The following is a 224,385-nucleotide window of genomic DNA, read 5'->3' as shown; positions in this document are numbered from 1 at the left end:
CGCCGGGCACGGCCCCGGCATCGGCGGCTTCAAGCCTGAAAGCGAGATCGGCGTGGCGCTGCGCGCCGGCCACCCCTGCTACTTCGCCACCTTCCTGCCGCAGCCCATGCCGACCCAGACCGTCGAGGACGTGATGATGGCCGAGGCGCGCTTCCTGGAAGAGATCATCGCGCTGCACCCCAACGCCGAAGGCAAGCCGGTGGTGGTCGCCAATTGCCAGGCCGGCTGGCAGATCATGATGACCGCCGCGGTCCGTCCCGAACTGTTCGGCCCCATCATCGTGGCGGGCGCGCCGCTGTCCTACTGGGCGGGCTGGCGCGGCATGAATCCCATGCGCTATGCCGGCGGCCTGCTGGGCGGCAGCTGGCTCACCGCCCTGACCAGCGACCTGGGCGACGGCAAGTTCGATGGCGCCTGGCTGGTGCAGAACTTCGAGAACCTGAATCCGGCCAACACCCTGTGGTCCAAGCAGTACAACCTGTACTCCAACGTCGACACCGAGGCCAAGCGCTACCTCAGCTTCGAAAAATGGTGGGGCGGCCACGTCTTCCTGAACGGCCCGGAAATCCAGTACATCGTCGACAACCTGTTCGTCGGCAACCGCCTGGCCACCGCCGGCCTGGTGACCTCGGACGGCATCCGCATCGACCTGCGCAACATCCGCTCGCCCATCGTGGTGTTCTGCTCCAAGGGCGACAACATCACGCCCCCGCCGCAGGCGCTGGGCTGGATCCCCGATCTGTACCAGGACGAATCCGAAGTGCTGGCGCACGGCCAGACCATCGTCTATGCGGTGCACGAAAGCATCGGCCATCTGGGCATCTTCGTGTCCGGCAGCGTGGCGCGCAAGGAGCACCAGGAATTCACGTCCAACATCGACATGATCGACGTGCTGCCGCCGGGCATCTACCAGGCGGAGATCGCCGACAAGACGCCCGACACGCCCAACGCCGACCTGGCCTATGGCAACTACGTGCTGTCGTTCGAGCAGCGCACGCTGGATGACGTGCGCGCCATCGTCGAGCGCAACGAAGAGGACGACCGCCGCTTCGCCGCCGTCGCCCGCATTTCCGACATCAACCTGGGCATGTACCGCAGCTTCGTGCAACCCTGGCTGCGCGCCCTGGTGACGCCGCAATCGGCGGAATGGTCGCAGCGCCTGCATCCGCTGCGCCTGCCCTATGAACTGATCTCCGACCGCAATCCGGCCATCGCGCCGATTGCCCAAGTCGCCGAACAGGTGCGCGAACACCGCCAGCCGGTGTCGGCCGACAACCCCTTCCTGATGGCCCAGGAAATGTTCTCGAACCTGATCGAGACCAGCCTGAACATCTGGCAGGAACTGCGCGATTCCGCCGACGAACGCACCTTCATGGGCGTTTACGGTTCGCCGCTGGTGCAGGACCTGGCCGGCCTGGGCGCGCGCTCCGGCCCGCCGCGCAAGCATCCGGGCGTGTCGCCCGAGCACCGCCGCTTCATGGAAGAGCGCGCCGCCGAGCTGCGTTCGCTGATGCTGGAAGGCGGCCTGCGCGTTGCCGCGATCCGCATGCTGCTGTATGTGTCGGGCGCCGAAGGCGGCCTGGACGAACGCAGCTACGCGCTGATCCGCAAGATGCGCGCCGAATCGGACACCGCGCTGTCGTTGCAGGAATTCAAGGACATCATCCGCGACCAGGCGTTGATGATGACCCTGGACGCCGCCGGCGCCATCCAGGCCATACCGCACCTGCTGGACAATGCGCCCGCCGCCGCAATCCGCGAAACGCTGGACACCATGAAGCATGTGCTGGAAGCCGCCGAGCCCCTGAGCGAGGCCGCCCGCATCAGCCTGGACGAGATGGAACGCATCTTCGAGTACGCCGAGCGCCGTGCGCAGAAGCGTGAGGAGGCTCAACAGCCGGCGCCCAGGAAAACGGCGACCGTTGCGCGCAAATCGGTGCGCGCTGCGGCGGCCAGGCCCGAAGCGGCCTCGGCCTCGGCCGCGGCCGAGCCTGCCGTCCCGGTGCGCGCCAAGAAGCGTAGCGCCTCCGCCAAACCCGCCGCGCGTCCCGCGCGCAAATCCGCCAAGGCGAAATCCGCATGACGCTGCCTCCCACCTCCCACTACGACAGGCTCATCGCGCGCGCGCAGACGCTGGCGCCGGCGCATTGCGCCATCGCCCACCCCTGCGACGAACCCTCGCTGTCGGCCGCGCTCGAAGCCCGCGACCTGGGCCTGCTCAAGCCCATCCTGGTGGGCCCCGAGCAGAAGATCCGCGCCGTCGCTGCCGAGCACAAGTTCGACCTGGGCGATGCGCGCATCGTCGACGCGCCGCACAGCCACGCGGCAGCCGAATGCGCGGTCGCCCTGGTGCGCAGCGGCGAAGCCGAACTGCTGATGAAGGGCAGCCTGCACACGGACGAACTCATGCACGAAGTGGTGGCGCGCAACACCGGGCTGCGCAGCAGCCGGCGCATCAGCCACGTCTTCATCATGGAAGTGCCGACCTACGCCGAACCGCTCTTCATCACCGATGCGGCGATCAACATCTTTCCGGACCTGGAAACCAAGGCCGACATCATCCGCAACGTGATCGACCTGCACCACGGCCTGGGCCTGGGCGAGCCGCGCGTGGCGATCCTGTCGGCGGTCGAACAGGTCAACCCCAGCATCCCCAGCACCATCGAAGCCGCGGCGCTGTGCAAGATGGCCGACCGCGGCCAGATCGAGGGCGGCCTGCTGGACGGCCCGCTGGCGCTGGACAACGCCATCAGCCCCGACGCCGCGCGCATCAAGGGCATACGCTCGCCGGTGGCCGGCGTGGCCCAGGTGCTGGTGGTGCCCGACCTGGAAGCCGGCAACATGCTGGCCAAGAACCTGACCTTCCTGGCCAATGCCGAGGCGGCCGGCATCGTGCTGGGCGCGCGCGTGCCCATCATCCTGACCAGCCGCGCCGACAGCCCGCGCTCGCGCCTCGCGTCCTGCGCGGTGGCCGCCATCTACGCCCACCACCTGGCCCAGCAACAGGCCCGCCCGCTCGCTTGAAGCGCCCCTCGGAATCCGGAATCACAGCGCCATGACCGACACCATCCTCGTCATCAACGCCGGCAGTTCCAGCATCAAGTTCTATCTGTACGACATCGACGGGGCGCAGGAGCTGGCCCCGCGCCTGGGCGGCCAGCTCGAAGGCATAGGCACCTCGCACCCGAAGCTGAAGGTGCGCGACGCCGCCGGCCAGACCCTGGTCGAACGCGAAATCGCGCCCAGCCACGCGCCCGACGTGCCCAACGGCCAGGAAGTCGTCGGCACCTGGCTCAGCGGCCACCTGGGCGGCGCCCCGCTGGCGGTAGGCCACCGCGTGGTGCACGGCGGCCCCGAGCTGTCCGAGCCGGTACTGATCGACGACGCCATCCTGGCCAAGCTCGACACCTTCACGCCGCTGGCGCCGCTGCACCAGCCGAACAACCTGGCGCCCATCCGCGTGATCCGCGAGCGCCGGCCCTGGATTCCGCAGGTCGCCTGCTTCGACACCGCGTTCCACCGCAGCCACTCCGACGTGGCCGACCGCTACGCGCTGCCGGAACGGCTGTACCAGGAAGGCGTGCGCCGCTACGGCTTCCATGGCCTGTCCTATGAGTACATCGCGCAGCGCCTGAAGAAAGCGCTGCCGGACATCGCCAACGGCAAGATCATTGCGGCCCATCTGGGCTCGGGCGTTTCCGCCTGCGCCATGCATCACGGCAAGAGCGTGGACAGCACCATGGGCTTCACCGCGCTGGAAGGCCTGCCCATGGGCACCCGCCCCGGCCGTCTGGATCCGGGCGTGGTGCTGTGGATGATGGAACGCGGCATGACCCATGACGAGATCGAGCACCTGCTCTATCACGACTGCGGCATGAAGGGCCTGTCCGGCATCAGCAACGACATGCGCGAACTGCTGGCCAGCGACGCGCCCTCGGCCAAGCTGGCGCTGCAGTACTTCGCCTGGCGCGTGGCCGAAGGCATGATAGGCCTGGCCTGCGCCATGAACGGCGTGGACGGCATCGTCTTCACCGCCGGCGTGGGCGAGAATTCCGCCGAGATCCGCCAGGCCATCAGCGAGCACTGGGGCTGGCTGGGCATCAAGCTGGACCCCGAACGCAACGCCCGCCATGGCCCCCGCATCTCCGCCGACGACAGCCGCATCGGCGTCTACGTGGTGCGCACCAACGAAGAACTGATCATCGCCCAGCACACGCTGGAACTGGTGAGGCAGCGATGAGCGCGCTGCTGCCGCTGGCGGGCAAGCGCGGCCTGGTGACGGGCATCGCGAATGCGGATTCGATCGCCTGGGGCTGCGCCAAGGCCTTCCACGCCCTGGGCGCGGAGCTGGCCGTGACCTACCTGAACGACAAGGCCCTGCGCCATGTGGAGCCACTGGCCCGCCAGGTGGAGGCGCCGCTGCTCTTGCCGCTGGACCTGATGCGCGAGGGCCAGCTCGAAGCCGTGTTCGACAGCGTCGCCGCCGAATGGGGCCAGCTGGATTTCGTGCTGCATTCCATCGCCTTCGCCCCGCGCGACGACCTGCATGGCCGCGTGACCGACTGCTCGCGCGAGGGCTTTTTGCAGGCCATGGATGTGTCCTGCTGGTCCTTCATCCGCATGGCCAAGCTGGCCGAGCCGCTGATGCGCAACGGCGGCGCGTTGTTCTGCATGAGCTACTACGGGTCGCAGATGGTGGTCGAGCACTACAACATGATGGGGCCGGTAAAGGCCGCGCTGGAGTCCGCCACCCGCTACCTGGCGGCGGAACTGGGCCCGCAGGGCATACGCGTGCACGCGATATCACCAGGGCCGCTGAAGACGCGCGCCGCCTCGGGCATCGCCGAATTCGATACGCTGCTGGACCGCGCCCAGTCGAAGGCTCCCGCGCGCAGCCTGGTGTCCATCGACGACGTGGGCGAAGCCACCGCCTGGCTCGCGACCGACGCCGCCCGCCGCATGACGGGGCAGACGATATACATCGACGGCGGCTACCACATCATCGATTAAGCCAAGGCGCCCAGCCGGGGCGCCTTAGCCCAGCGCCGCGGGCGGTGCCTGGCGCCAGCGTTCGATCGCTTCCACGGCCTGCTCGGGGCTGCCGAAGATCTTGTCGCGGCCGATCTTCTTGACCAGGCCGGAGCGTTCCAGCGCGGTGCGGAACTGGCCGTGTCCGCCCGCCACCAGCAGCGTGATGCCGCGCTCGTCCAGCACATGCTTCAGTTCATACAGCGCCTCGACCGCGTCGGCATCAGCCTGGGTCATGGCTTCGGCGTCCAGCACGAACCAGCGCACGTCGCCTGCCTGCTCGATGACCTCGCGCGCACGCCGGCGGAAGGCGTCGGCGTTGAAGAACCACACCGAAGACTCGAACAGCCAGATCACCGTGCCCGGTACCGGCTGGGCCTCGGGATTCAGGTGCAGCTTGCCCAACACCGTTTCGCCGGGCAAACGGCCCAACAAGGCGTCGCGCGGATTGCCCGACACGTACATCGCATACAGCAGCGTGGCGCCCACCGACACGGCCACGCCCTGCAACACGCCAAAGCCCACCACGCCCACCGCGGCAAGGATGCCGAACGCCAGCTCGATGCGCGAGATGCGCGCCAGGCGCATGAAGGCGTGCCCATCGAACAAGCTGATGGCGGCCAGCAGCAGGATGGCCGACAGCACGGCCTGCGGCAGCCAGAACAGCGGCCCGCTCAAAAGGCTCACCACCACCGCCAGCGCCAGCGCCGCGGTGACGCTGACCAGCGGCGAAGAACCGCCAGCCACCAGTCCCACCGCCGTGCGCGAGTCCGCGCCCGTCACCACGAAGCCCTGGAACAGGCCCGCCGCCATATTGGCCGCGCCAAAGCCCACCAGCTCGCGGTTGGGATCCACGTGTTCGCCCGTGCGTGCGGCGAAGCTGCGCGCCGTCACGATGCCGCTGGAGAAGCTCACCACCAGCACACCCGCCGCGCCCAGCAGGATGCCGTCCACGCCCTCCAGGCGCACCGGCAGGCTCAGGGCCGGCAAGCCGGCAGGCACTTCTCCCACGACGGCGATGCCCAGGCCGGGGAAGTTGAACAGCCAGGACAGCACGCAGGCCAGCACCACCAGCAGGATGGGGCCGGGCCAGTTCGGCCGCCAGCGCTTGACCGCCACCAGCAAGGCGCAGGACGTCAGGCCCAGGATCAGGGTGGGAATCTGGATTTCCGGCAGGCGCCGCGACAGCTCCAGGAACGGATGCACCAGTCCGCTGTTGCGCAGGCCCACGCCAGTCAGGCCGCTCAACTGCGACAACGCCAGCGTGATCGCCACGCCCGCCATGTAACCGATCAGCACCGGCCGCGACAGCAGGTTGGCCAGCACGCCCAGCCGCAGGGCGCGCGCGATCAGGCAGCCCACCCCCACCGTCAGGGCGATGCCGGTGGCGGCCACCAGCCGGTCTTCCGGCGTCGTCAGCGCCATGCCGGTCAGGGTGGCGGCGATCAGGGTGCAGGTGGCAGTATCGGGCCCGACGATCAAGGTGCGCGACGAGCCGAACAAGGCATAGCCCAGCATCCCGGCGATCGCCGCCCACAGGCCCGCCACCGGCGGCACGCCCATCATGGCGGCATAGGCCAGGCCCACCGGGAGCGCCACCGCCGCCACGCTCAGGCCGGCGGTGATGTCACGCCGCGCCGATTCCCGGGTGATGCCGCGGAAATTGTTGAGGCCGGGAATGAAGCGTAGGTTCATGGTGCTGCGGAGAAATCGGGGATGAAGCGAGCCCGGGGCGCGCCGGTTTGCGCCAAGGCTACACCAAGCCAGCCAAACCTGGGCAGCCTGGATCAAGGCGCCGGCATAAAAAAGCCGCCCCATCGGGGCGGCTTCGGCCTTGCATGGCAAGACGTATTACTTGGCGTAGCGGGCTTCCAGCACGGCCACGGCAGGCAGGGTCTTGCCTTCCAGGAATTCCAGGAAAGCGCCGCCGCCGGTCGAGATATAGCCCACCTGCTCGCCGATGCCGTACTTGGCAATGGCGGCCAGGGTGTCGCCGCCGCCGGCGATCGAGAAGCCTTCCGATTCGGCGATCGCCCGCGCCACCACTTCGGTGCCGTTGGCGAACTGGTCGAATTCGAACACGCCCACCGGGCCGTTCCACACGATCGTGCCGGCCTGCTTCAGGATCTCGGCCAGTTGCGCCGCGGTCTTGGGACCGATGTCCAGGATCATGTCGTCGTCGGCCACGTCTTCGGCCGCCTTGACGGTGGCTTCGGCGTCGGCGCCGAAGGACTTGGCGCACACCACGTCCACCGGAATCGGCACGGCCGCGCCGCGCTGCTTCATGATGTCGATCACGGCGCGCGCCTGGTCGACCTGATCGGGTTCAGCCAGCGACTTGCCGATGGACAGGCCGGCAGCCAGCATGAAGGTGTTGGCGATGCCGCCGCCCACGACCAGCTGGTCGACCTTGTCGGCCAGCGATTGCAGGATCGACAGCTTGGTCGACACCTTGGAGCCGCCCACGATGGCGACCAGCGGACGCTTGGGCTCGTGCAACGCGCGGCCCAGGGCTTCCAGTTCGGCGGCCAGCAGCGGGCCGGCGCAGGCCACGGGTGCGAAACGCGCGATGCCGTGGGTGGTGGCTTCGGCGCGGTGGGCGGTGCCGAACGCATCGTTGACGTAGACGTCGCACAGCGCGGCCATCTTCTTGGACAGCGTTTCGTCGTCTTTCTTTTCGCCGACGTTGACGCGGCAGTTTTCCAGCAGCACGACCTGGCCGTGATCGACCTGGACGCCGTCGACCCAGTCGCGCACCAGCTGCACAGGCATGCCCAGCAGTTCGGACAGGCGCTGGCCGACCTTGGCCAGCGAATCGGCCTCGGTCAGCACGCCTTCCTTGGGACGGCCCAGGTGGGAGGTGACCATGACGGCGGCGCCGGCGTCCAGCGCCATGCGGATGCCGGGCACCGAGGCGCGGATGCGGGTGTCTTCGCTGATGCGGCCGGCGTCGTCGAACGGCACGTTGAGATCGGCGCGGATGAACACGCGCTTGCCGGACAGGGCGCCGGACTTGGCCAGCGCGGACAGAGTGTTGACCTTGGACATATTTGGATTCCTACGATGGGCGTACAAAGGGGACGAACCCATTTTCCGCATACGCGGAAAACAAATCCGTCCCCTCTATCTAGCCGTGTTGCTTACTTGGCCGACATCAGCGCGACGGTGGTGTCGAGCATGCGGTTCGAGAAGCCCCACTCGTTGTCGTACCAGGACGAGACCTTGACCAGGCGGCCCGAAACCTTGGTCAGCGACGCGTCAACGGTGCTGGAGGCCGGGTTGTGGTTGTAGTCGACCGAAACCAGGGGCTCGGTGTTGTAGTCCAGGATGCCCTTGAGCTCGCCTTCCGAGGCGGCCTTCAGGATGCCGTTCACTTCTTCGGCGGTCGTGTCGCGGCTGGCCACGAACGACAGGTCGACCAGCGACACGTTGATGGTCGGGACGCGGATGGCGTAGCCGTCCAGCTTGCCGTTCAGTTCCGGCAGCACCAGGCCCACGGCGGCGGCAGCGCCGGTCTTCGTGGGGATCATGCTCATGGTGGCCGAACGCGCGCGGCGCAGGTCTTCGTGGTAGACGTCGGTCAGGACCTGGTCGTTGGTGTAGGCGTGGACGGTGGTCATCAGGCCGTTTTCCAGGCCCAGCTTGTCGTTCAGCGGCTTGACCAGGGGGGCCAGGCAGTTGGTGGTGCACGAAGCGTTGGAGATGACGGTGTCGGTGGCCTTCAGCACGCCGTGGTTCACGCCGTACACGATGGTGGCGTCAACGTCCTTGCCGCCGGGGGCCGAGATGATGACTTTCTTGGCGCCGCCCTTGATGTGCGCGCCGGCCTTTTCCTTGGTCGTGAAGAAGCCCGTGCACTCCAGCACCACGTCGACCTTCAGCTCGCCCCAGGGCAGCTCGGCCGGGTTGCGGTTGGCCAGCACGCGGATCTTGTCGCCGTTGACGACCATGAAGTCGCCGTCGACTTCGACGGTGCCCGGGAACTTGCCGTGGGCGGTGTCGTAGCGCGTCAGGTGCGCGTTGGTCTTGGGATCGCCCAGGTCATTGATGGCGACGATTTCGATATCGTGCTTCTTGCCACCTTCGTAGTGGGCACGCAGGATGTTGCGGCCGATGCGACCGTAACCGTTGATGGCGACGCGAATGGTCATGACTAAGCTCCTTTTTACAAAACTTGCTTGACGGTCTCGGCCACCTTGTCGGCGGTCAGCCCGAAGAACTTGAACAGTGCGCCGGCCGGCGCGGATTCACCGTAGCGGTCGATGCCGACGACGGCGCCTTCCAGGCCCACGTACTTGTGCCAGAAGGCGGTAACCCCGGCTTCGACGGCCACCCGCGGCAGGCCCTTGGGCAGCACGGATTGCTTCCAGGCGGCGTCCTGGCGGTCGAACACGTCGGTGCTGGGCATGGAGACCACGCGCACGGCGATGCCGTCCTTGGCCAGCTGCGCTTGCGCGTCCAGCGCGATGGCGACTTCCGAGCCGGTGGCGATGATGACGGCGCGGGCGCCTTCGGCATCGCGCAGCACATAGCCGCCGCGGGCGATGGCCTCGACGGTGGCGGCGTCGCGCTGCACGAACGGCAGGTTCTGGCGCGACAGCAACAGGGCCGTCGGGCCGCCGTCGTGCACGTCCATGCCGATGCTGGTCGGGCGCGTCACGGCCGCGTTCCAGGCCACGGCGGTTTCAGCCGTATCGCAAGGACGCCACAGCGACAGGTTGGGGATCAGTCGCAGGCTGGCTGCGTGCTCGATCGACTGGTGGGTCGGGCCGTCTTCGCCCAGGCCGATGGAATCGTGGGTGAACACGTGGACCACGCGCTGCTTCATCAGCGCGGCCATGCGGATGGCGTTGCGCGAGTAGTCGGAGAACGTCAGGAACGTGCCGCCGAACGGCAGGTAGCCGCCGTGCAGGGCCACGCCGTTCATGATGGCGGCCATGCCGAATTCGCGCACGCCGTAGTTGATGTGGCGGCCGAACTGGATGCCCTTGTCGCCGGCGCGGACGGCGGCAACGCCCTTCCAGTCGGTGAAGTTGGAACCGGTCAGGTCGGCCGAGCCGCCCAGCATTTCCGGCAGCAGCGGCGCCAGCGCGGTGATGGCGAACTGCGACGCCTTGCGGGTGGCGACGGTTTCGGCCTTTTCCAGCGTGGCGTCCAGGAACGCCTTGAACTGTTCGGCGTAGCCGGCGGGCATTTCGCCCTTCATGCGGCGCTTGAATTCAGCGGCTTCGGCGGGGAATTCGGCGGCGTAGGCGTCGAACGCCGACTGCCATTCAGCCTGGGCGGCGGCGCCCTGCTTGCGGCCATCCCAGCCGTCGTAGATGTCTTGCGGAATCTGGAACGGTTCCGACGACCAGCCCAGCGCGGCGCGGGTGGCGGCGATCTCGTCCTTGCCCAGCGGCGCGCCGTGCACGTTGTGCGTGCCGGCCATGTTGGGCGAACCCTTGCCGATGACGGTGCGGCAGACGATCAGCGTGGGTTTTTCCGATTGCGAACGCGCGGCCTTGATGGCGGCGTCCACGGCGGCGACGTCATGGCCGTCGATGCCGCGGATCACGTTCCAGCCGTAGCCTTCGAAGCGCTTGGCGGTGTCGTCGGCAAACCAGTGTTCCACGTGGCCGTCGATGGAAATGCCGTTGTCGTCATACAGCACGACCAGCTTGCCCAGCTTCAGCGTGCCAGCCAGCGAGCAGACTTCATGCGAGATGCCTTCCATCAGGCAGCCGTCGCCGGTGAAGGCGTAGGTGTGGTGGTCGACGATGGTGTGGCCGGGCTTGTTGAATTCAGCAGCCAGTAGCGCTTCGGCCAGCGCCATGCCCACGGCATTGCCCAGGCCCTGGCCCAGCGGACCGGTGGTCGTTTCCACGCCCGGGGTGATGCCCACTTCGGGGTGGCCCGGCGTCTTGGAATGCAGCTGGCGGAAATTCTTCAGTTCTTCGATCGGCAGGTCGTAGCCGGTCAGGTGCAGCAAGGCGTAGATCAGCATCGAGCCGTGGCCATTGGACAGCACGAAGCGGTCGCGGTTGGCCCAGGCGGGATCCTTGGGATTGTGACGCAGGTTGCCGGCCCACAGGGCTTGGGCGATTTCCGCCATGCCCATGGGAGCACCCGGGTGCCCGGAGTTCGCTTGTTGCACGGCGTCCATCGCGAGGGCGCGGATGGCATCCGCCAAGGCAAGTTTAGGGGCGGTCGGATTGCTCATTCGGAAGGCTCTTTGAAGCTGGCGGGCCTACGGTCAAAATAGGGGCCAGTTGAGTAGGTTGCGAAGCATGGGATTTTAGCATCCAGGGGTTTCCCCGACGCCATCGGCCATAAGGCGGCCCGTGCTAGGCTAGCTTTCTGAGGACAAGTGCCCCCACGCCGCGCCCGCTGCGCGGGCTAGCTGCCCCCCAAGGGGGCGTTTTTGCCTTGGGACGGCCCGGCGGCAAAAGTATCCTTCTCCACATCAAATCAGTTCTCGCACATTTATGTCAGCCCCCCGCTTCTTCTGCGATATCCCCATGAGTACCGGCGCCCGCGTGGCGCTTCCCGAAGCCCTGGCGCACCACGCGCTGCGCGTGCTGCGCCTGCGCGCGGGCGAGGCCGTCGCGCTGTTCAACGGCCAGGGCGGCGAGTATCCCGCCACGCTCGAAGTGGAAGGCAAGGCTGGTTTTGCCCAGTTGGGCGAATTCCTGCCGCGCGAGGCCGAACTGGGCGGACGCGTCACCCTGGTGCAGGGCCTGCCTTCCGGGGACAAGATGGACTGGGTGGTGGAAAAGGCCGTGGAGCTGGGCGCCGCGCGCGTCAGCCCCATCGCCGCCCAACGCAGCGTGCTGCAACTGTCGGGCGCCCGGCTGGACAAGCGCGTGGCGCATTGGCAGCGCATCGCGCAGTCCGCCAGCGAACAATGCGGCCGCAACCGGCTGATGGCGGTGGACGCGCCGCTCACCCTGGCCGAATGGCTGCAGCAGCCCGCGGACGGCCTGCGCCTGCTGTGCCACCCGGAAGCGCAGGACGATCTTGCCGGCGCGCTGCGGGCCGCCCCCGGCCTGCAGGCGCTGACCCTGCTGGTGGGGCCGGAAGGAGGATGGTCGGACAAGGAATTGGCCCAGGCCCGCGAGGCGGGCGTGCAGGCGGTGCGATTCGGCCCCCGGGTGCTGCGCACCGAAACCGCGGGGCTGGCGCTGCTGTCAGCGGCCAGCGCGCTATTGGCCTGGTAGAACGGCCGGGTCAGTGGTCTTCGCCGTAGGGCGCTGCCGCTACCCCGGGCTCGGGGTCCGGATGGCGTCCGGCGTGTTCGATGACATACGAAAAAACGCGGCCGTTTTCGCGGGCGAAATCGGCCGCGTCGGAGCAGACGGTTTCGATGCGGCCCGAGTCTTCTTCCAGTGCCGGATCGCCCGAATGCAGCTTGTACAGCCACAGCACCACGCCGGTCTTGTGGTCCAGCACGGTATCGCACAGGCAGTCGTAGAGGGCGTCCAGGTTGCCGCCGAAGTATTCGGGGAAATCCACTGCCTTGACGATGGCGCGCAACACCGCGGAACGGCTGCGGGCAGGATCGCAATTGGCGACGAACAGGGCCAGGCCAAGCTCATGGGCGGCGTCCACCACGGCCTTCTTGTCCAGCCCGTCATGGGCCAGCGCACCGCCGCGCATCAGTTGCCGCTGCAGAGTAGATTGGCCATTGCGCGTCATGCCTGAGCCCCCTTGAAAAAGGCGATCACTTCGTCGTTACGCTGCATCGTATCGGCATAACCCAGTTCAATCAATCGCTTGGTGTAGCTGGATTCAAATAAGAGGTAGGACATCAGCGAACCGCCGCCGGGACGGTCTGGATCGGACGATACACCGAGTACGCGGAAAAGAGCACGGGCCTGGGCCGGCATATCCTGCAAATGTTCCAGCGCCATGACGTCCAGCGACTGGCTGGGCGTGATCGTCAGGACCTCGATGCGGCGCGCATGCCCGTACTGCGCGCCTTCCGGGCCGGACTGATCCATCAGGAAGTTGATGCGCTCCAGGCGCTCGACGTCGGCCGACAGGCCGTCCAGGAAGATGCTGGCCAGCGCATGCCCGCCGACCTGGGCCAGCGACGGGTAAGGCGGCGAGTCTTCGCGGTTTTCCGGGTGGGTTTCGTCGCGGAAACCCGTGCCGATCACCAGCACGCGATGCGCGCCCAGGTGAATGGCCGGACTGATGGGCGCGAGCTGGCGCATCGAACCGTCGCCGCACCACTCCCCCTTGCCGTGCACCTGCACCTGCCGGGCCGGAAAGACGAAGGGGATGGCGGACGAAGCCATCAGGTGGTCGATGCCGATGGGCGTGGGCAACGCCAGGCGCAGATAGCGGTGCCAGGGCTCGATGGGCGTGTGCGCCTGGTAGAAGGTCAGGTGCTCGCCACTGGTGTAGCCCGAGGCCGTGATCGCCAACGCCGACAGCGCGCCGGTTTCCAGGTTGGTGCGCAGATGCTGGAAGTCCAGCACCCGCTCCAGCAGAGCCTGCATGGGACTGTTGTCCAGCAGCGAATGGGGCCGCTTGCGCGTCAGGCCCGAGTACATCCACCCCAGCGACAGCAGGCCCAGCCAGCGCACGCCGGTACGGATCAGGCCGGGCGCGTCGGCCCGGTAGATCATGTCGGTATTCAGGGAAGACCACAGCCGGCGGATGCGGCGCACGCCCAGATGGGGCCGGTCGGCGCGGCAGGCCAGCGCGGCGGCATTGATGGCGCCGGCGGACGTGCCGCAGATGATGTGAAAGGGATTCTGGAAACGCGAATGCCAGTCCGGATCCAGCAATTCCATGATGGCGCTGAGCACGCCCACCTGATAGGCGGCGCGAGCGCCGCCTCCGGTCAGGACCAGGCCGGTCGGCGTGCGCGGGCACGCCGGACCGGGTGGCGTCACGTCAACGCGGCGTATTGACATCGACCACCGTCATCGCGGTCATGTTGACGATGCGGCGCACGGTGGAGCTGGAGGTCAGGATGTGCACCGGTGCGTTGGCGCCCAGCAGGAACGGACCCACCGCAACGTTGCTGCCTGCGGCGGTCTTCAACAGGTTGTAGGCGATGTTGCCCGAGTCCACGTTCGGGCACACCAGCAGATTGGCCTGACCCTTGAGCGTGGACGACGGCAGGATGCGCATGCGCAGCGCTTCGTCCAGCGCGCAGTCGCCGTGCATTTCACCGTCGATCTCGAGTTCCGGCGCGGCCTGGCGCACCAGTTCCAGCGCGCGGCGCATCTTCGCGCCCGAGGCCGAACTGCCCGAACCGAAATTCGAGCGCGACAGCAGCGCGACCTTGGGCGCCAGGTACATGCGGCGCATCTCGTTGGCGGCGGCGATGGTGAATTCGGCGATCTGCTCGGCCGAAGGTTCATCGTTGACGTGCGTGTCCACCAGCACCACCGTGCGCTCGTTGAGCAGCAGGATGTTCATGGCGGCATACACGTTGTGGCCGGGACGGCGGCCGATGACCTCGTCCACAAAGCGCAGGTGATCATGGTAGGCGCCGACCGACCCGCAGACCATGCCGTCGGCGTCGCCCAGGCGCACCATCATCGCGCCGATCAAGGTCATGCGGCGGCGCATTTCCACACGCGCCATTTCCTTGGTGATGCCGCGGCGGCACATCAGCTCCCAGTACGTGGTCCAGTACTGGTGGAAGCGTTCATCGTATTCGGGATTGGTGACTTCGACGTCTTCTCCGAGGCGCAACCGCAGGCCCAGCTTTTCGATGCGGGTCAGCAGTACCGACGGACGGCCCACCAGGATGGGACGGGCCAGGCCTTCATCGACGATCACCTGCACCGCGCGCAGCACGCGCTCGTCTTCGCCTTCAGCGAACACGATGCGCGCTGGGCCGCCCTCGCGCACGATGCGCTTGGACGCCGAGAACAGCGGCTTCATGAAGGCGCCCGAGTGGTACACGAACTGCTGCAGCTGCTCTTCGTAGGCTTCCAGGTCCGCCAGCGGACGCGTCGCCACACCGCCTTCCATCGCGGCCTTGGCCACCGCCGGGGCGATGCGCACGATCAGGCGCGGATCGAAGGGCTTGGGGATCAGGTATTCGGGGCCGAACGAAATATCGAAGGTGCCGTAGGCCGCGGCCACGACTTCGTTCTGCTCTTCTTCCGCCAGCTCGGCGATGGCGTACACCGCCGCCTTTTCCATTTCACGGGTGATGGTGGTGGCGCCCACGTCCAGCGCGCCGCGGAAAATGTACGGGAAGCACAGCACGTTGTTGACCTGGTTCGGATAGTCCGAACGGCCGGTCGCCATGACCACGTCGTCGCGCACCGACTGCGCCAGTTCCGGCAGGATCTCGGGCGTGGGATTGGCCAGCGCCAGGATCAGCGGGCGCGGACCCATGGCCGCGACCATTTCCGGCTTGAGCACGCCGCCCGCCGACAGGCCCAGGAACACGTCGGCGCCCTGGATCACTTCGGCCAGCTTGCGGGCGTCGGTCTTTTGCGCGAAGCGCGCCTTGTCCGGATCCATCAGCACCGTGCGGCCTTCGTAGACCACGCCTTCGATGTCGGTGACCCAGATGTTTTCCAGCGGCAGGCCCAGGTCCACCATCAGGTCCAGGCAGGCCAGCGCGGCGGCGCCTGCGCCCGAGGTCACCACCTTCACCTGCTTGATGTCCTTGCCCACGACCTTCAGGCCGTTGATGAAGGCGGCGGACACACAGATCGCGGTGCCGTGCTGGTCGTCGTGGAAGACGGGGATCTTCATGCGCTCGCGCAGCTTGCGCTCGACGGTGAAGCACTCCGGGGCCTTGATGTCTTCGAGGTTGATACCGCCGAAGGTGGCTTCCAGGCCCGCGATGATCTCGACCAGCTTGTCCGGGTCGGTCTCATTGATTTCGATATCGAAGACGTCCAGGCCGGCGAACTTCTTGAACAGCACCGCCTTGCCTTCCATCACCGGCTTGGAAGCCAATGCGCCGATGTTGCCCAGGCCCAGCACCGCGGTGCCGTTGGTGATCACGCCCACCAGGTTGCCGCGCGCCGTGTAGCGGTACACATTGGCCGGATCGGCCACGATTTCTTCGCAGGCCGCCGCCACGCCAGGCGAGTACGCCAGGGCCAGGTCCCGCTGGTTGGTGAGCTGCTTGGTCGGCGTGACCGAGATTTTGCCGGGGCGTCCAAGCTCATGATATTCAAGGGCGGCTTTGCGGAGATTGGCATCCATAGGGGCGGCTACTGGCTAGAGTGTGTGACACGAAAGGGGGGAATTCTATTCCGATGGCGGGCGCCGCGATACCTCGGCAATGCCCGCCTGCCCCTTGGATAAGCGGGCTCGTCCCATGTTAGCGCTGGCTTACAAATTGTCGCTATTCCGCGATGTGGAATGAGAGAAAACGTCCATCGGGATCGAACAGGGCCTTCACCCGAGAGTCCAGGCGGGTGGTAGCCAGCCCCGGCGGCTCGTTCGGGCAGGCAGGAGCGTGCGGCGCCGGCCCGGCGTCTGCCAGTGTCACCGACTGCACCCAGGCCAGCGTACCGCCGTGCCCCAGCAGCAGATGCGCCAGGTTGACGGTGGCGGGCGCTTCCGGCTTGAGCGCGTCCAGCCGGTAGCGGCCCAGCCAATGCTCGCCGTCCCGGGTGGCGAAGGCGTCCCCCCCCGACGCCAGCTGGAACAGCGCCGGCACCAGGCGCTGCACGGTGGCGGAACGCAAGGGCTGGACGTCCGACTCGCCGAACGGCCCCAACGTTTCCTCTATGCCGTCAGCCAGCATCACGTCCAGCGCCACCACGCCGGAGTCGGCGCAGCGCCCGGCGGGCCAGTGGGCCTTGGCCGCCAGCCATGCAGCCAGCGTCAAGCCCCCGGGCAGGCCGGCGAACTGGCGCAGCCCGGCCTGCGCCAACATCGCCAGCGGCGTGCCCGGCTGCGCGCGCCAGCGCCCGGTTTCGCCGGACAGGCGCACCAGGCCGGTCATGGCGGACGGGTCCACCGTGAGGAGCGGACCATGGACGGTCTCGAAAGGCCCTTCGGCGCCCGCCAGCGCCAGCGTCACGCGGTACTCGGCGCACAGCGTGCGCGCGTGCGCCACATCCGCGTCGCGCGCCGGCGTCAGCAGGCCCCGCGGGCCGCCCTCTCCCGCCTCGCCCGAATCTCGGACAGATCCCTGACAGAGCAGGCTCAACCGCTCCATGAAGGCCGACCACGGGCTGCGGGCCGGACGACGGCCCAGGAGGAAAGCGCGCCGGGATGGCTGCATGACTACAATTCCTTTTTCGCTACAAACGCCTTCGAGAATCCGATGCCCCGCCTTGCCCATCGCACCAATGACTTCCTGACCTTCCAGGTAATGGAACTATTCAAGCAGGCGCAAGCGCTGCAGGCGGCCGGCAAGGACATTATCAGCCTGGGCATCGGCGAACCGGACTTTACCGCGCCCCCCCAGGTCGTGGAAGCACTGGAGCGCGCGGCGCGCGCCGGCCTCAGCGGCTACAGCCCCTCGGCCGGCCTGACGCCGCTGCGCGAGGCCATTGCCCAGTTCTACCACGAGCAGTTCGGCGCCAGGATCAACCCGGCTCGCGTGATCGTCACCGCGGGCGCCTCCGGCGCCCTGACGCTGGCCTGCGCGGCGCTCGTCAACCAGGGCGGAGAAGTGCTGATGCCGGATCCGTCCTACCCCGCAAACAGCAATTTCGTGCTGGCGGCGGGCGGCGTGCCGCGCCTGATCCCCAGCACGGCGGCCAAGCGCTTCCAGCTGTCGGCGCAGGACGTGGCCAGCCACTGGACGCCCGCCACCCAGGGCGTGCTGGTCGCCTCGCCCAGCAACCCTACCGGCACATCCATCGACCATGGCGAGCTGGCCGAGCTGCTGGCGCAGGTCCGCGCCCGCGACGGCTTCGCCATCGTCGATGAAATCTACCTGGGACTGTCCTATGAAGGCCAGCCGCGCTCGGCCCTGACGCTGGACGACGACGTCATCGTCATCAACAGCTTCTCAAAGTACTTCCACATGACGGGCTGGCGCCTGGGCTGGATGATCGTGCCCGAGGACATGGTGGCGCCGGTGGAGAAAATCGCCGCCAGCCTGGCGATCTGCGCGCCCACGCTGGCCCAGCATGCCGCGCTGGCCTGCTTCCAGCCAGGAGCAATGAAGACCTTCGAGCACCGCCGCGAGGCCTTCAAGCAGCGCCGCGACTACCTGCTGCCGGAATTCGAGCGCATGGGGATCCAGGTGCCGGTGAAGCCCGACGGCGCCTTCTATATTTATGCCGACATCGCCAACCTGGGCATGGATAGCGCCGCGTTCTCGCAGCGCCTGCTGCTGGAGGCCGGCGTGGCCGCGGTGCCGGGCCTGGACTTCGGTCCGGCCCACGGCAAGCACACCATGCGCTTTTCCTATGCCACGGGCCTGGACCGTCTGGAAGAGGCCGTCGCCCGCATCGGCCGGCTGCTGCAGGGCTGAGTCCGACAGCCAAACCGCGAAAAACAAAGCGCGTCCCTAGGGACGCGCTTTGCATTCAGGCCAGGACGGGAATCAGTCGCGCGCCAGCGCGATTCCGGAGGCCAGCGCCAGGCGGCGGCGTTCCGCCTGCACCTTGGCGCCGTAGCCGTTGTCGTCCGGTCCCGTGGCGCCGACGTAGCATGCCAGGCCGCCATCGACCGAGCCGCGGCGATTGATGCAATCGCGCAGGATCGTGGCTCCGACCCCGATATTTGCGGCCGGGTCCAGCGCGGTCTTGCCGACCGCGTCGAATTTATCCTGGTGCACGCTGGTCATCACCTGCATCAGTCCCTGGGCGCCCACGTGGCTTTCGGCCAGCGGGTTGTAGCGGGACTCGATTGCGATCACGGCCAGCACCAGCAGCGGGTCCAGCTTCTTTTCGCGGCTTACCTTGTACACGGTGTTCAGCAGCGGGCCGGTGGCGTCATACGCGACCTTGTACTTGCGCGAAATATAGTTGCGCAAGGCTTCCGCCTGCGGGCCAGTGGCGCTCATCGCAACGGGCTTGGGCGCCGCAGGCGCGACACGGGCGGGCCCCAGCATGCCGGTGGCATTGCTGGCGGGAGCAGAAGGAACGGCCATGGCAATTGCCGACGACATGTCGGAACCCAGTTCGGAACCGGCTTCGGATTCGGTGCCGGTTTGCATGGATGTAGGCGCTAGGGCGGTCAACAAGGCTTTGTGCACTTGCAATGCCTGGTCGCGCAAACCAGGCAGGGCGAATCCCATGCTTACCGTCACAATGACCGCAATGCCCAGATAAACGGAGCAGATGCGCAGGGACTCGGCAAGATATTGGTGCACTCCTTGGGCCAGGCTTCGGAACAGGCTGGCCACTGACGCATCGGGCATAAAACCTCCTGCGTTAAAAAGAGGGAGTCAATGTTAACCTCTCTGTCTACCCAATATGTAACCAAATAGCTGGGATCTGTAGTGAAATACCGCGACCTTAGAGACTTCATCGCCCAACTTGAACGCATGGGCGAGCTCAGACGCATCGCTGCGCCGGTGTCCACCCGGCTGGAAATGACTGAAATATCCGACCGCGTCCTGCGTGCGGAGGGCCCTGCCCTGCTGTTCGAAAACGCGCAGCACAATGGCCAGACGGCGCAGATGCCGGTGCTGGCCAACCTGTTCGGCACCCCGGCCCGCGTCGCCCGCGGCATGGGCGCCGACGACGTCAGCGCCCTGCGCGACATCGGCGAACTGCTCGCTTCGCTGCGCGAGCCCGAAGCGCCCAAGGGCCTGCGCGATGCGTTGGCCAAGGTCTCGATGCTGAAGTCCGCGCTGTGGGACATGAGCCCCAAGAACGTCAAAAGCCCCGCCTGCCAGGAAATCGTCTGGGAAGGCAAGGACGTCGACCTGAACCGCCTGCCGATCCAGACCTGCTGGCCCGGCGACGTGGCGCCGCTGTTGACCTGGGGCCTGGTGATCACGCGCGGCCCCAACGCCCGCCGCCAGAACCTGGGCATCTACCGGCAGCAATTGCTGGGCCCCAACAAGCTGATCATGCGCTGGCTGTCGCACCGCGGCGGCGCGCTGGATTTCCGCGACCACGCCCTGGCGCATCCCGGCACGCCCTTCCCCATCGCCGTGGCCCTGGGCGCCGACCCCGCCACCACGCTGGGCGCGGTCACGCCGGTGCCCGACAGCCTGTCCGAATATCAGTTCGCCGGCCTCTTGCGCGGATCCCGCACCGAGGTTGCCAAGGCGCAGGGCAGCGACCTGTCCGTGCCGGCCTGGGCCGAGATCGTGCTGGAAGGCCACCTGCTGCCGTCATCCGACCCGCGCGCCATCGCACCCGTCGTGCCCGAAGGCGTCAACCCGCCGCCGAACACCGATTACGAAATGGCGCTGGAAGGTCCCTACGGCGACCACACCGGCTACTACAACGAGCAGGACTGGTTCCCCGTCTTCACGGTGGAGCGGATCACGATGCGGCGCAATCCCATCTACCACTCCACCTACACCGGCAAGCCGCCCGACGAGCCCGCCGTGCTGGGCGTGGCGCTCAACGAGGTCTTCGTGCCGCTGCTGCGCCGCCAGTTGCCCGAGATCGTGGACTTCTACCTGCCGCCGGAAGGCTGCAGCTACCGCCTGGCAGTGGTGTCGATCCGCAAGCAGTATGCCGGCCACGCCAAGCGCGTCATGTTCGGCCTGTGGAGCATCCTGCGCCAGTTCATGTACACCAAGTTCATCGTGGTGGTGGACGAGGACATCAATCCGCGCGACTGGAAGGAAGTGGTCTGGGCGATGACCACCCGCATGGACCCGGTGCGCGACACCTTGCTGGTGGAAAACACGCCCATCGACTACCTGGACTTCGCCTCGCCGGTCTCCGGCCTGGGTGGCAAGATGGGCATGGACGCCACCAACAAATGGCCCGGCGAGACCAATCGGGAATGGGGCACCCCCATCACCATGGATGCGGACGTCAAGAAGCGGGTGGATGAGATGTGGGGGCAGCTGGGCCTTTGAGTTCCAGGCTCGCATCATAAAAAACCCGCCTTCATGGCGGGTTTCTAATTGGACAAGGCCGCAACTTCAGCGTTGCCCACCTGACGGATCATCATCACGGCGCGAGTTCTGCCAGGCCTTGAACAATTGCCAGCCGACAAAGGCGCCGCCGGCGATCTTCAGAAGCTTGGAGCGCTTGCCGCCGCGCATGATCATGGCGGACAGCGATGAACTGACGATGGGATAGCGACGCGCCAGGCTGATTGCCTGCAAGGCCCAGCGCGATGCGCCTCCGGAAGCCAGACCCGGCAGCAGCCCCTTGAGGAGCGCGGCCGGTTCCAGCTTGCGTCCGGTGGACGCGATGCTCTGCGCCAGCGATTCGCGTTCGATGGCGGCGCGGGCGCGCAGCAGTTCGATGCGCACGGCGCGGTCGACGGTGGGAGACCTTTTCGTCATGCTTCAGCCCTCCTCGCGCCGGCGCGCCTGCGCTTCGTCGTCGTCCTGCGCGTCGCGCACCCGATCCAGCAATTCGGCGTCGCGCCCAAGCTCTTCGAGCGTGGCCGCGAACGGCGGCGCGCCGTAGACCAGCCCGCGGCGCACCGCCACCAGCAAGGCCACGCCAACCAGACCGTAGAAACCCGCCAACAGGCCCAGGGCCAGATAGCGGTCTTCAGTGGGCCAGAACGCCACCGCGACCGTGACGGTGAAGACCAGCACCGCCAGCGTCAGGAACAGCAGCGCAGCAAACGCCATGCCCAAGAGCTTGAGCAGGCGCGCCTTTTCGTCCGCTGCTTCCAGCGCCAGCAATTCCAGGCGCGTGCGCAACAGCCCGACCACGCTGGAGGCAACGCCGAAAACAGATTTTCGTAGACCCATGGCTGAGAAGGACGCCGGGCGGGAAGCGCGGCCTTGCGCCCGCGCCGCCCGCCCGGATGTCCTGCCCTATCAGCGGCGGCTGATCAGCAAGCCGAGCAGCAGGCCGGTCACGCCTGCGATGCCGATGGCTTGCCAGGGATTGTCGTGCACGTAGTCGTCGGTCGCGCGGGCAGCCTTGCGGCCGCGTTCCAGCACGGCGTCCTGCGCTTCGTACAGGGCTTCACGCGTGCGCTTCAGGGACGTCAGTGCACGGTCGCGCAATTCGTTGGCCTTGTCGCCCGTGCTGCTGGCAGCTTCGCGCAGCAGGCTTTCGGCGTCATTCAGGCTGGACTTGACACTGTCGATGAGTTTTTCTTTTGCGACTTCTTCGGATTTTCTCGTGGCCATTATTTGAGCTCCTGTTGTGTGTCAATGACGGAACCATCATACCAGCCGCCATGCGGGAGACACGGCGCGCTTGCTACGGTGTGCTACTTGATTTGCGTAATCTCAACGGCGGATTTGACGCCGCCCTGATCGATGTCCTGCTTCATCACCAGATTGATCGCCGGACAGTACCAGTCCGTCACGGTGGTGTTCATGCCCGGGATGGGAATGGTCAGGCCCTGGAACGTGGCCATGGTGGGATCCGAATTGCGGGTGTAGGTAATCGGATGGCAGGACTGCGCGCCCAGCGCGGTGCTCACCGAAGTCTTCTGCCCCACGGTTTTCTCGCCGATGCGCACCGTGGTGCTGGGCTGGCCGCCGACGGGCGCCTCCTTGCCGATCTTCAGGCGGAACGACGAGCCAGGCAATTTCTGGCCGGCGCTGAGTTTGCCGTCATAGGCGAAGAGACCCAGCATGCGCAGGTCGAACTGGCCTTCGGAAGGCTTGGGCGCTTCGCCCGCGGAGGCATAGCGCAGGAAGGTGGCCTGGCCGCCCTTGACCGTCATCAGGTAATCCAGCTTGGACTTGCCCGGGGGCAGGCCCGCATAGCTGAACGTGGCCACGCCCTGCACGCGCGCGCGGCAGTTGTCGCCATTGCTTTTTGTAACTTCGGCGAAAGTAAGGTCGGCGCCCAGCGCCAGATTGCCGCTGCCGGTCAGTTGCACCGCGCCGCCGTCATGCATGAACTGCGCATCGCACACGCCGGCCTGCGCCGCAGCGGCCGCGCCCAGCGCGCCCACCGTAAAAACCAGGGATGCCATTTTTCGCATCGTCACAAGCCACTCCATGAATCCGGATAAAAACCGCCCGCGCCTGGCGCATGGCTGGCTTGATACTACACCGGTTGCGAGACGCGGCGCGTGTCGGAACGTGTCGGCCGCAGCCAAGCTGGCGGCGGCTATGCCGGTGCGGCGGCGCGCGCGGCGCGGCCGATCAGGGCCTGGATCTCCGGCACGCAGGAACCGCAGCCGGTGCCGCAACCCAGCGCAGTCTTCAAGGCCGCCAGATCGCAGCCCCGGGCGATGCCGGCAAGGATCGCGGCCTCGCTCACGCCATTGCAGACGCAGACCGTGCGCGAGCGGACCGCGCCCGCAATCCGTCCGGTCAGCAGCGCCGCCACGCTGGCCGGCGCATCGCCGCCGCCGGCCCAGGACAACAGCGTATCCTGCGCCCGCAGATCGCCTGCCAGCAGAAAGCCGCGCAAGGCGCCTTGCTCCACCTTCACCCTGCGCATCTGGCCGCGCGCGGGATCGTCGAAAGCCACGTCGGGCAGGCGCAGGTCCAGCGCATCCGCCATCGCATCCAGGACCTCTGCCGACGGCGCGGCGGGGGCTGCCAGACGCATCCGCACGCCACCCGCGCCCGCCGGCAGCACGACCGCGTAGTCGAAGCGCCGCAGCCAGGGCGCCAGCCGCGCGCGCAACACGACGCTGTCGCCCTGCAGCCAGCCCGCAGCCTGCCACGCCAGGCCGGCCGGTTCGGCGGACACGGCGCTGTGCTTGAGTTCCGGCTGGCGCGAGAGAGGATCGGCGGCCGGATTGGTCAGCGCGTTGACCCCATGTCCCGCCATGTAGGCGCTGCCCCAATGCATGGGCAGGAACACCAGCCCCTCTGCCAGCGAGTCGTCTTCCTGCACGGGTAGCACCACACTACCCCGGCGCGATGCCAGCATGGCCAGCGCGCCGGCTTCGAGCTTGAGCCGGCGCATGTCCTCGGGATGCATGGACACCCAGGGTTCCTCGACATGCTGCGTCAGCGCGCGGGCCAGGGATGTGCGCGCCATGGTATGCCAGTGGTCGCGCAAGCGGCCGGTGGTGAGCCGCAGCGGATATTCCGGCGTAGCGGCTTCGGCGACAGGGCGGTAATCCACATCGCAGAAACGGGCGCGTCCGCTGGCGGTGGGGAACATGCCATCGGCATACAGGCGCGCAGTACCCTGCCCTTGCCGATACGGCCATTGCTGCGGTCCGTGCGCATGCAGCGCCGCGTAATCCAGCCCGCTGTAATCCAGGTCCCGGCCCGCGGTCGTGCGGGCATGCTCGGCAAAGACCTCGCCTTCGTCCCGGTAGGCGAATAGCGCCGCCTTGGGCGGGGCTATGCGGGCGGCCAGGCGCAGCGCGACCTCCTGTGCCAGCCGCCAGTCCGGCAGCGCGTCGCCAGGCGGATCGATCGCGGCGTGCACCCGGCTGATGCGCCGTTCCGAATTGGTCACGGTGCCGGACTTCTCGGGCCAGGTCGCGGCGGGCAGCACCAGGTCGGCGTAGGCCAGGGTCTCGGTGCCTGCATACGCCTCCTGCACGATGACGAAGTCGGCGCGCTCCAGCGCCGCGCGCACCCGGGCCTGGTCCGGCAGGGACTGCGCCGGGTTGGTGGCCGCGATCCACAGCACCTTGATGCGCCCATCCAGCGCCGCGTCGAACATCTCCAGCGCGGTGACGCCCGGCGCCTGCGGCAAGGCGTCCACGCCCCACAGTGCGGCCGTCGCCTCACGGTCGGCCGCCGACGCGGGATCGCGGTGGCCCGGCAGCAGCGTGGCCATGCCGCCCGCCTCGCGCCCGCCCATCGCGTTGGGCTGCCCCGTCAGCGAAAACGGCCCCGCCCCCGGCTTGCCGATCTGCCCGGTCGCCAGATGCAGATGTATCAGGGCGGCGTTCTTGTCGGTGCCGCTGGTCGACTGGTTCAAGCCCATGGTGTAGAGCGACAGCGCCGCGCCGGCCGCGCCGAACCAGCGCGCCGCCTGGACGATGTCCTCCGCCGGCACGCCGCAGATCTCTTGCGCCGCTTGCGGCGTGTACCGCCGCGCGCGCGCCATCAAAGGCTCGAAGCCTTCCGTATGCCGCTGGATGTAGCCGTGGTCCAGCAACCCCTCCTGCTCCATGACATTGAGCATGGCGTGGAACAAGGCCACATCCGTACCCGGCGCCAGCTGCAGGTGCAGATCGGCGAAGGCCGCGGTATCGGTGCGCCGCGGATCCGCGACGATCACCTTGATGCCAGGACGCCGCGCCCGCGCGGCCTCCAGCCGCCGGAACAGCACGGGATGCGCATAGGCCATGTTGGAGCCGGCGATCAGCACCGTGTCCGCCAGGTCCAGGTCCTCGTAGCAGGCCGGTGGCGCATCCGCGCCGAGCGTGCGCTTGTAGCCCGAGACCGCGCTGGACATGCACAGGCGCGAATTGGTGTCGATGTTGTTGGTGCCGGCCAGCGCGCGAGCCAGCTTGTTGAAGACCGCGTAATCCTCGGTCAGCAACTGCCCCGACAGGTAGAAGCCCACCGCGTCCGGGCCATGCTGCGCGATGGCGTCGGCCAGCCTGGCCGCGGCGATATCCAGCGCCTGGTCCAGCGCGATGGCGCGCCGGGGGTGCGCACGCGTCTCGCGCCATTGCGCCGACAGCACACGCGCGCCATCGCGCCGCACCGTGTCCGCCAGCGCCAGGCCCTTGCTGCAGAGCCGGCCATGGTTGGCGGGATGCTGCTCGTCGCCGCGCACGCGCAGCACCGCGCCATCGCGCGCTTGCACCCGCACGCCGCAGCCGGTGCCGCAATAGCAGCATACCGACGCCACTTCGCGCACGCCTTGCGGCGCTGCGTCCGCGATATCGATCCGGCGAATCATGGGCGCGTCCATCCCTTATTCCTCCGCCGCGCCTTCGCCGTGCATGAGCCGCTCGCGCAATGCGCCGATGCGCCGGCCCTCGCGGATCAAGCGCACATACCAGGCGCTATCCGCCGTGTCGCCGTACAGGCAGGCGCCCACCAGCTTGTCGTCGCGGATCACCAGTTTCTTGTAGACGCCGCCAGGCGTATCGGCCAGCGTGATCGACTCGGTCTGTTGCCCTCCGGCGAAATCGCCGGCGGAAAACAGGTCGATGCCGGTGACCTTGAGCCGGGTCGACGTCACGCTGCCTTCGTAGCGGCCAATGCCGTGCAGCGCCAGATGGTTGGCCGCCACCTTCGCCTGCTCATACAAGGGCGCGACCAACCCATAGGCGGTGCCGCGATGGCTCACGCACTCACCCACCGCGTAAATGCGCGGGTCATAGGTCTGCAAGGTGTCGCTGACCACCACGCCGCGGTTCACATGCAGCCCGCAACGTTCGGCCAGTTCCGTGTTGGGTCTGACGCCCACCGCCATCACCACCAGGTCCGCCGGAATTTCTGCGCCGTCCGCGAAGCGCAGCGCACGCACCCGCCCGTCGGCCCCGCCCAGGATCTCGCGGGTCTGGCGCCCCAGCAGGAACTTCAGGCCGCGCGCCTCCAGGCCGCGGCGCAGCATGGCCGCGGCGCCGCCGTCCAGCTGCCTGTCCAGCAGCGCTTCCCCCAGATGCACCACGGCCACGTCCATGCCGCGCGCGGCCAGGCCGTTGGCGGCCTCCAGGCCCAGCAGGCCGCCTCCTATCACCACTGCGTGCCGGTAGCGCGAGGACGCCTCTATCATCCGGTTCACGTCGCCGATATCGCGAAAGGCGACGACGCCGTCCAGATCACTACCGGGCACCGGCAGAATGAACGGATTCGAGCCGGTGGCCAGCAGCAGCCGGTCATAGGGCGTCTCTGACCCATCGTCCGCCAGCACGGTACGACGGGCGCGGTTGACGCCCACGACCTTGCGGTTCAACAACAGGCGGATGCCGTGGCGGACGTACCAGTCCTCATCGTTGAGCACGATATCCCGCAAGCTCTGTTCGCCGGTCAGCACCGGCGACAGCAGAATGCGGTTGTAGTTGGGATGCGGCTCGGCGCCGAATACCGTGATCTCGTACAGGTCGGGCGTCAGCTTCAGCAGCTCTTCCAGCGTGCGTATGCCCGCCATGCCGTTGCCGACCACCACCAGCTTCTGCTTCGCATCCATGGCGGTCCCTACGCGGCGGCGCGCGACGCCCCGGCCTCGGCCAGCGGCTGCGGGTCCGCATCCAGCGCCGCGTTGGCCTGGAGCGCCGCCTGCGAGCGCTCGGGATTGCCATGGCGGCGATGCAGGAAGTCGACCACCGCGGCCCGGCACGCCAGATAGGCCGCGTCATTGGCCAGCCGTACGCGGTCGCGCGGACGGGACAAAGGCACGGGCAGGATTTCGCCGATGGTCGCGGCCGGGCCGTTGGTCAGCATCACGATACGGTCGGACAACAGTACGGCTTCGTCGACGTCGTGCGTGACCATGACGGTGGTGGTGTGCGTCTTGGCGACGATCTTCAGCAATTCGTCCTGCAGGTGCGCACGGGTCAGCGCGTCGAGCGCGCCAAAGGGCTCGTCCATCAGCAGCACGCCCGGCTCGATCGCCAGCGCACGCGCGATGCCGACGCGCTGCTTCATGCCGCCGGAAATCTCGCGCGGCAGCTTGTTCTGCGCTGGCAGCAGGCCCACCAGGTCCAGCGCCGCGCGTGTGCGCTCGACCAGCTGCGGGCGCTTCTCCTTGGCGCCGAACACCCGCTCCACCGCCAGGTACACGTTCTGGAAGCAGCTCAGCCAGGGCAGCAGCGAATGGTTCTGGAACACCACGGCGCGGTCCGGGCCGGGGCCCGTGATCTCGCGCTCCGCGCACAGCAGCACGCCGCTGGTGGGGCGGGTCAGGCCGGCGATGAGATTGAGCAAGGTCGATTTGCCGCAACCGGAATGGCCGATCAGCGTAATGAACTCGCCCTGCTCCACGGTCAGGTCGATGTCGCGCAGTGCCACGAAAGCGCCCTTGCGGGTGTTGAACGTCTGGCCCACGCGCTCGATGCGTACGTATTTCTTCATGGTGCTATTCCTCGGTATAGGTGTAGCGGCGGGCCAGGGCGACCAGCAGGGTTTCCAGCAGCAGCCCGACGATGCCGATCACGAAAATGGCGATGACGATGTGCTCCACCTTCAGGTTGTTCCATTCGTCCCAAAGCCAGAAGCCGATACCCGTGCCGCCGGTCAACATTTCCGCCGCCACGATCACCAGCCACGCGGTGCCGATCGACAGGCGCACGCCGGTCAGCATGTAGGGCAGCACGGCGGGCAGCAGCACCTTGGTGGTCACCTTCCATTCGGACAGGTTCAGCACCCGCGCCACGTTCAGGTAATCCTGCGGCACGCGCGCCACGCCGACCGCGGTGTTGATGATCATCGGCCAGATCGAACAGATGAAGATGGCCCAGATGGCGGCCGGGTTGGCCGCCTTGAACAGCAGCAGCCCCAGAGGCAGCCAGGCCAGCGGCGACACCGGCCGCAGCAGGCTGACGATGGGCGAGAACATTGCCCGCACCGCCGCATAGCGGCCGATGGCGAAACCCGCGGGGATGCCGACCAGCGCGGCCAGGCCGAAGCCCACCGCCACGCGCTGCAACGATGCCAGCAGGTTCCAGCCTATGCCTTTGTCATTGGGGCCGTTGTCGTAGAACGGATCGGAAAACAGCTCGACGGCGGCGCGCCAGGTCACGCCTGGCGTGGGAATCTCCGGTATCCGCATCGCCACCACCTGCCACACCAGCACAAACAGTGCGAAGCCCGCCACGGGCCCCACCACGGCCCGCAACGCGGATTCCAGGCGCTCGCGCCAGAGGGCGAGGAGTTCATCGCCGCGGCTCATACTCGTTGCGTCAGACATTGCATGCCCCTTTCGTATCGGCGCTCAGGCCTTGACCTTGAATCCGTCGGCGTAGGCGGCAGGGTTGCTGCCGTCCCAGACCACGCCGTCGATGAGTTTCGAAGTCCGCATCTCGCTGGCCGGCAACGCCGCGCCAGCGGCCTGCGCGGCCTGCTTGTAGAGGTCTATCCGGTTGATCTGTTTCGCCATCGCCAGATAATCGGGATGCTCCTTCAGCAACCCCCAGCGCTTGTGCTGCGTCAGGAACCACATGCCGTCGCTCAGGTACGGGAAATTGGCGGCGCCGTCGGCGTAGAAGCGCATGGCGTGCTCGTCCGTCCAGCTTTTCCCCAGCCCATCGTCATAGCGGCCCAGCATGCGATCGACGATGCCGCTCGCGTCCGTGTTGACATAGGACTTGGCCGCGATGGTCTCCGCGGTTTTCTGGCGGTTGGCGGGCGAGGCGTCGATCCATTTGCTGGCCTCCAGGATGGCGGCCGTGACTGCGCGCGCGGTGTTCGGGTGGCGCGACACGAAGTCCGCGCTCGTGCCCAGCACCTTTTCGGGATGGTCGGTCCAGATGCCCTGCGAAGTGACGGCGGTGTAGCCGATCTTGTCCAGGATGGCGCGCGCCCCCCAGGGTTCGCCCACGCAGTAGCCGTCCATGTTGCCCACGCGCATGTTGGCGACCATCTGCGGCGGCGGCACGGTGATGACCTTGGCGTCCTTCATGGGATGGATGCCGTAGGTCGCCAGCCAGTAGTAAAGCCACATCGCGTGCGTGCCGGTGGGAAAGGTCTGCGCAAACGTGTACTCGCGCTTGTCGGACGCCATCAGCTTGGCCAGCGATTCGCCGTCGCGCACACCCGCCGCCAGCAGCTTGTTCGACAGCGTGATGGCCTGGCCGTTCTGGTTCAGGCTCATCAGCACGGCCATGTCCTTCTTCGGCCCGCCTATGCCCAGGTGCACGCCGTAGACCAGGCCGTACAGCACGTGGGCCATGTCCAGCTCGCCGTTCATGAGCTTGTCGCGCACGGCGGCCCAGGACGCTTCCTTGGACGGCGTGATCGTCACGCCGTGCTTCTTGTCCAGGCCCAGCACCGAAGCCATCACGACCGAGGCGCAGTCGGTCAGCGGAATGAAGCCGATCTTGACCTCGGTCTTCTCGGGCGCGTCGGTGCCGGCGGCCCAGGCGCCGGCACGCACCAGCGGATCGACCAGCGACAGCAGGCTGGCGCCGGCCACCGCGCGCGCCGTGCCGCAAAGCCATTTACGGCGTGCGGCGTTGGCGCTGAGATCCCCGGCCGCGGCGGCTTCTGTGGAGGGGCTACGGGTCGATGGCGTCATGCATGGCTCCTGGCAAAAAAAAACGTCCCGCGCGCCCCGGATTCCCATCCGGTGGCGCTGCGGAACGTCGTTGTCCCTTGCCGCAGGTCGCGGCGCGTTGCGTCGGGCAACCTTCGTTGGCCGCCCGATTTCACTGAAGCAAACGCTGTGCCAGAAAGAAAAAAACATGGCCGGAAAGGCCGCCAGCCCGCGCCCCCGCTGACGCTGCCTCGCCAATCGGCGCGCACTCCGCGTTGACGGAAAACAGGGTGCGACCCAACTTGGTGCACCTCCGGCTGCGGCAGTGCACCATCCGCGTGCGGAGTGCGCTCCGCGGCTGTGCGCGACTGGCGGCCCGCGCGGCGCAACACGATGGCATGGAACTTGCATGACTGAAAGCATCAGGGGGAATCTCATGCTCAAGGTCATGCTGCTCAACGATGGCGAGGGACGCGCGGCGTCGCTGCGGCAAACGCTGGCCGCAGCCGGCGTACATGTCGTGGCCGAAATGGCGCCGGACATGGATCTGGCCGCCGCCATCGCCCAAGCTGCACCCGATGTGGTGTTGATAGACAGCGACGCCCCCGGCCGCGACACGCTGGAGAACGTATGCGTGGCCAGCGAACACAGCGACCGCCCGGTCGTGATGTTCACCGACAACGGCAATCGCGAAACCATACGCAGCGCCTTGCGCGCAGGCGTCGCGGCCTACGTGGTCGGCGACGTGCCTGCCGGACGCATCGAGCCGCTGCTGACGGTGGCGATCGAGCGCTTCGCCATGGAGAAGTCGCGGCGCGAAGAACTGCGCGAAGCGCAATTGCGCCTGGCCGACCGCCAATGGGTGGAAAAGGCCAAGGGCATCCTGATGAAGGCGCGGGCGATTTCCGAGGATGAGGCCCACGGCCTGTTGCGCCAGCGCGCCATGCAAAGCCAGAAGAGGCTGGGCGAAGTCGCGCGGGAGGTCGTGGAAATGAGCGCGTGGCTGGGCAAGGCCACTTAATAAGCTTTGGTTATATGGAACAAAGAAATCAAAAGTTGTGGGGATGAAGCCCCCTTCCTATGATCCAACGACACTATGCCGGGTACGCCCGAGGCTGGCATTCATGAAGCTTTTCCCGATTTTTGCCGATTTGAAAGACAGGCTGGTCCTGGTGGTGGGCGGCGGCGCCGTCGCCGAACGCAAGACGCTGTCCCTGCTGGAAGCCTCCGCCGACGTGCTGGTGGGAGCGCCGGAACTGACGCCCGCCCTGGCCGCGCTGGCCGCCGAAGGCCGCATCCGCCATTTGTCCGGCCGATTCGATCCCGCCTGGCTCGACGAAGTCTGGCTGGCGGTCGCCGCCACCGACGACCGCGAGACCAACGCCGCCGTCTCGGAGGCTGCCGGTGCCCGGCGCATCTTCAGCAACGTGGTGGACGATCCTGAGCTGTCGTCCTTCCAGGTGCCCTCCATTGTCGACCGCTCGCCCGTCATCGTCGCCATTTCCTCGTCCGGCGTGGCGCCGGTGCTGGCGCGGCGCATCCGGGAACGCATCGAATCGCTGTTCGACCATACCCTGGGCCAGTTGGCCGGACTGGCCGCCAGCTACCGCAAGCGCATCCGCGCCAGCCATCCCGACCTGGGCGCGCGCCGCCGCTTCTACGACTGGCTGCTGGACGGCCCGGTGGCCGGCTTCCTGCGCCAGCAGCAGCCGGCCCAGGCCGAAGCCGCGTTGGCGGGGGCCTTGGCGGCGCCGCGAACGCCCGACGCCGGCAGCGTGGTGCTGGTGGGCGCCGGCCCCGGCGACCCCGGCCTGCTGACGCTGAAGGCATTGCGCGCGCTGAACGAGGCCGACGTCATCCTGCACGACCGTCTGGTCAGCGCCGACGTCATGTCGCTGGCGCGCCGCGACGCCGAGCGCGTATCGGTCGGCAAGCTGCCCGGCGAAGACCATAACGCCACCCAGGCCCGCATCCACAGGCTGATGGTCGAGCACGCGCGCGCCGGCCGCCGCGTGGTGCGGCTCAAGGGCGGCGACGCCTTCATCTTCGGCCGGGGCGGAGAGGAACTGGAATACCTGCGCGCGCACGGCGTGCGTTATGAAGTGGTGCCCGGCATCACCGCCGCGCTGGCCTGTGCGGCCTATGCCGGCATCCCGCTGACGCACCGGGAACACGCCCAGTCCGTCCGCCTGGTCACCGCGCATTGCCGCGAAGACGAGGACAACCTGGATTGGCCTGCCCTGGCCCGTGAAAAGCAAACCCTGGCCTTCTACATGGGCGTGGGGCAACTGGATCTGCTGACCGACCGCCTGCTGGCCCACGGCCGTTCGCCCGACACGCCGTTCGCGCTGATCGAGAACGGCAGCCGGCCCGAGCAACGCGTGCTCTCGGGCACGCTGGAACAGCTGCCGGCCCTGGCCGCCGAACACGCGATCCGCTCACCCGCGCTCTTGATCGTGGGCGAAGTGGCGGGATTGGCTTCGCAATTGCAGTGGTTCGGCCAGCACCTGGACGGACGCCTGGAGCGTCTGGCAGCCTGAGGGGCCGGGGGCCCAATGCAAAACGCCAGCCTGCGGGCTGGCGTTTTTTGTTCGTGGCCGTACCCCGGCCGCTATTCCGTCTTCTGCGTGGTGCCGAAGATGCGGTCGCCGGCGTCGCCCAGGCCAGGCATGATGTAGCCGTGTTCATTCAGGCCGTCGTCGATGGACGCGGTGTAGATGTGCACGTCGGGGTGCTTGGCCAGCACGGTATCGATGCCCACGGGCGCGGCGACCAGCACCAGGGCGCGGATTTCCTTGCAGCCCGCGCGCTTGAGCAGGTCAATCGCGGCGACCATCGAGCCGCCGGTGGCCAGCATCGGGTCGACGATCAGCGCCAGGCGCTGGTCCAGTTCGCCCACCAGGCGTTCCAGGTAGGTATGCGCTTCCAGCGTTTCTTCATTGCGGGCCACGCCCACCACGCTGACCTTGGCGCCCGGAATCAGGCTGAGCACGCCGTCCAGCATGCCGATGCCGGCGCGCAGGATGGGCACCACGGTGACCTTCTTGCCTGCGATCTTTTCGACTTGCACCGAACCGCACCAACCTTCGACGGTGGCCGGCGCCAGCGGCAGGTCCTTGGACGCTTCATAAGTGAGCAGCGCGCCCACTTCCTGGGACAGCTCACGGAAGCTCTTGGTGCTGAGGTCGGCGCGGCGCATGATCCCGAGCTTGTGGCGGATCAGCGGATGGCGGATTTCGTGCACGGGCATGTGCGTAACTCTCCAGAGTATTGATAGACAGGGTATTCGCCTCAGGCGGAACCATGACGGCGCGGCGCGCTTTGCATCGCCCAGCCGTCGAGCCACATTTGAGGATCGTAATCGGTTTGGAAGGGAATTGTTATTGACCGCCCGCAGGATGATCCGAAGATACTCGCCGGCGAGGCGGAGGCATGTTTATTGTTCAGTGAGCCAGGCGATCAGGGCGTCGTCGAAGGCCCGCACGGCGCCCGCCTGTTCATGGTTGACGATGCTGACCACCACATAGCGCTTGCCGCTGGCGCCCAGCACGTAGCCCGCGATGGAACGCACGTCGCGCAGCGAGCCTGTCTTCAGGTGGGCCATGCCCGCCGTGCCGTCGCCCTTGAGGCGGCGACGTACCGTGCCGTCCACTCCCGCGATCGCAAAGGATGAAATGTACTCGGGCATGACCGGCGAGTTCCAGGCCACGGTCAGCATCGACGCCAGGCTGTCGGCCGACACCCGCGCGTCGCGCGACAGGCCGGCGCCGTTGTCGATGACCAGCTCGGGCATGTCCAGGCCCTGCCTGGCCAGCAGCCCCTTGGCCACGGCTTCGCTGCTGGAGACCGTGGCGGGCCGGCGGCCGCGCTCGGCGCCCAAGGTCAGCAGCAAGGTGCGCGCCATGACGTTGTTGCTGCGCTTGTTGATCTGGCGGATCGCCTCGGCCAGCGTGGGCGAATCATGCGAGGCCAGCACCACCGCGTCGGGCGGCACCATGCCGGAACGGACCTGGCCCTTGAAAGTGCCGCCCAGCTCCTTCCAGAGCATGCGGAACACTTCGGTGGCGTACTCGGGCTGGGACAGCGCCAGGCGATACAGGCTGAATTCGCCGCAGGAGCCGGCCACCTTGCCGTTCACGCGGATGGTCACGCCCTGCTGGGTGATCACCGGCTCGGTCGTCACCACCGGGGGGCCCGGGCAACGGGCATCGCTCCATTCGACGCGGCCCTCGATCTTCAGGCCCGGCAGCGGCGGATCGATCAGTGGCACCCATTTATTGGCGGCGGGGTCCGGCGTGAAGAGCAGCCGCATCGCGCCAAAACCCACCATCAGGGCGTCCGGACTGGCGTTGTAGGCCCGGTCCGGGGCGCCGTCGAAGGCGCCCGGGTCGGTCGCGACCTGGCCGAAGATGCTGCGGTCGATGACCAGGTCATTGATCTGCTTGACGCCGCGCAGGCGCAGTTCGCGCAGCAGCACCCACAGGTCCTGCAGCAGGAATTGCGGATCGCCGCCAGCCCGCAGGTACAGCGGGCCGCTCAGCACACCCTTGGCGTCGGGACGCGCGCCCGGCGCCGTCATGAATTCGGTGCGCCAGACGTAGTTGGGCCCCAGCTCGGACAACGCGGCCCAGGTCGTGACCAGCTTCATCACCGAGGCGGGATTGCGCGACTCCTTGGCGTTCAGCGCCACCAGGCGCGGCCCGCCCACCTCCTGCACCACCAGGGACAGGGAACTGTCGGGCAGCTTGCTGGCTTTCCAGGCGTTCACCACGTTGGGCGGCAGGCCGGGCACCTGCGCCCAGGCCGCGCCCGCCACCGCGGCCAGCAGCCCGCCGGCCAGCCATCGCTTCAGCCCGCCCATACGCTTATACGCTTGTCCCGTCATGCCACGCCCACCCGGTTGCTCGTCCTGCAAAACCGAGAGCATACAAAACCTGGACGAATTGCGGCGTGGGAGGCCCTCCCACCGCCAGCCCCGAACAAGCAAAAAGGCCTCTTGAGGACGCGGCAGATACATATTGCATGCGCAACGCCGGGGCCTTCCTCCTTATTTCTGCAGCCTCCACTTGCCGGAAGCCACGGTCGCCATCACCAGCGCCCGCTCATCCAGCCCGTTGTGGTCGGTGGGACTCATGTTGACCACGCCGGTCGCAGTGGGCAGGTTCTTGACGTTCTCCAGCGCATCGCGCAGCGCCGCCCTGAATTCGGGCGTGCCGGGCTTCGCGGTCTTCAGTGCCACCGGGATGGCCTGCTGCAGCAAGAGGCCGACGTCCCAGGTATAGGCGGCGAACAGGGACACGCTGCCCGCCCCGTTTGCCGCTTCATACTTCTTGGCGAAGGCCTGGGCGGTGGACTTGACGGGGTTGGTATCCGGCAGCAGGTCGGCCACCATCACCGGTCCCACCGGCACCCAGGCGCCCTCGCAGGCATCGCCGCAGACCCGCAGGAAGTCGTTGTTGGCCACGCCGTGGTTGAAATAGATCTTGCCCTTGTAGCCGCGTTCGCGCAGCGCCCGCGCCGGCATCGCGGCGGGCGTGCCGGAAGCGCCGACCACCACGGCGTCAGGCGCCGCGCCGATCACCTTCAGGGTCTGGGCCACGGCGGACGTGTCGGTGGGCGCGAAGGCTTCCTTGCCCACCACCTCGATGCCATGCTTCTTGGCCGCCTTCTCGATTTCCACCCAGAAGGTTTCGCCCAGCGCGTTGTTGAAACCGATGAAGGCCAGCTTCTTCACGCCGTTGGCCGCCGCATGCCGCGCGATGCCCTCGGCCATCAGCGAATCGGAGTGCGGAGTCTTGAACACCCAGCGGCGCTTGTCGTCCATGGGCTCGATCAGCCGCGCCGACGAGGCCAGCGTAATCACCGGCGTGGCGCCGCTGGCCACGGTGTCCAGCATGGCCATGGTGTTGGGCGTGGTGGTGGACCCGACGATCAGGTCCACCTTGTTCTCCGAGATCAGCTTGTGGGAATTGCTGACGGCGCGAGTGGTGTCGGAAGCGTCGTCCAGCACCACGTACTCGACCTTGACGCCCCCGATCTCGGTGGGCAGCAGGCTGATCGTGTTGCGTTCGGGGATGCCCAGCGAGGCCTGGGGACCGGTGGTGGACAGGGTGGCGCCGATTTTCACCTGGGCCAGCGCGGGCGCGGCGCCCGCTGCCAGCAGGGCGGCCAGCGCGGCGGCCATGAGGGTACGACGAGGGGTCATGCGGAGTCTCCTTGGATACGCGGATGTCTTATGCTTTGCGCCGATCCGCTACGGCGTGGAACTCTGTTTATACGGCGGGGAACCCGGCTGGCGGGCGCCTCGGTGGCCCGCTGCGGGTTTGTCCGAACGGCCTCGCAGCGCGGCGCGGCTGCGTTCTTGCTGGTCTCCACGTTGCCAGTGACTGGCAAGCGCTGTATTTTTTAGTGATACACGTATTCTAATAAGAGACAAACTCATGTCAACAGATAGCAGCACGGGGATCCAATCAGCCGAAATCGCCCTGGACGTGCTGACGCGGCTGGCCGAATTGGGCGGCGCCCTGTCCGTGTCCGAGCTCGGCCGCAGCCTGGACATGCCGCGCGCCAAGGTGCACCGTTACCTGGTGTCGCTGGAGCGGCGCGGCTATGTGGAGCAGGACGCGGCCAGCGCCCGCTACCGGCTGGGCCCGCAGGCGCTGCACACCGGACTGGCGGCGCTGGCCGAAGTGGATTTCGTGAAGCTGGCGGCCGGCAGCCTGGACGGCCTGAGCGCCGCCATCGGCCAGACCGTGTTCATCTCGGTCTGGGGCCAGCACGGTCCCACCATCGTGCAATGGCGCGACGCGCGGCTGCCGGTGACCGTCAACGTGCGGGTGGGCTCGGTGCTGCCGCTGCTCAACAGCGCCACCGGCCGGGTCTTCGCCGCGTGGCTGCCCGAAGCCCTGGCCCTGCCGCGGGCGCTGTCCGAATGGGAGGCGCTGCAGGCGCATGATCCCGAGGCCGCCCGCAAGCTGGATGCGACTGAACCGCCCGCCGATCTCGCCGCCGCGCTGCGCCGCCAGTGGCAGGCGACCCGCAAGCGCGGCTACGCCAGCGTCAGCGGTCACCTGCTGCACGGCATCAATTCGGCCTCGGTGCCGGTGCTGGATGCCCAGGGTCATCTGGCCGGCGCCATCACCAGCCTGGGACTGCACGGGGGATTCGACCTGTCGGCCGACGGCGAACCGGTGCGGGCGCTGACGGCGGCGGCCGCGGATTGCTCGCGCCGGCTGGGCTGGAGCCCGGCGCGCTGAACCCAGCCGGGAGGCCCACCCGTCCCCAGGACCGGCAGCCCGATCTTGCGGGCGCTTTACAATACAGGGTTGCCCCGGGCCTGCCTGGCCCGTTTCCGCCCTCTTTTTGCCGCCCTTGCCGGACGGATAGCCGCGTGTCCCAGCCCCTCACCGTCGCCGATTTCAATTACGAACTGCCGCCCGAGCTCATCGCCCAGGCGCCCGCCGCCGAACGCACCGGCAGCCGCCTGCTGCACCTGGACGGCGCGGGCCAGCTGCACGACCGGCAGTTCGCCGACCTGGCCTCGCTGCTGCGTCCGCAAGACCTGCTTATCTTCAACGACACCCGCGTCATCAAGGCGCGGCTGAACGGCCACAAGATCACTGGCGGCAAGATCGAGGTGCTGGTCGAACGCATCACCGAACCCGACCGCGTCCTGGCCCATGTGCGCGCCAGCAAGTCGCCCGGTCCGGGCATGGTGCTGCGCCTGGCCGACGCCTTCGAAGCCACCGTGCTGGGCCGCGAAGGCGAACTCTTCGACATCCGCTTCCCAGGCCCCGTGCTGGACCTGCTGGACGCGCACGGCGCCACTCCGCTGCCGCCCTACATCACGCACGAAGCCGACACCGGCGACGACGAGCGCTACCAAACGGTCTACGCCCGCGAGCCCGGCGCCGTGGCCGCGCCCACCGCCGGCCTGCATTTCGACCAACCCACGCTGGACCGCCTGGCCGCGATGGGCGTGGAACGCGCCTTCGTCACGCTGCACGTGGGCGCGGGCACCTTCCAGCCGGTGCGCGTGGACAACCTGGCCGACCACGTCATGCACGCCGAATGGTTCACCGTGCCGCAAGCCACGGTCGACGCGATCGCCGCCGCCCGCAGCCGCGGCGGCCGGGTCATCGCCGTCGGCACCACCAGCGTACGAGCCCTTGAATCCGCCGCCGCCCAGACCGAAGGGCGCACCGCCCCCGGCCTGCCGCTGGCCGCCGCCCAGGGCGATACCCGCCTCTTCATCACCCCCGGTTACCGGTACCGCGTCATCGACGCCCTGGTCACCAACTTCCACCTGCCCCAGTCGACCCTGCTGATGCTGGTGTCGGCGCTGGCCGGCGTAGAACCGATACGCCGCGCCTACGCCCACGCCGTTGCCGAGCGCTACCGCTTCTTCAGCTATGGCGACGCCATGTTTATCGAGTCCCCCGCCCCATGACCGGACTGAATTTCGAACTGCTCGCCACCGACGGCGGCGCCCGCCGCGGCCGCATCACGCTGAACCACGGCGTGGTCGAGACGCCCATCTTCATGCCTGTGGGCACCTATGGCAGCGTCAAGGCCATGATGCCGCACGAACTGAAAGAGATCGGCTCGCAGATCGTGCTGGGCAACACCTTCCACCTGTGGCTGCGCCCGGGCACGGAAATCATGGAAAAGCATGGCGGCCTGCATGGCTTCATGCAGTGGGACAAGCCCATCCTGACCGATTCCGGCGGATTCCAGGTGTTCAGCCTGCAAGGCATGCGCAAGATCACCGAGGAAGGCGTCAAGTTCGCGTCCCCGATCGACGGCGCGCGGCTGTTCCTGACGCCGGAAGAATCCATGCGCATCCAGCGCTCGCTGAATTCCGACATCGTCATGGTGTTCGACGAGTGCACGCCCTATGAAATCGACGGCCGCCCCGCCACCGTCGAAGAGGCCGCCCGCTCCATGCGCATGTCGCTGCGCTGGGCGCGCCGCTCACGCGAGGAGTTCGACCGCCTGCAGAACCCCAACGCCCTGTTCGGCATCGTCCAGGGCGGCATGTACGAAGCCCTGCGCGACGAATCCCTGGCCGGACTGCAGGAGATCGGCTTCCACGGGTACGCCATCGGCGGCCTGTCGGTCGGCGAGCCCAAGGAAGACATGATGCGCATCCTGGCGCATGTCACGCCCAAGCTGCCGGCCCAGGCGCCGCGCTACCTGATGGGCGTAGGCACGCCGGAAGACCTGGTCGAAGGCGTGAGCCGCGGCGTCGACATGTTCGACTGCGTCATGCCGACCCGCAACGCCCGCAATGGCTGGCTGTTCACGCGCTTTGGCGACGTCAAGATCCGCAACGCCAAGTACCGCGACGACACCCGACCGCTGGACCCCAGCTGCAGCTGCCATACCTGCGCGAATTTCTCGCGGGCCTACCTGCACCACCTGCAGCGCGCCAACGAAATCACCGGCGCGCGCCTGAACACCCTGCACAACCTGCATTTCTATCTGACCATCATGAAGGAAATGCGCGAAGCCATCGCCGAAGGCCGCTTCGACGCCTGGCGCGCGCAGTTCGCGGCAGACCGGGCGCGGGGGGTGGATTAGAATTTCAGGACCTATATACAATAGTCGGCTTGCCCTATCCATGGCTCGCGCGGGGATGGGCGCAGAAAAACACTAGATACAAACACCCAAACAGACTAAACGCAGGAGAATTCAATGTCCGTTATCGATACCGCCAGCCTCGTCGTGGCTCAGGCCGCCGCCCCCGAGGGTAACGCGCTGATGGGCATGCTGCCCATCATCCTGATGTTCGTGATCCTCTACTTCCTGATGATCCGTCCCCAGATGAAGCGCCAGAAGGAACACCGCAACCTGATCGCCGCCCTGGCCAAGGGCGACGAAGTGGTCACCGCCGGCGGCATGCTCGGCAAGGTCACCAAGGTCAACGACAGCTACGTCACCGTCGAAGTCTCCGAACTGGCCGACAAGCCGGTCGAAGTGATCATGCAGAAGTCCTCGGTCTCGACCGTGCTGCCCAAGGGAACCATCAAGGCCCTGTAAGCGTCCCACAGGAGCCCCCATCGGGCTCCTGTTGCTTGATGGCCCTGTCGCCGCCCGCCGCGCTTGCCGCCCGGGCGGCCCTTTCATCACTTTTACATGAAGTAGCCGGCAATGAACCGCTATCCCCTTTGGAAGTACATTACGGTCCTGGTCGCGGTCATCATCGGCCTGCTGTACACGCTTCCCAACTTCTACGGCGAATCCCCGGCCGTCCAGGTTTCCAGCGCCAAGGCCACGATCAAGGTCGATCCCGCCATGCTGAGCCGGGTCGAACAGATCCTGACCGACGCCAAGATCCCCAATGAAGGGGTCTATTACGAACAGAACGGCACGCTCGGCACCGTGCGCGCCCGCTTCACGTCGACCGACCTGCAGCTGCAGGCGCGCGACCTGATCGACAAATCCCTCAACACCGTCGCCGGCGACCCCCACTACACGGTCGCGCTGAACCTGCTGCCCGCTTCGCCCGCATGGATGCGCGCGCTGGGCTGGTTCGCGCCCAAGCCGATGTACCTGGGCCTGGACCTGCGCGGCGGCGTGCACTTCCTGCTGCAAGTGGACATGCAGGGCGCCCTGACCGCCCGCTACGACTCCCTGGCTGCCGACGTGCGCTCCGTGCTGCGCGACCAGAAGGTCAACGTGGCCGGCGTCGAACGCTCGGGCATGGCCATTGCCGCCACCTTCGCCAATACGGACGACCGCGACCGCGCCATTTCCACGCTGCGCAGCCGCCTGCCCGACCTGGAATTCACCGAGCGCATGGAAAACGGCAAGCCGCTGCTGATGGCTGCGCTGAACCCGGCCGCCGTCACCCGCGTGCAGGATTCCGCGCTCAAGCAGAACATCAACACGCTGCACAACCGGATCAACGAACTGGGCGTGGCCGAACCGGTCATCCAGCAGCAAGGCGCCGACCGCATCGTGGTACAGCTGCCCGGCGTGCAGGACGTGGCCAAGGCCAAGGAACTGCTGGGCCGCACCGCCACGCTGGAAATCCGCATGGTCGACGACTCCCCCGCCGCGCAGGCCGCGTTGCTAGGCGGCAGCGTGCCTTTCGGCCTTGAACGCTACAACGACCGCGACGGCCGTCCCATCCTGGTCCGCCGCCAGGTCATCCTGACCGGTGAAAACCTGCAGGACGCTCAGCCCGGCCGCGACTCGCAGACCCAGCAGGCCGCCGTCCACCTGACCCTGGACTCCAAGGGCGCCCGCATTTTCCGCGACGTCACCCGCGACAACATCGGCAAGCGCATGGCCATCCTGCTGTTCGAAAACGGCAAGGGCGAAGTGGTCACGGCCCCGGTCATCCGCGGCGAAATCGCCGGCGGCCAGGTGCAGATCTCGGGCAGCATGAGCTCCGAAGAGGCCGCCGACACCGCGCTGCTGCTGCGCGCCGGCGCCCTGGCTGCGCCCATGTCCATCATCGAGGAACGCACCATCGGCCCGAGCCTGGGCGCGGACAACATCGCCAAGGGCTTCTACTCGACGCTGTACGGCTTCCTGGCCATCGCCGCCTTCATCATCCTGTACTACCACCTGTTCGGCGTGTTCTCCACGATCGGCCTGACCATGAACGTGCTGCTGCTGCTGGCGCTGCTATCCATGCTGCAGGCCACGCTGACCCTGCCGGGCATCGCGGCAATCGCGCTGACGCTGGGCATGGCCATCGACTCGAACGTGCTGATCAACGAGCGGATACGCGAGGAACTGCGCGCAGGCGCAAGTCCGCAGCAAGCCATCCATCACGGCTTCGAACGCGCCTGGGGCACCATTCTCGACTCGAACCTCACCACGCTGATCGTGGGCCTGGCGCTGCTGGCCTTCGGTTCCGGCCCGATCCGGGGCTTCGCCGTGGTGCACGTGCTGGGCATCCTGACCTCGATGTTCTCGTCGGTGGTGGGTGTGCGCGCGCTGGCCAACCTCTGGTACGGCCGCAAGAAGAAGCTCACGTCGATCTCCATCGGTGAAGTCTGGAAACCGAAGACCAACTGAACATGAGCGCGGGCGGCCCGGCCGCCCGCCACAGATAAAGCCTAAGGCGAAAAATGGAATTTTTCCGTATTCACCGCACCATCCCGTTCATGCGCCACGCGCTGGTGCTGAACATCATCAGCCTCGTCACATTCCTGGCGGCTGTTTTCTTCATCGTCACGCGCGGCTTCCACCTGTCGATCGAATTCACCGGCGGCACGGTCATGGAAGTCAACTACGCCCAGACGGCGCAGCTTGAAAACGTGCGTGGCGTGGTCTCCAAGCTGGGCTACACCGACTTCCAGGTGCAGAACTTCGGCACCTCGCACGACGTCATGATCCGCCTGCCGTTGCAGGAAGGCCAGACCTCGGCCACGCAGAGCGAAACCGTCATGGCCGCGCTGAAGACCGCCGACTCCGGCGTCGAACTGCGCCGCGTCGAGTTCGTGGGCCCGCAGGTGGGCCAGGAGCTGCTGCACAACGGCCTGATGGCCCTGCTGGTCGTGGTCATCGGCATCATGGTCTACCTGGGCTTCCGCTTCGAATGGAAGTTCGCCGTCGCCGGCGTGATCGCCAACCTGCACGACGTGGTGATCATCCTGGGCTTCTTCGCCTTCTTCCAGTGGGAATTTTCGCTGTCGGTGCTGGCGGGCGTGCTGGCGGTGCTGGGCTACTCCGTGAACGAATCCGTGGTCATCATGGACCGGATCCGCGAGAACTTCCGCAAGTACCGCAAGGCGGACGTGCATGAAGTCATCAACAGCGCCATCACGCAGACCATCTCCCGGACCATCATCACCCACGGTTCCACGCAGATGATGGTGCTGGCCATGCTGTTCTTCGGCGGCCCCACCCTGCACTACTTCGCCATGGCCCTGACCATCGGCATCTGGTTCGGCATCTACTCGTCGGTGTTCGTGGCCGCGGCCCTGGCCATGTGGCTGGGCGTCAAGCGCGAAGACCTGGTCAAGCCGGTCAAGAAGGAAGGCGAGGAAGGCGAAGCCGCCTGATCCGTTTCCGCTTGAAGACAAACCCGCCGCAATCACGGCGGGTTTTTTATTGCGCGGCGCTTGCCGTCTTACGCCTGGCCAGGAACCGCAGGGCCAAGCCGCTCGGAACCACGGCGAACTGCAGCAAGCCGGCGTAGAGCCAGGCCCAGGTCCAGCGGAAACGCCACGGAATGAATTCAGGCACCCCGTTGTCGTCAAAGTACGGGTCATGAATGACCAGCGCCAGGCCGACCAGATACGAAAGCACAAGGCATCCCGCCACGAACAGCCACCGCCGCGTAGCCGGGGCCTTCCAACCAAGACGCCGGCCATGCACGGCGCCGGCCGCCAGGCTGATCAGCAGGCTGGCCGCGAACAAGACGGGGAATAGAAGAAAAGCCACGGCGTCGCTCCCGACTGCAGGTCCGGCGCCATTGTGCCAGCCGCGATCGCAAATGGCTCTCGGACGCGCACAGGGTGCTTTCCGCTTGACCAACACATAAGTATTGACTAATGTATTGTCATGCTCGAAACCGACATTTTCAAGGCCCTGGCCGATCCGACCCGCCGTGCCATCTTCGAAAAGCTCGCCGCCGGCGGCATGAACGCCAGCGCCCTGCGCGTCGGCATGGAGATCAGCCAGCCAGCCATGTCGCAGCACCTTGCGGTGCTGCGCAAGGCCCGCCTGGTGCGCGAGGAAAAACAAGGCCGTTTCGTGAACTATGAAGTCGACCCCGACGGGCTTGCGCTCATCGCCGGATGGCTGGCGAAGTACCGCGCCTACTGGCCGGCCCGCATCGAAGCCCTGAACGCCCTGCTCAAGGACATGGACCAATGAAGCCGACCGCGCCGCAAGACCCGCCCCAGGACATCGTGCTCGAATACGAACTCGACGCGCCGCCCGAAAAAGTCTGGCGCGCCATCAGCATCCCCGAATTCCGCGAGCAATGGCTGCCTGGACGGGCGCTGGCCAGCGCCGAACCCGCGGACGCGACGCCTGCCGAAGAAATCCAATACCGCATGCGCGACGAGGAGCCGCCTTTCCTCGAAAGCCTGGTGACCTTCCAGATCCGGCCCGTGGCCGACGGCCGCACGCTCCTGCGCATCATCCACGCGCTGGACGACGCGCGGTTCGAACGCCGCGGGCGCCCGGCCGCCAACGACGCCGGCCCCTTCCTCATGCGCGCCGCCTGAACCCGGCCCAAGCGCAAGGCAATCGCAACCCAGGAGATTCGTCCATGCAGGACGTGATGCAATACGTACCCATGGTGGTCGAGCAGTCCGGCCGCGGCGAGCGGTCCTTCGACATCTATTCGCGACTGCTGCGCGACCGCATCATCTTCCTGAACGGCGAAGTCAACGACTCGGTGTCGGCGCTGGTCTGCGCCCAGCTGCTGTTCCTGGAATCCGAGAACCCCACCAAGCCCATCCATCTCTACATCAACTCCCCTGGCGGCGTCATCACCAGCGGCCTGGCCATGTACGACACCATGCAGTTCATCACTGCGCCGGTGCACACGCTGTGCATGGGCACGGCGCGCTCCATGGGCTCGTTCCTGCTCATGGCGGGCGAACCCGGCGAACGATGCGCGCTGGCCAATGCCAGCGTGCACGTGCATCAGCCTTTAGGCGGCTTCCAGGGCCAGGCCTCGGACGTGCTCATCCACGCCGAGGAAATGCGCAGGACCAAGGACCGCGTCACGCGCGTCTACGCCCAGCACTGCGGACGCAGCTACGAAGACGTAGAGCGCACACTGGACCGCGACTGCTACATGAGCGCGGAGGAAGCGCTGGAATGGGGCCTGATAGACCGGGTGCTGAAGCGCCGGGACCTGGGCGTCTGACACTGTACCGCCCGCCCCCGTCGCGCTGTACGGGTACGGATCCGCGCGGATTCGCTACCATAGCCGGACCATGAAACTCGTCATCGATCACCTCGTCATCGCCGCCGCGGACCTGGACAGCGGCACCGAATACGTCGCAGCACTGCTCGGCATCGCCCCCTCGGGCGGCGGCGCGCATCCGCGCATGGGCACCCACAACCGGGTGCTGGGCATGGCCGGCGGCATCTACCTCGAAGTCATCGCCATCGATCCTCAGGCCCCGGCGCCTGCGCGGCCACGTTGGTTCGGGCTGGATCAGGACGCCGTCCGCGCCCGCATCGCCCAGGGTCCCTACCTGGCGCATTGGGCGGCGCGGGTCGAAGCGCCGCTGGATCTGACGCGTATGCAGGCGGAGCATCCCGCACGCATCCCGCCCGCCATTCCCATGGAACGCGGGCAGTTGCGCTGGCGGCTGACGGTGCCCGACGACGGCAGCCTGCCCGCCTGGCGCGAAGCGGGCCATGCGGCCGGCGACGGTCTGCTGCCCACGCTGATCCAGTGGGACGTGGCCGACTACCCCGGCGTCAGCCTGCCGCGCCAGCACCTCACACTCAAGCAACTGTCCGGCAGCCATCCGCAGGCCGGGCTGCTGCGCCAAGGGCTGGCCTGGCTGGGCGCGGACCACCTGATCCAGGTGGAACAGGTCGACGGCCCGCCCCGCCTGAGCGCACAGATCGAAACGGCCGGTGGCCTGAAGATCCTGGCCTGATCGTCCGCCCCGCCTTGCAAAAAAAACCAGAACATCCGGAGACCCTTTACATGAATGCCACCCGCAAGCGATTCGACGAAGACCCTTACCTGGACCGATGCGAGGCCACCGTGATCGCGGTCAGCCCCGAGGGCGTCGAACTGGACGAGACTGTCTGCTACGCGCGCAGCGGCGGCCAGGCGGGAGACAGCGGCACTTTGACGCTGGCCGACGGCCGCGCGCTGACGCTTGCCGACACCGTCTACGCCGAAGACCGCAAGCGCATCCTGCACGTGCTGGAAGGCGGCATCGCACCGCAAGTGGGCGACCGCGTCTCGGTGACCATCGACTGGCCGCGGCGCCACCGCCTCATGCGCCTGCACACCTGTCTGCATCTGCTGGGCGCGCTGGTGCCCGCCCCCGTGACCGGCTGCAGCATTTCACCCGACTCCGCGCGCGTCGACTTCGACCTGCCCGAATCCACGCTGGACAAGGCCGACCTGACCGAACGCCTGAACGCCTTGATCCAGGCCCGCACCGGCGTCAGCATCAACTGCATCACGCCCGAGGAACTGGCCGCCGAACCCGACCTGGTGCGTACCGTGGGCGCTGCGCCCCCGGCCGGCACCGCCAGCATACGCATCGTCGAAATCCCGGGCGTGGATCGCCAGCCCTGTGGTGGCACGCACGTGGCCAACACCGGCGAGATCGGCGCGGTGATCGTTACGAAGATCGAGAAAAAGAGCCGCACCAACCGGCGCGTGGTGGTGAATTTCGCGTAAGGCGTAGTCTGGAGCCCGCCCCTGGCCGGAATCATGTATGTGTTGTTCGGCCGCCCGCGCGGCCGAACAACACGGGCAGCCCACGACTCGCCCCCGACCACAGCTCCCGCAGCGCAACAGACCAATACGCACGCCGCCCGCGACGACGGGCGACCTACGAAGCACAACCCAACGTCAGCAACAGCAAACCTTACTTCTTCCACCAGCGCCAGGGCGCGCGCAGGGGCCACTGATATCCGGCGCCCAGCACACGGGGCGCCAGCACGTGCCCGACCAGCACCGCAATGCCCGCGGCCGTCATCACGTCCGACAGATAGTGGTCCAGGTTGACCAGCCGGCTCATCGCCACCAGCGCCGCCAGCAGCAGGAAGACCCAGCGCCAGCGCGGCGCCAGGATGCCCAGCACCACTGCCACGGCAAATGCCGCATAGGTGTGGCTGGAGGGGAAGGAGTTGTACAGCTGGGCGCGCGAGAACGACTCGCCCACCCCGTAGATGCCTTTTTCGAAGAACAGCTCGGGACGCGCCCGCGCCACCGAACGCTTGAGCACCAGCACCACCAGTCCGCCTACCGCCAGGGTCGACAGCATCAGCAGGCTGCCGCGCGCCATGCTGGCGTAGCTCATGCGCACCGGATTGCGCCAGCCGCGCGCCAGGCCGACCAACCCGATCACGTAGAAGGCCAGCGCCACGCCGATATAAGGGCCGCTTTCGCCGAGTTCACCGATCCATTCGAAGGATTCGTTCACGCCTTCAGATACCGACTGCTTGATCCACACCGCCAGCGGCAGGTCCACCCACAACGCGCACGCGCTGGCGGCCAGCGCCAGGGCGCAGCCCAGCAGCACCCAGGTCAGCGCGGAAAAGGGGTTGCGGAACTGGTCCGGCGTGGGGCCGGCTGAGGCGTCGGATACGGGAGCGGCCGCCGAAGGCGTCAGGGGATTGCTGTTCATCGATACCGCTATCGGGAAATGAGAAACGTTCCTGGGCTGCAAAATCAGCCCAGCACGCTATCGTAACGGCCTGCGCGCGCCAGACCAAGAAGCAAATGCGGGCAAGGGTTAAAATCCCGGGTTTCCTACCATTCTCTGCCCCCGGGATCTACACCCGTCACGGCGACCATCATGCAAGAAACCACCCTCAAGCGCGCCGACGCCGCGCCCGACGGCGCCAGCGCCGCCCTCCCCGCCGCGGACGCCGGCTCCCCCCGCAAGCTGTACATCCGCACCTTCGGCTGCCAGATGAACGAGTACGACTCGGACAAGATGGCCGACGTGCTGCGCGGCGACCAGGGCCTGGAACTCACCGACAACCCGGAAGATGCCGACGTCATCCTGTTCAACACCTGTTCGGTGCGCGAGAAGGCGCAGGAAAAGGTCTTCTCGGACCTGGGCCGCGTGCAGCACCTGAAGAAGACCAATCCCAACCTGGTGATCGGCGTGGGCGGCTGCGTGGCCAGCCAGGAAGGCGAAGCCATCGTCAAGCGCGCGCCCTACGTGGACGTGGTGTTCGGTCCGCAGACGCTGCATCGCCTGCCGGACCTGATCAAGCGCCGCCGCGACGAAGGCCGCTCGCAGGTGGACATCAGCTTCCCCGAGATCGAAAAGTTCGACAACATGCCGCCGCCCCGCGTGGACGGCGCCACGGCGTTCGTGTCCATCATGGAAGGCTGTAGCAAATACTGCAGCTTCTGCGTCGTGCCCTACACGCGCGGCGAGGAAGTCTCGCGCCCCTTCGAGGACGTGCTGGTGGAGGTCGCCGACCTGGCCGACCAGGGCGTGAAGGAAGTGACGCTGCTGGGCCAGAACGTCAACGCCTACCGCGGCCGCATGACCGACAGTGACGAGATCGCCGACTTCGCCATGCTGCTGGAATACGTGCACGAAATCCCGGGCATCGAGCGCATCCGCTACACCACCTCGCACCCCAAGGAAATGACCCAGCGCATGGTGGACGCCTACGCCCGCCTGCCCAAGCTGGTGTCCTTCCTGCACCTGCCGGTGCAGGCCGGCAGCGATCGCGTGCTGGCGGCCATGAAGCGCGGCTACACCACCCTGGAATTCAAGTCGGTGGTGCGCCGCCTGCGCGCCGCCCGCCCCGACCTGACGCTGTCCTCGGACTTCATCGTGGGCTTTCCCGGCGAAACCGAGGAAGACTTCGAAAAGACCATGAAGCTGATCGAGGACGTCGGCTTCGACACCTCGTTCTCGTTCGTGTATTCGCGCCGCCCGGGCACGCCCGCCGCCGACCTGCACGACGACACGCCGCAAGACGTGAAGCTGCGCCGCCTGCAGCGCCTGCAGGCGCTGATCAACGAGCAGGCGGCCACGATCGCCCGCAACATGGTCGGCACGCGCCAGCGCCTGCTGGTCGAAGGCCCCTCGCGCCGCGACCCGAACGAACTGATGGGCCGCACCGAGAACAACCGCATCGTGAACTTCGCCGCGCCCGCGCGGCTCATCGGACAAATGGTCGACGTCATCATCACCGAAGCGCACACCAATTCGCTGCGCGCCCGGGTCGCCGACGTGGACCGCACTCCCCAAGAGGCCGAATGACCACTCCCCGCTCCCGCGCCCGCCGCAGCATGCCCATCGTCGTCACCCTGGACGGCGACAATACCCATCTGGCCAATCTCTGCGGCCCGCTGGACGAAAACCTGCGGCAGCTGGCCGACGGCATGAACGTCAAGCTCTCGCGCCGCGGCAGCCGAGTCACCATCGAAGGCGAACTCGCGGAACTCGCCGGCCGGATACTGCGCCGGTTCCACGAACAGGCCGTGCACCGCGCCCTGTCGGTCGACGACATCCAGCTCGGGCTGGTCGAGATCGGCGTCGGGCGGCAGGAACAGGAACTGAAGGAAGAGCAGGCCCGCGAGGCCGACCCGCTGCCCGCCCTGGACGACGAAAGCGACAGCATCGCCCTGCGCACCAAGCGCAGCGACCTGCGTCCGCGCACGCCGCGCCAGCGCGACTACCTGAACAACATCCTCAAGCACGACATCACCTTCGGCGTCGGTCCCGCCGGCACCGGCAAGACCTGGCTGGCCGTGGCCTGCGCCATCGACGCAATGGAGCGCGACACCGTGCAACGCCTGGTGCTGACACGCCCCGCGGTCGAAGCCGGCGAACGCCTGGGCTTTCTGCCCGGCGACCTGGCGCAGAAGGTGGACCCGTACCTGCGCCCGCTGTACGACGCGCTGTACGACCTGATGGGCTTCGAAAAGGTGCAGCGCCTGTTCGAAAAGCAGACCATCGAAATCGCGCCGCTGGCCTACATGCGCGGCCGCACGCTCAACCATGCCTTCGTCATCCTGGACGAAGCGCAGAACACCACGCCGGAACAGATGAAGATGTTCCTGACGCGGATCGGCTTCGGCAGCAAGGCGGTCATTACCGGCGACCCGTCGCAGGTGGACTTGCCGCGTGGCCAGGACAGCGGCCTGGCGCATGCGGTGAAGGTGCTGCACGACGTGCAGGGCATCGCCACCACCCGATTCACCAGCCGAGACGTCGTGCGCCATCCCCTGGTCGCCCGCATCGTCGACGCCTACGACCGCGCCGCAGAAGATGAAACCTGAACTGTCCCTGTCCGTGCAATACGGCGTCGAGGAAGCCCGCCTGCCCCGCTGGCGCCTGCGCCGCTGGGCCGAACGCGCGCTGGCGGGCGCGGCCGACGACGGCCTGGTCGCGTTTTCCGCGGCGGAGCTGAGCTTGCGGCTGGTTGGCGCGGCCGAAGGCCGGCGCCTGAACCGCGACTTCCGCGGCCGCGACTATGCCACCAATGTGCTGACCTTCGAATACGGCGTGGATCCGCTGGGCGTTGCGCGCGGCGACATCGTCATGTGCGTGCCGGTGCTGGTGCGCGAGGCCCGCGAACAGCGCAAGGCGCTCCTGGACCACGCCGCCCATCTCACCATCCACGGCGTGCTGCACGCGCTGGGCTACGACCACATCAAGGCCCGCGACGCCAAGCGCATGGAGGCCCTGGAGACCGCCACGCTGGCCGCCATGCGCATCGCCGATCCTTACATGGCAGCCTGACTCGCGGACTCGGGTCAACCCTGAGAAAAATTGGCCCCCACGCTGCGCGCCTTAGGCGCTTGCTGCCCCCCGAGGGGGCGATTTTTGCCTTGGGGCGGCCCGGCGGCAAAAATTGCCGAAAAATGGCGTCCAGCAAGGCGCAGATGGCGGCGGTTCCCCTCATTTTGAGGGCCGCCGTTACAAATTGCAGGCCAGTATCGGTTATGCTGGGCCCTCCATAACTTGTCCTCCCGGACGATGTCTGACCCTTATCCTGCTCCCGAAGCGACGCCTGCTCGCTCCTCCAAACCCGCCGCCAAATCCCTTCTAGACCGCCTGCTTTCCCTCGTGCGCCGCGAGCCCGAGGACCGCGAAGGCATCAAGGCCGTTCTGGAAGCCGCGCACGAACGCCAACTGCTCGACGCGGAATCCTACAAGATGATCAAGGGCGCGCTCGCCGTGTCCGAAGGCACCGTGGGTGACATCATGGTCCCGCGTTCGCGCATGGATCTGCTGGACGTCACGCAGCCCATTCCCTACCTGGTCGCCTCGGTCATCGAGACCGCCCACTCGCGCTTCCCCGTCTACGAAGGCGATCGCGACAACATCATCGGCATCCTGCTGGCCAAGGATCTGCTGCGCTGCATGCTGGAACCCGGCATCGAGGTGCGCACGCTGGTGCGGCCCGCCGTCTTCATCCCCGAATCCAAGCGCCTGAACGTGCTCCTGCACGAGTTCCGCGCCAGCCGCAACCACCAGGCCATCGTCATCGATGAGCATGGCGGCATTTCCGGCCTGGTGACGATGGAAGACGTGCTGGAACAGATCGTCGGCGATATCGAAGACGAATTCGACGAAACCGAGGAAGACTCGATTTTCCCCGAAGGCGAAAACCAGTGGCGCGTCCTGGCGGCCACCGACATCTCGCACTTCAACGACGTGTTCGGCTGCCAGTTGCCCGACGACGAGTACGACAGCGTCGGCGGCTGGATGGGCGGACAACTGGGCCGCATCCCGCGCCGCGGCGACATCGCCGAATTCGACGGCCTGCGCCTGGAAGTGGCCCGCGGCGACGCGCGCCGCGCCATCTGGCTGCGCGTCAAGCGCAACGCCGCATCCCAAGCCCCCCGCTCCTCCGAAGACGCATGACCCAGTCCCCGCGCAGCCATAAACTGCGCGGCGCCGCCGGCCTGGTGCTGGCGGGCGCCGCGCACGCCCTGACTTTTTCGCCCGGTCCCCTGCCGGATTGGGCGTTGGCGGCCACACAGGTCCTGATGCTGGCCATCGTTGCGCGCGTGACCCTGTATGCGCCCTCGGCCAAACAGGCCTGGCTGCGCGGCTGGCTGTTCAGCTTCGCCAGCTACTCGCTGGGCCTCTACTGGATTTTCATCAGCCTGCACCGCTACGGCGATCTGGCCGCGCCGCTGGCCGTGGCCGCGGTGCTGGCGCTGTCGGCCTTCCTGGCGCTGTTCCCGGCCACGGCCAGCGCGCTGGCGCGCCGCTACGCGCCGCTGGAGCCGAGCTCTCCGCCCTCCCGCATACTGTCGGGCACGCTGGCCTGGGCTGCGATGTGGGCGGCCTTCGAATGGCTGCGCGCCGTGCTGCTGACGGGCTTTCCCTGGCTCAATATCGGTTACGCGCAAGTCGATAGCCCCATCGCAGGCTGGGCGCCGCTGCTTGGCGTGCACGGCATGGCCTTCCTGGCCGCCTTCGTCGCCGCTGCCCTCGCCAGCCTCTGGCAGCCCTCGCGTAAAAGCGGGACTGGCTCGCGCCACGCCCTGGCCGCCGGTATCGCGCTGGCCCTGGCCGCCGCTGGCTGGCCGCTGTCCCGCATCGACTGGTCCACGCCGTCCGGCGATCCGCTGAACGTGCGCCTGGTCCAGGGCAACATCGAGCAGTCGCAGAAGTTCGACCCCGCCCTGCTCGACCAGAGCCTGGTGCGCCACCTGGACCTGGCAGCCATGCCGCCGGCTCCCGGCGTGCCCGCGCCGCAGTTGATCATCTTGCCGGAAACCGTGCTGCCCATCTTCCAGGACCAGCTGGATCCGCGCGTCTGGGCGGTCTGGCGCGACCTGGCCGCCCAGCGCAATACCACCATCGCCATGGGCGTGCCGCTGCACGACCGCGTCAATGGCCGCGAGCGCTACACCAACAGCGTCATGGGCTTTGACGGCAATACCCCGGTCGAACAGCTCGTGGCCGGCACCACCGCCATGCGCTACGACAAGCGCCACCTGGTGCCCTGGGGCGAATACGTACCGCCCGGATTCCACTGGTTCGTCGACATGCTGAACATTCCGCTGGGCGACTTCGATCGCGGCGCGGTACGCCAGACGCCCTTCGCGGTCGGCGGCCAGCACATCGCGTTCAACATCTGCTACGAAGACCTGTTCGGACCCGACCTGTTGCCCGCGCTGCAACCCGGCCCCAACGGCGAACCGGGCGCGACGATACTGGTGAACGTGAGCAACCTGGGCTGGTTCGGCGACTCCTGGGCCTTGCGCCAGCATCTGCAAATCGGCCGGCTGCGCACCATGGAAACGGCGCGGCCCATGCTGACCTCCACCAACACCGGCATCACCGCCGCCATTGACGCCAAAGGCCGCGTCGCGGCCCAGCTCGCGCCGCTGCAGGCCGGTGTGCTGCCGGTGGCCGTGCAAGGCATGACGGGGCTGACGCCATACGCCCGCTTTGGCGACAAGACGGCACTGGCCCTGATCGGCCTGGCGCTGATCGCTGCGTTCGGCAGCGGCCGCAAGACGCGTCGCGCCTGAGGCGCCCTCAAGCGAACAGATTCGCCGGCAGCGCGCCGCTCTCCCCGGGCGGGCGCAGCGGCCCGCTTCCGGCGCCGGTACGCTCGATCGCGTCCGCGATGGCGTCCATGTCATCGCCATCCAGTTCCAGCGACGCTGCGCCCAGCAGTCCATTCACCTGAGCCGCGCTGCGGGCGCCCACGATCGCGCCCGTGACGCCCGGCCAGGCCAGCGTCCAGGCCGCCGCCACGGCCGCCACCGTGGCGCCGTGGCGTTCGGCGATGGGCTTGAACGCATCGGCCAGCGCCAGGTTGCGCTCGATACCGGGCGAGGCGAACTCCGCGTTGCGCGCGCGCCAATCATCCGCCGGCAGAGCGCGGGCGCGCTCCACGCTGAAGGCGCCGGTCAGCAGGCCGGACTGCATCGGGCTGTAGACGATCACGCCCGTGCCGTTACGTTCGCACCACGGAATCAGCTCCGCGCCCGCGGCGCGCTGAATGGCCGAAAACGGCGGCTGCAGCGTATCCACATGCCCCAGCGCTTCCGCCTGCTGCAGCTGCGCAAGATTGTGGTTGGACAGGCCCACCGCCCTGACCTTGCCCTCCCGCTTCAAATCCAGCAGTTCCTGCCAGTACACCTCCAGCGGCGTGCCATCGCCCGCCGGCCAGTGCATCTGGTAGAGATCGATGCGTTCGACGCCCAGCCGGCGCAACGAATCTTCGACTTCGCGCCGGATGCTGGCCGGCGCGCCGGTGCGCCGCGGCATCGCCTGCGGCTGTTCCGCAGACCAGGTCAGGCCGCACTTTGTGAACACGTAAGGCCGGGCGTCAGGCGCCATCTGCGCCAGCGCGCGGCGCACGATCTCCTCGGAATGCCCCAGGCCGTACACCGCCGCGGTATCGATCCAGTTGATGCCGCGCTCGACGGCCCGGCGGATCGCCGCCACCGAATCGGCGTCGTCCTGCGGCCCCCACCCCACCGCCCAACCGCTGCCGCCGATGGCCCAGGCGCCCAGCCCGATGCGGGTGATGTCCATGCCGCTCTGGCCCAGCGGGCGTGTGGGGAACGAAGTCTTGCTGCTCATGGCGATGTCCGTGTGTGCGGGTCCGGCGCAAAAAATGCCGGATCGACGAAAAAAATTTCCGCTCACGATAGCATTCTCACAAGTCTTTGATTTACTTGATTTCTGCATCAATCACGCTAGCTCAAGCTGAGCAATAAAAGCGCAAAATCGGCCCTAAAATGCCTTCCAGCCCCCTTTTTTTCACGACTTTTTAGCTTTTTGCCTCATCGCGACTTGCACACCCAATTTAGTTCGTGCATAATCTCGTTTCTTCGCCAACGGCACTAAACAAAACCGGCAACGAACTACGAAAAAGCACTCGGTAAAACGTGTGTTCGGTTTCGTAAAACGTTGAACGGGCTGATTAGAAAGACGGGGGTATAGCTCAGCTGGGAGAGCGCTTGCATGGCATGCAAGAGGTCAGCGGTTCGATCCCGCTTACCTCCACCAGTCAACGGCGAAGGATGCAGTACCAGTTTGCAAGTCCAAGTCCCCTTCGTCTAGAGGCCTAGGACATCACCCTTTCACGGTGAGTACAGGGGTTCGAATCCCCTAGGGGACGCCAGTTCTTCTGGCAGCAGTATGTAGTGATGCAGTTGAAGTGACAATGTAGTTGAGTACGCCGCTGCGGAGCGGTAGTTCAGTTGGTTAGAATACCGGCCTGTCACGCCGGGGGTCGCGGGTTCGAGCCCCGTCCGCTCCGCCAAAGCTCTCGCTCAGAGTCTTTCAAGAGCTCCGTTTTCGGGGCTTTTTTGCTTTATATAGTGTGAGACCTTGTTGTCTGTAGTTTGGGGCATCGAGGATCCTGGGGGGTATAGCTCAGCTGGGAGAGCGCTTGCATGGCATGCAAGAGGTCAGCGGTTCGATCCCGCTTACCTCCACCAGTAAGCAGTACGGTAGTAAAGTAGTTCTGTTTTGTTCAGGTCCCCTTCGTCTAGAGGCCTAGGACATCACCCTTTCACGGTGAGTACAGGGGTTCGAATCCCCTAGGGGACGCCAGTCTTTCTGGCATGTAGTACCAAACTGCCTTGACACCGCAGTGCATTGAAGAAGTCAGAGTAAACCGCTGCGGAGCGGTAGTTCAGTTGGTTAGAATACCGGCCTGTCACGCCGGGGGTCGCGGGTTCGAGCCCCGTCCGCTCCGCCAAGCACATCACGCAGTTCGCAAGCGCCTCGGCCTTGCCAGCCATAGAAAGCTCCGGTTTCCGGAGCTTTTTTGCATTCCGGCCCGCATCATCTAGCGGCAGCCATCTTCCCCGCCATTGCCCCCTACGCTCAGACTCGTCCATTTCGCCATCTGGACAGCCTTTCAGTGCGCCTTCATTCTCTTTGCGTCGTGCCCTGCGAAAAGAAGAGGACTACGTGACCGCGAACGCCGCCGCTCCCCATCCGCACCGCCAGCATCTGCAACGCATCATCGCAGGCCTGAACGAAGGCATCATCCTGCTCGAAGCGGACGGCGCCATCGCCTGGGCCAATGCCAGCGCGCTCAAGCTGCATGGCACCGATAACCTGGATGAACTGGGCGGCACGCCAGCCGGCTACCGCAAGCGCTACAGCCTCAGCTACCGCAATCATCACCGCGTGCCAGCGCGCCAATATCCGCTGGACCTGCTGGCCGCGGCCGAGCCGTTCGACGAACTGCTGCTGGACCTGGAACGCAAGGACGATGACGCGTTCCTGCGCAACATACGCGCCAGCGGCCTGAACCTGGACGGCAGCGAAGGGACCGACTACCGCGTCCTGATCCTGCATGACCAGACTGAGCAGATCAATGCCGAAGTACGCTTCGAGCGCGCCTTCGGCGCCAATCCCGCGCCCGCCCTCATCTGCCGCCTGTCCGACCTGCGCTATGTGAAGGTGAACCAGGGCTTCCTGGAGATGACCGGCTATGCACGCGACGCCATCGTGGGCAGGTCGGCCTATGAGCTGGACGTGCTGGACGGCGGCGACGACAAGGACAACGCGATCGCCAGCCTCAACGAGGGGCAGACCATTGCGCAGCGCGAGGGCGCGTTGAAACTGGCGGACGGCAGCGTGAAGTTCGTCATCGTCGCGGGCCAACCCATCGACATGCAGGGCGAGCCATGCATGCTGTTCACCTTCATCGACCTCGAGGCCCGCAAGCGCACCGAACTGGCCCTGCGCGAAAGCGAGGAACGCTTCTCCAAGACATTCCGCCTCGCGCCCGTGCCCATGGCCGTCTGCGAGGGCGAGACCCTGCTGGCGCTGGACCTCAACGACGCTTTTGCCACGGCCGCCGGCGCCTCTGCGCAGGACGGCATAGGCCAGACGCTGACCGGATTGGGGCTCCAGCTCGCCGAAGATCTGGAGGCCAGCCTCAAGCGCGGTGAAAGCGCCCGCAACCGCGAGGTGGCATTGGCTGCCCGGGACGGCAGCCGGCTGGATTGCCTGCTGTCGGCCGAACCCGTGACTATCGGCGGGCAGCCGCGCGTATTGCTGGCGGTCCAGGACATCACGGAACGCAAGCGCTCCGAGGCGGAACTGCTGACGGCGATCGAGGCCGTCATGCAGGACACTTCCTGGTTCAGCCGCAGCGTCATCGAAAAGCTGGCGCAACTGCGTGAGCCGGCACCCGCCACCCGCGACGTGGCAGAACTGGCGCAGCTCACTTCCCGCGAACGCGAGGTGCTGGGCCTGATGTGTCAAGGCCATGACGACGAGGGCATTGCCCGGCAGTTGAAGCTGTCGCGCAACACGGTGCGCAACCACGTGGCCACGATCTACAGCAAGATCGGCGTGCACCGCCGCAGCGCGGCCATTGTGTGGGCGCGCGACCGCGGCATCACCGGGCATGAACAGGCGCAGACGCGAAACAAGCGCGCCAAGGGCTGACATCCCTCGACTATTTACAATTTGATTCAAAATAAACGGCTGCCCGGCGTCCCCGAAGATGTGCGCCACTTAGAAGTCGAAGCCCCTCAAAATCTTCCATTTCCAACAAAAATCACAGCAACAGGCCGTTAATTTCGGCCACGCAGCCTGCATTGCGCAAACCCTGCGCAGCTTCTTACGATCCGCCGATCCTGCCCTTGCCCGACAAGCGGCGCGATCCCCGCAAGACCGAAAGGAGCCCATCCGTGCAGACCGCCTACATTCCCGTCCCGACCGTCGCCAAACCGACCGCCGCCCCCGCCTGGAGCGCCGCCGACATCATGGCGCTCTACGAGTTGCCGTTCATGGATCTGGTGTTCCGGGCGCAGCAGACGCACCGCGCTCATTTCGATCCCAACGCCATCCAGCTGTCCAGCCTGCTGTCGATCAAGACCGGCGGCTGTCCCGAGGACTGCGCCTACTGCCCGCAGTCCTCGCACTACGACACCGGCCTGGACGCCGACAAGCTGATGCCCCTGGCGGACGTGGTGGCAGCGGCCCGCAAGGCCCAGGAAGGCGGCGCACAGCGCTTCTGCATGGGCGCCGCCTGGCGCAGCCCCAAGCCGCACCACCTGGAGGCGGTGGCCGAGATGGTCAGCGCGGTGAAGGCCCTGGGCCTGGAGACCTGCGTGACGCTGGGCATGCTGCGCGAGGGCCAGGCCGAACAGCTCAAGAGCGCGGGCCTGGATTACTACAACCACAACCTCGACACCTCGCCCGAGTTCTACGGCAAGATCATCTCCACCCGCACCTACCAGGACCGGCTGGACACGCTGGACCGGGTGCGCGACGCCGGCATCAACGTGTGCTGCGGCGGCATCGTCGGCATGGGCGAATCGCGCCGCGAGCGCGCCGGCCTGATCGCCCAGTTGGCCAACATGGAGCCCTATCCCGAGTCCGTGCCGATCAACAACCTGGTGCAGGTGGAAGGTACGCCGCTGGCCGGCGTCGAAGCCCTGGACCCGTTCGAGTTCGTGCGCACCATTGCCGTGGCCCGCATCGCCATGCCGCGCGCGGCCGTGCGCCTGTCCGCCGGCCGCGAAGCCATGGATGACGCGTTGCAGGCCCTGTGCTTCATGGCGGGCGCCAACTCCATGTTCTACGGCGACGCCCTGCTGACCACGGCCAATCCGCAGATGGAAGCCGACCAGCGCCTGCTGCAGCGCCTGGGCATGCGCATCGACGCCGCCCAGCACACGCACCACGACGCCACGGCATGCCGTTGACTCCCGGCCTCCTCTACCTGCTGGCCAGCGTCGCCTGCAGCGTCACCGTGGCCGTGCTGCTGAAGCTGGCGCGGCGCTATCAAGTCGACGTGCGCCAGGCCATCGCCATGAACTATGCGGTGGCCGCCCTGCTCTGCTGGGCCGTGCTGCGCCCGGACCCGGCGGCGCTGCTGACCCCACAGACGCCGTGGCTGGTGCTGGCCGCGCTGGGCGTACTGCTGCCCAGCGTGTTCCTGGCGATGGCGGCGGCCGTACGTCATGCCGGCATCGTGCGCAGCGACGCGGCGCAGCGCCTGTCCCTGTTCATCCCGCTGCTGGCGGCCTTCCTGCTGTTCGGCGAACCGGTAAGCGGCCGCAAGCTGGCCGCGACCCTGCTGGCCGCCAGCGCCTTGTACTGCCTGCTGCGCCGCGCACCCCGCGCGCAGACGCCGGGCGAGGACACGGCCGCAAGCAGCCGCGCCATGTGGCTGTGGCCGCTGGTGGTCTGGGTGGGGTATGGCGTCATCGACATCCTGTTCAAGCAGATGGCGCGCGCGGGCACCGCTTTCGCGGGCGGGCTGCTGCTGGCCTTCCTCGTCGCCGGCGTGCTGATGCTCTGCTACCTGCTGTGGCGCCGGGTGCGCTGCCAGCTTCGGCACCTGGCCGCGGGTGCGGCGCTGGGACTGGCGAACTTCGGCAACATCCTGACCTACATCCGCGCGCACCAGTCGCTGCCCGAGCACCCCGCGCTGGTGTTCGCGTCCATGAACATGGGCGTGATCACCCTGGGCACGCTGGTCGGCGCACTGGCCTTCCGCGAACCGCTGACCCGGCTGAACTTGCTGGGCATCGCGCTGGCGCTGGCTGCCATCGTGCTGATGGCGCCCTGGTAAGGACGCGACCCCGGCCTCAGGTGCCGGTGCGCCTCTGGCGGCCGTCTTCAGCCGCGTCGTCCGCCACATCCGCCGCGGCATCGCCAGGCGGTTCCGCAGCGGGCGGCTCAGTGGCTGCCACGGGCGCCACTTCGGGCTGCACCATTTCCATGGCGATGTCGGTTGCAGGATCCACGCGCGGATCCAGCACCGCCGCGGCGGGCGAGCTCTGCAGCGTGTCCGGCATGGGCACGAAATGCGTGGGCGCTTCTTCCACCTGATGCGCGCCGGTGACGCGCGTGGGACGCACATGCCAGACCAGGATCAGGGCGCAGGCGGAGATGAACACGTAGTACATGCTGGGGCCGGCCAGGGACATCAGCACCCCGGCAATCATCGGCCCTACGCATGCACCGACCCCGTAGGTCATGAGCAGCACGGCCGACAGGCTGACCCGGCGCTCGGATTCCACGTGATCGTTGGCGAACGCCGCGCCCAGCGGGTACAGCGTGAACTGCAGCACGCCGAAGACACAGGACATGGCCACCAGTGCCCAGTACGGCAGCACGATCCAGCCCCACATGACCACCGGCAGCAGCACCAGCAGCAGCGCATTGAAGCGGATCAGACCGGCGCGGTTGATGCGGTCGGAAAGCCAGCCCATGGGCCATTGCGACAGCAGGCCGGCGGTCACTGCAGCGGCCACGAAAATCGCCGCCTGCGAGGTGGACAGGCCATGCTTGGCGCCATAGACGGCCGCCAGGCCATAGAACGCGCCGGAAAGGTTGCCGGCCACGAACAACACCGTCATCGACAGCGGCACGCGCCGCATGAAGAAGCGTATGTCCAGCGGCGCCGGCAGCGGCGTGGGCGGGTGCGAGCGCGCGGTGACGGCGATAGGCACCAGGCACAGCACCAGGCACATGGCCACCAGCGTCAGCGGCCGCAGGTCCAGCGTGGCATAGGCCGTCAGGGCCAGTTGGCCCAGCACGGTGCCCAGGCCGGACACGACCATGTAGACGGAGAAGACGCGCCCGCGCTGGTGATTTTCGGTCTGCTCGTTGAGCCAGCTTTCGATGACCATGAATTCGGTCACCATCACGATGCCCGAAATGACGCGGAACACCAGCCACAGCGGCATGGATTCGACCAGCGTCTGGGCCAGGATCATGCTGGTGGCCACCGCCGCACAGGCGACGAACGCCCGGATGTGGCCCACGCGGATGATGAGTTTGTGCCCCAGGCGGGCGCCGCACACCAGGCCCAGGTAGTAGCCGGCGATCAGGGCGCCGATCCACACCTCGCTGACAGACTGCGCTGTCAGCCTGAGCCCCATATAGGTGTTGAACAGACCCGTGCCGATGAGCATCAGCAAGGTCGCGAAGTAAAGCGACGAAAAGGAGGAAATGGTGGCGAGCATGGCGTCGGCAACCGCTGCTGGCGGCAGCGCAACAGGCCACGAAAGCGGCCCGCTGCGCTAAGCGGTAAAACAGGAACTGCGTGGGATCAGACTTGCGACAGCATCGTGGCGGCGTCGCTGACTTCGAACTTGCCGGGGCCTTCGACGTTCAGCTGCTTGACCACACCGTCGACGATCAGGGCCGAGTAGCGCTGCGAGCGCACGCCCATGCCGCGCTGGATCAGGTCCAGCTCCAGGCCCAGTTCCTTGGTCCACAAGGCGGAACCGTCGGCCAGCATGCGGACCTTGCCTTCGGTCTTCTGCTCGCGGCCCCAGGCGCCCATGACGAACGCGTCGTTGACCGACACGCACCAGATTTCATCGACGCCCTTGGCCTTCAGGGCCGCAGCCTGTTCCACATAGCCCGGCAGATGCTTGGCCGAGCAGGTGGGCGTGAAGGCGCCCGGCAGGGCGAACAGCGCAATGGTCTTGCCGCGGGTCAGGTCGGCGACCTGGAACGCGTTGGGGCCCAGCGAGCAGCCGGCGGTTTCGGTTTCGATGAATTCGGTCAGGGTGCCGTCCGGCACGCGATCGCCGACTTTGATCGTCATGTAGATCTCCAGGAGGAATAGGGGCAATGCATTGGGGCAGGAGCGCCCCACAGGCTCCATCATAGTTCCTGCGCGGCCGCCTTGCTGGCCAGCCAGCGTCAGGGAAAGAAAGATGCACAGTCTGAAACGACTCCACACCAAGGCTACACGGGCGCGAAACGGCTGATTGCCATAATGTTGTGGTTGCAATCACCGCCCGCGCACGCCGCGCTGCCGGCTGGCGGGCATCTAGCGGAGATTCATCGATGCGCAAGATCTTGACTGGCCTGGCCCTGGCGCTGACCTCGGCCGCCACGGCCTGGGCGGCTCCCGATGCCGCCGAACAGGCCCAATACGACTCCTTCGTCATCGCCGCCGGCGCCTCCAACGGCGCCGCCCGCGCCTGCGGGGCTTCCGAACCCGATCTGGCCCAGCACCAGGCCACGGCCCGCAAGAACCTGCTGCAGTATGCGCAGGAATATGGCTTTCCTTCGGGCGGGTATGACGGGCTGTTCCAGAAGGGACAGGCGCAGGGAACGGCGATGATGGAAGAGATGAAGCGATCGGGGGTGGACGGGTGCCGGGGGGTGTTGGGCGGGTTTCAGGGGGAGAGGGTGATGGAGTATGAGGATATGAAGAGGGCGTTGGCGGAGGTTAGTGATGGGTTGCCGGGGGAGAAGGCGCAGTAGCAGGTTCTGTTTCTGTTTCTGAAGGTTCAGGTTCTTGAGACGCCAGTCGCGGCGGCGGGGCCAGAGGCGCGGGGCAACGATTGCGGTCCGGAGCCTTCGCTCCGGACTTCCCCTTCGTCATCTTCGTCACCGCCTTCGGTGGTTCCTTCAGATTCCCTCGGGCTTATCGACGCCCCGCGCCTCTGGCCCCGCCGCCGCGACTGGCTCTGCTGGTTGAAACTTCCTGGCCCCAGGGACGAACGGTGTGCTTAGGGTTCTCGCCGCCGGTGGGGTTTGGCGATGGATCTTGCGGGGCCCGCCCCCGGCCGGCCGCGCAGGCGGCCTCTGGGGGCTTACGCGGTGTCTTGCGATTCCCGATGGCGCTGCGCGCTGGTGAGGAGCGCTCTGGGATGTCACGGGCACTTTTTCATGACGGCCCATCAAAGCCCGTTGACAAGTCAATCGCCACTTGAACTCCAAAGCCGGATGGGTGGCGCGCGTACGGGTCTTCATGCGCAAACGGCTGCCCGCCGCGCGCCACCCATCACCGCCCCTCCCCCCTGACGGCGACGCCAGAAGAAATCCAATCGAGGCATGCGCGCCAGCGATCACAATCACACTTCAAATAATGACGTATGTATTAATCGGCCGCCCGCGCGGCCGATTAATACGGGCAGCCCAAGACTCTCCGCCGACCACAGCTCTAGCAACGCAACAAGCCAAGACGCACGCAGCCCGTCGGCGCGGGCGGCGTGGCGGCTCGCAACCTCGATGCGCCCGAGGGAATCTGAAGGAAAGGCCGAAGGCCTTGACGAAGATGACGACGGGGGAGTCCGGAGCGAACGCTCCGGACCGCAATCGTGGGCGCGAGCCGCCACGCCGCCCGCGACGACGGGCGACCTACGAAGACTCGTGGGACCTACGAAGACTCGTGCGCACTCATAGCGCCCAACAAGCCCCAAGAAGACCCAAACGAACCCACGAAGATCACAGCCCGTTCTGCTTGAACCAATCCAACATCCGCGTCCAAGCCTGCTCCGCCTCAGCCTTCCGATAAGAAGGCCGATAATCCGCATGAAACGCATGCGGCGCGTCCGGATACACATCGATCCGCGAAGCCTTCGCCGCCGCCGGCCCCTGCGCCAGTTCCAGCCGCATCTTGTCCACGTCCGCCATCGAAATCCCGGCGTCCTTGCCGCCATAGGCTCCCAGCACCTTCGCCTTCAGGTCGTTCACCTGGCTCAGCACCGATTTGGGCTTCAGTTCCGAAGGCTGCCCGCCCAACTGGCCGTACCAGGCCGCGCCGGCCTTGAGCTTCGGGTTGTGGGCCGCGTACAGCCAGACCTGGCGGCCGCCCCAGCAAAAGCCCACGATGCCCAGCCGGTCCGGATTGCCGCCGTTGGACGTGGCCCAGGCCGCGGTCGAGTCCAGGTCGGACATCACCTGCGCGTCCGGGACCTTGCCGATGATTTCCGCCTGCAACTTGGGGATCTCGGTGTACTTGGACGGATCGCCCTGGCGCGCGAACAGCTCGGGCGCGATGGCCAGATAGCCCTGGTGGGCCAGCCGCCGGCACACGTCCTGGATGTACTCGTGCACCCCGAAAATCTCCGACACCACCAGCACCGTGGGCAGGTCCTTCTTGCCCTTGGGCGCCGCGCGGTATGCCGGCATCTTGCCGTCCTTGACCGGGATGTCCACCTTGCCGGCGACAAGGCCGTTGACGTCCGTGGTGATCGTGGTCTGCGCCACGGCCTGTCCGGCAGCCAGCGAAAACCCCGTCGCCACCGTGGTGGCCATGAAACCCCGCCGGTTCAGCCGCAGGGGCGGCAGCAGGCTGTCGAAGTGCGCGTCCTGGTCATTCATCGAGAATCTCCTGGCAAAAAGCTGGCAGGGGCGGCTGGACGCCGCCTTCCGGACCAGCCTGGTTCACTTCAGGGAGAAGTCCACGCGCGAGGGTTGCCCCTCGTCCTTGATGCCATCCGCGTCCAGTTGCGGCGCAACGATGAACACGCGATCCGCGAGTCCTTCCTGGGCTTGCAGCTTCTCATAAACCGCCTGCGCGCGCGCATCGGCCAGTTGGCGCAACTGCTCGTCGCCCACCGGCGCCACGCTGCGCAGCATCTCCTCCATCTGCGCCGCCGGCACGGATTTGGACATGCCGATGAAGTTGCGCGGCTTGTCCTTGATGTCCGTGTCGTCGTAGACCTCTTCCAGATACTTGGCGCGCTCCGCACCCGAAACCTCGACGCCGGCCGGGTTCGGCTTCTTGCCGCGCGGCGCGACGTCCGCGGCCTTGGCGGCGCGGATCTTGGCGTCGACCCAGGCCTGGCGCAGGCCTTCCATGTCGGTCTTGGGATCGGCGCGGCCGCTGATGTCCATCTTCAGGGCCGGACGGTCCGTCAGCGCCTTGGTCAGCGTGTCGATGCGCTGCAGGCTGTCCTCGGTCAGCGCCGCGCTGCCCGGCGCAAACTCCACGTAGGACAGTTCTTCCCCGCCGCCGAAGGCCGAGGCCAGCAGACTGAAGGGCGAAGTCACCGCCTTGACCACCAGGTTCAGCAGCACGCGCACCACGATGCCGCCCACCGAGAACTCCGGATCGTCCAGCGAACCGGAAATCGGCAGGTTGATGTCGATGTTGCCGCGCGAGTCCTTCAGCAAGGCCACGGCCAGCAGCACCGGCAGCTTGGTCGCGTCGGGACTGTTGGTCTTGTCGCCGAAGGTCAGCTGGTTCAGCACCACATGGTTGGTGGCTTGCAGCGCGCGGTCCTTGATCTTGTATTCCAGGTCCACCGAGAGCTTGCCGCGCTTGATGGGGTAGCCCACGTACTTGGCCGAATAGGTATTGAAGCGCGGCAGGTCCACGCCCTTGGCCGAAGCCTTCAGGTCCAGCGACAGGTACTTGGCGAAAGGCTGCACCACCCCGCTGATCGACAGCGGCGCGGTGGTGTAGACGCGCCCGGTAACCTTGACCTTGGCGGGCTGGGGATTGGTGGACGACACCGCCGTGATCGAACCTTCGATGCTGGAGAGCTCGGCCACGTAGTTGGGCTTGACGAAGCGGTCCGTGAAGGTCATGCGGCCGCGGCTCAAGGTGACGCTGTTAACCGAGATGTCCGGCATGCCCCCGCCCCCCCCCTTTGCGGCGGGCGCGGCGGGTGGCGGCGCGGCGCTGCGGCCGGGCGTCTGGGTGTCCTGGGTGATGGAGCCCCCGGCCTGGCCGGGAGCCGCCACCAGGTCCATGACATTCAGGCGGCCTTGGGCGTTGAGCAGCACGCGGCCGTAGAAATCCTCGAGCGCGATGTCGCCCAGCTTGGCGCCGATCTTGTCGCCCGCCACCGAGATGTCCATGCCGGTAAAGCCCAGGCGCTTCCAGTTCAGGAAGTCATCCTTATTGACTCGGTCCTGCAGATCCACGCCGGTGACTTCGACGCCGCCCTTCCAGCTGGCCTTCATCGGCGCCGAACCGGCCGCGGCGGCGAACTCCGCGTTGCCCTTGGCGCCCAGCGTGATGGCGCGCACCGTGGCGTTCAGGCTGGAGGCCGCATAGGGCGCAAAGGACGCGACGTTCAGTTCCGACAAGTCCACGGAGGTTTTCACCGTCAGCGGCTGCGGCGTGAACGCGCCCTTGAGATCGAGCTTGCCATTGCCCTGGATGCCGGCGGCGGCCAGGGTGAAATTGCTCTGGCCCGGACCCATGGCCAGGCGGTCGGCGGTCACGCGCAGGCTTTGCAGCGCGATGTCCACGGCGGGCTTGAGGGATTCGTCGCGGGCCTTGAATTGGGTCAGGTCGGCCTGCACGGCGCTGGCGGATGCATCCACCGCGCCGTTCGTTTCCTTCACATGAACTTGCGCGCTGGCGGCCAGGCGGCCATCCAGCAGCGCGATCGGCGCCGCGTTGCGCACGGCCGGCGCCAGGGGCGCCAGCGCAATGTTGCCCAAGCGCACGCCCAGTTCCAGCGACAGCGGCTTCAGGACCAGCGGCCCTTTGGCGCGCAGCCAGCCGCCGTCGGTGCTGTTGTCCATGGTCAGCCACAAATTGATGGGCTGGCCGGACACCTGCGGCAGGGCCACGCCCTCGACCGTCGCGGCCAGGCCGGTCATCACGTAGTCCAGCTTGCTGACCGCGTCGGTGACGTAGACCTCGCCTTCGTGCAGATTGAAGGCATCCAGCTCGACCTTCCATTCAGCGGGCGCGGGCGCGGGCGCGGGCGCCGGCTGAGGCGCGGCGGCGTCCACGGCCGGGGTTCCTGCCGGAGTCGTGGCGGGCGGAGCAGCGGGCGCTCCCGCGGCGGCGGCCGCTGCTGCAGGCGCAGCGCCCTTGGCGGAGGGGTCCGAGGTTGCGCCCGCTGCGGCCGGTGCGCCCTGGGCCTGGGGCTGGGCCGGGGCCGCGGCGGGGCCGGCTTTGCCACCCGCCTTGGCCGGGTCCAGGCCGCTGGCCTTGCGCAGCTTGTCGGCCACCGGCGTGGCGGTCGGCTCCACGCCGCCCAATCGTTTCAACCCGGCGACCACGTCCAGCCAGTTCAGGTTGGCATTGGCGTAACGGCGCACGTGGATCTGCGGCGCCCACAGGCCCACCTCGCCCACATAGGCGTGGCGCGCAATGGGCTCCAGTTCCAGGCGGGTGACCGTCAGCGCGCTCCAGGCGACGAGATTTGCGCCAGCGGTGTCGCGCAGGTCCAGCCGCCGCAGGCCAAGGTCTCCGACCACGCGGATCTTGGGCGGCGCGTCCTTGGGCTGCTCGAACACCACTTGCAGGTTGGAATCCAGCAGCGCGCTTTCCACCTTGAACGGCAGCGGCATGGGCCAGACGTCCGCCCACTTTTCCAGTTGCAGCCCGTTGAAGGCCACGCGCAGCGTGGACGAGGGCACCTTGTCGAAGGGGCGCGCCACGCCGTTCAGATCAAAGGGGCTGCCGTTGATGCGCAGATGCACGCGCGGCTGCACATCGATGTCGGTGGCGTAGCCGAACGTGGAGATGAACGGCACGCCCACGCCCAGCTCGTCGACCACCTGCTTGCGGCCGGTGACCTTGTCATCCAGCGTGATCGTGCCATTCTCGATCACCATATTGTTCAGCGAGAAGCGCGGCAGCCCTTCGTCCGGCTTGGGCGGTTCTTCGGGCTGGGCGGCCGTCAATTCGGCCACTCGTTGCTGAATATCAGAGAAATTGAAGCGCGTGACGTCCTCGCGGACGATGGCGATGTTAGGCTCGCGCAGCGTCATTCGATCGACGACCGGCGCAAACCAGAACAGGGAAGTCCAGGCCGCGCTGACGTCCAGCTCGGCCAGCGTCAAGAGCGGCGTCTGCGAATCGGGCTGGGCCACGGCCAGGTCGCGCGCGCGGACGGTCAGCGTGAAGGGATTGAAGCTGATGTCGCCGACGGAGACGTCCCGCCCGATCATCTTGGAGACGTCCTGCACCAGGACGTTGTGCAGCACTTTGGGGACTTGCCAGGCGGCAACCCCGAAAAGGATCAGTACGAATGCCGCAATACCCAGAAGAATCTTGCCGACCCGGCGGGTTAACCGAAGCTTGGGCATCCGCAAGGGCATTGCGCGTCTCCTGATACGAATTGAAGGACGAGCGTTTCCGTCCTTCTAATGACTACAGGCGCGATTATCGCGCCCCCTGCACCGCTCGTCTATCATAGGCGTATCGATGGGCCGATCCGGCCAGCCGGGACCGCCCTTTTCAATCATTAACAATTATCGCTCCCGATTCCCATGTCCACGCCCACCCCAACCTTGAGCCACCTGGATGAAGCCGGGCAGGTCCGCATGGTCGACGTCATCGCCAAGACCGACACCGAGCGCGTGGCGATCGCCACCGCCAGCGTGCGCATGAACGCCGTCGCCTATGGCTTGCTGACCCAGCCGGGCCAGGGCAAAGGCGAAGTCCTCAACACCGCCCGCGTCGCCGCCATCCTGGCGGCCAAGCGCTGTGCCGACACCATCCCGCTGTGCCACAGCCTGCCGCTGGCCTTCGTCGGCGTCGAGTTCGCGCTGGACGACGCCGAACACCGCATCGACGTGCTAGCCACCTGCCGCACCAGCTACAAGACCGGCGTGGAAATGGAAGCCATGATGGCCTGCAGCGTCGCCGCACTGACCATCTACGACATGTGCAAGGCTGCCGACAAGGGCATCGTCATCGAGCAAGTTCGCCTTAAGTACAAGGCAGGAGGAAAAAGCGGTGAATGGCGCAACGATTAATCTTCTCTACTTCGCGCGCGTGGCCGAACTGGTCGGCAAGCGCTCCGAAGCCTGGCCACTGGAAGGCGAGTCCACCGGCGCGCAGCTGCTTGCCGCGCTGGGCGAACGCTACCCCCAGCTGGCGCCCTCCGCGCGCCTGAAGCTGGCCATCAACCAGACCCACTCCAAGCCGTCCGCGCCCATCCGCGCGGGCGACGAGGTCGCGGTATTCGAACCCGTCACCGGAGGTTGAACGCCATGATCAGCGTCCAGGAAGCCGACTTCGACGGCGCCGCGCTCACGGCCGCGCTGCGGGAGAGCGCCGGCCCGGGCGTGGGCGGCATCGTCACGTTCGTGGGCTATGTGCGCGACTACGCGCCCGACACGCCCACCGACACGCTCTTTCTCGAACACTACCCAGGCATGTGCGAACGTGAACTGGAAGAGATCGCCGCGACCGCCCGCGCGCGCTGGAACCTGGCCGGCACGGTCATCGTGCACCGGGTGGGCGCGCTGCACCGCAATGCCCAGATCGTCTTCGTCGCGGCGGCCAGCGCCCATCGCGGCGACGCCTTCCGCGGCTGCGAATACATCATCGACGCGCTCAAGACGCGCGCGCCCTTCTGGAAGCGCGAAACCCTCGCGGGCGGCAGCAGCTTCTGGGTGGAGCAACGCCAATCCGACCAGGACCGCACGCAGTCCTGGGATGAAGACACCACCGCCTAGAAGAGGAAAATCCATGAGCGACGAAAGCCTTGTTTCGCTGGCCTGCGCCGTGCTTACGGTCAGCGACACCCGCAGCGCGGGCGACGACACCTCCGGCAATCTGCTGGCCCATAGCCTCGCGCATGCCGGCCATCAGTGCGTGCGCCGCGACATCGTCAAGGACGACATCTATCAGATCCGCCGCATCATGAGCGACTGGATCGCCGATCCCGAGGTGCAGGTGATCCTGACCACGGGCGGCACGGGCTTCTCGCATCGCGACCACACGCCCGAGGCCATCATGCCCCTGCTTGACCGCGAGATTCCCGGCTTCGGCGAGCTGTTCCGCCAGATCTCCTATACCGAGATCGGCAGCTCCACCATCCAGTCGCGCGCCTTTGCCGGCTCGGCCAACCAGACGCTGATCTTCTGCCTGCCCGGCTCGAACAACGCCTGCGAAACCGCCTGGGCGCAGATCATCCGCGAGCAGCTGGACAGCAGTCACCGCCCCTGCAATTTCGCCACCCATTTCAAGCAACGCGAAGAAGACAACTGACCCATGCTGGATTTTGATCAAGCCCAGACCCTGCTGGCCAACGCCGCGGGGCCGCTGCAACGCAGCGAAGAGGTGAGCCTGGCCGATGCCGCCGGCCGCGTGCTGGCCGCCGATCTCACCGCCACCGTGGACATACCGCCTGCCGACAACAGCGCCATGGACGGCTATGCGCTGCGCGTGGCCGACTGGGGCGCCGGCGTGCGCCTGCCCATCCAGCAGCGCTGCTACGCGGGGGAAATGCCGGAACCTCTCAAGCCTGGCCACGCCATCCGCCTGTTCACCGGCAGCCTGATTCCCGAAGGCGCGGATACGGTCGTCATGCAGGAAGACACCACCGAAGCCGACGGCCAGGTGGAAATCTCGCGTGCGCCCAAGGCCGGCCAGCACATCCGCCGCCGCGGCGAAGACACCATGGCCGGCGCGCCGCTGCTGGCCGCGGGCACCGTACTTGAAGCCGCCCACGTGGCGCTGATGGCTTCGCAAGGCCTGGCCCGCGTGCAAGTCTTCGGCCAGTTGCGCGTGGGCATCCTGACCACCGGCGACGAGCTGGTGCTGCCCGGCCAGCCGCGCGCGGCCGAGCAGATCTACAACTCCAACGGCCCCATGCTGGCCGCCCTGGCGCGCGGCATGGGCGCCCTGCCCGTGCACGTGCTGCACGCCCGCGACACCGAGGCCGACCTGCACGCCGCATTCAAGACGCTGCTGGCCGATTGCGACCTGGTGGTGAGCGTGGGCGGCGTGTCGGTGGGCGAACGCGATCTGGTCAAGCCCGCGCTGGCCTCGCTGGGCGGCGAACTGGCGCTATGGAAGGTGCGCATGAAGCCGGGCAAGCCGGTGGCGCTGGCGCAGATCGACGGCAAGCCCGTGGTCGGCCTGCCCGGCAACCCGGTGTCGGCCTACGCCGTGTTCACCCTGCTGGTGACGCCGCTGATGCGCCGCATGCAGGGCCGCGAAACCTTGTTCCCGCCGACCAGCCTGCTGCCGCTGCGCACCGAGCATCCGCGCCAGGACAGCCGCGAAGAATTCCTGCGCGTGCAGCGCCGTCTGGCCGACGACGGCAGCGCCGAACTGGTGCCCTACGGCCATCAGGGTTCCGGGGTGATCAGCTCGCTGCCCTGGGCGACGGGCCTCGCCCGACTGCCGGCCGACGTGCAAGTGCAGGACAAGGACCGGGTCGCCTACTACGACCTGCGTCACTGGCTGGCGTAGCGCTCGGCCCGCGCCAGTTCATCTGGCGTGTTGACGTTCATGAAGGCATCGGGCGCGTCGTCGAAGCTGGCTTCGACCGCGCCCATCCTCGCCTGCCACAGCCCCACCTTGCGGTCCCCGGCCCGCAGGTACGCCAGCAGATCGGGCAATAGCGACGTGCGCAAGGCCATGCAGGCCGAATGGCGCTGTCCGTCCGCCACCGCATAGGCCATGGGCGCATTGGCGGACTCGGCCGCGCGCACCAGGCGCGCTGCCAGATCCTTGGGCAGGAACGGCGTATCGCAAGGCGCCACCACCAGCCAGGCCTCCTGGCGTGCGGCATCCAGGCCCGCGGCAATGCCCAGCAGCGGCCCTTGCCAGGCGCCCAGATCGGCTTCGCCGTCCTGCACGACGGCGCCGTAGCGGGCATAGAGATCCAGGTGACGATTGGCGCTGATGACGAGGCGCGACACCTGCGGCGCCAGGCGGCGCGCCACGTGCGCCACCATGGGCTCGCCGCGCAACACGACCAGGCCCTTGTCCTGTCCGTTCATGCGCGCGCCCTGGCCGCCCGCGAGGATCAGGCCGGCGATGCCCTTGCTGGCAAACGCTTCAGCCACCGATGTAGCTCATCTCGATCTTGCGCGCCGGGTCGGCCATGTTGCGGCCGCGCAGCTCGGAATAATGGTCGTTGCGCCCCGCCCAGATGCCCGCGATGATGCCGGCGAGTTCGGCATCGCTGGCCCCGTCGCGCAGCGGCGCGCGCAGGTCGTAGCCATCGTGCGCAAACAGGCACAGGAAGAGCTTGCCTTCCGGCGACAGGCGCGCGCGCGTACAGCCGCCGCAGAAGGCGTGCGTGACGCTGGAGATGACGCCGATCTCGCCGCCGCCGTCCAGGTAGCGCCAGCGTTCGGCCACGCGGCCCATTTCGCCGCTGGCCACGGGTTCCAGCGGATAGGCCGCGCCGATGCGGTCCAGCACTTCCTGGCTGGGCACCACCTCGGCAAGATTCCAGCCGTTGGTATTGCCCACGTCCATGTATTCGATGAAGCGCAGGATGTGGCCTGAATGGCGGAAGCGTTCGGCCATGGGCAGGATCTGCCCGTCGTTCAGGCCGCGTCGCACCACCATGTTGACCTTGACCGGCGCGAGCCCGGCCTCGGCCGCGGCGTCGACGCCGCGCAGCACGTCGTCGGGCGTGAAGCCGCTGTCGCTCATGCCCTGGAACATGGCCGGGTCCAACGCATCCAGGCTGACGGTGACACGCGTGAGCCCGGCGCTCTTGAGCGCCTCGGCCTTGCGCGCCAGCATGCTGCCGTTGGTGGTCAGGGTCAGGTCCAGCGGGCGGCCGGCGGGCGTACGCAGGTCGGCCAACTGGCCCACCAGGTTCTCGATATGCTTGCGCAGCAGCGGCTCGCCGCCCGTCAGGCGGATCTTCTCCACGCCCAATTGCGTGAAGATGCCCGCCAGGCGGCTGATTTCCTCGAACGACAGCAGCGCCGAATGCGGCATGAAGGTGTAGCTGCTGTCGAAGACTTCGCGCGGCATGCAGTAGGTGCAGCGGAAGTTGCAGCGGTCCGTGACCGAAATCCGCAGGTCGCGCAAGGGACGCGCGCGCTGGTCCAGCGCGGGCTGTCCGTGCGGCGGCAGTTCGCCGGGCGCCAGCGGGCCGCTGCGGCGATCGGCAAGAAAGATCACTTTGCTCATGGGAGCATCATATCCCGGCGCATCGCGTTTCGCGCTCATGGAAAGGCCTCCTGCAGCGACTGCAGCCTGCCGGTGTCGCGGGCGTCGTAGCCCGCCAACTGGCCGACGTAGCCGACGTAGTCCGGGCTGCGCATGATGGACAGCAGGTCACGCATGGCCGGCGTCTCCAGCGAGGCCTTGCGGATGGCGAAGAAATAGCGTTCCCGCACCAGCGGGATGAAGTCCAGTCCGAAGCGGCAGGCGGCCGTTTCCACCCCTACGCCCGTGTCGGCCATGCCGCTGGCGATGTGCGCGGCAATGGCCATATGGGTGAACTCGTTGGTTTCGTAGCCCTGGACCTCGCTGATCGAGACCCCCGCCCGCTGCAGCATCAGGCCCACCAGATAACGCGTGCTGGAGCCGATCTGGCGGTTGACGAAACGCACGTCGGGCCGCGCCAGGTCAGCCATGCCGCGTATGTGCTTGGGGTTGCCGGCGGTGACGAACAGGCCGGCATTGCGCACCGCCAGGTGGATCAGCATGTACTCGTCAGCATGCAGCCATTGGGCGTAGCGTTCCATGATGGGCGCTTCGAAATCGCCCAGCGGCACCTGGAAGCCCGCCAGGTCGCACTCGCGACGCTCCAGCGAGGCCAGCGCCTCGATGGCGGTGCGGTAGCGCAACTCCAGGCCCGGCTTGCGGTTGCCCATGTGCTGCATCAGCGACTCCACCGCGAAGCCGTGGCTGGCATGCAGCCGCAGATGCGGGCCGCTCTCGGGCAGCAGGCGCTCCAGCTCTTCCTGCAGTTCCGAGGCCATGCTGTCCAGCGTGGGCATCAGGCGCGCCTCGATGCGGCGATTGGCCCACAGCAGGCGCTGCGCGAACGGCGCCAGCTGCGTGCCCTGGCGGCGGTTGGTGATGAGCAACTGCGTACCGAAGATTGCCTCGAAACGGCGCAGCACGCCCCAGGCATGCCGGTACGACAGGCCACAGGCGCGACAGGCCCCGGCAATATTGCCAGTGGCATCGATCGCGGACAGCAGCGCCAGCATATCCTGCAATGGCACGGGTGCCGGGTCGTCGTCTCCGCCCAGGGTCCATTGCGGCCGCAGGCCGATACGGAACTTATATGTCATTTATTTCTTATTGAAGACGGTGAATTACCCCGTTAGAGTACACAAATAACGCGGTTGGAGGGAGTTTTATATGTTTTTTAAAACATATAACACCGAACAACATCCAGCCCGACACAACAGCAACACAGGAGGAGACCGACGTGCATCAGCGCGAGGCAACATCCGATCTGGCGTCCAGCGGCGGCGCCCGCGGCGGCCAGATGGCCCTGGACGCGGCCCAGGCGTCCCACACCCCGGCCATCGCGGCCACCGCCCGCATACTCGCCCGGCTGAAGGACCAGCCCGGCCCGCTGCTGCCCGTGCTGCACGCGGTCCAGCATGAACTGGGCTGTATTCCGGCCGCGGCGGTGCAGACCATCGCCGAGGCCCTGAACCTGTCCCGCGCCGAGGTCCACGGCGTCATCACCTTCTATCCGCATTTCCGCAGCGAACCCGCGGCGCGCCACACCCTGGAGGTCTGTCGCGCCGAAGCCTGTCAGGCCATGGGCGGCGAACATCTCGCCGCCCATGCGCGCACGGCGCTGGGCTGTGATTTCCACGCCAACAGCAAGAACGGCGATTTCACCCTGGAACCGGTGTACTGCCTGGGCCTGTGCGCCCAGTCGCCGGCGGTGATGATCGACGGGCGGCCCCATGCCCGCGTCACGCCGGAAAAGCTCGACCGACTGCTGGCCCGCACGCGGGAGGCGCAATCATGAGCTCCCCCATTGTCATCTACGTGCCGCGCGACGCCGCGGCGCTGGCCATGGACGCCGACACGGTGGCGCGCGACATCGAACGCGCCGCCGACGCCCGCGGTCTGTCCGTGCAGATCGTGCGCAACGGCTCGCGCGGCCTGCTGTGGCTGGAACCCATGGTCGAAATCACTACCCCGCAAGGCCGCATCGCCTACGGGCCGGTGCAGCCCGAAGACGTCGCCGCGCTGTTCGACGCCGGCTGGCTAAGTGGCGGCGAGCACCCGCTGCGCCTGGGCCTGACCGAAGAAATCCCCTATCTGAAGCACCAGGAACGCCTGACCTTCGCCCGCGTCGGCGTGACCGATCCGCTGTCCCTGCAGGACTACGCCGCCCATGGCGGCCTGCAGGGCCTGCAACGCGCCCTGGCCATGGAGCCCGGGCAGATCGTCGACGAAATGGTGGCTTCGGGCCTGCGCGGCCGCGGCGGCGCGGCGTTTCCGACCGGCATCAAATGGAAGACAGTCGCAGGCACCCCCGGCGACCAGAAGTACATCGTCTGCAACGCCGACGAAGGCGACTCCGGCACCTTCGCCGACCGCCTGCTGATGGAAGGCGACCCCTATGTGCTGATCGAAGGCATGACCATCGCCGGCCTGGCGGTGGGCGCCACCTACGGCTACATCTACGTGCGTTCGGAATATCCGCAAGCGATCGACACGCTGGAAGCCGCCATCGCGCGGGCGCGCAGCGTGGGCTGGCTGGGCGATGACGTGCACGGCAGCGGCCGCCGCTTCGACATGGAAGTGCGCAAGGGCGCGGGCGCCTACATCTGCGGCGAGGAAACCTCGCTGCTGGAAAGCATCGAGGGCAAGCGCGGCGTGGTCCGCGCCAAGCCGCCGCTGCCGGCGATCTCCGGCCTGTTCGGCAAGCCCACGGTCATCAACAACGTGATTTCTCTGGCCACCGTACCCATCATCCTGGCCAAGGGCGCGGCCTATTACCGCGACTACGGCGTGGGCCGCTCGCACGGCACGCTGCCGTTCCAGCTGGCCGGCAACCTCAAGCACGGCGGCCTGGTCGAAAAGGCCTTCGGCCTGAGCCTGCGCGACCTGCTGTACGGTTTCGGCGGCGGCAGCGCCTCCGGCCGGCCGCTGCGCGCGGTGCAGGTGGGCGGCCCGCTGGGCGCCTACCTGCCGGAATCGCAATGGGACGTGCCGCTGGACTACGAGGCCTATATCCAGATATCCGCCATGGTCGGCCATGGCGGCTTGGTGGCCTTCGACGACACCGTCGACATGGCGCGCATGGCGCGCTATGCGATGGAGTTCTGCGCCATCGAATCCTGCGGCAAATGCACGCCCTGCCGCATCGGCTCCACCCGCGGCGTGGAAACCATAGACAAGATCGTCGCGGGCGGCCCCGGCCGCGAGCAGCAGGTGCATCTGCTGCGCGACCTGTGCGACACGATGCTGGGCGGCTCGCTGTGCGCCCTGGGGGGCATGGCGCCCTACCCGGTGCTGTCGGCGCTGAACCACTTCCCGCAGGACTTCGGCATCGAGTCCTCCCAGTCTGCCGCGCACGCGGCCTGAACCCGAGACCGACATGCTAGAAACCGTCATCAAGCGCGATCGCGACCTGGGCACGCCGGCGCGCGAGTCCGCCGTAACCGTCACCCTGACCATAGACGGCCAGGAAATCACGGTGCCCGAAGGCACCTCGCTGATGCGCGCGGCCGCCGAGGCCGGCATCAACATTCCCAAGCTGTGCGCGACCGACAGCCTGGAGCCCTTCGGCTCGTGCCGGCTGTGCCTGGTGCAGATCGAAGGCCGCCGCGGCTATCCGGCCTCGTGCACCACCCCCGCCGAGAACGGCATGGTGGTCTACACCGAAACCCCCAAGCTGCACGACCTGCGCCGCGGCGTGATGGAGCTGTACATCTCCGACCATCCGCTGGACTGCCTGACCTGCCCGGCCAACGGCGACTGCGAGCTGCAGGACATGGCCGGCGTGGTGGGCCTGCGCAACGTGCGCTACGGCTACGACGGCGCCAACCACCTGAAGAGCGAAAAGGACGAATCCAATCCGTACTTCACCTATGACGCGTCCAAGTGCATCGTCTGCAACCGCTGCGTGCGCGCCTGCGAGGAAACCCAGGGCACCTTCGCCCTGACGATCTCCGGCAAGGGCTTCGAGTCGCGCGTGTCGCCGGGGCAGGACCAGCCCTTCCTGGACAGTGAATGCGTGTCCTGCGGCGCCTGCGTGCAAGCCTGTCCGACCTCCACCCTGCAGGAAAAGACCGTCATCATGATGGGCCAGGCCGAACACTCGGTCGTGACCACCTGCGCCTACTGCGGCGTGGGCTGCGGCTTCAAGGCCGAGATGAAGGGCCAGGAAGTGGTGCGCATGGTGCCCTGGAAGGACGGCCAGGCCAACCGCGGCCATTCCTGCGTCAAGGGCCGCTTCGCCTGGGGCTACGCCACGCACAAGGAACGCGTGCTCAAGCCCATGATCCGCAAGCACATCACCGACTCCTGGAAGGAAGTGTCCTGGGACGAGGCGATCAACTATGCGGCCTCCGAATTCCGCCGCATCCAGGGCCAGTACGGCCGCGATGCGGTCGGCGGCATCACCTCTTCGCGCTGCACCAACGAAGAGACCTGGCTGGTGCAGAAGCTGGTACGCGCGGCCTTCGGCACCAACAACGTCGACACCTGCGCGCGGGTCTGCCACTCGCCCACGGGCTACGGCCTGAAGCAGACGCTGGGCGAATCCGCCGGCACCCAGACCTTCGATTCCGTCATGCACACCGACGTGGTCATCGTGATGGGCGCCAACCCCAGCAGCGGTCATCCGGTGTTCGCCTCGCGCTTGAAGCGCCGCCTGCGCCAGGGCGCGCGCCTGATCGTGATCGATCCGCGCCGCATCGAACTGGTCAGCTCGCCGCACATCAAGGCCGACTTCCACCTGCAAGTGCGCCCCGGCACCAACACCGCCCTGCTGTCCTCGTTGGCCCACGTGATCGCCACCGAAAACCTGATCGCCGAGGACTTCGTGGCCGAGCGCTGCGAAGCCAAGGCCTTCAAGGAATGGCGCGACTTCGTCTCGCTGCCAGAGAATTCGCCGGAAGCCATGGAAGAGATCACCGGCGTGCCGGCGCAGGCGGTGCGCGGCGCGGCGCGCCTGTACGCCACCGGCGGCAACGGCTCGATCTACTACGGCCTGGGCGTAACCGAACACAGCCAGGGCTCCACCACCGTCATGGCCATCGCCAACCTGGCCATGGCCACCGGCAACATCGGCCGCGAAGGCGTGGGCGTGAATCCGCTGCGCGGGCAGAACAACGTGCAGGGTTCGTGCGACATGGGCTCGTTCCCGCATGAGCTGCCGGGCTACCGCCACATCTCCGACAACACGGTGCGCGCGCAGTTCGAACAGGACTGGGGCGTGACCCTGCAGCCGGAACCCGGCCTGCGCATCCCCAACATGTTCGAGGCTGCGCTGGGCGGTTCGTTCAAGGGCCTGTATTGCCAGGGCGAAGACATCGTGCAGTCGGACCCCAACACGCAGCACGTGGCGGCGTCCCTCGCTGCCATGGAATGCATCGTGGTGCAGGACCTGTTCCTGAACGAAACGGCCAAGTACGCCCACGTGTTCCTGCCCGGCTCCTCGTTCCTCGAAAAGGACGGCACCTTCACCAACGCCGAGCGCCGCATCTCGCGCGTGCGCAAGGTCATGGAACCCAAGAACGGCAAGTCCGACTGGGAAGTGACGGTGGCGCTGTCCAACGCGCTGGGCTACCCCATGAACTACAAGCATCCCAGCGAGATCATGGACGAGATCGCGCGCCTGACGCCGACCTTCACCGGCGTCAGCTACGAAAAGCTGGACAAGCAGGGCAGCCTGCAATGGCCCTGCAACGAAGAAGCGCCCGATGGCACGCCCATCATGCACATCGACGAGTTCGTGCGCGGCAAGGGCAAGTTCATGATCACGAAGTACGTGCCCACGGACGAGCGCAGCACGCGCCGCTTCCCGCTTCTGCTGACCACGGGCCGCATCCTGTCGCAGTACAACGTGGGCGCGCAGACCCGGCGCACCCCCAACGTCATGTGGCATGGCGAGGACGTGCTGGAACTGCATCCGCAGGACGCCGAGGACCGCGGCGTGAAGGACGGCGACTGGGTCGGCATCCAGAGCCGCGCGGGCGAGACCGTGTTGCGGGCCACGCTGACCGACAGGGTGCAGCCGGGCGTGGTATACACCACCTTCCATTTTCCCGAGTCCGGCGCCAACGTCGTCACCACCGACAGCTCCGACTGGGCCACCAACTGCCCCGAATACAAAGTGACGGCCGTGCAGGTCACGCGCGTGTCGCAGCCTTCGGAGTGGCAACGCCAGTGGTCGCGCTTTGCGGACATCCAGCAAAAGCTGCTGCGCGAGCGTTCGCGAGAAAGCGAGGCGGCGCTGACCGGGAAATAACCGCCAGCCCGAAACGCCAGGACGCCGACATGCCCACGCCACCGCCTTCCCGCCCCGATTGCACGCAGGTACAGGTCACCCGCGTGCGGGGCGGTGTCCTGGTCCCCGAGGTCGAAACCGACTTCGTGGCCGAGGAAACCCCGGTGGCGCTGGAGTTCAACGGCATCAGTCACGCCACCATGCTGGCCACGCCGGCCGACCTGGAAGACTTCGCGGTCGGCTTCGCGCTGTCCGAAGGCATCGTCGACGGCATCAGCGACGTGCGCGGCATCGACCTGCTGCCGCAATGCGACGGCATCGTGGTCCAGCTGGAAATTTCCACTGCCTGTGAAGTGCGGCTGAAGTCCCGCCGCCGCGCCATGGCCGGGCGCACCGGCTGCGGCCTGTGCGGCGTGGAAACGTTGCCCGAAGTGCTGCGGCCTGTCGCGCCCGTCACCAACGGCTCGCCCGTGCGCATCCAGGCCGTGCTGGCCGCCATGCGCGACATGCGGGCGCGCCAGGCGCTGCACGACATCACGGGCGCCACCCACGCCGCCGGCTGGGCGGGCGCCGATGGCGCCGTCGCGCTGGTGCGCGAGGACGTGGGCCGCCACAACGCGCTGGACAAACTGATAGGTGCACTGGCACGCCAGGCCATGCATGCTGGCGACGGCATCGTGGTGGTGTCCAGCCGCGCCAGCTTCGAAATGGTGCAGAAGACCGCCGCCGCCGGCGTCGGGGTGCTGGCATCCGTCTCCGCACCCACCGCGCTCGCCATCCGCCTGGCCGATGAAGCCAACGTCAGCCTGCTGGGTTTTCTACGCGGCGACGACGCCACACTGTACTCACACCCCCAACGCATCATCTCCTGAACCGGACTTCACGCAAGCATGGAAATCGGCAACCTGATCCGCATGGCCAACCGCATCGGCCAATTCTTCGAAGCCATGCCCGACCGGCCCGAGGCCCTGGAGGGCGTGGCCAACCATATCCACAAGTTCTGGGAGCCGCGCATGCGCAATGAGCTCCTGAACTTTCTCGAACAAAACCCCGACGGCGACGCCGGCGGGGAACGCCTGCACCCGCTGGTGCTGGAAGCGGTCACCCAGAACCGCCAGCGCCTCACACCGCTGGCCCGCGTGGCGTAACGCGTCGGCGGCAGGCAAGACGGCAGGAACAATCACAAGAAAAGGCGGCGGGACCGGCCGGATGCCGGACCACGCGCGCCAATGAGCGGCCCCCAAAGAGGAGACAACATGCAAAGCACTGCCACGCTGGACCTGCCCGGTTCGAAGCCGGGTTTTTTCGATAAGGAACGCACCATCGCCGGACCGGGCTTCTCGCGCTGGCTGGTTCCCCCGGCCGCCTTGGCCATCCACCTGTGCATCGGCATGGCCTACGGTTTCTCGGTGTTCTGGCTGCCGTTGTCCAAGGTCGTGGGCGGCGCCAAGCCGCTGGCCTGCCCCGCGGACATGAGCCTCGCAGCCGAGCTGTTCGCCACCAACTGCGACTGGAAGATCTCGACCATGGGGTGGATGTACACCCTGTTCTTCGTGCTGCTGGGCTGCTCGGCCGCGCTGTGGGGCGGCTGGCTGGAACGCGCGGGCCCGCGCAAGGCGGGCGTGGTGTCGGCCCTGTGCTGGTGTGGCGGCCTGGTCATTTCGGCCATCGGCGTGTACCTGCACCAGATGTGGATGCTGTGGCTGGGCTCGGGCGTCATCGGCGGCATCGGCCTGGGACTGGGCTACATCTCGCCCGTGAGCACGCTGATCAAGTGGTTCCCCGACCGCCGCGGCATGGCCACGGGCATGGCCATCATGGGCTTTGGCGGCGGCGCCATGATAGGCGCGCCGCTGGCCGACCTGCTGATGCGCCACTTCGCCACGCCTGAATCGCCGGGCGTCTGGCAGACCTTCCTGACCATGGCCGCGGTGTACTTCGTCTTCATGATGTCGGGTGCGCTGGGCTACCGCGTGCCGCCGACCGGCTGGAAGCCCGAGGGCTGGACCGCCCCGGCCAAGCATGCCGGCAACGCCATGATCACGAAGGGCCACGTCCATGTGCAGCGCGTCTGGGGCGTGCCGCAGTTCTGGCTGGTGTGGTGGGCGCTGTGCCTGAACGTCACGGCGGGCATCGGCATACTGGGCATGGCCTCGCCGCTGCTGCAGGAAGTGTTCGGCGGCGGCCTGATCAACCAGCCTGAACTGGGCTACTCGCAACTGGACAAGAGCCAGTTGGCGGCCATCGCCGCCATCGCCGCCGGCTTCACCGGCCTGCTCAGCCTGTTCAACATCGGCGGCCGCTTCTTCTGGGCCAGCCTGTCCGACAAGCTGGGCCGCAAGACCACCTACTTCATCTTCTTCGTGCTGGGCTTCGCGCTGTATTCGGCCATCCCCTGGACCGCGCACATCGGCGCGCTGGCCCTGTTCGTGGCCGCCTTCTGCATCATCCTGTCCATGTACGGCGGCGGCTTCTCCACCGTGCCGGCGTACCTGGCCGACCTGTTCGGCACGCAGATGGTCGGCGCCATCCATGGACGGCTGCTGACGGCCTGGTCGGCGGCGGGCATCTTCGGACCGGTGCTGGTGAACTACATCCGCGAATACCAGCTGTCCATCGGCGTGCCGCGCGCCCAGGTGTACGACATCACCATGTACATCCTGGCCGGGATGCTGGTGCTGGGCTTTCTGTGCAACCTGGCGATCCGGCCCGTGAACCCCAAGTACTTCATGAATGACGAGGAACTGGCGCGCGAGAAGGCGCTGGCCCACGAACGCGCCGTCGCCACGGAAACGCACGGGGTCGGAACATCCGCGTTCCGCACGCCGGCGGCGCTGGTGGTGTTTGCCTGGGCTTGCGTCGGCATCCCCCTGGCCTGGGGCATCTGGATCACGCTGCAGAAGGCGGTGGTGCTGTTCCACTGAGCCCAAGCGGACGCCGCGACGGGGCGCGAAGCTGCTACATTGGCAGCCCGCGCCCCTTCTTTTTTGCTTTATCCATGACCACCCTGCCCCGCGCGCCCCGCCTTGCTGGAGCGACACGTTGACCGTCCCTGAAATCCGCTGGGAAGAAAACCAGACCCCGCACGCCGCCCGCTGGCGCTCCGAATCCGGCGCCGCGCCGCCCAAGCGCGTAGTGGTGGCGGACGACACCATGACCGCCGACATGGCCTACCGCCAGGCCTGCGAAGGTGTCGGCCTGCTGTGGCGCGGCGACTTCCAGAACGCGCGGCAACTGCTGCAGGCCATCACGCGGCGGGTCGACAAGCGGCCCCGCAAGCCCGTGGACAGCCTGCTGGACGCCTTCAACCAGCACCGCCAGATCCAGTCCCAGCGCGCCCGCATCCTGGGCATGCTGCTGATTCCGTTCGACGCCGGCCACGGCATTCCGCTGCGCCGCGCGCCCGACGCCCGGCTCGCCTGCGAAGAGGCCCATGGCCCCGCCGAGGAGCCCTACGTCGCGTCGCTGCGCGAGCTGCTGGGCCTGATCGGCGCCTTCGAATGGCGCAAGAAGGGCGTGGAAATTCCCGCCCTGAATGCCCGCATCCATCCGCACTACGGCGTGTTCTCGCCGCTGCGCGGCGAGTACGTCGACCTGGTGGCGCGCACCCCGATGCCGCGCGGCAGCGTGGCCTTCGACATCGGCACCGGCACAGGCGTGCTGGCCGCCGTGATTGCGCGCCGCGGCGGCAAGCGTGTCATCGCGACCGACACCGATCCGCGCGCCCTGGCCTGCGCCCGCGAAAACCTGGAGCGGCTGGGCCTGTCCAAGCAGGTCGACGTCGAAGAAACGGACCTGTTCCCCGAAGGCCGGGTCTCCCTGATCGTGTGCAACCCGCCGTGGCTGCCCGCCCGCCCCAGCTCGCCCGTCGAGCATGCGGTCTACGATCCTGACAGCCGCATGCTGCGCGGTTTCCTGAATGGGCTGGCGGCGCATCTGACGCCCAATGGCGAGGGCTGGCTGATCCTGTCGGACCTGGCCGAACACCTGGGCCTGCGCAGCCGCGAAGCGCTGCTGGAAATGATCAGCCAGGCCGGCCTGCGCGTGATCGAGCGCATCGACACCCGTCCCACGCACGGCCGCGCGCAGGACGCGAGCGACCCGCTGCATGCCGCCCGTTCGAAGGAAGTCACGTCCTTGTGGCGCCTGGGCGCAGCCTGACGCGGCGCAGCCTGACGCGGCCCGGCCTGGCGCAAGCCCCCGGGGCGCGGCTTCAGGCCCGCCCCGCCGCGACGTTCACGCTGATGGCGATGATGAAGACGTTGAAGAAAAAGGCGATGACGCTGTGCGTCAGGGCTGTGCGGCGCACTCGCCGGTTCACGATCTGCACGTCCGACACCTGGAACGTCATGCCCAGCACCAGCGCGAAATAGGCGAAGTCCCAGTAGTCGGGTTCATCGGTACCCGGGAAATCCAGCCCTTTGTGCATGGCGTTGCGGTGGCCGTAATAGCCATGCGCGTAGTGCAGCGCGAAGATCATGTTCATGTAGAGCCATGACAGGATGATGGTGACGGCGGCGGCCAACATGGCAAGCACGTCGCCCGCGCCGCCTTCCCCCCGCAGTTCGACCCACAACGCCATCATCACCATGCAGGACAGCGCCACGCTGCTCCACAGCACGCCGGTGCGCCCCACGTCCTGCTGCTGCGCATGCTGGCGCATGGCCGCCGCGCTGGTGCGGCCGAACACCCGCGCCGTCATCAACAGGAACACAAGCGCCCCCGCATCGAATCCCAGCAGCAGCGACAGCACCCAGGGCACGCCCAGGGCATACAGGCCGCCCGCCGTCACCAGCAGCAAACCAGCGCATCCGACCAGGCGACGATGCGCATGGAAAAACGGCAGGGCGGCGCCAGCGGCGGAGTCGTCCTCGGGCTCGAAATCCTTGAGCGGCGGCATGCGGCTGCTCCTTTTGGTATGAGCAGCCCTAACGCTAACCGATGCCGAGCAAACCGACCAGCGCGCCGCCAAACAGCAGCCACAACGGATGGATGCGGGTGAAGCTGCCCAGCAGCGCCACCACAGCGGTAATGGCGCCCAGCAGCCAGGTATGCACCGAGGCTTCGGTGATGAGCGCCGCGCTGGCCGCCACCAATCCCACCGTCATCGGGAAGATGCCCGCCTGGATGACGCCGCGCCAGGGCCGGTCCTTGAAGCGTTCCCACAGGCCCAGCGCGATCACAGTGATGATGGACGACGGGCCGAACTTGGCGATGGTAGTGACGAGCATGCCCAGGCCGCCCGCCACATGCCAGCCCACCAGCGTGACCACCATCAAATTGGGACCCGGGGCGGCCTGCCCCAGGGCGAACAGCGCGGAAAAGTCCGCCGCCGTCATCCAGCCATGCACGTCCACCACCTGCCGCTGCATCTCGGGCAGGATGGTGTTGCCGCCGCCGAACGCCAGCACGGACAGTTCGGAAAAGATCAGGGCCAGGGCGATCAGTGTGTGGATCATCGACGTTGCCTCCAGACCATCAGGATGCTCAGCGGCGTCAGCACCGCCATGGTGGGCAGCAGCGGAATGCGCAGCACGGCGATGGCAATGAAGCAGGCCGTGGCCACCACGCCGGCCAGCCAGTCGCGGCGCTTCACCACCGGCACCCCGATCTTCACCGCCATGGAAATCAACAGGCCCGCGGCCGCGGCCGCCAGACCGGCAAACAGGTGCTGGATGTGCGGATCGTTCTGGAAGCGGTCGTACACCATGCCCAGCAGCACCACGATGGCGGACGGCGCCAGGATCAGGCCCATCAGCGCCGCGAACGCGCCGCGCGGCCCGCGGAACTTCATGCCCAGCGCCACCGACAGGTTGATGATGTTGCCGCCGGGCAGGAACTGGCACAGGCCCAGCAGATCGGTGAACTCGGCGCCGCTGAGCCAGCGGTGCTTTTCGACGACCATGCGGCGCGCCAGCGGCAAGGCGCCGCCGAAGGCCGTCAGGCCGAGCATCAGGAAGCCATAGAACAATTGCCCGCACGTGGGCGGAGGCCGCAGATCGGCCTCGGAGGTGGAAGGTGCTGCGTTCATCATTTTCATGCCGGCGCCGCCGAAGCGGCGCGGAGTGGAACCAGGGAAGGACAACGAGATTGCAGCCTACTCTTCGCCTTGGATAATGTCTAATATATGACTATCTATATATTCATATCGGTTGAATATGGCATCTGTAGACTTGAGGCTGTTGCGCTACTTCCTGGCCGTGGCCGAGGAATCCCATCTGACCAAGGCCGCGGCGCGGCTGGGCATACGCCAGCCGCCGCTCAGCCAGCAGATCCGCGTGCTGGAGCAGGAACTGGGCGTGACGCTGTTCCACCGCCTGCCGCGCGGCATGGAGCTGACCGAAAGCGGCCGCGCGCTGCTGGACGACGCGCGCAATATCGTGGCCCTGGTGGACCAGGCCGTGGAAGGCGTGCGGCGCGTGTCGCAGGGCGAAGCCGGGCGCCTGACCGTGGGCTTCACCGGGTCCGCGGCGTTCCATCCCTTCGTGCCGTCCGTCATCCGCCGCTTCCGCGAAACGGCGCCCAATGTGCGGCTGGTGCTGGAGGAAAGCAGCACCGGCGAACTCATGGAGGCCGTGGGCGCGGGCCGCGTGGACGTGGCATTCATCCGCGGTCCCTATGGCCTGGGCCCGGGCGTGGTGGTGGAAACCGTGCTGGAAGAGCCCATGCTGGCCGCGTTTCCCGCCGACCACCCAACCGTCAAGGGCCGGCCGCGCAAGCGCATCGCGCTGTCGGAACTGGCCGACGAATCGCTGATCCTCTACCGCCGCCACAGCGGGCCAGGCCTGTACGACGCCATCATTGCGGCCTGCGGCGCCGCCGGTTTCAGCCCGCGCGTGGCCCAGGAAGCGCCGCGCATGCTGTCCACCCTGAGCCTGGTGGCAGCCGGCCTGGGCGTGTCGCTGGTGCCGGCGTCGCTGCGCCGCGTGAACATCGAAGGCGTGGTCTACGTCAACCTGGCCCAGCCCGCGGAACTGCGCGCGCCGCTGAACCTGATCTGGCGCGACGAAGCGCTCTCCGGCGCGGCCCGCAAGCTGATCGGCGAGGCGCGGCGGCAGCGCGAGGAATCGCCGGCCTGAGCGCGCAGCGCTACACTGCCCGGCACCCCGCACTCCGCATTGCAGCCATGTTCCCAGATTCACCCATAGGCATCTACGACTCCGGCGTCGGCGGGCTGAGCGTGCTGCGCGCCATCCGCGACGCCCTGCCCCACGAATCCCTGCTGTACGTGGCCGACTCCGCCCACGTGCCCTATGGCGAAAAAACGCAGGACTACGTCGAGCAGCGCGCCAGCACGATTGCCGATTACTTCGTGTCGCGCCAGGCCAAGGCCATGGTGGTGGCCTGCAATACCGCCACCGCGGCCGCCATCGCCCAGCTGCGCCTGCGCCATCCGCAACTGATCATCATCGGCGTGGAGCCGGCCATCAAGCCCGCCGCGCACCTGACCACGAGCGGCGTGGTCGGCGTATTCGCCACCACCGGCACTCTGGCCAGCCCCAAATTCGCCGCGCTGGTCCGGCGCGAGGCGCCCGAAGTCCGCATCCTGTTCAGGCCCTGCCCCGAGTGGGTACGGCTGGTGGAGCACGGCGTGCTCAGCGGCCCCGAGGCCGAAGCCGCGGTGCGCGCTCCCGTGGCTGAGCTACGCGAGGCCGGCGCCGACGTGCTGGTGCTGGGCTGCACCCACTTTCCCTTCCTGCGCGACGCGATCCAGGCGGCCGCTGGCGCCGACGTGCCGCTGCTGGAGACGGGCGCGCCCGTGGCGCGCCGGCTGCGCCACCAGTTGCAGGAACGCGGCCTGTTGCGCGCCGACGGTCCGGGCGGATTGCGCCTGGAGACCAGCGGCTCGGCCGAGGCATTGAGCACTCTCGCCGCACGGCTGCTCGGGCAGGCCCCGGCCGCGCACGTCCTGGAGCCGCGCTGGCGCTGATCCCGCGCCGAGTCCGCCGCCCGGCGGCGCGCGCTGATTGCGCCCGGTTTGATCCTGCGCATGACGCGCCTGTCCGATTCGGCGAATAATTCGGATACAGTGGACTACAACGCCGCCCGCGGCGCGCACAAGGAGACGCTCATGAAACGCATCCTGATCCCCGTGGACGGCTCGCAGCCCGCCGTCCATGCGGTCCAAGCCCTGCTCGACGCCCGCAGCTACGACCCCATCGAACGCGTGGAGCTCCTCACGGTCCAGATCCCCCTGAAAGCCGGCAAGATCGGCCGCGGCCTGTCGCAAGCCGAGATCGACGCCTATCACGAGGAAGAAGGCCGCAACGCGCTGCAGGCAGCCAGCGAACTGCTGACCCAGGCCGGCGTGCCCTTCCAGACCCACATCGAAATAGGCGCCGCCGCCGAGACCATCGTGCGCGTAGCCGGCGAATCCGGCGCGGACGAAATCTACATGGGCTCGCGCGGGTTGGGCTCGGTGTCGTCCTGGTTCCTGGGTTCGGTCGCGACCCGCGTCCTGCATCTGACGGAGTTGCCCGTCACCCTGGTCAAGTAACCGTCAAGGAGCATCCATGCTGAACATCCTGGTCCCTGTCGACGGCTCCGACAACGCCAACCGCGCCGTCCTGTACGCCCGCCAGCTCGCCCAAGGCGCCGGCGCCGCCCGCATCCATCTGCTCAACGTCCAGACGCCCGTGCAAGGCCGCGCGGGCCTGTCACGCCTGATCACGCAGGACATGATCGACGAGTTCTACCTGCGCGAAGGCCAGGAGTCCGCGGACGAGGCGCGCAAACTGCTGGACGTGACCGGCGCCGACTACACCAGCCACGTGGCGTTTGGCCACGCGGCCACGGAAATCGCCGGCTACGCCCAGGACCACGGCTGCGCCCGCATCGTCATGGGCACGCGCGGCAACGGCTCGCTGACGAACATCCTGATCGGCTCGGTCGCCAATCAGGTGCTGCAACTGGCCGAAGCGCCGGTGACGCTGGTCAAGTGAACCCCGGGCGCCGGCCTCAGGCGGCCGGCAGCCACAACGACACCCTCAAGCCGCCCAGCGGCGAACGCTCGGCTTGCGCCTGGCCGCCATAGGTGCTGGCCAGGTCGCGCACGATGTCCAGGCCCAGGCCCGATCCGGGACGCTGCTCGTCCATGCGCACGCCGCGCAGGAAGATGCGCTCGCGTTCCTCGTCGGCTATACCCGGGCCGTCATCGTCGATCTGGATGAGCAACTGGCCCTGGCCGGCGGCGCTTGCGCTGACCTGCACCTGGCGCTCGGCCCATTTGCAGGCGTTGTCCAGCAGGTTGCCAACCATCTCCTGCAGATCCTGTTCTTCGCCGCGGAATACCAGGCCCTCGGCAAATTCCGGCATTTCCAGCAGCAGTCCGCGCTGCGCATACAAGCGCTGCATGACGCGCAGCAGCCCCTCGATGGGTTTGCGCAGCGGTGTGCGGCTGTCGGCCGCGCCAGACGCGGCGGCGGCGCGGGCGCGCGCCAGGTGATAGTCGATCTGGCGGCGCGCCATGCCGACCTGCTCCTGTACCAGCGCCGCCAGCGGCCCTTCCTCGCGCGCCGCGGCATTGCCCAGAATCGTCAGCGGCGTCTTCACCGCATGCGCCAGATTGCCGGCCTGCGTGCGCGCGCGCTGCACCATGTCGGCATTGACGTCCAGGACGCGATTGAAGTCGTCGACGAGCGGCTGGATTTCGCTGGGAAAGCGGCCTTCGATGCGCACGCTGGCGCCCCCGTGCTGCCCGGCGAGCTGCCGCCTGAGCCTGGCCAGCGGCCGCAACCCGACCAGGACCTGGACCACGGCCGCCAGCGTCAAGCCTGCCGCCAGCGCGCCTAGCGAAATCAACAGCATGTGATTGAAGCGCTCGATCGGCTCCGCCAGCACCTGGCTGTCGGCCGCCACGATCAGGCGCAACGGCGCTGCCTCGGTCTCGGCCGGTTCCAGCGTGCGCGTCAAGGCGGTCAGCCTGTGCTTTTCCGGCCCCGCGATTTCATACACCCCGTCGGCGCTGTCCGCGGCGGGCAACTCCAGCACCTGATCCCAGAGCGAACGCGAGCGCGCCGCGCCCACGGCCGCCGGACGGCCCTGTTCGTCGAGCCGGTCGATTTGCCAATACAGGCCTGATAGCGGTTGCTCCAGGCGTGGATCGCTCAAGGGCGGCGAGACCACCAGGCGACCGTCCGGAGCCGTGTTCACCGCGGCCGTCAGCTGGTTCAGGTGCAGGGTCAGCTCGGCGCGCAGCTGCTCGGTGATGTGCTGGCGGAACAAGCTGCCCAAGCCCCAGCCGGCCAGCACCACCGTGACCAGGATCCAGGCCAGCGTGCCGGCCAGCAGGCGCCAGCGCAGCGAGCCGGGCGCGCGCGCGCGCTGCGGCATCATGCGGCGCAGGCCAGGCGGTAACCCAGGCCGCGCACGGTTTCGATGGTATCGGGCGGCAGTTTCTTGCGCAGCCGCGCGATGAACACATCGATGGTGTTGGAGTCACGGTCATTGTCCTGGGCGTAGACGTGCTCGGTCAGCTCGCTGCGCGAAATCACTTCGCCCGCGCGTTGCATCAGCACGGCCAGCACCTTGAATTCATGGCTGGTCAGGGACAGCGCCTGGCCGTCCACCGTGACCTTGGCCTGCCGCATGTCCAGCATCAGCGGACCGCAGCGCCATTGCGCGCTGGCGTGGTTGCTGGAGCGGCGCAAGAGCGCCCGCACCCGCGCCAGCAGCTCTTCCATGTGGAAGGGCTTGGTCAGGTAATCGTCGGCGCCGGCATCGATGCCGGCGACCTTCTCGTGCCAGTTGTCGCGCGCCGTGAGGATCAGCACCGGCATGCCCTGGCCGCCCGCGCGCCACTGCTTGAGCACGGTGAGGCCGTCCATGACCGGCAGGCCCAGGTCCAGCACCACCACGTCGTAGGTCTCGACCGCGCCCATGTACTGGGCCGTTCCGCCGTCCGCGGCGGTGTCGACGGTATAGCCCGCTTGGCGCAAGGCATCGGCCAACTGCGTGGCCAGGGTCGGCTCGTCTTCAACCACGAGTATGCGCATCAGTGCTTGTCCCGGAATTGGATGTCGCGCCCCTTCACGCCCAGCACCTTGCCGTCGCGCGCGTCGATCTTCAGCTTGACCAGCCGGCCGCCGCTTTGCAGCAGCCGGATCTCGTAGATGAACTCGCCGTCGTCCTCTTCGAACTCGACCTTGACCACCTGCCCAGGATAGTCGCGTTCGACGATGTCCAGCACCGAACGCAGGGGCAGCACCTTGCCGGCCTGCAAGGCCTGGCGCGCTTGTTCGTGGTCGCTTTCATCGGCCAGGCCCGCGTTGGGGCCCGCGGCCAGCGCCAGCATCAGCGCGCCGCAGGACAGCCAGATTCGGGTACGAGTTCGTCGGGTCATGGTTTCTTTCGCATTCGGGGTCCGCCATAAGAGGCGATTGTCCGCCCAGTTATAGCGCCGGAAAAATGAACGGCACGTGAACGGCAGCTTCAGAATTGGTTCATCCGCACACCCGAATAATGCGGTCATGGTCGCCATTCCGGCAACCCGCAACAACCTAGGAGCCATTCCATGACCGCAATCCGCAACACCCTGGCCGCCCTGGCGCTTGGCGCCGCAACCCTGACCGGCGCCGCCGCCGTGCACGCCCAGACGACCGCCCCGGCGCCGGCCCAGCCCGCCGCCACGGCCCCCGCCAACGCGACGCTGACCGTGCGCCAGATCTACGACACGCTGACCGCCGCGGGCTATCGCAACATCACCGAGATCGAGCTCGAGCACGGCCGCTACGACGTCAAGGCCGACAACGCGCAAGGCCAGCGCGTGAAGCTGCGGGTCGACGCCCAGAGCGGCGCCGTCCTGCGCAGCCGCATCAAGGACTGAAGCGCCGGCGCCTACGCGCCTACCCCGCTCCGCCCGCAACCGGCGGGCCGAGCGTCCCGACATGGACACCATCATGAAACCGATAGGAACCGGCGCCGCCATAGGCGGCTTTTTGCTAGTCCTGACCCTGGCCTGGGGCCTGGACGCGTTCATCCTGCAGCCGCCGGCCACCGGCGCCTGGTACTGGGTGGCGCGCCAGCAGGGCCTCTACCTCACCGGCGTCTGGTCCATCGGACTGATGGCATTGATCATGCTGCTGGCGCTGCGGCCCGCGTGGCTGGAACGCCCGCTGGGCGGCATGGACAAGATATACCGGTTGCACAAATGGGCCGGAATCCTCGCAGTATCAGCCGGCGCCGCGCATTGGTTGCTGAAGCTGGCCAGCGGCCCCTTGAAGAGCCTGGCGGACGCGGGCAACCGCCCCGCCCGCGACGTCGTGCTGACGCTGTTCGAAAGCTCGCGCGGCCTGGCCAAGGACCTGGGCGAGTGGTCGATCTACCTGCTGCTGGCGATGCTCGCAATCACCTTGTGGCGGCGCTTTCCCTACCGGGGCTGGCGTCTCCTGCACCGCGCGATGCCTGTGCTGTTCCTGGCGCTGGCGTTCCACACGGCAGCGCTGGCTCCCGCGCGCTACTGGAGCGGTCCGGTCGGCCTGCTGTTGATTCCGCTGCTGGCCGCCGGTTCTTATGCCGCGCTGGTGGCGCTGCTGGGACGCGTGGGCAGCGGCCGCCGCGCGCAAGGCAGGATCGTGTCGCTGGCGCACCAGCCAGGCGATATCCTGGAGGTCAGCTGCGAACTCGACGCCAATTGGCGGGAGCATCAGGCGGGACAGTTCGCCTTCGTCACGTTCGACCGCAAGGAAGGCGCCCATCCCTACACCATCGCCAGCGCCCCCGTGGCGGGCGAATCTCGCGTCACGTTCCAGATCAAGGCGCTGGGCGACTACACCCGCGGCCTGGCGCGCACGCTGCGCATCGGCCAGCCGGTCGCCGTCGAAGGCCCCTATGGGCGCTTTCAACTGGAGCCGGACGCTGCCGCAGCATCGCAGGTCTGGGTGGCGGGCGGCATAGGCGTCACCCCTTTCCTCGCATGGCTGGAAGCCCTGCAGGAAGGACAAGCGCCAACGCCGCGCGTGTGGCTGCACTATTGCGTGCGCGATGCCTCGGCAGATCCTTTCGTGCCGCTGCTCAAGGAACGCTGCGCCGCGCTGGACGGCGTGACGCTCGCCATCCATAGCGCGCACGACGGCGATACGCTGACGGCTGGAGCACTGGCGCAGGGCGAGGTGGCCGCGGGCCGTGTCGCCGACGTCTGGTTCTGCGGACCCGCCGGCCTGGCCGACGCGCTCAGGCGCGGCCTGCGCAAGCTGGGCGCCAAGCCCGTGCGCTGGCATCAGGAAGCGTTCCAGATGCGTTGAGCGCGCCGGGGCTACGGAGGTCCAAGCGTATGATGGACCTCACCGCCCCCGGAGCATGCGTCATGCCCACCCCCCGCATTCTGCTGGCCGCCGTGATGGCCGCCGCCACTCTCAACGCCTGCGGCGAAATGGCCACCTTGCCGGTCGAAGCCGGCATGGGCCCGTCGCCTCAACTGCCCGCCCCCAATCCCACCACCATACCCACCGTGAAGACGGCCAAGGCCGTGGGCTGGCCCGCGGGCGCACAGCCCGTCGCAGCCAACGGGCTGTCGGTAACGGCGTACGCCAGCGGCCTGGATCATCCGCGCTGGCTGTACGTGCTGCCCAACGGCGACGTGCTGGTGGCCGAGACCAACGCGCCGCCCAAGCCCGAGTCGGCTTCCGGCGGCTTCAAGGCCTGGGTCGCCGGCCTGGTGATGAAACGCGCCGGCGCCAGGACCCCCAGCGCAAACCGCATCACCCTGCTGCGCGATGCCGACCACGACGGCATCGCCGAAACGCGCAGCGTATTGCTCGACGGCCTGAACTCGCCCTTCGGCATGGCCTTGATCGGCAATCAGTTATACGTCGCCAACGCCGACGCCGTGCTGCGCTTTCCCTACGAAACCGGCCAGGAGCGGATCACCGCCCCCGGCGTGAAGGTCACCGACCTGCCTGCGGGCCTGAACCACCACTGGACCAAGAACCTGCTGGCCAGCCCCGACGGCAGCAAGCTGTACGCCTCTGTCGGCTCCAACAGCAATGTCGGCGAAAACGGCATGGACATCGAAGAGGGCCGCGCCGCCATCTGGGAAATCGACGTGGCCAGCGGCAACAAACGCCTGTACGCGACCGGCCTGCGCAACCCCGTGGGCATGGCCTGGGCGCCCGACGGCAAAACGCTGTGGACGGCCGTCAACGAGCGCGACGAACTGGGCAGCGACCTGGTGCCCGACTACATGACCTCGGTGCGGGACGGCGGTTTTTACGGCTGGCCCCATAGCTACTTCGGCCAGCACGTCGACAGCCGGGTCCAGCCGCCGCGTCCGGACCTGGTGGCGCGCGCCATCGTGCCCGACTACGCGCTGGGCCCGCACACCGCCTCGCTGGGGCTGGCCTGGTCGGGCGGGTCGCGCCTGCCCGCGCCCTACACGGACGGCATGTTCGTGGGCCAGCATGGTTCGTGGAACCGCGATCCGCGCAGCGGCTACAAGGTCATCTTCGTGCCGTTTCGCGACGGCAAGCCCGACGGGCCGGCGCGCGACGTGCTGACGGGCTTTCTGAACGAAAGCGGCGAGGCCCAGGGACGGCCGGTAGGGGTGGCGATAGACCGCCAGGGCGGCCTGCTGACGGCCGACGACGTCGGCAATGTGGTGTGGCGGGTCGCTCCCGCTTCTACAATGGCCGCTCCCAAATAATTCAAGACCAGGAGTGAGCATGAGCACGGAAAAAGTGGCAATCGTCACCGCCGGCGGCAGCGGCATGGGCGCGGCGGCGGCGCGCAAACTGGCGGCTGACGGCTGGCGCGTAGCCATCCTGTCCTCCTCCGGCAAGGGCGAGGCGCTGGCGCAGGAACTGGGCGGCCTGGGCGTCACGGGATCCAACCGCTCGCCCGAAGACCTGGCGAGGCTGGTGGACGCCACGCAGCAAAAATGGGGCAGGATAGATGCCGTGGTCAACAGCGCCGGCCACGGCCCCAAGGGCCCGCTGCTGGAGATCAGCGACGAGGACTGGCACCTGGGCATGGAGTTCTACCTGCTGAACGTGGTGCGCATCGCGCGCCTGGTCGCGCCGGTGATGAAGCAGCAGAAGTCCGGCGCCATCGTCAATATCTCGACCTACGCCACCTTCGAACCCGAAGCGCTGTTCCCGACCTCGGGCGTGTTCCGCGCCGGGCTGGCCGCCTTCACCAAGGTGTTCGCCGACGAGTACGCCGAACACAACGTACGGATGAACAACGTGCTGCCGGGCTTCATCGACAGCCTGCCTGAAAAGGAAGACCGCCGCACGCGCATTCCGATGGGCCGCTACGGCACCGCCGAAGAAGTCGCCGACCTGATCGCGTTCCTCGCATCCGACGCTTCTTCCTACATCACCGGCCAGAACATCCGCATCGACGGCGGCATCACGCGTTCGGTCTGAAGCTCATGCTTTAGGACTAGTCTCTCGTCCGAATGACGGTATTGAAGCCTGCCCGGGGCTTCAGTACCGTAGGTTTTCGCATTCGACGAGGTGCCGCGCATGTCCGCTACGCCGTCAGCGGCTGCGCCGCAGTCCGCCGATACTTCCCACGCAAAACCGACCCCGGGCCAGGCCTCGCGTTTCCTGGCGCAGGCCACGTTCGGCCCCACGCCCGCCGAGATCGACGCCGTGGTGCGCGACGGCTACGCGGCCTGGCTGGACGCGCAGCTGGCCATGCCGCCGTCGCAGACCCATTTCGACTGGCTGCTGCAGCAGCGCAAGAACACCGAGGAGTTCAAGGGCAACGGCATCAACGCGCCCCTGGAATCCACGCTGTGGCGCAAGTTCATCTCGGCCCCGGATCAGGTCCGCACGCGGGTCGCGTTTGCCCTGTCGGAGATCTTCGTGGTGGGCGTATCGTCCATCACCGCGTCCTGGCCATTGTTCGGCGCCGCGGGTTTCATGGACCTGCTGGCCGAGCATGCCCTGGGCAACTACCAGCAACTGCTGACGGCCGTCACGCGCAACCTGTCCATGGGCTGCATGCTGACCTATCGCGGCAACCGCAAGGAAGATCCCAAGACCGGCCGCCATCCCGACGAGAACTATGCCCGCGAAGTCATGCAGTTGTTCAGCATCGGACTGCTGGAGCTGGAACCGGACGGCGCCAAAAGAATGGTCAACGGCGCGCCCGTGGAAACGTATACCAACGCGGACGTGCAGGGGCTGGCCAAGGTCTTCACCGGCTGGGACATCAACGGCCCCGAAACCGACGTCGAATTCCACCGCCGCCCCATGGCCTTGAACAATGCGCTGCACTCGCTGGCCGAGAAGCGCTTTCTGGGCGCGGTTGTGCCGGCAGGCACCGACGGTCATTTGTCGCTCAAGCGCGCCATGGAAGTGATCTGCGCCCATCCCAACGTGGGCCCCTTCATCGGCACGCAGCTGATCCAGCGGCTGGTCACCAGCAATCCCAGCCGCGCCTATGTCGCGCGCGTGTCGGCCGCCTTCAACGACGACGGCAGCGGCAAGCGCGGCAACCTGAAGGCCGTGGTGCGCGCCGTCCTGCTGGACCCGGAGGCGCGCAACCCCGACCTGGCCGCGCCCGGCTGGGGCAAGGTGCGCGAACCCATCGTGCGCTTCGCGGCCTGGGCGCGGGCTTTCGGGGCGACCTCCAACAACGGCGCCTGGGCCATGCCGGACACCACTGACAACACGATCCGGCTGGCCCAGAGCCCGATGCGATCCGCCAGCGTCTTCAATTTCTTCCGTCCGCGCTACGTGCCGCCGGTGACCGAGCTGGCGCGCAGGAACCTGGTGGCGCCGGAACTGCAGATCACCGATGAGACCAGCATTGCCGGCTACCTGAACTTCCTGGCCATCTATGTGGACCGGGGGTGGGAGGATCTGCAGACGCCCTATGCCGCCGAGATCGCGCTGGCGCAGGATCCGTCCGCGCTGGTGGCGCGGGTGGCGCTGCTGCTGGCGGGCGATGCCTATTCCGCCGAGACCGCCGGCAGCATCGCGCGCGCCGTGGCCACGATACCGGCGGGCCGGCCGCGCGACCGCGTGCGCGCCGCCATCATGCTGGTGGCCGCCAGCCCCGAATACCTGGTGCAGAAATGAAGAATTCCCGCCACGCCGCGCAAACCAGCCGCCGCGAATTCCTGCTGCGCGCCTGCGCTTTGGGCGCCACGGGCGCCGCCGCGCCACTGGCGCTGAACCTGGCGGCCCTGGGCGCGGCCGCGGCGCAATCAGCGCCAGCCTCCTCGTACAAGGCGCTGGTCTGCGTGTTCCTGTACGGCGGCAACGACCCCTACAACTCGCTGGTTCCCTACGACACGGCCGCCTACAAGGCCTATGCCCAGGCGCGCACCGACATCGCCCTGCCGCGCAACGCCCTGCAGGCCACGGCGCTGCGCGGCAAGGAACCCGCTTCCGGCGGCGCCCAGTTTGCGCTGGCCCCATCGCTGGCTCCGCTCAAGCCCTTGTATGAAAGTGGCGACATGGCAGTGCTGCTGAACATCGGTCCGCTGGTTGCGCCCACCTCCAAGCAGGAATACATAGGCGCGCGCGTGCCACTGCCGCCCAAGCTGTTTTCCCACAACGACCAGCAGTCGTACTGGCAGGCGCTGGCGCCGGAAGGCGCGGCGTCGGGCTGGGCCGGGAGGCTGACGGACCTGTTCGCGGACGCCAACGCGCAGCGCACCTTCACGGGCATCACCGCGGGCGGCAGCAGCGTGCTGTTGGCCGGACGCAAGATCGCCGGATACCGCGTGGGCATCAACGGCTCCACGCAGATAGACCTGCTGGGCCGCGACATGTATGGCTCCAGCGCCTGCACGGCCTTGCTGCGCCAGCTCATCACGCAGCCGCGCGAGCACCTGATGGAACGCGAGATGTCGCGCATCGCCGCGCAGTCCATCGACGCCGACGGGCGCCTGCGTGCAGCCCTCGCGGACGTGGCCGTGCCGGGCGAGTTCTCGTCCCCCCTGGCGCAGCAGCTGAAAATCGTCGCCCGCATCATCGCGGCGCGCCAGGCGCTGGGCGCACGCCGCCAGGTTTTCTTCGTCTCGCAGAACGGCTATGACAACCACGCCGGACTGAACGACACCCACCCCGCGCTGCTCAAGGAACTGGGCCAGGCGCTGGCCGCGTTCCAGCAGGCGCTTTCCGCGATAGGCGTGGCGGACCAGGTGACCACGTTCACGGCATCCGAATTCGGCCGCACCCTGGGCTCCAACGGCAACGGCTCCGACCACGGCTGGGGCTCGCATCACTTTGTACTGGGCGGCGCGGTCAAGGGCGGCCGCTACTACGGCAGCCATCCGGAAATCGCCCTGGACGGCCCCGGCTTCGTCGACAACGGCCGCCTCTTGCCGACCCTGGCCGTGGATCAGCTGGGCGCGTCCCTGGGCGGCTGGTTCGGCGCCAGCCGCGAGGATCTGGGGCTGGTGTTCCCCAATCTGCGGCGCTTCGACGCGCAGGCGCTGGACCTGCTGCCGCGCGCCTAGGGCCGCGCCGGCGGCGGCGAATTCACAGCTGCCGCGCCTGTTCGCGCAGCAGATACTTCTGGATCTTGCCCGTGGCGGTTTTGGGCAACGGGCCGAACACGAAAGTGCGCGGCACCTTGAAACCGGCCAGGCGGCCCCGGCAGAAGCTGGTCAGTTCTTCCGCCGTCGCGGCGCTGCCATCCTTCAGCGTGACGAAGGCGCAAGGCGTCTCGCCCCACTTGGCGTCCGGCCGCGCCACCACGGCGGCTTCCAATACGGCGGGATGCCCGTACAACGCATCCTCGACCTCGACGGTCGAGATGTTCTCTCCGCCTGATATCACGATGTCCTTGGCGCGGTCCTTGACCTGCAGATAGCCGTCGGGATGCACCACGGCCAGATCGCCGGTATGGAACCAGCCTCCGGCGAAGGCTTCCGCCGTGGCCTGCGGGTTCTTCAGATAGCCCTTCATGAGCGTGTTGCCGCGCATCATGATTTCGCCCACGGTGACGCCGTCCGGCGGCACGGGCGCCAGCGTGGCGGGATCCAGCACGCGGACCTGTTCCATCGTGTGCTTGCGCACGCCGATGCGGGCCTTCAGCGCAGCCTGCTCATCCAGCGGCAGATCGCTCCAGGCCTCGTGCCAGGCACAGCTGATCGACGGACCGTAGCTCTCCGTCAGGCCGTACAGATGCGTGACGTCTATGCCCAGTTCGTCCATCGCCGCGATGACGGCGGCCGGAGGCGGAGAGCCGCCGGTGAGCGCCTGCACCGGCCGGATCGCGCGCCGCTTGATTTCGGGCGGGCTGTTGATGAGCATGCCCAGCACCACCGGCGCGGCGCAGAAATAATCGACCCCATTCGCCTGGATGGCGTCGAAAATGGCGCCGGCCTCGACCCGCCGCAGGCAGACATTGGTTCCCGCCAGCAGCGCGATGGTCCAGGGAAAGCTCCAGCCATTGCAGTGGAACATCGGCAAGGTCCAGAGATACACCGCATGCTGGCGCATATCGCAGGCCAGGGCGTTGCCCATCGCATTCAGATAGGCGCCGCGATGGTGGTACAGCACGCCCTTGGGGCTGCCGGTGGTGCCGGAGGTGTAGTTCAGGCACAGCGACTGCCATTCGTCCGCCGGCCAGGGGAACCCGGCCGCCGCGTCGCCCGTCTCCAGCAGGGCTTCGTAGTTCATTTCCCCGAGCAGTTCGCCCGGCCCGCCGTATTCGGGATCGTCGATGTCCACCACGCGGATGCGCCTGCGGGTCTTGGCCAAGGCCTGCGCCATGACGGGCGCGTACTCCCGGTCCGTCAGCAGCACCACCGCGGCGCCATGATCCAGGATGAAGGACAGTGTTTCGGCGTCCAGCCGGGTGTTCAGGGCATTGAGCACCGCGCCCGCCATGGCGACCCCGAAATGGGCCTCGTACAGCGCGGGGATATTGGGCGCCATCACGGCCACCGTATCGCCGGGCCGCACCCCAAGGCGCGCCAGCCCGCTGGCCAGCCGGCGGCAGCGTGCATAGGTTTCGCGCCAGCTCTGGCGCAGCGCGCCATGGACGATGGCAGTGCGTTCCGGATAGACCTTCGCCGCGCGCTCGATGAAGGTCAGCGGCGAAAGCGCCAGATGGTTGGCGCTGTTGCGTTCGATATCCAGGACTTGCAGGTCGGGGGTGTCGGCGGGCATCGGAGTCTCACAGTAGCGAAACGCTCACCACGCCCTTCAGGCGTCGGCTGGCGGGGTCAGGCCGCGCAGCGTCGCGCGCAGCAGGGAATCGCTCAGGTCCGCATCCGCCTGCATCAAACGCTGCAGCAGGCGGTCAGGGCTGTCGCCGGGAGTCTCCAGATGCCAGCCATACAGGTGCAGCCCGTTCAGCACATAGGCATCGTCCAGGCCTTCCAGCACGGCATGCTGGCGCGGCGCGCGCGCGGACGGCGGCAAGGCATTGTCGGCGCAGTCCGCGACGAGGATGGAAGTCGGCCTCGAAAAGTAATCCGCCACCCGCACGCGGGCCTCTTCCAGCCGGCGTAGCGCCGCGGCATCCAGAGGTTCATCCGCCAGCCGCACCTTGAGCAGCAGGTTGCGTTGATCGAGTTCAACGATGTGCAGGTCTTTCTCGACCCAGTCCGCATGCACTGGCGCGCTCTTGCGGCGGAAGACTTCCGCGGCCGCCAGCCCCGCTCCCAGGCCTTCGCCAGCTAGCAGCTGCTTGAAAAAGTCGCGCTCGGCCATGGCGCGGTCCAGTTCCTGCAATTCCAGGTCGAGCGCATGGCGCTCGCGCAGGCATTGCGCGCGACGGGCGTGCAATTGCTCGTCTGCCGGGCCGCGCTGCAGATCCAGCCACCCCGCCAGGCGCACGCCGCTGCGCTGGCCCAGGCGTTCGATGCAGCGGCGCAGCTCCTGCAGAAACAGCGCCGCGCCCGCTTCGTCCTGCGCCAGATCCAGCGCCAGCGCCGGAAGCAGCAGCAGGCGGCCCGGCGGCTCACTGGCGTAGCTTGCCAGCGTCATGCCCTGGCCGTCCTCGAGTATGCCCGCGCCCGGCGCCTCGGCGAGAGTCGCGCAGGGCTGGAAACAGCGCGCGGCTTCGGTGAAGAGCGTGCGGAAAGGCTCGCCCGCCTGGCGCGGCAGCGCAGCGCCGTCGATCGGCTGGCTGCGCACCCGCCGCGGCCAGAGCGGATCGGACCAGTCGTAAGGAAGAATGTCCTGCAAGGTATGCACGCCCACCGTGCGCGGCGCGGGCACCAACGCCACCAGGGTGCCGCCCGCGGCCAGCAGGCGCTTGAATTGTTCGCGCCAATGGCGGCTGGTGGCCAGCAGCCATTCCGACGCGCCCACCCCCAGCACCGGCGGATCGGTGCGTTCGCAGGCCGCCTCCAGCGCGGGGTACAGGCCGGCGGGATTCCATATGAGCACGTCCGCCCGGTCCAGCGAGGCGGGCTGATCAAAGGACAGAACGGCATCCAGGCTGTGGGGCGGGAGCGCCAGCGCAAGGTCGAGCGTAGAAATATTCATATCGCTAATCCGTACTTGACTTTCGAAATCAATATATCATAAAGTCTAGTTAACTAGACAAATATACAAATCCTATATACATATTCCGGAAACCAGCTGTCATGTCCACTCTTACGAACGTCCGCAGCGAGTCCCCCGTCTCCAGCAGCCCCGTGGCGCTGGACCGCGACTCCCCTCTGCCGCTCTATGTGCAGATCAAGCGGCGCGTGCTGATGATGATCCTGAACTGGCAGCAGGAAAGCGACCGCTTCCACACCGACCACGAGCTGAGCGAACAATTCAACGTCAGCCGCATGACGGTGCGCCAGGCCATCCAGGAACTGGTGGACGAAGGCTATCTGCGGCGGGTCCGCGGTTCCGGCACCTTCGTCTGCGCCCCCAAGATCGACGAGCAGTTCAGCCCGGCCATGGACTTCATCGACCAGTGGTCCGCACACGGCCGTCCCCTCAGCCTGCGGGTGCTGCACTGCGCGCAGGAACCGGCCTCGGCCGTCGTGGCGCGCGAACTGGACGTGGCGCCCGGCACCCCGGTCTGGAGCATCCTGCGCCTGCGCACGGTCCAGCAGGTGCCGATCTCGATCGACTACCGCTATGTGCGCACCGACCGCATCCCGCACATCGACGCCCGCCAGGCCGAGGCGGGCTCCCTGCTGGAGCTGATCGGCCGCCAGGTCGAGCTGGCCTACGGCAACCTCAAGATCGAGGGCGGCGCGGTGCAGGCCGAACATGCCGATTACCTCAGCCTCCTGCCCGGCGATCCCGTCCTGACGCGGCACCTGGTGTATTTCGACAAGCAGGACCGGCCGGTCATGTCCGGCCTGTCGCATTACCGCGCGGACCAGGTCCGGTACTCGGTGCGCGTACCGCTGCAGAACGGCGCAGGCAAGACGGACCAGGTGTCGGACTCGCTCGAGTTCCGCAACCCACCCGGCGTGGCGGAGGCCTAGCCGACTACGTTTTCGCTGTTCGTGGAAGTTGCTGCACCCCCTTAAATCCCGCATCAGGCACAGGAGTAGCACCATGACTTGCTTAAAGACGTTTCTGGAGTTCTCGCGCCGCGCGGCCATCGCGCTGCCGGCCGCCGCGCTGATGCTGGGCATGCACGCCGCCAGCGCGCAGGATACGGTGCGGATAGGATCCATCCTGTCCGTGACCGGTCCCGCCGCCTTCCTCGGCGAAGACATGAAGGCCGGCATGGAAATGGCCATCGACGACATCAATGCCGCCGGCGGCATCGGCGGCAAGAAAGTCGAATGGGTGTTCTACGACGCCGAAAGCCAGACCGCCAAGGCCATCAACGCCACCAAGCGGCTGCTGTCCCAGGACAAGGTGGACATCATCGTCGGCGGCGGCAACATGAGCGGCATCGCCATGGCCATGGTGCCGATGGTGGACAAGGCCGCCACGCCCTTCATTTCCACCGAAGGCTCGATGCAGATCGTGATGCCGGTGGCGGAACGCAAGTACGTGTTCAAGAGCACCGTGGACGACGACCAGGTGATCGACCGGGTGCTGGACTACTTCGACAAGAAAGGCATCAAGCGCGCCGCCCTGCTGGCCGACAACAGCGGCTTCGGCCAGAGCGCCGTCGAACAGATGAAGCGGCTTGCCGCCAAGCGCGGCATCGACATCACGTATGAATCCTTCAACCCCGCCGACACCGACCTGACTCCGCAGCTCACGCGCATCAAGAATGCGTCGGTGCAGGCCATCATCTGCTGGACCGTCACCCCGGCTGGCGTGGTGTTCATCAAGCAGGCGCAGCAGCTGGGCCTGGACAAGCTCACCCTGGTGCACAGCTACGGTTTCGTCGACCAGCGCTACATGAAGCTGGCCGGCGACTCGGTCAAGGACCTGCTGCTGGTCAGCGTCAAGTTCCCGGTGGGCCAGGACCTGCCCGACGCCGACCCGATCAAGACGCGCATCGTGGACCTCAGCAAGCGCTTCGAGGCCCGCTACAAGCGCAAGCCCAACCAGTTCGTGGCCCAGACCTACGACGCCATCATGCTGGCACGCGCCGCCCTGGACAAGAGCGGCGGCGACAAGGAAAAGACCCGCGAACAGCTGACCGCCATCACCGGCTACCAGGGCGTGGGCGGGGTCTTCAATTTCTCGCCCCAGCGCCACTCGGGCCTGGATAAGGACGACATCGTCATGCTGGGCTACCGCGACGGGCAGTTCCGGCTGGCCGACTACAAGTAAAGCAGTTCCATCTCCGCAACCTCCACTCACGCGCGCCGCGGGCGCTGCAAACCAGGGAGTGCAGTCATGAACGTAGCAAGCGCCGAGCCGCGTACGATCCTGGACGATCCGGAAAGCATCTTTCCGCTGGACCTGGACACCCGGATCCCCAAGATCCGCGACCTCTACCACCTGGCAACGGTCAAGCAGTGGGACCCGCGCACCGACATCGACTGGCATCTGTTCGACGCCTCGCAGTACACGCCCGAGCAGCGCTACGCGGCCCGCCAGTACTGGAGCCGCCGGGCCTGGAGCGAATACGGCGCCATCTCGGAAAGCCCTGCCCTGCAGATCCGCTTCTGCCACGACAAGTGCGAACCCGACCTGCGGCTGTTCTTCACCATCCGCTCACAAGAGGAAAGCCGCCACGCCGAAGCCTGCTACCGCATGGCCGAGGCGCTGGGCGGCTACATGGAGCAGCCGGCCCAGGCCGCCTACCAGGGCTCCGTCGCCACCCATGGCGTGCGCAAGATGGCGCTGGATCCCGAGGTGTCGGTCGAGGCCATTCTCGCGGCGCTGGTCTGCGCCGCCGAGGAAATCGCATTCGACGTCTTCCGCCACCTGGTCGAAATCACCCGCGATCCCGTCGCCAAGCAGATCTGCGCCCGCATCATGCGCGACGAGGTGCGGCACTGCGCGTTCGGCTGGCGCTTTCTCGACCACCGCATTCCGCAGATGTCCGCCGCCGAAATCAAGGTAGTGGAAAACGCCGTGATCAACATGATGGAAAAGGTCGAGCTCAACGGCTATCACAGCGCATGGCTGGCGCCCGACAATCCGGCTTCTCGCGCCGAAATGGAAGTGGACCGGCTCACCTGGGAAGCCGGCCTGGGTTCCACGGTCGAAGAACTGGAGAAGCCCCTGTTCGTTGAAACCGTGCAGCGCGTGCGCCGCCAGATGGAGCCTTGGGGCGTGCATCTGCCCCTGCTGCACCACCCGAAGATCGGCGAATTCTGAACGCGAGGAAACCCGACATGAACGCAGCCACGACAAGAATTCCCGTTGAGCGCCGCTTCCCGCTGACGCTCAAGCAGTCCATCACCTCGATCCGCGAACTTTACGAAACCGGCAAGCAGCAGCGCTGGGCGCCGGAGACCGATATTCCCTGGGCCAGCCTGGATCCAGGCGCCCTCGACGCGCAAGTCCGCGATGCGGCGCGCCTGACCTGGAGCCGCCGCGCCTGGGTGGAATACGCCGGCTTGAGCGAAACGCCGGCGCTGCTGGTGCGCCTGTGCCTGGAGAGCGGCCGCGAGTCCGACCCCAAGTACTTTCTCACCGTGCGCAACACCGAGGAAGCCTGGCAGATCGAGTGCTTCCACCGCTACGCCACCTTGCTGGGCGGCTACCTGAACCGCCCGCCCAGCCCGCAGCAGGAAGCCATCTTCAACCAATGCCGGCACCGCCAGGTACTGGATGCCGCCTGCCATGCCGACGCCTTCTTCACCACGCACGCCGCGGTGGAAGACGGCCTGGAGCTGGAACTGTTCCGGGCCTACCTGGAGAACGCCCGGGAACCCGTTGCCCGCCGCATCCTGGAACAGTGCGTGCAGGCCAAGGAGCGTCACGCCACCTTCGGCTGGCTCTATGTGGCCGAACGCGCCGCGGCCTGGTCCGACGCCGACCGCGCCGCCGTGGCGCAGGCCGTGTCGGGCTATCTGAACGAGGTCGAACTGCGCGGCTACCACTGCCCCTGGCTGGCAGAGCCCGACGGCGCCGAAAGCCGTGCCAACGCGCTGACGGCCGAAGCGGGCCTGGGCGCTGCGTCCGCAGACCGGGAGTATGAGGTCCTGTGGTCGTACCTGGAGACGGTGACGCGGCGCCTGGCCGAGTTCGGCGTCGAACTGCCCGGCATCGCGCTCACCTCGCGCCGTCCCAACTGAGCGGCGCCGGGGCTTCGCCATGGACATGTCCGCGCAAATCATCCAACTGCTGGTCGCCGGCATCACCACCGGCAGCATCTACGCCATCGTGGCGGTGGGATTCAACGTCATATTCAAGAGCACCGACGCCATCAACTTCGCCCAGGGCGAATGGGTCATGATGGGCGGCATGGTGGCGGCCGCCTGTTATGCGGTCGCCGAACTGCCGCTCTGGCTGTCCTGTCTGGCGGCGGTGGCCCTGGTGGCCTTGGCGGGCGGCCTGTCCGAACGCCTGGTGATCCATCCGCTGAAAAAGCCCGCGCCCCTGCTGGTGACGCTGCTCAGCATCGGCCTGGCCATCTGTACCAAAAGCCTGGTGATGCTGGGGCTGGGCAAAACGCCGATGGGCTATCCCGCATTCTCGGGCGACACGCCGGTGCCGCTGGCGGGCGCGCAGATTCCGCCGCAGAGCTTCTGGGTGATGGGGGTGGCGCTGCTCTTCATGTTGGGCACGCATTTCTTCTTCGAACGCACTCTGCTGGGCAAGACCCTGCGCGCGACCGCCATCGACCGAGACGCCGCCGCGTTGGTCGGCATCAACGTGCGGCGCTCGGTGACGGTGGCCTTCGTGCTCGCGGCTCTGGCCGGCGGCATCGCGGGCGTGATCATCGCGCCGCTGACCTTCACCTCCTATGACCACGGCACCATGCTCGGCTTCAAGGGCTTCAGCGCGGCCATGCTGGGCGGGCTGGGCAGCTTGCAGGGCGCCTTGCTTGGCGGCGTGCTGCTGGGCGTGATCGAGGCGCTGGGAGGCGGCCTGATTTCCTCGCAATACAAGGACGCGCTGTCCTTCATCGTGCTGTTGCTGGTGCTGTTCTACCGTCCCCAGGGCTTGCTGGGCAAAGCCGAAATCAACAAGGTCTGAAGGGGGTGACGATGAAATCCGAAATCCATCCGCCCGGGGACGGCGCGCGCCACGACCTGCGCATCCTGCTGGCGCTGTGGGGCCTGTTCCTCCTGTTTCCGCTGGTGGCGCCGAACAGCTATGCCGTAGGCCTGGCGGTGACGTTCAGCATCAACCTGATGCTGATCGCCAGTCTCAACCTGCTGATGGGCTACTGCGGGCAGATATCCATGTGCCAGGCCGGCTTCTTCGGCCTGGGCGCCTATGTCAGCGGCGCCTTGTCGGCCAAGTACGGCCTCCCCGCACTCGCCTCCATCCCGGCCGCGCTGGCGGTCGCAAGCACGGCGGCGCTGTTGATCGCCCTGCCCGTGCTGCGGCTGCGCGGTCACTACCTGGCGATGGCAACGCTGGGATTCAACGCCATCCTGTCGGTGCTGTTCGTCGAACTGGTGGACTACACCGGCGGCCCCAACGGCCTGTCGGGAGTCGAGCCCATCACCATCGCGGGCTATGCCTTCGATACCGACCGGCGCTTCTTCTACCTGGCCTGGGCCGCGGGCCTCCTGCTGATGTGGGGCTTCCTCAACCTGACCCGCTCGCGCATCGGCCGCGCCATGATCAGCGTGGCCGGCAGCGAGGTCGGCGCGGCCAGCCTGGGCATCAACACCTATGCGCTCAAGGTGGTGGTGTTCGTGCTTTGCGCCGCGGTGGCGGCCCTGGCGGGTACGTTCTATGTCCACTTCAACCAGTTCGCATCGCCGGAAACCTTCAGCTTCTCCGCATCGGTGCTGCTGCTGGTCATGGTCGCGGTCGGAGGCTGGGGCAAGTACTGGGGGCCCTTGTTCGGCGCGCTGGTCTACACCGCCGCGCCCGAACTGCTGCGCGCCTTCCACGACGTGGAGCTGCTGCTGTTCGGGCTGGGCATGATCCTGGTCCTGATGTTCTTCCCGGGCGGGCTGGCGGGACTGGCGCAGCGGCTGTGCCGGCGTTCCGCAAGCCTGCCCGCATCCCCGGTGGCGGCAACGAAGGGAAAGGTGCGCCATGGCTGATCACGATTTCCTGTCGGTGCGGGACCTGGGCATCAATTTCGGCGGACTGGCCGCGCTTGCCGACCTGTCCTTCGATCTGAAGCAAGGGCAGATCAAGGGGCTCATCGGTCCCAATGGCGCGGGCAAGAGCACCTTGTTCAACATCGTCGCGGGGCTGCTGCAGCCGGGCAACGGCGACGTTTGCTTTCGCGGCCGCTCGGTGCGGGGCCTGCCGCCGCACCAGCGCGTCAGGCTGGGCATCGCCCGGACCTTCCAGAACCTGCAGATCTTCAAGGACCTGACGGTGCTGGAGAACGTCATGGTGGGCTGCCATGCGCGCTTCGGCTCCGGCCTGTGGGCCTGCATGCTGCGCACGCCCCGCCAGCGCCGCGACGAGCGGCAGATGCGCGACATCGCGATGCAACGGCTGGAGCAGCTGCATCTGGCCCGCCAGGCTGATGTGCTGGCTGCGGACCTGAGCTTCGGCCAGGCCAAGATCCTGGAAATCGCCCGCGCCCTGGCCGCCGATCCCACCTTGCTGCTGCTGGACGAACCCGTCGCGGGCGTGCCGCATGCCGAAGTGGCGCAGGTGGCCCAGGTCATACGCGAAGTGAACGCCAGCGGGGTAACCGTGCTGCTGGTCGAGCACAACATGAGCTTCGTCATGCAGCTGTGCGACGACATCCTGGTCCTGAACTACGGCCGCAAGATCGCCGAAGGCCAGGCCGACGCGGTGCGCGTCGATCCCCTGGTCCTGAAGGCCTATCTCGGGGAGGACATGCCCGATGCTTGAAATCACCAATCTGTGCGCCTCTTATGGGGCCGGCGACGTCCTGCGGGAAACCAGCCTGGAGATTCCCGCCGGGCAGATAGGCTGCCTGCTAGGCGCCAACGGCGCCGGCAAGACCACGGTCATGCGCAGCCTGAGCGGCCTGCTGCGCCCCCTGCGCGGCAGCGTGCGCTTCGAGGGCGAAGCGATAGAGGCGCTACCCGCCGACCGCATCGTCGACCGCGGCATCGTGCTGGTGCCCGAAGGCCGGCGCGTTTTCGCACCGCTGTCGGTCAGCGAAAACCTGGAAATGGGCGGCTACAAACTGCTCAAGCAACGCCGCCAATCCGAGTTCCGCCGCAACCTCGACTTCGTCCTGGACCTGTTCCCGCGGCTGTCCGAGCGCGCCCGCCAGGCTGCGGGAACGCTGTCCGGCGGCGAGCAGCAGATGGTCGCGATCGGCCGGGCCCTGATGAGCAGCCCGCGCCTGCTGATGCTGGACGAACCGTCCATGGGCCTGGCGCCCTTGGTCGTGAAGGACATCTTCCTGTCGCTGCGGCGGCTCAAGCAGGAAGGACTGACGCTGTTCATCGCCGAACAGAACGCCAGGCTGACCTTGAGCGCCGCGGACTACGGCTACGTGCTGCAGGAAGGCCGGGTGGCGTATTCGGGCAGCGCCCAGGCGCTGCGCGACGATACACGGGTACAGGCCGCCTATCTGGGCGCCTGACAGGAGACAGGTGAAGCGATGACGTGTTCTTCCCAGGAGCAGGCGATCGATCCGGAGCAGGAAGCGCAGTACAACCTGCGCGCCCGGCACCCCGAACGCGAGGAAATCTACTTTACCTATGCGCGCCGCAGCGCCGACACGCGCAGCCGGCGCGAGGCGCGCCTGGACCTGCGCTTCGGCGAGCGGCCCTCGAGCGTGCTGGACCTGTTCGTTCCCGACCACGTGCCGGCGCCGCCGCTGCTGGTCTTCATCCATGGCGGCTATTGGCGCGCCCTGGACAAGCACGGCTTTTCGTTCATCGCCGACGAGTACCTGGCGCGCGGCGTCGCGGTGGCGCTGCCCAACTACACGCTGGCGCCGCACGCGAGCGTCTCCGAGATCGTCGACGAAGCCTGTACGGCCGTCTCCTGGCTGACCGCGCAGGGAGAGCGCCACGGCTACGACGCCAGCCGCATCGTGCTGTCCGGCCATTCCGCCGGCGGGCACATGGCCGCCCGCGCGCTGTGCCGGGACCTGGTGCCCGCCCTGGCGGGCAGGATACGCGGCTACGTGGGCTTGAGCGGACTGTTCGATCTGGAACCGCTGCTGCGCACTTCCATCAACCGCGATCTCCACATGAGCGCGGCCGAAGCCCGCAGCCTGGGGCTGTACCAACGCGTCGCGTTGTACGAAGTGCCCATGGTGTTCGCCGCCGGCGCGCTGGAAACCGAGGGCTTTCGCGGCCAGAGCCGGGATTTCTCGCAGCATTGCGCCAGCCATGGCCACGAGGTGGAGAACCTGGTGGTGCCGCAGCGCAACCATTTCGATCTGCTGACCGATTTCGCGGGCGGAAGCTATCCGCTGTTCAACAAGACGCTCGATCTGCTGCTGCCCGGCGCGGGCCGGGCCTGATCTTTCACGAGGAGTCCCTATGGCAGGCCAACCACTCAATCCCGCGGGCGTCTGCGCTCCGCTGGGCCCCTACAGCCAGGGCGTGCTGACCGAAGGCCCCGGACGCTGGCTGCACATTGCCGGCCAGGTGGGAGTATCGTCGGAGGGCGCGCTCGCCCAAGGCTTCGAAGCCCAGGCCCATGCCGCCTGGCGCAACATCCAGGCCATGCTGGAGGCTGCGGGGATGAATGCGGGCGATCTGGTCAAGGTCGTGACCTACATCACGGATGAAAGCCAGTTGCCGCTGCTCGGCCCCGTCAGGCTGGCCTATCTGGGCGAGGCCCGTCCCGCCGCGACGCTGGTCGTGGTGCGCGCCCTGGCGCGGCCCGAGTGGCTGATCGAAGTGGAAGCGTCGGCGTACAAGCCTGCATGACCCGCGCGGCGGCATCGCCGGAAGGAGGATGAGCATGTTCGAGGACCTACGCAACAAGCGGGCCCTGGTGACCGGCGCCTTTGGCGGACTGGGCGCGGAGTTCGCGCGCACCCTGTCCGCCGCGGGCGCGCACGTGGCTCTGGCCGGGCGCAGGCTGCAGGCCGGCGAGCAGCTGGCCGCGGAACTGGCCGCCGCCGACCGGCAGGCCTGCGCCATCGCGCTGGACGTGACCCAGCCCGACAGCGTCGCGGGTCTGTTCGATGCCGCATCCGAGCGCCTGGGCGGCGCCATCGACATCCTGGTCAACAACGCCGGCATTACCACCGCGCGCCCTGCGCTGGAACACAGCGAAGCCGACTGGATGGACGTGATCGACGTCAACCTCAACGGCACCTGGCGGGTGGCGCAGGCAGCCGGACGCCACATGCAGGCGCACGGCGGCGGCAGCATCATCAACATCGCTTCCATCCTGGGGCTGCGGGTGGCCCAGCAGGTTCCCGCCTACGCTGCCTCCAAGGCCGCGCTGATCCAGCTGACGCAGGCCCTGGCGCTGGAATGGGCGCGCCACGGCATCCGCGTCAATGCGCTGGCGCCAGGCTACATAGAAACCGACCTGAACCGCGAATTCTTCGCCAGCGACGCGGGGCAGGCGCTGATCCGGCGCGTGCCGCAGCGCCGGCTCGGGCAGGCGCGGGAGCTGTCGGCTCCCCTGCTGCTGCTGGCTTCCGACGCCTCTTCCTTCATGACCGGATCGGTCCTGGTGGTGGACGGCGGACACCTCATTTCCACGCTTTGAATCCGGGACGCAATATGGACTTCAGCCTCACGCCAGAAATCGAAAGCTACCGCCTGCGCATCAAGGACTTTGTCGAGACGCACATCCTGCCGGTGGAGGCGGATCCGTCCTCCTACGACGAACACGAGAACATCCGCGAGGAAGTCCTGCAGCCGCTGCGCCGCCGCGCGCGCGAAGCCGGTCTGTGGGCCCTGCAGATGCCGCGCGAACGCGGCGGCCAGGGCCTGTCGCGCGTCGGCATGGCGGCCTGCTACGAGGAAATGAACGTGTCGATCTTCGGACCCGTGGTGTTCAACAGCGCGGCGCCCGACGACGGCAACATGATGGTGCTGGAAAAGGTCGCCACCGAGGCGCAGAAGGCGCGCTGGCTGCAACCCATCGTGGACGGCAAAGTGCGCTCCTCGTTCGCCATGACCGAACCGCATCCCGGCAGCGGCTCCGACCCTTCCATGATGCGCACCACCGCCACGCTGCAGGACGGCAAGTGGCGGGTGCATGGCAAGAAATGGTTCATCACCGGCGCCGGCGTGGCGCAGCACTTCATCCTGATGGCCAAGACCTCGGACGATCCGCGCAAGGGCCTGACGGCCTTTCTGTTCGACGCGGACCAGCCCGGCTGGCGCATCGAGCGGCGCATTCCCATCATGGGCCCGGAGGAACACGGCGGCCATTGCGAACTGGTGTTCGACGGACTGGAGATCCCTGACGAAAACCGCCTACTCGGCGTGGGCGACGGTCTGAAGGTCACGCAGATCCGCCTGGGGCCCGCGCGGCTGACGCATTGCATGCGCTGGCTGGGGCTGGCCCGCCGCTCGCTGGCGATCGCGCGCGAGTACGTGGCGACCCGGCAGAGCTTCGGCACCGCGCTGGCCGAACGCGAAGGCGTGCAATGGATGCTGGGCGAATGCGCCATGGCGATCGAAATCGGCCGCCTGCTGACGATGCGCGCCGCGGTCGCCCTGGACCAGGGCAGCTACGCACGCAAGGAAGTCTCGATGGCGAAGATCGTCGTCTCCGAAACGCTGCACAAGGCGGTAGACACCGCCATCCAGCTGACCGGCGCGCGCGGCTATTCACGCGATACGGCGCTGGCCTGGATCTACCGCTACGCGCGCCAGGCCCGGCTGGTCGACGGCGCCTCGGAAGTGCACAAGATGGTGCTGGCTCGGTACCTGATGGACGAAGGCGACGACTTCTGGCGTTGGCAGGCGCAGGACGCGGCCGGGGCGCAATCGTGACGGGCGCGGCGGCGGACGCCATCGACGGCCAGGACGCGCTGGCCGCCTACCTGGTGCGCGCAGGGTATGCGGGACGGGCGGAGGAAGTGGCGCTGCGCCGCCTGGCCGGCGGCCAATCGAATCCGACCTACGTCGTGACCACGGACAAAGGCCAGTACGTGCTGCGCAAGCAGCCCGCGGGCAAGCTGCTGCCCTCGGCGCACGCCATCGACCGGGAATTCCAGGTGATGCGGGCGCTGCAGCGCAGCGACGTGCCCGTGCCGCGCATGCTGGACTATTGCGCCGATGACAGCCTGCTCGGCACGCCCTTTTATCTGATGGACTACGTGCAGGGACGCAGCTTCGTCGACCCCGCCCTGCCGGGCCTCGCGCCCGCCGAGCGCGCCGCCATCTACGCGGAAACCAGCCGCGTGCTCGCGGCCCTGCATCAACTGGACTACGCGGCCCTGGGCCTGGAAAGCTATGGCCGGCCAGGCAACTACTACGCGCGCCAGATATCACGCTGGACGCGGCAATACCGCGAAAGCCGGCCGGCGGCCGACCTGCCCGCCATGGAAGCGCTGATCGACTGGCTGCCGCGCAACATTCCCGCCAGCGACGAAACGCGCCTGGTGCATGGCGATTTCAGGCTGGACAACCTGATCTTCCATCCCATCGAACCCCGCGCGCTGGCCCTGCTGGACTGGGAGCTTTCGACACTGGGCCATCCGCTGGCGGACCTGGCCTACTACAGCATGTGCTGGCGCGTATCGCCGCAGTTGTGGCGCGGCGTGGCCGGCTCCGACCTCGCCGCGCTGGGCATCCCCGGCGAGGACGAAGTCGTGGCCGCGTATTGCCGGGCGCGCGGGCTTGCGGGGGTGTCCGATTGGGGCTTTTATCTCGCCTACAGCTTCTTCCGCATGGCCGCCATCCTGCAAGGGGTTGCCGCGCGCGCCTCGGGCGGCAATGCCGCAGCCGACGACGCCCGGACCATGGGCGCCAAGGTGGAACCGCTGGCCGAGCTGGGATGGGAGTGCGCGCGCAACGGCAGCGCGGGTTGACGCAACGGCGTCAAGGAGCGGGCTGAAAGCGCCAGGCGGCGGACTGGCGTCCGCGGCGCAACCGCTCTATAACCTGATAATCGCGCCGGCGCGTCAGCCGGACGCCCCCAATTTCCCCGCATCCATGACCCAGACCTGCTCCCTGGCGCTGCAACCCGCCACCGAAGACGACCTGCCCTTCCTGCTCGCCCTGCGCAAGACCACCATGCAGGAACACCTGCAGCGCGCGGGCGCTCCCCTGGATGACGACCACCATCTGGCCCGCATCCGTTACCGTTTCGAGGACGCCCGCATCGTCTGGCTGGACGGCCGGCCCGCCGGCCTGTTCAAGCACGGCCGGGACCCGGCAGGCTGGCGCATCGTGCAGATCCAGATCGATCCCGCCTTCCAGGGCCGCGGGCTGGGCCGTCGCCTGCTGGAGGGCGTGCTGGACGAGGCCGACGCCGAGGGCGTCCCCGTCACCCTGAGCGTGCTCAAGGGCAACCCTGCCCGGCGCCTCTATGAAGCGCTGGGCTTCATCCCCGTGGAGGAAACCGACCTGGAATATGAAATGCGTCACGAACCCGGCGCGGTCCGGCCGGCCGGCTGACCCTTTGCAACTTCTTTCAGCCCGGCTGGAATAAAGCCGGGACCGGCAGCGTCTGTAGGGGGCAGTCTCCCACTTTCCCTATCTACGTACGAGGCACACCATGCGCAAACACATCGCCGCAGCCCTGGCCATCTCCGCCGCCGCCCTGTTTTCGGCCGGCGCCCAGGCCCAGGCCGTCAAGACCCAGGACGGCATGCTGGTCAACAGCGCCGGCATGACGCTTTACACCTTCGACAAGGATGCCGGCGGCAAGAGCGCCTGCAACGACCAGTGCGCCAAGATCTGGCCGCCCGTCATGGCCAGCGCCGACGCCAAGCCCATGGGCGACCTGACCGTCATCACCCGCGACGACGGCAGCAAGCAATGGGCCAGCAAGGGCAAGCCGCTGTACACCTATGCCAAGGACGCCAAGGCGGGCGACAAGACCGGCGACAACTTCAAGGAAGTCTGGCACGTTGCCAAGCCCTGATACGGTGTCCGCCATCACACGCAGCAACCCATGCGCGCCGAAGACGAAGCCCTGATCCTGGCCTGCATCCCCAGCCTGCGGCGCTATGCCCGCGGGCTGACGGGCGACCCCCACCGGGCCGACGACCTGGTCCAGGACACGCTGGAGCGCGCATGGAGCCGCTATTCGCGCTGGCAGCGGCGCGGCGAGCTGCGCGCCTGGATGTTCGGCATCATGCATAACCATTTCATCGACGGCGTGCGCGCCAGCAACCGGCGGGCCGAACAGACCGCCCCGGGCGAACTGCCCGACGCCCCGGTGCGCGCCACGCAGACAGACCACCTGGAGGTGCGCGACCTGGACCGCTGCCTGCAAGCCCTGCCCGCCGAACAGCGGGAAGTGCTGTTGCTGATATGCGTGGAAGACCTGTCCTATCAGGACACCGCCCGGATACTGGACGTGCCGATGGGCACGGTCATGTCGCGCCTGTCGCGCGCCCGCGAAAAACTGGGCGCGCTGATGCAGGCGCGCGACACCGTCAGCAAGCTCCATCGCGTGAAATGACATGAACGAGAAACGCCTCCATGCGGTGCCCGGCGCGGGCACCCCGATTACCGAAGCCGACCTGCATGCCTATGCGGACTGCCAGTTGCCGCCCACGCGCCGCGCCGAGGTCGAAGCATTCCTGGCCTCCCATCCGCAAGACCAGGCCCGCGTCGACGAATGGCGCGAGCAACGGCGCCTGCTGCACGCCATGCTGGACCCGGTGCTGGACGAGCCGCTGCCGCTGCGCCTGCCCCTGGCGCGGCCCTCGAACCCCTGGCCCTGGCGGGCCCTGGCCGCCGGCGTGGCGATCGCCGCCATCAGCGCCAGCGCCGCCTGGATCACGCGCGGCGCCATGGACGCCCGCCAGCTGCAGGCCGCGCTGGCGACCGCCGCGCCCGAACGCATTGCGGGCGGCTATGCCCAGCGCGCCGCCATCGCCCACGCGGTCTACGCGCCCGACATGGGCCGGCCTGTGGAGGTCGGCGCCGATAATGAAAAAGGCCTGGTGACCTGGCTGACCAAGCGCATGGGCGCGACCATGCGCCCGCCGTCGCTATCGCAGGCCGGCTACGAACTGGTGGGCGGCCGCCTGCTGCCGGGTGGTGCGGGGCCGGTCGCGCTGTTCATGTACGGCGCGGCCGACGGCCAGCGCCTGACGCTGTACGTCACCCGCGAAGCCGCGGGCGGGCAGACCGCGTTCCAATTCACCCAGGAAGGCCCGGTGCGGGTGTTCTACTGGGTCGAAGGACAGTTCGGCTACGCGCTGTCAGGCGCGGTCAGCCGCGAGGAACTGCTGCGCGTGTCGCAAGAGGTCTACCAGCAGCTGCAGGGCTAGTCCGGGGACGCGAGGCCCAGCCCGCCAGCATGCTCGCGCGCCTGGTGCAGCATGTGCAGCGTGATCTTGCGGACCTCCGCTCGGCTCATGCCGATATGCGAACGCAACATCCGCGCCGCCTCCTCGGCTCGCCGCGCCAGCACGGCCCGCAGGATGGCCGCGTGCTCGTCGTAGGTCGCATCCACGCGGAAGTCCTTGGTGAAATCCAGCCGCCGCACGATGCGTATCTTCTCGGTCACGTCGCGATGGATCTGCGCCAGCTCCGGGTTGCCCGCGGCTGCCACCAACGAACAATGAAAGGCCTCGTCCAGCTGCGCCACCAGCCGGCCGTCGAGGATGCGTTGCCGCGGCGGCGCCAGCCACACGTCTTTCAGTGCGCCCAGGATGCCGGCCTGGTCCATGTGCTCGCGCGCGCACAGCCGTTCGACCGCAGCCTCTTCCAGCACCACGCGCACGTCATACAACGCCTCGAAGCGTTCGAAGTCAAAGGGCCGCACCTGCCAGCCGCTGCGGGGACGCGGCAGCACGTAGCCTTCGCGCTCCAGCCGCGCCAGTCCCAGCCGCACCGGCGTGCGGCTGACGCCCAGCCGCGCCGCCACCTCGGCCTCGGTGAAGCGCTCGCCCGGCAGCACGCGGAAGTCGAACAGGTCGTCTTTCAGCCGCTGATAGACCTGGTCGGCCAGCGAACCGGCCAAGGCCGGCGTCTGGCGGATGGCGGGAGCGGCCAGCGCGGATTCCAGGCGCATGGTCAGGCCACGGGGCAGGTCGCGTCTTCGGCCAGAACGATGAGCGGGTCGCCCGCGTTCACCGGTTTGCCCGGCACGCAGCGGATCGCGACCACGGTCCCCGACGCCGGCGCGATGACGGACAGCTCCATCTTCATGGCCTCGACCACCACCAGCGTGTCCCCCGCCGATACGCTCTGACCCACCTGCACCGGGATCTTCCAGACGTTGCCGCACATGTCGGCGCTGACCAGGCTTTCGCCTTCGCGCAAGGCCGCCTCGGCGTCGGGTTCGGGGTCGGCCGCCACTTGCTCCACCGCCGCATCCTCGCTTTTCCACAAGGCCACTTCGGCGTCGAAGGCGCTCTTCTGGCGCGTCTGGAACGCGGCGATGCTGTCGGCCTCTTCCGCCAGGAAGCGCTGGTGCGCGGCAAAGTCGAACACCTCTTCCTCGATGCGGACCGTGGCCCGGCCTTCGCGGAAATCTTCGCGCAACGCATCGAGTTCGGCTTCCGTCACCGGATAGAAACGCACCTGGTCGAAAAAGCGCAGCAGCCAGGGCTTGCCGTCCTGGAACACCGGGTTCTTCAGGAATTTGTTCCAGATGGGCAAGGTGCGTCCGACCAGCTGATAGCCGCCAGGCGAATCCATGCCGTAGATGCACATGTAGACCCCCCCTATGCCTACCGTGCCTTCGGCGGTGTAGGTGCGGGCCGGGTTGTACTTGGAAGTCAGCAGGCGGTGGCGCGGATCTATCGGCACCGCGCAGGGGGCACCCAGGTACACGTCGCCCAGGCCCATGATCAGATAGCTGGCGTCGAACACGATATCGCGGACCTGCTTGCGGCTGGCCAGGCCGTTGATGCGCCGGATGAAGTCCACATTGTTCGGCAGCCACGGCGCACTGGCGCGCACGGTTTCCTGGTAGCGCTGCACCGCGCCCAGCGTGGCCGAATCCTCGAACGCCATGGGCAGGTAGACCACGCGGGTGGGCACCTTGAGCGTGGCCACGTCGGCCAGGCCGCTCTCGATCCGCAGCAGGCGCTCGATCAACGCGCCTTGCAGGATGACACGGCTGTCGTAGCGGATCTGCAGCGAACGCACGCCAGGCGACAACTCCATCACGCCGGCGATGGGCTCGGCGTTGAGCGCCTCCATCAGCAGATGGATGCGCATGCGCAGCGCCAGGTCCAGCACGTTGTCGCCGTATTCCAGCAGCAGGTAGCCGTCGCCCGCCTGGCGGTAAGAAACCGCAGGCCGCGCGCCCTGCGCCGGCAGCGCCGCCACGATGGGTTCCGGCACGGCGGCGGGCGCCAAGGCTTGCGCGGGCTGCGCGGGCGCCGCCAGTTCGGCCACGCAACGGTCCTGCGCCGCCTCCAGCGCCACCGCCTGCTGATAGTCGATGCGCACGAAGCGGATCCGGTCGCCCGGTTTGACCTGCCCGACCTTCCACAGTTCGGCGCGGGCGATGGTGACGGGGCAGACGAAGCCGCCCAGGCTGGGGCCGTCGCGCGTCAGGATCACGGGGCTGTCGCCGGTGAAGTTGATACTGCCGATGGCGTATTCGCAATCGTGGATATTGGACGGATGCAGGCCCGCCTCGCCGCCGTCCTCGCGCGCCCAAGTTGGCTTGGGGCCGATCAGGCGCACGCCCAGCCGGTTGGAGTTGTAGTGCACTTCCCAGTCCGCGGCGAAGAAGGCCTCGATGGCTTCGGGCCGGAAGAAATCCGGCGCGCCGTGCGGGCCGTAGAGCACGCCGATTTGCCAGGTGTTGCCATAGGCCGGAACCAAGCCGGCGGGCGCGGCCTGCGGTTCGGACACAGGTGCGGTGGCACCGCAGTCCCGCTCAGGACGGATCCGCGGCAGCATGTCGCCCACGCGCAAGGTGCGGCCGGCATGCCCTCCAAACTGGCCCAACACGAAGGTGGAGCGGCTGCCCAGGTAGACCGGCACGTCCAGGCCGCCGCGCACCGCCAGATAGCTGCGGCAGCCCGACAGCGCGCGGCCGGTCGTCAGCACCTGGCCGGAACGCACGGCCACCGGCGTCCACATGGGCACGGGCTCGCCATCCAGGGTGGCGGCGCAGGCCGCTCCCGTCAGCGCCACGACGGCATCGCCGTGAAAGCGCAAGGTCGGGCCGACCAGCGTGGCCTCGATGCCCGCTGCGTCGGACGCGTTGCCGACGATGCGGTTGGCCATGCGGAAGGCATAGTCGTCCATCGGGCCCGAGGGCGGCACGCCGATGTCCCAGTAGCCCACCCGCCCAGGGTAGTCCTGCACGCTGGTGTAGGTGCCTGCCGCCAGCACCTCGATCGCCGCGGGCCGGTAGGCAAAGGTTTCAAGAAAGCGCGTGGACAGCTCGCCTGCGCGAAAACGCGCGTCATCCACGATCTGCCGCAGATAGTCCAGGTTGGTGGCGATGCCGTGCAGGCGCGTACGGGCCAGCGCGTGCGCCAGCTTGTCCAGCGCGGCCTCGCGCGTGCCGGCATGCACGATCAGCTTGGCCAGCATGGGGTCGTAGAACGCCGGCACCTCGGTGCCGGTCGCGACCCAGCCGTCCACCCGCAGGCCTTCTGGAAAGAACACGTCGGTCAACACGCCAGGCGACGGCTGGAACTGGCGCAGCGGATCCTCGGCATACAGGCGCACCTCGATGGATGCGCCTTGCGGCGCGCGCGACATGGCGGCGTAATCCAGCGCTTCGCCCGCGGCCACGCGCAGCATGCATTCCACCAGGTCCAGCCCGGTGACGGCTTCCGTCACGGGATGCTCTACCTGCAAGCGGGTATTGACCTCCAGGAAATAGAAGCTGTCGCGCGCCGGGTCGTAGATGAATTCCACGGTGCCGGCGGAACGGTAGTTGACCGACTCGCCCAGCCGCACGGCGGCAGCGTGCAGCGCCTGGCGCGTGGCGGCGGGCAAAAGCGGCGCGGGCGTCTCTTCGATGACCTTCTGGTTGCGGCGCTGCACCGAGCAATCGCGCTCGCCCAGGGCCAGCACACGGCCGGCGCCGTCGCCGAAGATCTGCACCTCGACATGGCGCGCATTGTCGACGTAGCGCTCGATGAAGGCGCCGCCGTCGCTGAAGAAGTGCTCGCCCATGCGCTGTACGCTATCGAAGGCCGCAGTCAGCTCGGCCTCGTTGTCGCAGCGCGAAAGGCCGATGCCGCCGCCTCCCGCCGTGCTCTTTAGCATCACCGGATAGCCGATGCGCTCGGCCTGCGACAGCGCGGCGCCCAGACTGTCCAGCAGGCCCGTTCCCGGCGTCATCGGCACGCCGGCCTCCGCCGCCAGTTCGCGGGAACGGTGCTTCAGGCCGAACTCGCGGATCTGCAAGGGCGTAGGGCCGACGAACGCAATGCCCGCGTCTTCGCAGGCTTGCGCGAACTCGGCGCTTTCGGACAGGAAGCCGTAGCCGGGATAGATGGCTTGCGCGCCATGCTCGCGCGCGGCGGCCAGCAGCAGGTCCATGCGCAGGTAGCTGTCGGCGGCCTTTTCGCCGCCCAGAGCCACGGCCACGTCGGCCGCGCGCACGTGCGCGGCATTGCGGTCCGGGTCGGAGTAAACGGCCACGCTGCGGATGCCCAGCCGCTTGAGGGTGCGGATGGCGCGGACGGCGATCTCGCCGCGGTTGGCAATCAGAACGGTATCGAACACGGTGCGACTCCCTGGTGTCTTGCGGGTTATCGAAAGCGGAGATCAGGCCAGGCTGGCCAGGTAGGCGCGCCAGCCGCCGAACTCCGTGATGTCGCGCGCGCCCTCCAGGCCGCGCGGCTCGCAGATGAATCCCTTGACCTGGCGGCCGTCCGCCAGCTCCAGCGTGCCGATGCCCAGCGGCGCGGGGATCTCGGCCACGAAGGCGCCGAAGGCGGCCAGCGGTACGTCCCAGAGTTCGACCTCGATGGGCGCGCCGCTCGCGGACTTCACCAGTCCGGGCTTGGGCGGCGTGGTGTTGGCCAGGGCGTACAGGCGGTAATCGCCGGCCGTGCGCGCCGCTTCGACGAACACGGCGCGGCGCGAGGTCAGTTGGTGGTTCAGCGGCATGCCGCGCAGGTGCGCCCCCACGACCGACACGCGCACCGTGTCACGCGCGGGGAGGACCGCATGCTCGGCTGCGGGCAGCGGCGCACCGGTGGCGCCCAGCGGCAGCGCCAGACGCGCCTGCCACTGGCGTCCGAACTGCGCCAGCGCATGGTCCTGCCAAGCCATGCCGATCAGCGTGATGCCCGCGGGCAGGCCGTCGCCGCGCATGCCCGCGGGCAGCGCCAGCGCCGACAGGTCGGCCAGGTTCGTGAAGTTGGTGTAGATCCCCAATCTCGAGTTCAGCGTCACCGGATCGGCTTCGAGCTGGGCGATGGTGTAGATCGTGGGCGTAGTCGGCACCACCAGCGCATCAAAGCCCGCCAACGTCTGATGGATGCCGCGCGTCAGCTCGGCGCGCCGGTACTCGGCTTTGAACGCGTCCAGCGCGCTGTAGTTGGCGGCCTGTTCGACGATGCCGCGCACCACCGGATGGATGGCCTCGGGGTTCTGCTTCCACAACGCTTCCACGGCGGCAAAGCGCTCGGCCACCCAGGGCCCTTGGTACAGCAGCGCCGCCAGCTCGCTGAATGGCGTGAAGTCGATGGGTTCGACCGTTGCGCCGCTGGCCTTCAGGTCGCTCACGGCCTGATCGAACGCCGCCGCGGCCTGCGCATCGCCGAAAAATTCCAGCTGCGCGGGAATCGCCAGCCTGGGTTGCGCCGGCCAGGGATTTCCGCTCCCTACAGGCTGAGCGCGCGAATAGGGGTCGCGCGCGTCCCAACCCGCTGCAATGTCGGCTACCAGTTCGGCGTCGTCCACCGTCAGCGCGAACACCGACACGCAGTCCTGCGTGCGGCATGCCGGCACCACGCCTGCCGCGCTGAGCCGCCCCTTGGTGGGCTTGAGGCCCACGATGTTGTTGAACCCCGCCGGCACGCGGCCCGAGCCCGCAGTGTCGGTGCCCAACGAGAAAGCGGCCAGGCCGCGCGCCACCACGGAAGCCGAACCCGAACTGGAGCCGCCGCTGACGTAGTCCGGATTGAACGTATTGGGCACCGCGCCCAGCGGCGAACGCGTGCCCACCAGTCCGGTGGCGAACTGGTCCAGGTTGGTCTTGCCCACCAGGATGGCGCCGGCCGCGCGCAGGCGGGCGACCACGGTCGCATCTTCCTCGGGCGTATATGCGAATTCCGGGCAGGCCGCCGTGGTGGGCCAGCCGGCGGCGTCGATATTGTCCTTGATGGCGAACGGCACGCCATAAAGCGGCAGCCGCGTCAGGTCGCCGTTGGCCGCTTCCAGCAGCCCTTGCAGAGCGTCGAGCTGCCGCGCCAGCATGGCGCCGTCCACGCGCTTGATCCAGGCATTGTCTGGCGCGTTGCCGCGTTCGGCCCAGGCGGCCAACAAGGTCTCGGGCGTGGCGCCCTCATTGCGATAGGCGGCCTGCCACTGCGCGATCGTCCAGGCGACGGGGCCTTTGTGCGTTGCTACGGCGTTCATGCTGGAATCCTTTCTTGTATACAAGTACGGATTCCCAAGCAATCGGCGTGCCATGTCGGACGCCGCCCCGCGCCTGCCCCGATTCCCTGCGGCAAGGGGCCGCCTGCGGCACGAAGCCATCGCCGCGGCGCCACATGCGCGCACCGCCAGCGGGCGGCGCGCGCACCCATGTTGTGCACGCGGCACCAGATCGGCCCGTGCCGCCTGGCGCGCCGCCATCCGTGGCGCGCCCTTCGTCTACCCCCTTTCATATAGCGGACTGCACGTGCCCGCGCGGTTGGCATGCCTCTTGCTTTTAGGTCCTCGTTGTCGTGTGTTTTCAGATCGTTCTCGCCGGCACGGCCGGCACATTCCAATCAGGAGTCACCATGAAACGCAGACTAGCCCTTAAGCAACTGACCGCCGTGAGCCTGTTGGCCATGTCCGGATGGATGCCGCAGGTACTCGCCGCCGAGGACACCATCAAGGTCGGCATCCTGCATTCGCTGTCGGGCACGATGGCGATCTCGGAAACGTCGCTCAAGGACGTGGCCCTGATGACCATCGACGAGATCAACGCCAATGGCGGCGTGATGGGCAAGAAGCTCGAAGCCGTGGTGGTGGACCCGGCGTCGAACTGGCCGCTGTTTGCCGAGAAGTCGCGCCAGCTGCTGTCCCAGGACAAGGTGGCGGTTGTCTTCGGCTGCTGGACCTCGGTGTCGCGCAAGTCCGTGCTGCCGGTGTTCAAGGAACTCAACGGCCTGCTCTTCTACCCCGTGCAATACGAGGGCGAGGAGCTCGAGAAGAACGTGTTCTACACCGGCGCAGCGCCCAACCAGCAGGCCATACCCGCCGTCGAATACCTGATGAGCGAAGACGGCGGCGGCGCCAAGCGCTTCGTGCTGCTGGGCACCGACTACGTCTACCCGCGCACCACCAACAAGATCCTGCGCGCCTTCCTGCATTCCAAGGGCGTCAAGGACAGCGACATCGACGAGGTCTACACGCCTTTCGGCCATTCCGACTACCAGACCATCGTCGCCAACATCAAGAAGTTCGCCACGGGCGGCAAGACAGCCGTCATCTCCACCATCAATGGCGACTCCAACGTGCCCTTCTACAAGGAGCTGGGCAATGCCGGCCTGAAGGCCACCGACGTGCCGGTGGTGGCGTTCTCGGTGGGCGAAGAGGAATTGCGCGGCGTGGATACCAAGCCGCTGGTGGGCCACCTGGCCGCGTGGAACTACTTCCAGTCGGTCAAGAACCCGGTGAACGACGCCTTCATCCAGAAATGGAAGGCCTATGCCAAGGCCAAGAACCTGCCCAACGCGAATACGGTGGTGACCAACGACCCGATGGAAGCCACCTACATCGGCATCCATATGTGGAAGCAGGCGGTGGAGCAGGCCAAGACCACTGACGTGGACAAGGTGATCGCAGCCATGGGCGGCCAGAAATTCAACGCGCCCGACGGCTACACCATCGAGATGGACAAGACCAACCACCACCTGCACAAGCCGGTCTACATCGGCGAAATCAAGGCGGATGGCCAGTTCAGCGTGGTGTGGAAGAGCAAGGGTCCGATCCGCGCCCAGCCCTGGAGCCCGTACATCCCGGGCAACGAAGGCAAGCAAGGTCTCTAACGCACCGGGAACAAGCAGCCATGCGCATCGCGGCAATCGCACTCTACTTGCGTCGTTTCCTGCTGGCATGGCTGGTGTCCCTGCCGCTCGCGGCCGCCCCGGCGGCGGCAAGCGGCGTGGACCCGGCCTTGCTTGCGCCGCTGGCCGGCGACGACACGGACGCCAGGCTCCAGGCGATTGCCGCGCTGGGCCAGCTGCCCGAACCCGAGGCGGCAGCGGTGCTGCAGGCGCTGGGCGAGGACCGGCTCTACGCCGCCGATGACGGCCGCGTGCTGATCGGCAACGGCGGCGCGCGCGCCATCGATGCGGCGACGGGCGCCGCCGCCGAGCTGCCCCCAGGCGCAGGCGCCATCGGCATCAATAACCGCCTGCGGCGCGCCATCGAGGCGGCGCTGGCGGGTTCGCGCCTGTATTCCGAGCAGCCCGCCGAGCGCCTGGCTGCGGCGCGCCGTCTGCAGCAGACCGGAGACCCGGCGCGCCTGCCCATGCTGGAAAAGGCATTGGCGTCCGAAAAGAACGAAGCCGTGCGCGACGCGCTGCTGATCGCGCAGGCCAACCTGGAATTGAAAAGCGGCGATCCCGCCAAGCGGCGCCATGCGGTCGAGGTGCTGGGCGCCACCCGCAACGCCGCATTCCGTCCCACCCTGGCCGCGCTGGCCGAGGAGCGCGACGGCGCCTACGCGGAACCCGACGCCGGCGTGCGTGAGGCCGCGGGCCACGCGCTCAAGCAGATCGACCGCCACCTGGCCACCATCGAATGGGCCGGCAACCTGTTCTACGGCATCAGCCTGGGCAGCGTGCTGCTGCTGGCGGCGCTGGGCCTGGCCATCACCTTCGGGTTGATGGGCGTCATCAACATGGCGCATGGCGAACTGCTGATGATAGGCGCCTATGTGACCTACGTAGTGCAGACGGCGTTCCGCGCCTGGCTGCCGGGCTGGCTGGACTGGTATGTGCTGGCCGCGTTGCCGCTGGCCTTCGCCGTGACGGCGCTGGTCGGCATGGCGCTGGAACGCACCGTCATACGCTGGCTCTATGGCCGGCCGCTGGAAACGCTGCTGGCCACCTGGGGCATCAGCCTGATCCTGATGCAGGGCGTTCGCACGCTGTTCGGCGCGCAGAACGTGGAGGTGAGCAATCCCGGCTGGATGTCCGGCGGCGTCACGGTACTGGGCGGACTGGTGCTGAGCTACAACCGCCTGGTCATCATCGGCTTCGCCTTCTTCGTGGTGTTCCTGGTCTGGGCGCTGCTGAACCATACCCGCCTGGGCCTGTTCGTGCGCGCCATCACGCAGAACCGCCGCATGGCCGACTGCGTGGGCGTGCCCACCGGCCGCGTCGACATGCTGGCCTTCGGCCTGGGCTCTGGCATCGCCGGGCTGGCTGGGGTGGCGCTGTCGCAGCTGGGCAACGTGGGGCCGGACCTGGGCCGCGGCTACATCGTCGATTCGTTCATGGTGGTGGTGCTGGGCGGCGTGGGCCAGCTCGCCGGCACCGTCATCGCCGCGCTGGGCCTGGGCGGCGTCAACAAGTTCCTGGAGCCCTATGCCGGAGCCGTCATGGCCAAGATCACCATCCTGGCGCTCATCGTGCTGTTCGTCCAAAAGCGGCCGCAAGGCCTGTTCGCCCCTCGCGGCCGGAGCGTCGAATGAAACAGAACGCGCTGACTGAGCTGAATCTGCTGACCCGCCGCCCGCTGTACTCGGGACGGGTGTGGGCGGCCCTGGCCGCGGCAGTGGCGCTCCTGGCGCTGCTGCCCTTGCTGAATCTCGCTTTCCCTCCCGGCCATGCGCTGCATGTGTCGGCCTATGCCGTGGCGCTGCTGGGCAAGTTCATGTGCTACGCCATGGCGGCGCTGGCGCTGGACCTGGTGTGGGGCTATGCCGGCATCCTGTCCTTGGGCCATGGCCTGTTCTTCGCGCTGGGCGGCTATGCGCACGGCATGTACCTGATGCGCGCCATCGGCCGCGACGGCGTCTACCAGAGCGACCTGCCCGACTTCATGGTGTTCCTGGACTGGAAGAGCTACCCCTGGTACTGGTCCTTTACCGAGCACTTCTGGTACGCCATGCTGCTGGTCGTGCTGGTGCCGGGCGTGCTGGCCTTCGTGTTCGGCTACTTCGCCTTCCGCTCGCGCATCAAGGGCGTGTACTTTTCCATCATCACGCAGGCGCTGACCTTCGCCGCGATGCTGCTCTTTTTCCGCAACGACACGGGCTTCGGCGGCAACAACGGTTTCACCGACTTCAAGCGCATCCTGGGTTTCGACATCACCGCGCCCGGCACGCGCGCCGCGCTGTACTGGATCACGCTGGCCGCGCTGGCAGGCGCGCTGGTCCTTGCGCGCGCGGTCACGCAGAGCAAACTGGGTCGCGTGCTCACCGCCGTGCGCGATGCCGAGAGCCGCCTGCGCTTCATCGGCTACGACCCGCTGGGCTTCAAGCTCTTCGTCTGGACCCTGTCCGCGGTGCTCTGCGGCATCGCCGGCGCGCTCTACGTGCCGCAGGTCGGCATCATCAACCCCAGCGAGATGTCCACCGAGACCTCGATTGAAATGGTGATCTGGGTCGCCACCGGCGGACGCGGCACGCTGGTCGGCCCCATCATCGGCGCGGGCGCCGTCAACGGCCTGAAGACCTGGTTCACCAGCGTACTGCCGGAATTCTGGCTGTACGCCCTGGGCTTGATCTTCGTGCTGGTGACGCTGTTCCTGCCCACCGGCATCGTCGGCCTGGCGCGCCGCGTCTGCGCCCGCATCCAGGGGAACAAGGCATGAGCAGCACGCACATCGAATCCGCCGCGCTCGACGGCGGCCCCAGCGGCGATGCCGGCTACGGCCGCGTCAGCCCCAAGGGCCTGGACACCAGCCACGGCGCCATCCTTTACCTGGAAGGCATCACGGTCAGCTTCGACGGCTTCAAGGCCTTGAACGACCTGACGCTGGACATAGGCGTGGGCGAACTGCGCTGCATCATCGGCCCCAACGGCGCTGGCAAGACCACCATGATGGACGTCATCACCGGCAAGACCCGGCCCACTTCGGGCACGGCCTACTTCGGCCAGAGCATAGACCTCACCACGCTGAACGAAGCGCAGATCGCGCATGCCGGCATCGGCCGCAAGTTCCAGCGGCCCACGGTGTTCGAGCAGCACAGCGTGTTCGAAAACCTGGAGCTGGCGATGAAGACCGACAAGCGCGTGCGGCCCACGCTGTTCGCGCGATTGAGCGGCGAACAGGCCGACAAGATCGGCGAGACGCTGGACCTGATCCGGTTGCGGCCCGAAGCGGCGTTGCCCGCGGGGCTGCTGTCGCACGGCCAGAAGCAGTGGCTGGAGATCGGCATGCTGCTGATGCAGGAGCCGCAATTGCTGCTGCTGGACGAGCCGGTGGCGGGCATGACCGATGCCGAGACCGAACGCACCGGCGAGCTGCTCAACGAATTGCGCGGACGCCATTCGCTGATGGTGGTGGAGCACGACATGGATTTCGTCAATCAGATCGCGGGCGACGGCAAGGTCACGGTGCTGCACGAAGGCTCGGTGCTGGCCGAAGGGCCGATGAGCAAGGTGCAGGCCGATCCGCGGGTCATCGAAGTCTATCTGGGGCGCTGAGATGCTGGACGTGAACACGATCGACCAATACTACGGCGGCAGCCATACGCTGCGCGGCGTGTCGCTGTCCGTGCGCCAGGGCGAATGCCTGGCGCTCTTGGGACGCAACGGCGTGGGCAAGACCACATTGCTCAAATGCGTGATGGGCGTGCTGCCGGTGGTGCGCGGCGACATCGCCTTCGACGGCGCGGACGTCACGCGCCTGGCGCCGCACCAGCGCGCGGCGCGCGGCATGGCCTATGTACCCCAGGGCCGTGACATCTTCGCCCGCTTGACGGTGGAAGAGAACATCCTGATGGGCATGGCGACCAAGCCGGCGGCGCGCGCGCGCCGCATCAAGGAAGAGGTGTACGAGCTGTTCCCCGTGCTGCGGACCATGCTGTCGCGCCGCGGCGGCGACCTGTCCGGCGGACAGCAGCAACAGCTGGCCATCGCCCGCGCTCTGGTGGCCGAGCCCAAGCTCATCATCCTGGACGAGCCCACCGAAGGCATACAGCCGTCCATCATCAAGGACATCGCCCGAGTCATCCACATGCTGCGCCAGCGCGGCGACATCGCCATCCTGCTGTGCGAACAGTACTTCGACTTCGCTCGCGAACTGGCGGATCAGTTCGTGGTGCTGTCGCGCGGCGTCGTGGTGGCGCGCGGCGACCGCGACGCCATCGACGGCGAGGATGTGCGGCGGCATCTGTCGGTTTAGTGTCCGCGCCGGACCTCGATTATTCCTGGCAAACGCTGGACGGCAGCCCCATCTGCTCCGATATAATCGGGCGCCATGTGCTCCGCTGCCTACCTGACCCGCCCCGCCGTGTGGATCGCGCTCGTCGCGATCCTGTGGGCGTCGTTGGCGCCGTCGCTGGCGCATGCACTGAGCCTGTCTCCGGCCAGCCACAACGCCCATCGCATCAGCGTCGACTTCTGCACCAGCGAAGGCGCGGGGCAAGCATCCCTGACCCTGGAGGTGCCGGGCGGCAGCAATGACGGCACCCAGGCGGACGATCACGGCGACAGCCATCATTGCCCGCTTTGCCGCAACCCCAACGCTGACGTGGGCATTCTGCCCGCGTCCGTTCCCGTCGTGCCAGCCCCTCTCGGCCGCGCCATCACGTATCCGCCGCTGTTCTTCCTCGCGGCCCATCCTCTTCATGCCTGGAGCGCGGCCCAGCCGCGCGCACCGCCCGCGGTCTGAGCCGGCGCGCCCCGCCGCCTGACGGCGGCCGGTTTGCGTCCACCGCTGTTATCCCGCCGCCACGTTCCGTCCGCGCCTCCCGGCGCGCCCGGATGCGTGCCGTCATTCAGGCTCATGCGTCCCGGCCAGCCCCGCCCGCTTTGCGAGGGCCGCCGAGCGCGCGGGCCGGACCACCGGTTCCAGACATGAAGAAGACCACGACCTACACCCTGCTGCTGGGCGCGCTCGCCAGCGGCTCCGCCCAGGCCCTGACCACGGAACCCGCCGTGCCCACCCTGGCGCCCACCACCGTGCACGGCGCCGCCTCCGAAGAGCCCGCGCCCAACGGCCCCATCGACCTGAACGTGCGCGACAGCACGGGCAGCCGGCTGGGCCTGACCCTGCGTGAAACGCCAGCCAGCGTCACCGTGATCTCGCGCGAACAGATCGAGGCGCGCGGATCCTTGAATACGCAGGAGATCGCCCGCGGCATCCCCGGCGTGGACAACGCCTCGCCCCCAGGCAACGCGGGCGCGGTCAGCTACCGCGGATTCTCCGGCGGCCAGGTCTCGCAACTGTTTAACGGCATTTCCGTGCAGTACGACTCGATCGCGGCGCGGCCGGTGGATAGCTGGATCTACGACCGGGTCGAAGCGATCGGCGGTCCCTCCACCTTCCTGTTCGGCGCGGGCGCGGTCGGCGGCGCCATCAACTACGTCACCAAGCTGCCCGAACGCGACACCTTCTACGACGGCCAGCTGCGCGTGGGTTCGTTCGACAGCCGCCAACTGTCGGTGGGACTGAACCAGCAACTGGCGGGCGAGCCCGGCGGCCGCGGCCACTATCTGCGCATCGATGCCAACACCGGCTCCAGCCACGGCTGGGTCGACGGCAACCATTCCCGCGCCAGCCAGGTGGCCGCCTCGCTACTGTCCGATCTGGGCGCCGACGTGACCCAGACCTTTGCCTTCGAGTACCAGCGCGAACAGGTGGACCGGCCCTACTGGGGCACGCCGCTGAAAACCGACGCCAACGGCGTGGTGCAAGGCACGGGCCGCATCCTGGATGGCACGCGCTTCAAGAACTACAACGTCAACGATGGCCTGTACGAGCAGTCGGTGCTGTGGGCGCGGTCCCTGACCGAATGGCGCGCCGGCTCCAATCTGACCTTCAAGAACACGCTCTACTACTATCGCGCCGAGCGCGATTACCGCAATCTGGAGAACTACCGCCTGAACGCAGGCAACAGCCTGGTGCTGCGTTCCGGAGCGCTGTTGCAACGGCACGAACAAAGCCTGATAGGCAACCGCGTCGAGGGCCTGTACCGCTCCACCCTGGCCGGCCTGCCCAGCGACTGGTCCTTCGGCGTGGACGTCAGCCAGAACAAGATCACGCGCTATCCGACCAGCCTGCCCGGCCAGGTCGACGCAGTGGATCCCTACGACTTTTCGGCCGGCGATTTCTACGACATCCCCGGCATGAAGCGCGGCCACGTCGCCGACCGCGACAACCGCATCCGCACGCTGGCGCTGACGATGGAGAACCGCACCACGGTGCTGCCGGGCGTGGCCATCGTGTCGGCATTGCGCAAGGACTTCATCGACATGGACCTGACCAATCGCCGCGCCGTCACCGCCGCCTCGCCCGCCAGCGCGCAGCGCAGCTACTCGCCGCTGACCGGACGGCTGGGCGTGAACTGGGAGCTGAGTCCGGAGGCCTCGCTGTACGCGCAGTACGCCACCGCGGCCGATCCTCCCTCGGGCATCCTGGCCACCGCCTCGTTCGCCGACGTGCTGAACAATGACAAGCTCACCACCGGCAGGCAGGCCGAGGTGGGCGGCAAGTTCAACTTCTGGGACGGCCGCGGTTCAGCCACCGTGGCGCTCTATGAGATCAAGCGCAAGAACATGGCGACCTCGGACCCCAACAATCCCGGCGTCAGCGTGCCCGTGGGCGCGCAATCGGCGCGCGGCATCGAGCTTGCCGGCGGCCTGCAGCTGACCTCCCAGCTATCCCTGCAGGGCAATGTCGCCTTCGTCGATCCCAAGTACGACGACTTCTCGCAGTCCGTGGGCGGCGTGGCGGTCTCGCGCAACGGCAACGTGCCCACCAACACTCCGCGCCGCCTGGCCAACGTCTGGCTGGACTATGCCTTCCTGCCCGACTGGACCGCCAGCATGGCCGCGCGCTACGTGGGCCGCATGTACGCGGACGCCGCCAACAGCGTCTGGACGCCGTCCTACACCGTGTTCGACGCGGCGCTGTCGCACCGGATCAACCGCAACCTCAGCGTGACGGCGCGCGTGCGCAACCTGACCGACAAGGTCTATGCCGCGAACGCAACGCCGACCATGTACTACCTGGGCGCGCCCCGCTCGTTCGAGCTCACCTTGCAGGCCCGCTTCTGAGCGGCGCGCCAGGACAGACCGCCATGAACACGACGCTACCCTCCTCCGCCCGCCATCGCGCCGGGCCGCCGCTGCCGGCGCGCGCCAAGCGCTGGCTGTACCTGATCCATCGCTGGGCGGGCATCGTGCTGTGCCTGTTCTTCGCCATGTGGTTCATCTCCGGCGTGGTGATGATGTACGTGGGCTATCCCAAGCTCACGCCGCAGGAACGCCTGACGCACTTGCCCGCGCTGGATTCCGGGGCGATCAGTGTCACACCCGCGCAGGCGCTGGCGGCGGCGGGCGCCAAGGACGCCGCCGGCATGGCGCTGGCCGCCGCCCGCGGCGGCGCGCCGGTCTACGTGATTCCCGGCGAGGCGCGCCGCGCGCCCAGGATGGTGGACGCCGCCAGCGGCGCTCTGTTGCCCCCGGCCGATGCCGCGACCGCGCTGGCCACGGCCCGTGCCTGGTCGGCAGGCCAGTATGCCGCCCGCTACCTGGGTACCGTGGACGAAGACGCCTACACCCATTCACGCGCGCTCGGCCCCGACCGGCCGCTGCACCGGGTGGACCTGGACGATCCCGCGCATACGCGGCTCTACATCTCGTCCGCCACGGGCATGGTGGTGCTGGACGCCACCCGCGCCGAACGCGTCTGGAACTACGCGGGCGCCTGGATCCACTGGCTGTATCCGTTCCGCGGCAATGCGTTGGACGGTTGGTGGCACGACATCGTGGTGTGGCTGTCGGTCGCAGGCGTGCTGCTGGCCGTGACGGGCACGGTGGTCGGCATCCTGCGCTGGCGCTTTTCGCGGCCCTATGCCAGCGGCAGCCGTTCGCCCTACCGCGAAAACATGATGCGCTGGCACCACCTGAGCGGCCTGCTGTTCGCGGCCATCACCATCACCTGGATCTTCAGCGGACTGATGTCGATGAATCCGTGGAAGCTGTTCAGCAGCGGAGCACCGCCCTTGGCCCAGGGAGCCTATGCCGGCGCGCCCGGGAACACGCTGGCCACGCCCGGGGAACTGATCGCAGCCCTGCCCGCCGCCCCGCGCGAATTGCGCTGGGCCCGCGCCGACGGCCAGGACGTGGTGCTGGCGCGCAGCGCCGCAGGCGCCCCGCTGGTGCTGTCGGCCGGCAACGCGCAGCCCTACACGTTCGACCCGGCGGCCCTGCGCGCCGCCGCCGCCCGGCTGGTCCCCGGTGCCCGGCTCGCCAGCGCCGAAACGCTGCAGGCCTATGACTTCTATTACTACGCCCGCGACGAGCACGCGATGCTTGGCCATGTCGAGAAGCCGCTACCCGTATGGCGGCTGACCTATGACGATCCGCAGGCGACCTGGGTCTATCTGGACCCACGCACGGGACAGATCGTGAGCCGGCAGGACAGCGGTTCGCGCACCAGCCGCTGGCTGTTTGCCTTTCTGCATAGCTGGGACTGGACCGGCCTCTTGTCGCGCCGTCCGCTGTGGGACGCCCTCCTGGTGTTCCTGAGCCTGGGCGGCGCGGCGCTCAGCCTGACCGGCGCGGTGATAGGCTGGCGGCGGCTGGGCAAGAAGCTGCGGGCCTGAAGCGCCGGCGCGGATGCACTATGCTCACAGCCTTGCATGACGATCTACCGGAAAGAGGAGCTTCCATGTCCGACGTAACCATCTATCACAACCCCAAGTGCGGCACCTCGCGCAACACCCTGGCCATGATCCGCAACGCCGGCATCGAACCGGAGGTCGTGCTGTACCTGGAAACGCCGCCCTCGCGCGCCACCTTGAAGGCACTCTTCAAGAAGGCCGGCGTCAGCGTGCGCGAGGCCCTGCGCGAGAAAGGCACGCCTTACCTGGAACTGGGCCTGGACGACGCTTCCCTCTCGGACGACGCGCTGCTGGACGCGATCGAGCAGCACCCCATCCTGCTGAACCGCCCCTTTGTCGCTACGCCGCTGGGCGCGCGCCTGTGCCGCCCGTCGGAACTGGTGCTGGACATCCTGCCCGCCCCGCAGCAAGGCGCCTTCGCCAAGGAAGACGGCGAAGCCGTGATCGACGCGCAGGGCAAACGCATCCAGAAGTAAAAGGACGCAGTCCGCGGCCTTTTGTAAGCGGACTGACGGCTGGGATCATTACCATCGCGGCAATCGTTTCATTACGCCGCGATGACAAGTCATGAATTCCCTTGAAAACCTCAACCAGTCCCTTTTTCTCTCGATCAACGCCGACCCGGCCACTCCGGTTTGGCAGATCCACGCCGCCATGCTGGTGGCGAACCGGCTGATCCTGCTGGTGCCGGTCGTGTTGGCCGCCCTGTGGCTGTGGGGCGGCCGGCCGCAGCGCGAGGTCGCGCTGAAGGCGCTGGCCAGCATCGCCGTGGCGCTGTTCGCAAGCTACCTGTGCGGCGCGCTGTGGCCGCATGCGCGGCCCTTCGTCATCGGCCTGGGACACGCCTTCTTCCCGCACAAGGCGACGTCGTCGTTTCCCAGCAACCACACCATCATCATCGCCACGCTGGCGTTCGCGCTGATCTATGACCGGCGCTGGGCCGGCTGGGGCTGGCTGGCGCTGGCCGCGGCCGTGCTGGTGGGCGCTTCCCGCGTCTACCTGGGCGTGCATTTCCCGCTGGACATCCTGGGCGGACTCCTGCTGGCGCCGGTGGCCGCCGCGCTGACCGCAATGGCGTGGCGCCGCTGCGGCGAACCGCTAACGGGCCTGACGCAGGGGCTGTACCGCAAGGTCCTGGCCCTGCCGATCGCGCGTGGCTGGATCCGCGCCTGAACGAACGCCGCGCTCAGTTGATCGCGACCTTGGCGTCCTTGACCAGCTTGGCGTAGTTCTCGGTATCCGTGCCGATGCGCGCCTTCATCTCGGCGGGCGTATCGCCGATAGGCACAGCGCCGATCTCGGCCATCCGCCGCGAGAAGTCGGGCGAACGGATGATCTTGACCATCTCGGCATTCAGGCGCCCGACCACGTCCGCAGGCGTGGCCGCCGGCGCCAGCACGCCAAACCAGGTCCCCATGTTGAAGGGCTTCAGACCGGCCTCCTCCATGGTCGGCACATCGGGCAACGCGGCCGAACGCTGATTGGTGGTGACAGCCAGCGCGCGCAGCTTGCCGCTCTGGATGTGTGCCAGCACCGGCGTCACCGTGTCGAAGGACATGTCGATCTGGCCGCCCAGCAGGTCGGTGGTGAGCGGCCCGCTGCCCTTGTAGGGCACGTGCAGCAACTGCACATGCCCTTCCTTTTCGAACTGCGCGCCAATCAGGTGTTGCCCCGTGCCCATGCCGTTCGAGCCATAGGTCAGCTTGCCCGGCTGGCCTTGCGCCAGCTTCAGCAAGGACTTCACGTCCTGCGCCGGCAGCTTGGGATTGACCACCAGCACGTTGGGCACCAAGGCCACCGTGGTCACCGGCGCGAAATCCTTCTGGAAGTCGTAATGCAGGCTCTTGTAGACGCTGGTGGCGATGGTGTGGTGCACGGCGCCCATCAGCAGCGTGTAGCCGTCGGGCGCGGCCTTGGCCACGTAGTCCGCGCCCAGGGTCGAGCCCGCGCCTGGCTTGTTCTCCACCACCACCGGCTGGCCCAGGCTCTTGGCCAGCTCCTGGCCCAGCGCGCGCGCCAGCACGTCGGTGGTGCCGCCGGCCGGAAACGGCACGACCAGGTTCACGGGCCGGGCCGGATAGCCCTGCGCCTGCGCGCCGCCGGCGAAGGACAGGCCCGCCAGGCAGGCCAGCGCCAGGATGCGCGCAGGGTTCGTTCTCTTGTGCATGCTTGTCTCCTCGGTACGAATGGAATTCGCTTGTTCTCGTGGATCCCGCAGCGGACCTGGGGTCTTGCGCCCCGATCCCGCTTCGGGTTTGCTTCGCCTATGCGGCCTTGGCCCTGTCCGCAGCCGCCAGCTTCGCGCACACGGCCGCCGTGACTTGCTCCGTGGTGGCGGTTCCGCCCAGGTCGCCCGTGTGCAGAGAAGGATCGGCAGTCACGCTTTCGATCGCCTGCATCAGCCGCGCGGCGGCCTGCGTTTCGCCCAGGTGCTCCAGCAGCATGACCACGGACCAGAAGGTGCCGACCGGGTTCGCCAGGCCCTTGCCCATGATGTCGAAAGCCGATCCGTGGATGGGTTCGAACATGGAGGGATAGCGGCGTTCCGGGTCGATGTTGCCGGTGGGCGCGATACCCAGGCTGCCGGCCAGCGCCGCCGCCAGGTCGCTCAGGATGTCGGCGTGCAGGTTGGTGGCGACGATGGTGTCCAGCGAGGCGGGGCGGTTCACCATGCGGGCGGTGGCCGCGTCGACCAGTTCCTTGTCCCAGGTCACGTCCGGAAACTCGCGGCTCACCTCCATGGCGATCTCATCCCACATGACCATGGCGTGGCGCTGCGCATTGGACTTGGTGACTACCGTCAGCAACTTGCGCGGACGGGATTGCGCCAGCTTGAAGGCGAAGCGCAGAATGCGTTCGACGCCCGCGCGGGTCATGATGGACACGTCGGTCGCGGCTTCCAGCGGATGGCCCTGGTGGACCCGGCCGCCCACGCCGGAGTATTCGCCTTCGGAGTTCTCGCGCACGATGACCCAATCCAGCTGTCCCGGCGCGCAGCGCTTGAGCGGCGCGTCGATGCCGGGCAGGATGCGCGTCGGACGCACGTTGGCGTACTGGTCGAAGCCCTGGCAAATCTTCAGCCGCAAGCCCCACAGGGTGATGTGGTCGGGAATGTGCGGATCACCGGCAGAACCGAACAGGATGGCGTCCTTGCCGCGCAGCGCATCCAGGCCGTCGGCCGGCATCATCACGCCGTGCTTGCGGTAGTAGTCGCCGCCCCAGTCGAAATCCTCGAACTCGAAACTCAGGCCGCCGTCCCGGGCCAGTTCCTGCATGATGCGCTGTCCGGCGGGTATTACTTCCTTGCCGATGCCGTCGCCGGGGATGGTTGCGATGCGATAGGTCTTCATGTGCCGACTGGGCTCCTTGCTGGTGAGATGCTGTCGGCACTGTACTGAGGCCCGCGGCCTGCGGGCGCCGTGGAATTCACAACATCTTTTACCTGGAGTTGAAGGTGGCAGACGGAGAAACCGGACGCACATGAAAAAACAGCGCCCGCATGGGGCGCTGTGTCAGGTTGCGGCCATGAACCAGCCGCGGGCGCGCTGCGATCAGCAGCGGCCGATGTTCAGGTCGGAGATCAGGTTGTTGAAGTTCTGGCGCAGGCTGTTGGCGTCGTCTTCGATGGTGGGACGCATCATCTTGAACGCGCCGGTGCGCGCGGCGTCTTCCTTGTAGCGGCCATTGTTGGTGTGTTCCAGGATCTTGCGGCCGGAGGCCAGGAAGCCGTTGACGTTCATCATCATGCCGGAGCAGCCCTTGGCGTCGGCTTCACGCGTCTTCTTGTCGAAGCCCAGCGCCATTTCGTTCATCTTGTCCAGCTCCTGCTTGAACGCGTCCTGGTCGGCGCCCAGGCCCTTGCCCTCAAATACGCCCGAGGCCTTGTCCATCGTGGCCTTGCCGTAATAGACCATGCCGGCGCGGTAGTAGGCGACCGTGTCCTTCTTGGCTTTCTCGAAGGCTTCCTTGGTGTTGGCCGTGTCCTTGATGGAGATGCCGCGGTAGAAGCCGTTCTCCGCCTTCACGACTTCGGTCAGCGCCGCGACATAGGCCGGACTCTTCTCGCGCGCCAGCGCGCCGTTGTCGGACAGGAAGGTCTTGGCTGCGGCATAGTTCTGCAGTTCGTGGCTCAGCGGCGCCAGCTTGCCCAACGCATCCGAGAATTCCTTGGCCGGCCCGTCGATCTCGGCGATGGGCGTCGTCATCGCCAGCGCGCGGTCGAGCTTCTCCTTGGTGCGCTGGATCGTCGAATCATTGCTGATGACAAAATCCTTGAGCGGCTTGCCTTCCTTCAGCGCCGGGACGGCATAGGCCTCGTAGCGTTCCAGCGCCTGCTCGAAAGTCGTGGAAATGCTGTTGGCGGTGTCGACGTACTGGTTGTACTTGGTGATCTCGGCCTGGGCGGTGGCCGCCTCGGGCGCTTTCGCTTCCTTCTTGGCGCTATCGTCGCCGCACGCGGCGAGCGCCAGCGTGACGGCCAGAACTGCGGACATGCGCAAGGGGCGCGGCATAAACATCTTTGTTTCCTGTTGCGGGTTGCTCTGAAGGGGACGCATGATATGCCCATCAGATGCTTAACAAGCTACAAATCTATTCAACCCTGTCACAAGAATTTTCAAGCCATCTCTGCTCGTGATCCAGCAGCCAGCGCTTGCGGTGCAGTCCGCCGCCGTAACCGGTCAGGGCGGCGTCAGCGCCCACGATGCGGTGGCAAGGCACGACGATGCCTATGGGATTCGCCCCATTGGCCGCGCCCACCGCTCGCACGGCTGCGGGACGCGCAATGCGATGCGCCAGCGCGCCATAGCTGATCGACTGGCCGCCCGACACTTCGCGCAACGCCCGCCACACTTCCCGCTGGAAGTCCGTGCCGCCCGTGGCCACATCCAGCGCGTCGATGGCGCGCACGTCGCCGTCGAAGTAATCCAGCAGCGCGCGCCGCGCGGGCGAGGCCTGGGCCGCATCGCGCAGCGCCACGTTCTGATGGCGGTACTGCCTGCGCAGCAACAGATGCATGCGCGCTTCGTAGTCTTCCCAGTCGACCGCCCGCAGGCGCCGCTGCTCGTCGCTCAGGACCAGCATCAGGCCGATGGGCGTGGGTACGCGTTCAAGCAGAAATGTCTGGGTACGGGCTGGCATGGAATGGCCTCCTGCGATGATCGACGCAAACAATATAGGCGGGGGAGCGAGCCATGCGCTGGCGGTTTTCGGACAGGAATGCCGCATCCACAACACTGTCCGAAAACCGCTAGATCCGACGCCCGCCGCGGCGTTAGCATGATTCCATGGACCTGAACCACGACGCCTGCTACAGCGCCATCCAAGTGCGCGACTCCCGTTACGACGGCCGCTTCTTCACGGCAGTGAAGACCACGCGCATCTATTGCCGCCCGGTCTGCCCCGCGCGCACGCCATTGTCGAAGAACGTCACGTTCTACGCCACCGCGGCGGCGGCGCAGGAAGCCGGCTATCACCCCTGCCTGCGCTGCCGACCCGAGACCGCGCCGGAAGTCGGACCCGGGCATGAACTGCCCGACAGCGTGGCGCGCGCGCTGCAACTGATCGAACTGGGCGCGCTGGACGAGGACGGGGTGGACGCGCTGGCGCAGCGCCTGGGCGTGGGCGAACGCCAGTTGCGGCGCCAGTTCCGCCAGCACCTGGGCGCCTCGCCCGTGGCCGTGGCCCAGACGCGGCGCGTGCTGCTGGCCAAGCAGCTGATCCACGAAACCCGGCTGCCGATGGCGGAGATCGCTTTCGCGTCGGGCTTTGGCAGCATCCGCCGCTTCAACGAGATCTTCCATGACCTGTTCGCGCGCGCCCCGGGCGAACTGCGGCGCTCCGGCAAGCCGGAAGTTTCCGCGGCGCAGGAGGGCGAGATCAAGTTGCTGCTGCGCTACCGCCCGCCCTACGACTGGGACGCCATGCTGGCTTTCCTGCGGCTGCGCGCGATTCCCGGCATCGAACACGTCACGGACGACAGCTATGCGCGCACTGTCCTGCTGGACGGCTGCCAGGGCACGGTGACGGTGCGCCCGGGCCGCGGCGATGCGCTCGAGGCCACGGTGCGCTTTCCCCGGCTGCAAGCGCTGCCGGCCATCATCGCGCGCCTGCGCCGCGTCTTCGATCTGGCCAGCGATCCGGTCGCCATCGCCGCGCAGTTCGCCAGCGATCCCGTCATGACCGAACTGATCCGCGCGCGGCCCGGCCTGCGCGTGCCTGGCGCCTGGGACGGCTTCGAGCTGGCCATGCGCGCCGTGCTCGGGCAGCAGATCACGGTGGCTGCGGCCATACGCCTGGCCGGCAAGCTGGTGGCCGCGCACGGCGCCGCCATGACCCGTCCCGAAGGCGCGCTGACGCATGTGTTCCCCTTGCCTGAAGCCGTGGCGCCGGCCGAGCTTGCGTCGCTGGGCATGCCGCGCAGCCGCGCGGCCACCTTGTCGGCGGTCGCCGCGGCGGCAGTGGCGGACAAGCATCTGTTCGATGCCGCCGGCGGCCTGGAAGACGCAGTGCGCCGGCTGCGCACGATACGCGGCGTGGGCGAATGGACGGCGCAATACATCGCGCTGCGCCAGTTGCGCGAGCCGGACGCGTTTCCGTCCGCCGACATCGGCCTGATCCGCGGACTCGAAAGACTGGAAGCGCGGACCTATACCCCGGCGCAATTGCTGGCCCGCGCCGAAACCTGGCGGCCTTGGCGCGCCTACGCGGCGCAGCACCTGTGGACGGCCTGAGCGCGGCCCGGGTTCACCACTGGTCTTCCGCGCCCTTGCGGAAATACGCCACCAGGAAGTCCACGAACACGCGCACCTTGGCCGACAGGTGGTGCCGTTCTGGAAAGACAGCGTAGATGTCGGCTTGCGGCAAGGCGTAGTCTTCCAGCACCTGCACCAGCCTGCCGCTGCGCAGATAGCGCGCCAGATCCCATTCGGCGCGCTGCAGGATGCCCAGGCCGGCCAGGCCCCAGGTCAGCGTCACTTCGCCGTCATTGCTGCTGAGGTTGCCGCGCACCTTCACGGTCTCGCTGCGGCGTCCCTTGGTGAAACGCCACAGGCCGTACGCAGCTTCATTCTGCCGCAGCACGATGCACTGGTGCCGCGCCAGGTCGTGCGGCGTGGCAGGCACTCCGTGGGCCTTCAGGTAGCCCGGCGACGCGCAGACCAGGCGCCGGTTAGGCGCGATCTTGCGGGCGATGAGGCGGGTGTCGGGCAGGTCGCCGAAGCGCACGGCCACATCGACGGCGTCCTGCACGAAGTCGGCCGGGCTGTCGGTCAGTTGCAATTGCAGCGACACCTCGGGATATTTCCGAGCGAACTCCGCAATCGCGGGCGCGATGTAGCTGCGGCCGAAACCCAGCGGCGCGTTGATCTTGAGCAGGCCGCGCGGACTGTCCTGGCGGCTGGCGATCAACTGGTCCAGGTCTTCGATCTCGCCCAGGATGCGGCGGGCGTTCTCCAGGTAGACCTCGCCTTCCGCGGTGAGGCTCAGGCGTCGCGTGCTGCGATTGACCAGCCGCACGCCCAGCCGCGCCTCGATCTGGGCCAGCCGCTTGCTGACCGCGGCCGGCGTGACGCCCAGCTCGCGGGCGGCGGCGGACATGCCGCCGGCGCGCACCAGTTCGACGACCAGCTGCAACTCGTTGGAATGTCCCATGGCCCCTCCAGGTCCGCAGGGTGCGCGGCACCCTGGCGCGGGGCGGATCAGTCGCGGAAGTTTTCGAACTGCAGCGGCAGGTCGACGTCGGTCTTCTTCAGCAGCGCGATGGCGGTCTGCAGGTCGTCGCGCTTCTTGCCGCTGATGCGCAGCTTGTCGCCGTTGATCTGCGATTCCACCTTGAGCTTGGCGTTCTTGATGGCGGCGATGAGCTTCTTGGCCACCGGCTGCTCGATGCCTTGCTTGATGGTGACCTTCTGGCGGGCGCCACCCAGGTTTTCAAGGGGATCGGCCACGTCCAGGCAGCGCACATCGATGCCGCGGGCCGACAGGCGGCCGCGCAGGATGTCCAGCATCTGCTTGAGCTGGAAGGCGCTGGAAGCGACCTGGGTCACGACAAATTCGTCGAGCTCGAACTTGGCGTCGGTGCCCTTGAAATCGAAGCGGGTGGCCAGTTCGCGGTTGGCTTGATCGACAGCGTTGGAGAGTTCGTGTTTGTCGACTTCGGAGACGACGTCAAAAGTAGGCATGACACGGGGTCCTGTTGGGTAAATGTTGAAAAAGGCGAATACCAGCGTAACGCCTATTTTACCGGCCCCACAGCCCGAGTCACGCCATCAGCACCAGCAGGCGGCCGGCCTGCAGGGGATGCGCGATCACCTGCGCGTCGATACCGTAGGCCAGATACAGATTGGCCGGCGTCAGGACCTCTGCCGGCGTCCCCTGGGCGATGCCGCGTCCGCCGCTGAGCAGCAGCAGGCGGTCGCACCAGCGGGCGGCCAGATTCATGTCGTGCAGGATCACCAGTACACCCGTATTGCCGGCATGGGCCAGCTCCCAGGAGCGCCGCAGCAGGTCGCCCTGGTGCTTGGGATCCAGGCTGGCGGTGGGTTCGTCCAGCAAGAGGTAGCGCGGCTCGTCGCGTTCGCGCGCGGCATGGCATTGAACCAGTACGCGGGCGAACTGGACGCGCTGCTGTTCGCCGCCGGACAGCTCGGGATAGCGCCGCCCGGCAAGATGCGCGGCGTCGGCCTCGCCCAGCGTTTGCGTCACCAGCGCGTCCACCACGGATGGCGCCAACTCCGGGAACGGATAGGCGCCCATGGCGACCACCTCGCGCACGCTCAGGTCGAAGGTCAGCCCCGGCTTTTGCGGCAGCACGGCGCGGCGGCGCGCCTGCTGCCGGTGCGGCATGGCGGCAAGCGAGGTTTCGCCCAGACTCAGCTGGCCCGCATCGGCAGGCAATTCCGCTGACAACACGCCCAGCAAGGTGGATTTGCCGGCGCCGTTGGCCCCCAGCAGGCCCACGACTTCTCCCGGACGAATGTCCAGCGATACATCGGTGAGAATGCGCGCTGCGCCGCGATTCACCGTCACGTTTTGCGCGGTTAGCGTCATCCTATCCTCCGTCCGCGCGCCAGCAGCCACAGAAAGAACGGCCCGCCCACCAGGCCCGTCACCAGGCCGATAGGCAGCTCCGCCGGCACCACCACGGTACGCGCCAGCCAATCCGCGAGGATCAGCGCCAGGCCGCCGGCCAGGATGGTCGCAGGCAGCAGCCAGCGGTGATTGGCGCCCAGTGTCATGCGCACCAGGTGCGGCACCACCAGGCCGACGAAGACAATGGTGCCCGTGGCGGCGACCAGGGGCCCGACGATGAGCGCGCTGGCCAGCACCAGCCTGGCCCGCACGCGCTTGAGCGTGTAGCCCAGATGCTGGGCCTCGCGCTCGCCCAGCAGCAGCGCGTTCATGACGCGCCACTGGCTCATCAGCCACAGGCTTACCAGCAGCACCCAGGGTCCCAGGAAGGCCAGCACCTTCCAGTTCGCGCCGCCCAGGCTGCCCATGTTCCAGAACGTCAGGTCGCGCAGCTGCGCGTCGGTGGCGACGAAGGTGAACAGGCCGATCAGGCTGAACGCCATGGCCGTGATGGCCACGCCTGCCAGCAACAGGCCCGCCACGCCCGGCACGCGCCGGCCCACCGCGTAGGCGCAAAGCGTGGCCAGCAGGCTGCCGGCGAAGGCGGCAGGCGCGGTGATCCAGAAGCCGCCGGACGTCAGCACGATGGCGGCCACCGCCCCCAGCGCGCCGCCCGCCGAGATGCCGATCAGGCCGGGTTCGGCCAGCGGATTGCGGAACAGCGCCTGCATGGCCGCGCCGGACACCGCCAGGCCCGCGCCCGCCACCAGCGCGAACAGCACGCGCGGCAAGCGGATGTCGATCAGCACATTGCGCCACAGGGCAGTCTCCGGCGTGGGCGCGCCCCACAGCAGGGACGGCAGCTCGCGCAAGGGGATCGCCACCGCGCCGTTGGCGGTGGCGGCCACCACGGCCAGCATCAGGGCCGCAGCCAGCAGGCCCAACGCCAGCGGCGCGCTAACGCGCCATGACATGCGCAACCTCCTGCTTGAGCTGGGTCAGCGCCAGCGGCAGGCGCGGTCCCATGCCCAGGATGAGCAGGTCGTCCATCACGACGACGCGCCGCTTCGCGGCCGCCTGGGTGGATGCGATGCCCGGCATGCGCAGGAAGGCGTCCATGCCGCCGCCGGCGTCCAGCGATGCCTGCGTCACGATGATCAGGTCGGGCGCCAGCGCCCCCATGGCCTCGGCCGACAAGGGCTTATAGCCATGCTGGTCTTGCAGCACGTTCACCAGCCCCGCCAGGTGCATGACTTCGTTGGCGGCGGTGTCGCGGCCGGCGCCTTGCGGCGAGCCTGTGCGATTGATCAGCAGCAGCGCCCGCGCGCGCGTCGCGGGTACCGCCTCGGCGCGCGCGAGCTCGCGCGTGACGTCTTCCACCATGCGTTCGCCCGCCGGCGCCACGCCCAGCGCATCGGCAATGCTGCGGATGCGCGACTTGAGCGAATCCACCGACGGCGCGTCCGACACGGTGACGACGCGCACGCCGACATCCGCCAGGCGCTTGAGCGCGTCCGGCGGTCCGGCCTGCTCGGAAGCCAGCACCAGATCGGGCTTGAGCGACAAGACGCCTTCCACCGGTACCGAACGGTAGTAGCCGACGCGCGGCAGCTTGGTCGCGGCCTCGGGATAGAGGCTGGAGAGATCGTCTCCCACCAGCTTGTCGCCCTGCCCCAGCTGATACACGATCTCGGTCACGGTGCCGCCCAGGGTCACCACCCGGGCGGGCGGCGCCGCGTACGCGCCGAGCGCGATTGCCCAGCCCGCCGCCATTGCCAACCATTTTTTCATCGCTACGTCCTTATGGGCTCAGGCGGCCAGCGGCACGCTGCACAGGCTGATCATCAGTTCGCGCCATTGCGCCAGCTCCGGCTTGCCGGGCTTGCGCTCGCCGAAGAACTGCGCGATCAGGTCGCCGGTGGCGGAATACAGCTCCAGCGAGGTGACCCAGCCGTCCGTGGTCGGCTTGTTCACCACCCAGGCGGACGCGATGGCGGTCGTGTCCAGGTGCAGGTTGAACTTGGGGTCCAGCACGTTGTACCAGGGGCCGGTGCGGCGCAATTGCTGCACCGGGCCGGTATGGATCTGGATCATGCCGCGGTTGCCCACGAAGCACATGATGGACAGCCCGGACTGCGCCGCGGATTCCAGCATGCGTTCGACGGCATCGGCCGGCACCTGCTGCGCCAGGTCCTCGCCCGCGGCCGCCAGGGCGGCCAGGCGCGACACCTTGAACTTGCGCAGCAGGGGGAAGAATTCGTGCGTGTCCTGCATGCCCAGCCAGGCCTCGCGCCACTGCGCGCCGTCCTCGACCCGGTCGGCGTCGGCGGCGGGCGCATAGGGCTGGGTCTCGGGCCATTGCGCCTCGCCCGCGAACTTGGCGACCAGGGCATCGTAGGCGGCGGCATCGGTGGCGTCGGTGCGGTAGACCTTGTGCACCGCCACGCCCGCGCCGTCGAAGAACTGCAGGCTGTGGCGGCCGTCCTGCTCGACCGCCCAGGCCGACTTCCAGGCCGTGAAGAAAACACGCAGATCGATGTCCGGCCCCAGCACCAGGCCTACCGGACCGTCGGCCTGGATGTCCTCATACACGCCGTGACGCTCGTGCACACACCAGTCGTTGCGCGTCAGCGCCATGACCGGACCCAGCGTGCCCAGTTCGCGGAAGATCTCCTGGGGCGTGCCGTGCAGGGCGGTGGCCTTCAGGCCGCTGCATTCGGCCGCGACCCACTCGGCTTCGGACACTCCCAGCGATTGCGCCAGGTTGCGGGCGCGCAGCTTGGGTTGCGAGGCGGCCAGGGCCTCGTTGCGAGCGCGCAGTTCCTGGGCGCGGGACATGAAATCGGTGTTGCTCATCGTGGGCCCTCCGGCCGTTGCTAAGGTTTGCGTAGACCGCCGCCGTCCCGGCATTGCCCGGACCGGCGGCGGGTCAGGATCAATACTGGTATGTCAGTGAGACGCGCAGGCTGCGTCCCGGTTCCGTGTACCAATCGACCGGCCGCGGAATGGCGATGGCGCCGGCGGTCGGCACGTTGATGGCCTCCCAATACTTCTTGTCGAACAGATTGAAAACTCCTGCCTGCACCTGCAGCCCCTTCACCGCGGCCGGACGCCAATAGCCCATCAGGTCCACCACGCCGTAGCCGGGCGCCTGGAAATCGGGATTGCGCGCCGTGGCCGTGGCCTCGGGATACTCGACCTTGTCGCGCTTCAGGGCGGTAGTCAGCATGGCGTCCACGCCCCACACGTCGCGGCCGTAGCCCAGGCCCAGCACCGCCTTCAGCGGCGCCACCGAGTTCAGGTACTGCCCCGTGCTCTCGTCCTTGCCCACGGCCCACGCCAGCGAGCCCCAGGTGCGCCAGCCTGGCGAAAACTTCCAGTGCGCGCTGGCTTCGGCGCCATAGATGCGCACCTTGGCGCGGTTGACGTTGCCGGTCACGCCCAAGGGATACTGTCCGGCCCAGCCCGGCTGCCACTGGGGCGAGGACGCGTTCAGCGGCACGTCGCCATCGATGAAGTTCTGGTAGCGGTTGTCGAACAACGATACCGCGCCGCCCAGGGAATCGGAACCGATCTTGGCGCCCAGCTCCCAGCCCTTGCTGGTTTCGGGCTTCAGATAGGGATTGCCCACGCGCAGGTAGGTGCCGGGGCCGCCGTAGTTGGTGTAGAGCTGGGTCGGGCTGGGCGCCTTGAAGCCGTAGGCGTATTGCGCGTAGAGGCTCAGCTCATCCGCGGCCTTCCAGGTGGCCAGCAGCTTGGGCGAGAAACGGCTGCCGCTGTTGGACGGCGGCAGCGCGCCTGCGTTCGGGTTGCTTTCGTAGCTGGCCGTGGACTGCGGCTTCTGTTCGTAGTGGTCGTAGCGCAGCGCCGGCATGATGGTGTAGCGGCCGTCGGCGAAGCTGAATTCGTCCTGCACCCACAGGGCCCATTGATTGCCCTTGGATTGCGGCACATCGGCCTGGTTGGTGTGCAGCATGTCGCACAGGCGCGGGCCCATGGGCGCCGGCGTGCCCGGCCGGATCACCGGGCAATTGTCGTAGCCGCTTGAGTACTGCTCGGTCTTGTTGCCATACCACTCCCCGCCTACGGTCCACAACTGCGACACCGAGGCGCCCGCCAGGCGCTTGGTGACTTCGGCATTGGCGCCGAACATGGTCTGCCGGATGGAGTTGCTGCGGCCATAAGGCCCGCTGGGATAGCCGTAACGGAACGGATCGCCCGGTATGGCGTAGGCCCGGGAATCGACGCTGCGCACGCCGCTCAGCGAGCTGTCCAACTGCAGGCGCTGCCAGTAGACGACCGCGGTGGCCGTGTCGATCAGGCTGTCCGCACCGGGCGCCTTGTACGAGTAATCGAGCGACACCCGTTGGCGCTCGGTTTCCTTGCGGGTGCTGTTCTCGCCGTACAGATAGCTGGTGCCCGCGCCCTGCTCGAACATATTGTCGATGTCGGCGTTGCGCTTGAAGTATTCGCCGGTCAGGCCGAAGCGGTGGCCGCCTTCGACGCGCTGCTGCAGCTTCAGCAGGAAGCTGCGCTGGTCGTAGTCTTCCGGGCTGGGTTCGCTGCGCTTGGGTCCGTAGCCGCCCACGTCGCCGCGGTTGTCCAGGGCATGGCCGTTGCGTACGCCCGCCTGCACCAGCCAGAACGTATTGCTGTGGATCTGGCCCGCCAGGGCGGCGTTGGCGCCCCAGCTGCTGTCGGCCGTGTCGTAGTCGGTCTTGGCCAGCGCGCCGAAGGTCTTGCCGTCTGTCAGCAGGTCCGACGGTTGCAGCGTGTACAGGTCGGCAGTGCCGGAAATCGCGCCGGAACCGCCGCCGCTGGCGTCGGCGCCGCGCACGATGTCCAGCCGCGACAGGCTGTTGAAATCCACCGCTTCCAGCCCGCCCTTCAGGCCGCGCGCGCCGTCGTCCAGCCACGGCAGGCGGATGCCGTCCACGCGCGTCAGCACGCGATCCTGATCCAGGCCGCGGATGTTGATGCTGTTGGTCGTGCGGTTGAAGCTCACGCCGGGCTCGGCGCGCTTGCCGAAATCGCTCCAGTTCTTGACCTGAAGTTCGTCCAGGCGCTTGCGGTCGGTGCTGGTTTCCCAGGCCGGCGCGACCGGCGCGCCCTCGCCTTCCACCTGGACGGGCGCCAACTGCGTCACATCCGCGGGCAATGCCTGCAACACGTAGACGCGGGCGCTGCGCTCCTGCACGCCCAGGCCGCTGCCCGCCAGCAGGCGCGCAAAGCCCTCATTCACGGAATAGACCCCATCGAGCCCCGCCGTGCGGCGCTGGCCCACCAGCGCCGCGTCGAACAGCACCGTCACGCCCGCGCTGTCGGCAAAGCGCGGCAACGCCTCGGCCAGCGTGCCCGCGGGAATGCGATAGCCGCGCGCCTGCGTCTGCTGCGCGGATTGCGCCCACGCGGCGCTTGCGGGCAGCAAGGCGGCAGAGAGCGCGGCCAGCGCCAGGGCGGCCTGCACGGCGGCGGCTAGATGCGTCATGCGGCATTGCAGGCGTCGGGCTGGTCGGGAGCCGCTTGCGCGGCCGGCGGGGAGATAAGCCATGGTCGTCCTTTCGATCCAAAAGGTGTCGGCATTCGTTTGCCTCTACAGACCATGACCCTCGTGAAATCCGAATCGGACAGCTGGCCCTCCACTTTTTTGTAACAGCGCGGGTTCAGGCCTCGGCTGCCGCGCGCAAGGTGATCGTCACCCAGTAAGGCGTGCGATAGCGCACCTGCACCGGCAAGGTCGCGGGCAGTGCCGCCAGGACCGCATCGGTGTCGCGCACCTGGAACGCGCCTGAGATGCGCAAATGCGCCGCCTCGGGATCGCAACGCAGGATGCCGGAACGGTAGCGGCCCAGTTCGGCGGCAAAGGCGTCCAACCGCATGCGGTTGGCGTACAGCACGCCGCGCTGCCAGTCGCTGGCATGCGGGTCCGCGGGGGATGGCGGCGATGCGCCCTCGTCCGTCAGGCTGCTCTGTTGGCCAGCTTCCAGGCTGATCAGGCTGCGCGGATGCGCGGCGCTGCCGACGCGGACCCGCCCTTCCTGCACGCTGACGCGGCACAGGCCGCCTTCCTGGCGCACGCAGAAACGCGAGGACTGCGCCTCGATGTCTCCCTGGCTCGTGCGCACCACGAAGGGCCGCGGCGCAGGCGCCGTGTCGGCCACGGCATGCACCGCGATCTCGCCGGCGCGCAGGCGCACCAGGCGAGCCGTGGAGCTGTACATCACGTCGACGGCGCTGGCTGTGTTCAGCAGCAGCGTGGATCCATCCGCCAGCGCCACTTCGCGCCGCTCGCCCGGCGCGCTGCGGTAGTCCGCGGTCCAGTCGAGCGGATCGGCGCGCCAGGCGGCCCAGCCGACAGGACCGGCCACCACCAGCGCAATCAGTGTCTTGAGCGCGGCGCGGCGGCTTCTGAGCTCGGGCCGGTTCAAGGTCGCCATACCCAGCGCCGCCGGGATCAGGCCGAAGCGTTCGTTCACGCGCTGCGCGCGCTGCCAGGCGTGCTCGTGCTCGGCCTTGCTGGCGCGCCACAGTTCACAGGCCCGCTGGTCGGCGTCGGTGGCGCGGCCCGAACTCAGCCGCAGCAGCCAGCGCGCGGCCTCGCGCGCCACGCTGCGTTCGACGGCGGGCAGTTCGGACGCCGCCTCGGCCTGGGCGCTCAGATCGACGCCATGATGCATTGTTCGAATCCCTTGGCGATGTAACGGTGCACGGTACGCAGCGACACGTTGAGGCGGGCGGCTATTTCGCCATGGCTCAGTCCTTCCAGCTGCGCCATCAGGAAGGCCTGGCGGGCCGGCAGGGACAGGCCAGCCAGCATCTCGTCGATTTCCTGCAGCGTTTCCAGGATGATCAGGCGCTGTTCGGCCGAGGGCGCCAGCGCCTCTGGCATCAGGGCCAGGGCTTCCAGATAGGCCTGCTCCACCGAGCGCCGCCGGTGGTGATTCAGCAGCAGGCGCTTGGCGATGGTGGTGAGATAGGCGCGCGGTTCGCGCAGGGCGTCCAGTTCATGGCGGTGGCGCAGCACCCGCACGAAGGTGTCCTGCGCCAGATCGGCCGCGTCGAAGCTGTTGCCCAGCTTGGCGCGCAGCCAGCCATGCAGCCATCCGTGATGAGCGCGGTACAGCAGTTGGACGTTGTCGCTGGCGGCGACCGCGGGATTCGGCACGGGTGGCTCCCTGAACTTTCAATCACAAATAGAAATCAATCTCATTCTAAATGCAAAACCATGATTCCGGTCAAGTCCGCGCGCCGCGCTTGACGGCGATATGATGGGGACGGATTCCTCCCTACAGGCCTGCCCCATGCTCTATGCCGCGCTCAAATTCATCCACCTGATGGCCGTGATCCTCTGGGTCGGGGGCATGCTGTTCGCGCACTGTTTCCTGCGGCCGGCGGCCGCGCAACTGGAACCGCCGGTCCGGCTGCGGCTGATGGCGTCGGTGCTGGGGCCATTCCTGAATGCCGTGCTGGCGGCCATCGTGCTGATCCTGTTTTCCGGCGCGCTCATGATCGGCCAGGAAGCCAGCCAGGCCGCGCAGACGGGCGGCTCCTTCTTCATGCCGCGCAGCTGGACCCTCATGGCCTCGGGCGGCCTGGTCATGACGGCCATCTACGCCTACATCCGCTTCGTGCTCTACCCGCAGTTGCGAGCGGCGGTCGCCGCATCCGACTGGCCCCAGGGCGGCCAGGCCATGGGCGGCATACGCCGCTGGGTCGGCATCAACCTGCTGCTGGGCATCGCCATCGTGGCCATCGTCTTTTTTGCGTAGGCGGATATCAGCCGGCGCCCGCCAGCTATCGGGCATGCGCAGGCTGGTATCGGAATTCTTTTGCTTGGTGCAATACGCATTACATCCGCGCTGGCCACACTGCGGATGACTCTCGCGGGCCTACACAAACAAAAGGAATCTCCATGATCAAGCGTGTCTTCCAGCTGGCCGCCCTCGGCCTGTTCGTATCCGCCTCGGGCGCGCATGCCGCCGCCCCCATCGACAACAGCGCCCTGGACCAGACCGGGTTCCGAGAACACAAGGCGACCTATGGCGTGGTCTACCGTCTGCCACAGGACGTCAACGCCATCCTGGACGCCAAGATCAATGGCACGCTGAAAGCCGACCTGCTCAAGCTGGGCCTTAAGACCGAGGCCGAAACGCCCAACATGCCGCACGTGACGGTGGTGCACATCCACAGCGCCGACCCGCAAACGCCCGCCCGCATGCTCAAGGCCCTGCCCAAGCCGCCGGCCCCGCTGCAGGTCACGCTGAAGAACTTCTATCCCACCGAAGCCGCCAAGGGCGCGGGCCATCCGTGGTGGCTGGACCTGGGCGTGGTCAAGAGCGGCCAGGGCTTCGAGGACATGATGCGCTACAACACCGTCGCCACCGCCGCCCTGGCGCCGCTGCGCGACGGCCCCTTGCCGCGCGTCACCGGCCCGGTCTACGCCAAGATGGGCGACGCCGGGAAAGACCTGGTCAAGACCATGGGCGTGAGCGGCGTGAACATCATGCAGGACGGCAAGGAAGTGCGCGCGCACAATCCGCACACCACCCTGGTCTACAGCATGGCGATGTACGACACGCGCCTGCAGGACGCCATGAAGCAGGAGTCCGACAAGTTCAACGCCGTGCTGCCGGACGGCATCAACACCACCTTCAAGGACGTGTCCATCGTCGAGATCGGCTTCGCCGGCAACGTGGTGCGCGAGATCTACCGCGTCAGCCTGGAAGACGGCTCGGCCATCGACGTGGCGACTGGCAAGAAGGTCGGTTCCTAAGCCGCACTGGCTGCGGGAGCGTCCACGCGTTCCCGCAGCACCTCGCGGATCTGCCCGCGCAGCCAGGCCTGCAACGGCGACGTATGCAGGCGCCGCGGCCACACCATCACCAGTTCGATCTTGCGCAGGCTGGCAGGCAGTTCCAGCGTCGCCAGCGGGAAATGCCGACCATGCACCTGCGCCACGCTGGCCGGCATGGTGGTGGCGTAATCAGTGTCCAGCAGCACATAGGGCGTGATGCCGAAGCCGGACAGGTAGGCCGAAAATTCCAGCCGGCTGGCATCCGGCTTAAGCGCGCGGTCGAAATTGGTTTCCCGGCCATACATGTGCGCGAAGGCGAACCACTTGATGGACGGCAGATCCGCCAGCGCCAGCGCGCGCTTGCCTGCCCAGGGATGCCGCGCCGACACCACGCACACGCGCCGGTCCTTCAGCAGCGTATCGCGATGAAAACGCGCCGGCACCTTGCCGAACAGGCCGATGGCCATGTCCAACCGCTCCGCGTCCAGATCGTCCGGCACGAAGTCTCCGTGCACCGACTGGAAGCGCAGTGTGATGCCTGGCGCGGCGCGGTGCAGACGCTCGATCAGCGGCGCTGCCAGCAGGATCTCGCTATGCGCGCCCGTGCCGATATTGAGCACGCCGCTGGCCTTGGCCGGGTCGAAAGCCTCGGCCGGACGCAGCGCCGCTTCGATCTGCGCCAGCGCGTCATGCACCGCCGAATGCAGTTCCAGCGCCCGCTCCGTCGGAATGAATCGGCCCTTCACCACCACCAGCAAGGGATCTTCCAGCCGGCGGCGCAGGCGCGCCAGGTCACGGCTGATGGCGGGCTGCGTCTTATGCAGCAGGGCTGAACTGGCGGTGGCGCTGCGAGTGCGCATCAGGACGTCGAACGTCAGCAGCAGGTTCATGTCCAGCCGGCGCAGATAGGGCAGGGATTGGGCGTCGCTCATGCCGCCCATACTATGCCTGAAATGCATGCATTGAAAATTCCATACCGTTTTCGACATATACAGCTTGCGCAGCCAGCATTGGGCAAGGCGGTCAGCCTTGGCTACAGTCCGCGCAGATCGGGGCCTTCCGCACCCGACCCGACTTTCCGGAGACTGCCGCAATGATCCCCCTGGGCCTGACCGCCGCGCGCTGGCGCGCTTCCCCCCGCCGCTGGATGGCGGCCGCGCTCACCGGAGCTGCGCTGCTACTGGGCGCCGCACAGCCGGCCGCTGCGGCGGGCTTTCCCGAACGTCCCGTGACGCTGGTGGTGCCCTTCCCCGCCGGCGGCACGCCCGACATCCTGGCCCGCATCCTCAGCGACAGCCTGGCCAAGCGTCTGGGCCAGCCTCTGATCGTGGAAAACCGCGCCGGCGCCGGCGGCAATATCGGCGCGCAGGCGGTGGCGCGCGCCGCGCCCGACGGCTACACATTGCTGATGTGCGCCTTCGGCTGCACGGTCGCGCCCTCGCTCTACCAGCCCGCTCCCTACGACATCGTCAAGGACTTCGCGCCCGTCGCCATGGTCGGGACGGTGCCCAGCGTGCTGGTCGTCAATCCCAAGGTGCCAGCGCAGACCGTGGCCGAGCTGCTGGCCTACGCCCGCGCCCATCCGGGCAAGCTGAACTCGGCCTCGTCGGGCGTGGGCGGCTCGGCCCACCTGGCCACCGAATTGCTGAAGCTGCGCACCGGCATCGATGTGGCGCACATTCCCTACAAGGGCGCCGGGCAGGTCGCGGCCGACCTGCTGGGCGGCCAGGTCGACATGTATTTCGACAACCTGCCGGCTTCGCTGGCGAACATCCGCGCGGGCAAGCTGCGGGCGCTGGCCGTGGCCAGCGCCAAGCGCGCGCCGGCCATTCCAGACGTGCCGACCTTCGCCGAAGCCGGCGTGGCCGATTTCCTGATCACGCCCTGGTTCGGCATCATGGCGCCGGCCGGCACGCCGGACGCCACGCTGGCCGCGCTGCACCAAGCCTTCAACGACGCCTTGCAGGAGCCGGAGGTCGCCGCCAAGATGCGCGAATTGGGCGTGGAGACTGCCGCCGGGCCGCGCCAGGCGCTGGGCGACTTTGTGGTGGCCGAGACCGCGCGCTGGAAAGACGTGATCCAGGCCAACCGCATCCGGGCCGAATGATGACGGACGAACCCGGCCGCGACGCATCGGACGCGCTCGCGCCGATCCGGCTGCGCGACATGGGCGCCTTCCACGTGGGCGGACGCGAGGTCAGCCTGTCGGGCCTGCCGCGGCGCGAGGTGGTGATGGCCGAAGGCGGCCAGCCCGTCGCGCTAGACCCCAACGGCACCTACCGCGTCGAGCAGATGTATGCGCAGTACTTCCTGGCCGAGCCGGCCAGTGGCCGCCCGCCGCTGGCCTTCTGGCATGGCGGCGGCATGACCGGCGCGGCGTGGGAGACCACGCCCGATGGCCGCCAGGGCTGGCTCCATGCCTTCCTGCGCCGCGGCTGGGACGCCTATCTGTGCGATGCCGTGGAACGCGGCCGCTCAGGCTACGCGCCGGTCCCCGAGATCTGGCCGGAAGGGCCCATCGTGCAGGCGCAGGAAGACTGCTACACGCGCTTTCGCATCGGCCGCCCGGGCACGCGCCCCGGCCCCGGCAGCGCCTATGGCAACACGCAGTTCCCGGTGCAAGCCTTCGGCGAGCTGGCCGCGCAGATGGTGCCGCGCTGGGTGCATACCGACGCCGCCGTCCTGCGCGGCTATCTGGCCTTGCTGGAGCGGGTCGGCCGCATGATCGTCATCTGCCATTCGCAGGCGGGCGTATTCGGCATCCGCGCGGCCGCCGCCCGGCCCGATCTGGTGCGCGCCGTGGTGGCGCTGGAGCCGGCCAGCATCCCGCAACTGGACGCCGGCTACCGCACGCCCACGCTGGTCCTCATGGGCGACAACATGGACACGGACCCGCGCTGGCCGCGCATGCGCGAGCGGGTGCGCGATTTCGCGCGGCGGCATCCCTGCGTCACCTTGCTGTCGCTGCCCGAGCTGGGCATCGCCGGCAATTCGCACATGCTGATGATGGACCGCAACAGCCTGGACCTGGCCGCGCGCGTGCACGAGTGGCTGATGGCCCTGCCGCCGGCCTGAAATCCCGTTGCGGACGGAGCCCCGCCTGCTGACATTTCGTGGCAGCATTATGGATCCTCCATCCCCGCCCGCCCCCATGTCCCGCACCGAACGCCTCCTGGGCCTGATGCAGACCTTGCGCTGCCATCGCCGCCCCGTCAGCGGCCGCCAACTGGCCGCCGACCTCGGCGTCAGCATACGCACGCTCTACCGCGACATCGCCACCCTGCAATCGCAGGGCGCCGAGATCGAGGGCGAACCGGGCCTGGGCTACGTGCTGCGGCCCGGTTTCATGCTGCCGCCGCTGATGTTCAGTACCGAGGAGATCGAGGCGCTGGTGCTGGGCACGCGCTGGGTCGCGGACCGGGCCGACCCGCGGCTGGCGCAGGCCGCGAGCAACGCGCTGGCCAAGATCGGCGCAGTGCTGCCGGCGGAAATGCGCGACGGGCTGGATGCGATACCGCTGCTGGTCGGGCCCAGCGCGATGCAGGTGGTGGACCGCGTGGACCTGTCGCTGATCCGCCACGCCATACGCTGCGAACAGAAGATCGACATCACGTACCGCGACGACAAGGGCGCCGATTCCGCGCGGGTGATCTGGCCGTTCGCGCTGGGGTTTTTCGACAGCGTGCGCATCGTCATGGCCTGGTGCGAACTGCGCCAGGACTTCCGCCATTTCCGCACCGATCGCATCGCCACGCTGACGCCCGGTGAGCGTTATCCCAAGCGCCGCCATGCGCTGCTGAAGGAGTGGCGCGCGATCGACCGATCGCCCAAGCAATGCGGATGAAAATGCAGATAAAAGCTACTGCCAAAAACTGACAGTACCCCTGTCTAAGATGAGCGCGTCTACCACCCGGAGCGCATCATGTCAGACACCAATTTCGTGATTTTCTACGTCGAAAAGCCCGCCGCCAGCGCCGCGTTCTACAGCGCCCTGCTGCAGCGTCCGCCCCTCGAAAGCTCCCCCACCTTCGCACTGTTCAGGCTGGATTCCGGCCTGATGCTGGGCCTGTGGTCGCGCTATACCGTGGAGCCGGCCGCTGCCGGCCGCGGCGGCGCGACCGAACTCGCCTTTACCGTTTCGGACGCGCAGGCGCTGGACCGCCGCCACCTGGACTGGAGCCTGCGCGGCCTGCCCATCCTGCAGGCGCCCACCGATATGGATTTCGGTCGCACCTTCGTGGCGCTGGATCCCGACGGCCACCGGCTGCGCGTGTTCGCGCCGGCGCCGCAGGAACAGGCTGCGCAGCAGCCTGCGCCCGCCTTGGCCAGCGCCTGAAGCCCGGCCATGAAATACGGGCCTGAGGCTTGCGCCTCAGGCCCGCGTCTGAACCGGGCGCAGCTATGTCAGGAACGCTGGCCGCGCGGGGTCAGCGCAACGGCTTCGCCGCGCCGACGGAACAGCAGCTGATAAAGCACGGCCAGCACCAGCAGGAAAGGCACACCGAACACCAGCGTCATCTTGAAGACGCTGGTGAAGTAGGTGGTGGCCAGGATCGCCAGCATCGCGCCCGCGCCCAGCAGGGTCAGCACCGGAAAGCCCGGCATGCGGAACGACAATTTACCGCCCCCTTCGCGCGCCCAGCGGCGGCGGAAGCAGTAGTGGGTGACGAAGATCATCATCCACGTAAACAGCGCGCCGAACATCGAAATCGCCATCATCAGCGTGAACGAGGTCTCGGGGTACAGCACGTTCAGCACCGCGGCGATGGCAATGCCGCTGGTCGACAGCAGCAGCGCGTTCAGCGGCGTGCCGCTGCGCGTCAGCTTGCCGAACGCGGACGGCGCATGGCCGGCGCGCGACAGGCTGAACATCATGCGCGTGGTGATGTAAAGCTGGCTGTTCATGGCCGACAGCGCCGCCACCAGCACGATGAAGTTGATGACGCCCGCCGCCCCCGGAATCTCCAGCGCCTGCATCACCTTGACGAAGGGACTGCCGCCCTTGCCGGCCTCGTCCCAGGGCACGATGGCCAGGATCAGCGCCAGCGTCAGCAGGTAGAACACCACCAACCGGACGATGGTGGCGCGGAACGCCTGCTTGACCGCGCGTTCGGGGTCTTCGGCCTCGCCCGCGGCCACCGCAATCATCTCCACGCTGAGGTAGCTGAAGATCGAAATGACCACGGCGATCCACATGCCCCAGACGCCGTTCGGGAAGAACCCGCCGTGCGAGGTGTACAGGGCGGTGCCGTACTGCGGATTGCCCCAGACTACGTAGGCGCCCAGGATGATGAAGGCGACGATGGCGGTGATCTTGATCGTGGAGAACCAGTACTCGACCGTGCCGAAAGTCTTGACGCTCATGGCGTTGATGAAGATCAGCACGGCCGAGAACAGGCAGACCCACTGCCAGCCGGGCACGTCCGGAAACCAGAACTTCATGTACTCGGCCACGGCGGTGACTTCGGTGCCTACCGCCAGCACCACGCAGGACCAGTACGCGTAGCGCACCAGAAACCCCGCCAGCGGGCCGACGTAGTGCTCGGCATAGGCGCCGAAGGAACCCGAGGTGGAATGCGCCACCGTCATTTCCGCCAGGCAGCCCATCAGCAGCAGCGTGATCAGGCCGCCGATGGCGTAGCTGATGATCACGCTGGGTCCGGCAAAGCCGATGGCGAACTTGCTGCCCAGGAACAGGCCCGTGCCGATGGCGCCGCCGATGGCGATCATGCTCATCTGCCCCGACGTCAGCCGCCGCTTCAGGCCCTGCTCGCGTTCGGCGATCTGGCCGAATCCTTTTTGTTGTTGCATTGTCTCCTCCAGGTCCTGCGCTCTCTTTGTGGATGTAGGGCCGGTTTGGCCCGCGCAATGGGGTTGTGTTGCGGCGCTCAGGTCACGGCGGCGCGGTGCTTGAATTCCGGCTTGTCCCAGGAACGCGTGTCCAGCACGTCCTTCAGGATATCCACGGCATCCCAGACGTCGGCGTAGCCGAAGTACAGCGGCGTCAGGCCGAAGCGCAGAACCTCGGGTTCGCGATAGTCGCCGATCACGCCGCGCGCGATCAGGGCCTGCATCACTTCGAAGCCGTTGGGGTGGCGGAAACTGACATGGCTGCCGCGGTCGGCGTGCTTGCGCGGCGTCACCAGCGTGAGCGGATGGCCGGCGCAACGCTCTTCGACCAGCGCGATGAACAAGTCGCCCAGCGCCAGGGATTTCTTGCGCACCTCGGCCATGTCGGCGGCGTGCGCCACGTCCAGGCCGCATTCCACCAGCGACAGCGACACGATGGGCTGGGTGCCGCACAGGTAGCGGCGCACGCCGCCGGCCGGCTCGTAGGCCACGGTCATATCGAATGGCCGCGTGTGGCCCCACCAGCCGGATAGCGGCTGCCAGAAGTCCTTGGTGTGGCGCGGCGCCACCCAGATGAAGGCGGGCGAACCGGGGCCGCCGTTCAGGTACTTATAGGTGCAGCCCACGGCGAAGTCGGCGTCGGCGCCGTTCAGGTCCACCGGCACCGCGCCCGCGGCGTGCGCCAGGTCCCAGATCGCCAGCGCGCCGCGCTCGTGCGCCAGCGCGGTCACGGCGGCCATGTCGTGCATCTGGCCGCTGCGGTAATTCACGTGCGACAGCAGCATCACCGCCACGGACTCGTCCAGCGCCTTTTCCAGCGGCAGTTCATCGTCGATCAGGCGCATTTCATAGCCCTGCTGCAGCAGGTCGATCATGCCCTGGATCATGTAGAGATCGGTGGGGAAGTTGTCGCGTTCGGACAGGATGACGCGGCGCTTGGGGTGCTGGTGCTGCTGGATGCGCAGGGCGGCGGCCAGCGCCTTGAAGATGTTCAGCGAGGTCGTGTCGGTCACGACCAGTTCGCCTTCGCGCGCGCCCAGCAGGCGGCCCAGCTTGTCGCCTAGTCGGGTGGGCAGTTCGAACCAGCCCGCGGTATTCCAGCTGCGGATCAGGCCCGCGCCCCATTCCTGGCCGATCACGGCGGCAGCACGGCCGGCGGCCTCCTTGGGCAGCACGCCCAGGGAGTTGCCGTCCATGTAGAGGACGCCGGGCGGCAGGTCGAAACGGTCCTTCAGGGGCGCCAGGGGGTCCTGGCGGTCGGCATTTACGCAGGCTTCACGGGTGTTCATTTTGTGCTCCGGGGGGCTATATTCTGGATACATACTATCAGCGCGATCAGGCTGATAAATTGCAAATTCAGGCGCGGATTACCCTAGGTTTCCGCATTGAATTGCACATAATCAACTTTTTTGGAATTTGATTGCATCATGCAGATCGACGCCATAGACCAGCGCATTCTTTACCGGCTGCAAGAGAACGGCCACCTCAGCAACCAGGACCTGGCCGAGCAGGTGGCGCTGTCGCCCTCGGCCTGCCTGCGGCGGGTGCGCGCGCTGGAAGAAAGCGGACTGATCCGCAACTATCGCGCCGTGCTGGACGCCGAAAAACTGGGTTTCGAGCTGGAGGCCATCGTCCACGTGTCGCTGGACCAGTCGCGTCCGGGCTGGCATGAAGAATTCCTGGCCGGCATCGCCCTGCATGACGAGATCACCGAGGCCAGCATCGTGACTGGCGCCTCCAACTACATCCTGACGGTGTGCACGCGCAACCTGAAGGCGTTCTCGCAGTTCGTCGAAGACAAGCTCAGCAAGATCCCGGGCGTGCGGAACCTGTCCTCGCATATCGTCATGCGCAAAGTGAAGAACCGCGGCGGCATGCTGCCGCTGGCAAGCTGGCGCTAGCGGCCCGCTGAAGCCCCGCTCAGGCCGGGCTCAGCCGCAGGAAGCCGAACACCGTCACGAAGTGGCAGGCGGTGCCGCCCATGACGAACAGGTGCCAGATGCCATGGGCATGCGGCCAGCGCTGGTCGTTGGCGTAGAACAGCGTGCCGGCGGTGTAGACCGCCGCGCCCGCCAGCAGCCAGGCCAGTCCGGCCGCGGACAAGGCGCCCGCGATCGGCGCGGCGAACATCACGCCCAGCCAGCCCATCGCCAGATACAACGGCAGGGCCGGCGCCGCGCCGCGCGCCCACCACAGCTCGCGGCTGATGCCCACCGCCGCCAACAGCCAGATCGCCACGCCCATGGCCGCGCCCCAGCCGTGCTCCACCGGCCCGTAGGCCAGCGGCGTGTAGGTGCCGGCGATCAGCAGGTAGATCGCGCAATGGTCGGCCTTGGCCCACCAGGCCTTGCGGCGGCCGCGCGAGCAATGGAACAGCACCGACGAGGCATAGACGGCGATCATCGAAGCGGCGAACACGGCGCAGGCGATGACCTGCCGCGTATCCACCTTGAGTTCCGCGGCGCGGGCGATCAGGGCGCCCGATGCGGCCACCGCCAGCGCCAGGCCGGCCAGGTGCGTCGCGCCGTTGAATCGTTCGCCCTTGTACATGCACGCCCTCCGCCAGCCGGCCACGCGCCGGCGCCATCCATGATGGCGCCCTTGTGTGACAGGCCGAGGTCAGGCCACGCGGCCATCAGGAAACGAAGTCCACCGCCGCCGGATAGCCCTCCAGCGCGCGCGCCGACAGGATGGCGCGCTGCACCGCGATCGCCATCGCCTCGGCCGCCATCACGCCCAGCAGCATGACGTTGCCTGGCTTGCCGGACGTGCCCGTGCCCAGCGCAAAGATGGTGTCGCCATCCAGCATGGTGTGGATGGGATTGATGGTGCGTGCCAGGCCATCGTGCGCCATGCCGGCGATCTTCTGCGCCTGCGCCTTGGTGAGCTTGGCGTCGGTGGCGACCAGTCCTATGGTGGTGGCGGTGCCCGGGCGCATGGACTTGGGCAGATCGCCCGCCAGGATCGCCGCGCGGGTATCCAGCAACATCTTGCCGTCGGCAGTGCGCGCGCCAGCCAGGACGCGCCCGGTGGCCGGGTCCACCACGTCGCCCACCGCATTGACCGCGACGATGGCGCCCACCGTCACGCCCGCCACGGTCAGCGAGGCGCTGCCGATGCCGCCCTTCATGGCGCGCTTGGGACCGTACAGCTTGCCCACCGTCGCGCCCGCCCCCGCGCCCACGTTGCCTTCCTGTGGCGCGGCGTCCGTGGCCGACTTGCAGGCCTGGTAGCCCGCGGCCGCGTCAGGCCGGATCGAGGCGTCGCCCACGCCCAGGTCGAACAGGATGGCCGAAGGCACGATGGGCACGTGCGCCACGCCCACGTCGAAGCCGATCTTCTTTTCCTCCAGATAGCGCATGACGCCCGAGGCCGCATCCAGGCCGAAGGCGCTGCCGCCGGACAGCACCACGGCATGCACTTTCTCCACCATATTGACGGGATTGAGCAGGTCGGTCTCGCGCGTGCCCGGCGCCGCGCCGCGCACGTCGACCCCGGCGGTCGCGCCAGCCTCGGCGATGATGACCGTACAGCCCGTGGGCCGGCGCGTATCGGTGTAGTGCCCCACCCGCAAGCCCGCCACCTGCGTGATGCTGCCGCTGCCCGGCATCAGCCGCGTACCGTCCGCGGCCTGGGCAGGCATTGCACTTGCTGCTGCCGCGCCGGCGGCCGCCATCATGAAAGCCCGCCTGTTCCATTGCTGTTCCACACCGATCTCCACTGAAGTCCTGCCTGGATGGACCCCGGCGGCACGCGCCGGAGCAAGGGTATCGCCATATGACTTGCCGCTATATTTTTACTATTCCTTATGCTTTGTGGAAAAATAGACGCGTTGTTAGAGTGCGGCTACGCCGGAGGGCATTGCAGGCACGGATGCTCTCCACCCGAGATATCTGCCATCCGTGGAGCACCGCCATGAAACTCTTCCGTACGCTGTTCGTCGCCGGCCTCGTCCAGGTCGCCGCGTTGTCCGCGGCCCATGCCCAATCCGGACTGGACCAGATCAAATCCGCCGGCGTGTTCAAGATCGGCACCGAAGGCACCTACGCCCCCTTCACTTTCCATGACGCATCCGGCCAGCTTACCGGGTTTGACGTGGACATCGGCCGCGCCATCGCCGAACGCCTGGGCGTCAAGGCGCAATTCGTCGAAGGCAAATGGGACGGCCTGATCGCTGGCCTGGACGCCAAGCGCTACGACGCGGTGATCAACCAGGTCGGCATCACCGACGCGCGCCGCGCCAAGTACGACTTCTCGGATCCCTACATCTCGTCGGCCGCCGTGCTGATCGTGCGCGACGACAACACCAGCATCAAATCCTTCGACGACCTGAAGGGCAAGAAATCCGCCAACACGCTGACCAGCAACTTCGGCAAGCTGGCGCAACAGCATGGCGCGGAAGTCATTGCTGTGCAGGGCTTCAACGAAGCCATCGACCTGCTGACCTCGGGCCGCGTCGAAGCCACGGTGAACGACAACCTGTCGTTCCTGGACTTCAAGAAGCAGAAGCCCAATGCCAAGGTGAAGATTGCCGCCACCGACAAGACCGCCGAGTTCAGCAATTCGGGCGTGCTGATCCGCAAGGGCAACCCCGAGCTGCAGGCCGCCATCAACAAGGCGCTGGCCGACATCAAGGCGGACGGCACCTACAAGACCATCTCGGTCAAGTATTTCGGCACGGACCTGTCGGCGCAATAAGCGAGCGGAGCGCACATGACGCTACCCCCCTGGCTGCAATCCGTCCTGCCCGACTGGCTGCTGGCGCAACTTGGCAATTGGGCGGTGCCGGCCTGGGTGCAGCTGATGCTGGACTCGTTCTGGCCGCTGCTGCACGCGGGGCTGATGTTCACGGTTCCGCTGACGCTGATGTCGTTCGCGCTGGGCCTGGCGCTGGCCTTCGTGGTCGCGCTGATCAGGCTGTTCGGTCCGGCGCCGCTGGTGGCCGTGGTGCGTTTCTACGTCTGGCTGATCCGCGGCACGCCGCTGCTGGTGCAGCTGTTCGTGATCTTCTACGGCCTGCCCAGTGTCGGCATCGTGCTGGATCCGCTGCCGGCCGCGCTCATCGGCTTCACTCTCAACGTGGGCGCGTACAACTCGGAAGTGATCCGCGGCGCCATCGAGTCCATCACCAAGGGCCAGTGGGAAGCGGCGTACTCGCTGAGCATGACGCGGGCGCAGGCGCTGCGCCGGACCATCCTGCCGCAAGCGGCGCGGGTGGCGGTGCCGCCCCTGTCCAATTCCTTCATCGCGCTGGTCAAGGACACCTCGCTGGCGGCGGTGCTGACCGTGCCCGAGATCTTCCAGGCGGCGCAGCGCATTGCCGCCGTGACCTATGAACCGCTGATCCTGTACACCGAGGCGGCGCTGATCTACCTGGTGTTCAGTTCCGTCCTGTCCGCCGCGCAGGTGCGCCTGGAACGGCGCTTCGGCCAGCACGCGGTCTTTACCGAGAAAAACCGATGATCCGCCTGGAAAAGATAGAAAAGGCGTTCGGCGGCAATCCCGTGCTCAAGCAGGTGGATGTGAGCATCGCCGAAGGCAGCGTCACCGCCCTGATCGGCCCGTCCGGCAGCGGCAAGAGCACCTTGCTGCGCTGTGTGAACCTGCTGGAAGTGCCGGACCGCGGCACGCTGGAGATCGGCCCGGAAACGGTGCATTTCGAACCCGGCCACAAGCTCTCGCGCGATCAGGTCCAGCGCGTGCGCAAGCAGACCGGCATGGTGTTCCAGAACTTCCAGCTGTTCCCGCATCAGACCGTGATCGGCAATGTCATGGAAGGCCTGCTGACCGTGCAGAAGTGGCCGCAGGACCGCGCGCGCGCCCGCGCCGAGGAACTGCTGCGCAAGGTCGGCATGCTGGAAAAGCGCGACGCCTGGCCCGCCAACCTGTCGGGCGGACAGCAGCAGCGCGTGGCCATCGCCCGCGCGCTGGCGCCCGCGCCGCGCGTGCTGCTGTGCGACGAACCGACCTCGGCGCTGGACCCGGGCCTGGCCGCCGAAGTGGTGGACGTGCTGCGCCAGCTCGCCGCCGAAGGCATGACCATGCTGATGGCCACCCACGACCTGCGGCTGGCGGCCAGCGTGTCGCGCGAGGTGGTATTCCTGCTGGACGGCACGGTGGTCGAATCCGGCGATTCGCGCACGCTGTTCAGCCAGCCGGCCGACCCGCGCACGGCGGCGTTCATCTCGACGTTGACGCAGGAAGCCGCGCTGTAGATCAGGCTACTTCGGCGGCAGAGACCCCGCCGGATCGACCGCCTGGCCGTCATAGCGCAGCTCGAAATACAGCCCGACCTGCTTGCTGTCGCTATTGCCCATTTCAGCGATCTTCTGCCCCTGGCTGACGCGCTGTCCTTCCTTGACCAGCAGCTTGCTGTTGTGGGCGTAGATGCTCAGGAAGCTGGCGTTGTGCTTGACGATGACCAGGTGGCCATAGCCGCGCAGGCCGCTGCCGGAATAGGCCACTGTGCCCGGTGCCGCGGCCACCACCGGCGTGCCGGAGGAATTGCTGATGACGATGCCGTTGGAACCCGATCCGTCGTAGCCGCGCGTGACCTTGCCCTGGGCGGGCCAGACCAGCGAGATTGCGCCCGGCGGCGCGGTGCGGCGCTTGGCGGTCGAGGTCGACGACTTGGGCGAAGGCGCAGGCTTGCCGCGCGCCTTGCTGGGCGCGGTGGACGTGCTGGCCTGCCCGGCCGGCGGCTCGACCCGCAGCAATTGTCCGACTTCGATGGAATTGGAATTCGACAGCTTGTTCCAGCGCACCAGATTGCTCACGCTGGTGCCCTGCTTGCGCGCGATCTGGGTCAGCGTGTCGCCCGATTGCACGCGGTAGTAGCCGGGCTGGACCTTGGTGGTGCCGCAGGCGGACAGCAGGGCCAGCAGCGCCACGGCCAGCACGCACATCCACAGGCGGAAGGACGGCCTGCCCTGGCGGACGATGGCGGGCAACGTGGGAAGAGGCAGGGTCTGGGCGGACGAGGAAAGCACTGAAACCTGGGGCACTGAGTGGGATGTCGGGGATTTGAGTGCGTTCAAGGGTACCAAGATTTTGGCGCGCCATGGGCGCTGGCGTCAGATGCTTGCGCCAGTCGCGCGGGATAGAATGCCGCCATGACCCGCCTGATCCGCCTCCAGCACCTCGGCAGCGCCGCACGCGCGCGGGGCGTGCTGTGGCTGGCGCTTCTGGCCCTGGCGCTGCGCGCGCTGGTGCCGTCGGGCTACATGCCCGACGCCCGGGCGCTGCACGACGGCCGGCTTGAAGTCACGTTCTGCTCGGCCGCCGGCGATGTCTCGACGCTGGCGCTGGCGTTGTCGCCCGAAGACAAGGGCAAGGCCGGCCACGACACCGCCGATGCCGGTGCGCTCTGCCCCTTCGGCCTGCTGGCGCACGTGGCGCCCGCACCCGCCCCCGCGCTCACTCCCCTGCTGCTGGCCGCTGGCCGGCACGCACTGCCCGCGCCCGCCAGCGCCACCCCGCCCGCGCCCGCCGCCGCGGGTCCGCCGCTGGGTTCGCGCGCCCCGCCACGCCTCGTCTGACTCCGCCACAACGCGCGGCTCCGCCGCGCCCCTGGACGAACCGTCAAGCGACGAGGTTTTCATGCATTCCCCCCTTCTGCGCGCGCCCGCCGGCGCGGCGCGCTCCCATGCGCCCGATCCGCGGCGCCGCCTGCTGCTGTCCTCTTTCGCCCTGCTGGCCCTGGCAGGCTGCGGCCCCGATGCGCCCAAGCTGCACGGCATGGATCTTTCCGGCATGCCGTCCGGCGACTTCCAGCTGCAGGACACCGAAGGCCGCGAACGCAAGCTGGCCGACTACGCCGGCCAGCCGATCATGCTGTTCTTCGGCTTCACGCAATGCCCGGACATCTGCCCCACGGCGCTCACCCGCGCCGTCGAGATCAAGAGCCTGCTGGGCGCGGACGCCAAGAAGCTGCGCGTCCTTTTCATCACCGTCGATCCTGAGCGAGACACGCCGGAAATCGTGCGCGCCTATACCCAGGCCTTCGACCCGGACTTCGTCGGCCTGCGCGGCGATGCCGAACAGACGCGCGCCGCCGCACAGTCATTCAAGGTCTTCTACCAGAAGGTCGCCACCGGTTCGTCCTACACCATGGACCACACCGCGCTGACCTACGTCATCGACGCCAGCGGCAAGCTGCGCATCGCCCTGCGCCATCAGCAAAGCGCGCAGGAATGCGTGGACGACCTGCGCACCGTGCTCTGACCTGAATCCATATATAGAGAGGCAACCCTCATGAAAAACACCGCGATCAAATCCCTGGCGGCCGCCGCCTTGGCCTTCTGCGCCCTGGCCGGCGCCAGCCCCGCCGCATTGGCCCAGGACGCCGCCCTGAAGGTGGACGACGCCTGGGTGCGCTCCACCGTGCCCAGCCAGCACGCCACCGGCGTCTTCATGCGCCTGACCTCCGTCTCCGGCGGCCGCCTGGTCGGCGTGGAATCGCAGGCGGCCAAACACGTGGAAATCCATGAAATGGCGATGCAGGACAACGTCATGAAGATGCGCCAGGTACCGGGCATCGCCCTGCCCGCGGGCCAGGCCGTGGAGCTCAAGCCCGGTGGCTATCACGTGATGCTGATCGACCTGGCCGGCCAGATCTCGCCCGGCGAGCACGTCGCCCTGACGCTCATCGTCGAGGATGCCGACAAACGCCAGCGGCGCGTGCCGGTGGACGCGGTGGCGCGTCCGCTGAACGCGGCAGCCGCCCCGGCCGCCGGCCACGGCCACTGAGCCCGCGGCGTCCCCATGAAAGTGGCTTGACAGCTGTGCTGCACGCCTGAAACAGCTTCCTTGCAACAAGGCCGTCCTGCGTGCAACGCCGCGCCGCGCGCCGGGTCGAATTGGAAAAGGCCCGGCGCGCGCCATCGCGGCGCGCCGGGCCAGGCTTTCCCGCATCCAGGAATCGCCCGCGGACAGCATCGCGGGCGTAGGCGCGGCCCGCAACGGCCGCAAGCTTTGACTGCCAGGAGCGTTTCATGAAGACCCTCAGCAAGACCTTATTGCTATGCGCCGGCATTGCAGCCGCCGGGGCCGTCCAGGCCCAGACCACGCAGTACACCCACGACCTCTATGGCGACTGGCGCGTCACCTATGCCGCCCCCGCCGCCAAGACGGCGGACCAGGTCAGCGCCGAACTGGCCCAGGCCAAGGCCAACGGCCAGTACACGTTCGGCGACGAGGACTATCCACCCCCCGTCATGTCGCACCAGTCTGAAACCCGCGCCCAGGTTGAACAGGAGTTGCAGCAGGCGCAGATCCAGGGGCAGATGGCATCCGACCAGGAAGACTACCCTCCTCCCGCGATGGCCCACAGCGGCACCTCTGACATCCATTAATACAGAGGCTGCAACCGCGGCGGATCCGGGCGTCGCGCCCAAATATCAGGGACACACCAATTCCCCGCCGACCGGCGGCGGCGCCTGATTCGCCATACAATGCCTGCACATCCACCGCCGGCCAGCCTGAAGGCGCGGCGGGGCAGCCGGCCTCCCAGCGCCGCGCCCCGGATGCCAGCGTTCCGCGCAGCCGGGCGCGTACCCGCCGGCAGCCTGCCGGCACCTCTGTGTCTGGATATGCCCGGTAGTTCCGCCTTTTCATTCCTGCGTACCCTCTGCAGCCTGCGCTGGCTCGCCATCGCGGGCCAGGCCGCCACCATCCTGCTGGCCAGCAGCGTCCTGGGCCTGGCCCTGCCGCTGGAGCCGCTGTGGATCGGCGTAGGCGCCCTGATCGGCTTCAACGTCTACGCCAGCCTGCGCCTGCGCCACCGCCGCGACCTGTCCCACGCCACCGCCTTCGGCCACCTGTTCGTGGACATGGCGGTGCTGGCCTGGATGGTGGGCTGGAGCGGCGGCATCAGCAATCCTTTCGGCATGATGTTCCTGATCCTGACCGCGCTGGCGGCCCTGGCGCTGCCGCGCAACTGGGCGCTGGCCGCGGCCGTGGCAGGCATCTCGGGCTACGTGGCGGCCGCGATCTTCGGCCAGCCCCTGCGCGGCGACGTCGATACCCATACCCTGCTGCTGTGGGGCATGGGCGCCAACTTCCTGATTTCGGTGGTGGTGGTGCTGGTGTTTTCGACCCGCCTGGCCTCGGACCTGCGCGACCGCGAGCGCGAATTGGCACGGTTGCGCGAACGCTTCACCCGCAACGAAGGCATCGTCGCCCTGGCCACCCACGCGGCGGCCATGGCGCATGAACTGAACACCCCGCTGGCGACCATGACCCTGCTGGCCGACGAGATCGCCGCCGAGGTCAAGGACGAAGACCTGCGCGCCGACGTTTCCACGCTCAGCCAACTGTTGGCCCTGTGCCGGGAACGTATCCGCAATCTGGCGGTCCCAACCGCGGTGGACCTGGTCCGCGTGGTGGGGCAATGGCGTCTGATCCGGCCGACCATCGATCTGCAGCGCTCGGGCACCCTGCCCGGCAGCCTGCGGGTCGATCCGGCCATCGCCCACTTGCTGCAGGCCCTGCTGAACAACGCGGCGGACGCCGGCGAAGCCGCCGATGTCCCGCGCGTGGACCTGCATCTGGAATACGGTTATGGCGCCCTGCGCGGCGAAGTCAGGGACTACGGACGGGGTTTCGATCCCGACCAGACCCTGCTGCCGGCGACCAGCCTGTTCAACAGCGGCAAGCCGGGAGGGCTGGGCGTGGGCCTGGCGCTGTCGCACGCCACGGTGGAACAGATGGGCGGCGAAATGACCATGACCGCCGCCGAAGACGGCGGCACGCGTATCCGCTTTTACCTCCCGCTGGGGAGTACCGGGACTTGAGTGCAATGAACCCAACCGATCTTGGCCTGCTGATCGACGACGACGAGCTGTATGTGCGCACCTTGCAGCGCAGCCTGTCGCGTCGCGGCCTGGAAACCCGAACCGCCACCGGCATCGCCGAGGCGCTGCGCGTGGCCGAGGAAATCCGCCCCGCCTTCGCCCTGGTGGACCTGCGCCTGGGCGAAGACTCCGGCCTGACCCTGATCCGCCCGCTGCGCGCCCTGCGCGCGGACATGCGGATCCTGCTGGTCACCGGCTACGCCAGCGTGGCCACCGCGGTCGAGGCCATCAAGCGCGGCGCGGACGACTACCTGCCCAAGCCCGCCACCGCGCCAATGATCCTGCGCACCCTCGGCCTGGTGAAGCCGGAAAACGTTACGATCGAAACCACCATGACGCCGTTGCACCGCCTGGAATGGGAGCACATCCACCAGGCCCTGCACGAAACCGGCGGCAACGTTTCGGCGGCGGCGCGCCTGTTGGGCATGCACCGGCGCTCCCTGCAGCGTAAACTGGCCAAAAAACCGGGGCCGGAACGCGAAGTCCTCATCGACTGATTTGTGCAGATGCGACAAATCGTCGCATACCCTGCATGTGCGGGTGCGACATATCGTCGCACCCTGGAACCTTGCAGCAAGCCCCCGCCCCCCTAGGAAAACCCTGTATCTGCTCCCCTTGGGGCGGAATCCTCCCAGGCAATGCGACCATTCGTCGCATGCTTGACCCATATCAAGCCGATAGGATGGACGTTGCTGCCTAGCAGCATTCCAGTCTGCTGCTATGCAGCATTTTCCACCTTCCATCCAAGGCTGTACGTGAAACACCCCCTCCTTGCGACCCTTACGCGCATTCTCAGCGTCGGCGCGGTCATGCTGCTTGGCGGCTGCAACATGGAAATCCTCTCCCCCAAGGGAGATATTGGCATCCAGGAAAGGACTTTGCTGTTCACGACGACCGGGCTCATGCTCATCGTCGTGATTCCGGTCATCGTCATGATCCTGGTTTTTGCCTGGAAATACCGCGCATCCAACACCAAAGCTGACTACCAGCCCAAGTGGGCCCACTCCACGGCGATCGAAATCGTGGTCTGGACCGTCCCTTGTATCATCGTGGCCATCCTGGCCGTGATCACCTGGCGCTCGACGCACGCGCTGGATCCCTACAAGCCGCTCGTGTCCGAACACAAGCCGGTGACCATCGAGGTGGTTTCGCTGGATTGGAAGTGGCTGTTCATCTACCCCGAGTACGACATCGCCACGGTCAACGAGATCGCCTTCCCGGTCGATGTTCCGGTCAATTTCCGGATCACCTCGGCCACGGTCATGAACTCGTTCTTCATCCCCCAGCTGGGCAGCCAGATCTACTCGATGGCCGGCATGGAGACCAAGCTGCACCTGAACGCGCGCGAAGCCGGCACCTACGCCGGCATCTCGGCCAACTACAGCGGCGCCGGCTTCTCCGGCATGCGCTTCAAGGCCATCGCGATGTCCCAGGACGGGTTCGACAACTGGGTCAAGGAAGCCAAGGCTGCCCCGACCGCGCTGACCCCCGAGGTCTATGCAGAGCTGACCAAGCGCAGCGAGCACAACCCGGTCGTCAAGTACTCCTCGGCGCCCCCCGCCATGTTTGATTTCATTCTTGGCAGCACCATGACCAAGATGGCCGGCGTGGACTCCGCCACGTGCACCCCCACGTCGAACAATCTGATCGCAGGAATTAACTAACAATGCTCGGGAAACTCACCCTCGAGGCCATTCCGTACCATGAACCCATCGTCATGGTTACGCTGGCCGCCGTGTGCCTGGGAGGCCTAGCGGTCTTCGGCGCCATCACCTACTTCCAGAAGTGGAAGTACCTCTGGACGGAATGGCTGACCACCGTCGACCACAAGCGCATTGGCGTGATGTACATCATCGTCGCCCTGATCATGCTGCTGCGCGGCTTCGCCGACGCCATCATGATGCGTACCCAGCTGGCGGTCGCATCCGCCGACTCGGCCGGCTTCCTGCCGCCGCATCACTACGACCAGATCTTCACCGCCCACGGCGTCATCATGATTTTCTTCATGGCGATGCCCTTCATCACCGGGCTGATGAACCTCGTGGTGCCGCTGCAGATCGGCGCCCGCGACGTGGCGTACCCGTTCCTGAACTCGCTGAGCTTCTGGCTGTTCGGCGCCGGCGTCGCGCTGATGATGATCTCGCTGTTCGTGGGTGAATTCGCCGCGACCGGCTGGCTCGCCTATCCGCCGCTCTCCGGACTGGACTACAGCCCGAGCGTGGGGGTGGACTACTACATCTGGGCACTGCAGATATCCGGGCTGGGCACCACGCTTAGCGGCATCAACTTCATCGTGACCATCCTGCGCATGCGCGCGCCGGGCATGAGCCTGATGAAGATGCCGATCTTCACCTGGACCTCGCTGGTCACCAACGTCCTGATCGTCGCCGCCTTCCCCGTGCTGGCTGCAACGCTCGCGCTGCTGACGATGGACCGCTACCTGGGCACGCACTTCTTCACGAACGACATGGGCGGCAACGTCATGATGTACGTGAACCTGATCTGGATCTGGGGCCACCCCGAGGTCTACATCCTGGTGCTGCCGGCGTTTGGCGTGTATTCGGAAATCGTCGCCACCTTCGCCCGCAAGACCCTGTTCGGCTACAAGTCCATGGTCTACGCCACGGCCGCCATTGGCGTGCTGTCGTTCCTGGTCTGGCTGCACCACTTCTTCACCATGGGCGCGGGAGCCAACGTCAATGCCTTCTTCGGCATAGCGACAATGATCATCTCGATCCCGACGGGCGCGAAGATCTTCAACTGGCTGTTCACCATCTACCGCGGCCGCCTGCGCATCACCACGCCGGTGCTGTGGACGCTGGGCTTCATGATCGTGTTCGTCATCGGCGGCATGACCGGCGTGATGCTGGCCATCCCCGGCGTGTCCTTCGTGCTGCACAACAGCCTGTTCCTGATCGCCCACTTCCACAACACCATCATCGGTGGCGTGGTGTTCGGCTGCATCGCCGGCATGACCTACTGGTTCCCCAAGGCCTTCGGCTTCAAGCTGAATGAGCGCCTGGGCCGCTACTCGTTCTACTGCTGGTTCGTCGGCTTCTTCCTGGCCTTCATGCCCCTGTACATCCTGGGCTTCAAGGGCATGACGCGTCGCCTGAACCACTACGACAACCCCGAATGGCAGCCGTACCTGCTGGTCGCCCTGGCTGGCGCCGCGCTGATCATGCTGGGCATCTGGTTCCTGCTGCAGCAAGTGTTCGTCTCGATCCGCCAGCGCAAGCAGAACCAGGACATCACGGGCGACCCCTGGGATGGCCGCACGCTGGAATGGGCCATCTCTTCGCCCGCTCCTTTCTACAACTTCGCCCACGTGCCGCACGTTGACTCGCTGGACCAGTTCTGGGAAGACAAGCAGAACGGCAAGGCCTACAAGCGCCCGGCCAAGTACGAAGACATCCACATGCCGAAGAACACCGCCGCCGGCGTATTCATCGGCGCCTTTGGCCTGGTCATGTGCTTCGCGCTGATCTGGCACATCTGGTGGCTGTCCATCGTCGGTTTCGTCGGCATGATCGGTTCGTTCATCGTCCGCGCCTATGACCGCGACGTCGACTACTGGGTCCCGGCCGCGGAAGTCGAACGCATCGAAAACGCTCACTTTGACAAAATGCAGAAGGCCGCCTGAGCCATGATTCAAGCCGTAGCCACTCACCCCCACGCGGGTCACGACGATCACGCGCATCATGACGATGGATCCAAGACCGTATTCGGTTTCTGGGTCTATCTGATGAGCGACTTGCTGATCTTCTCGGTGCTGTTCGCCACGTTCGCGGTGTTGTTCAACGCCACCGCGGGCGGCCCGACGGGCAAGGAACTGTTCGATCTGAAGTTCGTGCTGGTCGAAACGCTGTTGCTGCTGTTCTCCAGCTTCACTTTCGGCATGGCCAACCTGAACGTGCACGCCAACAACAAGAGCCGCGCAATGGGCTGGTTGATGGTGACGTTCCTGTTCGGCGCGGGCTTCATCGCGATGGAAGTCTATGAATTCCATCACCTGATCTCGATCGGCGCCGGCCCGGGCCGTAGCGCGTACCTGTCGGCATTCTTCACGCTGATCGGCACGCACGGCCTGCACGTCACCTTCGGCCTGATCTGGATCATCGTCCTGCTGGACATGATCCGCCGCCATGGCCTGGACTCGATCAACAAGCGTCGTCTGGCGTGCCTGAGCCTGTTCTGGCACTTCCTGGACATCGTCTGGATCTGCGTCTTCACCTTCGTCTATCTCATGGGAGCCATCTGATGTCGCACTCCGCTGCGGCCGCACACGGCCACGACGATCACGCCGCCGACCACGGCAGCCTGAAGTCCTACATCATCGGTTTCGTGCTTTCGCTGCTTCTCACCTTCGGCTCCTTCGGACTGGTGATGAACGGCGGACTGTCCCACGCCATCACCATCGCCGGCGTGGTTGCGCTGTGCGTGCTCCAGTTGCTGGTGCAACTGGTGTACTTCCTGCACATGGGCGCATCGAAGTCGGCCCGCGACAACCTGGCCACGTTTGTCTTCACCGTAATGATCATCGCCATCATCGTCGGCGGTTCGGCATGGGTGCTGTACAACATGAACGTCAACATGGGCCACGCCATGTAATGACGGCTTGCCGTTGAAGCAAAGACAGGCGCCTGCGGGCGCCTGTTTTTTTTTGTGCGCCGGCCTGTGGGGCCAGCCTTGCGGCCAGGCAAGGATTGCGGAGGCATTTCGTTATATATTCAACACCATAACGATTTAATTAACAGTTTAATTACTGCTCCTGGCCCAACCATGCACGTCGTTTCCATCGCCACCGCAGCCCCCCCGGCCGACAGCGCCGGTCCCACCTTGCGGTTCGCCGGCGCGCTGCTGCGCCATGCGCCGCCCGGTCATCCCGACGCGGGATTCTTCGCCACGGTCATCGGCAAGAGCCTGGCCTGCGGGGACCTGGGACGCTGCGGCCTGTCATCCCGGGAACTGGAAGGCCTGATCGCGCGCCTCTTTCCCGGCGCGCTGACGGGCCATGACCCCGCGCTCGCCGCCTTGCGCGAGCAAGCCGCCATCTACCCGGCCCGCGCCATGGATGCGGCTCAAACCGAATTCACGCGTCTGCTGCGCGCGCTGCTGGACACCTGGGCCGCTCCCGGCGCGGGGACCACGCCCTGGGTCAGCAGCGTGCTGACCCACGCCTGTCTGCGGCCCGACCATCTGTGGCGGGACCTGGGTTTGTCCGGCCGCGAGGACGTGACTTTCCTGCTGGCGCGCCACTATCCGGGACTGGTGGTGCGCAATGTACGCAACCTGCGCTGGAAGCAGTTCCTGGCCTATTCCGCCTGTGAACAGGCGGGCCTGCCGCCGGCCGCCGCACCGGGCTGTCCGGCCTGCGAGGACCATGGCATCTGCTATCCGGAAATGCCCGACTGAAGTCCGGCTTCAGAACCGGTACGTCGCGCCCAGGCCCGCTCCCAGGCTGCGCCCTGCCGCCGGTTCGTAGTAGCGCCCATTGGTCTCGTTGACGATCACGGAGCCGGCGTAGCGGCGGTCGAACAGGTTGTCCACGCGCCCATAGGCGTTCAGTTCCCAGGGCCCCGCCTTGAACACATAGCCCGCGCTCAATGCGGCCACGAAGTAGGCGGGCGCATCGCCGTCGTTGGCGTCGTTCACGTAGATCTTGCTGAGGAAACGCCCTTCCACCGTGGCCTGCCAGCCCTCGGGCGGCGCCCAGGCCAGCGAGGCGAAGGCGGCCTGGGCTGCGATGCCGGGGATCTTGTTGCCGGCGCGGATGTCGCCGGGTCCGTCATCGGCGTAACGCGCATTCAGCCATGTATAGGCGAACTGCGCACGGCCGTGACGGGCGAATTCGCCGGACCAACCCAGTTCCACGCCGTCGCGCCGCGTGCGGCCGGCGTTCTGGTACGTGGTTCTTCCGCCCGAGCTGCCCGCGGACACGATTTCATCGTCGGTGCCGGTATGGAACACCGCGGCCGTCAGCAGGCCGCCAGCCAGGTTGGCCTTTACGCCCGCTTCCAGGTTGGTGCTGAGCGCGGGCGCCAGCCCGAAATTCAGGCCGGGCTGGCCGCCGGGCCGATACGAGATCTCGTTGAGCGTCGGCGTCTCGAAGCCCCGGCCATATGAAGCGTAGAAGCTCAGGTCGGCGTTCGGCGCATAGCGGATGGCCGCCACCGGCAATGCCTTGCGATAGCGCGCGTCGCCGCTGTCGTCGGCATTGCCCGGCGCGATGTAGTGGTCGCTGGAATCGAAGCTGACGGTGCTATAGCGCAGGCCCGCATCCAGCGTCCAGCGTTGCGACACCTGCCAGGAAGCCTGCAGATAAGGATCGGCGTTGTAGACGGTATTGGTTTCGTCGCGCCGCAGCGCCCCCTGCACGCCCAGTTGGCGGCTGGCGCCCGTGCCGGTGTAGTTCTGGTAGCCCTTGCGGTCTTCGCGCATGGAATCGTAGGCAAAGCCGCCGATCAGGGTCAGCGGCCGGCCTGCCACCGCCAGCTCGGAGGTCCAGCGCAGGTCCGCGCCGCCGTACTGGCGCTTCAGGTCGATGACCCCGCCGGCCTGGGTGGGCGCCATCTGCGCGGCAGGGGGAATCGCCTGGTACTGCGTGGTATCGCGCTGGCCGTAATAGACCATCACCCGCAAGCTATTGCGGCTATCGACCTGGCGCTCGTAGATCGCGCCGCCCTGGGTCTGCCTGACCGTCTTGCGGGTGTCGTACTGCTCGGCCAGCGGCGCCGCGCGCGGGTCGTCCTGGAACTGTTGATAGGTCAGGCCCAGCGGATCCTGCGCCTTGAGGTCCACGCTGTTGGCCACGAGGGTCAGCCGGCTGGCGTCGTCCAGCTGCAGGCCAAGCTTGGCGTTGCCCAGGTTCTTGCGGGCGGCGCTGTGGTCGCGGTAGCCGTCGGTGGTGAAGCGGGTCAGGTCCAGCACGTAGTCCAGTCCGCCGCTGGCGCCATTGGCGCGGGCGCCGTAGCGCCAGGTGCCATAGCTGGCGCCCCAGCCGCTGGCCGTGAGCGACGGCGGCGCCACGCCATCCTCGGTCGACACCTGGATCACGCCGCCCGAGGAATTGCCGTACAGCGCTGAAAACGGCCCCCGCAGCACTTCGACGCTGCCGATGGAGCCTATGTCGATGTTCGAGGTCTGTCCCTGGCCGTCCGGCATGGTGGCCGGAATGCCGTCCACGTACAGCCGCACGCCGCGCACGCCGAAGGTGGAACGCGCGCCAAAGCCGCGGCTGGAGATCTGCAAATCCTGAGCGTAGTTCTGGCGGTTCTGGATCTGCAGGCCGGGCACGCCGGCCAGGCCCTCCGACAGGTTGACGCCCGGCTGCTGCAGGCGCATGGCCGCGCCCTCCACCACATTGACCGAAGCGGGCGTGTCCAGCACCGCGGTGCCCAGGCGCGTGCCGGTCACCACTACCGCAGGCAAGAGCGGCTCAGCCTCCTGGGCCCAGGCAGTTCCGGCCGGAAACGACGCCAGCAGGCCATGCACGGCCCAATGCCCCACGCCCGTACGCCACCATCGCCGCTGCGTCAAACACGCCTCCTGTAGGGGCCGCGGCGGGAATCGGTTCTAATACCCGCCATGGATAACTTGCAAGACATCGAACGCCGCCTGCTGGAGCTGGAGGTCAAGGCCAGCTTCTCGGACGACATGCTGGAACAGCTCAACCAGATCATCGTGCGCCAGCAACAGCAGATAGACCGGCTGATGCGCGAAGTGGCCGACCTGCGACAGCAGGCGCCCGAGGGCGGCGCGCCCTTCCGCAGCCTGCGCGACGAAATACCGCCGCACTACTGACGCTGCGCCTGCGGTACTGGCGGCGCATCCACGCTGCCCTTCTCTCCAAGCCCCCAAACCGCATGGAATCGCCGTATTCCAGGCTTGCGCACGCCTGATAGTCCGTCCCCAGTTCCATCAATGGAAAATATATCCTAAGAAATTCGCTATCTTTCCACTGATGGGAATATCTTTTACCAATATACGGGTTTATCCCTAGTCCGATTCAGCGCACTATTGAGCCATCGGGAAACAGCAACGAACCAGACGGATAGGCCGCCGATTCGCTCCCAAAGCTCTTGAAATCGGAGATTTACCATGAAGACCCTCGCTACCGCTTTGATGATGTCCCTGGCCGCGCTAAGCGCCGGCGCCTACGCCGCCTCGCCCAACATCGAACCCAACAACGTCCCGTTCCAAGGCGTCTACGGCACCCCTTATGAAGGCCCGACCCGCGCCCAGGTGCAGGCTGAACTGGCCGCCGCCAAGGCTGCCGGCCAGATGGCTGAAGTGGAACCGAACAACGTGCCTTTCCAAGGCGTCTACGGCACGCCCCACACCGGCAAGACCCGCGCTGAAGTGCGCGCCGAACTGGCCGCCGCCCGCGCCGCCGGCCAGATGGCCGATGTGGAACCGAACAACGTGCCCTTCCAAGGCGTCTACCACGGCAACTAAGCGCACGCAGATTTACCCCTCCCCTTGTTGTACCTTGGCCGCCAGTGTCTGGCGGCTTTTTTTCGCCTGTGCGGAAAGCGCCGGCCGCGCTTCATGTGGCGGGACGCTCCGGGCTCAAGTGTGGCCCAAGGGTAAAAACCGCGAGTTTCAACGCCCCCCGCAAAGCACTGTTCCATCCGTTCGCGTACTATCGCCCCAAGATCAGGCATAACACTACGACTCAACAGGGAGCCCATCTTGAAACACACCCGCGTTCTCGCCTCTTTGCTGGTGGCTTGCGGCATCGCCGCGCCGGCCTTTGCCGCGCCTCCGGTGATGCTGAACAATGCCATCATCACGCAGATCCCCAAGGCCGATCAGCCCTCCTTCCATGAAGCCGTGGCACAGTCGCTGAACAGCTCGGCCGACGGCCAGCGCACCCAGTGGAGCAGCACGCACCAGCCGCGCAAGGCGCCTCCCATCACGGTGCAGCTGACCCCCACGCAAACCAGCAAGGTCAAGGACGACCGCGTCTGCCGCTTCCTGGTTGGAGATTTCGCCCGCGGCGCCACCACGGAAAAATGGCAGTTCTGGTTCTGCAAGCAGCCGGACGGCACCTGGAAGGCCAGCAGCAACTAAGCGCGCCGGATTCCAGCGCCCGAGCGCAAAAAAAACGCGCCGCTCCATCCCGGGATGGAGCGGCGCGTTTTTTCTCGCCTTGTCTGCGCGCCGCAACGGCGCGCAAGCAGGATCAGGCCGAGGCTTCGACGCGGTTGGCGTCCAGCACGGTCATCGCGGTCATGTTGATGATGCGGCGCACGGTGGAGCTGGAGGTCAGGATGTGCACCGGCGCGTTGGCGCCCAGCAGGAACGGACCCACTGCAACGTTGCCGCCTGCGGCGGTCTTCAACAGGTTGTAGGCGATGTTGCCCGAGTCCACGTTCGGGCACACCAGCAGGTTGGCCTCGCCCTTGAGCGAAGACGAAGGCAGGATGCGCATGCGCAGCGCTTCGTCCAGCGCGCAGTCGCCGTGCATTTCGCCGTCGATCTCGAGTTCCGGCGCGGCCTGGCGCACCAGTTCCAGCGCGCGGCGCATCTTCGCGCCCGAGGCCGAACTGCCCGAACCGAAATTCGAGCGCGACAGCAGCGCGACCTTGGGCGCCAGGTTCATGCGGGCCATTTCCTGCGCCGCCATCACCGTGAACTCGGCGATCTGTTCGGCCGACGGTTCATCGTTGACGTGCGTGTCCACCAGCACCACCGTGCGCTCGTTGAGCAGCAGGATGTTCATGGCGGCATACACGTTGTGGCCGGGACGGCGGCCGATGACCTCGTCCACGAAGCGCAGGTGGTCGTGGTACGCGCCCACCGTGCCGCAGACCATGCCGTCGGCGTCGCCCAGGTGCACCATCATCGCGCCGATCAGGGTCAGGCGGCGGCGCATTTCCACACGCGCCATTTCCTTGGTGATGCCGCGACGGCACATCAGTTCCCAGTACGTGGTCCAGTACTGGTGGAAGCGTTCGTCATATTCCGGGTTGGTGACTTCGACGTCCTCGCCCAGGCGCAGGCGCAGGCCGAACTTCTCGATGCGCGACAGCAGGACCGCGGGACGGCCCACCAGGATGGGACGGGCCAGGCCTTCATCGACGATCACCTGCACCGCGCGCAGCACGCGCTCGTCTTCGCCTTCCGTGAACACGATGCGAGACTTGCCGCCTTCGCGCACGATGCGCTTGGCCGCCGAGAACAGCGGCTTCATGAAGGCGCCCGAGTGGTACACGAACTGCTGCAGCTGCTCTTCGTAGGCTTCCAGGTCCGCCAGCGGACGCGTCGCCACGCCGCCTTCCATCGCGGCCTTGGCCACCGCCGGCGCAATGCGCACGATCAGGCGCGGATCGAAAGGCTTGGGGATCAGGTATTCAGGGCCGAACGAAATGTCGTAGGTGCCATAGGCCGCCGCCACGACTTCGTTCTGCTCTTCTTCCGCCAGCTCGGCGATGGCGTACACCGCCGCCTTTTCCATTTCACGGGTGATGGTGGTGGCGCCCACATCCAGCGCGCCGCGGAAAATGTACGGGAAGCACAGCACGTTGTTGACCTGGTTCGGATAGTCCGAACGGCCGGTCGCCATGACCACGTCGTCGCGCACCGACTGCGCCACTTCCGGCAGGATCTCGGGCGTGGGGTTGGCCAGCGCCAGGATCAGCGGACGCGGACCCATGGCCGCGACCATTTCGGGCTTGAGCACGCCGCCCGCCGACAGGCCCAGGAACACGTCGGCGCCCTGGATCACTTCGGCCAGCTTGCGGGCGTCGGTCTTTTGCGCGAAGCGCGCCTTGTCCGGATCCATCAGCACCGTGCGGCCTTCATAGACCACGCCTTCGATGTCGGTGACCCAGACGTTTTCCAGCGGCAGGCCCAGGTCCACCATCAGGTCCAGGCAGGCCAGCGCGGCCGCGCCTGCGCCCGAGGTCACCACCTTGACCTGCTTGATGTCCTTGCCCACGACCTTCAGGCCGTTAATGAAGGCGGCCGAAACGGTGATGGCCGTGCCGTGCTGGTCGTCGTGGAAGACGGGAATCTTCATGCGCTCGCGCAGCTTGCGCTCGACCGTGAAGCACTCCGGCGCCTTGATGTCTTCGAGGTTGATGCCGCCGAAGGTGGCTTCCAGGCCCGCGATGATCTCGACCAGTTTGTCCGGGTCGGTCTCGTTGATTTCGATGTCGTACACGTCCAGGCCGGCGAACTTCTTGAACAGCACCGCCTTGCCTTCCATCACCGGCTTGGAGGCCAGCGCGCCGATGTTGCCCAGGCCCAGCACCGCGGTGCCGTTGGTGATCACGCCCACCAGGTTGCCGCGGCCGGTGTACCGGTACACATTGGCCGGATCGGCCACGATTTCTTCACAGGCCGCCGCCACGCCAGGCGAGTACGCCAGGGCCAGGTCGCGCTGGTTGACCAGCGGCTTGGACGCCACGACGGAGATCTTCCCCGGGGTGGGGAACTCGTGATAGTCCAGTGCTGCCTGGCGATCCGATTGCGTATTCATGGGGCTGAGCCTCCTAGTCTTGATATAGGAAAAATTCTAGGCTCCAATACATAAGCAGATCATTCAACTTTAATATCGTCCCATAATCTTTACCTTATGCATCGCCTATGACAGCCTTTGATCCGGACCTGGTTATCCGGAAACTGACCTCGCGGCTGAAGATGCGCCACCTGGTGCTGCTGCTGCAGATCGAGCAGCACGGCTCGCTGACCCGGGTGGCCGAGCACATGGCCACCAGCCAGCCAGCCGTGACCAATGCCCTGGCCGAACTGGAAAGCATGTTCGACGTGCCCCTGTTCGAACGCTCGGTGCGCGGCATGACGCCCACTCCGCTGGGCGCGGCGGTGCTGGCCCGCGCCCGCGCCCTGGTCCACGACCTGGGGCATCTGGTCCAGGAAATGGAGGCCGTGGCGGCCGGCCACGCCGCCCATTTGCACATCGGCGTCATCCCCTTCGTGTCCGGCCAGATGCTGTCGTCCGCCATCAGCCGCACCCTGCCCCAAGGCCGCCGCATCACCGCCACCATCCACGAAGGCCAGGGGCCGGCGCTGCTGCGCCAGCTGCGCGACCATACGCTGGACATGGTGGTGGGCTGGGCCACTCCCTCGGTGGACATGGACAACCTGGGCTTCGAGGTGCTGTACCACCAGCAGCCGCGCCTGATCGCCAGCCGCAGATTGGCGGCCCGCCTGGGCCGCTCGCGGCTGGAATGGAACCGGCTGGCCGACCTGGACTGGATCCTGGGCACGCCGGACAGCCCGATCCGCGAACAGGTGTCCGAGATCTTCCTGCGCGCCGGGCTGGCGCCCCCGACGCCGTCGGTGCAAAGCGACTCGTCCAAGCTGATCGGCGAAATGATCGTGGCCAGCGACCGCGCCGTCGCCATCCTGCCCGCAGACATCGCCGACGAGCTGGTGCGCATCGCCGGCGCCGCCATCGTGCCGTATTCCTTCGACTGGACCCTGCCGCCGATCGCGCTGTTCACGCGCGCCGAGGGCCTGCGCCGCAACGTCGACGCGCTGTTCGCCGCCGCGCTGCGCGAGGCCTACACCAAGGGCGCGCGCCTGCCCGCCTGATCCGCGCGGCAGGAAAATTGCCAACAAATGCAAATACGCTCGCGCCGCGGCGGCGCGCCCTCCTATACTTCCCGCGCCAAGCAACAAGCAGGAGGGCACGCAGTTTGTTCACACTTCCGCCTATCAACCCGGGCCGCGGCGCAATCGCCCTCCTCACCCTCGCCGCGCTTGCCGGATTGTCCGGCTGCAATTCGCTGCTGAACGAAGGCACGGGCGCCGCGGCCGGTATCGCCGGCACCGCCATCGCCAACAAGGTCACTGACAACGCCACCGTCGCCACCGGCATCGGCCTGGGCGTGCAGGCCGGCGCCAAGGCCGCGCTGGCCTACGCCCAGCGCAAGACGCGCGGCGAAGAACAGGACGCCATCGCCATGGCCGCCGGTCCGCTGGCGGTGGGCAAGGTGGCCAACTGGCAGGTCAAGCACCAGCTGCCCATCGAAAGCGACGCGCAGGGCCAGGTCACGGTCAGCCGGCTGATCGGCGGCGTGAACCTGGAATGCAAGGAAGTGGTCTTCTCCATAGACACGCCGGCCGACAAGGCTGGCGCCGATCCGCAACGCGAGTTCTACGTCACCACCGTGTGCCGGGACGGCGAGCACTGGCGCTGGGCCAGCGCCGAGCCCGCCACGGCCCGCTGGGGCTCGCTGCAGTGAGGCGCGCCGCAAGCCTGCTGGCGCTGGCCGCCTGCCTGGGCCTGGCCGGCTGCCAGAGCTCCTCGATCGGCGGCGCGGCGGGCGCCGTGGTCGGCACCGTCAGCGGCGCAGCCACCGCCAATCCGGTGGCGGGCTACGCCATTGGCGTCACGGTCCAGGCGGCGGTGGATGCCACGGTGAAATACGTGCTGCGCGAGTGGAAGAACGACCAGCAGAACGTCATGGCCAACGCGGCGGGCGCCCTGCCCATCGGCCAGGTGCGCCAGTGGGAAATCCGCCAACCGCTGTCCATAGGCAACGAGCGCGGCGGCATCCAGGTGGTGCGCGACATCGCCACGCCGCTGACCCATTGCCGCGAGGTGCTGTTCACGGTGGAGCAGAAGGACGCGCCCGCACCCGCCTACTCCAGCATGATCTGCCAGCAGCCTGGCGGCCAGTGGAAGTGGGCCGCGGCCGAGCCCGCGGTGGCCCGCTGGAACGGGCTGCAATAGCCTGAGCGCCGGGCCGCTGGCCTCTTGATCGCGCCGGGGCGGGCGGGTGATACTGCCTGCAAGCCCCTTGCCCCAGACTCCCCATGAACTCAGGCCAGTTCGTCATGCAGCGCAGCGCCCTCGCCGGCGTGCAGGCCGTGGCCGCGCACAGCCGGCATGCGTTCGCGCGCCACACGCACGAGCAGTTCGGCATCGGCGTCATGCGCCAGGGCGCCCAGGTCTCGCATAGCGGCCGCGGCCAGGTCGAGGCCGGCCCCGGCCACGTCATCACGGTGAACCCCGGCGAAGTGCATGACGGCGCCCCCATCGGCAATGGCGAACGCGCCTGGCAGATGCTGTATCTGGACCCCGATGTGGTGGCACAGGCCGCAGCCGAACTGGACGCAAGCGGCCTCGGCTACGAATTCGAGCACCCAGCACAGGACCGCCCCGCGCTGGCGCGCGACGTGCTGGCGCTGTATGCCCAGGCCACTGCCGGCGCGGCGCCGCTGGCCTGCGATGCGCTGCTGCTGCGCATCCTGGCGCAGGCGCGCGACCGCGATGCCGAGCGTCTGGCCCGGCCCGCGCGCGCCGCCCCAGACGCCATCCGCCATGCCCGCGCGCTGATCGACGACGACCCGGCGGCCTCGCTGTCGCTGGCCGACCTGGCCGCGGCCAGTGGCCTGAGCCGCTACCAGGTGCTGCGGGCGTTCGCCCGCGACACCGGCCTCACGCCCCACGCCTACCAGGTGCAGCGACGCCTGCTGCTGGCGCGCAGCCTGATCCGGCAAGGCTCGGCCCTGGCCGATGCCGCGGCCGCGGTCGGCTTTGCCGACCAGAGCCACATGACCCGGCTGTTCGTGCGCGCCTACGGCGTATCGCCGCGCCGCTACGCGCTGGCCGCGGGCTGAGCCCTGCAATTTCGTTCAAGACCCGGCCGCGCCCGGCCGCTTAGCCTGGGCGCCTCTCTCTGAACAGGCGTGGGTCGGGTAATGAACAATCGGATGCAGGGCTATTGCTATCTGGCGGCCGCCATGGCGCTGGTGGGCAGCACGGTAGCCGCCAGCAAGATCATCGGCACGGGCTTGCCGCCCTTCACCGCGACGGCCTTGCGCTTCGCCATCGCACTGCCCTGCTTCGCCCTGCTGATGGCGTTGACCGGCGCGCGCCTGCCGCGGCTGGCGCCGCGCGACTGGCTGCTGCTGGCCGTCCAGGCCATCGCCGGCAGCGTCGGCTACACCGCGCTGCTGATCGCCGGGCTGCAGCGTGCGTCGGCGGTGGACGGCGGCATCATCCTGGGCACCTTGCCGCTGGTCTCGGCTGCCATCGCCATCCTGCTGCTGGGCGAACGCCCGGGCAAGGCCACACTGGCCGCCATCGTCGCCGCGGCCTTCGGCGTCTGGCTGATGATGCGCCATTCGGCCGGTCAAGGCGGCGCGCGCTCGCTGGCGGGCAACGCGCTGATCCTGGGCGCGGTGCTGTGCGAAGGATTATTCATCCTGTTGAACAAGCGGCTGCGCCAGCCGGTGGCGCCGCTGGCGCTATCGACGCTCATGACGGGCTTTGGCCTGGCATTCTCGGCCGTGGCATGCGTGGCGGAAGCGCCGTGGGATCTGAACTTGCCCGCTTCGGCGGTGGCCGCGGTGGCCTACTACGCGCTGGTGCCCACCGTGGGCGGCTTCCTGCTCTGGTATGCGGGCGCGGCCCGCGTCAACGGCGCCGAAGCCGCCTTGTTCACCGCGCTGGCGCCGGTATCGGCGGTAGCGCTGGCCGCCGGACTGCTGGGCGAATCCTTGGCTCCCGCGCAGCTGGCCGGCATGGCTTGCGTGCTGGGCGCGGTGCTGGCGCTGGGCGGGTCCGGGCTGCGCTCGCGCGGCCAGCGGCTACCCGCCGGACCCGCAGCCGCTGCCGACGACGCCCCCAGCGGCCCTAGCCGCGGCTGAAGGCCAGCGCAAACTCGTCGGAAAAAATATCGGCCAGCGAGCGCCGCAACGCGGCGGCGCGTTCGGCCCCGTAGGCCGCCTCGAAGCGGCGCTGCGCGTCTTTCCACAGACGCTTGGACTCCGCCAGCTTGGCGCGTCCCGCGTCAGTCAACGCCACGCGGCGGCTGCGCCCGTCCAGCGGGTCGCGCGACATCTGCACGTAGCCGTCGCGCTCCAGCGGCTTGAGATTGTGCGCCAGCGCCGACCGGTCCAGCACCATGTTGCGCGCCAGGTCGGTCATCGACGGCGTGCCCGCGCGCGCGATATGCACCAGGATGGAATGCTGCGACACCTTCAGGCCGCAGGGAGCCAGCACCGTGTCGTACAACTGCGAAACGCGCCGGGTCGCCTTGCGCAGCGCCGCGCCGTTGCAGATGAGCGGATCGGGTGCAACGGAAGCGGCGGAAACGGAAGGCTGTTCGTCGGGCATGGCAGGCGCAAGAAGTAGAGGACGGCGAGGACTCAACGCTACCGCCGGCGTGGAATCGAGTCTAGCGCAATCTTGACTTTTATTGGCATATGCACGTAAATATTCGAACGCCACCCAAGGGTTCCTTCCCATGTCCGCGCCACCGCCGCCCCGTCCCGCCAATGCGCGCCTGCAGGCCATGCTGCATGCGCCCATCGCCCCCACGCTGGCGCGCCTGGCGTGGCCGAACATCCTGATGATGCTGGCGCAGTCCTCCACCGGATTGATCGAGACCTGGTTCCTGGCGCGCTTGGGCACGCCGGTGCTGGCGGGCGTGGCATTGGTGGTGCCGGTGCTGATGCTGATGCAGAACATGTCGCAAGGCGCGATGGGCGGCGGCATCTCGGCCGCGGTCGCAAGATCGCTGGGCGGCGGCCGGCAGCGCGAGGCGGACCAGTTGGTGCTGCACGCCGTGGTGCTCAACGGCCTGCTGGGCCTGGCGTTTTGCGCACTGCTGCTGCTTGGCGGCCCGTGGCTTTACCGCGCGCTGGGCGCCGAGGGAGAGGCGCTAGAGGCCGCCCTGGCCTATTCCGACGTCATCTTCGGCGGCATCGTCCTGATGTGGCTGATGAACGCGTTCGCCAGCGCCATCCGCGGCACGGGCAACATGCTGGTGCCTGGCGCCGTGATCTGCGGCGGCGCCCTGCTGCTGATCCCGCTGTCTCCGTGCCTGATCTTCGGCTGGGGGCCTTTTCCCGCGCTGGGCGTGGCCGGCGGCGGCTGGGCGCTGGTGATCTACTACGCCCTGGGCGCGCTGATCCTGGGCCTGTACTGCGCCAGCGGACGCAACGCGGCGCGGCTGGTGCCCAGCCGCCTCTATCCGGGCCTGATGCGCAATATCCTCAGCGTGGGCGCCCTGGCCACCATCAATCCCCTCCTGACCAACGCCCTGGTGGCGCTGACGGCGGCCCTGGTCGGCGCCTATGCCGGCACCGCAGCGGTCGCCGGCTATGGCATCGCCGTGCGCCTGGAGTACCTGCTGATGCCCATCGCCTTCGGCTTGGGCGCGCCCATGGTGGCAATGGTGGGGTCCAACATCGGCGCGGGCCAGCCCGAACGCGCGCTGCGCATCGCCCTGACCGGCGGCGCGATGGCCTTTGTGCTGGCGGAGGCCATCGGACTGGCGGCGGCGTTCTTCCCCGAGGCCTGGCTGCGCCTGTTCGGCGCGCAGGACCATATGCTGGAAGCCGGCGCCAGCTATCTGCGCACCGTCGGTCCGGTCTACGGCTTCTTCGCCCTGGGTTTCTCGATGTACTTCGCTTCGCAGGGCGCCGGCCGCCTGAAATGGCCGCTGATCGCGGGATTCCTGCGTCTGCTGCTAGGCATCGGCGCCGGCGCCATTGCCTTGCGCCTGACGGGATCGCTGAGCCTGTTCTTCGCCATCGCGGCGCTGGCGATGTGCGTCTATGGCCTGGTCATCCTGGGCGCCGTCGCGTCGGGCTCCTGGTTCGACCGCCCGGTCCAGGGCTGGCGCCGGCTGTTCGCGCGCTCCTAGCGGTCCGGGCGCGCAGGCGCGTCGCGCAGCGCGTATTCCACCAGCGCTGCCGCGTAGGCCGGCAGCGTATCGCGCACGCATAGCACCAGGTCGCGCGCGGCCCAATCGTCGGCCAACGCCACGCGCCGCACGCCCGCGGCCCGGCCATAACGCGCCGCCGCCACGCGCGGCACGATGGCAATGCCCACACCCTGCCCCACCATGCGGCACACGGCATCGAAACTGCGCAGCCGCACGCGGTACGACAAGGCCTTGCCGCCACGCCGCGCGTGATGGGCGATGTGTTCCTGCAAGGCGCTGCCCTCGACCAGCCCGACGAATTCCTGATCGGCCACGTCGGCCAGCAGCACCGACTGACGGCCGGCCAGCGCGTGGTCCGGCGGCACGATCAACGTCAGGGGATCATGCCGGAAGGTCTGCGTATGCAGGCCGTGCAGATCGGCCGAATCGGCCAGCACGCCGATGTCGCAGGCGCCTGCCCGCAACGCGTCGGCGATCTCGTGGCTCAAGCGTTCTTCCAGGTCCACCGAGACGCGGGGATGGTCCTTGAGAAATGCGCCCAGCACCGGCGGCAGGTATTCGCTCAGGGCCGTGGTGTTGCACAGCACGCGCACCAACCCTTTCAGCCCCAGGCCGTAATGGTCCAGCTCGCCGCGCATGCGATCCATCTGCGCCAGCACCACGCGCGCATGGTGCGCCAGCGTGCGGCCCGCCGGCGTGGGCTCGACCCCGCGCGGCTCGCGCAGCAGCAGCGGCACGCCCAGCGTGTCCTCCATGCCGCGGATACGTTCGCTGGCCGATGCCAACGTCATGTGGGAGCGCTTGGCCCCCGCGGTGATGGAGCCGGTTTCCTGTACGTTGAGGAACAGCCGCAGATCGGTGAGATCGAATCGCATGCAAAAAGCGTAGCACGGCAAGCCTCAGGCTGTGCCATAGGACAACTACGCGAGATCCCGATACAAGATCCAAGGCGCTGCGGATGACAATGAACTCCCGCCCTTCCAATCCAGGGAAATTCCATGAAAACCATCATATCGCGGCGCCCCCGGGTCCATTGGCCCGCTCTTGCCCTGCTGGCCCTGAGCCTGCAAGGCTCAGGTTTGGCCGTAGCCGCCAGCCTGGACCCTCACACCACGCCAGCGCAGAAATACGCGCTGGCGTTGGAAGCCCAGACCCAGGGCGACTATGCCGCCATGACGCAGTGGCTGCGCGCGGCCGCCAGCGACGGCCACGCGCCCGCGCAGCGCATGCTGGGCATCGCCCTGCTGGGCGGCCCGACGCTCTACGGTGAGTCCCTGCGCGCCGACCTGTGCGAGGGACGGCGGTGGCTGCTGCGCGCCGCCCGCCAGGACGGCAAGGGCGCGGACGACGTCGCCTACGCCCTGTTCGGCCGTCCGCGCGACGGCCTCACCGTCCGCTGCGAGCCCGCATGAACCTCCTGGACCTGTTTCCCGGCGGCACGCCCGTGCTGCTTGCCGTCACCGTATCGGTGTTCATCCTGGCCGGCGTGGTCAAGGGCGTCGTGGGGCTGGGACTGCCCACCATCTCCATGGCCATGCTGGCGCTGGTCATGGCTCCCGCCCAGGCCGCGGCATTGCTGATCGTGCCCTCCCTCATCACCAACCTCTGGCAGGCCCGGCCTTGGGTCACGCTGCCCCAGGTGCTGCGCCGCATCGGCGCGATGCAGGCCGGCGTCTGCGCGGGCACGATAGGCGGCGCGTTGTGGCTGGGTCCGCCTTCGGGACACTGGGCCAGCGTGTGCCTGGGGCTGGCCCTGGTGGCCTATGCCGCCTGGGGCCTGTTCGGCTCGCCGCCCAGGGCGCCGCAGCGCCATCAAGGGCTGGTGGGCGTATCGGTCGGCGCCATTACCGGGGTCATCACCGCGGCGACCGGCGTGTTCGTCATCCCCGCGGTGCCTTATCTGCAAGCCCTGAACCTGGGCAAGGACGGCCTGATCCAGGCCATGGGCATCTCGTTCACGGTGTCCACCGTGGCGTTGGCGATCGGCCTGGGCGTCACCGGCGGCTACACGCCCGAAGCCGCCGGCGCGTCCCTGCTGATGTTGCTGCCGGCGCTGGCCGGCATGGCGCTGGGCACATGGCTGCGCGGCAGGATGTCGGCGCAGGCCTTCAAGCGCTGCTTCATGGTGAGCCTGGCGCTGTTGGGCGCCTACCAGGCGGTGCAGGGCTGGACGGCCTGAGCCCGGCTCTCAGCCGGAGCGTCAGGCGGCCATCCGCCTTTCGTCCACGAAGCCGATGGACACGGACATCTCGCGCCAGCGCGCCAGTTCCTGCTGCACCGACTGGATCTTGGCGCGCGCCTGGTCGAAGGCGTCGTGCCCCAGGAACAGGTGCAGGGGCGCATATTGCGCCTGCGCCGCGTTGATCAGCGTGCGCGCCATCTTGGCCGGATCGCCGTCCGCGTCGCGCGCCTGCGCATTGCGCGCCGCCAGTTCGGGCGCTTGCTCGCCGTCCGCCGTGCGCAACGCGCCCGGGTAGACCAGCGACACCCGGATGCCGAACGGCGCCGCCTCGGCGGCCAGGGCTTCGGTCAGGCCGCTGACGGCGAACTTGGCGGCGCTATAGGCGCCCCAATCGGCCCTGCCGCCATCGAAGCCCAGGATCGACGAGATGTTGAAGACGTGCCCGCTGCGCTGCGCGCGCATGCGCGGCAGGACCGCGCGGATCACGTTCAGCGTGGCAAACACATTGATGTCGAAGGTGCCTCTCAGGTCCTCGTCCGGCAGACTATCCAGCGCGCCGCGCAGGCCATGGCCCGCGTTGTTCACCACCACGTCCAGGCCGCCGAAGGCGGCCACCGTGGCATCCACCGCGCGCTGCACCTTGCGCTCGTCGGCCAGGTCCACCGTCAGGGGCAGGAACTGCCCCTCCAGCTTGGCGCCCACCGCGTCCAGCAGCGCATCGCCGTCCTGCGAGGTCGCCGCGACCTTGTGGCCCAAGTCCAGCAGCATCTTCACCAGGACCAGGCCCAGCCCCGCGGATGCGTCCGTCACCAACCAGATTTTTTCGGTATTCATGCGATTCCCTTCCCTTGCGTGCGCTGCCGGCAATGCGCCCGGCAGCGTGGCAGAGCCAGCGCATCCGCAATGGACACGCCGTCTCGACCCTGGAAGAGATGGTAAGAATCGCGAGCCTGCGCGTACAGGCTCGTTCTTGCGTGAATCCTGCCTATTCCTGCAACGGTGTGTTCCGCTGGCGCTCAGCCCAGCGCGCTGCGGTAGTGCTCGCTGTCGAATGCGGGCGCGCTTGCCGCCTGCGGGGCGGCTGACGGTTCCTGCGCCGCGCCAGGCGTCTCGACGCCGAAGAGAGAGAGTTCCGCGTTGACCAATGCCAGTATGAAATTTGCCATGATGACTCCTAGGATTTCGCGTCCGGACCGGCGCGGGCCGCGCAGGTCTTATAGAGGACATGGATGCCATGGTGCGGGCCTCGCCGCGCGCCGTCCATTTGCTTTGTTCAATGGCGCCGATTGACGGCATGCAAGCCTGGAAGCGCCCGCAGCTGGAATGACGGATAATTCGGGTGTTTCCCGCGGCGCCGCGGGGAACGGCACAGTTTTTCCGGGCCACGTGCCCGCCCGCATTCGGAGTCAGTCATGCATCGCGGTATCGAGGCGATCGAAAAATTCATGGAATCCGTCGGCCTGGCCTGGCGCCCCGGCTCGACCGAGCGCGCCGAACTCAAAGTCAGCTACCGCATCGGCAATACCCGCCCGCTGGGCATAGACCGCACGCTGGTCGAGTTCCACTGCGACCCCAAGCGCGCCAAGGTCTGGGTGCCGGAATTCTCGCGCACCAGCTTTCACCAGTGGTTCGAGGTTCCGTACCAGGAATTCGAATTCACCCCCGGCGGCTCGATGCTGAAGATCAAGGCTCCGGCGCGCGGCAATGCCCCGCCTTACAGCGTGGGCATCAAGCCCCTGGGCTAAAGCCCTGCCGCTGCCGCCCGCGGCGGCAGCGTCCGCTACAGCTGCTTGTACATGATGGTGGTGCCGTCCAGCTTGGCGGCATCATGCGGATCGCGGCTGAATCCCGGTATCACTCCCACGGTCTGATAGCCCTGCGACGCGTACAGCGGCTCGGCGCTATCGCCCGTGCGCGTGTCCAGCGTAATCAGGCTGCGTCCCTGGCGCCGCGCCATGGCTTCCGCTTCGGCCAGCAAGGCGCGGGCCAGGCCGCGGCGGCGGAAGTCCGGATGCACCAGCAGCTTGCGCACCTCGGCGCGGTGCGGCTGATTGGGCGGCGTGTCCCAATCCAGCTGCACCGATCCCGCGACGCGTCCGTCCTGTCGCGCCACCCACAGCGCCGACTTGCCGCCGGCGACCGCCGGCAGCACCTTGGCTCGCCAGAACGCCTGCGCGTCGTCCGACGAATACGGCAGCACGAAGCTGACGCTGGCGCCACCCTGCACGCAGGCGCGCAGCAGTTCGCCCAGCTCGGGCACGAGAGCGTCGGCGGCATCCGCTGACAGCAGGATCAATTCAGGATTCGGATGGGACATGGCAGGCTCAGACGATGAAGAGCAGATAACGGGCGCCGCAATGCGGCGGGGTTGAAAATTCGCTCGCGCCGAATAGCTGGTAGCGCAGGCAGTCGCCCTGGGAAAGGCGGTGCGCCTGCCCATCGACGGTGATGGCCAGCTCGCCGTCCAGCATCAGCAGGTGGTGTTCAAGCCCTGGCCGGGGCGACCGCTCGTAGGCGATGCGCGTACCAGGCTCCAGCTCGCACGCCAGCACCTCGCCCGCCAATTGCTGCGCGGGCGGGGACACCGAGCGGCGGCGGAATCCCGCGCTGCCGTCCACCCACACGGCCTGCGCCTGCTGCGGCACCAGCGGCACGAAGTCATCCTCGACCATCAGCATCAGGCGCGACATGGTCAGGCCATAGGCCGCGCACAACTTGCCCAGCGCGCTGGCGGTCGGGCTGACTTCGGCGTTTTCCAGGCGGGACAGGGTGGCGCGGCTGAGACCGGCGCGGGCGGCCAGCTCGTCCAGCGACCAGTTGCGCTCCTGGCGCAACGCCTTGAGCCGGGCGGCGATGCGGCCGTCCAGATCGGCCTCGGCGGTGATGTTGTTTTCCATATAAGAGAATTTCTCTCAAATACGGAAAATCGTCAAGCTTCCCAGAGAAAGGTGGCTGCCGGAACCGGCCCGCGCCGCGATTTCGGCACAATACGGGTCATGTACCTGGCCAAACCCTTGATGATGACTGCCCTTTGCCTGAGCCTGCTGAGCGGCTGCGGCTTGCCGCCGCTGGATAACCGCAGCGAATCCCATGCGCTGACGCCGGAGGCATCGCAAGACACCCCGCTGGGCCGGGCCATCGCGCCGCTTGCTGCCCAGCACCCGGGCAAGTCCGGCATCCACCCGCTGCCCGACGCCTATGACGCCTTCGCCGCCCGCATGCTGCTGGCGCGCGCCGCCGAACGCAGCCTGGATGTGCAGTACTACATCTGGCACAAGGACATGACGGGCACCATGCTGCTGGAGGCCCTGCACGAAGCCGCCGACCGCGGCGTGCGGGTGCGGCTGCTGCTGGACGACAACGGCACCTCGGGGTTGGACGAGGAGCTGTCCGCCCTGGACGCGCATCCCAACATCGAAGTGCGGCTGTACAACCCCTTCGTGCTGCGCTGGCCCAAGCCCCTGGGCTACGTGACGGACTTCAGCCGCCTGAACCGCCGCATGCACAACAAGTCCTTCACCGCCGACAACCAGGCCACCATCATCGGCGGGCGCAACGTCGGCGACGAGTACTTCGGCGCGGCCAGCGGCGTGCTCTTCACCGACCTGGACGTGCTGGCCATCGGCGCCGCGGTCAATGACGTGTCGACGGATTTCGACCGCTACTGGGCCAGCGACTCGGCCTACCCGGTCGACCGGCTGCTTAAGAAAACCGACCCCGGCGAACTGGACGAACTGGAACAGGCCGCCGCCCGGGTCGAGCGCTCTCCCGAAGCCGCCGCCTATGCCGACGCCATGCGCAAGCTGCCCTTCATCCAGCAGCTGCTGCGCGGCGAGCTGACGCTGGAATGGGCCGACACGCGCATGGTCAGCGACGATCCGCGCAAGACGCTGGGCACCGCGCCGCCCGAGGCAATGCTGCCGCATCAGCTGCATGAAATCATCGGCACCCCCACCACCGATCTCGAACTGGTGTCGCCCTATTTCGTGCCTACCGCCGTCGGCACCGAGTCCTTCGGACAGATGGCGCGCAGCGGCGTCAAGGTCAAGGTCCTCACCAATGCGCTTGAAGCCACGGACGTCGCCGTGGTGCATTCCGGCTACGCCAAGCGCCGCAAGGATCTGCTGGCCAGCGGCGTGGAACTTTACGAAATGAAGCGCATGGGCGCCGAAGTCGAGCGCAACAAGAGCATGGGCCCCTTCGGCAGCTCGGGCTCGAGCCTGCACGCCAAGACCTTCGCCGTCGACGGCAGGCGCATCTTCGTCGGCTCCTTCAACTTCGACCCGCGCTCGGCCAAGCTCAACACCGAGCTGGGCTTCGTCATAGACAGCCCCACGCTGGCGCGCCACATCGCCGACGCCTTCGACAAGGACATCCCCAAAGCCGCCTACCGCGTCTGCCTGGACGACAAGGGCCAGCTCTATTGGCTGGAACAGCGCAACGGCGACACCATCCGCCACGACACGGAGCCCGGCACGACCGTGTGGCAACGCCTGTCGGTCTGGTTCGTGTCGCTGCTGCCGCTGGAACCGCTGCTGTAGGCCGGCATGGCTACCAACCTGGACCTGTTTGGGGAGGACGGCGACGACGGCGCCGCGCAAGGCGGACGCGTCGCGCTCGGCCCCCAATCCGTGGTGCTGCGCGGTTTTGCCCTGCCGTTGGTGGACGCGCTCCTCGCGGGGGTCGATGCCGTGACCGCGCAGGCGCCCTTCCGGCACATGGAAACCCCCGGCGGCTACACCATGTCGGTGGCGCTGACCAATTGCGGACAGCTGGGCTGGACCAGCGATGCGCGCGGCTACCGCTATGCGCGCATCGATCCGCTCTCCGGCCAGCCCTGGCCCGCCATGCCCCAGGCCTTCATGCAGCTGGCGCAGGCCGCCGCGGCCGAAGCCGGTTTTCCTGGCTTCGAGCCAGACGCCTGCCTGGTCAACCGCTACGAGCCGGGCTCGCGGCTGTCGCTGCACCAGGACAGGAACGAACGCGACTACGGCGCGCCCATCGTCTCCGTATCGCTGGGCATGCCCGCCATGTTCCTCTTCGGCGGCGACCAGCGCGCGGACAAGGCCAGCCGCACGCCGCTGTTCCATGGCGACGTGGTCGTGTGGGGCGGGGTCGACCGGCTGCGCTACCACGGCATCATGCCCATCAAGGACCTGCCGCATCCGCGGCTGGGCAGCCAGCGCATCAACTTCACCATCCGCCGCGCCGGCTGAGCGCCGCATGAGGGTTCCCCGCGTCTGGCCGGGCGCAAGCGGCGGCTCTACTATTGCGCACCCCTCATGCTCCGCCTACCGGATTCCCATGCGCACACGCACCGCCCTGGCTTTGCTCTGCACCCTCGTATCGGCGCCTTCCTGGTCGGGTGAACCGCCCGCCCTGATCGAAAATTCGCTGGGCATGACCTTTGTCCGCGTGCCGGCCGGCAGCTTCCAGATGGGCAGCGACGAGACGCCCGAGGCGCTGGCGCGCGACTATCCGCTGTACCCGCCGGACCGCTACGCCCAGCTGTTCGATGAAGCGCCGGTGCATACGGTGCGCATCACCCGTCCGTTCTACCTGGAACGCACGGAAGTCACCGTGGGCCAGTTCCGCCGCTTCATCGAGGCGTCCGGCTACGTGCCGGAGTCGGAGGCCGACGGCACCGGCGGCTATGGCTACAACCCGCAGTACGACCCCGACAAATCCGAGCGCGGCGACGCTTTCGAAGGCCGCGACCGCCGCTATTCCTGGCGCAATCCAGGCTTCGCGCAAGGCGATGACCATCCCGTGGTCAACATCAGCTGGAACGACGCCACAGCGCTGGCCCGCTGGCTGACCCAGACCGAAGGCAAGGTCTACCGCCTGCCCACCGAAGCCGAATGGGAATACGCCTGCCGCGCCGGCGCGCGCACCCGCTACCAGAACGGCGACGATCCCGCCGCCATGCCCGACGTCGGCAACGGCTTCGACGCCGACGCCGCGCCGCTCTGGCCCAAATGGCAGGCGCATGCCTCCGCCCGCGCCGACGGCAACGCCTTCACCGCCCCGGTCGCCAGCTATGCGCCCAATGCCTTCGGCCTGTACGACATGCACGGCAACGCCTGGGAATGGGTCTCGGACTGGTATGGCGAGGACTACTACGCGCATTCACCCGTGGACGACCCGCAAGGCCCCGCCAGCGGCAACGTGCGCGTACGGCGCGGCGGCTCCTGGCATACCTGGGCGTTGTACACGCGCGCCTCCTACCGCAACTGGAACACGCAGGAAACGCGCTATCCTCTGGTGGGATTGAGGCTGCTGCGGGAGGCGGATTGAAACAAGACTGGATATTGCGAGCCGCGCCCTCGGGCCAGCTGGAGCGCATCGAAGCCTATTTCGGCGGTCCAGGCTACGGCATGCACCGCCACGACACCTACGCCATCGGCCGCACGCTGTCAGGCGTGCAGAGCTTCCACTACCGCCGCGGGCTGCGGCACAGCCTGCCCGGCGGCACCATCGTGCTGCATCCCGACGAAGTCCACGACGGCCAGGCCGGCACCGAAGCCGGTTTCCACTACCGCATGATCTACGTCGAGCCGGCGCTCATCCAGCAGATCCTGGGCGGACGGCCGCTGCCATTCATCCCGGGCGGCATCTCGGCCGATCCACGCCTGTACGCCGCCAGCGCCAGCCTGCTGCAGGACACGCATGATCCGATCGACCCGCTGCAGGAAGACGACGCGCTGTACGAGCTGAGCCATGCCCTGTGCGCCGCGGCTGGCGGCAAGCCCGGCCGCCGCAGCGCCGACTACGCCGCGGCCGAGCGCGCCCGCCAATACATCCACGCCTCGCTCGAACGGTCCATCACCCTGGAACAGCTGTCAGCGGCCGCGGGCACGGACCGCTGGAGCCTGTCGCGCGACTTCCGCGCGCTGTTCGGCACCAGCCCCTACCGCTACGTAATGCTGCGCCGCCTGGACCAGGCCCGGCGCCTGATCGCCGCGGGCATGCCGCTGGCGCAAGCGGCCGCCGCGTCGGGCTTCACCGACCAGAGCCACCTGACGCGCCGCCACGTCCAGACCTACGGCATGGCGCCCGACCGCTGGCGGCGCATGCTGCGCCGCTGAACGCGGATTCGCGCAAAGCTGCTCGATCGTACAAGACGGCGTCGGCGCAGCCTTCTATGCTGGGGTTTGCTCAACCCTATGCGACAGTCCTCCCCATGCCCGAAATCCGCACCATCAACTTCGCCGACAAACTGGCGCTGATCTCCGAACACTGGATGCCCAAAGTCGTCGCCGAGATGAACGACTACCAGTTCAAGCTGGTGAAAATACAGGGCGAATTCGTGTGGCACAGCCATGCCGACACCGACGAGACCTTCATCGTCATCGAGGGCCGTCTGCGCATCCAGCTGCGCGACGGCCACATCGACCTGGGCCCTGGCGAAATGGCCGTGGTCCCCAAGGGCGTGGAGCACAAGCCCTGTGCGCCCGAGGAAGTCAAAATGCTGCTGATCGAGCCGCGCGGCGTGCGCAACACCGGCGACCAGGGCGGCGAGCGCAGCGCTCCCAACGACGTCTGGATCTGAGCCCGCCGCCATCTGCTAAGGTGTAATCCCATCAGGAGCAAGCCATGTCAAAGATCATGCTCGTCACCGGCGGCGGCCGCGGCATCGGCGCCGCCGTCGCCAGGCTGGCTGCCCGCCGCGGCTACGCGGTAGGCGTCAACTACCATTCCAACGCCGACGCCGCGCGCGCGGTGGTCGAGGAAATCGTGCGGGGCGGCGGCCGCGCCGTCGCGCTGCAGGCCGACGTCTCGCAAGAGGACCAGGTGCTGCGCATGTACGGCGAACTGGACCAGCAGCTGGGCCGCATCGACGCGCTGGTCAACAACGCCGGCATCCTGGAGCAGCAGATGCGCGTGGACCAGATGAGCGCCGACCGCCTGCTGCGCGTGCTGTCCACCAATGTGGTCGGCGCCTTCCTGTGCGCCCGCGAGGCAGTGCGCCGCATGTCGACGCGCCATGGCGGCCAGGGCGGCGCCATCGTCAACGTCTCGTCCGTGGCCGCCCGGCTGGGCTCGCCCAACGAGTATGTGGACTACGCCGCCTCCAAGGGCGCCATGGACACGATGACCATCGGCCTGTCCAAGGAAGTCGCGCCTGAAGGCATCCGCGTCAACGGCGTACGTCCCGGCACCATCTACACCGACATGCACGCCAGCGGCGGCGAACCCGGCCGCGTCGACCGCCTGAAGGGCGCGATTCCGCTGCGTCGCGGCGGCACGGTCGAAGAAGTCGCGGGCGCCGTGATGTGGCTGTTCTCGGATGAGGCCGGCTACACCAGCGGTTCGTTCATCGAGGTGTCCGGCGGCAATTGAAACGCCGCTACGGCTTGGCGTCGGAAGCAATGACCTTGTGCTCGTGCCTGGCGGCGATGCGCGCCTCGACGCGCCGCAGCACTGCCAGCACGAACAGCGCCATCACGGTGCTGACCACGGCGGTGGCTTCGCGTCCCATGCCCGCCGCCACCCCGATCGCCGCCGTCATCCAGATGCCTGCCGACGTGGTCAGCCCGCGGATCTCGCGCTCGTCGCTCAGCTTGATGATGGCGCCCGCGCCCAGGAAGCCGATGCCGGCGATCACGCCCTGCAGCACGCGGCTCAGGTCGCCGACTTCCATGCCGCCTTGCAGCGGCACCAGCACGAAGATCGCCGCCCCCAGCGCCACCAGCATGTGGGTGCGCAAGCCGGCGTCCTTGCCGCTGCGCTCCCGCTCATAACCCAACAGGCCGCCCAGCAGCATGGCCATGCCCAGGCGCAGCACGATGCGGGTCGCCTCGCCCACATCGGGGATGTCGGCGAATTCGCTGCGCACGGTGGACCAGATTTCCAGCCAGATTTCCGTCATCGCCGTCCCCTCATGGGAAATGGTCGGACCAGCATAGCAGGCGCCGCGCGACGGCTGCCATGCTGCGCACGCACTGGCACATGTGGGCACAACTGGTTTACAACCGACCTGGCGTCGCGCGGCATCGCGGACGGAAACGACCGGAGGGTTACATGGATTTGCAGCTAGACGGTAAACGCGTGCTCATCACGGGCGCATCCAAGGGCATAGGCCTGGCCTGCGCGCTGGCCTTCGCCCGCGAAGGCGCCGAACCGATACTGGTGGCGCGCGACGACGCGGCGCTGCGCACGGCGGCCGAGACCATACGCGATGCGACCGGGAAGCAGGCGCGGGCCGTCACGCTGGACCTGGCCCAATCCGGCGCGGCGCAACGCCTGAGCCAGGAAGCGGGCGATATCGACATCCTGGTGAACAACGCCGGCGCGGTGCCGGGCGGCGCGCTGGACCAGGTGCAGGACGAGCGCTGGCGCGCGGGCTGGGAACTGAAAGTCCACGGCTACATCGACCTGGCCCGCCACTACTACCCGCGCATGCGCGACGCCGGCGCGGGCGTCATCGCCAACATCATCGGCATGGCGGGCTCCGCGCCGCGCGCCGACTACATCTGCGGCGCGGCAGGCAATGCCTCGCTCATCGCCTTCACTCGCGCCCTGGGCGGGGATGCGCCGCGCCACGGCGTGCGCGTCTTCGGCGTGAATCCTTCGCGCACCCGCACCGACCGCGTGCTGACGCTGGCCAAGCAGCGCGCCCAGGCGCGCTGGGGCGACGAAAACCGCTGGCAGGAGACGCTGTCGGACCTGCCTTTCGGACGCCTGATGGAACCCGGTGAGGTGGCCGACATGATCGTCTTCGGCGCCTCGCCGCGCGCGGGCTACCTGAGCGGCACGGTGATAGACCTGGACGGCGGCGAGCAGTACGCGCGTTGAAGCCCGTCCCGCATGTCTGGCCCTAGGCGGCCTGGCGCCAGCCCGCCAGCAGACCGGGCAAGGCGGCCATGTCGGTGAACACGTGGGCCACGCCCACGCCGCGCAAGGCTTCGGCGCCGCTATGCCCATTGGCATCGGGGCTGTAGCCGAACACAGTAGCGCCGGCGGCCACCCCAGCCGTGGCGCCGGTCACCGTGTCTTCCACGATGGCGCAACGCCGAGGGTCCACGCCCAGCGCCTGCGCAGCGGCCAGGTACACGTCCGGATAGGGCTTGCTGCGCGGCATTTCGTGGCCGCTGAAGACCCGCTCGCGAAAGCAGTCGGCAATGCCGACCTTGGCCAGCTGCAGCTCCACCTTGCGGCGGTCCGCGCCCGAGGCCACGGCGATGCGGCCGTCCAAGGCCACGTGCAAAGCCCGCACCGCGTCCGGCGCGCCGGGGATCTCGACCAGGTCGCGGTCCAGCGCGGCATTGCGGCGCTGGCGGAACTGATCGAACCAATCCGGCGTGATCGTGGCGCCCGTGCGCGATTCGATCAGCGGCAGTTCGTCCCTGACGGCCTTGCCCGTGAAGATCTGCATGGTTTCCGCATGCGTGATGCCCCAGCCCAACTCATTGAGCATGTCGGTCAGCACGCGGCTGGTGATGGGTTCGGAATCGACCAGGACGCCGTCGCAGTCGAACAGCACGGCATCGAAGGGAAAATCAGTCATTGCAGCAACGTCGGGAATGTCCATGAAGCCGGTAAGCATACTGCAGGCCTCCTGCGCGACGCAGGAGGCTCGCCTGGCATCAAATTCCGACAGACCTGATCCGCAACGGCGGGCCATGATCCCGCCGGCGCCGAGCGCACTGGACGCCGTCATGCGCTGAGCCCGCGACGGACGGGCTCCAGGCGACTTCGGCGCGGAACCTCAAACCATCCGTCCCAGTTTTCTATAATTGCATTTTGACAATTCAATATGCAAAATGACGGTCATGCATATCCCTGCCGTCACGCCCCGCCACGCCGCCTTCACCCTCAATGGCGTCCTCCATACCTGCCTGGACCTGCCCGGCATGTACGGCGCCCAGTACTTCCGCCTGCCCGTAGTGCTGCGGCTGCTGCTGGAAAACGCGCTGCGCAACATGCACGACGCGGAGCGCGACGCGGCCGCCGCGGCGCTGTTCGGCTGGCTGGAGCACGGCACCAGCGAAGCCGAGATCGCCTTCCAGCCCGGACGCGTGCTGATGCACGACACCACCAGCACCCCGGCCCTGGTCGACATCGCCGCGATGCGCGATGCGCTGGCCGAGGCCGGCGTGGATCCTTCCGCGCTGAATCCCGTGCTGCCCGTGGACGTGTCGGTAGACCATTCGCTGGCGGTGCAGTCCTATGCGCGCGCCGACGCCGCGGAATTGAATCTGGACCTGGAGCTGCGCCGCAACGCCGAGCGCTACCGCTTCCTGCGCTGGGCATCCAAGGCCCTGTCCAATGTGCGCATCCATCCGCCAGGCACCGGCATCATGCACACCATCAACCTGGAACAGCTGGCGACCGTGGTTTGCGGGCAGGAAGAGGCCGACGGCATCGCGCTGCATCCGGACATGATGATAGGTACCGACAGCCACACGCCCATGGTCAACGGCATCGGCGTGCTGGGCTGGGGCGTGGGCGGCCTGGAGGCGCAGACGGTGATGTTCGGCATGCCCACGCTGCTGCGCATTCCGGACGTGATCGGCGTGCGGCTGACCGGCGCGCTGAGCGCGGGAGTCAGCGCGACCGACCTGGCGCTGACCGTGACGCAGCGCCTGCGCGAGATCCAGGTGTCCGGCGAATTCGTGGAGTTCTTCGGACCCGGCGTGGCCACGCTGCCGGCCGGCAGCCGCTGCGTGGTGGCCAACATGGCGCCCGAGTACGGCGCCACCACGGGCTACTTCCCCATCGACAGGCAGACGCTGGCCTATCTGCGCCAGACGGGCCGGCCCGAGACGCTGATCGCGCAGGTACAGGCCTACGCCGAGCGCGCCGGCATCGCCTATGACCCCGCTGCCGCGCCGCGCTACACCCGCGTCGTCGACATCGCGCTGGACCGCGTGCAGATGCATGTGGCCGGGCCGCGTCGGCCGCAGGATCTGCATCCCTACGGACACACCAAGGCCATCCTGGCCGGCTTGGCGGACGCGCCGGCGGTCCCTGCGCGCGGCCTGCCCCGCTACGCCGTGGCGATCGCAGCCATCACCAGCTGCACCAATACCTCGGATCCACGGCTGCTGTCCGCAGCTGGCCTGCTGGCCCGCAAGGCGCGCCAGGCCGGCCTGCGCGTGCCCGCCTGGGTGAAAACCTCATTGGCTCCCGGCTCGCCCGCGGCGGCGGCGTATCTCGCGCGCGCTGGGCTGCTGGAAGATCTGGCCGCCGTGGGCTTCGACATCGTGGGCTACGGCTGCACCACCTGCATCGGCAATTCCGGCCCCCTCCCCGAGCCCGTGCGCGCGGCCATGGCGGCGGGCGCGGTCCATCCCGTGGCGGTGCTGTCCGGCAACCGCAATTTCGCTGGCCGCATCCATCCGGACCTGGACCTGGGCTTTCTCATGTCGCCGGCGCTGGTCATCGCCTACGCGTTGGCGGGCGACGCCGAACGCGACCTGAGCTGCGAACCCGTGCAGACCGCCCCCGACGGCCGCGCCATCCATCTGCGCGAGCTCTGGCCTGACGACGCGGAGATAGACGCCGCGCTGGCCGCCGGCCAGCAGCCCGCCGATTACCGCCAGGCCTTCCGGATCGCCAGCGCCAACCCGGCATGGCATGCGCTGCAATCGCCGGACTCGGCGCGCTTTCCCTGGGACCCCGCCTCCACCGCGCTGCGCCGCCCGCCGTTCGCCAGCACCGAAGCGGCCGGCCAGTTGGGCCGCTACACCGCGCATCCCCTGCTGGTGCTGGGCGACGACGTGACCACCGATCACCTGTCGCCCGCCAGCGCCATTCCGCCGGACAGCCTGATCGCCGACTTCCTGGTCGAACGCGGCGACGACCGCAACGACCTGAACGTCTTCGCATCGCGCCGCGGCAACTGGCAGGTCATGCTGCGCGCCGCGTTCTACAGCAAGAGCCTCGTCAATCTGCTCATACCCGAAGCGCCGGTTGGCCACACCCTGCATGCGCCCAGCGGCCGGGTGGAGCCGATCTGGGAGGCCGCCGGCCGCTACGCCCGGGCCGGCCAGCCCGTGGTCCTGGTGGCAGGCGAACGCTATGGCACGGGTTCCTCGCGCGACTGGGCCGCCAAAGGACAGCGCCTGCTGGGCATCCGCTGCGTGCTGGCGGTCAGCTTCGAACGCATCCACCGCTCCAACCTGATCGGCATGGGCATCCTGCCCTTGCGCCTGCCCGCCGGCGTCACGCCGGCAACGCTGCGCATCCGGCCCGGCGACCGGATCGAGATCGATGCCCCGGCCGCCGCGCTGACGCCGCGCATGCCCGTGGCCGTGCGCCTCCTGCGCGCCGGCGGCACCGCCGAGACGCTACAGGCGACGGCGGCGGTCGAGACCCGGCTGGAAGTCAGGCTGCTGCGCATGGGCGGCGTCATTCCCGCTATCCTCTCGGACACCATCCATTCCGCCGTCCGCAACGCATGAGCGCCCAATCCAATACCGCCGCGAAAATCCTGGCGCTGATCCAGGCAGACCGCCTGCCCGCGGGCGCGCACCTGACCGCGCAGAAGATCGCCGACCGGCTGCGCCTGTCGCGCTCGCCGGTCAACGACGCGCTGGGCATCCTGGAGCAACGCGGCATCGTCTCGCGCAAGCCCAACCGCGGCTACTTCCTGGAACGGGATCACGCCGCGCTGGCGGACTTGCACGGGGACCTGGCGCCGCCCTCCGTCGACGACATCGTCACGCACAGCTACTTCAAGCTGGCCGATGAACTGCTGCGCGGCGAACTGCCCATGCAATGCAGCGAAGCGCTGCTGCGCGCCCGCTATGGCCTGACGGCGGCGCAGACCCAAGCCCTGCTGGGCCGCATCGCGCAGGAAGGCTGGGCAGAGCGGCGGCCCGGCTATGGCTGGGAATTTTCATCCATGATGACCACCCCTGACAGCCTGCTGCAGTCCTACCGCCTGCGGCTGGCGCTGGAACCGGCCGCGCTGCTCGAACCGGGATTTCACATCGACAAACAGGTGCTGGCGCGTTGCCGCGCGGCCGAAAAGCACCTGCTGGACGGCGGCATCGCCACCGACACCGCCGACCAACTGCACGAGCGCGGCGTACGCTTCCATGAATCTCTGGTGGAGGCCTCGGGCAATCCCTTCTTCATCGACGCGATCAAGCGGGTGAACCGCGTGCGCCGGCTGCTTTCGTACCGATCCATGCAAGACCGCAGCCGCTACAAGCAGCATTGCGAACAGCACCTGGCCATCCTGGACCTGCTGGAACACGAACGCAACGAAGAGGCCGCGGCGCAGCTGGCGGAGCACCTGCGCAGCACGCTGGACAACCTGGCCCGCATCAGCGGGCTGCTGGCGTCCTAGCGCCGGTCAGAAGTCCATCGACGCGGATAGCATCAACGTGCGCGGCACCCCTTGGGAGATCGTGCCATACGAGGCCACTCCCGACCAGTAAGCCTTGTTGAACACGTTCACCACGTTGGCCCGCAGCGTGAGGTCCTTGCCATAGACCTTGGTGGCATAGCGTGCGCCCAGATCGAAGGTGGTCCACGATGGCACCGACTGGGTATTGGCCTGATTGATGTATTCGCTGCCGGTGTGCATCACGCTGCCGGTCAGGGTCAGGCCCGCGACCCAAGGCGTATCCCATTCCGCGCCCAGGTTCACCGACACCTTGGGCACGCCCACCGGCCGGTTGCCGACCAAAGCACTATTGCCGGCGCGCGTCAGCTCCGCGTCCAGCCAGGTCACGCCGCCCAGCAGGCGCAGGCCGCGCCACGGTTCGCCGGCCAGGTTCAGTTCCAGGCCCCGATTGCGCTGCTCGCTGTCCGCGCCGTACACGCCGTTGGTCAACTGGCCGCTGGGCTTGGTGATCTCGAACGCGCTCAGGGTCAGCATGGCGCTGTCCAGGTCCACCTTCACGCCCACTTCCTTCTGCCGGGCCTTGTAGGGCTTGAACACCTGGCCGGCGTTGGAGGCGGTGGCCGGCGCCACGTCGCCCTTGCTCAGGCCTTCGATGTAGTTGGCATACAGCGAGACATTGCTCCAGGGCTTGATGACGATGCCCGCCAGCGGCGTGGTCGCGCTTTCGTCATAGCTGACGGTGCGCGCGCCGGTCGTGGCATTGAAATTGCGGGATTGGATGCGCTGCTGGCGCACGCCCAGCGTAAGCTGCGCGCGCTCGTCCAGGATGCTGAGCGTATCGGCCAGCGCCAGGCCGGAAAGATCGGACGAGGAAATCTTGGGCACGTTGGCCGGCGCCGGGATATCTTGCTGCGGCCGCGTGATCGGATGGTAGATGTTCGACGTGAGCGGCGTACCCGTCACGCTGGCCTGCGAATTCCGGTCGCTGTACAGGCTGCCCATGAAGCTGATGGCATGGCGCACCGGGCCTGTGTCCAGCTTGGCGCGCAGGCCTGCGTTGTAGGTGCTGCGGTTGACTTCGAACCTGAAGTTGTTCGGCGTGACCACCGTGTCCCCCGCCGCGTTGACGATGGTGGGCGTCTGGTCCGACAGACGCGCCACGTTCGTGTCCGAGCCGCCCGCGTCGGCGAATACCGTCAAGCGGTCGCTGATGTCGTACTCGACCCGCAGCAGGGCCGATTGCCCGTCTGACTTCCACCAGCCCCAGGGCTGGGTGGCGTTGCGCCGTCCATCTGCCGCATGCGGCACGTCGATGCCGGCGGCCACCAGGAACGGCCGCGTGGGCGCGTCGATCTTTTCATTCTGCGTCAGCAGGTCCAGCGAGGCGCGCAGCCGCTCGCCCTGGTAGTCCAGCGACAGCGCGCCGATGTCGGTGCGCGAATACAGATTGTCCAGCGGCGTATCGCCCTGGCGGTGCATGCCGTTGACGCGCACGCCCCATTCCCCGTCCTTGCCGAAGCGACGGCTCAGGTCCGCGCGCGCGCCGAATTGCGAGTCGCCCACATAGTCGGCGGACACGCGGCTCAGGTCCTGCGGCAGCGCCCGCTTGGGCACCATGTTGATCACGCCGCCCACGCCGCTGTTGGGCGACATGCCGTACAGCAGCGCGGCCGGCCCTTTCAGCACTTCGACCCGCTCGATGTAGTCGGTGAAGACGTGATAGTTGGGCGCCACGCCATAAACCCCGTCAAAGGCGATTTCGCCCAAGTTGCCTTCGCCGATGGGAAAGCCCCGGATGTAGAACGAGTCGGTCACGCCGCCGATCTGTCCGGTGAAACGCACCGAGGGTTCAACGTTCAGCGCGTCGGCCAGCGTGACCGCCTGACGGTTCGCCAACAGGTCCGAGGTGTAGTTGGTGACGTTGAACGGCGTATCCATCACATCGCGGTTGCCCAGCAGGCCCAGGCGTCCGCCCCTGGCCACCTGGCCGCCCTCGTACTCCGCCGGCAGCGCGAAGGGAGCCGCAGCGGCGCCGGCGACGGTGACCGCGGGCAGCACGGTGGCCGACTCGTCGGACCCCGACGGCAGCTTGCGCAGCGAATAGGCGCCGCCGCCCTGCTCCGACAAGCCATAGCCCGACCCCGACAGCAAACGGGAAAAGCCTTCCTTCACGGTGTAGTCGCCGTCCAGTCCGTTGCTGTGCAGTCCCGCCACCATGGCCGGATCGAACGACAGCGGCACGCCCGCGACGGCGGCGAACCGGGCCAGCGCATCGCCCAGCGGGCCTGCCGGGATCGCGTAGGACTTGCGCGCCGCCGCGCTGACGGCGTCGGCGGCCAGCGCTGGCGGCGTGGTCCCCGCCCCAGCCAGCAGGGCCAAGCCCATGCCGGCGGCCCGCAGCAGCGCCGCCAGCGGCGGCAGGACAGCTGTTCCACGGGCCGGGCATGGCGGACGGGAGATTCGGGAAACCATGAAGCTATCCTTCGTAAGGGTCTGGGTGGCGCGCGATACGCGGCGGTTCACCCGGTACACCGGACGAAGCGGAAAAAAGGTTCAGCCCGACTGAGATTAATTTGTAACGCCGGCGCGGGCGGCAACCGTGGTCCAGTACGGCGTGATCCGGCTCACTCTCACGGGCAGGGTCTTTTCCAGCAACCGCAAGCTGGCATCGGTGTCGTTCAAGGGAAATGCCCCCGATACCCGCAGCCCTGCCACCGCCGGATCACAGCGCAACACGCCGCGGCGATACCGGCCCAGCTCATCCACCAGGTCCGCCAGGCGCCAGTCGCGCACGGCGAGCATGCCCTGCTCCCATGAGGCGGCCGTGGCGTCCACCGCCGCCTGGGGCCGCACCTCGCGCCCATTGAAGACGGTCTGCTGCCCGGCCGGCAGCACCGTGGCGCCGGCCCCCGCCGACTTGGGCCGGATCTCCACTGCGCCCTCGAACACCGCCACGCGCACGGCGTCGCCTTCGTCGCGCACCAGGAACCGCGTGCCCAGCGCGCGTATCGCGCCTTGCGCGGTCTGGACGACAAAGGGCCGCTGCAGCTGTGGCGAGTCGCGGCCCGTGGTCAACAGGATTTCGCCCGCCCGTAGCCACAACGTGCGCTGCCTGGCGGTGTATTCGATATCGACCGCGCTGGCCGTGTTGAGCACCAGCTGCGTGCCGTCGGTCAGGTTCATGCGGCGCTGTTCGCCCGTCGCAGTGCGCGCATCCGCGCTCCATTCGCGCCAGGGCAGCTCGCGTCCGGCCAGCCAGGCCGCCGGTCCCAGCACCAGCAGGCCAGCCAGCGCCCGCAGCGCCTGCCGGCGTCGCGGGCGATCCAGCCGCCGCAAGGTATCGGCGGCGACACGCGGCGGCACCTGGCCGAATCCGCGCAGCATTTCTTCGGCACGCTGCCAGGCCGCGGCGTGCGCGGCGCTACGGCCGCGCCAGCGGTCGAAGGACTCGCAGTCCGCCGGCGACAAGGTCTCGGATTGGAAGCGCACCAGCCAGCCGGCCGCTTCCTTCAGGATGGCGGGATCGATCACGCGTCGGCCTGGCTTGCGATCAGGCATGCGGCCAGCGCCGCCTGCACATGGCGCTTGACCGTGGACAGCGACACGCCCAGGCTTTGCGCGATCGCGTCGTAGCCCATGCCGTCGAACTGCGACATCAGGAAGATCTCGCGCGTTTTGGCGGACAGCGTCCGCAACGCCGTATCGATGGCGCGCAAGGTTTCCAAAATCAGGGCGCGCGCTTCGGGCGAAGGCGCCTGCTGCTCGGGCAATTGCGCCAGCGCGGCCAGATAGGCCTCTTCCAGCGCCCGCCGGCGCCAGTGGTCCACCACCAAGCCCTTCGCAATGTGGGTCAGCAACGCGCGCGGCTCGGCGCCCGCGTCCGTCCTGCGCCGCCCGGCCATCAGCCGCACGAAGGTATCGTGGGCCAGATCCGCCGCGTCGAAAGAATTGCCCAGCTTCCTGCGCAACCAGACCGACAGCCAGCCGTGATGGTCACGATAGAGTTGCGCGACGGGATCGGCGGGCGGCGAGTCGGACGTAGGCAAGGCGCACCTGGCTATAGAATCTAAATAGGAACTATTTATATTCTAGCGTATCCCCGCGCCCGCCATGGACGCGCCCGCGGCTACAGCGGCATGCCAGGCGCCGCACGGGTAATGCTTGGTAGCGGACAGGCCTGCCTATCCCGTCAGTAATCCATGGGAACGTGGCTTTGCGCCTCTCGCAGTTCCTGGATGTGGCGCTCGGCTTCCTGTCTTTCGACGGCTGGCGGCAAAGGGCGCCAGCTCACCATGTTGCCGGGCGTTTTCACCGGCATCCAACCCAGCACGCTGTACAGCGTGATGGCCGTGCATCCTGTGTCGTATCGCGTTTCGTAGTACCCCTGCCGGTCCGGCTTGGTATCGCCGGACGTCCAATCCAACTGAGACATCCACGTCTCCTCTTTCTGAAGCTTGTAGTCCCGCCACCGGGCGAACGACGCTTGATCGTATAGCGTCCCCGTGTACCTGTGCTGCCACCTTGCGCCCGCTTTGCAATTCTTGATAGAGGGGAATCCCTGACATTCTGTTAGGCGTCGATTGCTAAACCGGGAAAAGCGGGGCTAGGATGTAGCAAAATATTCTTACAAACACGGGAGCGGGGGTCTTCGCTTGCACGGACTATTGGGCGAACCGCCATGCCGAAACTGGCCCTGATGCGTTATCCAAAAGATCGGCTGGCTGCGCTGGCGGGCGCGAGCGCGCTGCGCGCCATACGCGAGGGCCTGCTCTGGACCCTGCCGTGCCTGCTGGTCACGGCGCTGTTCCTGGTGCTGTCCGTCGTCGCCCGGCAACTGGGCCTGCCAGCCACCGTCGTGGAACTGCTGACCGCCGTCCACGACAAGCTGACGAACCTCATGCCTATCCTGGCCGGCACATCCATCGGCTACATGCTGTCGTTCCGCCACCGGGTGCCGCATCTGCCCACCGCGTTCCTGTGCCTGTCCTACGTGATGATCGCCGACGGCCTGATGGCGCCCTACCCCCAGGCCGCCGCCACCCTGGTTCTGTTCATCGCCATCGTTTCGCCCTTGTTGACCGTGCCATTGATGGCGTGGCTGCACCGCCGCCGCTGGACCCAGCTGGCGCCCGACGGCGTTATCAGCGAAAACGTCCGCGACACGCTGAACATGGTCGTGCCGGGCCTGCTGACGGCCACCCTGGTCGTGCTGGCGTTGTCCGCCGCGCTGCAGATTCCCGCCGTGGCGCAATTCAACATCCCCTTGAGCCTGGCCTCGCTGGACAGCCCCTTCACCTCGGGCGCGCTGGTCGCCGGCCTGAATTCCCTGCTGTGGTTCTTCGGCATACACGGCTACCACGCGCTGGCTCCCCTGATGAGCGTCATGGACCAGGCGGTCATGCTGAATGCCGCCACCCAGTCCGCCGGCTACGAAGGCATGTATGCCTTGAACAGCACCCTTCTGGGCGCTTTCGTCTTCATCGGCGGATCGGGCGCGACGCTGTCGCTGGCGGTGGCCATGCTGGTGTTTGCGCGCGGCGAATCGCTGCGCCTGCTGGCGCTGGCCAGCCTGCCAGTGGCGCTGCTGAACGTGAATGAAATCCTGCTGTTCGGGCTGCCCCTGATCCTGAATCCGCGCCTGCTGGCGCCGTTCATCCTGGCGCCGGTGACCAACGCCATCCTCGCTTTGGCCGTCGTGCAGCTGGGCTGGCTGCCTTCCGCGACGACGACCCTGCCGCTGACCTCACCGGTGCTGTTCAACGCCTACATCGCGGCCGGCGGCAGCCTGGGCGGCGTGGCGCTGCAGCTGGTGCTGGTGGCGCTGGGCGCGTGTTTGTACGCGCCCTTTGTCGTCGCGCTGGAGCGACAGCGCCAGGAAAGCGCCACCGTCTACTTCAAATCGCTGGACACGACCTTCACCCGGTTGCAAGAAGAATCGCTGCTGTACGCGCACGATCCCGTGGTGCAGACCTACGCCGACCGCGCGCGCCGCAACGCCGAAAACACCCGCATCCGCGCCATCAGCCAATACGACTTCCATCTGGAGTTCCAGCCGCAGGTGTCATTGCGCAGTGGCCTGTGCACGGGCTGCGAAGCGCTGCTGCGCGCCACCGGCCCCGACGGCGCGCGGCAAACGCCGGTGGAATTCCTGCGCTGGCTGGCGCAGGCCGACCTGATGCGGGAGGTGGACCTGTGGGTGGCCAGGCAGGCCGTGCAGCAATGCCTGCAATGGCGCAAGCGCGACTTCGCCTTGCCGATGACCATCAACGTCACGGCCGGCACGCTGACGTCCGGCGACTACCTGGAGAAACTGATCAAGGTGCTGGCGCAGGCTGGCGGCCAGGTCTCGGTCGAGCTGACCGAGGACGCGCTGGTGGAGGACACGCAGGCGCTGCACACCGCCTTCGACCGCCTGCACGCAATAGGCGCCCGTATCTACATCGATGATTTCGGCACCGGCTATTCCGCCCTGAGCTATCTGCACCAGTTCGAAATCGACGCGGTCAAGATCGACCGCAGCTTCGTCGTGGCGCAAGACAGCGCCCGCGGCGCGCTGGTGCTGAACGGCCTGCTGCGCTTTTGCGAAGCGCTGAACCTGCAGATCGTGGTGGAAGGCGTGGAAACGGACCAGCAGCTGATGGCGCTGGAATCCCCCGCCGAGATCGTCGTGCAGGGGTGGTACTACAGCAAGGCATTGTCGGGCGACAGCCTCATGGACTACGCGCGGCAGCGTCAGGCTGCACCGCCGCTGCGGGCGCAGCCTGCGCCCGCGGCGCCTACTTGATGCCGATGAACGGCAGGGCCGCGTTCGGCACCTGCGTGGTCGGCAGCACGCCGTCCCACTTCTCCACCGCGTTCAAGCTCACAAGATTGGTGTTGGCGGCCAGGGCCTCGGCCTTGGCGCGGATCGCGGCCGCTTCGGCGTCGCCGCGCATGCGGATGCCGTCGGCCTCGGCCGTGAACTGCTGGCGGCGCGCGTCGGCTTCCGCCTTGGCCTTCACCACCTGGATTTCGGCGTTGATCATCGCCGTTTCCTTCTGCTGGCGGGTCGTCTCGATCTGCACCTGCGCCAGCATGCGCTGTTCGATCGAATGCTCATAGGCCTGCGAGAAGCCGACTTCCTCGATCTGCACGCCCACCACCTGCACCGGCGCGCCTTCCATCGTCTTGAGCACGGCAGTGTTCACGTCCTGGCCCAGCTTCTGGCGTTCCTGGATGGCGCGCACCGCGGTGTACTGGCCGAACACGTTCTTCACCGAATCCGGCGTCTTGCGCTCCAGCACGCGCATCTGCAGATTGCTGATGGTGCCGTACTCCGAGTACAGCTCGGCCACGTGCTCGGGCGGCACGCGATAGGTCACCGACACGCGTAGCGTGGCCGGCTGTTGGTCATAGCTGTAGGCTTCCAGCTTTTCAAACACGAACGTGTGGTCGCGCACCGACACCGTCATCACGTTGTCGATGAACGGGGTCTTGAAGTCCAGGCCCGGCTCCGACACGCGCACCAGCTTGCCGTTGCGCAGCACCACGCCGCGCTCGCCCTGATCGACCTGGAACCAGGAATCGAAAGCCAGGAACAGGATCAGCAAAAACAACACCGCCGTGATCAACGCGATCTTGAAACTACGCGGCTTTACGGCACCAATCGTCTTGACCATCTGGATATCTGTCGGCTTCACTTCGAATCCCTTTCTGATTTTGAACGTTTACGGTCCGAGAGCACGGCGGCGATGCCGCGCGCCAGCAAATAAGCGACCACGGCCGCCCCAACCAAGATCAGGAAATACCTCATCGTGCGTTCCCCCCCGGAAAATAAGCAGGGGATTCTATCGCGAGTGGAACATCAAACGAATTGTGGCGATTGTTGCGATGGCGACGGCAACAGACAGTGGCGCGAGTCCAACGACAGCGCTACGCTAGGCACCTCTACACTGCAGGAGCCGCAACCATGCACCGCACACCCTCAATGATCATTGCCATCCTTGCCTGTGCCGCCGCGCTCGGCGCGCCAGCCCAGGCCGCGCCGCCCGAGGGCAAAGGCAAGCCGGATCACGCGGGCCAAGGCAACGGCAACGGCAACGGCAATGGCAATGGCAATGGCAATGGCAATGGCAAGAACAAGGGCCAGCAGAGCCAGGACGGCGGCGTCAGCGTCACGCTCAGCACCGCGGGCATCACCGTTTCCACCGCGCGCGGCTATGCCGTGCAGGCCGGGGCGACGGGCTATGGCTCGCTGCCGCCGGGCATACGCAAGAACCTGGCGCGCGGCAAGCCCCTGCCTCCGGGCATCGCCAAGAAGATGGTGCCCGGCCCCATGCTGGCGCGCCTGCCCGTGCACCCGGGCTACGAATGGCGCGTCGCGGGCAGCGACCTGATCCTCGTGGCCATCGCCACCGCCGTCGTCGCGGACGTCCTCACGGGCGTGTTCAACTAGGCGCCGCGCGTCATGGACGCCGCCACGCGGCGTCCATAGTTCCTAGCATCAGGCCGCACACTGTTACGTCCCTGCCGCGGATCTATCTGCTACCGTTGAATCGCCTCGCGCCGCGGCCCTGGCCCGGCGCCCACGACGGAGACCGCGCATGCCACGTCCTTCCGAGTCCGCGCCGCTGATCGGCGTGATCCCCCCCTACATGCTCGATCGCCTGGCGCAACACGCCGACGCGCGGGTCAGCATGCCCGCGGTCAAGACGCTGATCATCGACCAGCAGCAGCGCAGCCTGCGCGAGATGGCGGTGCAGCCGCCGCGCGCCAAGCCAGCCCGCCCCAAGAAGGCGGCGCCCGCCGGCACACCCCAGCGCGCCGTGCACGACGCCGCCAACACCACCACGCTGCCTGGCAAGCTGGTGCGCGCCGAAGGCGCCCCCGCCAGCGGCGACGTGGCAGTGGACGAAGCCTATGAACATCTGGGCTCGACCTACAAGCTGTTCTGGGATGTCTACAAGCGCCACTCCATCGACGGCCAGGGCCTGCCGCTGGTCGGCACCGTGCATTACGGCGAAGACTACGACAACGCCTTCTGGAACGGCGCGCAGATGGTATTCGGCGATGGCGACGGCGAAGTGTTCAACCGCTTCACGGTGGCGGTGGACATCATCGGCCACGAGCTCACGCATGGCGTGATCGACGCCGAGGCCGCCCTGCTCTACCAGGGCCAGTCCGGCGCCCTGAACGAATCCCTGTGCGACGTCTTCGGCGCGCTGGTCAAGCAGCACACGCTGGGCCAGGACGCGCGCGACGCCGATTGGCTGGTGGGCGCCGGGCTGTTCAAACCCAGGATCCGCGCTCGCGCGCTGCGCTCCATGGCGGAGCCCGGCAGCGCCTACGACGATCCCCTGCTGGGCAAGGATCCGCAGCCCGCGCACATGCGCGACTACGTGGACACGCCAAACGACAACGGCGGCGTGCACATCAATTCCGGCATTCTCAACCGCGCCTTCTATCTGGCGGCCACAGCGCTGGAAGGCCCCGCGTGGGCCGGCGCGGGCCGCGTCTGGTACGACGCGCTGTGCGACAAGCGCCTGCGCCACGACGCCGACTTCGTGCAGTTCGCGAAACTGACACTGGCCGTCGCGGCGGAACGCCATGAGGCCGCCGTGCGCGACGCCGTCGCCCGGGCGTGGGCCGGCGTGGGAGTCCAGACATGATCGAGCTGCCGTCCCTGGACCTTGCCATGCTGGTGCGCCTGACCCGCGAAGGCGGGCTGGCCTATGTGCCCGCATTGGCGCAGCCTCGCAGCATCGACCTCGTCACCTGCCCGCCGGACCTGCGGCAGGAGGTCTGCGACGCCCTGCAACGCGCCGCGCCGGTGGCCGTTCCGCGCTGCGCACCGGCGGGCGGCGACCAGCGCTACTTCCACGTCGAGGTCGTGTACGAAGGCGACGGCGTCGCGGACGTCAGCTTCGACGTGCCGGAGACCGACGCGCCCGAGCCGCTGGTGCGCTTGTGGAAAAGCCGGGCCGGACAGCCTTGAGCGCGGCGTCCCGGTATTGCCCGATCTGGATGGCGCGGCCCGCGTAAAGACCGGTAGCCGCCATCGCCAGGCACAAGACCGCGCACAGGGCCAGCGCCAGGCTCCAGTCTCCCTGCGTGTCATGCAGCGTGCCCGCCAGCGCAGGGCCGCTTGCCGCGAACAGATAGCCCACGCATTGCGCCATGCCCGACAGCGCCGCTGCCTGCTGCGCATGGCTGGCGCGCAGGCCCACGAATGCCAGGCCGAGGATGATGCCGCCGCCCGTGCCCAGGCCCATCAGGACGATCCACAGCGTCGCCCAGCCAGGCGCGACGATCAGGCCGGCAAACGCGACAAACGAGGCCGCGGCCGAGCAGAACGCCGCGCCGCGCTGGTCCTTCAGGCGCCGCACCACCGGAGCGAGGAACAGGGCCGGGACGGCCGACATGAGCTGCAGCAGGCCATGCAGCGCGCCGGCGCGTTCCGCCGTGTAGCCGGCATCGCGCAAAATGGCCGGCAGCCAGCTTACGCCCACATAGAACACGAAGGAATTGATGCCCAGGAACAGCGTCACCTGCCAGGCCAGCGCAGAACGCCACAAGCGGGGGCCGTGCGGCGCATGCGCCGTGGATGCCGCAGGCGCGGTGTGGTTGGCCAGTTGCGGCAGCCATAGCAAGGCGCTGAGCACGGGCACCACCAGCAGGCAGCCCGAGGAAAAGCGCCAGGTCGCGTCGGACAGGCCAGCCAGCGGGATGGCGATGGCGGACGCCAGCCCCGCGGCCAGGCTCATGGTCAGCACGTAGGCCGAGGTCAGGCCCGCGACCTGCTGCGGGAAATCGCGCTTCAAGAGGCTGGGCAACAGCACGTTGCCGATGGCGATGCCGGCGCCGATGACCACGGTGCCCAGGAACAGGCTCCAGGCCGGCCCCAGCGTGCGCACGACGATGCCCGCCGCGACCAGCAGCATGGCGGCAAACAAGCTGCGCTCCAGCCCGTGGCGGCGCGCCAGGCCCGCGGCGAACAGCGACACCACGGCAAAGGCCAGCAGCGGCAAGGTGATCAGCATGCCCGCGGCGGTGGCGCTCAGCCCCAGCTGCTCGCGGATCATGCCGGTCAGCGGCGGCACGCCGGTAATGGGCGCGCGCAGCGCCATGGACATGCAAAGAATGCCGGCGATCAGCAACACGGGATGGCCGGCGGGACGTTTGGAAGTAAGGGGATGCGAATTCATGCCATCAGCTTAAGCATCGCCGCCTTCGCCGAATTTCGACATAATGACAAATTATCCCTAAATTCGGTCAAGGTGATATTCAATGCACCGCCTGGACGATCCCGCCCCGTTCTTCAACCCCGATATCGACTCGCAATGGACCTATGCCATGCGCGTGCACGCGGACGAGAACGATCAGGAATCCCCGCCGCACCGGCACGCAATGGGACAGCTGGTGCTGTCCTTGCAGGGCGGGGTGACCTGCTCCGTGCCGCAAGGCCTGTGGATGGTGCCGCCGCAATGCGGCGTCTGGATTCCTGGCGGCGTGCCGCACAGCAACCGCGTCACGCAGAACGGCCGGGTGTGTTTCCTGTTCGTACCGCCAGACGCCGCGGGCCTGCCTGGACAGTGCTGCACGTTGGCGATCTCGCCGCTGGTGCGCGAACTGGTCGCCTATCTGGCCGACCTGGCTCCGCAGGACACCGCCACGCCTTCCAACCGGAAGCTGGCTGAAGTGCTGGTCGAGCAGTTGGCGCGCATGCCGGCCGAACAACTGCACCTGCCCATTTCGGAACACCCGCGCCTGCGTGAAATCGCCGATGCCCTGCACGCCGATCCCGCCGACCGCAGCACGGTGGCGCAATGGGGCAGGCGCGTCGCCATGAGCGAACGCACGCTGGCGCGCCTGGTGCAGCAGGAGCTCGGCATGAGCTTCGGCCGCTGGCGCCAGCAGATGCACATCATCCAGGCCTTGCAGCGCCTGTCCGCGGGCATCTCGGTGCAGCGCACGGCGGAAGACCTGGGCTACGAGTCCGTCAGCGCCTTCATCACCATGTTCCGCAAGACGCTGGGCAAGACGCCTGCCCGCTACTTCGCGGACAAGGCCGACGGTATCAATTGACGGCGGGCGGATAGTCCAGTTCGCCCGATTTCATCTGGCCGCGCAGGCGCGCCTCGCGCAGTTCCGCGACCGTCTGGTCCCGGGTCTTGTCCGATTGCGACGGCAGCGCGGGCGGATAATCCTGTTCGCCATACGTGACCAGGCCGGCCGCGCGCGCGGCGTCGAGTTCTTCGCGCACCTGCTGGCGGGTCTTGGTGCTGACATGAGGCAGATCCACCGGGTATTGCTGTTCGCCGTAAGTCACCAGGCCGGCGGCCTTGGCTTCCATCAGTTCTGCGCGCACCTGTTCACGGGTCTTGCCTTCGGCATGCGCGGCGGCGCCCACGAGCGCCATGCTCAGCGCCAGTAGGGAGAGTCGAAATGTATTCATGAAATCCTCTGCGGTTAACGAGTGCTGCAATGTTCGTTCGCCTGCCCGCCGGGATAAATCCCGCGCGGCGCAATCGAAGGTTGCCCGCCGCGCAAGCCTCGCCGCACGCCCGCGTAGCGCTCCGCGCACCCTTGCGTCGGACGCAAGGGTGGGTTGATCCAGGAATGGTTTTTCCGCTCCCCGCATCTACCTAGACTGAATGGCTCCTGTTATCCAAGGACGCTATTCCATGTTGTCATCCTCATCCCCGGGCAGGGGCGGCCCACGATCATGACGGCCGCCGCTCCCCCCGCCCCGCCCGCTGCGGCGGCCTTCGGCTGGCGCATCCTGACCGGATTGCTCGGCGTGCTGCTGGCAGTGATCCTCGCCGGGCTCAACGAAAACGTGACCAAGATGGCGCTGCCCGACATCCGCGGCGCGCTGGGCATCAGCTACGACCAGGGCACCTGGTTCGTCGCCGTCTACGCCGCGGCGTCGGTATGCGCCATGGCTTTCGCGCCCTGGTGCTCGGTCACGTTTTCATTGCGCCGCTTCACGGTCACGGCGCTGGCCGCTTTCGCGCTGTTCGGCGCGCTCTGCCCGTTTGCGCCCAACCTGCCCGTGCTGCTGTTCCTGCGCACGCTGCAAGGCCTCGCGGGCGGCGCGCTGCCGCCCATGCTCATGACGGTGGCGCTGCGCTTCCTGCCGCCAGGCATCAAGCTCTACGGCTTGGGCGGCTACGCCCTCACGGCCACCTTCGCGCCCAGCCTGGGCATACCGCTGGCGGCCTTCTGCACCGAGGTGCTGGGTTGGCGCTGGGCCTTCTGGCTGATCGTCGCTCCCGCGGCGCTCGCGGCCTGGGCCGTCTGGCGCGGATTGCCCCAGGATCCGCTCAAGCTCGAACGCCTGCGCCTGTTCGACTGGCGCGGTCTGCTGCTGGGCGCCCCAGCGCTGTCCATGCTGGTCATCGGCCTGTTGCAGGGCGACCGGCTGGACTGGCTCAACTCGCCGCTGATCTCCGTGCTGCTGGGCGGCGGCGGCGTGCTGATGGTGCTGTTCATGGTCAACGAATGGTCGCATCCCCTGCCGTTCTTCAAGATCCAGCTCCTGCGCCACCGCAATCTCAGCCATGCCTTGCTGACGCTGGGCGGCGTGCTGATCGTGCTGCTGGGCGTGATCTTGATTCCCTCGTCGTTCCTAGCGCAATTGCGCGGCTACCGGCCGCTGGAAACGGCGCCGGTGCTGCTCACCATGGGCCTGCCGCAGCTGATCGCGCTGCCGCTGGTCGCGGCGCTGTGCAACCTGCGCCAGGTGGATTGCCGCTGGGTGCTGGCCTCGGGCCTCGGGCTGCTGGCCGTGTCCTGCCTGCTGGGGTCGCAACTGACGCCCGTCTGGTCGCGCGAGCAGTTCTATCTGCTCGAAGCCGTGCAGATCTTCGCCCAGCCCATGGCCGTGATCCCGCTGCTGATGCTGGCCACGGGCGGCCTGGCGCCGCAGGACGGCCCCTGGGCCTCATCGTGGTTCAACACCATCAAGGGTTTTGCCGCGGTGGCCGCCACCGGCCTGCTGGACGCGCTGACCACCTCGCGCCGCAATTACCACTCCGGCATGCTGGCCGACCAGCTGGGCAACTTTCCGCTGAGCACGGCCGGCGAAAACGCTGCGGCGCTGTCCCGCCGCATCCAGGAGCAGGCCGCCGTGCTGACCTCCGCCGACCTCTATCTGTGCATGGCCGGCGTGGCCGTGCTCCTCATCCTGCTCATCCCCTTCGTCGCGACCCGGATCTACCCTCCGCGCGCCGCGGCCTGAAATCGAGTCCATATCATGCCATTCCCTCTTTTGACTTCTCCCCTTCCCCGCGCCGGCGCCCTCGGCGCCCTGGTCCTCCTGGCCTATGCGGGCTGGTCATGGTCCGCCACCGGCGCCGCTGAATCCACCGACGACGCCACCGTCGTCGCCGATCACACCATCGTCGCGCCGCAGGTGTCCGGCTTCATCGACGCCGTGCTGGTCGAAGACAACCAGGCCGTCAAGCAGGGCCAACTGCTTGCCCGCATCGACGACCGCGACCATCAGGCCGCGCTGGCTGCCGCAAGCGCCGAGCTCGCGGTGGCGGCGGCGCGCCTCTCGGACGCGGCCGCCACCCTGGAACGCCAGCAGGCCGTGATCGAGCAGGCCGTCGCCGTCACGCGCGCCGACCTGGCGGACATCCGCTATGCCGAAAGCGAGGCCCAACGCCACCGCAGGCTGGCCAGCGAGGGCGCGGGCACCCAGCAAGCCTATGAACAGGCGCGCAGCCGGCTGGACATGGCGCAGGCTCGGCAAGCCGAACACACAGCTACCTTGCAAGCCGCTCGCAAGCAGCGCGACGTGCTGGAAGCCAACCGCGAGGCGGCACAGGCCGGGCTGCTGCGCGCGCAGGCCCTGAAGGACCGCGCGGAACTCAATCTGTCGCATACCCAGGTCGTCTCCCCTATCGATGGCATCGTCGGCCGGCGCTCGCTGCGCGTGGGCGCCTACGTCAGCCCGGGCACGCCCATCCTCGCAGTGGTGCCGCTGCAGCAAGCCTATGTGGTGGCCAACTTCCGCGAAAAGCAGTTGACCCGCATGCGTCCGGGCCAGCTCGCGACCATCACGGTCGACGCCTATCCGGATACGCCGCTGCGCGGCCGCGTCCAGAGCATCGCGCCAGCCACGGGCCTGAGCTTTTCACCGGTAGTCCCCAGCAATGCCACCGGTAACTTCACCAAGGTCGCGCAGCGCCTGCCCGTCAAGATCGTGCTGGATGCGCCGGCCGAAGGCGCGCCGCCGCTGCGCGCCGGCATGTCCGTCGAAGCCGTGGTCGATACCGGCGCCGCGGCAGAGGAGTCCACGCAATGATCCCGCGCCGCTTGCTCAATGCCATGCTGGCCTGCACACTTTCCGCCTTGGCAGGCTGCGCCGTGGGCCCCGACTTTCAGGCTCCCCAGGCGCAATTGCCCGCGCAGTGGCGAGTACCCGACGCCTCCGCCGCGGACAGCGTCCCCGTGCCGCAAGATGTGAACACGTCCTGGTGGGACAGCTTCGGCGATCCCACCCTGAGCGCCTTGATCGCCGAAGCGACCGAGGCCAACCTGGACATACGTATCGCCCACGAACGCCTGCTGCAAAGCCGCGCGGCCTTGCGCGTGACCGAAGCCGACGGCCTGCCCGCCGTCGGTGCGGGCGCAAGCTACAAGCGCGGCCAGAACAGCGAGGTCGGCCTGGCCGACCCTTCGGGCCACGGCGGCAAGTCCTCATTCAACCTGTGGCAGGCGGGCGTGGACGCCAGCTGGGAACTGGACCTGTGGGGCCGCGTGCGGCGCGAAGTCGAACAGGCCGGCGCCCAATCCCAGGCGGCGCTGGAGGCGCAGCGGGGCGTGGTCCTGGCCATCCGCGCCGAAACGGCGCGCAACTACATCCTGCTGCGCGGCACGCAGAACCAGCTGGACGTGCTGCGCCAAACGCTCGCCAATGCCGAACGCAACCTGGCGCTGACCCGCCTGCGCCAGCGCGAAGGCGTCGCCACCGAACTGGACGTTTCACAAGCCGATGCGCAGGCCGCCTCCATCGAAGCCGGCGTGCCGCCGCTCGTGCTGCGCATCGAACAGCTGATGAATGCGCTGGCGCTGCTGCTGGAGCAACCGCCCGGCGCGCTGCAACCGCGCCTGGCGGCGGTGGGCCCGATACCGGGCGGTCCGCTGCAAGTCCCCGTCGGGCTGCCGAGCGAACTGGCCGAACGCAGGCCCGACATCCGCCGCGCCCAGGCCAATCTGCATGCGGCCGTCGCAGCCATCGGCGTGGCCGAGGGCGATTTCTATCCGCGCATCACGCTATCGGGCAACCTCGGCCTGCAAGCCCTGCAGTTGCGAGACCTGGACTCCGACAATGCCGGCGTCTTCGGCGTCGGCCCCGCGTTGCAGATTCCCATTTTCCAGGGCGGCCGGCTGCGAGGCCGGCTGCGGCTGCGCGAATCGCAAGCTCAGGAAGCCGCGCTGCTGTACCAGAAGACCGTGTTGAATGCCTGGCATGAAGTCGACAACGCCATGACCGCCTACCAGGCGCAGCAACTGACCCGGGTGAGTCTGGAGCGCGCCTCCGAGAGCGCCCGCCAGGCGTTGCTCAACGCGCAACGCCAATATGCCGCGGGCGCGTCGGACTTCGTGAACGTGCTCAGCGCGCAGAACGCGGTGCTGGCCAGCGACCAGGCCCGCGTGTCGACCCAGGCCGCGGTGTCGCTGGTGCTGGTGGATCTGTACCGCTCGCTGGGCGGCGGCTGGGAACCGCCCGCTGCGGGTCTCAGCCCTGCTTCGGCCCCGCGATGATGAACAGCCGCGGGAACGGCAGCAGCACCGTGCCGTCGGCCAGCGCCGGATAGGCCTCTTCGATCAGCGACTGGTAGCGGGCCAGGAAACTGGCCTGCCCGGCGGCGTCCAACCGGTCCAGGTAGGGCCGCAGCGCCGTGCCCTTGAACCACTCCACGACCGCCGCCGCGCCTGCCAGCGGGTGATGATAAGTCGTGCGCCACACGTCCAGCAGGCCGCAATGCGGCTTGAGCAGTTCGTAGTACCAGGCCGCGCTGTGCCGCGGCGGATGCTTGAATCCGCCGATGGCGGCGGCCCAGGGCGCTTCGCCTGCCACCTGGCGCGCCAGGCGGTGGGCCGGCTCTTCCAGGTTATCCGGCGTCTGCACCGCCAGGCTGCCGCCCGGAGCCAGCTTGCCGACCAGGCGCGGATACAGCGTCGCGTGGTCCGGCACCCATTGCAGCGCGGCGTTCGCCAGGATCACGTCGTAGGTCTCGGGCGGATTCCACGTGGCGATGTCGGCCAGTTCAAATTGCAGCCCCGGCAGGCGCTTTCGCGCCGACTGCAGCATGTCCTCCGAGCTGTCCATGCCGCTGATTTCGGCGTCGGGGTAGCGGCTGGCGAGCACTTCGGTGGAGTTGCCGGGGCCGCAGCCCAGGTCCACGGCGCGCTTCACGTCCTGGTTGGGCAAGGCGGCGACCAGGTCCCGCACCGGACGGGTGCGTTCGTTTTCAAAGGCGGAATACTGTTTGGCGGACCAGCTGGTCATGACGGCTCCTTGCGGCTTTTGGACTGTCCAGCACTCTACGCCCGCCGCACAGGCGCGACAAATCCCAAAAAATGCGCCCGCCATATCCGTTGGATATGGCGGGCGCTTTGCCTCTGGTCGCGGGATTATTCAGCCGCGAGTTCCTGCTTGGAGGCGTCCGAGCGGGTTTTCCACAGCGAGAACAACACGCCGCCAGCAATCAGGCCGAAGGTTACCGACAGGGACAAGGCAGCCGGCACCTTGCCGATGAAACCGACCAGGAAGATCTTGCCGCCAATGAAGACCAGGACCAGAGCCAGGGCGTACTTCAGGTAATGGAAGCGGTGGATCATCGCAGCCAGCGCAAAGTACAGCGCACGCAGGCCCAGGATGGCGAAGATGTTGCTGGTGTAGACGATGAACGGGTCAGTGGTGATGGCGAAGATCGCCGGCACGGAGTCCACCGCGAACAACAGGTCCACAAACTCGATCAACACCAGCGCCAGCAACAGCGGCGTAGCCCAACGCACCTTCTTCGACGTGGCGGGATCGGTCTCCATCACCCAGAACGCGTTGCCGCGCAGCCCTTCCGTGACGCGCATGCGGCGCTTCAGGAACTTCAGGATCGGATTGGACGCAATATCCGGCGTCTGGTCCGCAATCATCCACATCTTGATGCCGGTGAACACCAGGAAGGCGCCGAACAGATACAGCAGCCAGCCAAAGTTGCTGACCAGCGCCGCGCCCAGGCCTATCATGATGGCGCGCAGCACGATCACGCCGAGGATGCCCCAGAACAGCACGCGGTGCTGGTACTGGCGCGGAATCGCGAAGAAACTGAAGATCAGCGCGATCACGAAGACGTTGTCCATCGACAGCGACTTCTCGATCATGAAGCCCGTGTAGTAGGCCATGCCGCTGGCGGAACCCATCTGCCACCAGACCCAGGCGCCGAACAGCAGCGCCGCGGTGATGTAGCCAGCCGAAAGCAACAGGCTCTCGCGCACGCCGATCTCACGGTCTTCCTTGTGCAGCACGCCCAGGTCAAAGGCCAGCAAGGCGACCACGATGCCGATGAATAGCAGCCAGCTCCAGGCCGGGGTGCCGAAGAAATCGGCAGAGAGTAAGGTGAGCAAGGTGTCCATGATGTTCCCGCTTGTGTTCGAAGGGGCTCATGATCCGGATCCGGGGCCGATGGAGAAATCAGCCTGAAAGTGAGTTAAGGTTCGAAAAAACCGAAGTGATTCCTGCCATGCTCAATTATCGACACCTGTATTACTTCTGGATGGTCGCCAAGGAAGGCGGCTTTTCCCGCGCCGCCGAAAGGCTGGACATGGCCATCCAGACCATCAGCGCGCAAGTGCGCGAACTGGAAAAAAACCTGGGCCACCAGCTGCTCAAGCCGGCCGGGCGCGGCGTGGCGCTGACCGACGCGGGCGAGGCCGCCTTCGCCCGCGCCGAAGAGATCTTCCAGATCGGCCAGATGCTGCCCCAGGAAGTCCGCGCCGCCGCCACCAAGCCCGTCATACGGCTGTCGGTGGGCCTGTCGGACGGCATTTCCAAGCTGGCCGCACAGGCCCTGCTGGGCCCGGTGCTGCACACGCCGGACCTGCGCCTGACCTGCCACGAAGGCGAGGTCGAGGAACTGCTGGGCGAACTTGCCCAGCATCACCTGGACCTGGTGCTGGCCGGCCAGGGCGCGCCCGCCAACCCCAACCTGCGCCTCACCAGCGACCGCCTGGTCTCGTCGCCAGTGGACTGGTACGGCCCCGCCAAGCTGGTGCGCAAGGCCGACACCCTGGACTTTCCACGCTGCCTGGAACGCCTGCCGGTGCTGCTGCCCACCGGCCATTCCGTGCTGCGCCAGACGCTGGACCGCTGGTTTTCCGAACAAGGCATCTATCCCAACGTGGTCGGCGAATTCGAGGACAGCGCCCTGATGTCGGTATTCGCCGCCCGCGGCCTGGGCGTGTTTCCGCTCAGCCGCCTGGGCGGCGGCGATATCGGCGTGCTGCGGGGCTTGCGTCCCCTGGCCCGCTGCGACGACGTGCACGAGGAAATCCACGCCATCCGCAATCGCCGGGGGCAGCACCATCCGCTGGTCCAGATCGTGCTCGCCAAGGCAAAAACTTCGGTTTTTTCTTAATGTTTGTCACAACCACGCTGGTTTTTCAGAAATAGAATCCGCCTTATCGTGGACCCTCTTTTGAAACATCGGAGTACCACCTCAATGAAAAAGATCATCTGGCTCGCCTTCGCCGTGCTTGCAGCACTCTGGACCGGGCTGGTTGCGCTGACGCTGCAGCTGACCAACTGGGTCCTGTCGACCATCGCCACGACCCAGGTTCCCGGCACGGCGCTGGATACCTCGCAATGGGTTCCGCCCGCCTGGGCGGCGGCCTGGGTCGACCCCGCCTGGCTGCAGACGCTGCAGGGCGGCCTGGTCTGGGCCGCACAGGGCCTGAACCAGATGCTGCCCTTCGCCGGCAGCCTCGGCACGCTGATCTCCGTACTGGCCTGGATCTTCTGGGGCTTCATCATCGTCGGCCTGCTGGTGCTGGCGCTGATCCTCCACTGGCTGGCCGGCAAGCGCGAGCAAGCCGCGGCGCCCGGCCGCCAAGTGGTGTAATAGGGCAGGCAACGCGGCAACCCGGCGCGCTGCCCCTTACAAGAGGAGCGTGCCGTGCCCACCGTTCATTCCCCTGCCCCGAAGCTGTTGCTGGCGGCCCTGCTGGCCATGGCCGCCACGGCGGCGCAGGCGCACCCCGTGCGCTCCGCCTACGGCGTCGAGGTCTGCACGGTCACGGGCACTTCCGGGGAATACAGCGTGCGCGTGCGCAACACCGGCACGGCGCCCCTGGCCCGCGCCGAAGTCAACGGCGTCAGCCTGGATTCCAGCGGCCACGCGGCCGGTCCTCTCACCGTCAATCTGACCGACATCCCTGCCGGCAAGTACAAGACTGCCGTGCTGGGACGTCCCGGCAATGGCGCCGCGCTGGTCAGCATCGCCACTTATGTCACCGCCAATGGCGCGGAAACCCACCAGCAGGATCTGTTCGCCGGCAAGGTGGCGCACGTTTCGCCGGGCTCAGCCCTGCAATACACCCTGGCTCCGCTGGCCGTACGCGGCTGGACAGTGGCCTATGGCACCAAACAGGATCCCAAGCTGGAAGCCGGGAGCGCCGTGCTGCTGATCTACCCCGTCACCCTGGGCAAGAAGCGCGACGCGACGCGCCCGGATGCCGGCCGCACGCCGGCCGACGTGGTGCCGCTGGCGCCCTGCGGCGCGGCCGCCGGAGCAAAGAAATCCTGAACGCGTTCAGGTGCCGCTGAGCAGGTCGCGCTCGTTCAGGAGCGCATAGACGATCTCGGGCCGGTTATCGAAACCGCGGCGGATGGCGGCGGGAATCGCCGTGCGCGTCTTGCGGCACAACCCCAGCTGGTCCTCCAGCTGGATCGCAATGCCGCGCGAGGTGCGCACCTCGTTCTCGCTGGGCGTGATGTGGATCACGATGCCCAATTGCGCATGGATACGTCCCTGCATGGCGCGCAGGTCCTCCAGGCTGGAGATGTTCTCCAACCGCGCCACAAGGCGCTTTTCCTCTTCCTTGGTCAGCCGCAACACACGGACGTCGGCAGACGGATCGGCCAGCAGCCGGTCACGGTCACACATACAGGCGCCCGGCGGACATTCTTGGCGGATGGGAAACGGAAAATTCATGGCGGGCGGAGCGCGTCGCGGCAATCTTGCGTATCTTGGAATTCTACCCAGGATCCTGCGCCGCCCGCCGGGCGGCAAGTCCTGGTTTCCCCGCAAGCCGCTGCGGCATAATGCCTCACCGAGTTCACGGCGCGGAGGGCGCCCGCATGAAAGGATTCCTGTCGCTGGCGGCACTGGCCGCGCTCTTCATGCCCGGCCAGGATGCCGCCGCGCGCGACTACTCGTACGCTGTCCGGCCCGGCCTGCCTGCCGTGGTGACCATTACCGAGCTGCCGCAACAGCGCCTGAGCGTACGCGTGGGGGACGGGTCCGCTCAGCAAATCGCGGACATCTCCGGCGACGAGGAGGTGGACCAGTTCCAGGACGTGGACGTCGACCATGACGGCTACCTCGACTTCGTCATCGGGCAGACTGGCGGCAGTACGCAAGCGATTTCGCGCATCTTCCTGTACCGCCCCCAGGACGGGCGCTACCAGGAGATCCCGTATCCCGATGCAGTGGCCAGCCCATGCCGCGGCTTCGTCAATCCCGAATTCGACGCGGCCAAGCCCATTATTTCCGTAGCGTGCCGCTACAGCGCCGACACCTATGGCTTCGAGCAGTACCGGGTGTGCCCGGACGGCTCGGCGCGGATCATTTCCTGGACCCGACGCGAAGGCGAATCGGAGCGCAAGATTCCGCATCCCGGCGCCAAGGGCGCCACATGCGCCGCGCGGACTGGCCGCTAAGGCGCCAATCCCCCCGAAAATCCCCCCCTGCGCAATGGCGCCGCAAACGCCGCGGCCGCTATAGTTGCGCTTCCGCCCACCAGGCTCTACGTCCGAGGACACCCCCGCCGTGCTGATTTTCCACAACCCTGTCCACGAAAAACACGCTGGCCGACAGGAAATGTTCCGCGGCAAGCTGGTGCCCTGTCACGAAACCCCGGCGCGTCTGGAGTACGTGCTGCAAGCGCTGAACCAGCGCGGCATCGGCGCATTGCGCACGCCATCGGCGGCGGACCTGGGCTTGGTCAAGCGCGTGCACGCCCCGCGCTACGTGGACTTCCTGGAAACGGCCTGGCGCGACTGGGTGGCGCTGGATCCGGCCAATGCCGGCCTCGACATCCTGCCTTCGGTCTGGCCCGTGCGCGGATTCCGCCACGACATCGAACCGACCAACTTCGCCGCGCGGGTCGGCCTGTTCTCGTTCGACAGCGGCTGCCCGCTGACCGCGGGCACCTGGGAGGCCGCCACCGCAGGCGCCGCCTGCGCCATCGACGCCGCGCGCGCCGTTTCGGCGGCGAGCGGCCCTCGCGTCGCCATGGCGCTCACGCGCCCGCCCGGCCACCACGCGGGCCCTGACTTCTTTGGCGGCTACTGCTTCCTTAACAACGCGGCGCTGGCCGCGCAAGCGCTGCGGGAAGCCGGCGCCGAACGCGTTGCCATCGTGGACGTCGACTACCACCACGGCAACGGCACGCAGAGCATCTTCTATGAACGCGCCGACGTGCTGACCGTATCGGTGCACGGCGACCCGACCACCGAGTACCCCTTCTACCTGGGCTATGCCGATGAGCGCGGCGCAGGCGCTGGCCTGCACACCAACCTGAACTTGCCGCTGCCCGCCGGCACCGGTTTCGCCGCCTGGACGCGGGCATTGGAACAAGGGCTGTCCGCCGTGCGCGCCTTCAAGGCTGACGCAGTGGTGATCGCGCTGGGCGTGGACACCTACGAAGGCGATCCCATCTCCAAGTTCCAGCTCAAGAGCGCCGACTACCTGCACGTGGGCCGCGTGCTGGCAGGCCTGGGCCTGCCGGCGGTGTTCACGATGGAAGGCGGCTACGCCGTGGCGGACGTGGGCGTCAACGTCGCCAACGTGCTGGAAGGCTACGCAGGCTGAACGGCAGACGCTTTCAGTCGCGCGTTTCGAGCACCTTGTTGATACGCAGCGCCAGCAGCGTGCAGGCAGCCCCCGACAACAGGTAGACGCTGACCGCCACCAGCCCGAAACGCGCGGACAGGCCCAACGCGACCAGCGGCGCAAATGCCGCGCCGATCAGCCATGCCATGTCGGAGGTCAGCGCAGCGCCGGTATAGCGGAAGCGCCGCGTGAAGTTCGCGGTGACAGTGCCCGAAGCCTGGCCATAGGACAGCCCCAGCAGCACGAAGCCCACCAGGATGAACGCATCCTGCGCCTTGGGCCCGCCGCCCAGCAGCCAGGGCGTGAACAGCGCGAACACGGCAATCAGCAGGGCCAGCAGGCCCAGCGTGGTGCGCCGTCCGATGCGGTCGGCCAGCCAGCCCGAGGCGATGGTGCCCAGTATGCCCAGCACCGCGCCGACGATCTGCACGATCAACACGTCCTGGATCTGCTGGGTAGCGCTGACCGCGATCCAGGACAGGGGAAACACCGTGACCAGATGGAACAAGGCATAACTGGCCAGCGCCGCGAATGCGCCGATGAAGAGGTTGTAGCCTTGCTCGCGCACCATCTGCGCAACGCTGATCGGTTCGAGTTCGCCCTCTTCCAGCAGCTGCGTGTATTCCTCGGTGACGACCAGGCGCAGCCGCGCGAACAGCGCCACCACATTGATGGCGAACGCCACGAAGAAGGGATAGCGCCAGCCCCATTCCAGGAAATCGGCTTCGGTCAGCGTCACGTGCAGGAACAGGAACAGCGCGCTGGCCACCATGAAGCCCACGGGCGCGCCCAGCTGCCCCAGCATGGCATACCAGCCGCGGCGGTTGGGCGGCGCATTCAGCGCCAGCAGCGACGGCAAGCCGTCCCATGACCCGCCCAGCGCCAGCCCTTGCAGGCAGCGGAACACCGCCAGCAGCGTGATCGCATGCGCGCCGATGACGTTGTAGCCCGGCAGGAAGGCCATGCCCACCGTAGCCGTTCCCAGCAGGAACAGGGCGATGGTGAGCTTGGTCGCACGCCCCCAGCGCCGCTGCGCCGCCATCGAGAGCGCCGTGCCGATGGGCCGCATGATGAAGGCGAACGAGAAGATGACAAAGGACCAGAGCGTGCCTTCCAGCCGCGGTTCGAAGGGGAAGAAGACCTGCGGAAAAACCAGCACGCAGGCGATGCCGAAGACGAAGAAATCGAAGTATTCGGAAGCGCGCCCCACCACCACGCCCACCGCGATTTCCCCTGGCGCCACCTTGGCGTGGCTACCGCCGCCGGCCGCGGGGAGTGAGGGAGCATGACCGGGATATTGCGTGGTGGTCGCCATGTGAATGCTCGCTGAAAGGAGGTTCGGAACAGATCCTGAAACACACCCGCGCGCCTGCAGCCCATATCGCGCAGAGCCGCTCCGTCATTGGGATGCAGCCCTGGTCTGCGCGCGTCGCCCTGCACATTTTTGTTCTTTTTACCCTAGATTTTTCGCGGCTTCCAGCGTAGTGTTGCGTTTACTTCCCACGGTTACGTTTCGGGGTATGGTCATGCCGTCCTTCCCAAGGTTCCGCGGATTGGTCCTGGTTGCCGCGCTGCCATTGCTCGCCGGATGCAATGCAGTCCTGCTCTCGCCCTCGGGCGACATCGCCTTGCAGCAGCGCAACCTGATCATCATTTCCACCGGCTTGATGCTGCTGATCATCGTGCCGGTGATCCTCCTGACTTTCGTGTTCGC

At 67.5% G+C, this 224,385-nt stretch carries 216 protein-coding genes, 6 tRNA genes and 1 pseudogene (2 of these 223 only partly in view); 141 read left to right on the top strand and 82 right to left on the bottom strand.

The window, feature by feature from the left end; all coding sequences use genetic code 11:
* The 4 genes in view from IB268_RS07355 to fabI are tightly spaced (at most 31 nt apart) and all read left to right on the top strand, a layout consistent with a single transcriptional unit that may run on beyond the window.
* Positions 1-2,083: the 3' portion of a DUF3141 domain-containing protein gene (locus tag IB268_RS07355; protein ID WP_192353366.1), read on the top strand. The gene continues 305 nt to the left of window position 1, outside the view; the window shows 2,083 of its 2,388 coding nt (coding positions 306-2,388); its start codon lies off the left edge, out of view; it ends in the stop codon at positions 2,081-2,083.
* Positions 2,080-3,024 carry a phosphate acetyltransferase gene (locus IB268_RS07350; protein WP_054451527.1) on the top strand — a complete coding sequence of 315 codons (945 nt, stop codon included), beginning with the start codon at positions 2,080-2,082 and terminating at the stop codon, positions 3,022-3,024. The genes IB268_RS07355 and IB268_RS07350 overlap by 4 nt, the downstream gene beginning before the upstream one ends.
* A 31-nt stretch (positions 3,025-3,055) precedes the next feature.
* Positions 3,056-4,240 carry an acetate/propionate family kinase gene (locus tag IB268_RS07345; protein ID WP_192354028.1) on the top strand — a complete coding sequence of 395 codons (1,185 nt, stop codon included), beginning with the start codon at positions 3,056-3,058 and terminating at the stop codon, positions 4,238-4,240.
* Positions 4,237-5,010, top strand: coding sequence for an enoyl-ACP reductase FabI (gene fabI / locus IB268_RS07340; protein WP_175162113.1), 774 nt, complete (start codon positions 4,237-4,239; stop codon positions 5,008-5,010). Before IB268_RS07345 ends, fabI begins: the two co-directional genes overlap by 4 nt.
* Positions 5,011-5,034: 24 nt before the next feature.
* Here the strand turns inward: fabI and IB268_RS07335 are convergent, their stop codons facing one another.
* The 4 genes from IB268_RS07335 to tkt form a co-directional block, all read right to left on the bottom strand.
* On the bottom strand, positions 5,035-6,723 hold the full coding sequence (locus IB268_RS07335) for a SulP family inorganic anion transporter (protein ID WP_082400760.1): 1,689 nt from the start codon (positions 6,721-6,723) through the stop codon (positions 5,035-5,037).
* Positions 6,724-6,879: 156 nt separating this feature from the next.
* The gene (locus tag IB268_RS07330) at positions 6,880-8,076 is read right to left on the bottom strand and encodes a phosphoglycerate kinase (RefSeq protein ID WP_119451049.1); all 1,197 of its coding nucleotides are present in this window, start codon (positions 8,074-8,076) and stop codon (positions 6,880-6,882) included.
* 92 nt (positions 8,077-8,168) lie between these two features.
* Complete coding sequence (gap, locus tag IB268_RS07325) at positions 8,169-9,179, bottom strand: type I glyceraldehyde-3-phosphate dehydrogenase (RefSeq protein ID WP_013395726.1); 1,011 nt, start codon at positions 9,177-9,179, stop codon at positions 8,169-8,171.
* A 14-nt stretch (positions 9,180-9,193) separates the two neighbouring features.
* Complete coding sequence (gene tkt / locus IB268_RS07320; RefSeq protein ID WP_054451532.1) at positions 9,194-11,230, bottom strand: transketolase; 2,037 nt, start codon at positions 11,228-11,230, stop codon at positions 9,194-9,196.
* Between the two features lie 265 nt (positions 11,231-11,495).
* Between tkt and IB268_RS07315 the strand changes: the two genes are divergently transcribed.
* A complete protein-coding gene (locus IB268_RS07315) occupies positions 11,496-12,227 on the top strand; it encodes a 16S rRNA (uracil(1498)-N(3))-methyltransferase (protein ID WP_192354027.1) in 732 nt (243 codons plus the stop codon).
* A gap of 10 nt (positions 12,228-12,237) precedes the next feature.
* Here IB268_RS07315 and IB268_RS07310 read toward each other — a convergent pair whose 3' ends face one another.
* The 4 genes from IB268_RS07310 to IB268_RS07295 all read right to left on the bottom strand — a co-directional run bounded on the left by IB268_RS07310 (position 12,238) and on the right by IB268_RS07295 (position 17,233).
* On the bottom strand, positions 12,238-12,705 hold the full coding sequence (locus IB268_RS07310) for a barstar family protein (protein WP_054451534.1): 468 nt from the start codon (positions 12,703-12,705) through the stop codon (positions 12,238-12,240).
* Positions 12,702-13,934 (bottom strand): patatin-like phospholipase family protein, encoded by a 1,233-nt coding sequence (locus tag IB268_RS07305; protein ID WP_225591303.1) that lies wholly within the window; start codon positions 13,932-13,934, stop codon positions 12,702-12,704. Before IB268_RS07305 ends, IB268_RS07310 begins: the two co-directional genes overlap by 4 nt.
* Positions 13,915-16,203 (bottom strand): NADP-dependent malic enzyme, encoded by a 2,289-nt coding sequence (locus IB268_RS07300; protein WP_175162117.1) that lies wholly within the window; start codon positions 16,201-16,203, stop codon positions 13,915-13,917. The genes IB268_RS07305 and IB268_RS07300 overlap by 20 nt, the downstream gene beginning before the upstream one ends.
* A 142-nt stretch (positions 16,204-16,345) precedes the next feature.
* Positions 16,346-17,233: an FAD-binding protein gene (locus tag IB268_RS07295; protein WP_175181906.1), complete on the bottom strand. Its 888-nt coding sequence runs from the start codon at positions 17,231-17,233 to the stop codon at positions 16,346-16,348.
* A gap of 42 nt (positions 17,234-17,275) precedes the next feature.
* On the opposite strand from IB268_RS07295, the gene IB268_RS07290 reads away from it, so the two are divergent.
* Positions 17,276-18,436 carry a pyridoxal phosphate-dependent aminotransferase gene (locus IB268_RS07290; RefSeq protein WP_054451536.1) on the top strand — a complete coding sequence of 387 codons (1,161 nt, stop codon included), beginning with the start codon at positions 17,276-17,278 and terminating at the stop codon, positions 18,434-18,436.
* Between the two features lie 72 nt (positions 18,437-18,508).
* Here the strand turns inward: IB268_RS07290 and IB268_RS07285 are convergent, their stop codons facing one another.
* Positions 18,509-19,327, bottom strand: coding sequence for a lytic transglycosylase domain-containing protein (locus tag IB268_RS07285; RefSeq protein WP_054451537.1), 819 nt, complete (start codon positions 19,325-19,327; stop codon positions 18,509-18,511).
* Between the two features lie 81 nt (positions 19,328-19,408).
* Between IB268_RS07285 and ubiD the strand changes: the two genes are divergently transcribed.
* Positions 19,409-20,953 (top strand): 4-hydroxy-3-polyprenylbenzoate decarboxylase, encoded by a 1,545-nt coding sequence (gene ubiD, locus IB268_RS07280; RefSeq protein ID WP_192354026.1) that lies wholly within the window; start codon positions 19,409-19,411, stop codon positions 20,951-20,953.
* 66 nt (positions 20,954-21,019) lie between these two features.
* Here the strand turns inward: ubiD and IB268_RS07275 are convergent, their stop codons facing one another.
* The 9 genes and pseudogenes from IB268_RS07275 to IB268_RS07235 all read right to left on the bottom strand — a co-directional run bounded on the left by IB268_RS07275 (position 21,020) and on the right by IB268_RS07235 (position 30,131).
* Entirely contained in the window at positions 21,020-21,388 is a 369-nt protein-coding gene (locus IB268_RS07275) for a hypothetical protein (protein WP_175212462.1), read from the bottom strand.
* A 3-nt stretch (positions 21,389-21,391) separates the two neighbouring features.
* Positions 21,392-21,808 carry a phage holin family protein gene (locus IB268_RS07270; RefSeq protein WP_054451540.1) on the bottom strand — a complete coding sequence of 139 codons (417 nt, stop codon included), beginning with the start codon at positions 21,806-21,808 and terminating at the stop codon, positions 21,392-21,394.
* Positions 21,809-21,877: 69 nt separating this feature from the next.
* On the bottom strand, positions 21,878-22,195 hold the full coding sequence (locus tag IB268_RS07265; protein WP_013395739.1) for a YqjD family protein: 318 nt from the start codon (positions 22,193-22,195) through the stop codon (positions 21,878-21,880).
* Positions 22,196-22,278: 83 nt separating this feature from the next.
* Positions 22,279-23,004 (bottom strand): hypothetical protein, encoded by a 726-nt coding sequence (locus IB268_RS07260; protein WP_082400762.1) that lies wholly within the window; start codon positions 23,002-23,004, stop codon positions 22,279-22,281.
* A 128-nt stretch (positions 23,005-23,132) separates the two neighbouring features.
* Positions 23,133-25,862, bottom strand: a complete 2,730-nt coding sequence (locus IB268_RS07255; RefSeq protein ID WP_192354025.1) for a nitrate reductase — start codon at positions 25,860-25,862, stop codon at positions 23,133-23,135.
* A 21-nt stretch (positions 25,863-25,883) separates the two neighbouring features.
* Positions 25,884-27,086, bottom strand: a pseudogene (locus tag IB268_RS07250) (NAD(P)/FAD-dependent oxidoreductase); the annotation flags it as partial.
* A gap of 8 nt (positions 27,087-27,094) precedes the next feature.
* The gene (locus tag IB268_RS07245) at positions 27,095-27,970 is read right to left on the bottom strand and encodes an ABC transporter ATP-binding protein (RefSeq protein ID WP_125473315.1); all 876 of its coding nucleotides are present in this window, start codon (positions 27,968-27,970) and stop codon (positions 27,095-27,097) included.
* A 4-nt stretch (positions 27,971-27,974) separates the two neighbouring features.
* The gene (gene ntrB / locus IB268_RS07240; protein ID WP_054451543.1) at positions 27,975-28,805 is read right to left on the bottom strand and encodes a nitrate ABC transporter permease; all 831 of its coding nucleotides are present in this window, start codon (positions 28,803-28,805) and stop codon (positions 27,975-27,977) included.
* A gap of 24 nt (positions 28,806-28,829) precedes the next feature.
* Positions 28,830-30,131, bottom strand: coding sequence for a CmpA/NrtA family ABC transporter substrate-binding protein (locus tag IB268_RS07235; protein ID WP_175163578.1), 1,302 nt, complete (start codon positions 30,129-30,131; stop codon positions 28,830-28,832).
* A 367-nt stretch (positions 30,132-30,498) separates the two neighbouring features.
* On the opposite strand from IB268_RS07235, the gene IB268_RS07230 reads away from it, so the two are divergent.
* Positions 30,499-31,110 carry an ANTAR domain-containing response regulator gene (locus IB268_RS07230; RefSeq protein ID WP_225588907.1) on the top strand — a complete coding sequence of 204 codons (612 nt, stop codon included), beginning with the start codon at positions 30,499-30,501 and terminating at the stop codon, positions 31,108-31,110.
* Positions 31,111-31,213: 103 nt separating this feature from the next.
* Positions 31,214-32,629 (top strand): siroheme synthase CysG, encoded by a 1,416-nt coding sequence (cysG, locus tag IB268_RS07225; protein WP_192354024.1) that lies wholly within the window; start codon positions 31,214-31,216, stop codon positions 32,627-32,629.
* Positions 32,630-32,700: 71 nt separating this feature from the next.
* Here cysG and upp read toward each other — a convergent pair whose 3' ends face one another.
* From upp to IB268_RS07210, 3 genes are all read right to left on the bottom strand, one after another.
* Positions 32,701-33,339 (bottom strand): uracil phosphoribosyltransferase, encoded by a 639-nt coding sequence (upp, locus tag IB268_RS07220; protein WP_054451547.1) that lies wholly within the window; start codon positions 33,337-33,339, stop codon positions 32,701-32,703.
* A gap of 186 nt (positions 33,340-33,525) precedes the next feature.
* Complete coding sequence (gene dacB / locus IB268_RS07215; protein WP_370127277.1) at positions 33,526-34,950, bottom strand: D-alanyl-D-alanine carboxypeptidase/D-alanyl-D-alanine-endopeptidase; 1,425 nt, start codon at positions 34,948-34,950, stop codon at positions 33,526-33,528.
* A gap of 186 nt (positions 34,951-35,136) precedes the next feature.
* Complete coding sequence (locus tag IB268_RS07210) at positions 35,137-36,294, bottom strand: ABC transporter substrate-binding protein (RefSeq protein WP_054451549.1); 1,158 nt, start codon at positions 36,292-36,294, stop codon at positions 35,137-35,139.
* 235 nt (positions 36,295-36,529) lie between these two features.
* Here IB268_RS07210 and IB268_RS07205 point away from each other — a divergent pair, with 235 nt between their 5' ends.
* The 6 genes from IB268_RS07205 to secF all read left to right on the top strand — a co-directional run bounded on the left by IB268_RS07205 (position 36,530) and on the right by secF (position 43,111).
* Positions 36,530-37,345 carry an IclR family transcriptional regulator gene (locus tag IB268_RS07205; RefSeq protein ID WP_054451550.1) on the top strand — a complete coding sequence of 272 codons (816 nt, stop codon included), beginning with the start codon at positions 36,530-36,532 and terminating at the stop codon, positions 37,343-37,345.
* Positions 37,346-37,479: 134 nt separating this feature from the next.
* A complete protein-coding gene (queA, locus tag IB268_RS07200; RefSeq protein ID WP_054451551.1) occupies positions 37,480-38,538 on the top strand; it encodes a tRNA preQ1(34) S-adenosylmethionine ribosyltransferase-isomerase QueA in 1,059 nt (352 codons plus the stop codon).
* Positions 38,535-39,671, top strand: a complete 1,137-nt coding sequence (gene tgt, locus IB268_RS07195) for a tRNA guanosine(34) transglycosylase Tgt (protein WP_054451552.1) — start codon at positions 38,535-38,537, stop codon at positions 39,669-39,671. The genes queA and tgt overlap by 4 nt, the downstream gene beginning before the upstream one ends.
* A gap of 114 nt (positions 39,672-39,785) precedes the next feature.
* Positions 39,786-40,130 carry a preprotein translocase subunit YajC gene (gene yajC / locus IB268_RS07190; protein ID WP_054451553.1) on the top strand — a complete coding sequence of 115 codons (345 nt, stop codon included), beginning with the start codon at positions 39,786-39,788 and terminating at the stop codon, positions 40,128-40,130.
* Positions 40,131-40,241: 111 nt separating this feature from the next.
* Positions 40,242-42,122, top strand: a complete 1,881-nt coding sequence (gene secD, locus IB268_RS07185; RefSeq protein WP_054451554.1) for a protein translocase subunit SecD — start codon at positions 40,242-40,244, stop codon at positions 42,120-42,122.
* A gap of 53 nt (positions 42,123-42,175) precedes the next feature.
* A complete protein-coding gene (gene secF, locus IB268_RS07180; RefSeq protein ID WP_054451555.1) occupies positions 42,176-43,111 on the top strand; it encodes a protein translocase subunit SecF in 936 nt (311 codons plus the stop codon).
* 46 nt (positions 43,112-43,157) lie between these two features.
* Here secF and IB268_RS07175 read toward each other — a convergent pair whose 3' ends face one another.
* On the bottom strand, positions 43,158-43,493 hold the full coding sequence (locus tag IB268_RS07175; RefSeq protein WP_175181897.1) for a hypothetical protein: 336 nt from the start codon (positions 43,491-43,493) through the stop codon (positions 43,158-43,160).
* 120 nt (positions 43,494-43,613) lie between these two features.
* Between IB268_RS07175 and IB268_RS07170 the strand changes: the two genes are divergently transcribed.
* The 5 genes from IB268_RS07170 to IB268_RS07150 all read left to right on the top strand — a co-directional run bounded on the left by IB268_RS07170 (position 43,614) and on the right by IB268_RS07150 (position 46,443).
* Positions 43,614-43,928: a helix-turn-helix transcriptional regulator gene (locus tag IB268_RS07170; protein WP_054451557.1), complete on the top strand. Its 315-nt coding sequence runs from the start codon at positions 43,614-43,616 to the stop codon at positions 43,926-43,928.
* A complete protein-coding gene (locus IB268_RS07165; protein ID WP_054451558.1) occupies positions 43,925-44,284 on the top strand; it encodes an SRPBCC domain-containing protein in 360 nt (119 codons plus the stop codon). The genes IB268_RS07170 and IB268_RS07165 overlap by 4 nt, the downstream gene beginning before the upstream one ends.
* Positions 44,285-44,328: 44 nt before the next feature.
* Complete coding sequence (locus IB268_RS07160) at positions 44,329-44,934, top strand: ATP-dependent Clp protease proteolytic subunit (RefSeq protein WP_054451559.1); 606 nt, start codon at positions 44,329-44,331, stop codon at positions 44,932-44,934.
* A 70-nt stretch (positions 44,935-45,004) separates the two neighbouring features.
* Positions 45,005-45,682, top strand: a complete 678-nt coding sequence (locus IB268_RS07155; RefSeq protein ID WP_054451560.1) for a VOC family protein — start codon at positions 45,005-45,007, stop codon at positions 45,680-45,682.
* Positions 45,683-45,732: 50 nt separating this feature from the next.
* A complete protein-coding gene (locus IB268_RS07150) occupies positions 45,733-46,443 on the top strand; it encodes an alanyl-tRNA editing protein (RefSeq protein WP_175163586.1) in 711 nt (236 codons plus the stop codon).
* Positions 46,444-46,633: 190 nt separating this feature from the next.
* Here the strand turns inward: IB268_RS07150 and IB268_RS07145 are convergent, their stop codons facing one another.
* Complete coding sequence (locus IB268_RS07145) at positions 46,634-47,395, bottom strand: phosphatase PAP2 family protein (protein ID WP_192354023.1); 762 nt, start codon at positions 47,393-47,395, stop codon at positions 46,634-46,636.
* A 171-nt stretch (positions 47,396-47,566) separates the two neighbouring features.
* On the opposite strand from IB268_RS07145, the gene miaB reads away from it, so the two are divergent.
* From miaB to lnt, 5 genes are all read left to right on the top strand, one after another.
* Positions 47,567-49,000, top strand: a complete 1,434-nt coding sequence (gene miaB / locus IB268_RS07140; protein ID WP_054451562.1) for a tRNA (N6-isopentenyl adenosine(37)-C2)-methylthiotransferase MiaB — start codon at positions 47,567-47,569, stop codon at positions 48,998-49,000.
* Positions 48,997-50,022, top strand: coding sequence for a PhoH family protein (locus tag IB268_RS07135; protein ID WP_054451563.1), 1,026 nt, complete (start codon positions 48,997-48,999; stop codon positions 50,020-50,022). Before miaB ends, IB268_RS07135 begins: the two co-directional genes overlap by 4 nt.
* On the top strand, positions 50,012-50,485 hold the full coding sequence (gene ybeY / locus IB268_RS07130; protein ID WP_119451034.1) for an rRNA maturation RNase YbeY: 474 nt from the start codon (positions 50,012-50,014) through the stop codon (positions 50,483-50,485). The genes IB268_RS07135 and ybeY overlap by 11 nt, the downstream gene beginning before the upstream one ends.
* 237 nt (positions 50,486-50,722) lie before the next feature.
* On the top strand, positions 50,723-51,613 hold the full coding sequence (locus IB268_RS07125) for an HlyC/CorC family transporter (RefSeq protein WP_192354022.1): 891 nt from the start codon (positions 50,723-50,725) through the stop codon (positions 51,611-51,613).
* The gene (lnt, locus tag IB268_RS07120) at positions 51,610-53,238 is read left to right on the top strand and encodes an apolipoprotein N-acyltransferase (RefSeq protein WP_192354021.1); all 1,629 of its coding nucleotides are present in this window, start codon (positions 51,610-51,612) and stop codon (positions 53,236-53,238) included. Before IB268_RS07125 ends, lnt begins: the two co-directional genes overlap by 4 nt.
* A gap of 7 nt (positions 53,239-53,245) precedes the next feature.
* Here lnt and IB268_RS07115 read toward each other — a convergent pair whose 3' ends face one another.
* Positions 53,246-54,301, bottom strand: a complete 1,056-nt coding sequence (locus tag IB268_RS07115) for an aldo/keto reductase (protein WP_192354020.1) — start codon at positions 54,299-54,301, stop codon at positions 53,246-53,248.
* A 353-nt stretch (positions 54,302-54,654) separates the two neighbouring features.
* Here IB268_RS07115 and IB268_RS07110 point away from each other — a divergent pair.
* From IB268_RS07110 to IB268_RS07070, 9 genes are all read left to right on the top strand, one after another.
* Positions 54,655-54,730 (top strand) — tRNA-Ala (locus tag IB268_RS07110).
* A gap of 39 nt (positions 54,731-54,769) precedes the next feature.
* Positions 54,770-54,845, top strand: a tRNA-Glu gene (locus IB268_RS07105).
* A 64-nt stretch (positions 54,846-54,909) separates the two neighbouring features.
* A tRNA-Asp gene (locus tag IB268_RS07100) sits at positions 54,910-54,986 on the top strand.
* A gap of 102 nt (positions 54,987-55,088) precedes the next feature.
* Positions 55,089-55,164 (top strand) — tRNA-Ala (locus IB268_RS07095).
* A 39-nt stretch (positions 55,165-55,203) separates the two neighbouring features.
* Positions 55,204-55,279: transfer RNA gene (locus tag IB268_RS07090), tRNA-Glu, on the top strand.
* Positions 55,280-55,350: 71 nt separating this feature from the next.
* Positions 55,351-55,427: transfer RNA gene (locus IB268_RS07085), tRNA-Asp, on the top strand.
* Between the two features lie 215 nt (positions 55,428-55,642).
* Positions 55,643-57,136 carry a PAS domain S-box protein gene (locus IB268_RS07080; RefSeq protein ID WP_054451568.1) on the top strand — a complete coding sequence of 498 codons (1,494 nt, stop codon included), beginning with the start codon at positions 55,643-55,645 and terminating at the stop codon, positions 57,134-57,136.
* Between the two features lie 245 nt (positions 57,137-57,381).
* Complete coding sequence (gene bioB / locus IB268_RS07075; protein ID WP_054452235.1) at positions 57,382-58,401, top strand: biotin synthase BioB; 1,020 nt, start codon at positions 57,382-57,384, stop codon at positions 58,399-58,401.
* Positions 58,398-59,273 carry an EamA family transporter gene (locus tag IB268_RS07070; RefSeq protein WP_175213130.1) on the top strand — a complete coding sequence of 292 codons (876 nt, stop codon included), beginning with the start codon at positions 58,398-58,400 and terminating at the stop codon, positions 59,271-59,273. Before bioB ends, IB268_RS07070 begins: the two co-directional genes overlap by 4 nt.
* A 16-nt stretch (positions 59,274-59,289) precedes the next feature.
* Here the strand turns inward: IB268_RS07070 and IB268_RS07065 are convergent, their stop codons facing one another.
* Together IB268_RS07065 and IB268_RS07060 are read right to left on the bottom strand one after the other, a co-directional pair.
* Positions 59,290-60,672 (bottom strand): MFS transporter, encoded by a 1,383-nt coding sequence (locus tag IB268_RS07065; RefSeq protein WP_054451570.1) that lies wholly within the window; start codon positions 60,670-60,672, stop codon positions 59,290-59,292.
* Between the two features lie 86 nt (positions 60,673-60,758).
* Complete coding sequence (locus IB268_RS07060) at positions 60,759-61,262, bottom strand: peroxiredoxin (RefSeq protein WP_054451571.1); 504 nt, start codon at positions 61,260-61,262, stop codon at positions 60,759-60,761.
* 245 nt (positions 61,263-61,507) lie between these two features.
* On the opposite strand from IB268_RS07060, the gene IB268_RS07055 reads away from it, so the two are divergent.
* Entirely contained in the window at positions 61,508-61,930 is a 423-nt protein-coding gene (locus IB268_RS07055) for a hypothetical protein (protein ID WP_175163597.1), read from the top strand.
* A 966-nt stretch (positions 61,931-62,896) separates the two neighbouring features.
* Here the strand turns inward: IB268_RS07055 and IB268_RS07050 are convergent.
* Positions 62,897-63,775: a dienelactone hydrolase family protein gene (locus tag IB268_RS07050; RefSeq protein WP_119452207.1), complete on the bottom strand. Its 879-nt coding sequence runs from the start codon at positions 63,773-63,775 to the stop codon at positions 62,897-62,899.
* A 63-nt stretch (positions 63,776-63,838) separates the two neighbouring features.
* The gene (locus IB268_RS07045) at positions 63,839-67,465 is read right to left on the bottom strand and encodes a DUF748 domain-containing protein (protein ID WP_192354019.1); all 3,627 of its coding nucleotides are present in this window, start codon (positions 67,463-67,465) and stop codon (positions 63,839-63,841) included.
* A gap of 171 nt (positions 67,466-67,636) precedes the next feature.
* Here IB268_RS07045 and moaC point away from each other — a divergent pair, with 171 nt between their 5' ends.
* From moaC to glp, 5 genes are read left to right on the top strand one after another with little or no spacing between them, the layout of a single operon-like run.
* A complete protein-coding gene (gene moaC, locus IB268_RS07040) occupies positions 67,637-68,125 on the top strand; it encodes a cyclic pyranopterin monophosphate synthase MoaC (RefSeq protein WP_042794830.1) in 489 nt (162 codons plus the stop codon).
* Complete coding sequence (locus IB268_RS07035) at positions 68,106-68,357, top strand: MoaD/ThiS family protein (protein ID WP_054451574.1); 252 nt, start codon at positions 68,106-68,108, stop codon at positions 68,355-68,357. The genes moaC and IB268_RS07035 overlap by 20 nt, the downstream gene beginning before the upstream one ends.
* Positions 68,358-68,362: 5 nt before the next feature.
* The gene (locus IB268_RS07030; protein WP_054451575.1) at positions 68,363-68,830 is read left to right on the top strand and encodes a molybdenum cofactor biosynthesis protein MoaE; all 468 of its coding nucleotides are present in this window, start codon (positions 68,363-68,365) and stop codon (positions 68,828-68,830) included.
* A 13-nt stretch (positions 68,831-68,843) separates the two neighbouring features.
* Positions 68,844-69,365 (top strand): molybdenum cofactor biosynthesis protein B, encoded by a 522-nt coding sequence (gene moaB, locus IB268_RS07025; protein WP_054451576.1) that lies wholly within the window; start codon positions 68,844-68,846, stop codon positions 69,363-69,365.
* A 3-nt stretch (positions 69,366-69,368) separates the two neighbouring features.
* Entirely contained in the window at positions 69,369-70,574 is a 1,206-nt protein-coding gene (gene glp / locus IB268_RS07020) for a gephyrin-like molybdotransferase Glp (RefSeq protein WP_054451577.1), read from the top strand.
* Here glp and mobA read toward each other — a convergent pair.
* Genes mobA through IB268_RS07005 form a run of 3 tightly spaced genes read right to left on the bottom strand, consistent with a single transcriptional unit; the run spans position 70,559 to position 73,375 of the window.
* Entirely contained in the window at positions 70,559-71,173 is a 615-nt protein-coding gene (mobA, locus tag IB268_RS07015) for a molybdenum cofactor guanylyltransferase MobA (protein WP_306652609.1), read from the bottom strand. The genes glp and mobA overlap by 16 nt on opposite strands.
* On the bottom strand, positions 71,166-72,260 hold the full coding sequence (moaA, locus tag IB268_RS07010; protein ID WP_119449253.1) for a GTP 3',8-cyclase MoaA: 1,095 nt from the start codon (positions 72,258-72,260) through the stop codon (positions 71,166-71,168). Before moaA ends, mobA begins: the two co-directional genes overlap by 8 nt.
* Positions 72,261-72,295: 35 nt before the next feature.
* A complete protein-coding gene (locus IB268_RS07005; protein ID WP_054451578.1) occupies positions 72,296-73,375 on the bottom strand; it encodes a substrate-binding domain-containing protein in 1,080 nt (359 codons plus the stop codon).
* A 140-nt stretch (positions 73,376-73,515) separates the two neighbouring features.
* Between IB268_RS07005 and IB268_RS07000 the strand changes: the two genes are divergently transcribed.
* From IB268_RS07000 to IB268_RS06970, 7 genes are all read left to right on the top strand, one after another.
* On the top strand, positions 73,516-74,073 hold the full coding sequence (locus IB268_RS07000; protein ID WP_054451579.1) for a formate dehydrogenase subunit gamma: 558 nt from the start codon (positions 73,516-73,518) through the stop codon (positions 74,071-74,073).
* The gene (locus IB268_RS06995) at positions 74,070-75,641 is read left to right on the top strand and encodes an NADH-quinone oxidoreductase subunit NuoF (protein ID WP_054451580.1); all 1,572 of its coding nucleotides are present in this window, start codon (positions 74,070-74,072) and stop codon (positions 75,639-75,641) included. The genes IB268_RS07000 and IB268_RS06995 overlap by 4 nt, the downstream gene beginning before the upstream one ends.
* Before the next feature lie 13 nt (positions 75,642-75,654).
* On the top strand, positions 75,655-78,531 hold the full coding sequence (gene fdhF, locus IB268_RS06990) for a formate dehydrogenase subunit alpha (RefSeq protein ID WP_054451581.1): 2,877 nt from the start codon (positions 75,655-75,657) through the stop codon (positions 78,529-78,531).
* Between the two features lie 29 nt (positions 78,532-78,560).
* A complete protein-coding gene (fdhD, locus tag IB268_RS06985; RefSeq protein ID WP_192354018.1) occupies positions 78,561-79,382 on the top strand; it encodes a formate dehydrogenase accessory sulfurtransferase FdhD in 822 nt (273 codons plus the stop codon).
* An 18-nt stretch (positions 79,383-79,400) separates the two neighbouring features.
* Entirely contained in the window at positions 79,401-79,658 is a 258-nt protein-coding gene (locus tag IB268_RS06980) for a formate dehydrogenase subunit delta (protein ID WP_054451583.1), read from the top strand.
* A gap of 108 nt (positions 79,659-79,766) precedes the next feature.
* Complete coding sequence (locus IB268_RS06975) at positions 79,767-81,434, top strand: OFA family MFS transporter (protein ID WP_054451584.1); 1,668 nt, start codon at positions 79,767-79,769, stop codon at positions 81,432-81,434.
* A 118-nt stretch (positions 81,435-81,552) separates the two neighbouring features.
* The gene (locus IB268_RS06970; RefSeq protein WP_192352649.1) at positions 81,553-82,671 is read left to right on the top strand and encodes a class I SAM-dependent methyltransferase; all 1,119 of its coding nucleotides are present in this window, start codon (positions 81,553-81,555) and stop codon (positions 82,669-82,671) included.
* Between the two features lie 52 nt (positions 82,672-82,723).
* Here IB268_RS06970 and IB268_RS06965 read toward each other — a convergent pair whose 3' ends face one another.
* Genes IB268_RS06965 through IB268_RS06955 form a run of 3 tightly spaced genes read right to left on the bottom strand, consistent with a single transcriptional unit; the run spans position 82,724 to position 84,544 of the window.
* Entirely contained in the window at positions 82,724-83,410 is a 687-nt protein-coding gene (locus tag IB268_RS06965; RefSeq protein WP_125473546.1) for a DUF1345 domain-containing protein, read from the bottom strand.
* A gap of 34 nt (positions 83,411-83,444) precedes the next feature.
* Complete coding sequence (locus IB268_RS06960; RefSeq protein WP_054451587.1) at positions 83,445-83,969, bottom strand: chromate transporter; 525 nt, start codon at positions 83,967-83,969, stop codon at positions 83,445-83,447.
* Positions 83,966-84,544, bottom strand: a complete 579-nt coding sequence (locus tag IB268_RS06955; RefSeq protein WP_054452241.1) for a chromate transporter — start codon at positions 84,542-84,544, stop codon at positions 83,966-83,968. The genes IB268_RS06960 and IB268_RS06955 overlap by 4 nt, the downstream gene beginning before the upstream one ends.
* 124 nt (positions 84,545-84,668) lie before the next feature.
* Between IB268_RS06955 and IB268_RS06950 the strand changes: the two genes are divergently transcribed.
* The 4 genes from IB268_RS06950 (at position 84,669) to IB268_RS06935 (ending at position 87,452) form a co-directional block, all read left to right on the top strand.
* The gene (locus tag IB268_RS06950; protein ID WP_119449246.1) at positions 84,669-85,589 is read left to right on the top strand and encodes a LysR substrate-binding domain-containing protein; all 921 of its coding nucleotides are present in this window, start codon (positions 84,669-84,671) and stop codon (positions 85,587-85,589) included.
* Positions 85,590-85,636: 47 nt separating this feature from the next.
* The gene (gene murI / locus IB268_RS06945; protein WP_119449245.1) at positions 85,637-86,440 is read left to right on the top strand and encodes a glutamate racemase; all 804 of its coding nucleotides are present in this window, start codon (positions 85,637-85,639) and stop codon (positions 86,438-86,440) included.
* A 141-nt stretch (positions 86,441-86,581) separates the two neighbouring features.
* On the top strand, positions 86,582-87,007 hold the full coding sequence (locus tag IB268_RS06940; protein WP_054452244.1) for a universal stress protein: 426 nt from the start codon (positions 86,582-86,584) through the stop codon (positions 87,005-87,007).
* A gap of 16 nt (positions 87,008-87,023) precedes the next feature.
* The gene (locus tag IB268_RS06935) at positions 87,024-87,452 is read left to right on the top strand and encodes a universal stress protein (protein ID WP_192354017.1); all 429 of its coding nucleotides are present in this window, start codon (positions 87,024-87,026) and stop codon (positions 87,450-87,452) included.
* Positions 87,453-87,468: 16 nt separating this feature from the next.
* On the opposite strand, the gene IB268_RS06930 is transcribed toward IB268_RS06935, so the two are convergent.
* The 3 genes from IB268_RS06930 to IB268_RS06920 are packed head-to-tail and all read right to left on the bottom strand — an operon-like array spanning position 87,469 to position 89,851.
* A complete protein-coding gene (locus tag IB268_RS06930; RefSeq protein WP_054451591.1) occupies positions 87,469-88,845 on the bottom strand; it encodes a sensor histidine kinase in 1,377 nt (458 codons plus the stop codon).
* Entirely contained in the window at positions 88,842-89,504 is a 663-nt protein-coding gene (locus IB268_RS06925) for a response regulator transcription factor (RefSeq protein ID WP_192354016.1), read from the bottom strand. Before IB268_RS06925 ends, IB268_RS06930 begins: the two co-directional genes overlap by 4 nt.
* Positions 89,504-89,851: a PepSY domain-containing protein gene (locus tag IB268_RS06920; protein ID WP_192354015.1), complete on the bottom strand. Its 348-nt coding sequence runs from the start codon at positions 89,849-89,851 to the stop codon at positions 89,504-89,506. Before IB268_RS06920 ends, IB268_RS06925 begins: the two co-directional genes overlap by 1 nt.
* A 171-nt stretch (positions 89,852-90,022) precedes the next feature.
* Here IB268_RS06920 and IB268_RS06915 point away from each other — a divergent pair, with 171 nt between their 5' ends.
* The 6 genes from IB268_RS06915 (at position 90,023) to IB268_RS06890 (ending at position 96,925) form a co-directional block, all read left to right on the top strand.
* Positions 90,023-90,334, top strand: a complete 312-nt coding sequence (locus IB268_RS06915; RefSeq protein WP_119449242.1) for a PepSY domain-containing protein — start codon at positions 90,023-90,025, stop codon at positions 90,332-90,334.
* A 73-nt stretch (positions 90,335-90,407) separates the two neighbouring features.
* The gene (locus tag IB268_RS06910) at positions 90,408-91,751 is read left to right on the top strand and encodes a ferric reductase-like transmembrane domain-containing protein (protein ID WP_225591302.1); all 1,344 of its coding nucleotides are present in this window, start codon (positions 90,408-90,410) and stop codon (positions 91,749-91,751) included.
* 62 nt (positions 91,752-91,813) lie between these two features.
* Positions 91,814-93,148 (top strand): sorbosone dehydrogenase family protein, encoded by a 1,335-nt coding sequence (locus IB268_RS06905; protein WP_192354014.1) that lies wholly within the window; start codon positions 91,814-91,816, stop codon positions 93,146-93,148.
* A gap of 19 nt (positions 93,149-93,167) precedes the next feature.
* Entirely contained in the window at positions 93,168-93,872 is a 705-nt protein-coding gene (locus IB268_RS06900) for an SDR family oxidoreductase (protein WP_119449239.1), read from the top strand.
* Between the two features lie 99 nt (positions 93,873-93,971).
* Positions 93,972-95,537 (top strand): DUF1800 family protein, encoded by a 1,566-nt coding sequence (locus IB268_RS06895; RefSeq protein ID WP_175163728.1) that lies wholly within the window; start codon positions 93,972-93,974, stop codon positions 95,535-95,537.
* Entirely contained in the window at positions 95,534-96,925 is a 1,392-nt protein-coding gene (locus tag IB268_RS06890) for a DUF1501 domain-containing protein (RefSeq protein ID WP_054451598.1), read from the top strand. Before IB268_RS06895 ends, IB268_RS06890 begins: the two co-directional genes overlap by 4 nt.
* Positions 96,926-96,947: 22 nt before the next feature.
* Here IB268_RS06890 and IB268_RS06885 read toward each other — a convergent pair whose 3' ends face one another.
* Both IB268_RS06885 and IB268_RS06880 read right to left on the bottom strand, forming a co-directional pair.
* Positions 96,948-98,585, bottom strand: coding sequence for an acyl-CoA synthetase (locus tag IB268_RS06885; protein WP_119449237.1), 1,638 nt, complete (start codon positions 98,583-98,585; stop codon positions 96,948-96,950).
* Between the two features lie 36 nt (positions 98,586-98,621).
* Positions 98,622-99,911: a hypothetical protein gene (locus tag IB268_RS06880; RefSeq protein ID WP_192354013.1), complete on the bottom strand. Its 1,290-nt coding sequence runs from the start codon at positions 99,909-99,911 to the stop codon at positions 98,622-98,624.
* A 101-nt stretch (positions 99,912-100,012) separates the two neighbouring features.
* Between IB268_RS06880 and IB268_RS06875 the strand changes: the two genes are divergently transcribed.
* The 17 genes from IB268_RS06875 to IB268_RS06795 all read left to right on the top strand — a co-directional run bounded on the left by IB268_RS06875 (position 100,013) and on the right by IB268_RS06795 (position 114,237).
* The gene (locus tag IB268_RS06875) at positions 100,013-100,858 is read left to right on the top strand and encodes a GntR family transcriptional regulator (RefSeq protein WP_054451601.1); all 846 of its coding nucleotides are present in this window, start codon (positions 100,013-100,015) and stop codon (positions 100,856-100,858) included.
* A 73-nt stretch (positions 100,859-100,931) separates the two neighbouring features.
* Entirely contained in the window at positions 100,932-102,113 is a 1,182-nt protein-coding gene (locus tag IB268_RS06870) for an ABC transporter substrate-binding protein (RefSeq protein ID WP_054451602.1), read from the top strand.
* Positions 102,114-102,179: 66 nt separating this feature from the next.
* Positions 102,180-103,109, top strand: a complete 930-nt coding sequence (locus IB268_RS06865) for a ferritin-like domain-containing protein (protein ID WP_119449233.1) — start codon at positions 102,180-102,182, stop codon at positions 103,107-103,109.
* Between the two features lie 17 nt (positions 103,110-103,126).
* Positions 103,127-104,032, top strand: coding sequence for a hypothetical protein (locus IB268_RS06860; protein WP_054451604.1), 906 nt, complete (start codon positions 103,127-103,129; stop codon positions 104,030-104,032).
* A gap of 25 nt (positions 104,033-104,057) precedes the next feature.
* A complete protein-coding gene (locus tag IB268_RS06855; protein WP_225588902.1) occupies positions 104,058-104,936 on the top strand; it encodes a branched-chain amino acid ABC transporter permease in 879 nt (292 codons plus the stop codon).
* A gap of 11 nt (positions 104,937-104,947) precedes the next feature.
* On the top strand, positions 104,948-105,964 hold the full coding sequence (locus IB268_RS06850; RefSeq protein WP_192354012.1) for a branched-chain amino acid ABC transporter permease: 1,017 nt from the start codon (positions 104,948-104,950) through the stop codon (positions 105,962-105,964).
* On the top strand, positions 105,957-106,736 hold the full coding sequence (locus IB268_RS06845) for an ABC transporter ATP-binding protein (protein WP_054451607.1): 780 nt from the start codon (positions 105,957-105,959) through the stop codon (positions 106,734-106,736). Before IB268_RS06850 ends, IB268_RS06845 begins: the two co-directional genes overlap by 8 nt.
* The gene (locus tag IB268_RS06840; RefSeq protein ID WP_054451608.1) at positions 106,729-107,442 is read left to right on the top strand and encodes an ABC transporter ATP-binding protein; all 714 of its coding nucleotides are present in this window, start codon (positions 106,729-106,731) and stop codon (positions 107,440-107,442) included. The genes IB268_RS06845 and IB268_RS06840 overlap by 8 nt, the downstream gene beginning before the upstream one ends.
* An 18-nt stretch (positions 107,443-107,460) precedes the next feature.
* The gene (locus IB268_RS06835; protein WP_054451609.1) at positions 107,461-108,333 is read left to right on the top strand and encodes an alpha/beta hydrolase; all 873 of its coding nucleotides are present in this window, start codon (positions 107,461-107,463) and stop codon (positions 108,331-108,333) included.
* Between the two features lie 19 nt (positions 108,334-108,352).
* A complete protein-coding gene (locus tag IB268_RS06830) occupies positions 108,353-108,745 on the top strand; it encodes a RidA family protein (protein ID WP_119449231.1) in 393 nt (130 codons plus the stop codon).
* A 34-nt stretch (positions 108,746-108,779) separates the two neighbouring features.
* The gene (locus tag IB268_RS06825) at positions 108,780-109,541 is read left to right on the top strand and encodes an SDR family NAD(P)-dependent oxidoreductase (protein ID WP_054452248.1); all 762 of its coding nucleotides are present in this window, start codon (positions 108,780-108,782) and stop codon (positions 109,539-109,541) included.
* Positions 109,542-109,555: 14 nt separating this feature from the next.
* Complete coding sequence (locus IB268_RS06820; protein WP_192354011.1) at positions 109,556-110,779, top strand: acyl-CoA dehydrogenase family protein; 1,224 nt, start codon at positions 109,556-109,558, stop codon at positions 110,777-110,779.
* Entirely contained in the window at positions 110,776-111,819 is a 1,044-nt protein-coding gene (locus IB268_RS06815; protein WP_192354010.1) for a phosphotransferase, read from the top strand. Before IB268_RS06820 ends, IB268_RS06815 begins: the two co-directional genes overlap by 4 nt.
* A 124-nt stretch (positions 111,820-111,943) precedes the next feature.
* Positions 111,944-112,408, top strand: coding sequence for a GNAT family N-acetyltransferase (locus tag IB268_RS06810; RefSeq protein WP_192354009.1), 465 nt, complete (start codon positions 111,944-111,946; stop codon positions 112,406-112,408).
* 100 nt (positions 112,409-112,508) lie between these two features.
* On the top strand, positions 112,509-112,877 hold the full coding sequence (locus tag IB268_RS06805) for a hypothetical protein (protein ID WP_054451613.1): 369 nt from the start codon (positions 112,509-112,511) through the stop codon (positions 112,875-112,877).
* 30 nt (positions 112,878-112,907) lie between these two features.
* Positions 112,908-113,420, top strand: coding sequence for an RNA polymerase sigma factor (locus IB268_RS06800; RefSeq protein WP_054451614.1), 513 nt, complete (start codon positions 112,908-112,910; stop codon positions 113,418-113,420).
* Position 113,421: 1 nt separating this feature from the next.
* Positions 113,422-114,237 (top strand): anti-sigma factor, encoded by an 816-nt coding sequence (locus tag IB268_RS06795; RefSeq protein ID WP_192354008.1) that lies wholly within the window; start codon positions 113,422-113,424, stop codon positions 114,235-114,237.
* Here IB268_RS06795 and IB268_RS06790 read toward each other — a convergent pair.
* Genes IB268_RS06790 through atzF form a run of 3 tightly spaced genes read right to left on the bottom strand, consistent with a single transcriptional unit; the run spans position 114,234 to position 120,481 of the window.
* Positions 114,234-114,983, bottom strand: coding sequence for a GntR family transcriptional regulator (locus IB268_RS06790; protein ID WP_054451616.1), 750 nt, complete (start codon positions 114,981-114,983; stop codon positions 114,234-114,236). The genes IB268_RS06795 and IB268_RS06790 overlap by 4 nt on opposite strands.
* Positions 114,984-114,985: 2 nt before the next feature.
* Positions 114,986-118,618 carry an urea carboxylase gene (gene uca / locus IB268_RS06785; RefSeq protein ID WP_192354007.1) on the bottom strand — a complete coding sequence of 1,211 codons (3,633 nt, stop codon included), beginning with the start codon at positions 118,616-118,618 and terminating at the stop codon, positions 114,986-114,988.
* Positions 118,619-118,660: 42 nt separating this feature from the next.
* Positions 118,661-120,481 carry an allophanate hydrolase gene (atzF, locus tag IB268_RS06780; protein ID WP_192354006.1) on the bottom strand — a complete coding sequence of 607 codons (1,821 nt, stop codon included), beginning with the start codon at positions 120,479-120,481 and terminating at the stop codon, positions 118,661-118,663.
* Positions 120,482-120,849: 368 nt separating this feature from the next.
* On the opposite strand from atzF, the gene urtA reads away from it, so the two are divergent.
* The 10 genes from urtA (at position 120,850) to IB268_RS06730 (ending at position 132,035) form a co-directional block, all read left to right on the top strand.
* Entirely contained in the window at positions 120,850-122,103 is a 1,254-nt protein-coding gene (gene urtA, locus IB268_RS06775) for an urea ABC transporter substrate-binding protein (protein WP_054451619.1), read from the top strand.
* A 20-nt stretch (positions 122,104-122,123) separates the two neighbouring features.
* Entirely contained in the window at positions 122,124-123,755 is a 1,632-nt protein-coding gene (gene urtB / locus IB268_RS06770; RefSeq protein ID WP_175164442.1) for an urea ABC transporter permease subunit UrtB, read from the top strand.
* Positions 123,752-124,879: an urea ABC transporter permease subunit UrtC gene (urtC, locus tag IB268_RS06765; protein WP_192354005.1), complete on the top strand. Its 1,128-nt coding sequence runs from the start codon at positions 123,752-123,754 to the stop codon at positions 124,877-124,879. The genes urtB and urtC overlap by 4 nt, the downstream gene beginning before the upstream one ends.
* Positions 124,876-125,715: an urea ABC transporter ATP-binding protein UrtD gene (gene urtD / locus IB268_RS06760; protein WP_054451622.1), complete on the top strand. Its 840-nt coding sequence runs from the start codon at positions 124,876-124,878 to the stop codon at positions 125,713-125,715. The genes urtC and urtD overlap by 4 nt, the downstream gene beginning before the upstream one ends.
* A gap of 1 nt (position 125,716) precedes the next feature.
* Complete coding sequence (gene urtE, locus IB268_RS06755; protein WP_192354004.1) at positions 125,717-126,415, top strand: urea ABC transporter ATP-binding subunit UrtE; 699 nt, start codon at positions 125,717-125,719, stop codon at positions 126,413-126,415.
* Positions 126,416-126,490: 75 nt separating this feature from the next.
* Positions 126,491-126,904 (top strand): DUF2946 domain-containing protein, encoded by a 414-nt coding sequence (locus IB268_RS06750; protein WP_192354003.1) that lies wholly within the window; start codon positions 126,491-126,493, stop codon positions 126,902-126,904.
* Positions 126,905-127,089: 185 nt separating this feature from the next.
* On the top strand, positions 127,090-129,291 hold the full coding sequence (locus IB268_RS06745) for a TonB-dependent siderophore receptor (RefSeq protein ID WP_175180727.1): 2,202 nt from the start codon (positions 127,090-127,092) through the stop codon (positions 129,289-129,291).
* Positions 129,292-129,314: 23 nt separating this feature from the next.
* The gene (locus IB268_RS06740) at positions 129,315-130,844 is read left to right on the top strand and encodes a PepSY-associated TM helix domain-containing protein (protein WP_192354002.1); all 1,530 of its coding nucleotides are present in this window, start codon (positions 129,315-129,317) and stop codon (positions 130,842-130,844) included.
* A gap of 65 nt (positions 130,845-130,909) precedes the next feature.
* The gene (arsC, locus tag IB268_RS06735) at positions 130,910-131,338 is read left to right on the top strand and encodes an arsenate reductase (glutaredoxin) (RefSeq protein ID WP_054451627.1); all 429 of its coding nucleotides are present in this window, start codon (positions 130,910-130,912) and stop codon (positions 131,336-131,338) included.
* Between the two features lie 91 nt (positions 131,339-131,429).
* Positions 131,430-132,035, top strand: a complete 606-nt coding sequence (locus IB268_RS06730; RefSeq protein WP_192354001.1) for a phosphatase PAP2 family protein — start codon at positions 131,430-131,432, stop codon at positions 132,033-132,035.
* A gap of 13 nt (positions 132,036-132,048) precedes the next feature.
* Here IB268_RS06730 and IB268_RS06725 read toward each other — a convergent pair whose 3' ends face one another.
* The 4 genes from IB268_RS06725 to ogt all read right to left on the bottom strand — a co-directional run bounded on the left by IB268_RS06725 (position 132,049) and on the right by ogt (position 136,001).
* A complete protein-coding gene (locus IB268_RS06725) occupies positions 132,049-133,029 on the bottom strand; it encodes a tripartite tricarboxylate transporter substrate binding protein (RefSeq protein ID WP_119451784.1) in 981 nt (326 codons plus the stop codon).
* A gap of 97 nt (positions 133,030-133,126) precedes the next feature.
* Positions 133,127-134,212 carry a tartrate dehydrogenase gene (locus IB268_RS06720; RefSeq protein WP_054451630.1) on the bottom strand — a complete coding sequence of 362 codons (1,086 nt, stop codon included), beginning with the start codon at positions 134,210-134,212 and terminating at the stop codon, positions 133,127-133,129.
* A 201-nt stretch (positions 134,213-134,413) separates the two neighbouring features.
* Positions 134,414-135,379, bottom strand: coding sequence for a DUF3829 domain-containing protein (locus IB268_RS06715; RefSeq protein WP_054451631.1), 966 nt, complete (start codon positions 135,377-135,379; stop codon positions 134,414-134,416).
* Between the two features lie 73 nt (positions 135,380-135,452).
* Positions 135,453-136,001, bottom strand: coding sequence for a methylated-DNA--[protein]-cysteine S-methyltransferase (gene ogt / locus IB268_RS06710; protein WP_082400780.1), 549 nt, complete (start codon positions 135,999-136,001; stop codon positions 135,453-135,455).
* A 146-nt stretch (positions 136,002-136,147) separates the two neighbouring features.
* On the opposite strand from ogt, the gene IB268_RS06705 reads away from it, so the two are divergent.
* On the top strand, positions 136,148-137,593 hold the full coding sequence (locus IB268_RS06705) for an AlkA N-terminal domain-containing protein (RefSeq protein WP_054451632.1): 1,446 nt from the start codon (positions 136,148-136,150) through the stop codon (positions 137,591-137,593).
* 13 nt (positions 137,594-137,606) lie between these two features.
* Here IB268_RS06705 and IB268_RS06700 read toward each other — a convergent pair whose 3' ends face one another.
* The 9 genes from IB268_RS06700 to IB268_RS06660 form a co-directional block, all read right to left on the bottom strand.
* The gene (locus tag IB268_RS06700; RefSeq protein ID WP_054451633.1) at positions 137,607-138,512 is read right to left on the bottom strand and encodes a LysR family transcriptional regulator; all 906 of its coding nucleotides are present in this window, start codon (positions 138,510-138,512) and stop codon (positions 137,607-137,609) included.
* Between the two features lie 47 nt (positions 138,513-138,559).
* Positions 138,560-139,042, bottom strand: coding sequence for a YajQ family cyclic di-GMP-binding protein (locus IB268_RS06695; RefSeq protein ID WP_054451634.1), 483 nt, complete (start codon positions 139,040-139,042; stop codon positions 138,560-138,562).
* A 79-nt stretch (positions 139,043-139,121) separates the two neighbouring features.
* Entirely contained in the window at positions 139,122-139,910 is a 789-nt protein-coding gene (locus IB268_RS06690) for a heme ABC transporter ATP-binding protein (RefSeq protein WP_119451781.1), read from the bottom strand.
* Entirely contained in the window at positions 139,907-140,851 is a 945-nt protein-coding gene (locus IB268_RS06685) for an iron ABC transporter permease (RefSeq protein WP_119451788.1), read from the bottom strand. The genes IB268_RS06690 and IB268_RS06685 overlap by 4 nt, the downstream gene beginning before the upstream one ends.
* Positions 140,852-140,888: 37 nt before the next feature.
* Positions 140,889-141,722 carry a hemin ABC transporter substrate-binding protein gene (locus IB268_RS06680; RefSeq protein WP_175164005.1) on the bottom strand — a complete coding sequence of 278 codons (834 nt, stop codon included), beginning with the start codon at positions 141,720-141,722 and terminating at the stop codon, positions 140,889-140,891.
* 18 nt (positions 141,723-141,740) lie between these two features.
* Complete coding sequence (locus IB268_RS06675) at positions 141,741-142,787, bottom strand: hemin-degrading factor (protein WP_054451638.1); 1,047 nt, start codon at positions 142,785-142,787, stop codon at positions 141,741-141,743.
* 79 nt (positions 142,788-142,866) lie between these two features.
* Positions 142,867-145,419, bottom strand: coding sequence for a TonB-dependent receptor (locus tag IB268_RS06670; protein WP_225591301.1), 2,553 nt, complete (start codon positions 145,417-145,419; stop codon positions 142,867-142,869).
* A 175-nt stretch (positions 145,420-145,594) separates the two neighbouring features.
* A complete protein-coding gene (locus IB268_RS06665; protein ID WP_192353999.1) occupies positions 145,595-146,608 on the bottom strand; it encodes a FecR domain-containing protein in 1,014 nt (337 codons plus the stop codon).
* A complete protein-coding gene (locus tag IB268_RS06660) occupies positions 146,587-147,096 on the bottom strand; it encodes a sigma-70 family RNA polymerase sigma factor (protein WP_054451641.1) in 510 nt (169 codons plus the stop codon). Before IB268_RS06660 ends, IB268_RS06665 begins: the two co-directional genes overlap by 22 nt.
* A gap of 136 nt (positions 147,097-147,232) precedes the next feature.
* Between IB268_RS06660 and IB268_RS06655 the strand changes: the two genes are divergently transcribed.
* Positions 147,233-147,700: a CopD family protein gene (locus tag IB268_RS06655; RefSeq protein WP_054451642.1), complete on the top strand. Its 468-nt coding sequence runs from the start codon at positions 147,233-147,235 to the stop codon at positions 147,698-147,700.
* Positions 147,701-147,843: 143 nt separating this feature from the next.
* Positions 147,844-148,704, top strand: a complete 861-nt coding sequence (locus IB268_RS06650; protein ID WP_119451777.1) for a hypothetical protein — start codon at positions 147,844-147,846, stop codon at positions 148,702-148,704.
* Here IB268_RS06650 and IB268_RS06645 read toward each other — a convergent pair.
* Positions 148,701-149,657, bottom strand: coding sequence for a LysR family transcriptional regulator (locus tag IB268_RS06645; RefSeq protein ID WP_192353998.1), 957 nt, complete (start codon positions 149,655-149,657; stop codon positions 148,701-148,703). The two genes, IB268_RS06650 and IB268_RS06645, sit on opposite strands and share 4 nt — an antisense overlap.
* 161 nt (positions 149,658-149,818) lie before the next feature.
* On the opposite strand from IB268_RS06645, the gene IB268_RS06640 reads away from it, so the two are divergent.
* The 4 genes from IB268_RS06640 (at position 149,819) to IB268_RS06625 (ending at position 153,061) form a co-directional block, all read left to right on the top strand.
* Positions 149,819-150,832 (top strand): tripartite tricarboxylate transporter substrate binding protein, encoded by a 1,014-nt coding sequence (locus IB268_RS06640; RefSeq protein ID WP_082400782.1) that lies wholly within the window; start codon positions 149,819-149,821, stop codon positions 150,830-150,832.
* The gene (locus IB268_RS06635; RefSeq protein WP_156337326.1) at positions 150,829-151,800 is read left to right on the top strand and encodes a hypothetical protein; all 972 of its coding nucleotides are present in this window, start codon (positions 150,829-150,831) and stop codon (positions 151,798-151,800) included. Before IB268_RS06640 ends, IB268_RS06635 begins: the two co-directional genes overlap by 4 nt.
* 76 nt (positions 151,801-151,876) lie before the next feature.
* Complete coding sequence (locus tag IB268_RS06630; protein ID WP_192329185.1) at positions 151,877-152,569, top strand: YafY family protein; 693 nt, start codon at positions 151,877-151,879, stop codon at positions 152,567-152,569.
* Positions 152,570-152,647: 78 nt separating this feature from the next.
* Positions 152,648-153,061: a VOC family protein gene (locus IB268_RS06625; RefSeq protein WP_054451645.1), complete on the top strand. Its 414-nt coding sequence runs from the start codon at positions 152,648-152,650 to the stop codon at positions 153,059-153,061.
* Between the two features lie 68 nt (positions 153,062-153,129).
* On the opposite strand, the gene IB268_RS06620 is transcribed toward IB268_RS06625, so the two are convergent.
* Entirely contained in the window at positions 153,130-154,536 is a 1,407-nt protein-coding gene (locus tag IB268_RS06620) for an amino acid permease (RefSeq protein WP_054451646.1), read from the bottom strand.
* Positions 154,537-154,613: 77 nt separating this feature from the next.
* The gene (gene kynU, locus IB268_RS06615) at positions 154,614-155,864 is read right to left on the bottom strand and encodes a kynureninase (protein ID WP_054451647.1); all 1,251 of its coding nucleotides are present in this window, start codon (positions 155,862-155,864) and stop codon (positions 154,614-154,616) included.
* A 138-nt stretch (positions 155,865-156,002) separates the two neighbouring features.
* Between kynU and IB268_RS06610 the strand changes: the two genes are divergently transcribed.
* On the top strand, positions 156,003-156,476 hold the full coding sequence (locus tag IB268_RS06610) for an Lrp/AsnC family transcriptional regulator (RefSeq protein ID WP_054452258.1): 474 nt from the start codon (positions 156,003-156,005) through the stop codon (positions 156,474-156,476).
* A gap of 19 nt (positions 156,477-156,495) precedes the next feature.
* Here the strand turns inward: IB268_RS06610 and IB268_RS06605 are convergent, their stop codons facing one another.
* Positions 156,496-157,125, bottom strand: a complete 630-nt coding sequence (locus IB268_RS06605; protein ID WP_054451648.1) for a hemolysin III family protein — start codon at positions 157,123-157,125, stop codon at positions 156,496-156,498.
* 85 nt (positions 157,126-157,210) lie between these two features.
* Positions 157,211-158,296 carry a P1 family peptidase gene (locus IB268_RS06600; protein WP_217472147.1) on the bottom strand — a complete coding sequence of 362 codons (1,086 nt, stop codon included), beginning with the start codon at positions 158,294-158,296 and terminating at the stop codon, positions 157,211-157,213.
* Positions 158,297-158,490: 194 nt separating this feature from the next.
* Between IB268_RS06600 and IB268_RS06595 the strand changes: the two genes are divergently transcribed.
* The 3 genes from IB268_RS06595 (at position 158,491) to IB268_RS06585 (ending at position 160,790) form a co-directional block, all read left to right on the top strand.
* Positions 158,491-159,273 (top strand): amino acid ABC transporter substrate-binding protein, encoded by a 783-nt coding sequence (locus tag IB268_RS06595; RefSeq protein WP_013395870.1) that lies wholly within the window; start codon positions 158,491-158,493, stop codon positions 159,271-159,273.
* A gap of 84 nt (positions 159,274-159,357) precedes the next feature.
* Positions 159,358-160,038: an ABC transporter permease subunit gene (locus IB268_RS06590; protein ID WP_054452260.1), complete on the top strand. Its 681-nt coding sequence runs from the start codon at positions 159,358-159,360 to the stop codon at positions 160,036-160,038.
* Entirely contained in the window at positions 160,035-160,790 is a 756-nt protein-coding gene (locus tag IB268_RS06585) for an amino acid ABC transporter ATP-binding protein (protein ID WP_054451650.1), read from the top strand. Before IB268_RS06590 ends, IB268_RS06585 begins: the two co-directional genes overlap by 4 nt.
* 6 nt (positions 160,791-160,796) lie before the next feature.
* On the opposite strand, the gene IB268_RS06580 is transcribed toward IB268_RS06585, so the two are convergent.
* A complete protein-coding gene (locus tag IB268_RS06580; protein WP_054451651.1) occupies positions 160,797-161,480 on the bottom strand; it encodes a murein hydrolase activator EnvC in 684 nt (227 codons plus the stop codon).
* Positions 161,481-161,687: 207 nt separating this feature from the next.
* Between IB268_RS06580 and IB268_RS06575 the strand changes: the two genes are divergently transcribed.
* The 11 genes from IB268_RS06575 to IB268_RS06525 all read left to right on the top strand — a co-directional run bounded on the left by IB268_RS06575 (position 161,688) and on the right by IB268_RS06525 (position 170,843).
* A complete protein-coding gene (locus tag IB268_RS06575; protein ID WP_192353997.1) occupies positions 161,688-162,113 on the top strand; it encodes a DUF2946 family protein in 426 nt (141 codons plus the stop codon).
* Positions 162,114-162,174: 61 nt separating this feature from the next.
* Positions 162,175-162,798, top strand: a complete 624-nt coding sequence (locus tag IB268_RS06570) for an SCO family protein (RefSeq protein ID WP_192353996.1) — start codon at positions 162,175-162,177, stop codon at positions 162,796-162,798.
* Positions 162,799-162,828: 30 nt separating this feature from the next.
* Positions 162,829-163,323 carry a copper chaperone PCu(A)C gene (locus IB268_RS06565; protein ID WP_054451654.1) on the top strand — a complete coding sequence of 165 codons (495 nt, stop codon included), beginning with the start codon at positions 162,829-162,831 and terminating at the stop codon, positions 163,321-163,323.
* Between the two features lie 245 nt (positions 163,324-163,568).
* On the top strand, positions 163,569-163,928 hold the full coding sequence (locus IB268_RS06560; protein ID WP_054451655.1) for a DUF4148 domain-containing protein: 360 nt from the start codon (positions 163,569-163,571) through the stop codon (positions 163,926-163,928).
* Positions 163,929-164,165: 237 nt separating this feature from the next.
* A complete protein-coding gene (locus IB268_RS06555; RefSeq protein WP_054451656.1) occupies positions 164,166-165,368 on the top strand; it encodes an ATP-binding protein in 1,203 nt (400 codons plus the stop codon).
* 5 nt (positions 165,369-165,373) lie between these two features.
* Positions 165,374-165,925: a response regulator transcription factor gene (locus IB268_RS06550; RefSeq protein ID WP_042794894.1), complete on the top strand. Its 552-nt coding sequence runs from the start codon at positions 165,374-165,376 to the stop codon at positions 165,923-165,925.
* A gap of 258 nt (positions 165,926-166,183) precedes the next feature.
* Positions 166,184-167,092, top strand: coding sequence for a ubiquinol oxidase subunit II (cyoA, locus tag IB268_RS06545; RefSeq protein ID WP_054451657.1), 909 nt, complete (start codon positions 166,184-166,186; stop codon positions 167,090-167,092).
* Between the two features lie 2 nt (positions 167,093-167,094).
* The gene (cyoB, locus tag IB268_RS06540; protein WP_054451658.1) at positions 167,095-169,071 is read left to right on the top strand and encodes a cytochrome o ubiquinol oxidase subunit I; all 1,977 of its coding nucleotides are present in this window, start codon (positions 167,095-167,097) and stop codon (positions 169,069-169,071) included.
* A 3-nt stretch (positions 169,072-169,074) separates the two neighbouring features.
* Positions 169,075-169,689 (top strand): cytochrome o ubiquinol oxidase subunit III, encoded by a 615-nt coding sequence (gene cyoC, locus IB268_RS06535; RefSeq protein ID WP_042794897.1) that lies wholly within the window; start codon positions 169,075-169,077, stop codon positions 169,687-169,689.
* Positions 169,689-170,039 (top strand): cytochrome o ubiquinol oxidase subunit IV, encoded by a 351-nt coding sequence (gene cyoD, locus IB268_RS06530; RefSeq protein ID WP_054451659.1) that lies wholly within the window; start codon positions 169,689-169,691, stop codon positions 170,037-170,039. The genes cyoC and cyoD overlap by 1 nt, the downstream gene beginning before the upstream one ends.
* A 171-nt stretch (positions 170,040-170,210) precedes the next feature.
* Positions 170,211-170,843, top strand: coding sequence for a nitrogen fixation protein NifQ (locus IB268_RS06525; protein WP_054451660.1), 633 nt, complete (start codon positions 170,211-170,213; stop codon positions 170,841-170,843).
* Positions 170,844-170,852: 9 nt separating this feature from the next.
* Here the strand turns inward: IB268_RS06525 and IB268_RS06520 are convergent, their stop codons facing one another.
* The gene (locus tag IB268_RS06520; RefSeq protein WP_192354082.1) at positions 170,853-172,937 is read right to left on the bottom strand and encodes a TonB-dependent receptor; all 2,085 of its coding nucleotides are present in this window, start codon (positions 172,935-172,937) and stop codon (positions 170,853-170,855) included.
* Between the two features lie 78 nt (positions 172,938-173,015).
* Here IB268_RS06520 and IB268_RS06515 point away from each other — a divergent pair, with 78 nt between their 5' ends.
* From IB268_RS06515 to IB268_RS06505, 3 genes are all read left to right on the top strand, one after another.
* Positions 173,016-173,231 (top strand): SlyX family protein, encoded by a 216-nt coding sequence (locus tag IB268_RS06515; RefSeq protein WP_059377677.1) that lies wholly within the window; start codon positions 173,016-173,018, stop codon positions 173,229-173,231.
* Between the two features lie 297 nt (positions 173,232-173,528).
* Positions 173,529-173,885: a DUF4148 domain-containing protein gene (locus tag IB268_RS06510; RefSeq protein WP_054451663.1), complete on the top strand. Its 357-nt coding sequence runs from the start codon at positions 173,529-173,531 to the stop codon at positions 173,883-173,885.
* Between the two features lie 237 nt (positions 173,886-174,122).
* Complete coding sequence (locus IB268_RS06505) at positions 174,123-174,503, top strand: hypothetical protein (protein WP_054451664.1); 381 nt, start codon at positions 174,123-174,125, stop codon at positions 174,501-174,503.
* Positions 174,504-174,615: 112 nt separating this feature from the next.
* Here IB268_RS06505 and IB268_RS06500 read toward each other — a convergent pair whose 3' ends face one another.
* Positions 174,616-176,916, bottom strand: a complete 2,301-nt coding sequence (locus IB268_RS06500; protein ID WP_054451665.1) for an NADP-dependent malic enzyme — start codon at positions 176,914-176,916, stop codon at positions 174,616-174,618.
* A 107-nt stretch (positions 176,917-177,023) separates the two neighbouring features.
* Here IB268_RS06500 and IB268_RS06495 point away from each other — a divergent pair, with 107 nt between their 5' ends.
* The 5 genes from IB268_RS06495 (at position 177,024) to IB268_RS06475 (ending at position 181,058) form a co-directional block, all read left to right on the top strand.
* Positions 177,024-177,992, top strand: a complete 969-nt coding sequence (locus IB268_RS06495; RefSeq protein ID WP_192353995.1) for a LysR substrate-binding domain-containing protein — start codon at positions 177,024-177,026, stop codon at positions 177,990-177,992.
* A 104-nt stretch (positions 177,993-178,096) separates the two neighbouring features.
* Positions 178,097-178,645, top strand: a complete 549-nt coding sequence (locus IB268_RS06490) for a hypothetical protein (RefSeq protein WP_119451073.1) — start codon at positions 178,097-178,099, stop codon at positions 178,643-178,645.
* The gene (locus IB268_RS06485) at positions 178,642-179,136 is read left to right on the top strand and encodes a hypothetical protein (RefSeq protein WP_119451074.1); all 495 of its coding nucleotides are present in this window, start codon (positions 178,642-178,644) and stop codon (positions 179,134-179,136) included. The genes IB268_RS06490 and IB268_RS06485 overlap by 4 nt, the downstream gene beginning before the upstream one ends.
* 83 nt (positions 179,137-179,219) lie before the next feature.
* On the top strand, positions 179,220-180,026 hold the full coding sequence (locus IB268_RS06480) for an AraC family transcriptional regulator (protein WP_192353994.1): 807 nt from the start codon (positions 179,220-179,222) through the stop codon (positions 180,024-180,026).
* A gap of 81 nt (positions 180,027-180,107) precedes the next feature.
* On the top strand, positions 180,108-181,058 hold the full coding sequence (locus tag IB268_RS06475; protein ID WP_175160167.1) for a DMT family transporter: 951 nt from the start codon (positions 180,108-180,110) through the stop codon (positions 181,056-181,058).
* Here IB268_RS06475 and IB268_RS06470 read toward each other — a convergent pair.
* Positions 181,045-181,527, bottom strand: a complete 483-nt coding sequence (locus tag IB268_RS06470; protein WP_054451670.1) for a MarR family winged helix-turn-helix transcriptional regulator — start codon at positions 181,525-181,527, stop codon at positions 181,045-181,047. The genes IB268_RS06475 and IB268_RS06470 overlap by 14 nt on opposite strands.
* 130 nt (positions 181,528-181,657) lie before the next feature.
* Here IB268_RS06470 and IB268_RS06465 point away from each other — a divergent pair, with 130 nt between their 5' ends.
* Positions 181,658-183,061 (top strand): MATE family efflux transporter, encoded by a 1,404-nt coding sequence (locus IB268_RS06465; protein WP_175180714.1) that lies wholly within the window; start codon positions 181,658-181,660, stop codon positions 183,059-183,061.
* On the opposite strand, the gene IB268_RS06460 is transcribed toward IB268_RS06465, so the two are convergent.
* Positions 183,058-183,957 (bottom strand): LysR family transcriptional regulator, encoded by a 900-nt coding sequence (locus IB268_RS06460; RefSeq protein WP_054451672.1) that lies wholly within the window; start codon positions 183,955-183,957, stop codon positions 183,058-183,060. The two genes, IB268_RS06465 and IB268_RS06460, sit on opposite strands and share 4 nt — an antisense overlap.
* A gap of 123 nt (positions 183,958-184,080) precedes the next feature.
* Here IB268_RS06460 and IB268_RS06455 point away from each other — a divergent pair, with 123 nt between their 5' ends.
* Together IB268_RS06455 and IB268_RS06450 are read left to right on the top strand one after the other, a co-directional pair.
* Positions 184,081-184,494: a sel1 repeat family protein gene (locus IB268_RS06455; protein WP_054451673.1), complete on the top strand. Its 414-nt coding sequence runs from the start codon at positions 184,081-184,083 to the stop codon at positions 184,492-184,494.
* Positions 184,491-185,261, top strand: a complete 771-nt coding sequence (locus IB268_RS06450; protein ID WP_054451674.1) for a sulfite exporter TauE/SafE family protein — start codon at positions 184,491-184,493, stop codon at positions 185,259-185,261. Before IB268_RS06455 ends, IB268_RS06450 begins: the two co-directional genes overlap by 4 nt.
* Positions 185,262-185,282: 21 nt before the next feature.
* Here the strand turns inward: IB268_RS06450 and IB268_RS06445 are convergent, their stop codons facing one another.
* Together IB268_RS06445 and IB268_RS06440 are read right to left on the bottom strand one after the other, a co-directional pair.
* Entirely contained in the window at positions 185,283-186,098 is an 816-nt protein-coding gene (locus IB268_RS06445; protein ID WP_192353993.1) for an SDR family NAD(P)-dependent oxidoreductase, read from the bottom strand.
* Positions 186,099-186,280: 182 nt separating this feature from the next.
* Positions 186,281-186,430, bottom strand: coding sequence for a hypothetical protein (locus IB268_RS06440; protein WP_165867857.1), 150 nt, complete (start codon positions 186,428-186,430; stop codon positions 186,281-186,283).
* Positions 186,431-186,676: 246 nt separating this feature from the next.
* Here IB268_RS06440 and IB268_RS06435 point away from each other — a divergent pair, with 246 nt between their 5' ends.
* Positions 186,677-187,009 carry a hypothetical protein gene (locus IB268_RS06435; protein ID WP_054451676.1) on the top strand — a complete coding sequence of 111 codons (333 nt, stop codon included), beginning with the start codon at positions 186,677-186,679 and terminating at the stop codon, positions 187,007-187,009.
* A 35-nt stretch (positions 187,010-187,044) separates the two neighbouring features.
* Here IB268_RS06435 and IB268_RS06430 read toward each other — a convergent pair whose 3' ends face one another.
* Together IB268_RS06430 and IB268_RS06425 are read right to left on the bottom strand one after the other, a co-directional pair.
* Positions 187,045-187,581: a GNAT family N-acetyltransferase gene (locus IB268_RS06430; RefSeq protein WP_054451677.1), complete on the bottom strand. Its 537-nt coding sequence runs from the start codon at positions 187,579-187,581 to the stop codon at positions 187,045-187,047.
* A 7-nt stretch (positions 187,582-187,588) separates the two neighbouring features.
* Positions 187,589-188,161 carry a helix-turn-helix domain-containing protein gene (locus IB268_RS06425; RefSeq protein WP_054451678.1) on the bottom strand — a complete coding sequence of 191 codons (573 nt, stop codon included), beginning with the start codon at positions 188,159-188,161 and terminating at the stop codon, positions 187,589-187,591.
* A 99-nt stretch (positions 188,162-188,260) separates the two neighbouring features.
* Here IB268_RS06425 and IB268_RS06420 point away from each other — a divergent pair, with 99 nt between their 5' ends.
* The 6 genes from IB268_RS06420 to IB268_RS06395 all read left to right on the top strand — a co-directional run bounded on the left by IB268_RS06420 (position 188,261) and on the right by IB268_RS06395 (position 193,607).
* A complete protein-coding gene (locus IB268_RS06420; protein ID WP_119451081.1) occupies positions 188,261-189,805 on the top strand; it encodes a phospholipase D family protein in 1,545 nt (514 codons plus the stop codon).
* A gap of 6 nt (positions 189,806-189,811) precedes the next feature.
* Entirely contained in the window at positions 189,812-190,480 is a 669-nt protein-coding gene (gene alkB, locus IB268_RS06415) for a DNA oxidative demethylase AlkB (protein WP_054451679.1), read from the top strand.
* An 88-nt stretch (positions 190,481-190,568) separates the two neighbouring features.
* Positions 190,569-191,561 (top strand): formylglycine-generating enzyme family protein, encoded by a 993-nt coding sequence (locus IB268_RS06410; protein WP_192353992.1) that lies wholly within the window; start codon positions 190,569-190,571, stop codon positions 191,559-191,561.
* Positions 191,558-192,352 (top strand): AraC family transcriptional regulator, encoded by a 795-nt coding sequence (locus IB268_RS06405; protein WP_119451084.1) that lies wholly within the window; start codon positions 191,558-191,560, stop codon positions 192,350-192,352. Before IB268_RS06410 ends, IB268_RS06405 begins: the two co-directional genes overlap by 4 nt.
* A 95-nt stretch (positions 192,353-192,447) precedes the next feature.
* On the top strand, positions 192,448-192,816 hold the full coding sequence (locus IB268_RS06400; protein ID WP_054451681.1) for a cupin domain-containing protein: 369 nt from the start codon (positions 192,448-192,450) through the stop codon (positions 192,814-192,816).
* Positions 192,817-192,860: 44 nt separating this feature from the next.
* A complete protein-coding gene (locus IB268_RS06395) occupies positions 192,861-193,607 on the top strand; it encodes an SDR family oxidoreductase (protein ID WP_054451682.1) in 747 nt (248 codons plus the stop codon).
* 7 nt (positions 193,608-193,614) lie between these two features.
* Here the strand turns inward: IB268_RS06395 and IB268_RS06390 are convergent, their stop codons facing one another.
* Positions 193,615-194,136: an MgtC/SapB family protein gene (locus tag IB268_RS06390; protein ID WP_054451683.1), complete on the bottom strand. Its 522-nt coding sequence runs from the start codon at positions 194,134-194,136 to the stop codon at positions 193,615-193,617.
* Between the two features lie 152 nt (positions 194,137-194,288).
* Here IB268_RS06390 and IB268_RS06385 point away from each other — a divergent pair, with 152 nt between their 5' ends.
* Positions 194,289-195,062, top strand: a complete 774-nt coding sequence (locus IB268_RS06385) for an SDR family oxidoreductase (protein ID WP_054451684.1) — start codon at positions 194,289-194,291, stop codon at positions 195,060-195,062.
* Positions 195,063-195,084: 22 nt separating this feature from the next.
* Here the strand turns inward: IB268_RS06385 and IB268_RS06380 are convergent, their stop codons facing one another.
* Positions 195,085-195,774, bottom strand: coding sequence for an HAD family phosphatase (locus IB268_RS06380; RefSeq protein ID WP_175160182.1), 690 nt, complete (start codon positions 195,772-195,774; stop codon positions 195,085-195,087).
* Positions 195,775-196,039: 265 nt separating this feature from the next.
* Between IB268_RS06380 and acnA the strand changes: the two genes are divergently transcribed.
* Both acnA and IB268_RS06370 read left to right on the top strand, forming a co-directional pair.
* A complete protein-coding gene (gene acnA / locus IB268_RS06375; RefSeq protein ID WP_192353991.1) occupies positions 196,040-198,673 on the top strand; it encodes an aconitate hydratase AcnA in 2,634 nt (877 codons plus the stop codon).
* Entirely contained in the window at positions 198,670-199,566 is an 897-nt protein-coding gene (locus tag IB268_RS06370; RefSeq protein WP_175160187.1) for a GntR family transcriptional regulator, read from the top strand. The genes acnA and IB268_RS06370 overlap by 4 nt, the downstream gene beginning before the upstream one ends.
* Positions 199,567-199,572: 6 nt before the next feature.
* Here the strand turns inward: IB268_RS06370 and IB268_RS06365 are convergent, their stop codons facing one another.
* From IB268_RS06365 to IB268_RS06350, 4 genes are all read right to left on the bottom strand, one after another.
* Positions 199,573-202,038 (bottom strand): TonB-dependent receptor, encoded by a 2,466-nt coding sequence (locus IB268_RS06365; RefSeq protein WP_175160189.1) that lies wholly within the window; start codon positions 202,036-202,038, stop codon positions 199,573-199,575.
* Between the two features lie 96 nt (positions 202,039-202,134).
* On the bottom strand, positions 202,135-203,124 hold the full coding sequence (locus IB268_RS06360) for a FecR domain-containing protein (RefSeq protein ID WP_175180710.1): 990 nt from the start codon (positions 203,122-203,124) through the stop codon (positions 202,135-202,137).
* The gene (locus IB268_RS06355) at positions 203,094-203,612 is read right to left on the bottom strand and encodes a sigma-70 family RNA polymerase sigma factor (protein ID WP_175212511.1); all 519 of its coding nucleotides are present in this window, start codon (positions 203,610-203,612) and stop codon (positions 203,094-203,096) included. Before IB268_RS06355 ends, IB268_RS06360 begins: the two co-directional genes overlap by 31 nt.
* 143 nt (positions 203,613-203,755) lie before the next feature.
* Positions 203,756-203,998, bottom strand: coding sequence for a hypothetical protein (locus IB268_RS06350; RefSeq protein WP_054451693.1), 243 nt, complete (start codon positions 203,996-203,998; stop codon positions 203,756-203,758).
* A gap of 246 nt (positions 203,999-204,244) precedes the next feature.
* Between IB268_RS06350 and IB268_RS06345 the strand changes: the two genes are divergently transcribed.
* Positions 204,245-206,350 (top strand): PTS sugar transporter subunit IIC/EAL domain-containing protein, encoded by a 2,106-nt coding sequence (locus IB268_RS06345; RefSeq protein ID WP_054451694.1) that lies wholly within the window; start codon positions 204,245-204,247, stop codon positions 206,348-206,350.
* Here the strand turns inward: IB268_RS06345 and IB268_RS06340 are convergent.
* A complete protein-coding gene (locus tag IB268_RS06340) occupies positions 206,343-207,224 on the bottom strand; it encodes a prohibitin family protein (RefSeq protein WP_119449450.1) in 882 nt (293 codons plus the stop codon). The genes IB268_RS06345 and IB268_RS06340 overlap by 8 nt on opposite strands.
* 290 nt (positions 207,225-207,514) lie before the next feature.
* Here IB268_RS06340 and IB268_RS06335 point away from each other — a divergent pair, with 290 nt between their 5' ends.
* The 3 genes from IB268_RS06335 (at position 207,515) to IB268_RS06325 (ending at position 209,539) form a co-directional block, all read left to right on the top strand.
* The gene (locus IB268_RS06335; RefSeq protein ID WP_192353990.1) at positions 207,515-208,000 is read left to right on the top strand and encodes an anti-virulence regulator CigR family protein; all 486 of its coding nucleotides are present in this window, start codon (positions 207,515-207,517) and stop codon (positions 207,998-208,000) included.
* Positions 208,001-208,148: 148 nt separating this feature from the next.
* Positions 208,149-209,213, top strand: a complete 1,065-nt coding sequence (locus tag IB268_RS06330; RefSeq protein WP_192353989.1) for a M4 family metallopeptidase — start codon at positions 208,149-208,151, stop codon at positions 209,211-209,213.
* Positions 209,210-209,539: a protealysin inhibitor emfourin gene (locus IB268_RS06325; protein ID WP_175180708.1), complete on the top strand. Its 330-nt coding sequence runs from the start codon at positions 209,210-209,212 to the stop codon at positions 209,537-209,539. The genes IB268_RS06330 and IB268_RS06325 overlap by 4 nt, the downstream gene beginning before the upstream one ends.
* Here IB268_RS06325 and IB268_RS06320 read toward each other — a convergent pair.
* Positions 209,463-210,749 carry an MFS transporter gene (locus IB268_RS06320; RefSeq protein WP_125473155.1) on the bottom strand — a complete coding sequence of 429 codons (1,287 nt, stop codon included), beginning with the start codon at positions 210,747-210,749 and terminating at the stop codon, positions 209,463-209,465. The genes IB268_RS06325 and IB268_RS06320 overlap by 77 nt on opposite strands.
* A gap of 82 nt (positions 210,750-210,831) precedes the next feature.
* Between IB268_RS06320 and IB268_RS06315 the strand changes: the two genes are divergently transcribed.
* Complete coding sequence (locus tag IB268_RS06315; protein ID WP_054451700.1) at positions 210,832-211,629, top strand: helix-turn-helix domain-containing protein; 798 nt, start codon at positions 210,832-210,834, stop codon at positions 211,627-211,629.
* Here IB268_RS06315 and IB268_RS06310 read toward each other — a convergent pair.
* Positions 211,622-211,999 (bottom strand): DUF4148 domain-containing protein, encoded by a 378-nt coding sequence (locus IB268_RS06310; protein WP_125473156.1) that lies wholly within the window; start codon positions 211,997-211,999, stop codon positions 211,622-211,624. The two genes, IB268_RS06315 and IB268_RS06310, sit on opposite strands and share 8 nt — an antisense overlap.
* Before the next feature lie 270 nt (positions 212,000-212,269).
* On the opposite strand from IB268_RS06310, the gene IB268_RS06305 reads away from it, so the two are divergent.
* The 3 genes from IB268_RS06305 to IB268_RS06295 are packed head-to-tail and all read left to right on the top strand — an operon-like array spanning position 212,270 to position 216,321.
* Positions 212,270-213,787: an MFS transporter gene (locus tag IB268_RS06305; protein WP_125473157.1), complete on the top strand. Its 1,518-nt coding sequence runs from the start codon at positions 212,270-212,272 to the stop codon at positions 213,785-213,787.
* A gap of 15 nt (positions 213,788-213,802) precedes the next feature.
* Positions 213,803-214,858 carry an HlyD family secretion protein gene (locus IB268_RS06300; RefSeq protein WP_082400784.1) on the top strand — a complete coding sequence of 352 codons (1,056 nt, stop codon included), beginning with the start codon at positions 213,803-213,805 and terminating at the stop codon, positions 214,856-214,858.
* Positions 214,855-216,321 (top strand): efflux transporter outer membrane subunit, encoded by a 1,467-nt coding sequence (locus IB268_RS06295; protein ID WP_054451704.1) that lies wholly within the window; start codon positions 214,855-214,857, stop codon positions 216,319-216,321. Before IB268_RS06300 ends, IB268_RS06295 begins: the two co-directional genes overlap by 4 nt.
* On the opposite strand, the gene tam is transcribed toward IB268_RS06295, so the two are convergent.
* Both tam and IB268_RS06285 read right to left on the bottom strand, forming a co-directional pair.
* Positions 216,296-217,069: a trans-aconitate 2-methyltransferase gene (tam, locus tag IB268_RS06290; protein WP_054451705.1), complete on the bottom strand. Its 774-nt coding sequence runs from the start codon at positions 217,067-217,069 to the stop codon at positions 216,296-216,298. The genes IB268_RS06295 and tam overlap by 26 nt on opposite strands.
* Before the next feature lie 125 nt (positions 217,070-217,194).
* A complete protein-coding gene (locus IB268_RS06285; RefSeq protein WP_119449458.1) occupies positions 217,195-218,193 on the bottom strand; it encodes a TerC family protein in 999 nt (332 codons plus the stop codon).
* A gap of 107 nt (positions 218,194-218,300) precedes the next feature.
* On the opposite strand from IB268_RS06285, the gene IB268_RS06280 reads away from it, so the two are divergent.
* From IB268_RS06280 to IB268_RS06270, 3 genes are all read left to right on the top strand, one after another.
* On the top strand, positions 218,301-219,194 hold the full coding sequence (locus tag IB268_RS06280; RefSeq protein ID WP_054452273.1) for a LysR family transcriptional regulator: 894 nt from the start codon (positions 218,301-218,303) through the stop codon (positions 219,192-219,194).
* A gap of 84 nt (positions 219,195-219,278) precedes the next feature.
* The gene (locus IB268_RS06275; protein WP_054451706.1) at positions 219,279-219,677 is read left to right on the top strand and encodes a hypothetical protein; all 399 of its coding nucleotides are present in this window, start codon (positions 219,279-219,281) and stop codon (positions 219,675-219,677) included.
* 54 nt (positions 219,678-219,731) lie between these two features.
* A complete protein-coding gene (locus IB268_RS06270; RefSeq protein ID WP_119449459.1) occupies positions 219,732-220,361 on the top strand; it encodes a hypothetical protein in 630 nt (209 codons plus the stop codon).
* 6 nt (positions 220,362-220,367) lie between these two features.
* Here IB268_RS06270 and IB268_RS06265 read toward each other — a convergent pair whose 3' ends face one another.
* Positions 220,368-220,769 carry a hypothetical protein gene (locus IB268_RS06265; RefSeq protein ID WP_054451707.1) on the bottom strand — a complete coding sequence of 134 codons (402 nt, stop codon included), beginning with the start codon at positions 220,767-220,769 and terminating at the stop codon, positions 220,368-220,370.
* 146 nt (positions 220,770-220,915) lie between these two features.
* Between IB268_RS06265 and IB268_RS06260 the strand changes: the two genes are divergently transcribed.
* Complete coding sequence (locus IB268_RS06260) at positions 220,916-221,497, top strand: hypothetical protein (RefSeq protein ID WP_054451708.1); 582 nt, start codon at positions 220,916-220,918, stop codon at positions 221,495-221,497.
* 109 nt (positions 221,498-221,606) lie between these two features.
* Entirely contained in the window at positions 221,607-222,650 is a 1,044-nt protein-coding gene (locus tag IB268_RS06255) for a histone deacetylase family protein (protein ID WP_192353988.1), read from the top strand.
* Between the two features lie 13 nt (positions 222,651-222,663).
* Here IB268_RS06255 and IB268_RS06250 read toward each other — a convergent pair whose 3' ends face one another.
* Entirely contained in the window at positions 222,664-223,986 is a 1,323-nt protein-coding gene (locus IB268_RS06250; RefSeq protein WP_054451710.1) for an MFS transporter, read from the bottom strand.
* Positions 223,987-224,197: 211 nt separating this feature from the next.
* Here IB268_RS06250 and cyoA (IB268_RS06245) point away from each other — a divergent pair, with 211 nt between their 5' ends.
* On the top strand, positions 224,198-224,385 hold the 5' portion of the coding sequence (gene cyoA / locus IB268_RS06245; protein ID WP_054452277.1) for a ubiquinol oxidase subunit II. 853 nt of this gene lie beyond the right edge of the window; only the first 188 of its 1,041 coding nucleotides appear in the window; its start codon is at positions 224,198-224,200; its stop codon lies off the right edge, out of view.

The organism is Achromobacter sp. ACM01 (genome assembly GCF_014851745.1).
Classification (GTDB): Bacteria; Pseudomonadota; Gammaproteobacteria; order Burkholderiales; family Burkholderiaceae_B; genus Achromobacter; species Achromobacter aegrifaciens.
The sequence above is the reverse complement of the archived record's forward strand: the minus strand, read 5'-3'. Positions and strand labels throughout refer to the sequence as shown.

Excerpts from the sequence above, each read along its gene's own strand:
- IB268_RS07005 (WP_054451578.1), bottom strand. The coding sequence starts at position 73,375 with ATGACATATAAGTTCCGTATCGGCCTGCGGCCGCAATGGACCCTGGGC.
- upp (WP_054451547.1), bottom strand. The coding sequence starts at position 33,339 with ATGCCCGTGCACGAAATCCGCCATCCGCTGATCCGCCACAAGCTCGGG.
- IB268_RS07345 (WP_192354028.1), top strand. The coding sequence starts at position 3,056 with ATGACCGACACCATCCTCGTCATCAACGCCGGCAGTTCCAGCATCAAG.
- IB268_RS06580 (WP_054451651.1), bottom strand. The coding sequence starts at position 161,480 with ATGTGCGTGCTGGCCGTGGCGCTGCTGGCCCTGCTGTCCGCCTGCGGC.
- IB268_RS06395 (WP_054451682.1), top strand. The coding sequence starts at position 192,861 with ATGTCAAAGATCATGCTCGTCACCGGCGGCGGCCGCGGCATCGGCGCC.
- cysG (WP_192354024.1), top strand. The coding sequence starts at position 31,214 with ATGAAGCTTTTCCCGATTTTTGCCGATTTGAAAGACAGGCTGGTCCTG.
- IB268_RS06425 (WP_054451678.1), bottom strand. The coding sequence starts at position 188,161 with ATGGAAAACAACATCACCGCCGAGGCCGATCTGGACGGCCGCATCGCC.
- IB268_RS06825 (WP_054452248.1), top strand. The coding sequence starts at position 108,780 with ATGTTCGAGGACCTACGCAACAAGCGGGCCCTGGTGACCGGCGCCTTT.
- IB268_RS06610 (WP_054452258.1), top strand. The coding sequence starts at position 156,003 with ATGCAGATCGACGCCATAGACCAGCGCATTCTTTACCGGCTGCAAGAG.
- IB268_RS06605 (WP_054451648.1), bottom strand. The coding sequence starts at position 157,125 with ATGTACAAGGGCGAACGATTCAACGGCGCGACGCACCTGGCCGGCCTG.
- atzF (WP_192354006.1), bottom strand. The coding sequence starts at position 120,481 with ATGAACGCCGTAGCAACGCACAAAGGCCCCGTCGCCTGGACGATCGCG.
- acnA (WP_192353991.1), top strand. The coding sequence starts at position 196,040 with ATGCATATCCCTGCCGTCACGCCCCGCCACGCCGCCTTCACCCTCAAT.
- IB268_RS06380 (WP_175160182.1), bottom strand. The coding sequence starts at position 195,774 with ATGACTGATTTTCCCTTCGATGCCGTGCTGTTCGACTGCGACGGCGTC.
- IB268_RS07285 (WP_054451537.1), bottom strand. The coding sequence starts at position 19,327 with ATGCCCGATGCGTCAGTGGCCAGCCTGTTCCGAAGCCTGGCCCAAGGA.
- IB268_RS07145 (WP_192354023.1), bottom strand. The coding sequence starts at position 47,395 with ATGAACAGCAATCCCCTGACGCCTTCGGCGGCCGCTCCCGTATCCGAC.
- IB268_RS07315 (WP_192354027.1), top strand. The coding sequence starts at position 11,496 with ATGTCAGCCCCCCGCTTCTTCTGCGATATCCCCATGAGTACCGGCGCC.
- IB268_RS06365 (WP_175160189.1), bottom strand. The coding sequence starts at position 202,038 with ATGGTTTCCCGAATCTCCCGTCCGCCATGCCCGGCCCGTGGAACAGCT.
- IB268_RS06830 (WP_119449231.1), top strand. The coding sequence starts at position 108,353 with ATGGCAGGCCAACCACTCAATCCCGCGGGCGTCTGCGCTCCGCTGGGC.
- IB268_RS06875 (WP_054451601.1), top strand. The coding sequence starts at position 100,013 with ATGTCCACTCTTACGAACGTCCGCAGCGAGTCCCCCGTCTCCAGCAGC.
- cyoB (WP_054451658.1), top strand. The coding sequence starts at position 167,095 with ATGCTCGGGAAACTCACCCTCGAGGCCATTCCGTACCATGAACCCATC.
- IB268_RS06685 (WP_119451788.1), bottom strand. The coding sequence starts at position 140,851 with ATGCTGGCCGTGGTGGCCGCCACCGCCAACGGCGCGGTGGCGATCCCC.
- IB268_RS06325 (WP_175180708.1), top strand. The coding sequence starts at position 209,210 with ATGATCGAGCTGCCGTCCCTGGACCTTGCCATGCTGGTGCGCCTGACC.
- IB268_RS06620 (WP_054451646.1), bottom strand. The coding sequence starts at position 154,536 with ATGCAACAACAAAAAGGATTCGGCCAGATCGCCGAACGCGAGCAGGGC.
- tam (WP_054451705.1), bottom strand. The coding sequence starts at position 217,069 with ATGACCAGCTGGTCCGCCAAACAGTATTCCGCCTTTGAAAACGAACGC.
- IB268_RS06565 (WP_054451654.1), top strand. The coding sequence starts at position 162,829 with ATGAAAAACACCGCGATCAAATCCCTGGCGGCCGCCGCCTTGGCCTTC.
- IB268_RS06670 (WP_225591301.1), bottom strand. The coding sequence starts at position 145,419 with ATGACGCATCTAGCCGCCGCCGTGCAGGCCGCCCTGGCGCTGGCCGCG.
- IB268_RS06720 (WP_054451630.1), bottom strand. The coding sequence starts at position 134,212 with ATGAAGACCTATCGCATCGCAACCATCCCCGGCGACGGCATCGGCAAG.
- IB268_RS06745 (WP_175180727.1), top strand. The coding sequence starts at position 127,090 with ATGAAGAAGACCACGACCTACACCCTGCTGCTGGGCGCGCTCGCCAGC.
- IB268_RS07270 (WP_054451540.1), bottom strand. The coding sequence starts at position 21,808 with ATGGGTCTACGAAAATCTGTTTTCGGCGTTGCCTCCAGCGTGGTCGGG.
- IB268_RS06560 (WP_054451655.1), top strand. The coding sequence starts at position 163,569 with ATGAAGACCCTCAGCAAGACCTTATTGCTATGCGCCGGCATTGCAGCC.
- IB268_RS06550 (WP_042794894.1), top strand. The coding sequence starts at position 165,374 with ATGAACCCAACCGATCTTGGCCTGCTGATCGACGACGACGAGCTGTAT.
- IB268_RS06890 (WP_054451598.1), top strand. The coding sequence starts at position 95,534 with ATGAAGAATTCCCGCCACGCCGCGCAAACCAGCCGCCGCGAATTCCTG.
- fdhD (WP_192354018.1), top strand. The coding sequence starts at position 78,561 with ATGCCCACGCCACCGCCTTCCCGCCCCGATTGCACGCAGGTACAGGTC.
- ntrB (WP_054451543.1), bottom strand. The coding sequence starts at position 28,805 with ATGTCTGACGCAACGAGTATGAGCCGCGGCGATGAACTCCTCGCCCTC.
- IB268_RS06935 (WP_192354017.1), top strand. The coding sequence starts at position 87,024 with ATGCTGAACATCCTGGTCCCTGTCGACGGCTCCGACAACGCCAACCGC.
- IB268_RS06920 (WP_192354015.1), bottom strand. The coding sequence starts at position 89,851 with ATGACCCGACGAACTCGTACCCGAATCTGGCTGTCCTGCGGCGCGCTG.
- IB268_RS06880 (WP_192354013.1), bottom strand. The coding sequence starts at position 99,911 with ATGAATATTTCTACGCTCGACCTTGCGCTGGCGCTCCCGCCCCACAGC.
- glp (WP_054451577.1), top strand. The coding sequence starts at position 69,369 with ATGCTGGATTTTGATCAAGCCCAGACCCTGCTGGCCAACGCCGCGGGG.
- urtC (WP_192354005.1), top strand. The coding sequence starts at position 123,752 with ATGAAACAGAACGCGCTGACTGAGCTGAATCTGCTGACCCGCCGCCCG.
- fdhF (WP_054451581.1), top strand. The coding sequence starts at position 75,655 with ATGCTAGAAACCGTCATCAAGCGCGATCGCGACCTGGGCACGCCGGCG.
- IB268_RS07245 (WP_125473315.1), bottom strand. The coding sequence starts at position 27,970 with ATGAAGAAATACGTACGCATCGAGCGCGTGGGCCAGACGTTCAACACC.
- IB268_RS07335 (WP_082400760.1), bottom strand. The coding sequence starts at position 6,723 with ATGAACCTACGCTTCATTCCCGGCCTCAACAATTTCCGCGGCATCACC.
- dacB (WP_370127277.1), bottom strand. The coding sequence starts at position 34,950 with ATGGGCGGGCTGAAGCGATGGCTGGCCGGCGGGCTGCTGGCCGCGGTG.
- IB268_RS07165 (WP_054451558.1), top strand. The coding sequence starts at position 43,925 with ATGAAGCCGACCGCGCCGCAAGACCCGCCCCAGGACATCGTGCTCGAA.
- IB268_RS06595 (WP_013395870.1), top strand. The coding sequence starts at position 158,491 with ATGAAACTCTTCCGTACGCTGTTCGTCGCCGGCCTCGTCCAGGTCGCC.
- IB268_RS06295 (WP_054451704.1), top strand. The coding sequence starts at position 214,855 with ATGATCCCGCGCCGCTTGCTCAATGCCATGCTGGCCTGCACACTTTCC.
- IB268_RS06900 (WP_119449239.1), top strand. The coding sequence starts at position 93,168 with ATGAGCACGGAAAAAGTGGCAATCGTCACCGCCGGCGGCAGCGGCATG.
- IB268_RS07155 (WP_054451560.1), top strand. The coding sequence starts at position 45,005 with ATGAAACTCGTCATCGATCACCTCGTCATCGCCGCCGCGGACCTGGAC.
- IB268_RS07160 (WP_054451559.1), top strand. The coding sequence starts at position 44,329 with ATGCAGGACGTGATGCAATACGTACCCATGGTGGTCGAGCAGTCCGGC.
- IB268_RS06305 (WP_125473157.1), top strand. The coding sequence starts at position 212,270 with ATGACGGCCGCCGCTCCCCCCGCCCCGCCCGCTGCGGCGGCCTTCGGC.
- IB268_RS06630 (WP_192329185.1), top strand. The coding sequence starts at position 151,877 with ATGTCCCGCACCGAACGCCTCCTGGGCCTGATGCAGACCTTGCGCTGC.
- IB268_RS06330 (WP_192353989.1), top strand. The coding sequence starts at position 208,149 with ATGCCACGTCCTTCCGAGTCCGCGCCGCTGATCGGCGTGATCCCCCCC.
- IB268_RS06980 (WP_054451583.1), top strand. The coding sequence starts at position 79,401 with ATGGAAATCGGCAACCTGATCCGCATGGCCAACCGCATCGGCCAATTC.
- ybeY (WP_119451034.1), top strand. The coding sequence starts at position 50,012 with ATGAAACCTGAACTGTCCCTGTCCGTGCAATACGGCGTCGAGGAAGCC.
- secD (WP_054451554.1), top strand. The coding sequence starts at position 40,242 with ATGAACCGCTATCCCCTTTGGAAGTACATTACGGTCCTGGTCGCGGTC.
- IB268_RS06665 (WP_192353999.1), bottom strand. The coding sequence starts at position 146,608 with ATGCATCATGGCGTCGATCTGAGCGCCCAGGCCGAGGCGGCGTCCGAA.
- IB268_RS07135 (WP_054451563.1), top strand. The coding sequence starts at position 48,997 with ATGACCACTCCCCGCTCCCGCGCCCGCCGCAGCATGCCCATCGTCGTC.
- IB268_RS07300 (WP_175162117.1), bottom strand. The coding sequence starts at position 16,203 with ATGGATGCCAATCTCCGCAAAGCCGCCCTTGAATATCATGAGCTTGGA.
- IB268_RS06690 (WP_119451781.1), bottom strand. The coding sequence starts at position 139,910 with ATGACGCTAACCGCGCAAAACGTGACGGTGAATCGCGGCGCAGCGCGC.
- IB268_RS06640 (WP_082400782.1), top strand. The coding sequence starts at position 149,819 with ATGATCCCCCTGGGCCTGACCGCCGCGCGCTGGCGCGCTTCCCCCCGC.
- IB268_RS06905 (WP_192354014.1), top strand. The coding sequence starts at position 91,814 with ATGCCCACCCCCCGCATTCTGCTGGCCGCCGTGATGGCCGCCGCCACT.
- IB268_RS06940 (WP_054452244.1), top strand. The coding sequence starts at position 86,582 with ATGAAACGCATCCTGATCCCCGTGGACGGCTCGCAGCCCGCCGTCCAT.
- kynU (WP_054451647.1), bottom strand. The coding sequence starts at position 155,864 with ATGAACACCCGTGAAGCCTGCGTAAATGCCGACCGCCAGGACCCCCTG.
- IB268_RS06370 (WP_175160187.1), top strand. The coding sequence starts at position 198,670 with ATGAGCGCCCAATCCAATACCGCCGCGAAAATCCTGGCGCTGATCCAG.
- IB268_RS07265 (WP_013395739.1), bottom strand. The coding sequence starts at position 22,195 with ATGGCCACGAGAAAATCCGAAGAAGTCGCAAAAGAAAAACTCATCGAC.
- IB268_RS06950 (WP_119449246.1), top strand. The coding sequence starts at position 84,669 with ATGGCATCTGTAGACTTGAGGCTGTTGCGCTACTTCCTGGCCGTGGCC.
- moaB (WP_054451576.1), top strand. The coding sequence starts at position 68,844 with ATGAGCGACGAAAGCCTTGTTTCGCTGGCCTGCGCCGTGCTTACGGTC.
- IB268_RS07060 (WP_054451571.1), bottom strand. The coding sequence starts at position 61,262 with ATGACGATCAAAGTCGGCGATCGCGTGCCGGACGGCACCCTGACCGAA.
- urtD (WP_054451622.1), top strand. The coding sequence starts at position 124,876 with ATGAGCAGCACGCACATCGAATCCGCCGCGCTCGACGGCGGCCCCAGC.
- IB268_RS07210 (WP_054451549.1), bottom strand. The coding sequence starts at position 36,294 with ATGACCCCTCGTCGTACCCTCATGGCCGCCGCGCTGGCCGCCCTGCTG.
- IB268_RS06715 (WP_054451631.1), bottom strand. The coding sequence starts at position 135,379 with ATGTTTATGCCGCGCCCCTTGCGCATGTCCGCAGTTCTGGCCGTCACG.
- IB268_RS06400 (WP_054451681.1), top strand. The coding sequence starts at position 192,448 with ATGCCCGAAATCCGCACCATCAACTTCGCCGACAAACTGGCGCTGATC.
- IB268_RS06910 (WP_225591302.1), top strand. The coding sequence starts at position 90,408 with ATGAAACCGATAGGAACCGGCGCCGCCATAGGCGGCTTTTTGCTAGTC.
- IB268_RS06265 (WP_054451707.1), bottom strand. The coding sequence starts at position 220,769 with ATGAATTTTCCGTTTCCCATCCGCCAAGAATGTCCGCCGGGCGCCTGT.
- IB268_RS06915 (WP_119449242.1), top strand. The coding sequence starts at position 90,023 with ATGACCGCAATCCGCAACACCCTGGCCGCCCTGGCGCTTGGCGCCGCA.
- IB268_RS07255 (WP_192354025.1), bottom strand. The coding sequence starts at position 25,862 with ATGGACGCGCCCATGATTCGCCGGATCGATATCGCGGACGCAGCGCCG.
- IB268_RS06925 (WP_192354016.1), bottom strand. The coding sequence starts at position 89,504 with ATGCGCATACTCGTGGTTGAAGACGAGCCGACCCTGGCCACGCAGTTG.
- ogt (WP_082400780.1), bottom strand. The coding sequence starts at position 136,001 with ATGCCAGCCCGTACCCAGACATTTCTGCTTGAACGCGTACCCACGCCC.
- IB268_RS06635 (WP_156337326.1), top strand. The coding sequence starts at position 150,829 with ATGATGACGGACGAACCCGGCCGCGACGCATCGGACGCGCTCGCGCCG.
- IB268_RS06955 (WP_054452241.1), bottom strand. The coding sequence starts at position 84,544 with ATGATGAACGCAGCACCTTCCACCTCCGAGGCCGATCTGCGGCCTCCG.
- IB268_RS07290 (WP_054451536.1), top strand. The coding sequence starts at position 17,276 with ATGCCCCGCCTTGCCCATCGCACCAATGACTTCCTGACCTTCCAGGTA.
- IB268_RS06360 (WP_175180710.1), bottom strand. The coding sequence starts at position 203,124 with ATGCCTGATCGCAAGCCAGGCCGACGCGTGATCGATCCCGCCATCCTG.
- IB268_RS06805 (WP_054451613.1), top strand. The coding sequence starts at position 112,509 with ATGCGCAAACACATCGCCGCAGCCCTGGCCATCTCCGCCGCCGCCCTG.
- IB268_RS07205 (WP_054451550.1), top strand. The coding sequence starts at position 36,530 with ATGTCAACAGATAGCAGCACGGGGATCCAATCAGCCGAAATCGCCCTG.
- IB268_RS06570 (WP_192353996.1), top strand. The coding sequence starts at position 162,175 with ATGCATTCCCCCCTTCTGCGCGCGCCCGCCGGCGCGGCGCGCTCCCAT.
- IB268_RS06895 (WP_175163728.1), top strand. The coding sequence starts at position 93,972 with ATGTCCGCTACGCCGTCAGCGGCTGCGCCGCAGTCCGCCGATACTTCC.
- IB268_RS06680 (WP_175164005.1), bottom strand. The coding sequence starts at position 141,722 with ATGAAAAAATGGTTGGCAATGGCGGCGGGCTGGGCAATCGCGCTCGGC.
- IB268_RS07050 (WP_119452207.1), bottom strand. The coding sequence starts at position 63,775 with ATGAATGACCAGGACGCGCACTTCGACAGCCTGCTGCCGCCCCTGCGG.
- IB268_RS06285 (WP_119449458.1), bottom strand. The coding sequence starts at position 218,193 with ATGGACACCTTGCTCACCTTACTCTCTGCCGATTTCTTCGGCACCCCG.
- IB268_RS06960 (WP_054451587.1), bottom strand. The coding sequence starts at position 83,969 with ATGATCCACACACTGATCGCCCTGGCCCTGATCTTTTCCGAACTGTCC.
- IB268_RS06340 (WP_119449450.1), bottom strand. The coding sequence starts at position 207,224 with ATGGTCAAGACGATTGGTGCCGTAAAGCCGCGTAGTTTCAAGATCGCG.
- IB268_RS06280 (WP_054452273.1), top strand. The coding sequence starts at position 218,301 with ATGCTCAATTATCGACACCTGTATTACTTCTGGATGGTCGCCAAGGAA.
- alkB (WP_054451679.1), top strand. The coding sequence starts at position 189,812 with ATGGCTACCAACCTGGACCTGTTTGGGGAGGACGGCGACGACGGCGCC.
- IB268_RS06515 (WP_059377677.1), top strand. The coding sequence starts at position 173,016 with ATGGATAACTTGCAAGACATCGAACGCCGCCTGCTGGAGCTGGAGGTC.
- IB268_RS06810 (WP_192354009.1), top strand. The coding sequence starts at position 111,944 with ATGACCCAGACCTGCTCCCTGGCGCTGCAACCCGCCACCGAAGACGAC.
- IB268_RS06625 (WP_054451645.1), top strand. The coding sequence starts at position 152,648 with ATGTCAGACACCAATTTCGTGATTTTCTACGTCGAAAAGCCCGCCGCC.
- urtA (WP_054451619.1), top strand. The coding sequence starts at position 120,850 with ATGAAACGCAGACTAGCCCTTAAGCAACTGACCGCCGTGAGCCTGTTG.
- IB268_RS06475 (WP_175160167.1), top strand. The coding sequence starts at position 180,108 with ATGAACAATCGGATGCAGGGCTATTGCTATCTGGCGGCCGCCATGGCG.
- arsC (WP_054451627.1), top strand. The coding sequence starts at position 130,910 with ATGTCCGACGTAACCATCTATCACAACCCCAAGTGCGGCACCTCGCGC.
- IB268_RS07350 (WP_054451527.1), top strand. The coding sequence starts at position 2,080 with ATGACGCTGCCTCCCACCTCCCACTACGACAGGCTCATCGCGCGCGCG.
- miaB (WP_054451562.1), top strand. The coding sequence starts at position 47,567 with ATGCAAGAAACCACCCTCAAGCGCGCCGACGCCGCGCCCGACGGCGCC.
- IB268_RS06655 (WP_054451642.1), top strand. The coding sequence starts at position 147,233 with ATGCTCTATGCCGCGCTCAAATTCATCCACCTGATGGCCGTGATCCTC.
- IB268_RS07295 (WP_175181906.1), bottom strand. The coding sequence starts at position 17,233 with ATGCAGCCATCCCGGCGCGCTTTCCTCCTGGGCCGTCGTCCGGCCCGC.
- IB268_RS06385 (WP_054451684.1), top strand. The coding sequence starts at position 194,289 with ATGGATTTGCAGCTAGACGGTAAACGCGTGCTCATCACGGGCGCATCC.
- IB268_RS06460 (WP_054451672.1), bottom strand. The coding sequence starts at position 183,957 with ATGCGATTCGATCTCACCGATCTGCGGCTGTTCCTCAACGTACAGGAA.
- IB268_RS06260 (WP_054451708.1), top strand. The coding sequence starts at position 220,916 with ATGAAAGGATTCCTGTCGCTGGCGGCACTGGCCGCGCTCTTCATGCCC.
- IB268_RS07125 (WP_192354022.1), top strand. The coding sequence starts at position 50,723 with ATGTCTGACCCTTATCCTGCTCCCGAAGCGACGCCTGCTCGCTCCTCC.
- IB268_RS06995 (WP_054451580.1), top strand. The coding sequence starts at position 74,070 with ATGAGCTCCCCCATTGTCATCTACGTGCCGCGCGACGCCGCGGCGCTG.
- IB268_RS06975 (WP_054451584.1), top strand. The coding sequence starts at position 79,767 with ATGCAAAGCACTGCCACGCTGGACCTGCCCGGTTCGAAGCCGGGTTTT.
- tgt (WP_054451552.1), top strand. The coding sequence starts at position 38,535 with ATGACCGGACTGAATTTCGAACTGCTCGCCACCGACGGCGGCGCCCGC.
- IB268_RS07305 (WP_225591303.1), bottom strand. The coding sequence starts at position 13,934 with ATGTCAATACGCCGCGTTGACGTGACGCCACCCGGTCCGGCGTGCCCG.
- IB268_RS06250 (WP_054451710.1), bottom strand. The coding sequence starts at position 223,986 with ATGGCGACCACCACGCAATATCCCGGTCATGCTCCCTCACTCCCCGCG.
- IB268_RS06645 (WP_192353998.1), bottom strand. The coding sequence starts at position 149,657 with ATGAGCGACGCCCAATCCCTGCCCTATCTGCGCCGGCTGGACATGAAC.
- IB268_RS06335 (WP_192353990.1), top strand. The coding sequence starts at position 207,515 with ATGCACCGCACACCCTCAATGATCATTGCCATCCTTGCCTGTGCCGCC.
- IB268_RS06345 (WP_054451694.1), top strand. The coding sequence starts at position 204,245 with ATGCCGAAACTGGCCCTGATGCGTTATCCAAAAGATCGGCTGGCTGCG.
- IB268_RS06430 (WP_054451677.1), bottom strand. The coding sequence starts at position 187,581 with ATGTCCCATCCGAATCCTGAATTGATCCTGCTGTCAGCGGATGCCGCC.
- IB268_RS07055 (WP_175163597.1), top strand. The coding sequence starts at position 61,508 with ATGCGCAAGATCTTGACTGGCCTGGCCCTGGCGCTGACCTCGGCCGCC.
- fabI (WP_175162113.1), top strand. The coding sequence starts at position 4,237 with ATGAGCGCGCTGCTGCCGCTGGCGGGCAAGCGCGGCCTGGTGACGGGC.
- IB268_RS06865 (WP_119449233.1), top strand. The coding sequence starts at position 102,180 with ATGAACGTAGCAAGCGCCGAGCCGCGTACGATCCTGGACGATCCGGAA.
- IB268_RS06725 (WP_119451784.1), bottom strand. The coding sequence starts at position 133,029 with ATGCACAAGAGAACGAACCCTGCGCGCATCCTGGCGCTGGCCTGCCTG.
- IB268_RS06275 (WP_054451706.1), top strand. The coding sequence starts at position 219,279 with ATGAAAAAGATCATCTGGCTCGCCTTCGCCGTGCTTGCAGCACTCTGG.
- IB268_RS06310 (WP_125473156.1), bottom strand. The coding sequence starts at position 211,999 with ATGAATACATTTCGACTCTCCCTACTGGCGCTGAGCATGGCGCTCGTG.
- IB268_RS06585 (WP_054451650.1), top strand. The coding sequence starts at position 160,035 with ATGATCCGCCTGGAAAAGATAGAAAAGGCGTTCGGCGGCAATCCCGTG.
- IB268_RS06445 (WP_192353993.1), bottom strand. The coding sequence starts at position 186,098 with ATGAATACCGAAAAAATCTGGTTGGTGACGGACGCATCCGCGGGGCTG.
- murI (WP_119449245.1), top strand. The coding sequence starts at position 85,637 with ATGTTCCCAGATTCACCCATAGGCATCTACGACTCCGGCGTCGGCGGG.
- IB268_RS07065 (WP_054451570.1), bottom strand. The coding sequence starts at position 60,672 with ATGCTCGCCACCATTTCCTCCTTTTCGTCGCTTTACTTCGCGACCTTG.
- IB268_RS07030 (WP_054451575.1), top strand. The coding sequence starts at position 68,363 with ATGATCAGCGTCCAGGAAGCCGACTTCGACGGCGCCGCGCTCACGGCC.
- urtE (WP_192354004.1), top strand. The coding sequence starts at position 125,717 with ATGCTGGACGTGAACACGATCGACCAATACTACGGCGGCAGCCATACG.
- IB268_RS06500 (WP_054451665.1), bottom strand. The coding sequence starts at position 176,916 with ATGAATACGCAATCGGATCGCCAGGCAGCACTGGACTATCACGAGTTC.
- cyoD (WP_054451659.1), top strand. The coding sequence starts at position 169,689 with ATGTCGCACTCCGCTGCGGCCGCACACGGCCACGACGATCACGCCGCC.
- IB268_RS06465 (WP_175180714.1), top strand. The coding sequence starts at position 181,658 with ATGTCCGCGCCACCGCCGCCCCGTCCCGCCAATGCGCGCCTGCAGGCC.
- secF (WP_054451555.1), top strand. The coding sequence starts at position 42,176 with ATGGAATTTTTCCGTATTCACCGCACCATCCCGTTCATGCGCCACGCG.
- IB268_RS06965 (WP_125473546.1), bottom strand. The coding sequence starts at position 83,410 with ATGCCGCCGCTCAAGGATTTCGAGCCCGAGGACGACTCCGCCGCTGGC.
- IB268_RS06800 (WP_054451614.1), top strand. The coding sequence starts at position 112,908 with ATGCGCGCCGAAGACGAAGCCCTGATCCTGGCCTGCATCCCCAGCCTG.
- IB268_RS06740 (WP_192354002.1), top strand. The coding sequence starts at position 129,315 with ATGAACACGACGCTACCCTCCTCCGCCCGCCATCGCGCCGGGCCGCCG.
- IB268_RS07310 (WP_054451534.1), bottom strand. The coding sequence starts at position 12,705 with ATGACGCGCAATGGCCAATCTACTCTGCAGCGGCAACTGATGCGCGGC.
- IB268_RS07045 (WP_192354019.1), bottom strand. The coding sequence starts at position 67,465 with ATGCCCTTGCGGATGCCCAAGCTTCGGTTAACCCGCCGGGTCGGCAAG.
- IB268_RS06350 (WP_054451693.1), bottom strand. The coding sequence starts at position 203,998 with ATGTCTCAGTTGGATTGGACGTCCGGCGATACCAAGCCGGACCGGCAG.
- IB268_RS07260 (WP_082400762.1), bottom strand. The coding sequence starts at position 23,004 with ATGCGAAAAATGGCATCCCTGGTTTTTACGGTGGGCGCGCTGGGCGCG.
- IB268_RS06470 (WP_054451670.1), bottom strand. The coding sequence starts at position 181,527 with ATGCCCGACGAACAGCCTTCCGTTTCCGCCGCTTCCGTTGCACCCGAT.
- IB268_RS06650 (WP_119451777.1), top strand. The coding sequence starts at position 147,844 with ATGATCAAGCGTGTCTTCCAGCTGGCCGCCCTCGGCCTGTTCGTATCC.
- IB268_RS06860 (WP_054451604.1), top strand. The coding sequence starts at position 103,127 with ATGAACGCAGCCACGACAAGAATTCCCGTTGAGCGCCGCTTCCCGCTG.
- IB268_RS07330 (WP_119451049.1), bottom strand. The coding sequence starts at position 8,076 with ATGTCCAAGGTCAACACTCTGTCCGCGCTGGCCAAGTCCGGCGCCCTG.
- IB268_RS07150 (WP_175163586.1), top strand. The coding sequence starts at position 45,733 with ATGAATGCCACCCGCAAGCGATTCGACGAAGACCCTTACCTGGACCGA.
- IB268_RS07275 (WP_175212462.1), bottom strand. The coding sequence starts at position 21,388 with ATGACGAAAAGGTCTCCCACCGTCGACCGCGCCGTGCGCATCGAACTG.
- IB268_RS06730 (WP_192354001.1), top strand. The coding sequence starts at position 131,430 with ATGAATTCCCTTGAAAACCTCAACCAGTCCCTTTTTCTCTCGATCAAC.
- IB268_RS06750 (WP_192354003.1), top strand. The coding sequence starts at position 126,491 with ATGTGCTCCGCTGCCTACCTGACCCGCCCCGCCGTGTGGATCGCGCTC.
- yajC (WP_054451553.1), top strand. The coding sequence starts at position 39,786 with ATGTCCGTTATCGATACCGCCAGCCTCGTCGTGGCTCAGGCCGCCGCC.
- IB268_RS07230 (WP_225588907.1), top strand. The coding sequence starts at position 30,499 with ATGACTGAAAGCATCAGGGGGAATCTCATGCTCAAGGTCATGCTGCTC.
- IB268_RS06795 (WP_192354008.1), top strand. The coding sequence starts at position 113,422 with ATGAACGAGAAACGCCTCCATGCGGTGCCCGGCGCGGGCACCCCGATT.
- IB268_RS06480 (WP_192353994.1), top strand. The coding sequence starts at position 179,220 with ATGAACTCAGGCCAGTTCGTCATGCAGCGCAGCGCCCTCGCCGGCGTG.
- moaA (WP_119449253.1), bottom strand. The coding sequence starts at position 72,260 with ATGAGCAAAGTGATCTTTCTTGCCGATCGCCGCAGCGGCCCGCTGGCG.
- IB268_RS06930 (WP_054451591.1), bottom strand. The coding sequence starts at position 88,845 with ATGATGCCGCAGCGCGCGCGCGCGCCCGGCTCGCTGCGCTGGCGCCTG.
- IB268_RS06820 (WP_192354011.1), top strand. The coding sequence starts at position 109,556 with ATGGACTTCAGCCTCACGCCAGAAATCGAAAGCTACCGCCTGCGCATC.
- IB268_RS06575 (WP_192353997.1), top strand. The coding sequence starts at position 161,688 with ATGACCCGCCTGATCCGCCTCCAGCACCTCGGCAGCGCCGCACGCGCG.
- IB268_RS06700 (WP_054451633.1), bottom strand. The coding sequence starts at position 138,512 with ATGGGACATTCCAACGAGTTGCAGCTGGTCGTCGAACTGGTGCGCGCC.
- moaC (WP_042794830.1), top strand. The coding sequence starts at position 67,637 with ATGTCCACGCCCACCCCAACCTTGAGCCACCTGGATGAAGCCGGGCAG.
- IB268_RS07115 (WP_192354020.1), bottom strand. The coding sequence starts at position 54,301 with ATGAGCAGCAAGACTTCGTTCCCCACACGCCCGCTGGGCCAGAGCGGC.
- IB268_RS06450 (WP_054451674.1), top strand. The coding sequence starts at position 184,491 with ATGAACCTCCTGGACCTGTTTCCCGGCGGCACGCCCGTGCTGCTTGCC.
- IB268_RS06850 (WP_192354012.1), top strand. The coding sequence starts at position 104,948 with ATGAAATCCGAAATCCATCCGCCCGGGGACGGCGCGCGCCACGACCTG.
- IB268_RS06855 (WP_225588902.1), top strand. The coding sequence starts at position 104,058 with ATGTCCGCGCAAATCATCCAACTGCTGGTCGCCGGCATCACCACCGGC.
- IB268_RS06300 (WP_082400784.1), top strand. The coding sequence starts at position 213,803 with ATGCCATTCCCTCTTTTGACTTCTCCCCTTCCCCGCGCCGGCGCCCTC.
- cyoC (WP_042794897.1), top strand. The coding sequence starts at position 169,075 with ATGATTCAAGCCGTAGCCACTCACCCCCACGCGGGTCACGACGATCAC.
- IB268_RS06435 (WP_054451676.1), top strand. The coding sequence starts at position 186,677 with ATGCATCGCGGTATCGAGGCGATCGAAAAATTCATGGAATCCGTCGGC.
- IB268_RS06320 (WP_125473155.1), bottom strand. The coding sequence starts at position 210,749 with ATGAATTCGCATCCCCTTACTTCCAAACGTCCCGCCGGCCATCCCGTG.
- IB268_RS06510 (WP_054451663.1), top strand. The coding sequence starts at position 173,529 with ATGAAGACCCTCGCTACCGCTTTGATGATGTCCCTGGCCGCGCTAAGC.
- IB268_RS06870 (WP_054451602.1), top strand. The coding sequence starts at position 100,932 with ATGACTTGCTTAAAGACGTTTCTGGAGTTCTCGCGCCGCGCGGCCATC.
- IB268_RS06840 (WP_054451608.1), top strand. The coding sequence starts at position 106,729 with ATGCTTGAAATCACCAATCTGTGCGCCTCTTATGGGGCCGGCGACGTC.
- IB268_RS06525 (WP_054451660.1), top strand. The coding sequence starts at position 170,211 with ATGCACGTCGTTTCCATCGCCACCGCAGCCCCCCCGGCCGACAGCGCC.
- IB268_RS06390 (WP_054451683.1), bottom strand. The coding sequence starts at position 194,136 with ATGACGGAAATCTGGCTGGAAATCTGGTCCACCGTGCGCAGCGAATTC.
- IB268_RS06845 (WP_054451607.1), top strand. The coding sequence starts at position 105,957 with ATGGCTGATCACGATTTCCTGTCGGTGCGGGACCTGGGCATCAATTTC.
- IB268_RS06455 (WP_054451673.1), top strand. The coding sequence starts at position 184,081 with ATGAAAACCATCATATCGCGGCGCCCCCGGGTCCATTGGCCCGCTCTT.
- IB268_RS06495 (WP_192353995.1), top strand. The coding sequence starts at position 177,024 with ATGACAGCCTTTGATCCGGACCTGGTTATCCGGAAACTGACCTCGCGG.
- urtB (WP_175164442.1), top strand. The coding sequence starts at position 122,124 with ATGCGCATCGCGGCAATCGCACTCTACTTGCGTCGTTTCCTGCTGGCA.
- IB268_RS06420 (WP_119451081.1), top strand. The coding sequence starts at position 188,261 with ATGTACCTGGCCAAACCCTTGATGATGACTGCCCTTTGCCTGAGCCTG.
- IB268_RS07235 (WP_175163578.1), bottom strand. The coding sequence starts at position 30,131 with ATGACGCCATCGACCCGTAGCCCCTCCACAGAAGCCGCCGCGGCCGGG.
- IB268_RS06885 (WP_119449237.1), bottom strand. The coding sequence starts at position 98,585 with ATGCCCGCCGACACCCCCGACCTGCAAGTCCTGGATATCGAACGCAAC.
- IB268_RS06555 (WP_054451656.1), top strand. The coding sequence starts at position 164,166 with ATGCCCGGTAGTTCCGCCTTTTCATTCCTGCGTACCCTCTGCAGCCTG.
- IB268_RS06410 (WP_192353992.1), top strand. The coding sequence starts at position 190,569 with ATGCGCACACGCACCGCCCTGGCTTTGCTCTGCACCCTCGTATCGGCG.
- IB268_RS06835 (WP_054451609.1), top strand. The coding sequence starts at position 107,461 with ATGACGTGTTCTTCCCAGGAGCAGGCGATCGATCCGGAGCAGGAAGCG.
- gap (WP_013395726.1), bottom strand. The coding sequence starts at position 9,179 with ATGACCATTCGCGTCGCCATCAACGGTTACGGTCGCATCGGCCGCAAC.
- IB268_RS06440 (WP_165867857.1), bottom strand. The coding sequence starts at position 186,430 with ATGGCAAATTTCATACTGGCATTGGTCAACGCGGAACTCTCTCTCTTC.
- IB268_RS06695 (WP_054451634.1), bottom strand. The coding sequence starts at position 139,042 with ATGCCTACTTTTGACGTCGTCTCCGAAGTCGACAAACACGAACTCTCC.
- IB268_RS07170 (WP_054451557.1), top strand. The coding sequence starts at position 43,614 with ATGCTCGAAACCGACATTTTCAAGGCCCTGGCCGATCCGACCCGCCGT.
- lnt (WP_192354021.1), top strand. The coding sequence starts at position 51,610 with ATGACCCAGTCCCCGCGCAGCCATAAACTGCGCGGCGCCGCCGGCCTG.
- IB268_RS06675 (WP_054451638.1), bottom strand. The coding sequence starts at position 142,787 with ATGAGCAACACCGATTTCATGTCCCGCGCCCAGGAACTGCGCGCTCGC.
- IB268_RS06790 (WP_054451616.1), bottom strand. The coding sequence starts at position 114,983 with ATGCGCCTGGAATCCGCGCTGGCCGCTCCCGCCATCCGCCAGACGCCG.
- IB268_RS06705 (WP_054451632.1), top strand. The coding sequence starts at position 136,148 with ATGGACCTGAACCACGACGCCTGCTACAGCGCCATCCAAGTGCGCGAC.
- IB268_RS06315 (WP_054451700.1), top strand. The coding sequence starts at position 210,832 with ATGCACCGCCTGGACGATCCCGCCCCGTTCTTCAACCCCGATATCGAC.
- tkt (WP_054451532.1), bottom strand. The coding sequence starts at position 11,230 with ATGAGCAATCCGACCGCCCCTAAACTTGCCTTGGCGGATGCCATCCGC.